This window comes from Peribacillus sp. TH16 (assembly GCF_016651095.1).
GTDB lineage: Bacteria > Bacillota > Bacilli > Bacillales > DSM-1321 > Peribacillus > Peribacillus butanolivorans.
Genome location: NZ_JAEKEM010000009.1, coordinates 1,960,831 through 2,191,516 on the forward strand (window position 1 = coordinate 1,960,831; position 230,686 = coordinate 2,191,516).

Annotated in this window: 213 protein-coding genes, 3 pseudogenes and 1 riboswitch (1 of these 217 cut by a window edge); of the genes and pseudogenes, 63 read left to right on the forward strand and 153 right to left on the reverse strand. The window is 37.1% G+C overall.

From position 1 onward, the window contains the following. Nucleotides 1-495: 495 nt before the first annotated feature. From JFV29_RS23460 to JFV29_RS23480, 5 genes are all read right to left on the reverse strand, one after another. Nucleotides 496-651 (reverse strand): DUF1540 domain-containing protein, encoded by a 156-nt coding sequence (locus JFV29_RS23460; RefSeq protein WP_082527361.1) that lies wholly within the window; start codon nt 649-651, stop codon nt 496-498. Between the two features lie 272 nt (nt 652-923). Further along, nucleotides 924-2,717 carry a carbon starvation CstA family protein gene (gene cstA, locus JFV29_RS23465; RefSeq protein WP_201186690.1) on the reverse strand — a complete coding sequence of 598 codons (1,794 nt, stop codon included), beginning with the start codon at nt 2,715-2,717 and terminating at the stop codon, nt 924-926. 140 nt (nt 2,718-2,857) lie between these two features. Then, entirely contained in the window at nt 2,858-3,604 is a 747-nt protein-coding gene (locus JFV29_RS23470; RefSeq protein WP_201186691.1) for a LytR/AlgR family response regulator transcription factor, read from the reverse strand. Next, nucleotides 3,576-5,360, reverse strand: coding sequence for a sensor histidine kinase (locus JFV29_RS23475; RefSeq protein ID WP_201188049.1), 1,785 nt, complete (start codon nt 5,358-5,360; stop codon nt 3,576-3,578). Before JFV29_RS23475 ends, JFV29_RS23470 begins: the two co-directional genes overlap by 29 nt. 351 nt (nt 5,361-5,711) lie before the next feature. After that, the gene (locus JFV29_RS23480; protein WP_201186692.1) at nt 5,712-6,584 is read right to left on the reverse strand and encodes a LysR family transcriptional regulator; all 873 of its coding nucleotides are present in this window, start codon (nt 6,582-6,584) and stop codon (nt 5,712-5,714) included. Nucleotides 6,585-6,722: 138 nt separating this feature from the next. On the opposite strand from JFV29_RS23480, the gene JFV29_RS23485 reads away from it, so the two are divergent. Together JFV29_RS23485 and JFV29_RS23490 are read left to right on the forward strand one after the other, a co-directional pair. Next, nucleotides 6,723-7,688 (forward strand): DMT family transporter, encoded by a 966-nt coding sequence (locus JFV29_RS23485; RefSeq protein WP_201186693.1) that lies wholly within the window; start codon nt 6,723-6,725, stop codon nt 7,686-7,688. A gap of 36 nt (nt 7,689-7,724) precedes the next feature. Continuing rightward, a complete protein-coding gene (locus JFV29_RS23490) occupies nt 7,725-7,868 on the forward strand; it encodes a YrzO family protein (RefSeq protein WP_201186694.1) in 144 nt (47 codons plus the stop codon). Nucleotides 7,869-8,001: 133 nt separating this feature from the next. On the opposite strand, the gene JFV29_RS23495 is transcribed toward JFV29_RS23490, so the two are convergent. From JFV29_RS23495 to JFV29_RS23620, 25 genes are all read right to left on the reverse strand, one after another. Next, nucleotides 8,002-9,906: an endonuclease MutS2 gene (locus JFV29_RS23495; protein WP_201186696.1), complete on the reverse strand. Its 1,905-nt coding sequence runs from the start codon at nt 9,904-9,906 to the stop codon at nt 8,002-8,004. A 683-nt stretch (nt 9,907-10,589) separates the two neighbouring features. Beyond that, nucleotides 10,590-12,308 carry an adenine deaminase C-terminal domain-containing protein gene (locus JFV29_RS23500; RefSeq protein ID WP_201186698.1) on the reverse strand — a complete coding sequence of 573 codons (1,719 nt, stop codon included), beginning with the start codon at nt 12,306-12,308 and terminating at the stop codon, nt 10,590-10,592. A 16-nt stretch (nt 12,309-12,324) separates the two neighbouring features. Beyond that, the gene (locus tag JFV29_RS23505; protein ID WP_201186700.1) at nt 12,325-13,389 is read right to left on the reverse strand and encodes an ABC transporter ATP-binding protein; all 1,065 of its coding nucleotides are present in this window, start codon (nt 13,387-13,389) and stop codon (nt 12,325-12,327) included. 14 nt (nt 13,390-13,403) lie between these two features. Beyond that, a complete protein-coding gene (locus JFV29_RS23510) occupies nt 13,404-14,192 on the reverse strand; it encodes an ABC transporter permease (RefSeq protein WP_201186702.1) in 789 nt (262 codons plus the stop codon). 6 nt (nt 14,193-14,198) lie between these two features. Continuing rightward, nucleotides 14,199-15,020, reverse strand: coding sequence for an ABC transporter permease (locus JFV29_RS23515; RefSeq protein ID WP_056520065.1), 822 nt, complete (start codon nt 15,018-15,020; stop codon nt 14,199-14,201). 24 nt (nt 15,021-15,044) lie between these two features. Then, entirely contained in the window at nt 15,045-15,974 is a 930-nt protein-coding gene (locus tag JFV29_RS23520; RefSeq protein ID WP_201186704.1) for a nucleoside hydrolase, read from the reverse strand. Between the two features lie 18 nt (nt 15,975-15,992). After that, on the reverse strand, nt 15,993-17,042 hold the full coding sequence (locus tag JFV29_RS23525) for an ABC transporter substrate-binding protein (RefSeq protein ID WP_201186706.1): 1,050 nt from the start codon (nt 17,040-17,042) through the stop codon (nt 15,993-15,995). Nucleotides 17,043-17,241: 199 nt separating this feature from the next. After that, nucleotides 17,242-17,541, reverse strand: a complete 300-nt coding sequence (locus JFV29_RS23530; protein WP_082527362.1) for a DUF2294 domain-containing protein — start codon at nt 17,539-17,541, stop codon at nt 17,242-17,244. A 558-nt stretch (nt 17,542-18,099) separates the two neighbouring features. Beyond that, entirely contained in the window at nt 18,100-18,549 is a 450-nt protein-coding gene (locus JFV29_RS23535; protein WP_201186708.1) for a YfmQ family protein, read from the reverse strand. A 545-nt stretch (nt 18,550-19,094) separates the two neighbouring features. Next, nucleotides 19,095-19,289, reverse strand: a complete 195-nt coding sequence (locus tag JFV29_RS23540; RefSeq protein ID WP_446728263.1) for a hypothetical protein — start codon at nt 19,287-19,289, stop codon at nt 19,095-19,097. 8 nt (nt 19,290-19,297) lie between these two features. Next, the gene (locus JFV29_RS23545; RefSeq protein WP_201186712.1) at nt 19,298-20,281 is read right to left on the reverse strand and encodes a carbon-nitrogen hydrolase family protein; all 984 of its coding nucleotides are present in this window, start codon (nt 20,279-20,281) and stop codon (nt 19,298-19,300) included. A 407-nt stretch (nt 20,282-20,688) separates the two neighbouring features. Next, nucleotides 20,689-22,119 carry a MocR-like pyridoxine biosynthesis transcription factor PdxR gene (pdxR, locus tag JFV29_RS23550; protein ID WP_201186713.1) on the reverse strand — a complete coding sequence of 477 codons (1,431 nt, stop codon included), beginning with the start codon at nt 22,117-22,119 and terminating at the stop codon, nt 20,689-20,691. 249 nt (nt 22,120-22,368) lie between these two features. After that, the gene (locus tag JFV29_RS23555) at nt 22,369-23,937 is read right to left on the reverse strand and encodes a SagB family peptide dehydrogenase (protein WP_201186714.1); all 1,569 of its coding nucleotides are present in this window, start codon (nt 23,935-23,937) and stop codon (nt 22,369-22,371) included. A 22-nt stretch (nt 23,938-23,959) separates the two neighbouring features. Further along, nucleotides 23,960-25,903, reverse strand: a complete 1,944-nt coding sequence (locus JFV29_RS23560) for a TOMM precursor leader peptide-binding protein (protein WP_201186715.1) — start codon at nt 25,901-25,903, stop codon at nt 23,960-23,962. Further along, nucleotides 25,900-27,852, reverse strand: a complete 1,953-nt coding sequence (locus JFV29_RS23565) for a putative thiazole-containing bacteriocin maturation protein (protein WP_201186716.1) — start codon at nt 27,850-27,852, stop codon at nt 25,900-25,902. Before JFV29_RS23565 ends, JFV29_RS23560 begins: the two co-directional genes overlap by 4 nt. A 155-nt stretch (nt 27,853-28,007) precedes the next feature. Then, the gene (locus JFV29_RS23570) at nt 28,008-28,271 is read right to left on the reverse strand and encodes a heterocycloanthracin/sonorensin family bacteriocin (RefSeq protein WP_201186717.1); all 264 of its coding nucleotides are present in this window, start codon (nt 28,269-28,271) and stop codon (nt 28,008-28,010) included. Between the two features lie 727 nt (nt 28,272-28,998). Beyond that, the gene (locus JFV29_RS23580) at nt 28,999-30,294 is read right to left on the reverse strand and encodes a uracil/xanthine transporter (RefSeq protein WP_201186721.1); all 1,296 of its coding nucleotides are present in this window, start codon (nt 30,292-30,294) and stop codon (nt 28,999-29,001) included. Nucleotides 30,295-30,331: 37 nt separating this feature from the next. Next, complete coding sequence (locus JFV29_RS23585; protein ID WP_201186722.1) at nt 30,332-31,228, reverse strand: DMT family transporter; 897 nt, start codon at nt 31,226-31,228, stop codon at nt 30,332-30,334. Nucleotides 31,229-31,316: 88 nt separating this feature from the next. Continuing rightward, nucleotides 31,317-32,564, reverse strand: a complete 1,248-nt coding sequence (locus JFV29_RS23590; RefSeq protein WP_201186723.1) for an amidohydrolase — start codon at nt 32,562-32,564, stop codon at nt 31,317-31,319. A 28-nt stretch (nt 32,565-32,592) separates the two neighbouring features. Next, nucleotides 32,593-33,840, reverse strand: a complete 1,248-nt coding sequence (locus tag JFV29_RS23595) for an amidohydrolase family protein (RefSeq protein ID WP_201186724.1) — start codon at nt 33,838-33,840, stop codon at nt 32,593-32,595. Between the two features lie 24 nt (nt 33,841-33,864). After that, nucleotides 33,865-35,112 (reverse strand): amidohydrolase family protein, encoded by a 1,248-nt coding sequence (locus JFV29_RS23600; protein WP_201188051.1) that lies wholly within the window; start codon nt 35,110-35,112, stop codon nt 33,865-33,867. Between the two features lie 168 nt (nt 35,113-35,280). Continuing rightward, the gene (locus JFV29_RS23605; RefSeq protein WP_201186725.1) at nt 35,281-36,846 is read right to left on the reverse strand and encodes a glutathione ABC transporter substrate-binding protein; all 1,566 of its coding nucleotides are present in this window, start codon (nt 36,844-36,846) and stop codon (nt 35,281-35,283) included. A gap of 131 nt (nt 36,847-36,977) precedes the next feature. Next, nucleotides 36,978-38,519, reverse strand: coding sequence for an amidohydrolase family protein (locus tag JFV29_RS23610; protein ID WP_242486934.1), 1,542 nt, complete (start codon nt 38,517-38,519; stop codon nt 36,978-36,980). Continuing rightward, nucleotides 38,497-39,972 carry an amidohydrolase family protein gene (locus JFV29_RS23615; RefSeq protein ID WP_201186726.1) on the reverse strand — a complete coding sequence of 492 codons (1,476 nt, stop codon included), beginning with the start codon at nt 39,970-39,972 and terminating at the stop codon, nt 38,497-38,499. The genes JFV29_RS23610 and JFV29_RS23615 overlap by 23 nt, the downstream gene beginning before the upstream one ends. A gap of 66 nt (nt 39,973-40,038) precedes the next feature. Then, nucleotides 40,039-41,595 (reverse strand): glutathione ABC transporter substrate-binding protein, encoded by a 1,557-nt coding sequence (locus JFV29_RS23620; protein ID WP_201186727.1) that lies wholly within the window; start codon nt 41,593-41,595, stop codon nt 40,039-40,041. A gap of 208 nt (nt 41,596-41,803) precedes the next feature. Between JFV29_RS23620 and nikC the strand changes: the two genes are divergently transcribed. From nikC to JFV29_RS23655, 7 genes are all read left to right on the forward strand, one after another. Beyond that, the gene (gene nikC / locus JFV29_RS23625) at nt 41,804-42,706 is read left to right on the forward strand and encodes a nickel transporter permease (RefSeq protein ID WP_201186728.1); all 903 of its coding nucleotides are present in this window, start codon (nt 41,804-41,806) and stop codon (nt 42,704-42,706) included. A 12-nt stretch (nt 42,707-42,718) separates the two neighbouring features. After that, nucleotides 42,719-43,639: a nickel ABC transporter permease gene (gene nikB / locus JFV29_RS23630; RefSeq protein WP_053347726.1), complete on the forward strand. Its 921-nt coding sequence runs from the start codon at nt 42,719-42,721 to the stop codon at nt 43,637-43,639. Between the two features lie 12 nt (nt 43,640-43,651). After that, nucleotides 43,652-44,674 carry an ABC transporter ATP-binding protein gene (locus tag JFV29_RS23635; RefSeq protein ID WP_053347727.1) on the forward strand — a complete coding sequence of 341 codons (1,023 nt, stop codon included), beginning with the start codon at nt 43,652-43,654 and terminating at the stop codon, nt 44,672-44,674. Nucleotides 44,675-44,676: 2 nt separating this feature from the next. Then, nucleotides 44,677-45,663: an ABC transporter ATP-binding protein gene (locus JFV29_RS23640; protein ID WP_053347728.1), complete on the forward strand. Its 987-nt coding sequence runs from the start codon at nt 44,677-44,679 to the stop codon at nt 45,661-45,663. A gap of 124 nt (nt 45,664-45,787) precedes the next feature. Next, nucleotides 45,788-46,522 (forward strand): sensor histidine kinase, encoded by a 735-nt coding sequence (locus JFV29_RS23645; RefSeq protein WP_242485376.1) that lies wholly within the window; start codon nt 45,788-45,790, stop codon nt 46,520-46,522. Beyond that, nucleotides 46,519-47,217 (forward strand): response regulator transcription factor, encoded by a 699-nt coding sequence (locus JFV29_RS23650; RefSeq protein WP_201186730.1) that lies wholly within the window; start codon nt 46,519-46,521, stop codon nt 47,215-47,217. The genes JFV29_RS23645 and JFV29_RS23650 overlap by 4 nt, the downstream gene beginning before the upstream one ends. A 3-nt stretch (nt 47,218-47,220) precedes the next feature. Beyond that, nucleotides 47,221-48,549 carry a transporter gene (locus JFV29_RS23655; protein ID WP_201186732.1) on the forward strand — a complete coding sequence of 443 codons (1,329 nt, stop codon included), beginning with the start codon at nt 47,221-47,223 and terminating at the stop codon, nt 48,547-48,549. Nucleotides 48,550-48,691: 142 nt separating this feature from the next. On the opposite strand, the gene JFV29_RS23660 is transcribed toward JFV29_RS23655, so the two are convergent. After that, nucleotides 48,692-49,279 carry an NAD(P)H-dependent oxidoreductase gene (locus JFV29_RS23660; RefSeq protein ID WP_201186734.1) on the reverse strand — a complete coding sequence of 196 codons (588 nt, stop codon included), beginning with the start codon at nt 49,277-49,279 and terminating at the stop codon, nt 48,692-48,694. Between the two features lie 122 nt (nt 49,280-49,401). Here JFV29_RS23660 and JFV29_RS23665 point away from each other — a divergent pair, with 122 nt between their 5' ends. Further along, nucleotides 49,402-49,830, forward strand: a complete 429-nt coding sequence (locus tag JFV29_RS23665; protein WP_201186736.1) for a MarR family winged helix-turn-helix transcriptional regulator — start codon at nt 49,402-49,404, stop codon at nt 49,828-49,830. A 217-nt stretch (nt 49,831-50,047) separates the two neighbouring features. On the opposite strand, the gene JFV29_RS23670 is transcribed toward JFV29_RS23665, so the two are convergent. The 3 genes from JFV29_RS23670 to JFV29_RS23680 form a co-directional block, all read right to left on the reverse strand. After that, entirely contained in the window at nt 50,048-51,511 is a 1,464-nt protein-coding gene (locus JFV29_RS23670; protein ID WP_201188054.1) for a protein adenylyltransferase SelO, read from the reverse strand. 385 nt (nt 51,512-51,896) lie between these two features. Further along, nucleotides 51,897-54,509, reverse strand: a complete 2,613-nt coding sequence (locus tag JFV29_RS23675) for an Ig-like domain-containing protein (RefSeq protein WP_201186738.1) — start codon at nt 54,507-54,509, stop codon at nt 51,897-51,899. Between the two features lie 156 nt (nt 54,510-54,665). Continuing rightward, nucleotides 54,666-55,019 (reverse strand): hypothetical protein, encoded by a 354-nt coding sequence (locus JFV29_RS23680; protein WP_242486935.1) that lies wholly within the window; start codon nt 55,017-55,019, stop codon nt 54,666-54,668. Between the two features lie 1,047 nt (nt 55,020-56,066). On the opposite strand from JFV29_RS23680, the gene JFV29_RS23685 reads away from it, so the two are divergent. Beyond that, nucleotides 56,067-56,759 carry an FHA domain-containing protein gene (locus tag JFV29_RS23685; protein ID WP_201186739.1) on the forward strand — a complete coding sequence of 231 codons (693 nt, stop codon included), beginning with the start codon at nt 56,067-56,069 and terminating at the stop codon, nt 56,757-56,759. Between the two features lie 76 nt (nt 56,760-56,835). Here JFV29_RS23685 and JFV29_RS23690 read toward each other — a convergent pair whose 3' ends face one another. Next, nucleotides 56,836-58,638 carry a hypothetical protein gene (locus JFV29_RS23690; RefSeq protein ID WP_201186740.1) on the reverse strand — a complete coding sequence of 601 codons (1,803 nt, stop codon included), beginning with the start codon at nt 58,636-58,638 and terminating at the stop codon, nt 56,836-56,838. A 268-nt stretch (nt 58,639-58,906) separates the two neighbouring features. Here JFV29_RS23690 and JFV29_RS23695 point away from each other — a divergent pair, with 268 nt between their 5' ends. From JFV29_RS23695 to JFV29_RS23705, 3 genes are read left to right on the forward strand one after another with little or no spacing between them, the layout of a single operon-like run. After that, the gene (locus JFV29_RS23695) at nt 58,907-59,269 is read left to right on the forward strand and encodes a hypothetical protein (RefSeq protein ID WP_201186741.1); all 363 of its coding nucleotides are present in this window, start codon (nt 58,907-58,909) and stop codon (nt 59,267-59,269) included. Nucleotides 59,270-59,326: 57 nt separating this feature from the next. Then, entirely contained in the window at nt 59,327-60,214 is an 888-nt protein-coding gene (locus JFV29_RS23700) for a hypothetical protein (protein ID WP_201186742.1), read from the forward strand. 32 nt (nt 60,215-60,246) lie between these two features. Next, nucleotides 60,247-60,726: a hypothetical protein gene (locus tag JFV29_RS23705; protein WP_201186743.1), complete on the forward strand. Its 480-nt coding sequence runs from the start codon at nt 60,247-60,249 to the stop codon at nt 60,724-60,726. 482 nt (nt 60,727-61,208) lie between these two features. On the opposite strand, the gene JFV29_RS23710 is transcribed toward JFV29_RS23705, so the two are convergent. Beyond that, complete coding sequence (locus tag JFV29_RS23710) at nt 61,209-62,174, reverse strand: quinone oxidoreductase family protein (RefSeq protein ID WP_053348176.1); 966 nt, start codon at nt 62,172-62,174, stop codon at nt 61,209-61,211. Between the two features lie 217 nt (nt 62,175-62,391). Further along, a complete protein-coding gene (locus tag JFV29_RS23715; protein ID WP_162878680.1) occupies nt 62,392-62,538 on the reverse strand; it encodes a hypothetical protein in 147 nt (48 codons plus the stop codon). 346 nt (nt 62,539-62,884) lie between these two features. On the opposite strand from JFV29_RS23715, the gene JFV29_RS23720 reads away from it, so the two are divergent. The 3 genes from JFV29_RS23720 (at nt 62,885) to JFV29_RS23730 (ending at nt 64,655) form a co-directional block, all read left to right on the forward strand. Next, on the forward strand, nt 62,885-63,469 hold the full coding sequence (locus tag JFV29_RS23720; RefSeq protein ID WP_201186744.1) for a CGNR zinc finger domain-containing protein: 585 nt from the start codon (nt 62,885-62,887) through the stop codon (nt 63,467-63,469). 117 nt (nt 63,470-63,586) lie between these two features. After that, nucleotides 63,587-64,144: an HPP family protein gene (locus tag JFV29_RS23725; protein WP_201186745.1), complete on the forward strand. Its 558-nt coding sequence runs from the start codon at nt 63,587-63,589 to the stop codon at nt 64,142-64,144. 25 nt (nt 64,145-64,169) lie between these two features. Further along, on the forward strand, nt 64,170-64,655 hold the full coding sequence (locus tag JFV29_RS23730) for a DinB family protein (protein WP_201186747.1): 486 nt from the start codon (nt 64,170-64,172) through the stop codon (nt 64,653-64,655). A gap of 310 nt (nt 64,656-64,965) precedes the next feature. On the opposite strand, the gene JFV29_RS23735 is transcribed toward JFV29_RS23730, so the two are convergent. The 5 genes from JFV29_RS23735 to JFV29_RS23755 all read right to left on the reverse strand — a co-directional run bounded on the left by JFV29_RS23735 (nt 64,966) and on the right by JFV29_RS23755 (nt 69,535). Continuing rightward, nucleotides 64,966-65,673, reverse strand: coding sequence for a nitroreductase family protein (locus JFV29_RS23735; protein WP_201186749.1), 708 nt, complete (start codon nt 65,671-65,673; stop codon nt 64,966-64,968). A gap of 114 nt (nt 65,674-65,787) precedes the next feature. Further along, nucleotides 65,788-66,204 (reverse strand): RrF2 family transcriptional regulator, encoded by a 417-nt coding sequence (locus tag JFV29_RS23740; RefSeq protein WP_098176049.1) that lies wholly within the window; start codon nt 66,202-66,204, stop codon nt 65,788-65,790. Between the two features lie 221 nt (nt 66,205-66,425). After that, on the reverse strand, nt 66,426-66,851 hold the full coding sequence (locus JFV29_RS23745; RefSeq protein ID WP_201186751.1) for a cytidine deaminase: 426 nt from the start codon (nt 66,849-66,851) through the stop codon (nt 66,426-66,428). 264 nt (nt 66,852-67,115) lie between these two features. Continuing rightward, nucleotides 67,116-68,444 (reverse strand): amidohydrolase family protein, encoded by a 1,329-nt coding sequence (locus tag JFV29_RS23750; RefSeq protein ID WP_201188056.1) that lies wholly within the window; start codon nt 68,442-68,444, stop codon nt 67,116-67,118. Nucleotides 68,445-69,082: 638 nt separating this feature from the next. After that, entirely contained in the window at nt 69,083-69,535 is a 453-nt protein-coding gene (locus JFV29_RS23755) for a GNAT family N-acetyltransferase (protein ID WP_201186753.1), read from the reverse strand. Nucleotides 69,536-69,623: 88 nt separating this feature from the next. On the opposite strand from JFV29_RS23755, the pseudogene JFV29_RS23760 reads away from it, so the two are divergent. Then, nucleotides 69,624-69,882, forward strand: a pseudogene (locus JFV29_RS23760) (transposase); the annotation flags it as partial. A gap of 415 nt (nt 69,883-70,297) precedes the next feature. Next, nucleotides 70,298-70,879 (forward strand): hypothetical protein, encoded by a 582-nt coding sequence (locus JFV29_RS23765; RefSeq protein ID WP_201186755.1) that lies wholly within the window; start codon nt 70,298-70,300, stop codon nt 70,877-70,879. Nucleotides 70,880-70,929: 50 nt separating this feature from the next. On the opposite strand, the gene JFV29_RS23770 is transcribed toward JFV29_RS23765, so the two are convergent. The 14 genes from JFV29_RS23770 to JFV29_RS23830 all read right to left on the reverse strand — a co-directional run bounded on the left by JFV29_RS23770 (nt 70,930) and on the right by JFV29_RS23830 (nt 84,921). After that, the gene (locus JFV29_RS23770; protein WP_201188058.1) at nt 70,930-71,406 is read right to left on the reverse strand and encodes a GNAT family N-acetyltransferase; all 477 of its coding nucleotides are present in this window, start codon (nt 71,404-71,406) and stop codon (nt 70,930-70,932) included. Then, nucleotides 71,385-72,269 (reverse strand): DMT family transporter, encoded by an 885-nt coding sequence (locus tag JFV29_RS23775; protein WP_201186757.1) that lies wholly within the window; start codon nt 72,267-72,269, stop codon nt 71,385-71,387. The genes JFV29_RS23770 and JFV29_RS23775 overlap by 22 nt, the downstream gene beginning before the upstream one ends. Before the next feature lie 17 nt (nt 72,270-72,286). Beyond that, on the reverse strand, nt 72,287-72,433 hold the full coding sequence (locus tag JFV29_RS30040) for a hypothetical protein (RefSeq protein WP_207205170.1): 147 nt from the start codon (nt 72,431-72,433) through the stop codon (nt 72,287-72,289). Between the two features lie 435 nt (nt 72,434-72,868). Then, on the reverse strand, nt 72,869-73,699 hold the full coding sequence (locus JFV29_RS23780) for an STAS domain-containing protein (protein WP_201186759.1): 831 nt from the start codon (nt 73,697-73,699) through the stop codon (nt 72,869-72,871). A 183-nt stretch (nt 73,700-73,882) separates the two neighbouring features. Beyond that, entirely contained in the window at nt 73,883-75,865 is a 1,983-nt protein-coding gene (locus JFV29_RS23785) for a hydantoinase B/oxoprolinase family protein (protein ID WP_207196191.1), read from the reverse strand. A 16-nt stretch (nt 75,866-75,881) separates the two neighbouring features. Continuing rightward, a complete protein-coding gene (locus tag JFV29_RS23790) occupies nt 75,882-77,921 on the reverse strand; it encodes a hydantoinase/oxoprolinase family protein (protein WP_201186761.1) in 2,040 nt (679 codons plus the stop codon). A gap of 533 nt (nt 77,922-78,454) precedes the next feature. Beyond that, a complete protein-coding gene (locus JFV29_RS23795) occupies nt 78,455-78,631 on the reverse strand; it encodes a hypothetical protein (RefSeq protein ID WP_201186763.1) in 177 nt (58 codons plus the stop codon). Nucleotides 78,632-78,717: 86 nt separating this feature from the next. Continuing rightward, nucleotides 78,718-79,269: a 6-phospho-3-hexuloisomerase gene (gene hxlB, locus JFV29_RS23800; RefSeq protein WP_201186765.1), complete on the reverse strand. Its 552-nt coding sequence runs from the start codon at nt 79,267-79,269 to the stop codon at nt 78,718-78,720. Continuing rightward, the gene (gene hxlA / locus JFV29_RS23805) at nt 79,266-79,898 is read right to left on the reverse strand and encodes a 3-hexulose-6-phosphate synthase (protein WP_201186768.1); all 633 of its coding nucleotides are present in this window, start codon (nt 79,896-79,898) and stop codon (nt 79,266-79,268) included. The genes hxlB and hxlA overlap by 4 nt, the downstream gene beginning before the upstream one ends. Next, complete coding sequence (locus JFV29_RS23810) at nt 79,895-81,184, reverse strand: MFS transporter (RefSeq protein ID WP_201186770.1); 1,290 nt, start codon at nt 81,182-81,184, stop codon at nt 79,895-79,897. The genes hxlA and JFV29_RS23810 overlap by 4 nt, the downstream gene beginning before the upstream one ends. After that, on the reverse strand, nt 81,181-82,137 hold the full coding sequence (locus tag JFV29_RS23815) for a sugar kinase (protein WP_098176060.1): 957 nt from the start codon (nt 82,135-82,137) through the stop codon (nt 81,181-81,183). Before JFV29_RS23815 ends, JFV29_RS23810 begins: the two co-directional genes overlap by 4 nt. Then, on the reverse strand, nt 82,124-82,897 hold the full coding sequence (locus JFV29_RS23820) for a sugar phosphate isomerase/epimerase family protein (protein ID WP_201186772.1): 774 nt from the start codon (nt 82,895-82,897) through the stop codon (nt 82,124-82,126). The genes JFV29_RS23815 and JFV29_RS23820 overlap by 14 nt, the downstream gene beginning before the upstream one ends. Nucleotides 82,898-82,981: 84 nt before the next feature. Continuing rightward, nucleotides 82,982-84,025 (reverse strand): LacI family DNA-binding transcriptional regulator, encoded by a 1,044-nt coding sequence (locus JFV29_RS23825; protein WP_242486936.1) that lies wholly within the window; start codon nt 84,023-84,025, stop codon nt 82,982-82,984. Nucleotides 84,026-84,378: 353 nt separating this feature from the next. Then, entirely contained in the window at nt 84,379-84,921 is a 543-nt protein-coding gene (locus tag JFV29_RS23830; RefSeq protein ID WP_201186774.1) for a DinB family protein, read from the reverse strand. Nucleotides 84,922-85,357: 436 nt separating this feature from the next. On the opposite strand from JFV29_RS23830, the gene JFV29_RS23835 reads away from it, so the two are divergent. Continuing rightward, nucleotides 85,358-85,537: a small acid-soluble spore protein H gene (locus JFV29_RS23835; RefSeq protein WP_053347758.1), complete on the forward strand. Its 180-nt coding sequence runs from the start codon at nt 85,358-85,360 to the stop codon at nt 85,535-85,537. Nucleotides 85,538-85,774: 237 nt separating this feature from the next. Here JFV29_RS23835 and JFV29_RS23840 read toward each other — a convergent pair whose 3' ends face one another. From JFV29_RS23840 to JFV29_RS23855, 4 genes are all read right to left on the reverse strand, one after another. Then, nucleotides 85,775-86,296 carry a GrpB family protein gene (locus tag JFV29_RS23840; RefSeq protein WP_201188062.1) on the reverse strand — a complete coding sequence of 174 codons (522 nt, stop codon included), beginning with the start codon at nt 86,294-86,296 and terminating at the stop codon, nt 85,775-85,777. 86 nt (nt 86,297-86,382) lie between these two features. After that, nucleotides 86,383-86,523: a hypothetical protein gene (locus JFV29_RS23845; protein WP_201186776.1), complete on the reverse strand. Its 141-nt coding sequence runs from the start codon at nt 86,521-86,523 to the stop codon at nt 86,383-86,385. A gap of 249 nt (nt 86,524-86,772) precedes the next feature. Continuing rightward, nucleotides 86,773-87,426 (reverse strand): hypothetical protein, encoded by a 654-nt coding sequence (locus JFV29_RS23850; protein WP_201186778.1) that lies wholly within the window; start codon nt 87,424-87,426, stop codon nt 86,773-86,775. A 144-nt stretch (nt 87,427-87,570) separates the two neighbouring features. Further along, nucleotides 87,571-87,807 (reverse strand): DUF3953 domain-containing protein, encoded by a 237-nt coding sequence (locus JFV29_RS23855; protein WP_201186780.1) that lies wholly within the window; start codon nt 87,805-87,807, stop codon nt 87,571-87,573. 541 nt (nt 87,808-88,348) lie between these two features. On the opposite strand from JFV29_RS23855, the gene JFV29_RS23860 reads away from it, so the two are divergent. Further along, nucleotides 88,349-88,780: a DUF5391 family protein gene (locus tag JFV29_RS23860; protein WP_201186782.1), complete on the forward strand. Its 432-nt coding sequence runs from the start codon at nt 88,349-88,351 to the stop codon at nt 88,778-88,780. 202 nt (nt 88,781-88,982) lie between these two features. Here the strand turns inward: JFV29_RS23860 and JFV29_RS31805 are convergent, their stop codons facing one another. The 11 genes from JFV29_RS31805 to JFV29_RS23915 form a co-directional block, all read right to left on the reverse strand. Next, nucleotides 88,983-89,186, reverse strand: a complete 204-nt coding sequence (locus JFV29_RS31805) for a DUF4030 domain-containing protein (protein ID WP_277951008.1) — start codon at nt 89,184-89,186, stop codon at nt 88,983-88,985. 15 nt (nt 89,187-89,201) lie between these two features. Continuing rightward, nucleotides 89,202-89,393, reverse strand: a complete 192-nt coding sequence (locus tag JFV29_RS23870) for a hypothetical protein (protein WP_207205171.1) — start codon at nt 89,391-89,393, stop codon at nt 89,202-89,204. Nucleotides 89,394-89,647: 254 nt separating this feature from the next. Next, on the reverse strand, nt 89,648-90,604 hold the full coding sequence (locus tag JFV29_RS23875) for an ABC transporter permease (protein ID WP_309558176.1): 957 nt from the start codon (nt 90,602-90,604) through the stop codon (nt 89,648-89,650). Continuing rightward, the gene (locus tag JFV29_RS23880; RefSeq protein ID WP_201186791.1) at nt 90,601-91,533 is read right to left on the reverse strand and encodes an ABC transporter ATP-binding protein; all 933 of its coding nucleotides are present in this window, start codon (nt 91,531-91,533) and stop codon (nt 90,601-90,603) included. The genes JFV29_RS23875 and JFV29_RS23880 overlap by 4 nt, the downstream gene beginning before the upstream one ends. 440 nt (nt 91,534-91,973) lie before the next feature. After that, nucleotides 91,974-92,489 (reverse strand): hypothetical protein, encoded by a 516-nt coding sequence (locus JFV29_RS23885; RefSeq protein ID WP_201186793.1) that lies wholly within the window; start codon nt 92,487-92,489, stop codon nt 91,974-91,976. 224 nt (nt 92,490-92,713) lie between these two features. Next, complete coding sequence (locus JFV29_RS23890) at nt 92,714-94,306, reverse strand: DUF4179 domain-containing protein (RefSeq protein WP_201186795.1); 1,593 nt, start codon at nt 94,304-94,306, stop codon at nt 92,714-92,716. Then, nucleotides 94,296-94,823 (reverse strand): RNA polymerase sigma factor, encoded by a 528-nt coding sequence (locus JFV29_RS23895; RefSeq protein ID WP_056520182.1) that lies wholly within the window; start codon nt 94,821-94,823, stop codon nt 94,296-94,298. The genes JFV29_RS23890 and JFV29_RS23895 overlap by 11 nt, the downstream gene beginning before the upstream one ends. Nucleotides 94,824-95,058: 235 nt before the next feature. Continuing rightward, entirely contained in the window at nt 95,059-95,457 is a 399-nt protein-coding gene (locus JFV29_RS23900; protein WP_201188186.1) for a hypothetical protein, read from the reverse strand. 282 nt (nt 95,458-95,739) lie between these two features. Continuing rightward, nucleotides 95,740-96,243 carry a GNAT family N-acetyltransferase gene (locus JFV29_RS23905; protein ID WP_201188064.1) on the reverse strand — a complete coding sequence of 168 codons (504 nt, stop codon included), beginning with the start codon at nt 96,241-96,243 and terminating at the stop codon, nt 95,740-95,742. 171 nt (nt 96,244-96,414) lie between these two features. Then, entirely contained in the window at nt 96,415-96,939 is a 525-nt protein-coding gene (locus JFV29_RS23910; RefSeq protein ID WP_056520188.1) for a GNAT family N-acetyltransferase, read from the reverse strand. Nucleotides 96,940-97,265: 326 nt separating this feature from the next. Beyond that, on the reverse strand, nt 97,266-97,562 hold the full coding sequence (locus JFV29_RS23915) for a hypothetical protein (RefSeq protein WP_201186797.1): 297 nt from the start codon (nt 97,560-97,562) through the stop codon (nt 97,266-97,268). A 678-nt stretch (nt 97,563-98,240) separates the two neighbouring features. On the opposite strand from JFV29_RS23915, the gene JFV29_RS23920 reads away from it, so the two are divergent. After that, nucleotides 98,241-99,038 (forward strand): peptidoglycan-binding protein, encoded by a 798-nt coding sequence (locus JFV29_RS23920; RefSeq protein WP_201186799.1) that lies wholly within the window; start codon nt 98,241-98,243, stop codon nt 99,036-99,038. Between the two features lie 208 nt (nt 99,039-99,246). On the opposite strand, the gene JFV29_RS23925 is transcribed toward JFV29_RS23920, so the two are convergent. From JFV29_RS23925 to JFV29_RS23965, 9 genes and pseudogenes are all read right to left on the reverse strand, one after another. Further along, on the reverse strand, nt 99,247-100,098 hold the full coding sequence (locus JFV29_RS23925) for a pirin family protein (protein ID WP_201186800.1): 852 nt from the start codon (nt 100,096-100,098) through the stop codon (nt 99,247-99,249). A 130-nt stretch (nt 100,099-100,228) separates the two neighbouring features. Continuing rightward, a complete protein-coding gene (locus JFV29_RS23930; protein WP_201186801.1) occupies nt 100,229-100,702 on the reverse strand; it encodes a MarR family winged helix-turn-helix transcriptional regulator in 474 nt (157 codons plus the stop codon). A gap of 550 nt (nt 100,703-101,252) precedes the next feature. Continuing rightward, nucleotides 101,253-102,224 carry a UDP-glucose 4-epimerase GalE gene (gene galE, locus JFV29_RS23935; protein ID WP_201186802.1) on the reverse strand — a complete coding sequence of 324 codons (972 nt, stop codon included), beginning with the start codon at nt 102,222-102,224 and terminating at the stop codon, nt 101,253-101,255. A 92-nt stretch (nt 102,225-102,316) separates the two neighbouring features. After that, nucleotides 102,317-103,627, reverse strand: coding sequence for a glycosyl hydrolase family 28-related protein (locus JFV29_RS23940; protein WP_201186803.1), 1,311 nt, complete (start codon nt 103,625-103,627; stop codon nt 102,317-102,319). A gap of 47 nt (nt 103,628-103,674) precedes the next feature. Continuing rightward, the gene (locus JFV29_RS23945) at nt 103,675-105,684 is read right to left on the reverse strand and encodes a DUF6270 domain-containing protein (protein WP_201186804.1); all 2,010 of its coding nucleotides are present in this window, start codon (nt 105,682-105,684) and stop codon (nt 103,675-103,677) included. Nucleotides 105,685-105,705: 21 nt separating this feature from the next. After that, nucleotides 105,706-107,937, reverse strand: coding sequence for a CDP-glycerol glycerophosphotransferase family protein (locus tag JFV29_RS23950; RefSeq protein ID WP_207205172.1), 2,232 nt, complete (start codon nt 107,935-107,937; stop codon nt 105,706-105,708). 298 nt (nt 107,938-108,235) lie between these two features. Then, complete coding sequence (locus JFV29_RS23955) at nt 108,236-111,604, reverse strand: CDP-glycerol glycerophosphotransferase family protein (RefSeq protein WP_342366599.1); 3,369 nt, start codon at nt 111,602-111,604, stop codon at nt 108,236-108,238. A gap of 651 nt (nt 111,605-112,255) precedes the next feature. Then, a pseudogene (galU, locus tag JFV29_RS23960) lies at nt 112,256-113,141 on the reverse strand (UTP--glucose-1-phosphate uridylyltransferase GalU). A gap of 787 nt (nt 113,142-113,928) precedes the next feature. Beyond that, the gene (locus tag JFV29_RS23965; RefSeq protein ID WP_201186811.1) at nt 113,929-114,714 is read right to left on the reverse strand and encodes a PhzF family phenazine biosynthesis protein; all 786 of its coding nucleotides are present in this window, start codon (nt 114,712-114,714) and stop codon (nt 113,929-113,931) included. Nucleotides 114,715-115,067: 353 nt separating this feature from the next. Between JFV29_RS23965 and JFV29_RS23970 the strand changes: the two genes are divergently transcribed. From JFV29_RS23970 to JFV29_RS23985, 4 genes are all read left to right on the forward strand, one after another. Next, the gene (locus JFV29_RS23970) at nt 115,068-115,844 is read left to right on the forward strand and encodes an extracellular solute-binding protein (protein ID WP_201186813.1); all 777 of its coding nucleotides are present in this window, start codon (nt 115,068-115,070) and stop codon (nt 115,842-115,844) included. 21 nt (nt 115,845-115,865) lie between these two features. Beyond that, on the forward strand, nt 115,866-116,339 hold the full coding sequence (locus JFV29_RS23975) for a COG4315 family predicted lipoprotein (protein WP_201186815.1): 474 nt from the start codon (nt 115,866-115,868) through the stop codon (nt 116,337-116,339). An 84-nt stretch (nt 116,340-116,423) separates the two neighbouring features. Then, nucleotides 116,424-116,978 carry an RNA polymerase sigma factor gene (locus tag JFV29_RS23980; protein ID WP_190270797.1) on the forward strand — a complete coding sequence of 185 codons (555 nt, stop codon included), beginning with the start codon at nt 116,424-116,426 and terminating at the stop codon, nt 116,976-116,978. Continuing rightward, nucleotides 116,979-117,701, forward strand: coding sequence for an anti-sigma factor (locus tag JFV29_RS23985; protein WP_201186819.1), 723 nt, complete (start codon nt 116,979-116,981; stop codon nt 117,699-117,701). Nucleotides 117,702-117,942: 241 nt separating this feature from the next. On the opposite strand, the gene JFV29_RS23990 is transcribed toward JFV29_RS23985, so the two are convergent. The 5 genes from JFV29_RS23990 to JFV29_RS24010 form a co-directional block, all read right to left on the reverse strand. Further along, nucleotides 117,943-119,406: an aminoacyl-histidine dipeptidase gene (locus JFV29_RS23990; protein ID WP_201186821.1), complete on the reverse strand. Its 1,464-nt coding sequence runs from the start codon at nt 119,404-119,406 to the stop codon at nt 117,943-117,945. A gap of 91 nt (nt 119,407-119,497) precedes the next feature. Beyond that, entirely contained in the window at nt 119,498-120,154 is a 657-nt protein-coding gene (locus JFV29_RS23995) for a VanZ family protein (protein ID WP_201186824.1), read from the reverse strand. 291 nt (nt 120,155-120,445) lie between these two features. Next, nucleotides 120,446-120,904 carry a hypothetical protein gene (locus JFV29_RS24000; RefSeq protein WP_201186825.1) on the reverse strand — a complete coding sequence of 153 codons (459 nt, stop codon included), beginning with the start codon at nt 120,902-120,904 and terminating at the stop codon, nt 120,446-120,448. A gap of 115 nt (nt 120,905-121,019) precedes the next feature. Continuing rightward, entirely contained in the window at nt 121,020-121,415 is a 396-nt protein-coding gene (locus tag JFV29_RS24005; protein WP_201186827.1) for a GyrI-like domain-containing protein, read from the reverse strand. A 131-nt stretch (nt 121,416-121,546) separates the two neighbouring features. Further along, on the reverse strand, nt 121,547-121,843 hold the full coding sequence (locus JFV29_RS24010; RefSeq protein ID WP_201186828.1) for a MerR family transcriptional regulator: 297 nt from the start codon (nt 121,841-121,843) through the stop codon (nt 121,547-121,549). 105 nt (nt 121,844-121,948) lie between these two features. Here JFV29_RS24010 and JFV29_RS24015 point away from each other — a divergent pair, with 105 nt between their 5' ends. Then, entirely contained in the window at nt 121,949-122,398 is a 450-nt protein-coding gene (locus tag JFV29_RS24015; RefSeq protein ID WP_201186829.1) for a GNAT family N-acetyltransferase, read from the forward strand. Nucleotides 122,399-122,477: 79 nt separating this feature from the next. On the opposite strand, the gene JFV29_RS24020 is transcribed toward JFV29_RS24015, so the two are convergent. The 3 genes from JFV29_RS24020 to JFV29_RS24030 all read right to left on the reverse strand — a co-directional run bounded on the left by JFV29_RS24020 (nt 122,478) and on the right by JFV29_RS24030 (nt 125,918). Continuing rightward, entirely contained in the window at nt 122,478-122,900 is a 423-nt protein-coding gene (locus JFV29_RS24020) for an NUDIX hydrolase (protein WP_201186832.1), read from the reverse strand. 85 nt (nt 122,901-122,985) lie between these two features. Beyond that, nucleotides 122,986-124,236: an MFS transporter gene (locus tag JFV29_RS24025; RefSeq protein WP_201186834.1), complete on the reverse strand. Its 1,251-nt coding sequence runs from the start codon at nt 124,234-124,236 to the stop codon at nt 122,986-122,988. A 506-nt stretch (nt 124,237-124,742) separates the two neighbouring features. Beyond that, nucleotides 124,743-125,918 (reverse strand): iron-containing alcohol dehydrogenase, encoded by a 1,176-nt coding sequence (locus tag JFV29_RS24030; protein WP_201188066.1) that lies wholly within the window; start codon nt 125,916-125,918, stop codon nt 124,743-124,745. 382 nt (nt 125,919-126,300) lie between these two features. Between JFV29_RS24030 and JFV29_RS24035 the strand changes: the two genes are divergently transcribed. Beyond that, the gene (locus JFV29_RS24035) at nt 126,301-127,764 is read left to right on the forward strand and encodes a flavin monoamine oxidase family protein (RefSeq protein WP_242486937.1); all 1,464 of its coding nucleotides are present in this window, start codon (nt 126,301-126,303) and stop codon (nt 127,762-127,764) included. A gap of 921 nt (nt 127,765-128,685) precedes the next feature. Here JFV29_RS24035 and JFV29_RS24040 read toward each other — a convergent pair. Next, the gene (locus JFV29_RS24040; protein WP_053347787.1) at nt 128,686-128,886 is read right to left on the reverse strand and encodes a hypothetical protein; all 201 of its coding nucleotides are present in this window, start codon (nt 128,884-128,886) and stop codon (nt 128,686-128,688) included. Between the two features lie 301 nt (nt 128,887-129,187). Beyond that, a riboswitch (cyclic di-AMP (ydaO/yuaA leader) is annotated at nt 129,188-129,330 on the forward strand. A gap of 342 nt (nt 129,331-129,672) precedes the next feature. Here JFV29_RS24040 and JFV29_RS24045 point away from each other — a divergent pair. Together JFV29_RS24045 and JFV29_RS24050 are read left to right on the forward strand one after the other, a co-directional pair. Then, nucleotides 129,673-131,019 (forward strand): TrkH family potassium uptake protein, encoded by a 1,347-nt coding sequence (locus JFV29_RS24045; protein WP_201186836.1) that lies wholly within the window; start codon nt 129,673-129,675, stop codon nt 131,017-131,019. Between the two features lie 23 nt (nt 131,020-131,042). Continuing rightward, a complete protein-coding gene (locus JFV29_RS24050) occupies nt 131,043-131,699 on the forward strand; it encodes a potassium channel family protein (RefSeq protein WP_053347790.1) in 657 nt (218 codons plus the stop codon). Between the two features lie 82 nt (nt 131,700-131,781). On the opposite strand, the gene JFV29_RS24055 is transcribed toward JFV29_RS24050, so the two are convergent. From JFV29_RS24055 to JFV29_RS24070, 4 genes are all read right to left on the reverse strand, one after another. Further along, nucleotides 131,782-132,189, reverse strand: coding sequence for a DUF2283 domain-containing protein (locus JFV29_RS24055; RefSeq protein ID WP_201186838.1), 408 nt, complete (start codon nt 132,187-132,189; stop codon nt 131,782-131,784). Between the two features lie 138 nt (nt 132,190-132,327). Beyond that, nucleotides 132,328-133,161, reverse strand: coding sequence for an STAS domain-containing protein (locus tag JFV29_RS24060; RefSeq protein ID WP_201186839.1), 834 nt, complete (start codon nt 133,159-133,161; stop codon nt 132,328-132,330). Between the two features lie 383 nt (nt 133,162-133,544). After that, nucleotides 133,545-134,249, reverse strand: a complete 705-nt coding sequence (locus tag JFV29_RS24065) for a class I SAM-dependent methyltransferase (RefSeq protein ID WP_056526292.1) — start codon at nt 134,247-134,249, stop codon at nt 133,545-133,547. A gap of 131 nt (nt 134,250-134,380) precedes the next feature. Then, the gene (locus JFV29_RS24070; RefSeq protein WP_201186840.1) at nt 134,381-134,995 is read right to left on the reverse strand and encodes a class I SAM-dependent methyltransferase; all 615 of its coding nucleotides are present in this window, start codon (nt 134,993-134,995) and stop codon (nt 134,381-134,383) included. 169 nt (nt 134,996-135,164) lie between these two features. On the opposite strand from JFV29_RS24070, the gene JFV29_RS24075 reads away from it, so the two are divergent. Both JFV29_RS24075 and JFV29_RS24080 read left to right on the forward strand, forming a co-directional pair. After that, nucleotides 135,165-135,494 (forward strand): PadR family transcriptional regulator, encoded by a 330-nt coding sequence (locus JFV29_RS24075; protein ID WP_201186841.1) that lies wholly within the window; start codon nt 135,165-135,167, stop codon nt 135,492-135,494. A 15-nt stretch (nt 135,495-135,509) separates the two neighbouring features. Further along, entirely contained in the window at nt 135,510-136,229 is a 720-nt protein-coding gene (locus JFV29_RS24080; protein ID WP_201186842.1) for a pentapeptide repeat-containing protein, read from the forward strand. A gap of 270 nt (nt 136,230-136,499) precedes the next feature. Here the strand turns inward: JFV29_RS24080 and JFV29_RS24085 are convergent, their stop codons facing one another. From JFV29_RS24085 to JFV29_RS24105, 5 genes are all read right to left on the reverse strand, one after another. Continuing rightward, entirely contained in the window at nt 136,500-137,723 is a 1,224-nt protein-coding gene (locus tag JFV29_RS24085) for an MFS transporter (RefSeq protein WP_201186843.1), read from the reverse strand. A gap of 481 nt (nt 137,724-138,204) precedes the next feature. Continuing rightward, the gene (galE, locus tag JFV29_RS24090; protein ID WP_201186844.1) at nt 138,205-139,176 is read right to left on the reverse strand and encodes a UDP-glucose 4-epimerase GalE; all 972 of its coding nucleotides are present in this window, start codon (nt 139,174-139,176) and stop codon (nt 138,205-138,207) included. A gap of 92 nt (nt 139,177-139,268) precedes the next feature. Continuing rightward, nucleotides 139,269-142,874, reverse strand: coding sequence for a CDP-glycerol glycerophosphotransferase family protein (locus JFV29_RS24095; protein ID WP_201188069.1), 3,606 nt, complete (start codon nt 142,872-142,874; stop codon nt 139,269-139,271). Between the two features lie 501 nt (nt 142,875-143,375). Then, on the reverse strand, nt 143,376-144,263 hold the full coding sequence (gene galU, locus JFV29_RS24100) for a UTP--glucose-1-phosphate uridylyltransferase GalU (RefSeq protein WP_201186846.1): 888 nt from the start codon (nt 144,261-144,263) through the stop codon (nt 143,376-143,378). Between the two features lie 488 nt (nt 144,264-144,751). Beyond that, nucleotides 144,752-145,393, reverse strand: coding sequence for an NAD(P)-dependent oxidoreductase (locus JFV29_RS24105; protein WP_201186848.1), 642 nt, complete (start codon nt 145,391-145,393; stop codon nt 144,752-144,754). A 213-nt stretch (nt 145,394-145,606) separates the two neighbouring features. Between JFV29_RS24105 and JFV29_RS24110 the strand changes: the two genes are divergently transcribed. Next, nucleotides 145,607-146,047 carry an Rrf2 family transcriptional regulator gene (locus JFV29_RS24110; RefSeq protein ID WP_201186850.1) on the forward strand — a complete coding sequence of 147 codons (441 nt, stop codon included), beginning with the start codon at nt 145,607-145,609 and terminating at the stop codon, nt 146,045-146,047. 149 nt (nt 146,048-146,196) lie between these two features. Here the strand turns inward: JFV29_RS24110 and JFV29_RS24115 are convergent, their stop codons facing one another. Next, nucleotides 146,197-146,607 (reverse strand): disulfide oxidoreductase, encoded by a 411-nt coding sequence (locus JFV29_RS24115; RefSeq protein ID WP_053347803.1) that lies wholly within the window; start codon nt 146,605-146,607, stop codon nt 146,197-146,199. Between the two features lie 3 nt (nt 146,608-146,610). Beyond that, on the reverse strand, nt 146,611-147,327 hold the full coding sequence (locus JFV29_RS24120; RefSeq protein ID WP_201186852.1) for a DsbA family protein: 717 nt from the start codon (nt 147,325-147,327) through the stop codon (nt 146,611-146,613). A 450-nt stretch (nt 147,328-147,777) separates the two neighbouring features. On the opposite strand from JFV29_RS24120, the gene JFV29_RS24125 reads away from it, so the two are divergent. Next, nucleotides 147,778-148,224, forward strand: coding sequence for an Rrf2 family transcriptional regulator (locus JFV29_RS24125; protein WP_201186855.1), 447 nt, complete (start codon nt 147,778-147,780; stop codon nt 148,222-148,224). A gap of 219 nt (nt 148,225-148,443) precedes the next feature. Here the strand turns inward: JFV29_RS24125 and JFV29_RS30760 are convergent, their stop codons facing one another. Then, nucleotides 148,444-151,791, reverse strand: coding sequence for an SH3 domain-containing protein (locus JFV29_RS30760; RefSeq protein ID WP_242486938.1), 3,348 nt, complete (start codon nt 151,789-151,791; stop codon nt 148,444-148,446). A 731-nt stretch (nt 151,792-152,522) separates the two neighbouring features. Between JFV29_RS30760 and JFV29_RS24155 the strand changes: the two genes are divergently transcribed. The 4 genes from JFV29_RS24155 to JFV29_RS24170 all read left to right on the forward strand — a co-directional run bounded on the left by JFV29_RS24155 (nt 152,523) and on the right by JFV29_RS24170 (nt 154,570). Beyond that, the gene (locus JFV29_RS24155; RefSeq protein ID WP_056520214.1) at nt 152,523-153,128 is read left to right on the forward strand and encodes a protein kinase family protein; all 606 of its coding nucleotides are present in this window, start codon (nt 152,523-152,525) and stop codon (nt 153,126-153,128) included. A gap of 31 nt (nt 153,129-153,159) precedes the next feature. Next, the gene (locus tag JFV29_RS24160; protein ID WP_201186857.1) at nt 153,160-153,603 is read left to right on the forward strand and encodes a DUF6376 family protein; all 444 of its coding nucleotides are present in this window, start codon (nt 153,160-153,162) and stop codon (nt 153,601-153,603) included. A 163-nt stretch (nt 153,604-153,766) separates the two neighbouring features. Then, nucleotides 153,767-154,198 (forward strand): SRPBCC family protein, encoded by a 432-nt coding sequence (locus JFV29_RS24165; RefSeq protein WP_201186859.1) that lies wholly within the window; start codon nt 153,767-153,769, stop codon nt 154,196-154,198. Continuing rightward, nucleotides 154,199-154,570 carry an ArsR/SmtB family transcription factor gene (locus tag JFV29_RS24170; protein WP_053347811.1) on the forward strand — a complete coding sequence of 124 codons (372 nt, stop codon included), beginning with the start codon at nt 154,199-154,201 and terminating at the stop codon, nt 154,568-154,570. A 46-nt stretch (nt 154,571-154,616) separates the two neighbouring features. Here JFV29_RS24170 and JFV29_RS24175 read toward each other — a convergent pair whose 3' ends face one another. The 4 genes from JFV29_RS24175 to JFV29_RS24190 all read right to left on the reverse strand — a co-directional run bounded on the left by JFV29_RS24175 (nt 154,617) and on the right by JFV29_RS24190 (nt 158,776). Continuing rightward, nucleotides 154,617-157,466, reverse strand: coding sequence for a YhgE/Pip domain-containing protein (locus JFV29_RS24175; protein ID WP_207205174.1), 2,850 nt, complete (start codon nt 157,464-157,466; stop codon nt 154,617-154,619). A gap of 2 nt (nt 157,467-157,468) precedes the next feature. After that, nucleotides 157,469-157,975 (reverse strand): RrF2 family transcriptional regulator, encoded by a 507-nt coding sequence (locus tag JFV29_RS24180; protein ID WP_053347813.1) that lies wholly within the window; start codon nt 157,973-157,975, stop codon nt 157,469-157,471. A gap of 175 nt (nt 157,976-158,150) precedes the next feature. Continuing rightward, nucleotides 158,151-158,525, reverse strand: coding sequence for a thioredoxin family protein (locus JFV29_RS24185; RefSeq protein ID WP_274607080.1), 375 nt, complete (start codon nt 158,523-158,525; stop codon nt 158,151-158,153). Nucleotides 158,526-158,608: 83 nt separating this feature from the next. Continuing rightward, a complete protein-coding gene (locus tag JFV29_RS24190; protein WP_201186863.1) occupies nt 158,609-158,776 on the reverse strand; it encodes a hypothetical protein in 168 nt (55 codons plus the stop codon). 266 nt (nt 158,777-159,042) lie between these two features. Between JFV29_RS24190 and JFV29_RS24195 the strand changes: the two genes are divergently transcribed. Beyond that, nucleotides 159,043-159,192, forward strand: a complete 150-nt coding sequence (locus JFV29_RS24195; protein ID WP_201186867.1) for a hypothetical protein — start codon at nt 159,043-159,045, stop codon at nt 159,190-159,192. 95 nt (nt 159,193-159,287) lie between these two features. Continuing rightward, complete coding sequence (locus tag JFV29_RS24200; protein WP_201186869.1) at nt 159,288-159,953, forward strand: hypothetical protein; 666 nt, start codon at nt 159,288-159,290, stop codon at nt 159,951-159,953. Between the two features lie 730 nt (nt 159,954-160,683). Here the strand turns inward: JFV29_RS24200 and JFV29_RS24205 are convergent. The 4 genes from JFV29_RS24205 to JFV29_RS24220 form a co-directional block, all read right to left on the reverse strand. Next, nucleotides 160,684-161,079: a VOC family protein gene (locus tag JFV29_RS24205; RefSeq protein WP_201186870.1), complete on the reverse strand. Its 396-nt coding sequence runs from the start codon at nt 161,077-161,079 to the stop codon at nt 160,684-160,686. 175 nt (nt 161,080-161,254) lie between these two features. Then, nucleotides 161,255-162,547 (reverse strand): glycosyl hydrolase family 8, encoded by a 1,293-nt coding sequence (locus tag JFV29_RS24210; protein WP_201186871.1) that lies wholly within the window; start codon nt 162,545-162,547, stop codon nt 161,255-161,257. Between the two features lie 255 nt (nt 162,548-162,802). Next, complete coding sequence (gene plsY / locus JFV29_RS24215; protein ID WP_397327810.1) at nt 162,803-163,384, reverse strand: glycerol-3-phosphate 1-O-acyltransferase PlsY; 582 nt, start codon at nt 163,382-163,384, stop codon at nt 162,803-162,805. A gap of 765 nt (nt 163,385-164,149) precedes the next feature. Next, a complete protein-coding gene (locus JFV29_RS24220; protein ID WP_201186877.1) occupies nt 164,150-164,623 on the reverse strand; it encodes a DUF4306 domain-containing protein in 474 nt (157 codons plus the stop codon). 222 nt (nt 164,624-164,845) lie between these two features. On the opposite strand from JFV29_RS24220, the gene JFV29_RS24225 reads away from it, so the two are divergent. Next, nucleotides 164,846-165,517 (forward strand): DUF6944 family repetitive protein, encoded by a 672-nt coding sequence (locus JFV29_RS24225; protein ID WP_201186878.1) that lies wholly within the window; start codon nt 164,846-164,848, stop codon nt 165,515-165,517. A 113-nt stretch (nt 165,518-165,630) separates the two neighbouring features. On the opposite strand, the gene JFV29_RS24230 is transcribed toward JFV29_RS24225, so the two are convergent. Both JFV29_RS24230 and JFV29_RS24235 read right to left on the reverse strand, forming a co-directional pair. Further along, complete coding sequence (locus JFV29_RS24230) at nt 165,631-166,026, reverse strand: VOC family protein (protein WP_201186882.1); 396 nt, start codon at nt 166,024-166,026, stop codon at nt 165,631-165,633. A gap of 1,117 nt (nt 166,027-167,143) precedes the next feature. Further along, complete coding sequence (locus JFV29_RS24235) at nt 167,144-167,548, reverse strand: hypothetical protein (protein ID WP_201186884.1); 405 nt, start codon at nt 167,546-167,548, stop codon at nt 167,144-167,146. 202 nt (nt 167,549-167,750) lie between these two features. On the opposite strand from JFV29_RS24235, the gene JFV29_RS24240 reads away from it, so the two are divergent. Both JFV29_RS24240 and JFV29_RS24245 read left to right on the forward strand, forming a co-directional pair. Continuing rightward, nucleotides 167,751-168,179 (forward strand): MarR family winged helix-turn-helix transcriptional regulator, encoded by a 429-nt coding sequence (locus tag JFV29_RS24240; RefSeq protein WP_376109681.1) that lies wholly within the window; start codon nt 167,751-167,753, stop codon nt 168,177-168,179. Nucleotides 168,180-168,191: 12 nt separating this feature from the next. Next, nucleotides 168,192-169,391 carry an MFS transporter gene (locus JFV29_RS24245; RefSeq protein ID WP_201186886.1) on the forward strand — a complete coding sequence of 400 codons (1,200 nt, stop codon included), beginning with the start codon at nt 168,192-168,194 and terminating at the stop codon, nt 169,389-169,391. 300 nt (nt 169,392-169,691) lie between these two features. On the opposite strand, the gene JFV29_RS24250 is transcribed toward JFV29_RS24245, so the two are convergent. From JFV29_RS24250 to JFV29_RS24265, 4 genes are read right to left on the reverse strand one after another with little or no spacing between them, the layout of a single operon-like run. Continuing rightward, the gene (locus JFV29_RS24250) at nt 169,692-170,930 is read right to left on the reverse strand and encodes a hypothetical protein (protein WP_201186888.1); all 1,239 of its coding nucleotides are present in this window, start codon (nt 170,928-170,930) and stop codon (nt 169,692-169,694) included. A 25-nt stretch (nt 170,931-170,955) separates the two neighbouring features. After that, nucleotides 170,956-171,789 carry a hypothetical protein gene (locus tag JFV29_RS24255; RefSeq protein WP_201186890.1) on the reverse strand — a complete coding sequence of 278 codons (834 nt, stop codon included), beginning with the start codon at nt 171,787-171,789 and terminating at the stop codon, nt 170,956-170,958. Further along, nucleotides 171,786-172,472: an ABC transporter ATP-binding protein gene (locus JFV29_RS24260; protein ID WP_201186892.1), complete on the reverse strand. Its 687-nt coding sequence runs from the start codon at nt 172,470-172,472 to the stop codon at nt 171,786-171,788. The genes JFV29_RS24255 and JFV29_RS24260 overlap by 4 nt, the downstream gene beginning before the upstream one ends. Then, nucleotides 172,469-172,849 (reverse strand): GntR family transcriptional regulator, encoded by a 381-nt coding sequence (locus JFV29_RS24265; RefSeq protein WP_056521067.1) that lies wholly within the window; start codon nt 172,847-172,849, stop codon nt 172,469-172,471. The genes JFV29_RS24260 and JFV29_RS24265 overlap by 4 nt, the downstream gene beginning before the upstream one ends. Before the next feature lie 336 nt (nt 172,850-173,185). On the opposite strand from JFV29_RS24265, the gene JFV29_RS24270 reads away from it, so the two are divergent. Continuing rightward, on the forward strand, nt 173,186-173,809 hold the full coding sequence (locus tag JFV29_RS24270; protein ID WP_242486068.1) for a glycosyltransferase: 624 nt from the start codon (nt 173,186-173,188) through the stop codon (nt 173,807-173,809). 228 nt (nt 173,810-174,037) lie between these two features. On the opposite strand, the gene JFV29_RS24275 is transcribed toward JFV29_RS24270, so the two are convergent. Further along, nucleotides 174,038-174,661: a YdbC family protein gene (locus JFV29_RS24275; RefSeq protein WP_201186894.1), complete on the reverse strand. Its 624-nt coding sequence runs from the start codon at nt 174,659-174,661 to the stop codon at nt 174,038-174,040. Between the two features lie 292 nt (nt 174,662-174,953). Here JFV29_RS24275 and JFV29_RS24280 point away from each other — a divergent pair, with 292 nt between their 5' ends. After that, a complete protein-coding gene (locus JFV29_RS24280) occupies nt 174,954-175,964 on the forward strand; it encodes a LacI family DNA-binding transcriptional regulator (RefSeq protein ID WP_201186896.1) in 1,011 nt (336 codons plus the stop codon). Nucleotides 175,965-176,291: 327 nt separating this feature from the next. Here the strand turns inward: JFV29_RS24280 and JFV29_RS24285 are convergent, their stop codons facing one another. The 9 genes from JFV29_RS24285 to JFV29_RS24325 form a co-directional block, all read right to left on the reverse strand. Then, the gene (locus tag JFV29_RS24285) at nt 176,292-176,801 is read right to left on the reverse strand and encodes a GrpB family protein (protein WP_056521258.1); all 510 of its coding nucleotides are present in this window, start codon (nt 176,799-176,801) and stop codon (nt 176,292-176,294) included. 146 nt (nt 176,802-176,947) lie between these two features. Beyond that, complete coding sequence (locus tag JFV29_RS24290) at nt 176,948-177,448, reverse strand: hypothetical protein (RefSeq protein ID WP_201186898.1); 501 nt, start codon at nt 177,446-177,448, stop codon at nt 176,948-176,950. 590 nt (nt 177,449-178,038) lie between these two features. After that, nucleotides 178,039-178,476, reverse strand: a complete 438-nt coding sequence (locus JFV29_RS24295) for a GNAT family N-acetyltransferase (RefSeq protein WP_201186900.1) — start codon at nt 178,474-178,476, stop codon at nt 178,039-178,041. A gap of 563 nt (nt 178,477-179,039) precedes the next feature. After that, nucleotides 179,040-179,642: a DedA family protein gene (locus JFV29_RS24300; RefSeq protein WP_098372998.1), complete on the reverse strand. Its 603-nt coding sequence runs from the start codon at nt 179,640-179,642 to the stop codon at nt 179,040-179,042. Between the two features lie 186 nt (nt 179,643-179,828). After that, nucleotides 179,829-180,995: an MGDG synthase family glycosyltransferase gene (locus JFV29_RS24305; RefSeq protein WP_201186902.1), complete on the reverse strand. Its 1,167-nt coding sequence runs from the start codon at nt 180,993-180,995 to the stop codon at nt 179,829-179,831. A 258-nt stretch (nt 180,996-181,253) separates the two neighbouring features. Then, nucleotides 181,254-181,853 carry a DedA family protein gene (locus tag JFV29_RS24310; RefSeq protein WP_201186905.1) on the reverse strand — a complete coding sequence of 200 codons (600 nt, stop codon included), beginning with the start codon at nt 181,851-181,853 and terminating at the stop codon, nt 181,254-181,256. 19 nt (nt 181,854-181,872) lie between these two features. Then, entirely contained in the window at nt 181,873-182,559 is a 687-nt protein-coding gene (locus JFV29_RS24315; protein ID WP_201188079.1) for a polysaccharide deacetylase family protein, read from the reverse strand. A 101-nt stretch (nt 182,560-182,660) separates the two neighbouring features. After that, nucleotides 182,661-184,022: a sensor histidine kinase gene (locus JFV29_RS24320; RefSeq protein ID WP_201186907.1), complete on the reverse strand. Its 1,362-nt coding sequence runs from the start codon at nt 184,020-184,022 to the stop codon at nt 182,661-182,663. Nucleotides 184,023-184,025: 3 nt separating this feature from the next. Further along, a complete protein-coding gene (locus tag JFV29_RS24325; protein ID WP_201186909.1) occupies nt 184,026-184,724 on the reverse strand; it encodes a response regulator transcription factor in 699 nt (232 codons plus the stop codon). 362 nt (nt 184,725-185,086) lie between these two features. Between JFV29_RS24325 and JFV29_RS24330 the strand changes: the two genes are divergently transcribed. Then, nucleotides 185,087-185,869 (forward strand): COG4705 family protein, encoded by a 783-nt coding sequence (locus JFV29_RS24330; RefSeq protein ID WP_201186911.1) that lies wholly within the window; start codon nt 185,087-185,089, stop codon nt 185,867-185,869. A 211-nt stretch (nt 185,870-186,080) separates the two neighbouring features. On the opposite strand, the gene modA is transcribed toward JFV29_RS24330, so the two are convergent. Continuing rightward, nucleotides 186,081-186,884, reverse strand: coding sequence for a molybdate ABC transporter substrate-binding protein (modA, locus tag JFV29_RS24335; protein ID WP_201186913.1), 804 nt, complete (start codon nt 186,882-186,884; stop codon nt 186,081-186,083). A gap of 149 nt (nt 186,885-187,033) precedes the next feature. Between modA and JFV29_RS24340 the strand changes: the two genes are divergently transcribed. Beyond that, nucleotides 187,034-187,960 (forward strand): helix-turn-helix transcriptional regulator, encoded by a 927-nt coding sequence (locus JFV29_RS24340; RefSeq protein ID WP_201186915.1) that lies wholly within the window; start codon nt 187,034-187,036, stop codon nt 187,958-187,960. A gap of 57 nt (nt 187,961-188,017) precedes the next feature. On the opposite strand, the gene bioB is transcribed toward JFV29_RS24340, so the two are convergent. The 3 genes from bioB to JFV29_RS24355 all read right to left on the reverse strand — a co-directional run bounded on the left by bioB (nt 188,018) and on the right by JFV29_RS24355 (nt 190,474). Continuing rightward, nucleotides 188,018-188,983 (reverse strand): biotin synthase BioB, encoded by a 966-nt coding sequence (gene bioB / locus JFV29_RS24345; RefSeq protein ID WP_218973287.1) that lies wholly within the window; start codon nt 188,981-188,983, stop codon nt 188,018-188,020. 139 nt (nt 188,984-189,122) lie between these two features. Beyond that, on the reverse strand, nt 189,123-190,286 hold the full coding sequence (gene bioF / locus JFV29_RS24350) for an 8-amino-7-oxononanoate synthase (RefSeq protein ID WP_201186917.1): 1,164 nt from the start codon (nt 190,284-190,286) through the stop codon (nt 189,123-189,125). Further along, nucleotides 190,283-190,474, reverse strand: a complete 192-nt coding sequence (locus tag JFV29_RS24355; protein ID WP_201186918.1) for a hypothetical protein — start codon at nt 190,472-190,474, stop codon at nt 190,283-190,285. Before JFV29_RS24355 ends, bioF begins: the two co-directional genes overlap by 4 nt. A 244-nt stretch (nt 190,475-190,718) precedes the next feature. On the opposite strand from JFV29_RS24355, the gene JFV29_RS24360 reads away from it, so the two are divergent. The 3 genes from JFV29_RS24360 to bioA are packed head-to-tail and all read left to right on the forward strand — an operon-like array spanning nt 190,719 to nt 193,367. Then, entirely contained in the window at nt 190,719-191,303 is a 585-nt protein-coding gene (locus tag JFV29_RS24360) for a biotin transporter BioY (protein WP_201186919.1), read from the forward strand. Next, nucleotides 191,282-191,992: a dethiobiotin synthase gene (gene bioD / locus JFV29_RS24365; RefSeq protein ID WP_201186920.1), complete on the forward strand. Its 711-nt coding sequence runs from the start codon at nt 191,282-191,284 to the stop codon at nt 191,990-191,992. Before JFV29_RS24360 ends, bioD begins: the two co-directional genes overlap by 22 nt. Further along, the gene (bioA, locus tag JFV29_RS24370) at nt 191,985-193,367 is read left to right on the forward strand and encodes an adenosylmethionine--8-amino-7-oxononanoate transaminase (protein ID WP_201186921.1); all 1,383 of its coding nucleotides are present in this window, start codon (nt 191,985-191,987) and stop codon (nt 193,365-193,367) included. Before bioD ends, bioA begins: the two co-directional genes overlap by 8 nt. Before the next feature lie 66 nt (nt 193,368-193,433). On the opposite strand, the gene JFV29_RS24375 is transcribed toward bioA, so the two are convergent. The 4 genes from JFV29_RS24375 to JFV29_RS24390 all read right to left on the reverse strand — a co-directional run bounded on the left by JFV29_RS24375 (nt 193,434) and on the right by JFV29_RS24390 (nt 197,261). Beyond that, nucleotides 193,434-193,595 carry a hypothetical protein gene (locus tag JFV29_RS24375; RefSeq protein WP_201186923.1) on the reverse strand — a complete coding sequence of 54 codons (162 nt, stop codon included), beginning with the start codon at nt 193,593-193,595 and terminating at the stop codon, nt 193,434-193,436. A gap of 167 nt (nt 193,596-193,762) precedes the next feature. Next, a complete protein-coding gene (locus JFV29_RS24380) occupies nt 193,763-194,551 on the reverse strand; it encodes a TraX family protein (protein WP_242486939.1) in 789 nt (262 codons plus the stop codon). Nucleotides 194,552-194,623: 72 nt separating this feature from the next. After that, nucleotides 194,624-195,085 (reverse strand): hypothetical protein, encoded by a 462-nt coding sequence (locus JFV29_RS24385; RefSeq protein ID WP_201186925.1) that lies wholly within the window; start codon nt 195,083-195,085, stop codon nt 194,624-194,626. A gap of 682 nt (nt 195,086-195,767) precedes the next feature. Further along, nucleotides 195,768-197,261, reverse strand: a complete 1,494-nt coding sequence (locus JFV29_RS24390; RefSeq protein ID WP_201186927.1) for a peptide MFS transporter — start codon at nt 197,259-197,261, stop codon at nt 195,768-195,770. Nucleotides 197,262-197,623: 362 nt separating this feature from the next. Between JFV29_RS24390 and JFV29_RS24395 the strand changes: the two genes are divergently transcribed. Then, complete coding sequence (locus JFV29_RS24395) at nt 197,624-197,848, forward strand: hypothetical protein (protein ID WP_201186929.1); 225 nt, start codon at nt 197,624-197,626, stop codon at nt 197,846-197,848. Nucleotides 197,849-197,947: 99 nt separating this feature from the next. Here the strand turns inward: JFV29_RS24395 and JFV29_RS24400 are convergent, their stop codons facing one another. Beyond that, nucleotides 197,948-198,817, reverse strand: a complete 870-nt coding sequence (locus tag JFV29_RS24400; RefSeq protein WP_201186931.1) for a DUF3298 and DUF4163 domain-containing protein — start codon at nt 198,815-198,817, stop codon at nt 197,948-197,950. After that, on the reverse strand, nt 198,802-199,317 hold the full coding sequence (locus JFV29_RS24405) for an RNA polymerase sigma factor (protein ID WP_057215326.1): 516 nt from the start codon (nt 199,315-199,317) through the stop codon (nt 198,802-198,804). The genes JFV29_RS24400 and JFV29_RS24405 overlap by 16 nt, the downstream gene beginning before the upstream one ends. A gap of 185 nt (nt 199,318-199,502) precedes the next feature. On the opposite strand from JFV29_RS24405, the gene JFV29_RS24410 reads away from it, so the two are divergent. Then, on the forward strand, nt 199,503-200,921 hold the full coding sequence (locus JFV29_RS24410; protein WP_201186932.1) for a polysaccharide deacetylase family protein: 1,419 nt from the start codon (nt 199,503-199,505) through the stop codon (nt 200,919-200,921). 278 nt (nt 200,922-201,199) lie between these two features. On the opposite strand, the gene JFV29_RS24415 is transcribed toward JFV29_RS24410, so the two are convergent. Continuing rightward, nucleotides 201,200-201,919: a YebC/PmpR family DNA-binding transcriptional regulator gene (locus JFV29_RS24415; protein ID WP_201186933.1), complete on the reverse strand. Its 720-nt coding sequence runs from the start codon at nt 201,917-201,919 to the stop codon at nt 201,200-201,202. A 286-nt stretch (nt 201,920-202,205) separates the two neighbouring features. Between JFV29_RS24415 and JFV29_RS24420 the strand changes: the two genes are divergently transcribed. Further along, a complete protein-coding gene (locus JFV29_RS24420) occupies nt 202,206-202,931 on the forward strand; it encodes a DUF4261 domain-containing protein (RefSeq protein WP_201186934.1) in 726 nt (241 codons plus the stop codon). A 30-nt stretch (nt 202,932-202,961) separates the two neighbouring features. On the opposite strand, the pseudogene eutC reads toward JFV29_RS24420, so the two are convergent. The 7 genes and pseudogenes from eutC to JFV29_RS24455 form a co-directional block, all read right to left on the reverse strand. Further along, a pseudogene (eutC, locus tag JFV29_RS24425) lies at nt 202,962-203,714 on the reverse strand (ethanolamine ammonia-lyase subunit EutC); the annotation flags it as partial. Nucleotides 203,715-203,728: 14 nt separating this feature from the next. Beyond that, nucleotides 203,729-205,093, reverse strand: a complete 1,365-nt coding sequence (locus tag JFV29_RS24430; protein ID WP_201186936.1) for an ethanolamine ammonia-lyase subunit EutB — start codon at nt 205,091-205,093, stop codon at nt 203,729-203,731. Nucleotides 205,094-205,111: 18 nt separating this feature from the next. Further along, nucleotides 205,112-206,521, reverse strand: a complete 1,410-nt coding sequence (locus tag JFV29_RS24435; RefSeq protein ID WP_201186937.1) for an ethanolamine ammonia-lyase reactivating factor EutA — start codon at nt 206,519-206,521, stop codon at nt 205,112-205,114. Between the two features lie 15 nt (nt 206,522-206,536). After that, the gene (gene eutH / locus JFV29_RS24440) at nt 206,537-207,808 is read right to left on the reverse strand and encodes an ethanolamine utilization protein EutH (RefSeq protein ID WP_201186938.1); all 1,272 of its coding nucleotides are present in this window, start codon (nt 207,806-207,808) and stop codon (nt 206,537-206,539) included. A 148-nt stretch (nt 207,809-207,956) separates the two neighbouring features. After that, the gene (locus JFV29_RS24445; RefSeq protein WP_201186940.1) at nt 207,957-208,541 is read right to left on the reverse strand and encodes an ANTAR domain-containing response regulator; all 585 of its coding nucleotides are present in this window, start codon (nt 208,539-208,541) and stop codon (nt 207,957-207,959) included. A 7-nt stretch (nt 208,542-208,548) separates the two neighbouring features. Then, on the reverse strand, nt 208,549-209,922 hold the full coding sequence (locus JFV29_RS24450; RefSeq protein ID WP_201186942.1) for a sensor histidine kinase: 1,374 nt from the start codon (nt 209,920-209,922) through the stop codon (nt 208,549-208,551). Between the two features lie 188 nt (nt 209,923-210,110). Beyond that, nucleotides 210,111-210,854 carry an SDR family oxidoreductase gene (locus JFV29_RS24455; protein WP_201186944.1) on the reverse strand — a complete coding sequence of 248 codons (744 nt, stop codon included), beginning with the start codon at nt 210,852-210,854 and terminating at the stop codon, nt 210,111-210,113. Nucleotides 210,855-211,083: 229 nt separating this feature from the next. Between JFV29_RS24455 and JFV29_RS24460 the strand changes: the two genes are divergently transcribed. Next, nucleotides 211,084-211,203, forward strand: a complete 120-nt coding sequence (locus JFV29_RS24460) for a DUF4023 domain-containing protein (protein ID WP_053347866.1) — start codon at nt 211,084-211,086, stop codon at nt 211,201-211,203. Nucleotides 211,204-211,272: 69 nt separating this feature from the next. Here the strand turns inward: JFV29_RS24460 and JFV29_RS24465 are convergent, their stop codons facing one another. The 5 genes from JFV29_RS24465 to brnQ form a co-directional block, all read right to left on the reverse strand. Next, on the reverse strand, nt 211,273-211,968 hold the full coding sequence (locus JFV29_RS24465; RefSeq protein WP_242486069.1) for a hypothetical protein: 696 nt from the start codon (nt 211,966-211,968) through the stop codon (nt 211,273-211,275). A 300-nt stretch (nt 211,969-212,268) separates the two neighbouring features. Then, nucleotides 212,269-212,994, reverse strand: coding sequence for a hypothetical protein (locus JFV29_RS24470; protein ID WP_201186945.1), 726 nt, complete (start codon nt 212,992-212,994; stop codon nt 212,269-212,271). 75 nt (nt 212,995-213,069) lie between these two features. Beyond that, entirely contained in the window at nt 213,070-214,986 is a 1,917-nt protein-coding gene (locus tag JFV29_RS24475) for a vWA domain-containing protein (RefSeq protein ID WP_201186946.1), read from the reverse strand. A 15-nt stretch (nt 214,987-215,001) separates the two neighbouring features. Continuing rightward, on the reverse strand, nt 215,002-215,868 hold the full coding sequence (locus tag JFV29_RS24480; RefSeq protein ID WP_082527419.1) for an ATP-binding protein: 867 nt from the start codon (nt 215,866-215,868) through the stop codon (nt 215,002-215,004). Nucleotides 215,869-216,009: 141 nt separating this feature from the next. Then, nucleotides 216,010-217,341, reverse strand: a complete 1,332-nt coding sequence (gene brnQ / locus JFV29_RS24485) for a branched-chain amino acid transport system II carrier protein (protein WP_201186947.1) — start codon at nt 217,339-217,341, stop codon at nt 216,010-216,012. Between the two features lie 268 nt (nt 217,342-217,609). On the opposite strand from brnQ, the gene JFV29_RS24490 reads away from it, so the two are divergent. Further along, nucleotides 217,610-218,176, forward strand: a complete 567-nt coding sequence (locus tag JFV29_RS24490) for a maltose acetyltransferase domain-containing protein (protein WP_201186948.1) — start codon at nt 217,610-217,612, stop codon at nt 218,174-218,176. A 44-nt stretch (nt 218,177-218,220) separates the two neighbouring features. Here the strand turns inward: JFV29_RS24490 and JFV29_RS24495 are convergent, their stop codons facing one another. Further along, nucleotides 218,221-218,865: an SDR family oxidoreductase gene (locus JFV29_RS24495; RefSeq protein ID WP_201186949.1), complete on the reverse strand. Its 645-nt coding sequence runs from the start codon at nt 218,863-218,865 to the stop codon at nt 218,221-218,223. Nucleotides 218,866-219,251: 386 nt separating this feature from the next. On the opposite strand from JFV29_RS24495, the gene JFV29_RS24500 reads away from it, so the two are divergent. Continuing rightward, complete coding sequence (locus tag JFV29_RS24500) at nt 219,252-219,515, forward strand: CD3324 family protein (protein ID WP_053347873.1); 264 nt, start codon at nt 219,252-219,254, stop codon at nt 219,513-219,515. Nucleotides 219,516-219,677: 162 nt separating this feature from the next. Beyond that, the gene (locus JFV29_RS24505) at nt 219,678-220,313 is read left to right on the forward strand and encodes a FusB/FusC family EF-G-binding protein (RefSeq protein ID WP_201186951.1); all 636 of its coding nucleotides are present in this window, start codon (nt 219,678-219,680) and stop codon (nt 220,311-220,313) included. 108 nt (nt 220,314-220,421) lie between these two features. Here JFV29_RS24505 and JFV29_RS24510 read toward each other — a convergent pair whose 3' ends face one another. Both JFV29_RS24510 and JFV29_RS24515 read right to left on the reverse strand, forming a co-directional pair. Further along, nucleotides 220,422-220,850: a cytidine deaminase gene (locus JFV29_RS24510; protein WP_397329221.1), complete on the reverse strand. Its 429-nt coding sequence runs from the start codon at nt 220,848-220,850 to the stop codon at nt 220,422-220,424. Nucleotides 220,851-221,010: 160 nt separating this feature from the next. Continuing rightward, entirely contained in the window at nt 221,011-222,159 is a 1,149-nt protein-coding gene (locus JFV29_RS24515) for an amidohydrolase (protein WP_274607081.1), read from the reverse strand. A gap of 473 nt (nt 222,160-222,632) precedes the next feature. On the opposite strand from JFV29_RS24515, the gene JFV29_RS24520 reads away from it, so the two are divergent. The 6 genes from JFV29_RS24520 (at nt 222,633) to JFV29_RS24545 (ending at nt 228,213) form a co-directional block, all read left to right on the forward strand. Beyond that, nucleotides 222,633-223,961, forward strand: a complete 1,329-nt coding sequence (locus JFV29_RS24520; RefSeq protein WP_201186956.1) for an LLM class flavin-dependent oxidoreductase — start codon at nt 222,633-222,635, stop codon at nt 223,959-223,961. 81 nt (nt 223,962-224,042) lie between these two features. Further along, on the forward strand, nt 224,043-224,576 hold the full coding sequence (locus tag JFV29_RS24525; RefSeq protein ID WP_201186958.1) for a GNAT family N-acetyltransferase: 534 nt from the start codon (nt 224,043-224,045) through the stop codon (nt 224,574-224,576). A gap of 20 nt (nt 224,577-224,596) precedes the next feature. After that, entirely contained in the window at nt 224,597-225,397 is an 801-nt protein-coding gene (locus JFV29_RS24530) for an amino acid ABC transporter substrate-binding protein (RefSeq protein ID WP_201186960.1), read from the forward strand. A gap of 23 nt (nt 225,398-225,420) precedes the next feature. Beyond that, a complete protein-coding gene (locus JFV29_RS24535; RefSeq protein ID WP_201186962.1) occupies nt 225,421-226,092 on the forward strand; it encodes an amino acid ABC transporter permease in 672 nt (223 codons plus the stop codon). Nucleotides 226,093-226,096: 4 nt separating this feature from the next. Beyond that, the gene (locus tag JFV29_RS24540; protein ID WP_201186964.1) at nt 226,097-226,852 is read left to right on the forward strand and encodes an amino acid ABC transporter ATP-binding protein; all 756 of its coding nucleotides are present in this window, start codon (nt 226,097-226,099) and stop codon (nt 226,850-226,852) included. A 17-nt stretch (nt 226,853-226,869) separates the two neighbouring features. Continuing rightward, nucleotides 226,870-228,213, forward strand: coding sequence for an MmgE/PrpD family protein (locus tag JFV29_RS24545; RefSeq protein WP_201186966.1), 1,344 nt, complete (start codon nt 226,870-226,872; stop codon nt 228,211-228,213). Between the two features lie 241 nt (nt 228,214-228,454). Here the strand turns inward: JFV29_RS24545 and gltD are convergent, their stop codons facing one another. Beyond that, on the reverse strand, nt 228,455-229,936 hold the full coding sequence (gltD, locus tag JFV29_RS24550) for a glutamate synthase small subunit (RefSeq protein ID WP_201186967.1): 1,482 nt from the start codon (nt 229,934-229,936) through the stop codon (nt 228,455-228,457). Between the two features lie 16 nt (nt 229,937-229,952). Next, nucleotides 229,953-230,686: the end of a glutamate synthase large subunit gene (gene gltB, locus JFV29_RS24555; protein ID WP_201186968.1), read on the reverse strand. The gene runs 3,817 nt beyond the window's last position; 734 of the gene's 4,551 nt are visible here — the last part of the coding sequence; its start codon lies beyond the right edge, outside the window — the gene reads right to left on this strand; the stop codon is at nt 229,953-229,955.

The following is a 230,686-nucleotide window of genomic DNA, read 5'->3' on the forward strand; positions in this document are numbered from 1 at the left end:
CAGCTCAAACTCACGAGTAAACAGCTCAAATTCACGAGTAAACAGCTCAAATTCACGAGTAAACAGCTCAAACTCACGAGTAAAACTGCTAAATTCACGAGTAAATTGCGAACTCTGAGTAAAACTGCTAAATTTACGAGTAAATTGCACAAAATCACGAGTAAACAGCTCAAACTCACGAGTAAAACTGCTAAATTCACGAGTAAATTGCGAACTCTGAGTAAAACAGCTAAACTCACGAGTAAACAGCTCAAACTCACGAGTAAAACTGCTAAATTCACGAGTAAATTGCTCAAACTCTCGAATTTATCGCCCAAACTCAGAATTTATCGCTCTAACTCAAGTTTACGCACTAACTCACGAGGATATAGCTCAATCTCACGAGGTCATGCAGAAAAAATAAAATGAATTTCTATAATCTTGAATGAAAATGATAATTGTTATCAATAATATAAATAAAGAAGGGTAACCAGTATGATGGTTACCCCCGATGATTTAAATTTCTGGATCAAATGTTTTGCAATCAGTTTCTTCGCTATTAGATGCTTGTTTCCCTTTATTACTAACTACATAAATAGCATCAGCACTACATTTGTTTCCAGAATCCCAAAATTTACAATTATTCACTTCACATAGAACATCTTTTGCCATAGTATCACACCTCCTCATTTGTTATCATTAACAAAGTTGGGGTTATTGATACTTTCCTTTTTCAGGCTCAAGTTCCTTTACTTTAAAATAAATGTCATGAATCGGGAAATAAAAGCTTTTTAACCGATTAACAAAGGACTTTTTTCTCGTTATACTGTTTAGATATTTTAGACATTAGGTCGTTTTTTTTCTGTTCACAATATTCTTTTGAAGTTGATTGGATATAAATGAATCTAAAAAACCCGGGCAACTTTCGCCCGGATTCTTTAACATTATGCTGACTTTTCCAAAAGTTCGGCTTGTGGGATCTTCCAAAGCTCCCGCCATTTTTTCAAGGCTGAAATAAGAATGACTAATCCTAGGCATAACATGGTAATAGATAATACACCATTTAAGATACTAAATCCTGCAGATTCTGGATTTAAGTATACGTTTCTTACCATCCAGTACCCCGCTACATTAACCGTTACATATAAGTAGGCAAGAGGTACGAGGCATGTCCATATATACCAACGTTTGTCTGCAATTTTTAAGACGACAGTCGCACCGATGATGAGTCCAATCGAGGCCATAAGCTGATTTGATACACCAAAGAGTGCCCAAATTGAACCAATGTCACCAGAGTAGAGAAGATAGCCCCAAATAAAGCAGGCTAACGCACTGGCGAAGATGTTACCCGGTAACCAGTCGACTTTCTTTAATGGTTTATAAAACTCTCCGAAGAAGTCCTGGATTAAGTAACGGGCAACACGTGTCCCAGAGTCGATTGCGGTTAGTATAAAGACCGCCTCGAACATGATGACGAATTGGAAGAAAAATGAAGCCAACTTGTCAAAGAAGGGAATTTCGGTAAAAATATAGGTCATCCCAACAGCAAGTGTAACTGCCCCACCTGTTCTTCCCTCAAGATTAATGCCAATTTCCTCACTAAGTTCGTTAAGATGTACGGTTTCCATGCCTAATGTTTGAAATACTTCAGGTGAGGAGTTAATGGCAAAATAATCGCCTGGTTGCAGGGAAACTGCAGCAATCAATGCCATAATGGCAACTACACATTCTACAAGCATCGCACCGAAACCAACGGATTTTATATCACTCCAGCGATTTAACATTTTTGGAGTTGTGCCTGATCCAACAAATGCATGGAATCCTGAAATGGCACCACAGGCAATGGTTATTGAAATAAATGGCCAAACCGGACCGGCGACAATCGGACCTCCGCCATTAATGAATTCCGTAACCGCAGGAAATTGTATCTCTGGATTTACCACGAAAACGCCGATTATCAATGCGGCAAACACACCAATTTTCATAAATGTACTCAAGTAATCACGCGGTGCGAGCAGCAGCCAAACCGGTAATGCGGCTGCGAAGAAAGCATAGATTGGTAGAATAATAGCAAGTGTGCTTGCTTCTAGTGTCAATAATTCCCCAAGTGCTGTACCTCGAATGTTAGGCCCAAGTAAAATCCCGGCCATAATGAGCCCGAACCCGACAATGGTGGCACCTTTTAGATTGCCAGTTTTTTTATGGTAAATCCCAACACCCATTGCGATAGGAATTGTAATCCCAACAGCAAAGGTCCCCCATGGGTTATTTTCTAAAGCATGCAGAACGACCATTGAAAGTCCTGCCATCGTAATAGTAATGATAAAAAGCATCGCTAGTCCTGTACAGAAGCCTGCTACAGGTCCAAGTTCTTCTTTCGCTACTTCCGATAGGGATTTACCGTCTTTACGCATGGACGCAAAAAGCACCACGGCATCATGGACGGCTCCCCCGATTACAGCTCCGATTAAAAGCCATAATAAACTTGGCAAATAGCCGAATTGTGCAGCCAAGATGGGGCCCACAAGTGGACCAGCAGCTGCAATGGCTGCAAAATGGTGGCCAAATGCCACCCATTTATTTGTTGGTACATAATCTTTTCCATCTTCTAATTTATGAGCCGGAGTCGGCTTAGAATCATCGAGCTTTAACACTTTGAGTGCTATGAATGTCCCGTATAAACGGTAGGCAATCATTAAAATACAAATGGAGCCTATGACGATTGGAACCGCATTCATTTTTGAACCCCCTCTATTTCTTACATCGTAAAATGATGATATCACAATGAAAGCGGATTCAAATGGTTTTCAAGTTATAATGCAAATAATGAGGGATGGGTTGCAAAATAAAGAAGTTAAAATGCAGAATTGTTAAAATATTAAAAACCAATAAGCTGCTTTAGCTCTTTCACATATGTGCGACTTACTGGAATGTTTGATCCATCACTCATAATGAGGTTATAAGTCGAGTTGAACCAAGGTTGTATTTCTAATATATGGACAATATTTACAATGAAACTGCGATGCACGCGTAAAAAAGAGCGATAGTCGAGCTTCCTTTCAAGCACAATGAGAGGGTCACCTATTTTATATTCATTATCCTCGGTTTTAATGATTGTCTTTCCTTCTATGAATCCTAAAAATATAATGTTGTCCCTATCAATCAAGACAATCCGATCATCTATTACAACAGCCAATTTACTTGTTTGTTCAACCGCGGTTCGATTATCAGGAGATTTTATCCTAGATTCGTCTTCCCCGATCTTATGGAGTTTCATAATTTTATCCAAAGTTTGACGAATTCTTTTTTCATTAAATGGCTTTAATAGATAATCAAAAGCATATAATTCAAAGGCTTGAAGGGCAAACTCGTCATAAGCCGTCGCAAAAATAATCGAAGGCGCAGGGTCTAGTTCTACTAATTGTTTAGCCAATAGTAAACCATTTCCCTCCGCAAGCTCAATATCCAAAAAGACAAGATCAGGATTCAATCGAGGGATATCCCTCATGGCTTCTTTTATCCCATCAGCCTCGCCCACAACTTCAACCTGTCTGCTTCTCTTCAGAAGATATTTCAATTCATCTCTTGCCAGTGGTTCATCTTCTACGATAAATGCTTTCATCATCGTTGACATATACTCCTTTTTCGTTAAGTGGGATTGATATTTTCACTTGTGTTCCATGACCAGTTTCACTTTCAATAGAGAGGCTGGCATGACCATTATATATACCTTCTAGCCGTTCACTGATATTATAAAGGGCGGTTCCTGTTCCTTTATTCGATTTTACAGCATGTTTACCTAATTCATCTAATTTCTCGCTTGAAATCCCTTTCCCGTTATCTTCTACAACAATACACATCATTTCGTTTTTAAAATATACATGAATGATAATTTCAACATTGCTCTTCACATGTGGAAAGGCATGGTGTATCGCATTTTCAACAAGTGGCTGTAACGTAAATGGAGGCAACAGAACTTCTTTAAGACTTGGCTCAATTCGATACACGATATGATATTTATTTGGAAATCGGGCCTGCTCTAGTGATAAATAAGCGTTGACATGCTCTAATTCTTTTTCAAGCGGAATTAGTATTTGACGAGCACCTTGTAAATTGCTACGAAAAAAGGCACTTAGCTCCAACAATAAATTTCTTGCTTTCTCCACATCAGTCCGGCATAAAACGGATATCGTGTTGATCGCATTAAACAAGAAATGAGGGTGGACTTGGGCCTGTAAAGCCTTGATTTCAGCATCTTTTAATAATTTCGTTTGCATTTCCGCTTCGGCTAGTTCCAATTGTGTGGAAAATAGTTTCGCCAATCCCTCAGCTAACTCTTGTTCTACTTGGCTTAATTTATCGGGATGCTTGAAATACATCTTCAAAGTTCCGACCGTTTTCTGTTGGACTTGCAATGGCAGGACTACGGCAGCTTGCAATGGACAAAGTTCATGGAAACAATAAATATCCTTTCTTGTTTTAGCTATAATAATTTTGCCTTGTTCAAGGGATTTTCTCGTTAAGCCTGTAGCTATTCCCTCCTTTGGGACATGGTGATCAGAAGCAGCACCCACATGAGCAAGGACACTGTGTTCATTGGTTATGGCCACAGCATCGGCTTCAGTCAGCCCCAAAATGATTTGTGCTATTTTCTTACAGGAAGTTTGATTTAATCCTTGTCGGAAATAAGGCAATGTCTGATCAGCAATCAAAAACGCAAGGTTCGTTTGTACAGCCCGCGTCCGTGCTTCATCCCTCATAGTGGATTGAATGATGAGCATAAATAGCAAAGTGCCAAACCCGTTGATAATAATCATAGGGAGTCCGATTACTTCTACGAGCTCCCACGCCCTTTCAAATGGTTTAGCGGTTAATAGTATAATGACCATTTGAATCGCTTCTAAGGCCATACAAATAGGAAGAGCAAACCAGGGAGTGATCATCCCATACTTTCGACGCCTATTACCTAAAAACCCCGATAAGACTCCAGCCAAAATTGCTGCTATGGCACAAGCCCCCGCTGTAAAACCTCCAAGAGAATAACGGTGCAACCCTGCAATCAAACCGACACCTAAACCAACAAATGGTCCCCCTAGCAAACCACCGATCGCTACTCCCATGATCCGCGTATTCGCAATAGCGTTATCGGGAGCTATCTCAGTATGCCAAACACTTTCTGGTATTACATGATTCCCAATTTCGACTCCTGTATAGTTACTTATAATTCCGAATGCCCCAAAAAGTGTTATGAGCATGATTTTCTTTGACATTTGATGTTCATGACCAATCATTTGCCGAAAGGGTTTCATATAAGAAAGCAGGAATGCAGCAATCACGATGATCCCTACTTTTTCAATCAACGACGGTAATAATAGAACCAAATCATTCACCCCTTTTCTGGCTTTTTCATTCATCTTACAACAGCAAAGAAATCATTGTCGAATCTGGTTTTACGTTAGCTACTTAATAGTCATAGGGACTTCCCCATGAACCTGAGACCAGTTATTCCTTGGGCACACGCGTTTCCTAACTTCCTAACTACGTGTATACATAAAACTCCTGCTAGTATTTTTGGAATGGAAAAGACGATTTTACCTAATCCAAGGGGAAAATCGTCTGTTTGCTATTATTTCTTGCATGTTCGGGACAGGCCCAAGTTTCAGCGATCCTTAATCATTCTATGTAAAGAGATATGATTTCATATTGGCTCAGGAATGGTTCCAAGCTTTTGATTAAATCTGTTTAACCGTACATTCATGATGAGCTTCAATTGTTTGTAAGAAGCTTTGCATGGAGTTTGTCAAATAAGCATCTTTACGGTGGATGAAGACAGTCGAAATATTGCCGTACTCTTCTGGAATTGCATGAACATGCACATTTTCATTGGCTGCAAGGTGATTTACCGCTGATTGTGGTACGAGGGTTATGCCAAGGCCGAGTGTTACGCTGGTTAAGATGGTCTCTAATACATTGAACTCCATAATCCTTTTAGGCATCACTTCTTCTTCTTTCAACCATTGTTCTAGTTTAGAGCGATATCCACACCCCTGACTGAATACTAAAATTGGTTCTGTTAAAAATTCTTCAAGGTTTAATGTTTCATTTCTTGTAACTAAAACAAGTTTTTCTGTACACACATCGTATTGCTGAATGAGTGGATGTTTAATCGGTCCTGTAACAAATGCACCATCTAGCCTATGATCAATAACATCATTAATTAAATCCTCTGTTAACCCAGCCTTTATGGATAAATCGACATTTGGATACTGTTTATGATAAGAGGCTAGAATCTTAGGAAGACCGCTGACCGTTTCAACTGTACCGATGTTCAATATCCCTGTAGGTGTTTCACTATCCAGGAATACTTGCTTGAGTTCTTCCATATCAAGCAAAATCTTGTTTACATACTCCAGCATTTTTCGTGCCTCTGCAGTTAAAGACATGCCACGTTTATGCCTATTGAATAAAGGCGTCCGTAACTCATGCTCCAGATGCTTAATCCTCGCCGTTACATTGGATTGGACGTAATTTAACTCAACAGCTGCCTTACTTATGCTTCCATATTTAGCGACACACTGGAATATTTGCAAATCCCTCATTTCCATATAAGTGACCCCCCTTTCCAAAATATCATTAATAATGATGGTTATATTCATTTTAAGTCATTTTACATGATAATGACTTTATCATAAGGTGTGTATAGGAATTTAATCAATCATTATTTTTTTGAGGGGAAGCTTTTAATGAAGAAAAATCAAGTTTTAATCGGTGCACTTTTATGTTTGACAGCCAGTATTTCTTGGGGAGCCATGTTTCCAGTTGCAGAAAGGGCACTAAGGTATATTGATCCTATTTATTTCTCTTTTCTGCGATATTTAGCTGTTAGCATAATTTTAGGGATATTGCTTTTAATTAAAGAGGGAAAGAAGTCTTTTTGCTTGGAAGGTAAAGGAAAGAATTTATTGTTTTTTGGAACGATGGCGTTTACAGTATACAATTTTCTCATTTTCTCAGGTCAAGACTTACTGGGCCATAACGGGGTAATTGTTGCTTCCATCATGGAATCATTAATGCCTATGATTTCAATTATGATAATGTGGGTTTTCAAAAATGCAAGACCCATGAAATATACCATCGCCAGTATGCTCCTTGCCTTAATAGGGGCCATTCTTGTTATTACCAATGGTAACTTATCATTCCTATTTTTATTGAAAGACAGCATCATTCCTATCCTTTTCATTCTTATTGGGGTTATAGGATGGGTTATATATACGATGGGCGGCAACCAGTTTAGTGGATGGTCAACACTCCGCTATTCGACTTTAACGTGCATTTTAGGAACATCTGTATCAGGAATCATAACATTCTTTGCAACTGTACTGGGCCTGTCCGTCCCTACAGCAGAGGTTATTGAATCCATTTATGGTGAGATGATTTTTATGATTATTTTCCCCGGTGCCATAGCACTATTAAGCTGGAATTTAGGTATTAAACTTTTAACTCCCATTAATGGAATTCTATTTATCAATGTAGTTCCGATAACCACGTTAGTCATTGTTTTTATCCAAGGGGGATCACTTACATCATTCGAATTACTGGGAACTTTTTTAGTGATATATGCATTGATTCAAAACAATTATTATCAAAGAAAAAACTTGCCTTCCCAAGTTGAAGAATTGAATCCAAGGAAAGTAAAAAGAATCGCTTAATTATAAAGGTACAAAACATCAATTGGGAGGACAACAATGGATTACTTATCGCTTATGATAATCTTTGGATTAGCTGTACTATGGGAATTGGCAACGATTAATAAGAATGTGAAAAAAATGAATAAGCAAAATGCAGAATTAATTAATCTATATAATGATAGTAGTAAAAGAAATCAGTAATAATCAAAAATAGACTTTTGGCAGTGCCTGTAAGCAAAAGTACACGAATAATATGCAAAAAAGCCTATCATTTAGAGGCTTTTTTGCACTTTGGTTTGATATAAAATGGTTTATCTACTGTCTCATGACCGTACTATTCACCAAGTTTCTTCCGTATATCCGCTGCTACATTCTTCAACGCCTTTTTGGATCCTCTTTCAAGGTCCCGCTTCAATTTCCTTTCTTTGTAACTGACAAATAAAGAATTCAGGTCATAGCCTTCAGGATATAAATCGCTGGCTTTTATTTCAAGCTCCATTCTATTAACGTGAACCTCTATGAATGTATCTTCGAAAAGCACAACTACATTATTGTAAGAATCCATTTTTTTATATACAATGCCATAACCATTCAGTTCAGTTAACTTTACCTTGTCTCCAACTTCAAATTCATACAATGCTTCCTTTGGAACCGCCGCTACTTTCGGTTTTTTGATTTTACCTTCTTGGATACGGTTCAAGTCATAGTCTTTATTCTCGATATAAAGCTTTGCCTTTTGCAAAACCTTTTCGCGCACATCCATTTTTTTTGCTATCCAAAGGGCGTTACTTTCCCCGGATTGACCGATCAAAAGCTTATACTTTGGCTCTAGTGTTTCACTATTGAACTGCATGGCAGCATTCATAAAATCACTGTGTATTTCCGAATAGCGTTTAATTTCACCATAATGGGTTGTTGCAACTGTTATGCAGCCCATTTGATAAAATTCCTCGAGTATTGCAATAGCTAGAGCTGCGCCTTCATTCGGTTCCGTCCCGCTCCCTATTTCATCGAATAACAGCAATGAATTATTGGTTAATGCACTCATGATTTCTGAGATGTTTTTCATATGTGATGAAAAAGTACTGAGTGCATTTTCAATACTTTGGTTATCACCAATATCGACAAATACTTGATCAAAGACTGCCAGTTCCGTTCCCTCTTTTCCGGCAACATGAAACCCTGACATAACAGCCAATGTAAGGATACCGATTGTTTTCAGGACCACTGTTTTACCACCGGCATTAGGGCCTGTAATAATTAGACTGCGATAGTCCTTACCTATCTCAAAATCCAAAGGTACGCTATTTTGGGGTAAAAGAGGATGTTTACAACCTTTTAACTGAATATAACCATGATTATTTATTTTCGGTTCAATGGCATCCATGCTTTTACTGAACTTTGCTTTTGCGAAAATCATGTCGTATTGACTGATTAGTTCTATATTTATTTTTATTGGTTTCAGTTCCTCGTAAATCGTGCCGGATAGAGTTGCTAAAAGTTGATACACTTCCATCGATTCTTCAGCTTTTAAACTCGCTAATTCTACATTTAATTTGGTCACAGATGCTGGTTCAATGAACACTGTTGCCCCTTTAGATGATACTTCCACGATTGTTCCAGCCACTTGATTTTTATAAGAAGCTTTAATCGGGATCGTAAAGCGATCATCTTTTTTACTGATAAAAAACTCCTGAATGAACTCTTTGTTCGCCCCACTCTTTAAAAATTTATTTAAGCGTTCCTCTATTTTACTTTCTGTCTTAACTATTTGGTTTCGAATGCGCTTCAAATCCTTACTCGCTTCGGAAACAACCATATTTCCTTTTATAACGAATTGAATATCTTCTTCAATACTCCTGAATTCAGTCATGGAGTGAGCATAGGCATGCAATGTGGGTGCGAAGAATTCTTTATCTTTCATAAATTTCTTAATATTCCTGCAGCCTCTTAAAAAATCTGCTATTGCAACTAACTCTGATGGTTCTAAAATCATTCCTTTTTCTAGCTTTTCAATTTGGTATCCAACATTAGATATGCCTTTTAAGGGAATATGGTTTTCAGCATTCAGTAAATTCCTCGCCTCAGTCGTCTCGTTTAAACGAATTTTAACCACATTCAACTGAGTACTTGGCTGAAGCCGATCCAACAACGCTTTTCCTAAACCACTTATGCAATGTTTTTTTACCATTTCTTTCAGTTCTATATATTGTAATTTTTCATATGTCATCTTATTCATTATGATTGCCTCCTTGAATGAGTGAGAGATTAAAAATCCTTGATTCCAAAAAAATGCCCGCAAAAGTCCTCCTACCTTTACAAATGAACAGGCTGCATTGACAGCCATTCATTTGAGTAGAAAGCTCCTGCGGGCATCGGCCTTATAGATAATAAGGACCTTTATCGATAACAAAATCGGCAGGTCAAATAGACCTACTTACAACGAAAAAGCATGGCAGGACAAATCCCACCATGCTTTTCGTCGTAACACCTTTATGTTACACGATTATGGAAAAGGAAGCAGTCTTAAGGTAGGTATTTACAGTGCATATTTACACTGTAAAAAAAGGCACACTTAATGCACTGATAAACCAGTGATTAAAAAACCTTATTCAACTAAATTAGTTGATACCTACTCCCGACATAAAACACCACACCTTTTCTTAGATTGGAAAAATTATACCATATCAGTAAAAAAGAGTCAATTAAATTCAATAACCATTCAGATAAAATATTTATTAGCATAAATTGGCAGCTGGATAGGAAAGCCAAATATTCAGGCCAAAAAACTGATGCAGTGCAAAACTTATCAAAAATACAATACTGGATTAAAAAGAGAAAAAACTGAGCCAACCCCACTTTACATGGTTTTTGGTATCAGTTTTTTCCCTGATTTAATGTAGAAAGGATTTATATACTAAACTAATCCTCATCACTTACTATAAGAGGGACAATTTTCCCTTCATTTACGTTGATTAATCCATGGTCAGTTATTTTTAGAGCCGGGCTGACAGGAAGCGATAAAGTGCTCAATGACATAATTACATTGTAATGTTCATATCCTAACGACTTAAGAGCATTAGTTAGATGCTGAACCTGTTCCGATACAATGTCTAATGGCTCTTCCGAAAGAATTCCTCCTACCGGGAGAGGAATCATGGAAAGGACTTTACCATCTTCTACGCAACAGACTCCGCCTTGCTTCCTTATTACTTCGTTTGCGGCAATCAGCATATCCTGCTTATTGCGACCAATCACCAATAGATTATGGTTATCATGGGAATAGGTGGTGGCGACTGCTCCCCGCTTTAAAACATCCCCTGTGATTAACCCATGCGCACGATTACCGTTTTTTCCGTATCGTTCAAATGTTGCGATTAAACCGTAAGAGCTTTCTTCCCAGCATAACTTACCATCTCTTATATCAAGCATATCATGTGTCTCACTTGTAAAAGTTGAACCATTCTGCACGTTTATAATGCGGCATTTGCAGCGTTCATGCTTGTGTGAAAGTGGGACATCAAAATCGTCTTCTGTAAGTGCTTCAAGCTTCACACTTTGATAAAACGCTTCAGGGAATTGTCTCTCCTTTACTACCTGCACGTATGGCTGTGAAGATTCATAAACAAGCTCACCTTTTTTGTATACCTGTTCAATGTCAAAGGTTTCCAAGTTTGATACAAGCAGAAAATCAGCCACTTTCCCTGGTGCAATGGTACCCCGGTCATACATTCTCATCCGCTGTGCAGGTGTGTAAGTGCACGCATAAATAGCTTTTTCCGGGGACAAGCCCATTTGTATCGCTTTCTTTAATAGGACATTGAGATGTCCTCTTTTTTGAAGAGAGTCAGTCATAACATCATCGGTGACAAAGCAGAAATGTTCATCTACTTGTTTTTCCTTTAAGTAATCGATAACTTCTTTAGTCATTGATTTTTCTTGAATCTCAAGAAACATTCCAGCAGCAATCCTAGCATCCATTCCTTCCACTGTTTGGTGGGTGTGATCTGAATTTACTCCGGCATATGCTATCTTTTGTAAGTCTAAATCGAGCAGTTTTGGAACATGCCCCTCTATTATTAAATCGGGATAACGAGAACGGATATGAGACAAAATCTGATTCGTTTTACAATCCGGGTCGGAAATAATCTCATAGTAGTTCATGATTTCACCCAGACATTTAATGCCTTCTGTTTGGATCAATTCATCTATGTCGCTAATTTCAATAGAACCGCCTGTTGTTTCCATCGACGTCGCAGGAACAGAACTCGGGATTGCATAAAACATATCTGCTACGCAATCTTTACTCGCTTTAATCATTTCCTTAACACCTGAAATTCCGAATATATTGGCCATTTCATGTGGTTCCGGCACAATAGTGGTCACGCCATTTTTGATTACCCCATAGGAAAACGTGGACGGCGTTACCATCGTACTTTCAATGTGTAAATGGATATCAATCAGACCTGGAACCATATACTTACCATGCCCATCAATAATCTGATCCGGCTGGAAGGTATCTATTTCCCGATCTCCAATATAATAAAACTTCCCGTCTTTGATAGCTGCATTTCCTTTAATAAATCTTTTAAAATAGCTGTTAAAAACGTAGATATCTCTTACCAGCATATCTATTTGCATAACTTACCCTCCTAAGCTAATCAACAAGCACCATCTGGTTTCTCGGAATTTCAAGGACAATTTCCTGACCAGCACGATAAGATTCTGTCATTTCCTTGTTCACAGTGAAATCTCCTATTGGAGTTTCAACAACATATTGAAAGCTTCTTCCCAGATACGTGCTAACTTTAACTCGGCCAGATATACTATTTTCCGAAATAACTTCAGAGATATCTTTTGCCCGAATTAAAAGATCGTCCGGTCTGATAGCCCCTATTTTTCCAGATAAATTGGTCATTTGTGCGTCCTTTTGTATCACAAAGACATAACCCGACTTACTAAGTTCAATTCTATCCTCGTGATCCACGCGCTTATCAAAATCAATGAAGTTTTTAAAACCGATAAAGTCAGCGACAAATTTGGTTTCAGGATATTTGTAGATAGACGCAGGATCGCTGAGCTGCTCAATGACACCTTTATTCATAATCGCTACCTGATCAGAGATGGAGAAACATTCTTCCTGATCATGCGAAACATACACCGTTGTAATCCCCAGCTCTTGTTGGATACGGCGAATCTCAACTCTCATATTCACCCTCAAATTTGCATCAAGATTACTCAAAGGCTCGTCAAATAATAGGATATCAGGTTCAATGACGAGGGCCCTTGCAATCGCAACTCGCTGCTTTTGTCCTCCAGAAAGCTCTTGTGGATATCTCTTTTCAAATCCTTTTAGATTAACAATTTCTAGCACATTCATAACACGCTTTTCAATTTCACTTTTAGAAATCTTTCTAAGCCGAAGACCGAATGCAATATTATCGAAAATGGACAAATGCGGAAATAATGCATAGTTTTGAAACACAAAGCCAAAGTTCCGCTTGTTAACAGGTACTTTCGTATAATCCTTATCTTTAAATAAAAACTTCCCTTCGTTTGCCTGTAAAAATCCAGCAATTAAACGCAAAGTTGTTGTTTTTCCACAGCCGCTAGGGCCAAGAAGAGAAACTAGCTTTCCTTTTTCAATCTCAAGATTGAAGTCTTTTAAAATATTTTGTTTATTATAAGCTACAGAAATATCTTGTAATGTAAATAAAGCCATCCATTATTACCTCCTTATCGTTTTGTGAAATAGGACAAGCCCATTAGCCGTTCAACTATAAACATGAAGAAAGCCGTAATGATCATGAGTAATACCGAAATAGCTGAAATGGTAGGATCAAAGTAGTTCTCTACATATGTCAGCATCTGAATCGGAAACGTGCTTACCCCAGGACCTGTCATATACACTGAAATGTCTACATTATTGAAGGATTCTAAAAAGGCAATCATGACAGCTGCTAAGATTCCTGATTTTATATTCGGGAGGACCACTGTAAAAAAGGTACCCACCTTACTCGCTCCTAGACTCTCAGCCGCTTCTTCAATTGAAAAGTCAAAATTTGATAAGCTTGAAGAAATCACACGTATAATGAAAGGAAGCATTATGACTGTATGTCCAACAAACAGTGCCGCATAAATCGGTAGCTGATACGTCCCCACAATGTATCGTAAAAACGCAAAGCCCAGCACAATTCCCGGAACTAATATAGGAGAAACAAAAAATGCATTTATGATTGTTTTCCCTCTAAAATCAAATCGGCTTAATGCATAGGCAGCTGGCACTCCTAGTAAAAGAGCCAAAAGGTTGCCTGCAAGTGAAACTAGAATGGACGTTTTAAACGAAATTAAAAACATTTCCACATTAAAAATATTTTCATACCATCTTAAAGAAAATTCTTCTGGCGGGAATTTTAAAATATTGCCGCCTTCAAATGACGTAACGGATATGATAAGTAAAGGCCCTAGTAAAAAGAGAAACACCAGGAAGGTAAACAGGGCCAATCCTCGATTTTTTTCCTGCATACACCTCTACCCCTTCGGATTTAATTTTTTAGCCAAACCATTCATTATTGATATGATAAGAACAGTTACTGCGATCATTATCGTAGCGACAATTGATGCCACTTGCCATTCATTCAATGTAATGGCATTTTGATAGAGAAACGTCGAAATAACACGCTGTTTTCCACCAAGTAATGCTGGCGTTGTATACGCAGTAAAGCTCCCTACAAAAACTAGAATACTACCAATGACCAAGCCTGGAACTGAAAGCGGAATAATCACTTTTGAAAATACCGCCAATCTTGAAGCACCTAAACTCTCCGCTGCTTTTAATAGATCAGTTTCGATATTTTCCATCACTCCTACCAGTGTTACAATAATCAATGGCAAAAATAAATGGACTAATCCGATAATAATAGCCGTTGGCGTGTACAAGATGTCGAGTGGTTTGTCGATCAAGCCTATACTCAGCAGCAATTTATTTATCACGCCGTTTTTACCGATAATCACCATCCAGCTAAATGATCGAACAACCGGACTTGTTAATAGTGGGAAAATTGTCAACAATAGCATGATAGCCTTTGTTCTTTTTCCTAGCTTAGAAATATAATAAGCTGCTGGAAATCCTAACAGAATACAAATAATAGTCGTGAACAGACTCACTCTAAGTGTCGTGAGCAGAATTTCAATGAAGTATCGATCTTTGAAAAAATCGAGGTACCCTTGGATAGTAAAGCCACTTTCATTAAAAAATGTCGTACCAATCGTTAAGAAGATTGGAACAATCATAAAAATCGTTAAAAAAAGAACACCTGGCAACAGCAACAGGTATAGATAACGTTTTTTCACCTCGTAACCCCCTGTTCATATTATTTATGAATTGATTATGCGAATAAACAGGTTGAAAAACGCCTCCGCATTGACGTCTAGACAAACATTTGCATTTGCTGGCTTCATCAGCCGGTTTTGAAAGTCGCAAACCATCTGCCCGTCACAAATCTCACTTCTTGTTTCTACATCCACATAGTATTCTTCACTAGTGACAAGATCTTTTTGCAAAGCAATACCTACAGCTAATGGATCATGCATAGCACACGCCCAAATATTATTACGTTCAAAATACCTTTTCCGATATTCAGACGTACTGTCTCTTATATAGTCAGCAAGTGTACTGTTTTGAATCAATTGTATATGCTCTTCTGTTAGAAGAACCTTTCTCGTGACATCAAGACCAACTTGTGTAATAGATTCGAACCCCGCTTGTAATACAATTTTGGCTGCCTCAGGGTCGACAAACGTGTTATACTCCGAGGTTGGTGTGACATTGCCAACCCCTTGTACAACTCCTCCCATAAAGATAACTTCTTTCACAAGCTTGGTAATTTGCGGACATTTTTTAACTGCCAGGGCCAAATTTGTAAGAGGTCCCGTCATGACAAGTGTTACTTCATTAGTGAAATTTAAAATGGAATTAATAATAAAGTCAGAAGCAAAGCCATCATCAGGCTGCTTGTTAACTTCAACATTCTTTAAGGCACCTCCAAGACCGTCTTCCCCATGAACTCGATGTTCAAAAAAGGAATTCCTGATAATTGGAGTATCTGCCCCCTTAATGACTGAAATTTCTTGTTCACCCAACAGATCTAGTATTTTGCATGTATTCCGTGTGGCAGTATCAAGTGATACATTCCCGTTTACTGTTGTAATGCCTAATATGTCAAATTGACGGCTTTTAACAGCAAGAATGATCCCGATTGCATCATCTATTCCTGTATCCACATCGAGAATCAATTTTTTTTTCATCGATCAAACCTCTTTTTCTTAGTGTGCAAGTTCACGATTCCAACGATCAATCCATTGTTTAGAGTTTTCATTAACAAACTTCATATCTAGTACAAATAATCTGTTAACAACATCTTCTCCATACGTTAAGCCTTTTGCTTCTGTTTTAGATAGCTTAACTTCTGTGTTAACTGGAGAGTCGATCTTCGCTTTCGCTGATTTTTCCTGAACTTCATTACTTAAGATGTAATTAATAAATTCTTCAGATAATTCTTTTTGATCGCTTCCTTTTACGATATTCATCGTATTCATGACTGCGTATCCGCCTTCTTTAGGGGAAACGAACTTAGCATTAGGAACGGCTTCCTGTAAATCGCCAAAGTACATTTCCATTATTGGACCTGCAGCAATTTCTCCTTGCGAAAACATGTTGACAAACTCAGATGTTTGTCCATATTCTTTAACAACATTTGGCAATACTTTTTTCATTTGACCAAAGGCTTTATCTTCATTAAACTCATTACTTCCACTGACTTTTGAAGCAGCATCTAAAAACATTGGTCCAGTTGTTGAAGTAATTGATGGAATTGTAATTTCACCTAAATCCTTACTCCAAAGATCTTTCCAAGAGGAAATTGGTTTACTCACTTCATCAGGGTTATACGCAATTCCAAATTGCGCAATTGTATAGGCTGGTCCATACTCATCGCCATTTGGAGCTTTTGCTTTGTCATAAATTTTATCAATATTCGAAATCTTGCTATGATCAATTTTTTCAAACAAACCATCATCGATTCCCTGTTGTGCATAGTAGTCGGATAGATAGATAACATCCACATCGGTGTTTTCTTGACGCACTTTGTTCAATCGATCTGCATTGTTTCCTGAATCTATTACAATTTCAACATTGTGCTCCTTTTCAAATGGTTCGTAAACTTCAGGTCGAAAGAAATCCTCAGCAAATCCCCAAGTTGAAATGACTAATTTTGTTGGCTTTTTCCCATCAGAAGTATTTTCATTTGAAGAGCATGCAGCTAAAACTATTGCAAAAACCGATAACATCATAAATGAGCTAATTATTTTTTTCATCAATTAAACCTCCGTTTTTTATATGGTTAAAGTTGCCTTTCTTACTAATATAAATGTAAAAAAAGACAATCTTAAATAGAATATAAATTCTACCCAAGATTGTCTTTTCTTTGTATACAAAGATAAAACCTATCATTTGGTTCTTTTGTGGCGTTCCCTCCAGATAAATCCGAAGTGGAAATCCATTTATATTATTATATTATTTTTCTTTCAATACTATATTGGTAAATGCCCGTTGCGTCGCTGAGTCATAATCTCTTAGGACGGCTTCAATATCCCAATCCGTTTGCGTTTCTAACTTTTGTCTTAATTTCTTTTTATAAAGCAGTGACATATGAAAATCAACCTCCTGCTTTAGGCTAGGAACTTCTCCCTCTAAAGCTTCAGAGCGTGGGGCACGTCGATGTTTGGCCTGAAATGTAATCACATTCAGCTCAACAGTAACCTTTAGCAACGTCGTACCAAAGCCGAACAATTCCTTCGATACCTCATTATACATATGAGAAAGCAATTTCTTCGTTTCGTTAGAGTTTATCGGTAAGATGACTATCACCTGCCAAACCTGTTGTTTGAGGTAATTATATATACTTTTTGTGAATTACACAAGATAATATTCGGATTTTCAATAAAAAAAATGTTTTTTCTTCAGAAAAATAACATTTACCCACCAATACCCGAATTATACTAAAAATCATTTGGATATTTTTGTGATTTTATTTACAACTATATATCAGTATAATCACCCAAAATGTGGATTTCAGCCTTAATCATAGCGAATCCCCCTATAACATCCATACAACTACAGCTTTAAAAATTGCAGAAAACAGGGCAATTGTAGTTGTTAGTGATATGTATCATAGGGCTGTAAGTTTTCAGCATGTTTTTGTTAGCTAAACCTGACAGAAGGTCATCGATACTATTCATAATACTGGAGTTGACTCCGTTCCTTCTAAATAAGCAAAAACAGCTTTTAATTTTTAAAAAATGAATTCTTTGTCATAAAAAAACTACACCTCCAATTGTTAGAAGGTGTCTAACAATTGGGGTGCAGTTCCTTTTAAACTATATCCCTTATTACTGGCATAGAACGTTCTTGGAGGCTATCGGAAAGCAGACTATACGCAATTAATTTCTTCTTGTACTGTTTGACTACATCCACGTGGTCGTTGTAAATGTACACAAATAATCTAACATCCGTTTTGCCTCTTTTAGTATCAATGATTAATGGAGTCCCACCGTTCTCTGGATGCAAAAATAATTGCTCGTTCCCTGGAAATATATGATTTTTTTTCAAAAATATCGCTTTGTTAAAATAATTAATAACTTGAATCTTGTCTTCATCTTCCAAGCGTTTTCCGTCAATGGTTACGATGGCATTCGCGTCACTAAGTTCTGAATGCAACTTAAATTTGCTGATAATCCAATTCACTGCATCGGTTGGAAGACAAGTAACTAATATTTTTAACAAGGCTAAGAGAATTGTTAAAATCAAAATAGGCAATGTCATATTTCATCATCTCCGCTACGTTATAAATTAATTGTTATATCCAAGGAGCGGACAGTTTTTCTTAGAAATGACCGCTCTATTAACGTTTCACTTTTGGTGAAACGTTGTACTTAAACTAGAGACCAGTAAGTTAAGTTCACAATTTTGTCACATTTGTGAACTAATTCACAAATACTCACAAATAGTTAGTGTCATGTACATCACTCGAACAAACATGACCTTTATACAATTAAGCCTATATTTTTCTCCCGTCTTTTCATCTCCATTCTGTCAATAATCAGCAACAGTAAGTTGGTTTTAAGTTGATAATTCTATCATAATAAAATTGGATGAAATTAAACCATCCACTTGGGTGGTATTTTGACCATCCACTTTATTTTTTTTAGAAAAAATACAAATTAGTTAACCTCTGCTTCATGCTATTAATCCAAATCTTAGCCATAAATGAATTATAAACCTCAAGATTTGATTATTTTTATGATTACTTTAGAAATGCTTTAAACATTTATAAAAATACTTATTTATGGTATACCTTAAACAATAATTCAAGCTAATTTTATTATGAAGTAGAAGATGCCTACAGTTAATACTAGTGCAAGACCAATATAAATATAACTAAGATTCAACAAATTCCCTTTTGTAGCTGAAGAATAATTACTATCACTCTTCCCCATTAATGAAATGGTACTAACTAAGGCAACTAAACTAATGACTACTACTAATATTACACTAATCATCATCATCATCATCATACGCCTCCAATATTATTAGTATTTATATCCTTTAACCATTTAACATTATTCTGATTCTCATTATTGATGTGTAACGTAAATATATCAGGTCTGCTGTAATGACCAACTGGATCAAAGTCAAATTGGCTGTATGCTATTTGTTTAAGGTTCAAATCACTAATTAGTATTGCTTCTTCACCATACACTGGTTCAGAGACATATTCACCAAAAGGATTAATAATTGCGCTTCCTCCCCGGCACATTTCAATAGGGGAAGTCTCTAATTCATCATAGCAGGCCAAGTCCTTGGGATACATATCCTTTGTTACGTATTGATTACATGACAAAACAAAGCACCTTCCTTCCATAGCAATATGACGAATAGTAGATTGCCAGGAGTCCCTTGAATCGGCTGTTGGAGCAATATAAAGTTGTATGCCCTGTGCATACATGGCGCTCCTTGCTAATGGCATATAATTTTCCCAACAAATAAGCGCCCCAATCTTTCCATATGGAGTATCAAAAACAGGTAAAGTGCTACCATCTCCTTCGCCCCATACAATTCTTTCTGAGGCCGTAGGTTTAAGTTTACGATGTTTTCCTAAAATCAATCCGTCCGGCCCAATAAAAAGCACTGTGCAATAGAGAGTTCCACCGCTATTCTCAGAATCCCTTTCTATTACTCCAATAACAAGATAAATATTAGCTTTACGAGCAGCTGAACATAATAAATTCGTTTCTTCCCCTGGTACAAGTATAGAATTATCCCAATAACGATACCAATCCTCTCTTCCTGATTGAGAACGGCTGCCAATTTTTGTTCCGAATGAAAGCCCTCTTGGATACGCAGGGATGAACGCTTCCGGGAAAACGACTATATTGGCTCCTTTACTTGCAGCCTCGTGAATAAGATCAATGGCTTTTTTCACACTTGCCTTTTTATCCATTATGACGGAAGCAGCCTGAACAACAGCTACTCGGACATTCTCTTTATTCTCCATCCTTGTACCTCCTCTTCTAAAGTGCAACAATACCTTTTTTTATTTTCTTTAAAATTTGAGCCTTTAAAAATAACACAAAACATTCAGTGTATATGAATATGAAATAATTTACATACCAAAATTAAATTGTCTAGGTAGACTACTCTTAGTTTTTACTGTATTAGAATGAGCCCTACTTCTCTATAATAAAAGAACGACCGATTTTATGACCATCCAATCTTGTAATATTTCCACCCTCCACTTGTTGAACTCTTTTATTAATATACATAAAAAGGGAAAAGAACCTTTGAAGGAACGGCTAAGATACCACGTCTTGTGGCACCTCTAACCTAACTCGCTTCTTTGAAAAGACAAAAAAAAGAATCATGACTTTGTCATGATTCACTCGAGAATATTTGAGCATACAGCTATAAGCTCCTTACAGCATCTGCAAATCTTTTGATCCCTTCTTGAATGGACTCCTCGTTTTCTCTCGCAAAGGTAAAGCGAATATATTCCTTGTTTGTTCCCAATGTTGAACCGGGAACGTAAATGACTCCTCTTTTGATAGACTCCTCTAGTAATTGTATTTCGTTTAATTGTACTTTCAACTTACACCACAAATGAATACCACCGTTTGGCGAATAATAATCAACTTTGTTTTTTAGAAATTGTTGGAGGCTCGATACTATTGCATCCCTTCTTTTTTCTAGCTGTTCTCTTAAGTAGGTAATATGAGTTGGGAAATGCTCTGAATCAAGAAAATCGTTTGCTATCCATTGAGTGAATGAGCCATGACCGAAGTCAACCTGTTGCTTAGCATCAGACAGTCTCTCTATTACTGGTTTCGGTCCTATTATCCATCCAATTCTTAAACCAGAAGCAACAATTTTTGACAAAGAGCTTATATATAAAACATTTCCGTTGTTGTCCATCGATTTAAGAGTAGAGATTTCCTCCCCAGAAAAGGAAGTTAAACTATAAGGATCATCTTCTATAACCGGTATTCCATATTCGGATGAAATCTCTAGAATCCTTTTACGACGGTTGATATGAAGTACAGTTCCTGTTGGGTTTTGAAAAACAGGGTTCAAAAAAATCATCCTGATTCGATGTTTTTTGTGGAGTGCTAGTAAATCCTCTGGGTTGATGCCATCCTTATCAACTGGTAATAGAAAAGTTCTTAGTCCTGCGGATTGAAAAATGGGAAGGTTGTAACTGTATGAAGGATTTTCCAATACAACGGCATCTCCTGGCTTTAACAAGCATTGGATAACGAGATATATAGCTTGTTGTGCACCAGAAGTAATTAGTATGGAGGATGGATTCGTGTCAATTCTCCTATACTGTTTAACATGATTGGTAATGGTGTCCCTTAAAACCGCATTGCCCTGAGGATGATCATAACCTAAGCTACCAATAAAAGACCTATTCGAAATGATCTCACGTAAGGATTGGACTGGAAATAAGTCTTCTGATAACTCCCCACTAGCTAAGTTTATAAGGTTATGCCCTTCCGTCTCTTTACGTATTCTTTGGGTTACCGGCAAATTGGGTAAAAATGAACCAGCTTCGATATATCTATTCCAACTAGGCATACGTTTTCTGTTGATTCCCCATATATCCTTGCTGATCATTGTTCCGCTTCCTTTTTTTCGTTCAACTAACCCATTTGCTTCCAATTCATCATAAGCTGCTACAACTGTACTTCTGTTAACCCCAAGTTCATGTGCCAAGAAGCGCTCAGAAGGTAACGGCTTATCTAGTAAAAATGTTCCATCAGCAATACCACTCTCAATATAACCGGCTATTTGTTTATATAAAGGCTCCTTGGATTTTCTATCCGTTCTCCATTCCATAAGCTACACCCTTTAAAATCGTTTAGTTAAAAGCGTACTAAATCCTTATTTATTCCCTTAAGTGGAAAAACCATTTATGTCAGTATAATCCTCTATCAAGATTATTGCACGATTGGGATAGAGGTTCACAACATTTGGTGAGTTTCATCCATTTTTTCAAACTCATTGGAATTCTCTGCTAAAATAAAAACGGCCTCTATTCCTTATAGGGGAATGGAGGCTTTAGCTTATTAAGAATGATACATTCTATTAACTACGCAAACTTCCTTTCAGCCATGGGCGCTGTCGATAGGGACCGATTGGAATTTGGATGAGGCTTGTTTTTCCTAGGTGATTTTCCATCTTGTAAATTTCATCACACACGTTCACATCAAATCCGAGTAGGGGGTGACCATTCATCCCGAGTGCTGAAGCCGCTATAAGTAATCGTTGTACGAGCATACCTGCTTCCATTTGCTGGATTCGATATCCTCTATAGCCTAGTTCCGGTTTGTAGTGATCCTTATTACCCGCTACATGAAGGCAGAGCGGTATTTGCTGCAAATTCACATTATCCAGCGACATTCCGTATTGCAACGGAATCCGATGATCTCCGGGCTGTATCTGACGTAACACATGATCCATGCTGTCATATTGATAAGCTCCATCAGGTATGTCTTCTATATTATATAAACAGCCATACAAGGAAACACGCGGATTTTGCTTTGTATCTGTTTCATCCAAATCATTTCGATAGGAAAAGGAAGCCGTCGCCTCCTGAAGAAGTGTGGCTAGTTGTGTTTGACTTACCTTTCCCAAAACGAAATCCATTTCCGGTGAAAATCGCTTTCGGCTAACCGAAGCCAAATCATACGACAATCGCTTCGTAGAGGGCAGAGCGATCTCGATTCCCTCACAATTCCTACCTTTCATTGCTTTCATTGGTCGAAACGACTCTAATGACTCCATCATGGATGCTGCATTCATTTTGGTTAACATCGGATACTCTTTAATCGTCAGTGACCGAACATAGTGATTACACTGAATCGTTGTCAATTCCCTGTATAATTCTTTTGAAGAGACAAGCCCGCCTGTGTTGCCTACATTTGCAAACGAGTGAATCGGTTCCACAGATAAAGGAATCACCGCATACGTGCTCTCTTCTTCTTCGGATAACCCAAGCAAATGATTGATGGCACGATCTAAAAATTGGAAGTATACCATGGATGTAAAGCCAAACCGTTTTGCCACTTCTAGCAACTGTCCAATCAGCACTCCAGCATCCAATCCTTGCAGACGGTATGAAAAATTATTGTATTTATAGAAATTTTTCCAAAACATGGTCGACACAAAAACAGTGCCAAAACAGGATGAGATGTCACACCGATTCCCAAGAGCCTGTTCTAAATATTCATCAAAATTTCCTTCGCGCAACAACACCAATCGATGATGTGCCACATCATAATGGTACACACCTGCAGGCAACTCCTCCATCTTCAAATACACGTATAATTCGTTTGGATACAACGCTCCTCCTGAAGGAGCAAAACGCCGAAAGGATTGCATGAGATCCGCCTGATCTGCAGAACCCAAAGTCTGACTTACTTGTGTAAGTCCGAATACATACCAGAGAAAATGACCGATTCTATCGCAATCAGGGTTCGAAGGCGTTGCCCCTTCTTCAAGCGTCAGCGGCATCTCCATGGATAAAGGAAACACCGGTCTATCACGGTAGAGCTTATACGTAAGCGGTGCATCATTCCAATCCACCACCCAATCTGGTGGACTTGCCTTCTCAACGTCAAAATGTAGATTGTGAAGAAATGTGTCTAGACTCATCCTCCTGCCTCCTAGTCACCGCTTATGGAAACGGGTGCGGATGTGGGTTGAGCTGTTCAAGTTTCAGCGGTTGTTTTGCATATCCGAGTTCCATTGGAACCTTCAATACCCTCTCCAGCCCAGTTGTACGGGTAAGATGATGTCCGAATGTCATCGGCAGCATTCCTGGAATCAGCACCTTTACGCAATGTAATCCGTTTCGTTTGATTTCCGGAGTCGTCTGATCTACCACAATCACCTCAAGTTTCAATCGGCGAAATTCTTGAAGAATATCTTGCAAATCATCAGTCAAATCTGAATGCTTCGCCTTTTGCTTGAATTCCTCATCAAATGTTCTCAATGGACGATTATCATCCAATAAGAACTGCAAGCGTTCTTCAGCTTGTGGCAAGCCATACAGCATGCCATGATCATCCATCTTCTGCACCAGCGAGGAATCATGCAGCATTTTTTCAATCTCCTCTTGGTCCTCCTCCATTTTCTCGTCAAGAGTCAGCATCATGCCAGCCAACTCGAAAACTGCGCTTTTCACCGCCCTTATCGGATCAAGATGAGCTCCGGCCGCACATATGATATTCAAGCCTTTTTGCTTCCTGTTTTTCGCCATCGCCCATACGCTTGGAATGCCGTGTTCCATTGTCGAATTATACAAATAAATATCATATCCCGCCGCAGCCCTTGCCCGGTCAATCATCAACTCCAGTTCTTTGTCATTTGCAGAATAAGGGTCAAGACGCGGGAGAGACAACTGCGCGTACCAAGTCAACAGAAACGAATCACGCTCCACCACTTCCATAATGCCGTAGAAAATGGCCTCCTCCAAACTTCCACCTAAAGCGCAGCCATTGGAGGTTTCATAAACAAATCCTTCCCCGCAGCCTAAGCTGTAATAAGAAAGTAACTCCGGAACAAGGATCGGACGCTCCTGCAGAAATGAATGGCCCCATACCCAATCTATTGAGCGATCAGGATTAAACGGTGGAAACGGAAAATCAGACTTTGCATATTGTTCCTTGGCGTGTACGCCTACCTTGGTAGGATTAAGTGCATGATCTTTCAAATTACGATAGCTGTCATGGATTACTGTCCGTTTGCCACGGGGCTCCATCCCACAATACCTTTCCAAGCCCTCCAATATAGCCGTCATCTCACTTGCGGCGTATGAGAGAGTCCGACCTGCAGCTCCCTCATCTCCAATGAACAAAGGCAGATTAACACTTACATCAGCAAATGGAGGCACAAGATCATACATTTTATTATTCAAAAATCCCATGCGGTGGTCCAAATAATCTTTTGCTAATACTTTACTCAAATCCTCCATCGAACGACAGCGGTAACTGTCGGGACTGATTTTCGGACTTGATTGTAATGAAATACGGGCCAGTTCTGGCGAGTCTTCAGGTAATTCACTGCAAACTGCACACAGCGGATCAGGTAAAAAAGAATGCCATGAACTATTCAGTGTTTTCAGGTTGATTAATGCAACCCTTCCTTCCGAATGAGGGTGATCACCTTTCATTACCCTCCCTACCTCGGCGCCTATCAGGTGAGCCATCTGCATAAGTCCTGTACGTGATGCAGCCACATCACGCTGTATTCCTCCTTTTTCTTGTAACTGCTTGCGAATTTCCCACATCTCTTTACGATCACGTCCTGCCATGAGATGCCTTAAATCTGCACACTGAGAACACCCCTGAGTGTCCGGGTGTACCAGCGGACCGATTATTCCTTCTCCAAATGCAACGAAGCCCCGCAGCCAAGGAATGCCCGTTGGCCGTAACATCTCTTCTGCCTTTTGATGGGCAATAGGATTCCAAGCATCTTGTAACACCAGAACCATAGCAGTCGTTTGCGGTATTCCTGCCTCGAAATCGGTTTGGTGAGTGACCTGGTATTGGCCGGACAGGTCTCCATAAACATGGTCAGCCAACACTCCTTCTCCGACAACCAATACGTCAGCTTTCACCCTGATTCCTCCTCTCGCAACAACACCCCAAACACCCCTGCCAGTTCTTCTTTCAAAAACGATTCCAACTCTAGTTCGAAAACACAGATTCGCTTTTTATTCCTTTCCAAAACTTGCATGGCAGACTGAAAAACCTCAGAATGCGCTGTCACCTCGTATGCAGGAATCACAAGCTTTAGCGGCGCTTTGCCTTCCTGAAGCAAGCGTGAACCTTCTACCTCTTCCGTTGTGGGGCAAACTGTTTGATTTTGGGCTTTCGTAACGGCCTGCTGTAACGCATTTCGCAATGCCATTGTTATATTCAAACCGACAGAACCAGACCAGTCATCACCCGAAAAGACCCATACCACAGGGAAACCGGATACTTCCCCTCCTAAGCAAATGATTGGTTCACCTTGCAGCGTGGTCAGTGCCTGCAAGAAATACCGGCAGCGCTCATCTTCTACCGCGTCCAACTGCACCTTGGCAACAATATTCTCTTGATTGAATGGCTGCTTGTTTAACTCATCATCTAAACACCTTTGCAATCCTCGGCACATGCATTCCGCGAACGTTTCCCCTGCACCAATACCGACAAACCCCTGCACTTTCTCTACTCCCTGGAACGGCGATAAAGTCGTTACGAGCTGTTTGACTGTTGGGGACACATACGCTTCAATCCCTACAAGGCCCGCTTCCCTCCTTGCTTCTTCATGCGTCAAATCGGAACAGATTATTTCTGGCTGCAGCTCGCATGGTCCCTCTGACAATGGATCAGCCACCTGAACTCGGCATTGAGCCAGCGGCAGCTGCTTAAGATCTCCCTCATCCCAACGATGGAAAATTCCTGACTGTACCGATGTCAATCTGCTGAAACCCAAAAATAATTTCCCCTGCTCATCGCTTCCCAATTTCTGTTCGAGACGCTGACCGAAATCCTGAACCCATTCGGCTGCCGTATTTCCTGTCACCAGCGGATGAGGTATGAACGAATGCCAGTTTCCTTCCAATGTTTCCATATTAAGCAGATAGAATTGATTATTTTGCCTTGATTCGTTCACTTCTGTCGTTTCTTTAAAAAATTCAAATACCATCACATTGGCCAACATCGCTCCTGCTGTGGATGAAAAGGCGGAGACATGCTGATTTTTACTCAGTACAGACTCGTGTATTCGACGCCATGAAGACTCCCAACACGCAATAGAATCCGGATTCACCAGCGGGCCTGCCAATCCTACTTGATTTAGACTTATTGCTGGGAGAAACATTTTTTTCTCTTGCCTACAAACCGAATGAAGTTCTTGTAATTCCTCTACAGCACCTTCTTGTGACACATACAATATCGAATCAAACGGCTGTACAATCTCTTGCCAAGAAGAACCGCTCTCTCTCTCCAGCTGGACCTCATCTACGGCTACATCGGAGTCTGTCTTCCATGCATGTGCCACGAGCTCCTTCAACCGCTGTCTATCAGTTGGTACCGAGTCTGTAATGAAAACATGGAATGTGGGTAATCCAGCTTCCATTAATGCAGAAACCAACGAAATAAAAAAGGGACCAGAACCAATAGCCAATACTTTTACTTGGCGAAAGCCTTGAAAACGGTATGTGCCCGAACCCCCAAAACTGTCCAAAAACTCTATTTGAGAATCATACTTTTTAAGAACCTGTTCCGACAGTTCATGCGGTCGATCTTGACTTACATCCCGAACAAACCCGTTTTTATATAAAACCTCTGCAATTTCGAACACTCGATTTCGGTACGGACCTGGCAATCCTTCAGTCAATTCACTCAATGTATGGTCCCCATTGAACATCGGTAATAGCTTTTCAACCCACTGAACAATCGTACTGCCTTCCATACGGAACGAACTTAAGTTGTTCCGAAAATACACACCCCTGTTTGGATCAGGGAGAAAAAACGTGTCCCTTTTCACTTTTAGACGCATAGAAGGGGTCAAATTTTCCATTCCGGTCCTCCTAACCCGAAGCTTTTCTAGTTCTGCTTCAGCACTTCACTTTAATCCTATGTATGACAATTTGTCTCTTATGTCTAATCTTATAAAGAAAAGTCCCTGCAACATCAATGCAGGGACATCTCCTTCTCTTTAGAAAACTTGAACTCTTAACGACCGCAACGACCGCAACCTCCGCAGCGACCACAACCTCCGCAACGACCAAAACCTCCACAACCTCCACAACGACCGAACCCTCCACAGCCCCCAATAAAGCAACCAAGACATCCAAAACAACCAAAACCGAAACCAATGAGTCGAGAATCATCCGTAGAATACGGTTGCTGGAACTGGTTTTGATCCCAAAGAATTGGCTGGCTTACCTGAAAATCGTCAACATTCAACATTTGAAGTTGATTTTGAAACTCATACATTTATATAACCTCCGTTTATTATATTAATAAGTTAGTGCTTAATAACAGGAAAGAATATCGGACCGAGATAGTCTGGGAATCCACGTCGTGTACTCCCTCCAACAAAATATGTAAGGGGAATGGGGATTGTTACTGATTCAAAAGCCTATTTTTATTGAATCTTTATAAAACGGTTCAAGAGGAAACAGGGATAATCACTTTATTAATATGTGGCTTAGTACAAATGAAAACTTAGAGACAAAGCTAAAAAAACTGGGACTAAGTTAGCAAGCCTAGAGTAGGGACTTAGCTTATCAACTCAAAAACCGCTCTGGTGCAAGTTAGAAACATAGAATCTCAATATCCTTTTCATCTATGAATAATGATGGTACTCAAAACAATTTATGTATGAAAACAATTTCGCTTCGGACCAAAATAAAGCCCTTGCACTAACTTATGCAAGGACTTTATTTAATCATTTTGAATTTTCTTTTGGTAAATCTAATGTTGGAGTACGATCAAAGAAATTCCACGGTTTTAACATGGCGTGTACCCATTCTGTTGGCATCATTGGCCGTTGGGCTCTCGCCCTTCACACGCTTGAAGAGGGAGTCTTCTGGCGGGAAATGATAAAATTGTTAAACCTTAAACTTAAACACAATCAAAAAAAAACCAGAAGGTTCCCCAACACCCTTCTGGTTTTCATGCATATGTAATTCTTTAATTATTTGTCTTACAAGTATTCCAATTAGTTCTGTAGTTGTTCATAACGCTTCCAGTTTACCGATTTTTCTAACACTATCGATATTAATACTCCCATTATGAGCCCATTTGTTAAAAAGGGCTGTAAAAGCATGGGAACGTTCGCAAATGCGTTGGGCAAGATGTTCATCAAACTCACTCCAATCAATACAGGTACTGCAAGCCTAAATATCGTGTCTGAAGTAAAATGCTGACCCTTGACGCTATTGAAAGCCGTTCCAAACAGTTGAAGGTAAGCAACAAACAATACAGCGTTCCCGACGGTTATTGGCATGGTGGCCAGAAAAGAGATAAAAGGAGGAATGAGTCCAATTATGGTCAACAACATGCCTCCAATTAGAAAAGGCCTCCGCTCATAGATTTGAGTACTTTGCAAAAATCCGATGGATGAGGTAAAAGGCGTATACGGAACAAGGCCCAGTACCGGAGCGAAAATGGTAAAACCGCCAGTCATAAATAAAGAATTTCTATATTGCTTGTGGCTAGCATCATCTCCCATTAGCTCGGATGCGGCTTGAATGGAAGCAAATGTGTTACACAAATTCAGTAATCCTGCAAAAAAAGAAATCGCTATAATACCGAATTCCAGGTTTGGAACACCTAAAGGGAAAAATGAAAAAGAGACACTTGTTGACCCCATTTCAGAACCAGTATTTGGAAATAGTAACGAGTAAAAAATCCAACCCACGATAATTCCGATCAAAATAGAGAAATTGCTAATATTTCTGGATCCTTTTAACTTTAATATACTTACTAAAATGACAATTCCTAATGATAGGAAACTGACCGGGATGTTAATTTCCCCTTCCTCTGTAATTCCCAGCATCCCTTTAAAAAAGACGAAAATGAGCTGAAATGTCAGAAGGAATAAGTAAACGGTCATGACCATGGGGGTGAAAATCTTCTGGACATAAGAAATCAGGTTAAAGGCAGAAATAATTAGGGTCACGACACCAGCTGCAAGTAGTCCTGTAGCTATACCGCCTCCTATTTCGGCATAACCGAGCCCTAGTGATGGTGCAGATAATCCCAAATTCAACATCACTCCCCACAATAGACCAGAGTGCCCTTCCATAATTGGATACTTATGTCCCTTCCAACCCTGTATAACACAAGCAACCCCTGTGAAAATAAGCGAGCTTCTCATGGTCATTTCCGTAACATCAGAGGGAAGATGAAAGGCAGCTCCGATTGAAATGGGCACTACTACGGTATTTGCAAAAATAAAAAACAGCCATTGAAAAGAAGAAAATAGAGTCACAGTTGATCTCAAGCTTTGCATTGTTTCCATCTCCTTTGAACTTTGAACACGATACTTTCTAAGCTTCTTGCGAATATCTGGCTTCCTCCATAACTCTTTTCCCCTTAAAGGCAGTTGAAAGGACAACACCAATGATTATTAATAGCGCACCGAATAGTTGTGATGGTGTGACGCTATTTTTCAGCACAACCAACCCGACCAACATGGCAACAAAGGGTTCTAAGTTAAGAAACATAGATGCTTTAGATGCTCCTACAATCTGAATTTGATTATTCCAGATTAAAGTGCAAATTCCATGCATAATGATAGCGGTTACTATTAAAAGGACCCAAGGCCACGGCTCCCTGCTCATTTGTTGGGGCGACTCGGATAATAGAGCAATGGGCAACAGACCGCCAAATCCAATTAAGTTTGAATAAAGAGTTATCGTAATGGAATGGTTTCTCTCAGTAAGCTTCCTAATCATGATAATGGATATGGAAAAAGAAAGCATCGTAAGAAATATCCAAATTAGGCCAATTGAAAGTTGGAGCGTTCCACCACTTGCAATAACTAAAAAAACACCTGCCAATGCAACGATTGATCCTAATAAAAATCTCTTTGTTAATCTTTCCCTCAGAAAAACTGCAGCCAAAAGGGCTGTAGTAATAGGGGCGAGGGCAAGTATTAATGCCGAAGTTGTCGGATGAGCTGTTTCTAGAGCTGCATAAAAGGACCATTGATTGATAAACGTTCCAATGAATCCTAGTAGAATCATTGTTAACCAGTCCTTTTTTTGAATCGAATTCCATTTCTTCTTCTTTAGTGCGTATAAGGCAATAAAGATAAGGATAAATAATAACCTTGTTGCTGAAAGCAGCATAGGAGGGAAGTCCTTGACTAGTATAGCCCCAAAAACAAAATTACTTCCCCAGCATATTACACAAATAAGCAATAGTAAATAAGACCGGATCATGTTAAGCAGCCTGCTTTCTTTGTCTTTCATTAACCAAAACGAAAAAGGAAATCCGGACGTGTCCAGAGATCCTTTTTTTGGGTTAGCATTACACGTTAATTGATTGATTTTGTAGATATAGTGAACCGGAAACTATATTTCCCTTGTAAAATACCGCTTTACGCTCAGAGCGCCTTGCAACTGCTTCAGCAGAACAGCTGGCATCAATTAACACCAAGCTAGCAGCATCCCCTACTTTTGGCCATACCTGGTTACCATCTTTATCTAACGGGGTTTTGCCGCCAGTTATATACCTGAGTGTTTGGGATAGCGAGACTTCATCAACCCACTTGAAACGTTCTGCTAGCCGTCCAGCTCTTTCTAGAATATCACCATTTCCTAGAGGTGACCATAAATCAAAGATATTATCGTTCCCTACTGATACCTCAACCCCTCTTTCATGTAACAAATCAACCGGAGGCATTTGTCTGTTAATAGGTACACTTGTAACGATGGAAATCCCTGCATCCCTTAAAATATCAGCAAGCTCATAGGCTTCTTCTTTCGAAACATCTCCTATACCGAATGCATGGCTTACAGCTACTCTGCCTTCCCAGCCCGCTTCCTTAGTAAGAGCCGCTAGCCGTTTCATAGTAAACGTTCCCAGGTGACCAGGGTCATGTAAATGCAGATCAACATCAGCATTTGCTTCCACTGCTAAATCTATTAATTGTACTAATGAGGCTTCAATATTGTTATCGATTGTGGCTGGATCGACTGCCCCTACTATTCCTGCTCCATTTCGCAATGCCTCTCTGACAAGCTTTGTAGAACCTGATCGCAACAATCCGTGCTGCGCAAATGCGACTATTTCTGAACTGAGTCTATTAGAATAGGTTTCTAGTGCCTGTTGCACTTGCTCTAGGTTTTGCAATCTTACTTCTGGGTAAATATCAACATGAGTCCGTACATGAGTAGAGCCAGAAGCTAAAAGTATTTCCAGTAAAGATTCAGCACGATTACGTGTGCTGGTTGCAATAGTAGGAAGCACTTTTTTTTCATTTTCAAAGCGTTCAGTGACACTTGAAGAAGGGGTACATGCTCTCCATACATCTCCCATCAGGGTCTTATCAAGATGTACATGCTTTTCAATAAAGGAAGGAAGCACTAGCAATCCTTTTGCATCTTCCACCGGTACATCATTAGAAATGGGCTCCCCATCTTTGACAATCTTCGTGATCCTTCCATCCTCTATTAACAGATGAAATAGCCCAGTTATTGTGCCTGTAACTCTTTCATTCTCTTTTTGGTAACCACATTCTAAACGTGCATTCTTTAACCAAAAGATTGTATTCATGCCATTCATCCCTTCTTGTAATAGACATTCAATTTGCCTTCAAAGCAGATTCACAGTTGAGTCCACCGTAAACCAAATTTCCATTGACGATAACCGCAGCACGCCTTGATCTTCTAGCAACTGCCTCGGCAGAGCATGATGCATCTACTAATACCATACTTGCATCATCTCCAACATTCGGCCATAAACGATTTCCTTCATCGTCTAGTGTCTTAACCCCGCCCGTAATGAATTGGAGGGATTGAGTCAATGCATACTCATCCTTCCAGTTGTACCTCTCAGCTAATCTACCTGCCTTTTCAAGCATATCTCCTGTACCGAATGGAGACCAGGAGTCATAAAAACCATCACATCCAAGAGCTACGTGTACACCCTTTTCATGAAGTAAATCAATGGGGGGAATTACCCGGTTTATCGGAACAGTAGACATGATGGCTATTCCTAAGTTTGATAAAATACTAGCCAGATCATTTGATTCTTCAATAGGGACATCCCCAATTGCAAATGCATGACTAACAGCCACTCTGTTTTTCCACCCTGCTTCTTCGATTAAAGAAGCCAGTTTCTTGATTGTATAAAATCCAAGATGCCCTGGATCATGTATATGGATATCAATATCTGCATCAAACTCAACAGCTAAATCCACCATTTCATATAGTGAAGCCTCTATATTATTATCAACTCCACCAGGATCTAAGCCTCCCACTAAGGACGCTCCTTCTTTCATCGCCTGTCTCATTAATGCAGTTGAATTTGTTCTTAGCAGTCCATGTTGGGGAAAAGCCACTATCTCGTGTGTCATTTTCCCTTTAAAACTCTCTAGTGCTTTCTGAATTTCTTCTAAATTCTTCAAACCAATGTATGGGTCAATATTAACATGAGTTCTGACATGTGTGGCGCCACCTTTTAACAGAAGATGAAGCATCTGCTCAGCTCGGTGTTGCCCTGTTTCGGCGAGTTCAGCGAGCTCTACCGCTTCTAAGTTTAAGCGCTCCATTAAATTCGGAACCGGAGTGCATGATTTCCATGGCAGTCCTAAATAGGTCTTGTCAAGATGGTTATGCATTTCTTTAAAAGCAGGAAGTGCAAGTAAATTTCTTGCGTCTTGAACTGGTAAATGAGTTTGCAAAGGAACATTAGCCGATTGAATTTCCTTAATGATCCCGTCATTTATAAAGATATTGTATAGGGCAGTCTTTGTTCCATCAATTCTTTCATTCTCAAATACATATCCGCTATCAAGTGTAACGTTAGTAAGCCAGTACGCTTTATACATTAAATCACTCTCTTTAATAGAAGATTAGACACCTGTCGTCTCAAAAGATGAAATAGATCCACTTACAACATTACCTCTAAAGATGACAGCGGCACGTTTTGACCTTCTAGCCACCGCTTCTGCTGAACAGCTGGCTTCAACCAGAACTATATTCGCTTCATCCCCAATATTAGGCCATGTCTTGACTCCTTCTTGGTTTAATGGAGTCTTTCCTCCTGTAATGAATTGTAGGCTACTAGCTAAAGATCTTTCGTCAATCATGCGAAATCTCTCTGCAAGGCGACCGACCTTTTCAAGATTGTCCCCGATACCAAAAGGTGTCCAATGATCAGTAATGCTATCATTACCCAATTCAACTTTTACGCCTTTTTCATGTAACAGAGGGATTGGGATCGTTCTGAAAATAGGCACTGTGGATGTAATGGATATTCCTAATTCCGAAAACCTTTCGGCTATACTCGTTGCCTCTGAAACTGAAAGATCGGCCAAACCGCTGGCGTGGCTCACAGTTACTCTTCCTTGCCATCCTGCGTCTTCCGTTATGGAAGCAAGGCGTTGCATAGTAAAGAGTCCAAGCTGATCTGGATCATGTAAATGAACATCAATATCGGAATTCGATTCAACGGCAATATCCATGATTGTTTCAAGAGACCGTTCTATATTTTCATCAATGGAGGCAGGGTCCACTCCACCTACAAGATTCGCCCCATTCTTCATGGCCTCCCTAATTAGCCCTACGGAGTTGCTGCGTAATAGTCCATGCTGTGGAAATGCGACTATTTCATGAGTTAATTTATCTTTATATCCTTCTAACGCTTGTAATGTAGCCTCTAAATTTTTCAAGCCTATAACGGGGTCTACATTACAATGGGTGCGTATATGAGTAGATCCGAAGTCCAATAATAAATCCAACATTTTTTCTGCTCTTTCTTTGGCAGTAGGTAATAATTTAGGAAGTAATACCTGTTCTTCTTCTATCCGGGTTTTCACACCATTAATTGCTGGCATACAAGCCTTCCAAGGACCACCATAGTAAGTTTTATCAATATGAATATGCATTTCTTTAAACGAAGGGACCATCAGAAGGCCACGAACATCATATTGTGGGTTTTGATCTGTTATAGATTCCTTTGCTAAAATAATAGAAGAAATTTTTCCGCTTTCAATCCTAACGTGGTAATTTCCGGTTGCGGTACCAGTAATCGTTTCATTTTCATTATAAGTAAATCCATTTTCCAAACGTACATTCGTTAACCAATACGATTGTGACATTAAACTCACCCTTCCACTCCAGATTGAACATGCATCTATTTCATTATAATTCTAAAGGACATTTTATAAATTCAGGATTTTTACTCATTTTTATGTTATTTTTACTTTTTCATCTCCAACGAAAAAGCTCATCCTGGACTGGATGAACTTTTTCTTCATATATTATTATCACTTTAATGTTATGTCATTAATCTCTAGATAGCCTGAAGGACTGATTGAAAACCCTTTTACTTCTTTCGAGACTGCGGCAACATTTTCAATGACCCTTACAGGAATATATGGGGTATCACTCAGCTCAATCTCTTGTGCCTCTGCGTATAGATCTTTGCGTTTTTCCTCCTCTTTTTCTTTACGGGCAGCATCTATTAAATTATCAACCTTTGGATTGCTGTAAAAGAAGGTATTTCCAGCCGCGCCCTGTGAATCCGTATGAAAAAGATTATATTGATTATAATCAGCATCTCCCGTTGCATTTCTCCAACTGATTATAAACATTTCCGATTGCCCTTTATTTACTTGTTCAACGAACGAACCGTACTCCATGACCTGAACCTTCAAGTGAATCCCGATACCTTTTAACTGGGATTGAAGTACTTCTGCCAAATTAACTCTCTCTTTACTATCCATTGTTAGAATAGTTGCATCAAGACCTTTAGAATAACCAGCATCAGCCATCAATTTCTTGGCTTCTTTAAGATTGTAATCATAGGTTTTTAGATCAGCGTCGTACCCGAATACCTTAGATCCCATTAAGGAATTTGCCTTTACACCAACATTATTAAAGACACCCTTAATAATGGAATCCATTTCAATGGCATGGGCTATAGCTTTACGGACACGGACATCATTAAACGGTTCTTTATTGACATTAAATCCTATATATTCGGTACCATACCCTTCATTGCGGTAAACATCCATAGCCGCTGAGGATTCTACCTGGTCCATGACAGCTACAGGAAGAGGTTCTGCAATATGCGCTTCTCCCGTTTCTATCATGGATATTCTTGTAGAGTCTTCTGGGACAACCTTGAAGATAACTTTGTCCACCTTTGGCTTGTCTCCCCAATAATTTTTGTTTTTCGTCAATGTAATTTCTTGGCCTGGTGACCATGAATCAAAAACAAAAGGACCGGTCCCATTGGGTTCTTGGATAATTTTCTTTCCATACTTTTCAATAGTTTTTGGACTTATAATCCCTCCTTCATGATTCGCTAAGATAGAAAGCAGTGGGGAAAAAGGTTCCTTTAGAATGAATTGCACGGTATATTCATCAACTGGTTTCACTTCTTTTACCATATCGAATACTACGGCTCTAGGAGAAGCAACATTCGGATCTAATAGTCTGTCAAACGTCTTTTTTACTGCATCCGCATTAAATGGTGTGCCATCATGAAACTTCACATCATGTCTAAGCTTAAATTCCCAGGTTGTGTCATTTATCTGGTTCCATTTTTCTGCTAGCATAGGCTGTATCTCACTATTTTTATCTCGTTGCACAAGCCCTTCATAGATTTTATGGTGAGTAACACTAGCGGCATTAATCGTGGACATAAATTGCTGATCCAAATTCTCAGCATCTGATAAACGAGCAATAACTAAGGTTCCCCCTTCCTTTGATGCTTTGTTCGGATCACTTGCTTTTGTGCTTACGTCATGATTAGAAGAACAGCCAGTAATTACGATAGCCACAATTATGACTAGAAAAAAATTCCTTATACCTCGTTTTAACCCCATGGACTTCGACCTCCTGCTTTTATTTTGTTTCCGTGACCATTTATCTAATTATAGGAAATATTCAGAAAATTTATTTTGAAAATCTTTACTATATTTTTCATTTTCTTTACTTGTTTTTAATAAAATAATGTTCATGCTTCTGTATGATCTATCGATTCTACAACCTTAAACGACGGCTGAAACAATTCCTTCTCTGAAAGCTGCTGATAATCTCTTTCCATATATCCTCTTCTCATCTTGTTAAAATATTTTTGTCCCTTGTCTTTGATTACTTCCATATCAAGATTAGGTATATTTTGATTTTCCATGACTATCCTGCCATTAATGATAGATAATTTAACGTCTCTTCCAGATCCACTAACGAACATGGTTCGAATGGGATCATCTATTACACCCATATGAAAACTGTCTAAGTCAATCGCAATAATATCTGCTTTTGCACCTACAGCAATACGGCCGAGATCGTTCCTCCCAAGGAAAGCAGCCGCACCAAGAGTGGCTGACCGAAAGAGATCGGCATACGTAGAGCCTTCAACCTCTTTTTCCACCAGCCGTGAGAGCATACTCCCTGTCCTAACATTCTGAAACATATCTGGAGGGAAGGTATCCGTTCCAAGCGCTATATTTATTCCTGACCTTTTATATTTTGCAAAGGATTCTAAAGCTGAACCATGCCTCCCGATAATTAGAGGGCAATGAATCACTGTTGTATTTGTTTCTTTTAGAAGCGCTAAGTCATCACCCTTGCCGTATCTCGCTTCACTATATCCTGACACAAAATGGGCATGCGGTATCCCTGTTCTTGGACCCAGAAAACCAAGATCGTACAAATACCTAATAGGTGTTACACCATGTTCTTCCAATATGGTGTTGAACTCAAAACTTCCTTGTGCAGCATGAAGCTTTATGGGAACCCCTAATTTTTCACTGTAATACTTTGTCTGAAGCAAATTATCTTCAGTTTGAGACTCGATACGTTCTGGGGCAAGCATCCCTCTAACCAATCCTTCAAAGGCTCCATCAAGTTTTTCTACAAACTCTACAGCTCTCTGTAATCCAGCTTCCCCCGCTTTTTCATCCCAGTGTAGTTTTATATTTCCATCAGGCTGGACGACTCTAATCCCAGATTGATAACTGGGTCCTAGGTAAATTCTTAACCCTAAGCTAGCCGCATGTTTCGCTGCAGATGCTAATTCTTCATAGGTTTCAGCCCAGCCTTTATAAAAAACAGAAGTTATAGGCATGGCTGTTGTTACCCCATGAAGAATGAGCTGTGAATAAGCATATAAAGATTTAAAGGACTCTTCTTCCTCGGTCATTAATTCATGATGTCCCCTTTCTATATATTGCTCTGACCAGAGAAGGTTTTTCTGTCTATTAGAACCAGCTTCTAAATGTAAAATATCATGGTCAATGTCCCCTAATGCATTTAAATCTATAAACCCAGGACTAATGATAGCATTACCAGCGTCTATCACCTCATCTACTTCTTCAGTATAATTTTTTCCAACATACACAATCGTGTCTTTTTCATAAACAATCTCCGCATTTTCCAAAATGACATGGTCGCACCCATCATAACCAATTACGTATCTTCCTTTAAGTTTGATTTTCATCTTATTCTCCTTTCCACATAGCAGCAGTGTTTTCTCATTCGTCATATCTCTTTTCATCTACATATGCACGGGCATTTCCCCAGAAATATTTCGTCGGCTGCATATATTTTTCGAGTCCAGCACGCTTTATCGTTGAAAACGCCTCTTCATTTGCCTCATTTAGTACTGTACTTTCATGAACTGTTCGTACATTTCGCCCTTCCATAATTAATTTGCCGTCGACAATGACATGCTCCACATCATTCGCCACTGCTTGAAATACAAGTCTATGAACATGCATGAATTCTGGAGTCAGATGCGGCTGATGCAGATTGACTGTGATAACATCCGCTTTTTTCCCAATCTCGAGGGAGCCTATTTCATCATCCCAGCCAATGCATTTCGCTGCATCTATCGTAATCATTTCTAATAGCTTGCCAGGGGGTAAATAATAATAGTCTCTAAGTGCTGCTTGGTGAACAAACTGTGTTTTCCTCATTGCCTGAAACATATCAAAACTTGTAGAAGGGGAAGTCCCATCTGTAGAGATTGCTACAGTTGCACCCATTTCTAATAATTCAGTTATGGGGGTACGTGCATGAACCTGCCCAAATCCAGGAGATGCACTAACATTAGTACCTGTTTCTGCAAGTATCCTTGCCTCGTCAAAGGAAATACCGCGACAATGCTGTAAATGGACATCGGGACCCAACAAGGCATTTTCCTTATCCTGTATCGCTAAATGAATCATTCCACCAAAGGCATCAGAGTGTATCCTTGTGTCATATTTCCTGGCAATTTCTCTAATTTTTTTCGCTTGATAAAGATCATGATTATTTAACCCATAAAGCCTGTCAGGAGATGTGGGATTGGAGGGATCAACGGACGTAACAATGACAAATGGTGTAATAAAGGCTCTCGTCCGGTCTTCATTTGCATGATTCAGCGCTTCAATTACAGCTTCTGCCCCCAGTAATACTTCTTCATAGGAAACTTCCTTTACAATTCTTTTTCCGTCAATCCATCGGCTGAATGAATGAGGCCATGGAGGGTTGCAAGGACCTGTGCAGACAACCTCTCTAACACCTACTTCAGCGTACGCTTTCGCATGATTTATTGCGAAAATTGGATCATCGGATCGTGGCATGGAGCCTAAAACACTTACACCTGTTGTCACGCCAGCCTTTAATCTCTCTAGAGAGGAGAGTTTTCCTTCGTAGTACCAAAAGTCATCTGTTACAAAATGTTTATACGTGTTTGTCATAATAGGCATCCAAAAATCAATATTCTCCATAGCAATTGTTTTAAACATAGAATGTCCCCCATGACCATGAACATCTATTAATCCAGGCAATATACATTGATGGCTACAATCAATAACTTTTTTTGCCTCATACTTCGATTTCAGTTTTTCTGTTAAATCAACGTCTAAAATTCTTCCTTGGTTTATGGCGATGGCGCCATCTTGAAGAATTCGTCTATTTTGATCCATGGTTATCACAGTCCCATGAATGAGAAGCAAATCAATCATATTTTCCCTCCTAATTGAGAAGACAGCATAACGGCCGTATGCTGTCTGCCCTTTTTGATAAATTCTCTACTGCACAGTTATGTCATCAAGCATTAAATAATTTGCTGGATTCAGCCAAAGTCCTTTAACAGTTTCTCCATAAACGGCAAGATGTTCATAGTTACGGATTGGAACATATGGCACTTCTTCTCTTTCAATTTCTTGTGCTTTCGAATATAGTTCCTTACGTTTATCTCCATCTGATTCTTTACGTGCTGTTTCAATCAATTTATCCACTTCAGGATTACTGTAGAATGAACTATTTCCAGCAGCACCTTGGGATTTGCTATCAAAAAGATTGAATTGATTATAATCTCCATCTCCCGTAGCATTGCCCCAACCACCTATTGAAACCTGATGTTCACCTTTAGCAGTCGCGTCAATATAAGCCCCATATTCAAGAACTTGAATTTTGACCTTAATTCCAATTCCTTTTAACTGGGATTGAATTACCTCTGCCATATTTATTCTTTCCTTACGATCACTCGTTGTTAATGTAATCTCCAAGCCATCCTTAATTCCGGCTTCCTTCAACAGCTTTTTCGATTCATTTATATCATAGTCGTATCCTTTTATATCTGGATCATAACCGAAAACCTTCGGGCTCATTGTGGAATTTGCCTTCGTACCAACATCGTTATAAACGCCTTTAATAATAGAGTCAACCTCGATCGCATGCGCGACCGCTTTACGAACACGTACATCATCGAATGGCTTATTCTTAACATTAAAGCTTAGGTATTCAACAGCAAGTCCATCTGTGCGATATAAATCCATTGTGTCTGATGCTTCAATCCTATCAATCTCAGTCACGGGTACTTGATCAGTTACATGTGCTTCACCTGTTTCAACCATCGCAATTCTCGTAGCATCTTCAGGGACAACCTTGAATACTACCCCATCAATCTTAGGTTTATCTCCCCAATAGTCCTTATTTTTTGATAGTGTAATCTCTTCTCCCGACTTCCAAGATTTAAAAACAAATGGTCCTGTTCCAACAGGATTTTGGCCTAGCTTGTCACTATTTTCTGTAATGGCTTTTGGACTTAAAATGCTACCTTCATTACTTACTAATATGGACAATAGTGGAGCATAAGGGTATTTCAGTTTAAATTGTACAGTCGTTTCATCAACTACTTTGATTTCTTTGATCATTTCCAATTTACCCGCTTGAGGAGAAGATGTTTTTGGATCTAGTAATCTGTCAAAGTTAGTTTTTACCGCTTCAGCATTGAATGGTGCTCCATCATGGAATTTCACTCCCTCACGCAGTTTAAACTCCCACGTTACATCATCGAGCTGTTTCCATTCTTTTGCGAGCAGAGGTTGTGGTTCCATGTTTTTGTCGGGAACAACCAATGTTTCATAAACCTTTTCATATACAACATTTGCTGAAGGAATGTCTGTAATGAAATGAGGGTCTAGGGTAGTCGCGTCAGATAGCCGGGCGACGACTAGTGTTCCCCCTTCTTTCGCTTCTCTTTCTGGTTCCTTGCTGCTGGTTTGATCTGATGTACATCCAGATAAAACCGATGAAATACCTAATAACGATGCAAATAGTAATCCAACCATACCTTTTCTCATTATTTTTCCTCCCTTTCATACTTGCTTTTGTTTTCCAAGCAACTTTTTTCTATTAGTACATTGGGCATAATCAAATTATAAAAAAAAACAAAATTTTATATTTTCAGAATCTTTACTCATTTTTTTATTATCTTTACTGCTTTTCCGCATCATATTTACTTCAATACCTATTTTGAATAAATTTAATGAAAGAAAAGGAGGAGTTGCCATGAAGCCAGAGGTCGTTATAAATAATACCGAATTAAATCTAAACAACAAAAAATCTTCAAAACTAAAACACTGGAAAGCCTTTTATAAAAAGTTTAAGAGAAATAAATTGGCATTGATAGGCGGGTACATCGTACTTTTTTATATTTTATTAGCCATTTTTGCACCTTTAATTTCACCACAGGATCCCTATGAAATTGATTTAGTCAACAAACTCCAGACACCCTCAGCAGATCATTGGATGGGAACAGATGATAAGGGAAGAGATATTTTAAGCAGATTATTATATGGAACCCGTCTTTCATTATCTGTTGGATTTGTCTCTGTGTTCTTCGGGGCGTTTATTGGCATACTCTTAGGATTAACAGCAGGCTATTATGGAAAATGGATTGATACCGTCATTATGAGGATTGTTGATGTTCTACTTGCTTTCCCAGGAATATTGCTTGCCCTTGCAATTATAAGTGCTCTAGGGCCAAGTTTAATTAACGTAATGGTAGCAGTTGGTGTCTTTTCAATTCCTATGTTTGCACGTATTGTACGGGGTTCCACACTTTCAGTCAGGAAGCTTGAATATATTGATGCCATTCGTGCATTAGGTGCCACTGACTTCACGATTATTTTCAAACACATTTTCCCTAATATTCTTTCACCTGTCATCGTTCAAGCTACATTACGTCTAGCTACAGCCATTCTATCGGCAGCCGGCTTGTCATTCCTAGGACTAGGAGCTCAGCCTCCTTCACCAGAATGGGGAGCCATGTTAAGCAGCGGACGAGATTATTTATTCAGTGCCCCTCACATCGCTTTATTTCCAGGAATCGCCATATCAACACTTGTACTCGGATTCAACGTATTCGGTGATGGACTAAGAGATGCCCTAGACCCAAGAATGAAAAAATAAGGAGGAGAGAAAATGTTTGTATTTATTGTCCGGCGAATTTTGCAAACCATACCGGTATTACTAGGAGTAAGTCTTGTGGTTTTTCTCATCATGCAGATGGTTCCCGGAGACCCGGCAACCCTGCTTGCAGGTGAAGGAGCAACTAAAGAAACGATAGAAATGATTCGACATCAGCTTGGCTTGGATCGTCCAATCCTCTATCAGTACTTTGACTATGTAATCCATGCTGTACAAGGTGATTTTGGAGAATCACTTCGTAGTAGCCGCCCTGTTTTGGACGAGATTTTGGTCCGCTTGCCAATCACCCTAGAACTTGCCCTTGCAAGTATTTTTATAACCGTTGTCCTTGGAATGGTGGCGGGAATTATCTCAGCCACTAAGCAATACTCAGCAGCTGACATTTCTATCATGATCGTTGCTTTATTAGGAATCTCTTTACCTAGTTTTTGGTTAGGTCTGATGCTTATCTACTTTTTTTCCGTTAATCTTCAGTGGTTTCCTGTTTCAGGTTGGGGAACTATTAATCACATGATTCTCCCAGCTATTACCCTCGGGGCGGGAGGAGCTGCAATTGTAGCCAGAATGACAAGGTCAAGTATGCTCGAAGTTGTTCGTCAAGACTATATTCGTACAGCAAAAGCCAAGGGATTAAAAGAGCATGTAATTATATATAAGCACGGTCTAAAAAATGCGCTTATCCCTGTTATTACAGTCGTTGGTCTTCAGTTCGGTGCGCTCCTTGGCGGTACCGTATTAACAGAGTCCGTATTTGCCATCAATGGACTTGGTAGGTTAATAGTTGATGCCATTAGAACGAGAGATTTACCAATGGTACAAGGCGGGGTCCTTATTGCATCTGTTATCTTTGTATTTATGAATCTAGCTGTAGATGTCCTCTATCGATACTTTAACAAGCGAATAGACTTAAATTAGGGAGGTACTAAGATGAAACAGTTTGAAGAAAAAATACTGGAAGTTAAAAATCTGCAGACCTACTTTTTTACTGATGAAGGAACGAGTAAAGCAGTTAATGGAATTAGTTTCACCCTTAACAAAGGGGAAACTCTTGGAATTGTAGGGGAATCTGGGAGTGGTAAAAGTATTACTTCCTTATCACTATTAAGGTTAATCCAATCCCCTCCCGGAAAAATTACCGGGGGCAGCATCCTTTTTAAAGGTGAGGATCTACTTACAAAGACTGAAAAACAGATGCGATCCATACGTGGTAATGAGATTTCTATGATTTTTCAGGAACCAATGACTTCATTAAATCCCGTTTATTCAGCGGGTGAACAAATTGCAGAAGCTATAAGACTTCATCAAAAGCTAGGAAAAAAAGAAGCTTGGAACAAAGCAGTTGACATGCTTCGGCTTGTCGGAATCCCCTCTCCTGAAAAAAGGGCAAAACAGGAGCCGCATGAACTAAGCGGCGGAATGAGACAAAGGGTCATGATTGCAATGGCACTTGCATGCCACCCTGAGGTATTAATAGCGGATGAACCTACAACAGCCCTTGATGTGACGATTCAAGCCCAAATTTTAGAGCTAATAAAAACCCTGCAAAAGGATTTCGGTACGGCTGTCATTTTGATTACTCATGATTTAGGGGTCGTATATGAAACATGCGACCGAGTAGCTGTCATGTACGCAGGAAAAATTGTTGAATACACACTGGCAAAAGAGATATTCACAAATCCTAAACATCCATACACGATTGGTTTATTGAACTCCCTACCACGTCTCGACATGGACCAGGAAGAATTGACTACCATACCTGGGACTGTTCCAAGTCCATACAATATGCCCAAAGGCTGCAGCTTTGCACCCCGTTGTGCACATGCAAAGAAAATTTGTGAACAGGCCGTACCAGATCTTCAAACAACCGGCCCAAGTACCCAGGTCAGCTGTTGGATGTTTACCCCCCAATGGGAGAAAGAATATGACGCTCAAGAGAAAGTAGGGGTTTAATAATGGTATTACCAGTTGTAGAGAAAAAGGTTCTGCTAAAAGTAAATCAATTGAAACAATATTTCCCAATTAAGGGTGGGTTTTTCGGGAGAACTATTAATCATGTAAAAGCTGTTGACGACATTAGCTTTAATATCTATCAGGGAGAAACCTTGAGTATAGTTGGTGAATCTGGCTGTGGTAAATCGACAACTGGACGGGCCATTCTTCGATTAGATGAACCTACAAGTGGGAGTATACACTTTCAGGATAAGGATTTACTAAGTTTAGGAAAAAAAGAAATGAGGAGTACAAGGAAGGATTTGCAAGTTATTTTTCAGGATCCATTTGCCTCCCTTAATCCTAGACAGACTATAGGACAAATTCTCGGAGAAGCCTTATCCATACAAAATGTAGTACCTAAAGAAAACCGAAAGAGCAGAATTGAAGAATTATTAGGCCATGTCGGCTTGAGACCAGAATCTATGGAAAGATACCCACACGAATTTAGCGGGGGCCAACGGCAGAGAATCGGTATTGCGCGGGCACTTGCAGTAGATCCAAAATTGATCATTTGTGACGAAGCTGTATCTGCACTTGATGTCTCTATTCAAGCGCAAGTACTAAATTTATTAAAATCATTACAACGACAATTCGATCTTACCTTTCTTTTTATTTCACATGATTTAGGTGTGGTTAGACATATCTCGGATCGTGTAATGGTCATGTACCTAGGAAAGATAGTCGAAATTGCTGACAAAAAGTCCATTTTTGAACAGCCGCAGCACCCATATACACGGGCATTACTATCTGCTATCCCAGTTCCAAATCCAGTGCAAGAAAGAGAACGAATTCTATTAACGGGTGATGTCCCCTCACCTATTGATCCTCCAAGCGGCTGCCGCTTTCATACACGGTGTCCTTTTGCTATAGATATCTGCAAATCACAGCTACCTGAATTAAAGATTTCTGCCCAAAATCATCAAGTCGCTTGTCACATCGTGTCATAAATTGTAATAGATTTCCGAAGGAGTCTTTAGTAAGATACTAATAAGCAGAATTATTAAAGTTATATAAAAATATTATCATTAGAGGTTCATAATGCTTAGTTACGAGGGATTTACATTATTAATCATGCTTTTTATTTTAGCTCCTATCATGGGAGCTATTGCTCTTTTATTTCTGTTTGTATTTGAGAAGAGAATTGATCTTCTTGAAAATAAAAACAAAGAGATACGGCTGGAACAAGCACTCCAAGAAGCCCAATATAATAAATTAAACCAGCAAATTCAGCCTCACTTTTTGTTTAATACACTAAATGTCATATTAAGCTTGGCACGTTTAAACAGAACGACAGAATTGATACGTGCCCTAGAGGCATTTTCGCAATTCTTAAAATTCAAGTATAAAGCATCTGAACCATTAATTCCCCTAGCTCAAGAAATTCAGTATACTCAGCATTATCTAGATATTCAAAGTCTTCGCTTTGGTGATCGGCTTAAGATAGATATGGAGTGCCCCGACCAATTATTAATTGCACTAGTTCCACCCTTCATTCTGCAGACTTTAGTTGAGAATTCGTTTAAACACGGTTTAGAAAAAAAAGTGGGAGAAGCACTTCTTAGTATCCGATTCTATCAGGATTCCCAGACGATATATTTAGAAGTAATAGATAATGGTTTAATGGTAAAAGCCACTTCCTTTACAGAGAAAGGCGGTCATGGCTTAGACAATATCCAAAAACGTTTAGATTTGTACTTTAGTAACCGTGCACAAATAATTATTTCTTCTAATGAGTCAGGAACAAGGGTAAAGGTAGTTTGGCCACTGGTTTATGATAAGAGAGTTGAGGAGGGAGCTTCGGAATGAATGTTTTATTAGTTGATGACGAACCATTAGAACTTGAACAAATGGAATATATGATTCAGTCTATATACCCTTTTTGGAAGTTTCACAAAGCCGCTGATGCCTGTCAAGCACTTACCATCAACCAAAATTTCAAAATAAACCTCGCTTTTTTAGATATTAATCTACCTGGGCGATCCGGTCTTGAATTTGGTGAAGACCTGAGGGCGGTAAACAAAGAAGTAGAAATAATAATGGTTACAGCACATCAAAGTTTCGATTATGCCCAACAATCCATAAGAATAGGAGTGGTTGATTATTTAACGAAACCTGTAATTGAAAGTGATTTGCATAAAGTTCTATCTAAGTATAAAAAACAAGACTCATCTCATGATTATTCAAGCCTAATTCATAATTCGCTTTCATTTATTCATGACAATTTTGCTGAAAAAATCTCTCTTTCCGACATTGCTCGTGAAGTACATACAAACCCGACCTATTTGAGTAGGAAATTTCACGAAGAAGTCGGCGCTTCTTTTACAGAATATTTAATACATTATAGAATACAAGCCGCTAAACGATTTTTAACCAATAACACGAGTTGGAACATATCAGACGTTGCTGAAAACTCAGGTTTTAATAGTCAACATTATTTCAGCACTATATTCCGTAAGACAGAAGGAATAACGCCAAAAGAGTTCCGTGAGAAAGGAAAATAAACATTGCGTCCTCGTTCATTTCAAGAATACGTACAAGGCCCTATTCAAATTGGGATGGGCTTAGGAATTATCTCCCTCCTGGCACGTTGGGTGACAGGAACCACGATATTATCCTCTCCTGAGTCCATGGTAAAGTATGGAGTTTTCGGAGGAATTGGCTATGCTCTAATGGGAGCTATTGCTCTATTTATGTTCAGTTTTATAGGGCGGAGAGTTCGACAGGATTTCCCTGTGGGATTGACTATGGGAGACTATTTAAAAACCAGACTTCATCCCCTTGGATATTGGATATTGATAGTGATTCTGGTATTAACTAGTTTACACACTTTATTCATTCAGGGAATGGCAGCGTCTACCCTTTGTCAATTTCTTTTTGATACGCCACTTTATGTAGGGTTGTTCTTCTTTTTCTGTTTTTGTGTTCTTTTTGCTGGATTCGGCGGGTTAAAATTTATTCACGGAATCGCATCTTTTCAAGTCATTTCTATGTTTGCCGCCGCTATCTTAATTCCATTATACTTTTTCGTCAAGGAAGGGATTCAACCTGTTTATGATGGGATCCGTCTATATCACCCATATATGCTAGTAATCAATAAGTATGATTTATGGAATTTTATTTTTGCAGGGCTTCTAGTAGGGTTCGGTCAGTTTTTCTTTGACCTCACATCATGGCATCGTCTATTTATGATAGAAATAAAAAAAGTCCCCTTAACATTTTCCTTATCTGGTCTTATATGGATTACATTCCCATTATCCTTTTCATCTCTTTTTATCATGGTTATCTTTACAGGTGGGTTCACTGATATACATTCTATTTTAGTTGGATTAGCTAACAAGATTACGACACCTTTCATTTTTATTCTTTTCATATTATGTGCATTTAGTGCAATCACCTCCACATTTGGTGCCTGTCTACATTCATTAATAAGCTTAATTGTGGCCAATATTTTAGAACCTTTCCAAACTAAAAAAAGTGACCAGCAAAAAATAAGAATGGCCTATCTTCTATCAATCTTGATTGGAGGAATGGTTTTTGTTGCTACACTCTTCAATTCTCCAACCTTATTAGAGCTTTTATTTTATTCTGGAAATATATATTCAGCATTGCTAGCACCATTTCTAGCAATAGTATTTAGTAAAGGGCAAGTTGCGAATTTCATTCCAATAAGCGCAGTATTAGCTATAGTTATCTCATACATTATTCAACCTTACGTAAGTGATTTTCAAAGCATTTGGTTTAGTGGGTTAGCTTCATTTACCATTATAGTGATTTGTACGATTCTTTCGTTCATTAAGACTAAATGGAGATTTTTTAAAACTAAACTGAACTAATTACGGAGTAAGATTTATCGGATTTAGTGCAATATTTAAAGAACGTCTAAATACTACCAACCCCATTCATGTACATTACGCTGTTCCGTACATGAATGGGGTTTCTCTATTAATCTCGTAAAAAGTAACGAAAACGATTATCTTAGCTTTCCAACTTTTTGAAATACCGATATACCTTATCTAGTTTTTTTGTTTGTTTTCCATTTGAACTTTCCATATTACCAAATTCAAAAAACTTCACTTTTTTGATACCCACAAAATTAAATAAGGCTTTTTTCATCAATATTTTATGCGCATTATTCAACCAGAGAAGTGGATATTTTGTGGGTCCCTTCATAGTGGAAACACATACAACTGACTTTCCTTTTAAAAGTCCTTCTGGTAGAAGTCCCTTCTTATCCCTGTAGGCAAAATTTGCAGCAAATAATTGATCAATATATCCCATAAGCATTGCGGGAGGTCTCCCCCACCAGATTGGATAGACAAAGACAATCTTGTCAGCCCAAGTAATTTGATTTCTATATTTTTCAAGGTGAGGATCACGGTGCATATCACGCCTTCGTTTATGCTCATTGAACACTAGGAGTGGATTAAAGCCCTCTTCATATAAATCTAAGACCTGCAACTCCTTTATGTTAGGGTTCTCATTACTACCTTTGATGATTTTCTGTAAAAACGCATAACTTAAACTTTTGTGATTAGGATATGTGTAAATGACTAGCATGTTCATGACGCACCCCCTATTTACTTATCATTTGATAATAAAATTATAACACTCACAGATTTTTATTGTCAAATGATAATTGTATTATGATAATATTTTTGTTATCTTCTCAGTAAGAGGTGAAAGTTATGGACAAAAAAGCTCTTTTTGATAAATGGGTGTCATTTACAACTTCTGCTCATCAGGTGACACACGAATTAACACAAAATGCTAAATCTGATTCCATCACGCCAGTTCAATATAACATTCTTGAATATATAACTGTAAGTCAGCCTGTCACTCCAAGTGAAATCAGTGACTGTCAGCATATATCAATGCCAAACACGAGTCGTGAGCTGAAAAAATTAAGCGAAAAGAATTTAATCGAAAAATTAAGTGATTCCGAAGATCGACGAAAACAATATATTCGTCTCTCGAAAGAGGGGGAAACCATGATGAACGAAGCCTTTGCAATCGTAGAATCTCGTTTCCAAAGTCGATTGCAAAATGCTTCGAAAGAAGATTTAGAGGATATTGAGCGTGCCATGGATATTCTTCAAACAAAACTATTTTACTAATGGACATGTAGTACAGAAAAATGGCTCTCTCGATTGAAAGATAATCGTTTACAACTGATCATCTTTCAATCGAGGGAGCTCCTTTATGATCTCCAAACACTAGGCGGTTTTTATTCCAAAATCCATTTCATCTTCATTCACGCTTAATGAGGAGAATGTTCTAGGATCCTTCTTTTGTCTTTCAGCCTCACAAATTGACTTCTCTAATCCTTATAAATCAGGTACCGCAAAAGGTCCGGTAAGGTGTTGTTGACTCAGGCAGTGTGGAGTATTCAGCCTGTTCGGCGGAGTGCGCGTAAGGGTTTGAAAGAACATCTAAAAGCCGCTCCATCACGCTGTAGTCTCCTTTTTCCACTGCTGCTTCCAGTGCCTCTTCTACCCGGTGGTTTCGTGGGATAACCGCAGGATTGCTGTTTTGCATCAACTGATTCGAGGATGCTTTCGATTCCTTCTGCCTGCCTAGTCTCGCCTGCCAGAGCTCATGCCACTGAGCGAATTCAGGCGTCCCAAATAGGACAGTATCCTTCGGTGTATCAAAAGTTAATGTGCGGAAGGTATTGGTATAGTCTGCACCATGCTTCTTCATCATATTGAGGAGGTTATCAATAAGCGCTTCATCCTGTGACTCTTCGTTAAATAGCCCCAGTTTTGCTCTCATTCCCGCTAGCCAATTAGATTGATACAACTCATTAAAAACTGAAATCTTATCCTGGGCCAGTTTAACAGCCTGCTCCTGATCATCATGCAACAGCGGCAATAATGCTTCAGCAAATCGTGCAAGATTCCACCCGGCAATATAGGGCTGATTGCCATAAGCATATCGGCCTTGGGTATCAATGGAACTGAAAACCGTTGCCGGATCATAGGCATCCATGAAGGCGCAAGGACCATAGTCGATGGTTTCTCCGCTAATCGTCATGTTGTCAGTATTCATTACCCCATGAATGAAGCCGACCAGCTGCCATTGTGCAATAAGCTCAGCCTGTCGCTTGATCACTTCCTGAAATAGCGAAAGATAGCGGTTCTCATCTGCTTCAACGTCTGGATAATGACGCTTTATTGTATAGTCGGCAAGGGCCCGTAGTTCCTCAACCGTTCCCCATTTTGCAGCGAATTGAAAGGTTCCTACACGCAGATGACTTGCAGCCACACGGGTCATAATTGCACCAGGCAGCCCGGTTTCGCGGATTACTGATTCACCGGTTGTCACCACCGCCAGACTTCGGGTGGTAGGAATGCCGAGTCCATGCATCGCTTCGCTGATGATGTATTCGCGCAGCATCGGTCCAAGTGCAGCCCGGCCATCACCCCCGCGGGAGTATGGCGTTCTTCCAGGACCCTTCAGCTGGATATCGAATCTCCCGCCTTGAGGCAAGATCTGCTCGCCAAGAAGCACCGCCCGTCCGTCCCCTAACATGTTAAAATGCCCGAATTGATGCCCCGCGTATGCTTGAGCAAGAGGCGAAGCACCTTCTGGAATCCGATTTCCAGCAAACACCGCTACGCCATCTTCGCTTTGCAAGGCCTGAACGTCCAAACCAAGGGATGCTGCCAACTGTTCATTGAGAATGATCAACTCCGGTGAACTTACAGGAGTCGGGTTGGTACTGGTGAAAAATTTTTCCGGAAGACGGGAATAACTATTGTCTAAATTCCATCCTGTTTCATTACTTTTTGTCATAGTTTCTCCTTTTCTTCTTTTGTCTTTTTGTATAATGGTTCCTTCTCTCATAATTCAGTTATATACACGCCATTAAAATCAAGTGCAGTCCATTTTAATGTCTACTTCTGCCAATTTATTATACCGTTTCCACATAAAAATGGCTCTCTTTAAATATAGTTGATTGCCTGCCGCTGCTTGGGATTTCACGAAAACATCGGTATACTCTCACCATTATCTCTTCACACTGCTCCTAGAATTGAATTGAAGCAGGTACCCTTAATGGGTTCCTGCTTCTTCTCTTAAGAATATCTTAGTTGATTATAATTTCTACTTTTTTGTTTACCATCACATGTGATACGGTTCTCCGTATTGTGTCTAAATGAGGTTTTGAAAGCACTCATAATTAATTTACTTTAACTAAACATACTTTACTCTTGTTTCCAGACTTATCCTTTGCGAATACTGTTAAAGTAGCACCTTTCTTTTGCTTCGCAATTGTGATGCGAATATTGCCCTTTGTATCAACAGTACCTTTTTTCACATACTTGTTGCCATTATAAATATAGACTGTTGCGCCTTTTTCTGCTTTACCTGTCAGTATTTTTGTATTCGCTGTAACTTTATTTATCTTTGGCGTCGTTGGTGCAGTTTTATCGATGACTGTAACAGTCTTTGTTTTACTTATATTGTTTAATGGATCTTTTGCGTATACCGCAATTTTTATACCCGCTTTTTGTTTTGAAATTTTGATACTGTAGTTTCCTTTAATAGAAGCCTTCGCCGAGTTGATGATTGTTTGGCCCTTTTTCACATAAACTGTCGTATTCGGTGTCGCTTTTCCTTTAATTACTGTATGCGAATCCCAAATGGTACTCACTGTTGGTGTCGCTGGTTTGCCTTTAAAAATATTATTGATAGTAATTGATTTTGTTGCCAAATTACCAGCTGTATCTTCTACTGTGAATTTGTATTCACCTGATTTACTCACGACAAAGATGGTACTTGCGCCATTTAAAATCGTGCCGTCAGGTAATTGGATGTTTTTGATGCGCATGTTATCTGCTGTTTTCGCTACAATCGTTACATCTTTTTTCGTAGGTTCAGTTGTATTCGTGGATAATGTGATTGTTGGTTTGACTTTATCGATATTGCTAATTTTGATTGACTTTTTAATAACATTACCTAACACGTCTTCAATCTCGAATGTATAGGTTCCGTTGCCACTAACCGTATACACCGCTTTGTCTTTATAGACAATATCGTTATGTGGCAGTGTAATTGAGCGAATACCTAAATTATCATTCGCGTGAATTGTAATATCAATATTCCCATTCGTTAGTGATTTCGTGCTGGGTATTAATGTCGCAGTTGGTAGCTCTTCATCTACTACCGTTACTTCCATGCTATATTCTTTATCTGCTACCGCAGTGGATTCTTTACTTTTCGCAAGTACTTTCATCGTATATGTTCCTTGATGGCTTGGGCGCCATATAAGATTTGACGATGAACTAAATTTTTGAAGCACCCGTCCTTGCTTTGAGTTTCCTTCATACACTTCGAATTGATACAATGGCTCACGACCGCCAAATGCATTTGCTGTGAACGTATACGCTAATGGTGTTTTATTGCTATTCATTGCCATCGATAACTCCGCTACTGGTGCTACAGCTGTTGTAAATTGAATCGTATGATTTGTCGTAAGTGATTTCCCTGAATAATCAGCCAATGCATCTTTACCAATCGTTAACGTATATGTTGTATGATCTAGTAAATATTCTGGAGTAATCGTTAATTGATCCTTATTTAGCGCCACCCTCACATTGACATCCCCATTAGGGCTTTGTAGCGTAATTTTTTCTTTATCTTTTAGTATCATATTATGATTAAACAAAAGCTTAAACTCGCTATATGTCGGTATGTTTTTTGATTGATTTGTTAAATCTTTCAATATTAATTTTTCGCCTTTATCATATGTAGTAAAAGATTGCTGATCAACAGTAAACTGACCAGCGCCATAATCTTTAATAAACTCTAAGAAATGATTCCCTTGAACATCTGTATAAATAGCTATTAAACCATTTTTAAACAATAGCTTATCCGCAATAATATTACGCTTCAACGTATATACATATTCATTCGTATCATATGTATACACATGAATACCGCCATTGCGACTTGCCGCAAATGTGACATTGTCTTTCAGGCTAAACTCAAAATCGTTATATACTTCATCAAATGTAAATTTATTAAATAAATCTTGTGTTTTCTCTTTCGCTAAACTAAACACCGATGAAGCACTATATATTCTTTCGTCATCAGGAGAAATTTTCGCCTCCTTATTTAGTCGGAAATCTCCATGATAAGGTGAGTCATATATACTCGATATCACACCTTGATTGACATCGTGCGCTTCAATGTCTCTTGGAGATGAAGCCGAAGTAATCGTATATATTTTTGAAAGCGTGGGATTATAAGTAATTGTGGAACTTTGATAGCTGCTCGCACGAGAATTATTCTCTACTTCTTTTTTGTCCGCTAAAGAATAGACCTTAATATAAGAATGTTGACCCGAGCCAGATGTAACATACAAATAGCCATCCTTATCAACAATCACATCATAGGGATCTATCGTCACAGGCAACATCTCTTGAAATGAAAAATCATTTGCATCGACAATTGCCACACTACCATTATACGGACCGAAATTTGTCATACTATGCTTAAACTTCAGCTGTGTAACATAAAGTTTGTCATTATATACAGTTAATCTTTCTGCTATGTAAGGCAATTGCAACGTCTTTATTACACCAGTTTCATAGTTAACTGCATAAATCAATCTACTACCATTCTGCGTCATGTACACGACAGGTTCATTCGGATCTAACACTGTATCTAAAGGTTCAAATCCAAGATTGATTGCATCACTTGCTGCGTTTGCATGGTCTCTAAAATCAACAGTAATTAAAAAGCAAAAAACTACAAAACAAAATAAAATTATACGTATACTAGTCTTCAAAAAAACCCTCCTCATGCTGTATCTCAAATATTATATCATTTTCCAATATTAATAATCATTTCCTCATCAATTATATTTGCGTTCATATTATGTAAATGAAAAAACTGCACCTATTTATGGTACAGTTCTCCGTAACTATCTAAAATGCAATTTTCTCTATTCATTTTCCCCATATCGATTTTGCTTTCCCATCCAATCATTTGCTTCTCTCCACTTTAGCTTTTTTGCTGCAATCCAACTCACACCATTTTCAATTCCTTTTTCAGGCTGAAAATTATAGTCATCTGCCCAATAAAAATTGTCGTCACTTTTTAAAATAATGGCATCGCGGAAAATTGAGTCATAATTTTCTGGCGTCGGGATAATATGAATACCCGTTACACTTTCAAAAAGCAATTCAATTGCAGATGGATTGCTATACTGACGTTGAAATAACATTTTTATATTCGTATCTAATTCTCCAGGAACAGTCATGGAAAAATCTTTATTTACATAAGTTCCTGTCCACATATGCATTTCCCCCTCAAGCATCCATCATGAAAATAACCTAATCGCTCTAGCAAATCCTTGATATCCGATTCCTCTTTCAATTCAATCCAATTCATCTCTGTTGTCCTCCAATAAATTTTATCTTCTTATAATAATTCGTCATTAAAAGAAACCACTCCTTTTTATACAACAATTAAAAACCACCTGAAACGCTTTACTTCAAACGTTTTAGGTGGTTCTTTTATAAACCTCACTTACTTATGGTACGGTTCACTACGTTTCATTCTAAACAAAAAAACCTACCTATGATTCGGCAGGCCATGAATGGATTTTTACATTCTATTATCTTCCCAAACAAGTGAACAAAAACTTGGAACTCGAGTGGAGGCTTCATGATTTCAGCTATGCCGCCTTCACCTTTTTATAGTCCTCTCTTTTTCCTACTTTGGCTCCCACGTCCCCTCTCCACTCCAGGCTATACTCAATTCAGTATAGTCAGGCTGATAAAGGCAATGCCAAATATGCAGTACAGGCCGAGGGTAAGAGGCTGAGGAATAATAATGTATACCATCATGCTTACAATCACTAGCAGGATGCTAAAAGCATTTATTCTATCTCTCCACATACTCACCTTTGGTCAACTCCTTTTCTATTGCTTTTCAGTAGCAAGATAATCATTCAGAAACTCTTTTTTGTATAATCATATTCTTCCAGTTTCTCTTCAGAAATAAGGTGTAGCATCTCATCATAGTTCTGCTCGGAGAATCGTTTTACATATTCATCGAATACTTCTTAAGTGTTGCCTGATCGTTTTTAAGGAAATGCCACAAAAACACTCCTCCTAAGGTCAAAGCGGATATCAGCAAGAATAGTAGTCCTTTCTTCATCCTTCATGCCTCACTTAAAATGCTTGTGTACCTAATTTGTATTTTTTTCATTTTTCGTTAGTATGTCAGCGTCTGATAATTTATAATTATATGATTGAACTCACTAAACAGCCATGTAATGAAAATGATAAACCTATGAAAACAATCTAAATATTTAGACTTTTAAGGAGATAAGAAGTGAATGAGCATCAAAACTTTTAAGGTTGTATTGAGAACCATGCACAAAGGCCAACCTGAGGAATTCGCCTATGTCTTTGAAGGAAAAAGCCTCCTGATTGGCCGTGCCAGCCAACACTCCAAAGCTGATTTCAAGCTTTACAATGATTTCGTTTCCAGGGAACATTGCCAGATTTATATGAAGGAAGGAAAGCTTCTTATTGAGGATTTATCGAGCAAACATGGCACCTCAGTGAACCAGATGCCACTTGTGCCGGGGCAGCCTTGCCTAATTGAACCGGGGGATACCATTACTTTGATTAATGGAATGATTGAATTCATGATTTCCATCGACAACGATTTAACACAGGATTTCACTCCGTTGAACATCACTTTTCAACAAAACGTGGTTATTAAAGAGCATCTTCAGACTGTGATCATCAATGAAAAAGCTCCCATTAAAATGCCTTTAAAAGAATTTACTTGCTTTAAGTTGCTTTATGAGAATTTGGAGAACCTTATTTCAAAGGAAGAGATTGTCCGACATGTATGGCCCGAGAGAATTGGGGACCCCCAGCAAATTGTGTCGGCAGAAGAAATCGCTTCACTTCTGTACCGGGTACGAAAACGGGTAAATGGCCATTTCGCAATAAAAGCTGTAGTTCAAAAGGGATATTATATGGAATCCACCCTTTCAATCAACCTATCGGACCTGTAATGAACAATCATTCGAAACTCTAATAACAGGCATGAAAAAAAGCATTGCGAATAACAATGCTTTTTTTTTCATGCTTTTATTTCTTTGGTAAGTCTAAATTAGTGAATTGATCGACTGGAACAACCTCTTCGTCCATATCCATCACTTTCAGCACAACCCGGTCTCCTACATTCGTCAATACAATATCAGAGAGTGCACTGACTCCAGGATCCACTGAGAATCTTTTGGCATTGCCTTCTACAATTAAATAGAACACGTAGCCATTTGAGAGATTGGCATCGTTGATCCTTGTTACTTTCCCTTTGATTTCTTTCAGTTCAAATCCTTTTTGAGGTGTAACACCGCTGACTTTTCCTAATGAAGCTATTAGCTTTTTATAGTTCCGGAATGCTTCATCTTTTGTTTTCCCAAAAACCACTTGGGGATTATCGCTATTGGCATACACGATTGCTACCCCTTGAAACTTACTGCCCTTTGTAACGGGAATTACATAAGTGGGTGCACCGTATATCGTATAGAAAATTCCATTAGTGGCTTTCCACCCTGGATATTTAGACAAGAACTCGCTCGCATTGGCGTTGGATTTTGCTTCTTTTCCAGTTAGAACGGACGTAACGCCTTTATAGTATGTCATCTCACCGGTTTTAGCATTGAATACTCCGTAACCTACTAGAGTTTTGGAGTTTCCTTTTGATTTTGCTCTTGTAAAATCAACTACATATATTAATTCGCCTTTTTCGTTAAAAGTAACTTGCATATTATCCTCATTAGGAATCAAAACATCTTTCTTCGCTCCAATTAAGGACTGATTTCTCCACCCGTGAACATATTTCCCCCAGTATGTCCAATATTCCAGGGCTGTTTCTAAGGTAAATGTTCTATCAACCCATTTAGGTTCTTTTCCTAAAGGATAGTATTTTGTGTCGCCCGTTTCCGGATTCACTAATACCACTCCGTCCACAACAGACCCACTGCGGTATTTCAAATAATGTCCTACTGAAGCTACAAAGAAGGGCTTTCCATCTTCGTTTGGTTCTAGGTATGAATCATGTATGATTTTTTTCGGATATTCCTTACGAATCGTTCTTTCTAAATCATAATCAAGATACTGTGATGGAGCATACAACATTTTTCCTTTTACAGTACTTGCACCTTTATCTGTCGAAATGGCGGAAATTAGATTATAACCTGGCGTGTATTCGGCTTTCCCAGCTTTAAAAAATCCGTCCATTTCAATGGGTGAAGTATATGTTAATTCACCATTTATATTGGTTAGACGGTACTCGCCTTCAGTGAAATACGATGCGTTTGATATTTTATTAATAGCTGCATCGCCTTTTGCGTCTGCCATTTTTACTGTTACAAGCGGCATGGTTTTAATGTCTTGAACTTCTTCTAGCTTATTTTTCTTATCAACTTTTGCTAAATCATGAAGTTTCTCGGCAAATGTTAGGGGATAAAACAACATGATAACCCAAGCTGCGATCAAAGCGATTCCCAGCAAACTGTTGAAATGTACATTCCAAGGTGTTCTTGTTGAATGTTTCGCCCCCTCATTATTCCGATTGCGGCGGGGTATTGAAGACTCTTTTGCACTGTACATGTACATTCTTGAATCAAAAATAAGAATAAGTCCAAAAATAACGGCAAAATTTGAAAAGAATGCAGTCGCAGTAAGATCTAGTAAAATAATATCAATAACAAAAAATAATACGATAGCAGAAAGTAAAAGTCTCAGCACTTGCTCAATGGAAAAGAGTATATCCTTTTCCTTGATTGCGTTAGTCCATCTTTGTGGAATTAGGGAAAGTCCCAATACAGCAAATGGTATTTTCGTTAAAACCCCTTTTAAGATAAAAGCTATTAGTGAAAGTATCATGGTTTTAAAAATCTCCCCTTATAGTATATGTTTCTATTTATTTACTATTTTATCACTTTTTGACCAACTAATTTACTATCTTCTTCATCTCGTCTAAATATATCGATATAGCATTTTCTCCTAAAATATAAGATTCCTAATTTTTTTTTTTTCTACGATGCTACTTTCTCATATCTAAAGTTTATATAGACAGTGAAGATTGTTCCTTTCGATACATCTATCCCAGACACTCGGAAAGTTCAATCCAGAACTTTTAGGAGGAATAGAAATGGAATTGGAAACGTTATTAGATCAGAATTATAGCTTAGGGTTCAACCCTTATTTAGCAGAAACAATCGGCATACCAAAGGCGCTGATGCTGGCATTTCTTCACTCAACAATAGAAGCGTATGGAATGGAAAGAGACGGAAGGGACTGGATTTACTCTACATATGATCAATTGCACACGCAGCTGCCGTTTTGGTCAAAAGGGACCATCAAGCGGATAATCCTTAGTCTCGAAAAGGAAGGGTTTATGGTCTCCTGCAACTATAACAATTCGAAAATGGACAAAACGAAATGGTACAGCATCTGTTATGAAAAGTACATCGACATGTGTGAAGACCCAGACGGATTTTTGCTTGATTACTAAGAATAAAATGCCCCCTGCCTCATAGAAAAAGGCGGATAATAAAGGAGACGAAACCGTATGATTTATGAAGAAACCTACCACTATTTATTAAGAAATGTATCTTCTACTGAATTTGATACGTGTTTGTACTCCTTGCTTCATAGTGATTGGGATGGGGTTATTCAGAGCCCGCTTCATATGATGGCGAGCGGCGTGGGTACGACAGAAAAATACTTAAAGCAGATCATCAAGAAATTCACGTCACCTCAAGGATGTCTCCAAAAAGTTTTCGTACCTGTTGGTCAAGGCGGAGATGTTTTATATAAGTTCAATCTTGGACCTACTAGTAATCTTGGCTTTAACAGTAAGACCGACCGTTATTGCAAGAAATACCGTTTCTTTTACAGTGAGGCTTTCAAAAACTTAACCATACATGCAAAGCGGCTGTTGCTGATGGGTGCTTTTCGAATGTCGGTTACGAAGTCCGAAGAAGTATTATTTGATTATAGTGAAATCGTTCCCGATTCCAGCTCACTTTTCACGAGGCAGCGTTTATTAGATGCAATAGATACAGTCCATAAGACTTTAGGTAATTTAGTGACAATTTCTTTCGCAAGCAAGGCTTTTTCAAAAAAAGAGGCTGTTGTGTTTACCTTCAATGAAGGAATGCTGGAGCAGTATATGGAAAATCGAGCAGAACGAGCATTTTTACGCAGAACGATTTTCAACACGGGCTTTCTTGGACATATCAGTGATTCCGTATGTATGGAATTGGAACGAGTCGGCAGATACATTTTTCGTTCGTTTCTTCAAGATGCGAAAAAATCAGGCATTTCTATGGATATACAACATGAACTGCTGAAGCTAGCACGGTTCGTCTATACCTATTCTCTTAAAAAACTCGGTCTTGCTCTTCCTGCCAATAAACACCTTCTTGCGGCTCCTAACAGGCATCCGCTTATTTAAGTACAATTATTTACAATGAAACGTTAAAGCAGATGGCAAAGTATTCTCACCGAGCAGAATCGATCAAAAGCCTTCTTGACCGTGACCACTTTCATAAAAGCATCTCCGAGAAGGCTCTAGGCCGGGAAGTGAATTATCTGGAAGTAGATCAACATATCGAACCCATTCGCGTCAAGCTCAAGCAAGCCGATTTCATCCACAATGTGCTGAACAACTGGTGCGAGGAGTGGCTCATTTCTCGCGTGAAGACAGTGACAGAAGAAAGCGAAGCAGAAGGAATAAGGAAAAAGACCAGTGATAATAAACGTACCGCATCCAAATTTATTACGGACCTTAGAAACGATACATATGATAAGTTGGACATGCTGATGACACTAATCCGCAAGTTCGGCAATCATGCGGTTCCTCCATCCAGTCAAAATTCTTCCCTCACAAAGAAAAAGGCAACCATTCAATCCTACTTTGCTATTCAAAAGGAGCGTCTCGACATGCTCTCTGTATCACCTTCCTAACATTCACACTGAATGTATTCGTTCAGTGTGTTTTCCCCTGCCCTTTTTTATTAATGGTTCTATCACTTTTATAAAATCACCATGAGAGCTGACCAGTTCTCTTTTTTTTGCCCTCATCGGGTTCTGTGGATAATAAATGCAGTCTGTGAATTGCAGATTTCCATTTGTAGATTGTGAATAACTTACTGTGGGTTTTACCTTTCAGTATGTAGGTTGCAAGTTCGCCTTGTTAATAGCGGTTATAGTCGGCAGTTTGTTTTTAAAGTAGGAGCCCAGCCCTGTGATAGCAAGGGTTCCCATAAATAAGTTATCTAAGGGTCTAAAGAAATGGTCTGTAAAAAGGAACTGAAAAAGATTCTGAATATCATTATAAATAAGGAGATGAATTGCCGAGCCCTTTACGAATTAATAAAGAATGAATGGAAGCAACCTAAAAAGAAGTATTCGAGGACTACCTATAAATAAGATAGCCCTCAAATACTTTATGGTATTAATAATATTTTCCCAGTACTTTTACGGCTTTCTAGAAGTCTATGTGCGTCTGCCCCGTCCTCTAAGGAAAAGAGAGTCGGTTCTTCGATTAGGATCTTCTTAGACATGATCCATTCAAACAACTCTGCTGCTCTTTTTTTCCGTTCATCATGAGAAGTTAATACATTCCAAAGATCTCCTCCTATTAATGCTTTTGAAGTATCCATTAACATTCTAGGATCGATTTTCTCTGGATCCCCACCTGCCATTCCAAAGAATACGACAGTCCCTCTAATCTTAGTTGCTTCGAAACTGTCTAGCAAAGTTTTCCCAACTGATTCATAAACAAGATCAACACCTTGTCCATTCGTTACATCCTTAATGGATTTCACCCATTCTGACTCATAAAGAAAAACATGATCCGCACCAGCTTGTTTTGCTACAGTTGCTTTGTCATTTGATGAGGTTAAGCCAATAACTTGACCACCCTTCATCTTGATTATTTGTGTTAGTAATTGCCCGACTCCACCTGCAGCAGCATGAACAAGGACGGTCTCTCCTTCTTTAACTGAATAACTGTCTTGAGTTAAATATTGGGCAGTTAATCCTTGAAGTAAAACTGAAGCGGCAGTTTCAAAAGAAATGCCATCAGGAAGCGGTAACAGCTTATCAGCAGAAACAGAAACTAGTTCAGCGTTGGCATGGGGAACATCAGCAAACCCGACACGATCGCCAACTTTCACACAATGAACATCTTCTCCAACATATTCAATGACTCCTGCACCTTCATAACCTAGAATAAATGGCGGATTACCCACTAAGTGATAATTCCCTTTTCTTCTATATACATCAGCAAAATTCAAGCCGATTGCTTTCATTCGAACAATTACTTCTGATTTTGAATGTTTAGGTTCCTCAATTTCTCTTATAGATAGGACTTCTGGTCCACCAAAATTATCAAAGACAAGTGCCTTCATTTTCATTTCTCCCTTCAAACGTTGTTCCTTCTTTACGATATCGAATGAAGCCTCTGATAGCAAGAAAGTCACTACCTTGAAAGAGAACTTTCAATTAGTTCTTTTACTAGACTAACCACATGGTACCTTTTTAATCATTGCAAAAAATACCGCTATGCCCTAAAGGCATAACGGTTGTAGGAAAATGTAAGAAAGGATAGAGAGAAACTCTCTTCTATCATTCAGTATTGGAACCAGGACCATTTTTTCTTTTTTTCGGAGAAAATTCTTCACCGTGTGCTTCTTGTTCGGCTATAATGGCTTCTTCAGGAATATGATTATTTTTTTTCGGTGCATTGACGCGGTTACGGTTTTTTTTACCCATCATTAATCTCCCCTTTATTATTTGGGTTGAACTTCTGCGACTTATATTTAACCTATTGTGGAAAGGCTAATGATAGCTTGTCCGAAAGCCCGCAAAAATACCTGCAAAATGAACATTTCAAAAAAAAGGAAATACCTTCGCTTTGAACGATCTAAAACTTTCATCCCCAGTTAATGGAACACAGCAAAAAAAGGCTGCTGCAACAGCCCTCATTATTTAAGTAAAACATCCTTTAGTTTAAGAAAACCATACCTTTTATTGTGTTAAATTAGGTTATAATAATTATATAACCTATTAATGAGTTTTTTTATGGTTAGAATAAAAGGTGAAATGGGAGATAAACGTAATGACTAAAACAAATAAATTTCCACTTATATCAGGAAATCTTTCTCTTGATTTAGTGAACACAGAACTAGTAAAACGTGGACAGCGGCACGATTTATTGCTCTTGGAAAGAGATGTGCTGGAGTGGCTTCATGTAATAAAAACGGAAAACGCATTTTGGGATGATCGGTTATTCTTAAAGATAGAAGAAAGAATCGGACAAGTATTTTTATGTATTCTAGAAATGCGTGCTGTTTTAAGAGAGCGATTTGAATTAATAGCAGATGGACAATCAATTCCAGATGAATTTATCTCTTTTTTAGAAAATAAGATTGAAAAAGCGCCATTCATCTATAAATTAATAAATCAAAAACTGATACCCTCACCTATTGGAGAGATAGTGGATGTCCTTTTGTCTCTAATTGCCTTTGACGCTTTAACGTTAATTGAAACAAACAAACTTTCCTCCCTCAAGAGATGCTCTAATCCGGACTGCGTACTTTTATTTATTGATGAAAGTGGAAGACGTAAATGGTGTTCAATGAAAATATGTGGCAACAGAAAAAAGGTAGCCCGCTTTCAACACCGGAAGTCTGATGATGAATGAAGAACCAACTTATTTCAGAGTTGGTTCTTTTTTTTAGGCGTTCTAACTAACCATTAAAAATACTTTGACGGGTTAGTTAATTTCATGTAAAGTGAAATATGAATAAAAGGAGGGTGAATGTTGGACAGTACAAAAATAGCAAGTCGAGAAGAAAAACACCTATTTAATGTACGATATTTATCTAAAATGAAAGGAAAAGGGAGAAGTCCATTACAGGTTAATGCAAAGGACTCAGTAACAGGTTTGATTGGTGGATTTTTAACCATTTTCGTTCTAGTTTATTTAACAAATATGACATCTGCCGCGTGGTTAATGGCTCCATTTGGTGCAAGCTGTGTCCTGGCATTTAGTGTTTGGAACGCGCCATTATCACAGCCACGAAATATTATTGGTGGCCATTTTGTTTCAACATTTGTGGGCTTAGCTATATATCATCTTTTTGGTGATGAACCATGGGCAATTGGCTTAGCTGTAGGCTTAGCAATTGCGGTGATGATGCTAACAAAAACGACGCATCCACCAGCAGGAGCAGACCCTCTCGTTGTTATGCTGGGCGCATACAGTTGGAGTTATTTAATTACGCCTGTTTTAATTGGCTCTATCGTGATCGTTTTCTTTGCACTAATCATCAATAATTTGCGCAGCAACCGAGAATATCCAACGTTTTGGATTTGACTTTTATTATTGGGGAGGAAAAAGTATGAAAAACTACATCTTCAAACAATTAAAGTTTGTTCGGGAAAACACTATTAGGTACGTGGCAAATATGAATGAAGAGAAATCACTTTTCATTCCAGTAGGATTCAATAATAATATCAAATGGAACCTAGGACATATATATGTTGTACAAGAAAGGTTCTCCTTTGATATTATTGGAGAAAAAATGACAATGCCGAATCACTTTACGGAATTATTCTCTACTGGTACTAAACCAAGTGAATGGGGAGAACAAAAATCACCCGCGATCTATGACTTAATCCAATTGCTCGATAATCAAGTCAACCGGGTTGAGCAAGCATTGGAATTTCGGTTGAACACAACGTTAGAACAACCATACACAACATCTACAGGTCTTACTTTATCATCAGTAGAAGAATTACTACCCTTTTGCTTATACCATGAGGGAATGCATTTTTGTGCGATTAAATCGATCTCACGAATGTTTCAAGATGGAGAGAGAAAATGAAGTATTTTACTAAGAACTGAAATATTTTAGTTCTGCCTTTTTATACAATAAGTTTTATAGTATTTTCAAATCTGTTTTTTAAAACCATTCAGCCACATTTCAAACGAAATATGGTTAGCAGCTTTAAATAAAGTCTCCAGAATAACTAAGAAAAATAAAATTCATTTACAAGCGTTCAAATTTTATTTTAATTGATCAGTCTATTAAATAATGAACATGCAACCAATTGGATGGTCATCGCAAAAAGGGCTCTGAAGCAAAAATTACAATGAATGCAATCTTTGCTCCAGAACCCGTATATTATTAAACCTTAGTATTTATTCCAAGTTATTAAAGTATCAAGTGGTAAACGTACTTTTTCAAATCCTGCTTTCATTCCTTTTCCAATGGAGATTAACATGACAGGTTTGAAGTTTTCCGGTACATTGAATGCATCCACAAATTTGTTTTCATCGAACCCTCCCATAGGGACTGTATCGTATCCTTTTGCTTTTGCAGCTAACATGATCTGCATGGAAACTAAGCCACCGTCAATCATTGCTACACTTAAAGCTTTTTCAGCAGAAAAGTTACCATAATTATGCATAATTGAAGCTACATATGGCTCTTTGATTTCATTCTTCATAATTCCTTTATTAACTAATTCACCATAAATTCGTTCAGCATTTTTGTAACCTTCAATATCAGCTAAAACTGCAATGACAGCAGAGGCATCAACAATTTGTTGTTGGTTATGTGCGATGGGTAGCAATTCTTGTTGGGTTTGCTTATCTTGAATGACAAGGAATCTCCATGGTTGTAAATTAGAAGAAGACGGTGCTTGAATCGCAATATCCAGGATTTCACGAATTTCTTCTTCAGTCATCACGTATTCTGCATCATATTGGCGAACTGATCTTCGTTCTTTCGCTATCGTAATAAAGTCTGTATCAGTAAGTACCTTTGGTTTTTCAAGTGATGTATTTATTTCATTTGATTTAGTTAGGTACTCTTCTTTACTCATTGTATTTTTTGTCATTTATAATGACCTCCATTTAACTGTGTTTATTACAAGAACAGTATATATCAGATACTGTTCTTATGTCAAATACAGTTTATAAAAGACGAAACCCTATTAGTTTCGTTTTTCACATTATGATTTTGATAGTAAGTCAGCAATCGTCTTTTGTTCAAGACCTTGTATAATCCAACTCTCCATCTCATTTTTCAAACCGCATAAAGCATCACGAGAAGATGGTTGAAAGCATTTTTTATCATTCACATCAAGGAAGCCTTTTGAAAAAGGTTCAGATTTTATTGCAGAGTAAATATCGGCAAGTATGATTTGATCAGGATCTTTGGCAAGTGAATATCCACCATCCCTACCTTCCTTAGCTTGAATCAGCCCTGCTTTTACTAAATTACTTAATATTTTTCTAAGAAAACCAGACTCCGAGTTAAGCTTTGTTGCCAACTTACTGCTGTTACATAATCCCTCATGATCTGCAAGAACAAGTAGAGCTTGTAATGCAAGACTGAACCACATTATACTTGAAACCTTTTCGGTCATTTCTTTCACCTCTCCTCTACTTTAAACTATTTTAATGCATATACAACGAGGTATCAAAGAATTCTGCCGGAAAAAAAGCCACTCTTTTTCAGATCTATCTGGATACGAATTTCTAACCATATTGCATTGTATATAACCACCGCAGTACTAGTCTATCAACAATGAGGTTATTTTATTATCCTCGTTGAAAGAACCATTACCCTATTAGAGGGAATATGTGTTTATTTATCATTCCATTTTTCTTTGTATTCTTCGTAAGCTGCTGTCCAGTGATACGGTTGTACTTCTGATAATGTTTTAAAAGTTAGGTCTCGTCCGGGTAAAGTAACAGCTACTTTAACTGTTGGCCCCCAATAAAATAGTCTTTCTTGGCAAATTCCACAGGGAGAAAGCACTTTAAACTCTGACTTCTCATCATCACGAACTACACATATCGAATGCGTAATTTTTTTATTCAATTTATGCGCCTCTAAAATAGCTCCTGTTTCTATACACAGATTTGTCGAATCGTTTATTATATCAGGAGCGACACTTGTGAGTATTGAACCGTCTTCTAAAGCCATTGCTGCTGCTCCGCCCCAACCTTCGGGGTATCTTTTTTCTATTAAGTTAGTAACTGCATCAAATAATTTTTGCTCGGTATTCAAGTCATTACCTCCTTTGTCATTAGTTAAATTCTAACAACCAATCTATTCTAGGTATAGTTTTTTAAAAGCGAAACTGCCCCTTTAGTTGCATTTGAAAAGAGGCTGCCTCAGCAACCTCCTTTACCGAAATAAAGCAACCGTTTGTTCATTTTGATCAGTTTAAGTTTGTTAAAATCTTACTTCCCTTCCAATATGGTATCAGATATCCGGTAAATAAAACTTTTAATAAACTGAACATCATGGTAATTACAGGTTTTTTTTATTTTATCGTGAAAGGGTACCCTGCAATCGATTCACTTCGGCAATTACTTTTTCTTCATCAATCGTTAAGCTGCAGCCGTCTTTTACAACCATCTTACCATCAATGTATACATCACATACATCATTTCCGCGTGCCGCATAAAGCAAATGCGAATATGCTTCACTAAGCGGTTGTAGATGCTCTTTATTATAAGGATAAATAGAAATGAAATCTGCTTTTTTATCTACTTCCAAAGAACCCGTATGGCCCATGCCAATCGCTTCGGCTCCCATTCTTGTTGCCATGGCCAGTGCCGTTTGAGCAGGGAATTTGGTGGCATCTTTATAAATGCCTTTTTGAAGCAATGCAGCCGTTCTCATTTCCTCGAACATATCGAAGTTGTTATTGGAAGCTACGCCATCTGTTGCAACCCCCACTTTAATCCCGGCATCCAAAAGACTGACAATATCTGCAATCCCAGATCCCAGCTTCAAATTACTAATTGGATTATGGGCAACCCTTACATCATGCTGTTTTAATATCGCTCGCTCTTCATCGTTGAGAACCACTCCATGGGCCATCACGGTTGGTTGATCGAAGAGACCTAAACGGCGAAGGTGCTCGACAGGACGAAATCCATATCGCTTTTCAATGTCCAGAATCTCAAAATCCGTTTCCGAAACGTGAATGTGCACCATCAAATCATTCTCTTTAGCAATCCGTGCACTCTCAACAATCGCCTCAGGCGTACAAGCATACGGGCTATGTGGCGCGACCATGGTAGTCAGGCGGCCATCGGCAAACGTTTTATAGTTTTTAGAAAACTGCTCAGCCCCCGCGAGATTCGCCTTTTGTTCTTTTTCCGTACCTAAGCTAAAAATCGTGTAGGAAAAGGCTCCGCGCATTCCTGTTTCGCCTATCGTCTCCATAACAGCACCCGCATCTATTCCATTAGGATTAAACATATCCGAAAATGTAGTTGTTCCTGATTTTAACATTTCCAAAATGCCAAGCTGAGTACTTACAGAGGCGATTTCTGTTGTAAACTGGCTCTCAATCGGCCATATTTTCGTTTCCAACCAGGGCTTCAGCAACATGTCGTCTCCGATCCCTCGTAAAAGGGTCATCACAATATGCGAATGAGCATTCACAAGGCCTGGCATAATCCATTTTCCGCCAAGGTTGACCACTTGATCTGCATCTGCCAATTGCTCTTCAGAATGCGGTCCGATGTAGGATATGAGTTGATCTTGCACAATCATCATGCCGTTTTCAAAGATTTGATTTTCCTTGTCCATAGTAAAAAAGGTACCGTTAATAAAAATCGTCTTCATTTGTATTTCCTCCAAAATTATTACGTATCATTAGAAAAACTTGTTTCTATTCAGCTTTATTAAAAAGCTACTTTGATAATCCTCTGTATGCCTTCCAAGCTATGATTTGCCAAGTCTATTGCAGATAACATTAGCAAATGTTCTTTTCTACCACACTTATTATTCTCTCCATATAATTAGTAAACGACAGATAACTGTCTATACGAATATCCTCACCCATATAGTTATAATTACTACTTATTCTACAATTAAATATTTTCTAGGCTGTGACCTTTCCACAATTGATATCTGCCACATCATCCGGATCCATCAGATTCTTCGTCTGTTCTAGAGTAAAAATTCTGTTCCAAAATTCGCTAAGATGTACTTTTACGAACGGTTTAGAAACTCACTTGAAACTTCCAAATCCACATGGAACTTTCAAAAAAAACACTTCAAACAACAAAAAAAGCTATCACAATGACAGCTCCGATTTTAAAGTAAAGCATCCGTTAGTTCAAGAACAATATGATTTTTCCATAAATACCCTTCAAATAAAAACTTTCTTCAAGTTGCCGTAGGCTGCGATAACTTCATTTGCGACCTCTATTAAATTGATTTTAACAAAGAGTAAACGTTCGTACCTTCTTTATTGAAAAATTGTCCCATTAGTTGAATTAAAGCTTCATTTTTAGACCCTCATGAGTCGCTTTAAATCCTAAACGTTCATAAAAATGCAGCGCTTCTTCTCGCTTTTTATCAGTTGTTAGCTGAATAATATGACAGCCACGCTCTTTTGCACGCTCGATTGCCCATAGGATTAATTGGGTTCCTATCCCTTTTCCCCGTTCTGTAGATGCCGTTCGAACCCCTTCAATAGTAGCTCTCCAACCACCTTGATGTGTAATATATGGAGTAAAAGTAATCTGTTGAACACCAACAATTTCTTCACCAAGGCACGCAACAATCAATTCATTATTCAGGTCTGAATCAATTGATTCAAATGCTTTTAGATAGCTTTCAGGAAGAGGATTTTCGTAACGTTCTCTCGTCCTCCCCAATTCATCATCCGCAAGCATTTGTACAATTTCATTTAGGTCTTTTGCTGTGGCCATTCTAAATTTAACCATACTACCCCTCCAAGATTTAAGATAAGTTACTTTAGTACAAACAATCATCCCTAAAACGTGAACATACGTAATATCCGCGACCCATTTCATTTGGCGTAGTATTTACTCCACAAACTTGATTGAATCATTCAATAAACAAATCAAGAAATAGCAAGCGTAAGGAGCAATTCCCCAACGAAGAATCGTTAGAACGCTTTCTAGTTTCACAGTTTGAAGAATATAATCAACGGTTCGCGGCCAGGTGCCATATATATTTTGATAAAGCTCTAACTCATGTCCATATATCACTCTGTAATACTGATAAGACTGCCTTACCTAGTGGTGAAACCTGTCCTTTATCATTATAGAAGGGGAATTTTCTGAAGAAATATAAATCTTTAACCCTTTTAATTATAATACTTACTAATAAATTCTTGACTTGGTTCTTCTTGCTTTGCCAAAACAGCAGTATTATTTATAAAAAACAAGATACAGAAAATTACATAGAGTTTTTTCTTCAATAAGAACCACCTACTTTTAATTTGTAGGTACTTTACCCGTATACATAAATCTCCAAAATAGTTTAATCATAATAAGCTATACTGCCCCTTTATCCATGGATGGAAAGAGGGGTTTTTCTTTAGTTTTCCTAAAGCATGGTTTTAGATATTTTCGTACATTCTATAAAAATAATCCAATTTTTATTTGATTTTCATTAAATTTTCATTTATACAGACTATACTGACAATATATTTCACATTCAAAGACTAGGGGTACTATAAGATGAGTTCAAAACAAAATACAAGAAAAAACAATCACTTTTTATCCAGCTATATTCCAAATCCAAAAGAACTAAGAGCCATCGTTATCAGTTTAACCATTACTATTTGTTTATTTTTCATTGGAATTTTACTTATTTCTCTTAATCATCAGCAGCTAATGATGCAAGATTACAAACATTATAAGATAATCGTAAAACAATTTGGGTCGATTTCAAGAATTTTGTATTTTGCGGTTTTAGCTATCTATCCTGTTTTTCTTTTATTAAAGTGGCAACGCTTGAAAACGATAAAGTGGAGGAATTTTCAATTAAAAAGTTTCCTACAGTTTCTCGGAAAGTTGGTAAGAAAATGGCATGTTCCCCTTGCATTAGCATCTACTGGAGCCGTTTTTCTTCATGGATATTTGGCAATCATAAGAGGATTTAAATGGGACTTTACGCATATCACGGGAATTCTTGCTATTGTTCTCTTGGTTTTCCTCCTATTTATGGGGCTTAGACGATTCAAGAGAAAAGATAAAAAATGGCACTTTAAACTGGCTATTGGGTTTCTCATTTTATTTATGATTCATGCGTCTTTTTAATTGGATAATGAACATTACAAAAAGAGGTTGTCGCATAAGGAACAGATCCTTTATGTGACAACTTCTTTTCCGCGTTTAACAATCACGTTCCACCACACATCAACATAGTTCAAGATAATGCACCCTTTTATGGAATAATGGAATAAATGTTTTTTATACAAAAATTGAATATTGACAGGATTTCCAAATCCTGATTTTCCAGCTAATTTTATAGACGACTTATTTAATATGTCACAATCCCAGCGTGGTATTATATCATTTTCGAGACAGTGATCTATAAATGTTTTTACAATGCTAGATGCTAATCCTTGTCCCCTATAATCCTCGTGAGTTGCAATATCAATTTCTGAGTATTGTAGTGAAGAAAAAATTGAAGTACATTCACTAACCACTTTTCCTTTATGAAGAATACAGTAACCGAAACCATTTTCACTAAAGTTGGATACAGATCCCCAGTATTCTTTATAGTAACCCTCATAAAATTCCGAGCTATTTGATAACTCTTTTACATAACCTTGTTTTCGGATTCAGTAAGGGTTTTAGGAGCCTTAAGTACATAAAACAATCCGCTGAAAATTAATAAAATTCCAAGGCATTGAAGCAAATCTGGATGAAATCCAGTAATCAAGATATCTAAAAGTATAGCAACAAACGGGTCTACAAAAATCATAAAAGAGACTATGTTTGTAGGCAAGTGACGAATACTATTAAAAAATAAAAGGTACACAACTCCGGTATGAACGATACCAGTGAAAATGGCATAAAACCACTCCGCTGAATGTAGGACCGTGTAGGTTGAGAAATCAATAAACGGAACTAGTAATAGAATACCTATAAACATTTGAAGAGAAGTGGTGGCATACACACTTGTCTTTGTAATGCTCTTTCCTAAAATCATTGTTGCTGCATAGAAAAGCGCCGCAAGCACTCCATATATAATTCCTTCCCATTCAGGAGATGATGAACGGAACCCATCTGTACCCATAATAAATAATGTTCCAATGAAACATAGAAAGATTGCTACAATAGAGAACAATGTCAATTTCTCTCTAAAGATGAAGCTCCCTATAATAAGAACAATCATAGGAGCTAAATGATAAAGTGAAATAGCAATCGTCACGGATATCAATTCAAACGATTTAAAGAGGAATATCCAGTTTAATAAGTTGGCTCCCCCACAGAGAATGATCAAAGGTGTCTCTTTGAAATTCCATATCTCTTTCTTATAATTCCCTGTCATTACCCAAGCAGTGCATAAGAAAACTGCAGCACATATGCAACGAACAAAAACCAGTTCCATTGCCGGAAGGCCTGTGAGTTCAGAGAAAAAACCGACAGTTCCAAATATGGTCATAGCCAAAGAGAGTTGGAATAGTGCATTTCTATTCATTTTTAATTTTCCTTTCTTCATTTCAATAGTAAGCTGGTAATGCTATCTTTCTCAGGCATGCCATCGCGCGTGACAATATTGGCCCACATTTGTTCTAGAATTACTAATCTATCCAGGTTATTGCGCGGCAAGACTGTCACAATATCATCTTCCATACCTTTCATTAATTATTTAGCCCAGGCGGGTTCTATCAATAATTCCCTACAAAGTGCCGAGGCTTTTTGTTCTAAATCCAGTCATTCGGTTATGTATATTATATCTGGGGCTTAATTCTAAAATATAATTAAGGGTTGGCCCATTTTTATTGTATTTAACAATTCTCATTATATACTCTTGAATTAGGTTAACGGATGTAGTTTCTCTTTTATCAACTAAAGCTGCCAACTGAACAATGGTTAATTTTCACAGCTTGGATTTGCTCAGTACCCAAACTGTTCCCTTCCTTGCAGTACACAGTGCAATACATTATGTGTTATACCTCCTTCCTATTTATATCTAATTACTTCAGTTCGACAAAAGCAATAAAGAACCTCCCTTTATATTCCATATTGCCCACAAAAAAAAATCACCACTACATGGCGACCTTTAACTGTTACGATTTAACTCACAACCATATAATCCCTTAAGGCCTGCTGTAGCGTTCCCTTTATCTCTGCTTTATTATCGAAACAAAGCCCTGCACGAATCATTTTTGTAACAATTTCTGGACGTAATCCAGTAATCACAGCTTTACACCCCATCATTGAGGTCCCATCAAGAATCTTCATTAATTGATTAATGATCTCAACCTCCATTTCAAGAATACCAGATAAATCCAGGATCAAGATTTGAATCTTCAGTTTACCTATTTCCATCAATACCTTTTCCTCGATTATACGCATACGCGATTCATCGATCGATCCAATTAACGGAAGAACGCAGGTAGAGGGAGTGATTGGGATGATAGGAACAGATAGATTTTCTACCAAGTTTTGCTGAGCTAGAATCAATTTGTCTTTATAATCAGAATAACTGATAAAAAAAGATTTAAGGAAAACATCAACCTTTTCGTTCACTTTTTTCTCTAAATCGAAAAAGACTTTCGAATCGTTAAACACATCTTTTAATTTCTCAAATTCATAAAGAAAATTCCACAGCGTTCTTCGGATAGCTTGAATCCATTCCAATTTGAACGAGAGAGTTAAGGAATAAGTTGCCCAGACTACTCCTTCTTTTTCGGCAAAGGCAATCATATCATCCTCATTCTGCTCCACGATATAACGGATCAGCCTATGTGCATTATTCAAAAGGTCTACATTTCCAATCAACAAGATTTCTTCAATTTTCTCTCTGACATTAACTGCTTCCGACAAAAGCTGTTCCTCAACTTCACTTTTGTTTTGCACAAGGAATTCCATTATTTTATCTTCCTCATTTAAAGAAAAACTCACTATTCTCCACTCCCTTTTTGGCACATTTCCCCTGTGATTTTTGTTACTAATACATTCTCTATTGGCGAAGTTTTATCCTTCTTAAATAGAAAGTTCCCCTTAAAGCTAAAAAAAGGTTCCGAATCTAATCGGAACCTCTCATTTACAAGTCATAATAATTTTTCTTAGCTTGGTAGTGTCAGCTTATTTCCAATAAGCTAGTGTACGGGTTTTCATAGATTCACGGAATTGTTTTGTTGATTCTGGCAGTACTTTATTAGTTGCATAATCTATGATGACTCCATGTTGACGAATGACATCCAGGTTATCCAGCTCACCATTCGCGAATTTCTCTTCAACAACTTGAACGTTCTCTTCAAGCCATTGTTTACGATTGTTTCTTATATATGATCTAGCTAGATCTGTTGCTTCATAATCTATTTCAAACAAATCCAGATCTTTATCGATTTCATTAATAACCACACCGTAATCTTTTTTGGCTCTCTCGATTGAAACATACTCATCAATAACATCTTCCATAACATCTTCTGGACTTCTTTCAAGCGGGTCCCCTAAACCACCGCCCCCTGCTGATGGGCGTACAAAGGAATCCCCTTGTTGCACTTTTACATTTGAAAAAATCGCCCCTAAATATTGTTCGTTCTCCTTGCCCGGATTAAGCCATGCTCCATGTGGAGAAGAAGGCAGTCCTCCAAAAATACCCCATGTTATCGAACGAGAACGGTCACAGCAATAGGACATTACCGTGTTTTTGACATTTGTGAGAGTTCCGCCTTTTTCTACACCGCACCCGCCGCGGTATTTCCCAGGACCAGCTGAATCTGTAATAATTTCATGTTTCATCGTAACAACAGGTGACAATCTTTCTTGACCTTCACAAGGCTGAACGCTGAGTCCCAAACCGAATGTTGGTGAAGTGGCGTTCACACCGTCTCGATCGGAACGGCCTCCATGCCCGCCAGCCATCCAGTCATACCACATAAAGTATTTATCTTGTTCCTGACGTTGGTCCCACCCGCCGATCAGTAAATACTCGAGGTTAAACGAGCAAGCAATGGCTCTCTCTGGCATAATGTTAGACCAAAGTTCAAAACAAGCACTCATGATTTTTTCATATGCCCCTGAACAAAATCCTGTTACAGCCACCGGTGCAGGAGCATTGACGACTGAGTTTTCAGGCAGTTCAACCTTTACCACTCTATAAAAACCAGAATTCAAAGGAATCTCAGGGAAAAATGTCTTGGTACCTGAATACGTAGCCGATAATGAAGCCCCGAAACCTGCATTTAAAAAGCAGCCAATATAAGAGTGGGAACCAGAAAGATCATAAAGAATTTCATCATCTGTGATGGTCATCTTCACCTTAATCGGGATTAATCCATCTCCTACTTCAGGATCCATATCAATATAATCAACGGTCTCCCATGTACCGTTTGGCAAAGCCGCAACCTTGGCTCTTGCTAACCGTTCTACATAATTCTGCACTTCGGCAAAAGCGGACAAAGTTGTATCGATTCCATACTTTTCGATGATAGCAAACAGCTGACGCTCGCCTACTTTCGCGGCTTCCACTTGAGCTCGCAGGTCCCCTACCCGTTCTTCTGGAACGCGCATGTTCGAAACGAGAACATTAACCACATCTTTTAAAAACGTTCCTTTACTATAAATTCTAAGAGGTGGAATTCTTACACCCTCACCGAAATGTTCTTTGGCGTTAATATCAAAGGAGCCTGGTGTTGATCCTCCCATGTCTGCCCAGTGACCATTTGTTTGCATGAACGCAATAAGCTTTTCACCATGAAAGACAGGCAATAGCACCCGAGTGTCATTGAAATGAGTACCACCACGATACGGGTCATTGACTAAGAAAACGTCTCCAGGGTGGATATCACCTTCGAAGTCTTCCAGTACCGCTTTTGCAGTAAGATGCAGTGTTCCAACATGGACGGAAATATCCTGTGTTCCTTGCATAACTGTATTTCCTTCTGCATCACAAAGAGCACAGCTGAAGTCTCGGTTATAAATAACAAAGGAGTAGCATGTCCGAAGAATCTGCTCAGCCATCTGATCTACAAGGTTAACGAAGCCATTTTTTATCACTTCAAATGTCACGGGATCTAACCCGGTTCCAACTCCAGATTGGTCAATTAACTGTTTATTCGACAATAGAATCCACCTCTTTTTATTTATTTAGTGAAAGAATTAAGTTCCTATATTTATCAACTTTGGCCGTGAAGTTTGGAGGAATAACAGTCGTTGTATCGAGCTGATCTACTATGGCTGGCCCTTGAATTTCAGAGAAAGCCGGAATTAGTTCTCGGTTATACACGTTTGTATTTACATAACCTTCTTCTTCAAAATAAACATCACGCGTTTCTTTCCAAGCATCCTCAAGCGTGCCACCAGGTTCATAGGTAGGAAATTCAGGTTTTGGCACAGTTCCAATAGCCGTAACGAGCAGCCCGTATATTTCCACAGTTTGTTCTTTATCAGAGAAAGAAAATTCCCGTTCATGTTCTTGATGGAAACGGTTCAGAGTCTCTTCTAATGAAGAGATTGGACAGTCAACTTCTATTGCCAATGAACGCCATTGCCCCATATACCTCATGTCAATATATCGCATCAAGGTAGAAGCATCTTTAGAAACTCCTTCTTCTTGCAATAATTCCTCGGCCTCTTTTTCCATTCCAACAAACTCTTTCTCTAAATCCTCTAACGACACATCCTTAACATTCTTAACATATGTTTTGGAGATATCATGACGAACATCAACAAGCAGGCATCCCATTGCCGCGGCAACACCTGGGTGTGGAGGAATGATAACAGTTGGGATTTCCATTTCCTTTGCTAGGTATGCTCCATGTAAAGGACCAGCCCCACCAAAAGCTACAAGTGCAAAATCACGTGGATCATATCCGCGTCTTACTGAAATTAACCGTAGCGCATCACACATATTGGCATTGGCCACCCGTGTAATGGCATTCGCCGCCTCTTCAATTGTATAATTGAACTTCTTAGCGATTTTATCCACAACTTCCATCGCTTTTTCTTTATCCAATTCCATTTGTCCGTCTAATAGTTTTGTGCCAAGGCGTCCTAATACTATATTTGCATCTGAATTAGTCGGTTCTACTCCGCCTCTGCTATAGCAAGCAGGTCCAGGAACAGCCCCTGCACTTTGAGGTCCGTTTCGTAAAGAACCACCTTCATCTACCCAGGCTAAGCTGCCGCCGCCTGCACCTATCGTCAGAATTTCGATGCTTGGAAATCCAATCGGATATCCATACTCTATGTACCAATCTTTTGTAATCCGTAAATCACCTTCATGCATCAAGGAAATATCGGTACTCGTTCCTCCCATATCCAGCCCAATCGCATTATTAAACCCGCATAGTTGAGCAATATGTTTACTAGCGATGGCACCTGCAGCAATACCGGAGCTAGCCAATCTTGCAGCATAACGTGGAACAGTTTGTGACGTCATTACTCCGCCACCAGAATGAAGAACTAAAATATCATCTTTATATCCTCTTTTATTCATTTCTCCTTCTAGAGTTTTGATATAGTTACTTACAGTCGGTCCTAAAACCGCGTTGACAATAGTCGTACTCATACGCTCATGTTCAAAAATTTCAGGAAGGACTTCACTCGAAATGCATATGTAGACATCCGGCAGTTCCTCTTGAATGATTTGTTTCACTTTAGCTTCGTTGCTTCCATTCACATACGAGTTAATGAAGCAAACTGCGATGGACTCAGTACCGCGTTTCTTTAATTTCCTAGCCAGTAACCGTACTTCCTCTTCATTGATTTCTGTCAGAACGTTCCCTGAATAGTCGGTGCGTTCTTCCACTTCAAAACGGTCTCTTCTTTGAATATACGGTTTGGCTACATCATCATATGTATCCCATAACTCGAGTTTTGTTCCACGGCGAATTTCTGAAACATCTCGGAACCCTTTAGAGGTGATCAATGCTGTCTTTGGCAATTTTCTTTCAATCAAGGCATTGGTACCCACTGTCGTACCATGGGAAAACACTTTAATATTTTCACAATCTATTTCCGCTTTTGCGATTCCATCTAATATACCAATCTCAGGATTTAATGGAGTAGACGATGTTTTGGTTATTGAAATTTCCTTCGTACTTTCATCAAAAACAAAAACATCCGTAAATGTTCCACCTACATCTATTGCGAGTCTAGTTTGCTTCGTACCTATCATATAATTCCCACCCCTGCTTCAAGATTTAAAATACTTTATACCATTTGAACATTGCTTTCTGCTTATCTCCTCCGGTGGATCTTTACATGTTTTAATGGAACTGTTTAAAAAATAGATATCGAATGGAGGTCAATCAGCAGTTGAATTTTATCGACTTAGGAAGAAACAGTAAAAAAGTGAATGATAAAATAAAAAAACCAGTTATATCAATAAGAAATAATTGATATAACTGGTTTTGATCTAAGGTTAGCTTCGTTGCTAAACGAAGTCTATTAGATTTGACAGTTATTTTTCATATTCATCTTTTCATCTAAGTCAATTTTGAGACATTGAATACAATGTAGATCAGAAAACTTCGGCAATCTACCTGTATACACTATTACTATATACATTATATCACTTCAATTCCTAATAAAGTCAAGTTAATTTTTAGAATATTGAAATAACTATCCGCTCTGGATTTCTGAGGATTCCCTACAAAGAAGAACAAAATTAAATAAGCATAACTATATAGCTATGCTTACTTACAATCATTATTTATTAGGTGTTTCTTTTTCATCATCATCATCATCCATATTAGTGAGATATGCTTCTTGAATTCCATTCATCCCGTTCATAAGTTGTTCTGTTGTATATTCAAGACTTCCGACTTTACTACTTTGCTTATTTTTATTATTCTGTTCGACCTTTTTAGAATCTGAATTATCCAAGTTTTTCACCTCCAATGTTTAGGATGTCTAAACATGGAAGAAGTATGTATGATGGCTGGCCCTCAATGAAGGGGCTAGCCTTCACTCTACTCTACATTACTATGCTTGGAATAAGTTAATTCATGGCTTATAGACTGGCTTAATGAATAATTTAGGCATACTGCATCACACAAAACATGTACGCACTGATCAAACAATGAACTTAAAGGCTGGACACTTTTCGTTTCATGGTTTAAACGATTTTTCGTTGCAGCCGGAATCACCAGAACCTCATTAGAAACATTCGCTAAATCCGATTGATTATTCGTAGTAATGGAAATCACCTTGCATCCGATGTCTCTACCTTTTGCAGCAACGGAAATCACACTATTCGTAGAACCACTCCCGCTAATGGCTATGATTAGATCTCCTTTCGCAAGAGAAGGTGTAATCGTTTCCCCGACTACAAAAACGTTTAAGCCAAGATGCATCAATCGCATCGCAAAGGCTTTAGCCATAAACCCCGATCGTCCTTCACCTACAATAAAAACTCTAGTAGCAGGCTGTAGCTGCTGCAGGAGCAATTCCGTTGCTCCTACATCCATTTTGTTAAAAACACCGTTCACTTCTTCTAAAATAATCGAGATTTCCTTTTTCAAGCTTCATTCACACCTTTCACCATATTTATCGTTTCCTTAAACAGACGAGCAGCTTCTGCTGGATCTTTTGCTTTTGTAATCGCCGAACCAATAATAATAACATCTGGACCCTGCCTGATCATTTCTGGCAAGGTTGCAAGTGTAATCCCCCCTGCTACTGCTCTTATTAATCCAGCCTGCTTTCTCATTTTGGCAACGGCATGATCAGCGATCTCCTGGCTATCCTTACTTACATGCTCACAAAACACTGCCTGATTGTATATCTGTAATTGTTCAAACCGGGAATCAGGTACATTCAATAAATCTATCATGATCTGACCTTTGTATTCACGCGCTTTTTCCAGGCATTTTTGTATGGTTACATCGGGTGCAGCTCCCATCACCGTAGCAACATCTGCACCCTCCTCAAAACATAAATCCATTTCGTAAGCCGCATTGTCCATCGTCTTCATGTCTGCAACGATTTTTTTATCCGGAAATTGATTTTTCATTTTTTTAATACTAGTCGTTCCAAACTCTTTAATAAGAGAAGTTCCTACTTCTATCCAATCAATAGAGGATTCCACGGTTCGAGCCATTTCAATGGCTTCCTTCATGTTCATGCGGTCCAGTGCTAGCTGAATGATCATGACGAAACTACCTCACTTTGCTCGACTGATGCAACCACAGGCTTTTTAACCGTCAATGTGAGCAGAGCTGAAATCAATAAGGAACCGGCCATAAAAATATAGGATGCTCCTGGCCCTCCAGTTAAGCCGTTCAAATATCCAACAAAATAGGCACCTACAAATGAACCAAGCGCCCCCATACTATTAATTAGGGCCATTGCTCCTCCAGCCACATTCCGCGGAAGAATTTCAGGAATGATGGCAAAGAAAGGGCCATAAGGGGCATACATAGCACCGCCAGCAATGACCAACAGAGCATATGAAAGCCAGAAATTCGATGTACCGATCATGAAGGATCCGAAAAATGCGACCGCCCCTACAAGCAGCGATGTCCAAACAAACGTTTTTCGATTTAATGTTTTATCTGAAAAATAGGATAATGTCAGCATCGAAATAACAGCTAACAAGTAAGGCCCGGATGATAACCAGCCCGTTGCTACAATATCCATATGGGATGCCTTTTTAATAATAGATGGCAGCCACATAACAAACCCATATACTCCAATGCTCCACGTAAAGTATTGGATGCTGAGTACGATGACCTGCTTTGATTTAAAAGCTTCACGATAATCTTTTACAGGCTTTAATGCAGCCTGTTCTTCTTGAAGGACAGACTCCATATTTTTCTTTTCTTGATCCGTAAGCCATTTAGCATCTTTTGGACGGTCATTAACAAGCTTATACCAGATAAACGCCCACAGGACGGCCGGAAGTCCTTCAATTATGAACAGCCATCTCCAGTCAAATGCCTTCAATAAATAACCGGAAAGTATCGACATCCATAATACAGTAACTGGATTTCCTAAAATCAAAAAGGTATTGGCACGAGAACGTTCTTCTTTTAAAAACCAGTGGCTTAAGAAAACGAGCATCGCAGGCATAACAGCGCTTTCAACTACTCCCAGCATGAAGCGAATGGGATATAACCACTCCACACTTGTCGCCATTCCCGTTAATGTGGCTAGTCCTCCCCAGAGAATCAAACTCCAGAAAATAAGTTTCTTTGCACTTTTCTTTTCCGCGTAATGTGCGCCAGGAACTTGGAAAAAGAAATAACCAAGGAAAAATAAGGCGGCCAGAAAGGAAGATACTCCTGCTGTAATATTGAGGTCTTCCCCCATCCCTCCTGCTACACCAAATCCATAGTTGGCACGGTCGAGATAGGCGAGACTGTATGTGATGAACACCAAAGGGATTAATCTCATCCACCTTTTCCTAGATGCTACCTGTAATTGAGCAGATTTCATGATTGAAGCACTCCTTTTTTCATAAAGTGTTCTAGCTCTACCATATTAGGAAACCCCTCATGATCTCCAGAAGACATCACGGCTTTTGCTCCTATCGCATTTCCTCGTACAACAGCTTCTTCATATGACAACCCTTCCAATAATGCGCTGATTACCCCGACAGCAAACCCGTCTCCCGCCCCAACTGTATCAACCACTTTCGTGACAGTAAAACCGGGCACCTGTTTCCTTTCATTTTCTGTAGCAAGATAGGCTCCTTCTTCCCCCAGTTTAATCACCACAAGCTTAACCCCTCGTTCTAGATAATAACTGGCGATATCCTCTTTGTTGCTATATCCTGTTAGAATTTCTCCCTCCTGAATTCCGGGAAGCAGCCAATCCGCCTTTTCTGCAAACTGATTGACGACGTTAATCATCTCCCTCTCATTCGACCAGAGGGTAGGACGAAGATTTGGATCGAATGATATGGTTACATCCTTTTGTTTCAGATGATTCAACACTTGCCACGACAAATCTCTGAAACTACCTGAAATGGCAGGCGGTATCCCTGTTAAATGCAGGTGCTGAGTTAAAGGGAGCTGTTCTAATGGAAAATCCTCTAGGGAAATCTTACTGGCGCTTGAATTCTTCCTAAAGTATTCAACGACCGGATCTCCTTTTTCGACTTTCGATTTCAGCTGGAACCCTGTTGGATTTAGCTCATCCACTAAAATATTCGAGACATCTACTCCTTCAGTTGTGAGCGTTTTCATAATCATTCGCCCGAATGAATCATTTCCGACCTTGCTCATCCATGCAGTCCTGATTCCTAACCTTGACAAGCCAATGGCTACATTGGTTTCCGCCCCCGCCACAGATCGTTTATAACTTAAGCAGTCTTCAAGGCTCCCCGGCTCATCCGCTATGAACATCGCCATTGCCTCTCCCATCGTTAATACTTTAAGCTCGCTCATGGTTAACCCCCTGTTCCATTTTCATATGTGAAATATAGGTTGCTACATTTTCCAAGGTTACTGGGAATTCTATCGCTCTCGGATAGGTACCACTTAACCTTTCTAATAACTCATTCACATCAGACTGCAGTGGCAATGAAATCGGCTCAGTTATCCATTCCTCTTTCTCCCTCTTCACCTGTTTCAAATGAACATAGACAACATATCTCCCTAACTCTTGTGCAGCCTTCATTGGAACCTCATCTGTGTACAGCCAGTTGCCCATATCAAAAGTCAATCGAATCGGAATGTCCAACTTCTCAGAACGGTTCAGAAAATGAGCGATTCGATTTAAATTTCCACCTTCAAGCGTTTGGTCGTTTTCGATGGTAATCTTTAATCCACTGTGGCTTTGCATCTCTTCTACTAAAACCTTATTTACTTGAGTCATATCAGTTTCCGTGAAATGATAGTGTCCTAGAGGCAGCTTTAGCAATTCAGCTCCCAATTCATCCGCTTCCCTAGCCAGTTGCTTAAAACGTTGCTCATCCATTTGATAGTGAGGGCCGATCAGACATTCAGGAGCAGAATAATAAATGTCTAAGTTAAGCTCTCTGCATAAGGCACCTAATTCTTTCAATGAATCATCTGGGCCCAATAGCTCTCTTCTGATTTCGATTCCATCTGCTCCAGCGGCTGAGATTGATTTTATGATTTCAAGATGCCCGAGTGTTTGAAGTATTTCTAATGGTATTGAATTCATGCATACAAAGACTTTCATATTATTCCTCCTAATGAATGCGTTTTCATCAAAATGGTATCGGTACCATTTTGTGATGAAATAAGACTTCCTTTCTTAGAAGACTTATTTCTGGATATAAGGCGTTGTTTGTCTTATGTTCAGTTTCGCTTGATACGCCATTGTTTGGGCTGGAGACTCGTGCCCGTCAATACGACGCAATATCATTTCCATAGCAGCCACCCCGATTTGATACGTAGGCTGTTCAATTGTTGTAATTCCTGAATAAACAATCGTACTCCACTCTGGATTATCAAAGCCAATCATTGCTAAATCTTTTGGAACCGACAGTTTCTTTTCTTGTAAAAGCAAAATTAATTTTAATAGCACCACACTATTTGCGGTTAATATAACTCGTGCCTTGCCTTCTGAGTCATCTAAAAAGTGCTGAAGCTTGGAATCTACATCATTTAAATCGTCGACATTTACCTCATAAACATCTTTTGAACTCGGATGACCGTGGCTCAATAACGTTTGCTGAAAGGATAGCCGCCGTTCATACCGGGTACTTACTTTGCTTGCTGGTTCGCTGAAAAACGCTATTCGTTCATAGTTTTGGTTGACCAAATAATTGACCGCTTGCGAAGTGGCCTGAAAATTATCCAAGCCTACAGTATCAATTTCAAGATCAGGTACTTTCCGATCCAGCAAGATAATCGGCGTCTTCTGGTCTTGCATCTGTTTTAACATGTCGTGATTTCCGCCGGTTGTATGAATAATAAGCCCATCAATACGATGGGATAGAAGCATTTCAAAATATCCTCTTTCCTTAACCGGATTATTATCCGAGTTGCAAATCATCAGATTATAACCGTTCTGGCTGCATATATCTTCAGCCCCACGAAGGATAGCCGTCGTGTATGGATTGTTAATGTCTGCAACTATAATTCCAATCAAATAACTCTTATTGCTTTTAAGCCCCCTGGCCATGGTACTGGGGCGGTACTCCATTTTGTTGATTGCCAGCTCGATTTTCTTGCGGGTTTTGTCAGAGAGCTCATCATATCTCCCCCCTAAATAGCGGGAAACCGAGGTTTTTGAGACACCAGCTTCTCTAGCGACGTCGTAAATTGTAACTTTTGAATTTTCTCGTTTAACCATTTCATTCATCCATTCGCGAATTTTGGTACCGGTTCCATTTTTATAAATATTAACACATTACCAATGAATGTCAATCTATTTTCTATCATAATACTCTTTCGAATTAAAAAAAGAACATTACATTAAATCACTTGTATTCTTTAGTTTTCCTTTTTAAAAAGTTTATTTTCAGGTAGTTGCACAAACAAAAAAAGTGGCCAGAGGGCAGCCGGATCTTCAATGAAAGCAAGTTTTCAACCTAAAAAAGCCGATTAGTGTACGTTAAAGTATCGACTTCCTTAATTTGTTTAGTTAAACTAACACCACCATTAGCTTAAAAATAAGTTATCCGCAGATTAATAGTTAAATATGATAAGAAGCATTCATGTGGCGGACTTTCCAAAAAAATTGTAAATATTAAAATCTGTCATAGGAGCATCGGTTAAACCAATATTTCGTCCAATAGTTATAATTTGCCCTCGATGATAGGTACTGTGATTCATTACATGGAGAATATATTCAAATCTTGGACGGGTTTCATTAAACCATGGAGTTTCCACATGGCAATCTTTTGTTATTGAACTTTCGGTAAGTGAATTCACATATAGGGCCAGTTCTTTGGAATTATCCACTATCATTTTAAACACCTCTTCGACAGTCTTATATGATTGATCACTGAAAACCCCTATATCCGGTGTTGACTCCTGCTTTAACACTTCCAACCAAAATTTCTCACCATCAGAAACATGCTTGAGTGTCCATTTGATACTCGGAAAACTCGAAGGTATTTTCTGTTCTATTATTTCAGATGGCTTTGTTTTCAGCCAATCTATCAATTGGGCATTTGCCCAGAGGTTGTAGTTCGCATAGTCTTTCATGAGCGATGTTAAATTCATTTCTTTTGTTTCTGGTTGTTTTTCTTTCATGTTTAACTCTCCTTTGTTTTAAGATTTTTTTCTACCCTTTTCTTACGTTGTTACCTTAAATAATATTCTTCCATATCCCCCTTTGATACCAATTATTGTAAGTTGAAAGAGTGTTAAACTAAACGGCCACGTTAGCACAATAAGAAAAGAGTTGCCGCAGCAACCCCTACTTTAAACTTAAGCCCCCGTTCATTAAATAAGAGGTCATATTCAAGTCTATCGTTTAATAGTCATCTATCTCATCACTTTGAAGAACTGGACATTTGAAAAAAACCTTAATAGGGTCCTAGTGAACCCCCTGGTATTTTAGGAACCATCCATATCTAATCTTAGTTCTATGTTTTCTTAACTTGGAAGCATTTCAATTACAACATGTATATTTTAGAAATTTGGAACAAATATTATTACAGTTGCAAATCCAAAGGAGGTGGCTAAAATGAACGCACAACGAGCAGAAGAAATTGCTTCTTCGCCAATTATGGCTAATGTGACCTATAATGGGGAAAGTATCTACATTGAGCATGTGGATGAACAGAATGGAATAGCTACAATCCATTCCCTTGATGAACCAAATAATAAACAAAGTGTTTCTGTAACCATCTTAGAAGAACAGTAATTTGTCGTGTATTTCCTCGATACAATAAGAAACCTTCACCTTCGGGTGGTGGTTTCATTTTAGATTAAGTTCAGTTGCCATCTTCTTCTTTAACAATCCATCTCCTTAATTAGAGCCTTTTCAATAAACTGCCACGTTACTTGAAGTAAAACTACCCCTTCCGTTATATCATTATTAAATAAAGAACTTATATACTTTATTAACTTAAGAAAAGTCCCTTTATTTATAAATATGTAGTCATCCTCTTGAACTCCGATACCAAGATAAGGCTTTTCGTTCAATTTCCAATAATAACTTTTCTTTTCCTTTGATGTACGAATCCATATCGTAAGGAAATATATATGACAATTCCTCTTTAAGATCACCATATTTTTCTGCAGCAGAAGGATTTTCTCGTAAGTAATTTCGAAAAGCAAGATGACGTTCAATTCCGGGATTGCCTAATTGATAAATATGAACGTGATGAGTTCGGTTATCTCCTCCTTTTTGAAAGAACCTACGTCCATATAATCCGTTTTCTCCTTTCGGCTCATAACCAATCCCTAACATATTCTTGTTAAACTCATCTATTAGATGGATTTTTCTTACCACAGGCATTATGTCAATAACAGGCTTTGCCTTTAGTCCGTAAACAGAAGTACTTCCTATATGATGAATTTCAATTATTTCAGGCCCAAAAATCTTATGTATTACATTAGCCTCTTCCTTATACATAGAAGTCCATTGGTTATTATATTCAGTTACTTCAACTTTTCTTATTTTTAATCCCTCCTCATATATTTCCCATTTTTTATTTTACAATATATTAGCTCGGCTGATCTTATCTATCTTCATACAGATACCGTCTATATTGAAGACCAACAAAGATCTAAAGGGTTTTGGGCAGAAAAAGTGGATTTTGAAGTGCGCAGACCATCCAATGGGTCCAAAAGAGAAAGCTTATGTAGTTCCGATTTTTCAATAAGCTTAGCTTCGAGCATTAACATAAAAAAACCTCCTATCATTTTCTTAATAGGAGGTTTTATAAGGTAAGTCTATAATACTCATTAATCTAGACTTTTTTGCTATAAGAGTATACCTTCAGAATCCTTCGTTCTTCTTAACGAATAGTGTTCTTGAAATAGAATTTTTAAATCATGTACTATCTGCACTCTTTCAGACGGTCAAAAAATTTGTTATGTCCCTATAATTTACGAAAACTAATAGAAAACTAGTGTAGGTATATTCATATAGCCTCATAATTTTCTGATTCTTTCCCCCGACTTAATGATAATATTCATATTCCATAAATCGCCACTTTCAATATGACTTTCCATCTGTGATACATCAATATCAGTATCGATTTTCACCCTTTTACGCTCTTTTCCTCTTAATCTTACCTCATATGGAGAATCGGTATTCATAAGTGAAATCATTTTCACATCATCTTCGTACTCGTCAAAAAATTCAATAGTGAATTGTGCATCATCCTTGCTGTAGTTTTCAAAAGGAAGTTCGCATTCCCCATGCAATATTGTCTCATTGGTCATTTCAAAACTGCAACTACTTATATCACGTTCATAGGAAATGGCGTAAATGCCAGTTGCAAAATATTTTTGAAACGAACTGGCTAAGAAAGGAGGAGTAATCATTGCAACCATAATAGCCAGCACTACAAATCTACCATGATATTTTCCCAATGATTTCACAAGAAAAAATAAGCTCATTATTAAAAAAATTAATGATGTAATTCCTATATACTGTAATCCATTTACTGATTCAACAGGTATATTTAAAACCAAAGCAACTGTTTCACCATAAGGACTTTCATGTGGGAATGGGAAATTTAATGCCATAGACACAAATAAAAAAATGAGAGCAAAATATATATATTTTTTATCTTTTATCAATATGAACCACACCTATTCATTTACTATTATTCAGAACACTTCTTACAACAGGTTTTATTATCTTATTTATCTTGTAACAACACAGCGTAAATTTAACATGTAATTCCCTAAAAGGATATATATCAAAAAAAAATCTCCTGCCCCTTAGTTCAATAAAAACCCCTGTATAGAAACAAAGAAAGCATATAAAGAGGCAATAATACTCATATACCCCCAAAATCTTTTTCTATCTTTTTGAAGCTCGGCTAATCCTGTCACCAACATTAACGCTCCTAAGAAAAAAATCATATATGAAGATAGCTCGAAATTTTTAGTGATTAAACCATATCCTGATAAAGTAAGAACTATTATAGAAAAAACGATTCTTAATATTTTTAACAAGGTACCCCACCGACCTTCCATATTAACCCGTTATACTAGAATAAAAAAGCTATCCTATATAATAAAAGGGCCTAAGCTACTACCATAACTAATTAGAAAATTTTACCGAACTAATCCCCATTATACTTCCCCCACCAATTCCAATCACTATGCCAAAAAGTGTCCATTGGGATATATAAATTCCTACTAGAAACAACGATAACCCTACTTGCCCCATTAACAAACCAATTTTTTTATACCTAGGAGCCCCTTTCATAATCTTCTAATAGATATTTACGGATAATTGGATAAAGTTCCAATTATATTAATTTCTAATTAACCTTTTAGCTTAATAAAGAACTGTTATTCAACTAATGCTGCCCAGTTAGTTGAATAGAAAAAGGCTTTACTCCTCATTGAAATAAAGCACCCATTATAAAATAAGACTGCTAATAAATTTTAAGGTGTAAATACATTCCAGTTATGTTACGATAAGTTAAATGGGTAATTTTAACATTTTACCATAACCATAAAATAAAAACATTAAAGGAAGTGAAATATTATGAGAAAAAGAAAGGGAATTATTTTTATGACTATGCTTTCAGCGGTCCTTTTTTGTGTTTTATTGATTACAATCTCACTATCCCCGCTTGCAGATTTAGGACCGAATGCTAATCAATTCGGGTCTTCAGGAATGTGGATATCAATAGGAATGATACTTGTTTTTTATCTATTGCCCTTAATAATATATTGGATAGGTATAGATATAATGAGATTCGTTTTAGCCTTGTTTTGTTGCGGCGGTCTACTGATAAATTCCACAATAATTGTAGCAGTTTTAGTAATAGCAAAATTTAAAGACATTAGCGCTATATATATTGCTAGTATCACAGGTCTTTGTCTTGCTGCAATAATTGTAAATATTTTATGGTTCTTCATAGCTTTTCGTTCACCTTCAGCTAAGAATAATCCAAATCAAACCGTATTACCTTAAAAGCAAAAAGCCTACAATAAATGCTCTTCATAATGGAGAGCTTTTTATATGCTTATATTTATTCTTAATTATCCTGCTCCGTTAACTGCATAAGAAAAGGCGATCCTTATTAATGAAGAATCGCACCTGTTAGATTAATAACTATTTAGAGATTTTCTGTGTGGAATGGGAAATCGATTATTCAAGATGTCTTCAGCGGGTATTAATTTAATTTTTTTCCCTTGTTGCTATAAATATTGATCTCATATTGATCGTTTTTAATTATATTCTTTACTTTCTCTGAGTTAAGATAATCTTGAACTGTTTCTTCAATGGCTTCAACAATCTTTTCTGATTCTGAATCAGAAGATGACAAAGTTGTCTCTATAGAAATCGGTAAATAATCAAATTTATCCTGGCCTATCAGCTCAACAAGAAAAAGTTACCCCGAAAATTGAAATGATAAAATAATGTATATAACCGCAAATCCGTAATTTAATAGATAGACCCGCTTATCTTCTTTTTGAAAATAACTTTCAATCCCATCTATTACTGAATTGACCCCTAATAAGGTAAAGAACATAACAAAATAGAAATCAAAATCATTGATAAAGCCCATTACCAACACGAACAATATTGCTAGGCTCATTAAAATTTTTATTATAATAAATGATTTTGTACTTTTCTTTGCCCTTTTTTCAAAAAATAACCCCAATCTAAAACACCATCCTCATTCATTACATTCCTTTTTCTTCAAGCATAATATAAAACGAAATGAATTTGGTATAAATTCTCAATGTTCTTGTTTTATTAACGCCCTTTGTCTTAATAAGAAAAACCGAAATCAAAGATCGATTTCGGTTCATTCTATTTATAAATGGAAAAATCTTAGTTTGAAATATCCTTCTTTTGAAAGAAGAAAAAGGTTAATGCTAAGAAGATAAGGTAATAGATTGCTAGTACACTTATAGAAAATCCAAGAGTTGCTCCCTCAAACATTGAGAACGATTCAGAAATGTAACCTCTTAAATTGAGATGAGGGAATAAGACGAACTTTAACCACTCATTTTTTTCAATAAGTGACTGTATAACTAAATTTAAAGGAGTTGAAGCAAATAAAATAGATATTGAAACGCCTACTGCAAGTGCTTGGCTTTTAAATAATGTGCTTAACATAAAAGCAATGGTTGTGATAACTAAAAATCCTGGTATCCAATAAACCATCATATCAACAAAATAATCGCCTACTATTACAGGACTAAAACCAAAAGATGCAGGATCTAGAATTTTATCTGAATACGACCCATTTCCAAAGAATAAAATTCCTACTATATAACTGAATATAAATAGACTCACAAGTAATAACGCTGCAAATAGTAGTGATGTTATATATTTAGAAAGGAGAATTTTCCAACGTTTATAAGGCCTGATTAACAATTGCTTAATGGTGCCATCTGAAAATTCAGATGAAACTAAGGAGCTGCAAACAATCACAACAAATAGAGTAACAAATGATGTTAATGATGTAGTCCAGTTTGCCATATACGTCCAGTTCGTACGCAAGTCAGGGTTTATATTAGCGTCTAAAAGTTGTTTATTTAAATCGATTTCTTCCATTATCGCGGACTTTTCATCTTCACTAATTTTAGAAGTTTTTAAATCATTCTGCTGTTCTTGTATTTCTGCTTGTAACTCTTGCTTCCAATCTTTACTTGATTCGACTGGATTTAGTTTATAATCAATCAACGCTGTTCCTACAGCTGCCAATAAAAGAAAAACGATAAACAAATATGTAGATCCTTTTGAAAAGATTTTCATCCATTCATTTCTTATCAAGGACATCATACAGACTCCCTCATTTCCTGCTCAGTTATTTCAAAGAATTTATCTTCTAGTGATTTTCTAGTAATGCCTATTTCATAAACATCTAATTGATTACCATTAAAACTTCTGTTTATACTAGCCGTTTGTTCACGTGTGGCTGATACAGAAATTGAATTCGCCTCATATTTAAGAATAGGTATATTACCAAACTGTTCTTGAAGGATTTTTTTAGCTAGCCCTCCATCACTGACAGTAAAAAGAACTTCACTAATTGTTTCAGTTTTTTCATCTACAATATGTTCTTTCGTATGTATGAGTTTTCCCTTTTCAATAACGGCAAAGCTATCACACATTAATTGCATTTCTGATAGTAAATGCGATGAAATTAAAATACCCACGCCCTCACTTGCCAGTACCTTCAAATAATCACGAAACTCGCGAATCCCTTGTGGATCTAAGCCATTAGTTGGTTCATCAAAAATCAGTAAAGACGGTTTATGCAAAATTGCTTGTGCTACACCAAGGCGCTGACGCATTCCTAATGAATATGTTTTAACCTTTTTATCTATGGCATGATCTAATTTAACAAGCTTTATTACTTCTTCAATTCGCTCATTAGATATTTTATTAGGTGACATACGAGCATAGTGAAGGATATTTTTTCTGCCTGTCATGTATTTATAGAATTCTGGATTTTCAACAATGGCACCTAATTGATTCATGGCACCTTCAAAATCTTTATCGAGGTCATATCCATTAATCATGACTGTACCGCCCGTACGATTAATAAGACCTGTAATCATACGAATAATAGTGGTTTTACCAGCTCCATTGGGACCGAGCAAACCAAATATTTCCTTGCTTTTTATTTCAAAGCTAACATTATCTACAATGGTGGCTTTTCCAATTTTTTTAGTTAAGGATTGGACCTTAAGAACTGTTTCATTCATATAATACCTTCCTTTATGTATATTTACCAAAATCACACAAATGTAATATTACCATATTATGCATATTATTGCTATGCTGATATTTTTCCATATTGTCTATAACATAGTCTCTTAGGTGAATGAACATAGAAAAAATAGATCTAGTGAAGATAATCTATTATAAAAGTATTATCTTATTCAAATGTTTCTATTTATTTGCCATAGAGGTACATGGGATATAATATTCAAAACTCGAAATGTTGCTTAATATGGAAATTATTAAGCAACATCCAGATATTCCAGATGAATTGATTGAAATAATGAAACAAGGATAGAATTAAAAATGCAGGAGCAGCAATGGTTTGAACATCAATTTTTAATAGCAAGAAAAGAATAATTCATAAAAAAAACCTGCATTTACCTGACGCTGCCCCAGATAGTAGTTATAAAGAAAGGGATATTTATTTGCTCGTTTTACTTAACCAATTTTCAACCTTTTTCTGTAGTTGTTCACCTAAATCAGCACCATCTTCTGTATCTTTCAATACCTGTTTTGAATATTTACTAGGAAACATATCTTCAAGTGAGTCTATGAATTCTTCTCCCTCTTCTGTTTCTTTATATTCTTTTACTACATATCCATTTTCATCTTTCGCTAACCTAATACGTACAGGATATGAATGTCCAGATTGAACTTCTGTCCCAGTCGATTTGTTGTACCCTTCATATAAGGCGTATAAATAGATGCTAATCACGCCATCCTTTTCATCTGCACCATATATTTTATGTGCCTCAAATTGCTTTTCTGTTGGGGATAATGCATCTTTATTCTGTTCCATTATGGTATCTGAAACGATTTGATCCATTTCTTTAGTAATCGTTACTTCACCACTACTGGAATTAGAACATCCTATAAGAAGTATAGAGAAAGTTAAAAAAACGCTCAAAATCAAATACCTATTAAATAAAAATTTCAATTGAAAACCTCCTGATACCCTAATAATTAACAAATTGATTATAACATTTTTTTACATATATTATGATAATTTGAAGTTTTTATTTTTTTAGAATAGGTTTATTGGTTTTACGTAACCAATTGATTGTGTGGAGGTTCTTCCAAATACGAAAGGATGTATGTTGTCTCTAAAGAAAAATTAAGAGGAAGAACCCTATGTAAATTCTTCCTCTCAAAACTAAATTATCATTCCAATGGTATTTCAATTATTTGATTACTAAATGAAGTTATTGTATATCCTTCAATTTCTATACCAACTGGGACAAAATGCTCCTTTTTATCATCCCTTGACAATTCAATATGATGCTCAGTAGAGAAGAACCTAGGCTGTTCAAGGTCATTTAAACGGTAAAAATTTTCGAATCCTTTGTACTTCTTACCGTCTTTATCAATGTAATATCCATCCACACTGTCACTTGATGATCCTTGACCGTCTTTGTCATAAAAATGATAATCAAGCATTTCGTAGGTCCTCTTTGGATTCAGCTCTTCAGTCATCACAATTTTTGTCGGTTCACCGATTCCAATTTGATCAATAGAAATTTCATTTCCTAAATACTTAAATGTCTGCGGCAGCTCTTTGGAGGCATCGATTGCAAATCGCGCTTGATCCTTAATTGAAAATGTGGCAGAACCCATGTGAAGACGTACATTCTTAGGCTTTTCAAAATATAGTGATTCAAATGTTGCTTCCGACGAATTCCAGCCCCCTTCACTCCACCCGCTGCCATTATAACCACCAAATATTTGATTGTCATAAATACGCTTCCCCTTACTTTCGAGACTGTCAAAATTAATGTATTCCATATTTTTGTCCGAATTTTCATTCGTATAGCGATAAGATACTATCGTTATCGTCGGTGCAATCGTCACTTTATCAAAAATAACAGGATTACCTTCAATTTTAGTCTCAACTTTTATATCATGTACGATTGATGGGTATTTCTTTACAGGAATGTCAAAACGCCAATCTCCCTCAATAAATTCATCATTTCCACTAGGTACACTGCTTTGGGAACCTTCTGTATCTACAGGGGTACTTTTCAATTTTTCAAGTTTACTAAGTTTCAATTTAATGGTTCCCTCTTCAATGGACATTGGCGAAACACCGAGTCTGCCTTTAAAAATATAGTCACTCTCGGAATAAAGGCTAAGAGAATTCGTGACAGGCGAGTACGAAGAATCATCCTCACTAATCCAATTTTGATCTTGATTTGCGATTTTCAGACCATCACTGATATTGATCATATATTTATTTTCCTTCTTTTGATCCTCAATTTCATAATATATCAGAGTCTGTATGTCATCTGCGACTACATTCGTGATGGTCACCTTCACTCCATTACTTTCTGCTTCTAAGTTCAGCCGCTCACCTATGCCATGATCGATATAACCTTGCATCTCCTCGTTTTGCTTGTTGCTTAAATCTTTCCACCAATCCTTTACACTTGCAAAACTGTTAGTTGCAACAGCCGTACCCACAAATAATGTTAGGAAAAGCGTGGCAACCAATCCCATCGTAACTCGATGTTTATTAACCTTCCGTCTGCTTTCTTCAGTTTTAGAAACTTTACGACTAACCTTGTTCATAAAACCATCCGGAACCTGAATCAAATCACTTTCTGACTCAATCCCAGCAACTATCTGCTGAAGCTCCTTCATTTCTTCTTTGCAACTTTCACATTCTATTACGTGATTTTCAATCTCTTTTCTTTTTGTCTCGCCCATATCCCCTTCCAAATAATCAATAAAATATTCTTGAATATCATTACACTTCAATGTCCTCACCACCTTCTATTATTTTTCTAAGCGTTAAAAGTCCCCTATACAATCGGGATTTCACAGTCCCTACTGGCAATTTAAGAATGATAGCAATTTCCTTTTGGGAATAACCTTGAAGATACTTTAAAATAATAATTTCCTTATATATCTGATCAAGTTGATCCAAGTCTTCAAGTATTTCTAATTTGTTTTGAAATTGGCTAATATCCAGAGAATCTTCCGGATTTTCCATTTCCTTCGGTTTCCTTTTTCTGTATATAGACCTACACTCATTGATAAATATTGAGGTCACCCACGATTCGAAATAACTGTCTTCCTTTAACTGACCAATTTTGTCATGCACCTTAATAATTGTATTGTGAAAAACATCCTCTACATCTTGATGGCTTTTCAGATAGGCCCAACCGATTTTATAATACTTTGATTGTCTTGTGTTAAACCAATCCATCACAGCACTCATATCTTGTTTTTTTATTTTTTTCAATATCTTATAATCTGAAATCGATGTAATCACAAATGCCAGTCTCTCCTTTCCAAGTCTTCTTTTACAATTAGAGTTTCTAAATATATTAAAAGTTCCCTTACAATTAAATTTTTTTTCCTATGCTCAATTTGCTCTTCAACATCTGGAACATTTCCATTTCTTTTTTGACTCCAATTAGAAAAAAACAATAAGAAAAACCGAAATCAAAAATAAATTTCGGTCCATCATTTTATAAACGGTAAAACCTTTTCATAATCCCATTCAATCAGTAGAGTCTAGTAGTATCTTCGACTTTCATTTGAATTTCCCCGTTCTTATTAATAGATTCTAAAGTGATTTTTCCACTACCTGAATATCCTTTTTCAAAATATCCGATTACATATTCTGTATGCTGTTTTCCTTTACTATCTTTATATTGTAGTTTCATCGAATTCTCTCCAAAATCTTCAGTTGGCGTTACATTTAACTTAGTTTCTTCGCCTGGCTGGATTGAGGGAATTTTTATATCAGAGTTTATATGATTATGGGTCAAATATAAACCTGTAATTTCTTTATTCGTTTGATTTTTTACCGTGAATTCAAATCCTTCTTGCTTTAATAATAGAAAATAACTTCCCAATCCAATAATTCCTAATACCAATATTACGCCTATAACTTTTTTCATCTAGCCAACCACAGCTCCTAAGATCTTGTCGCATTTGATACGTCTCTGAATGTTAATTCGTCCTTCAGGAAGATAATTCGTCCGTTGTGCAAAATAATTCGACCTTCAAGAAGATAATTCGTCCGTGTGTCAAACTAATCCGTCCTTCAGGAAGATAATCCGTCTTAAAATTAGAATTATCGAAAATATCTTAACCCCAATTATATGCCACCCATTTAATTTAATATTTCAACAAAAAATCTTTGAACACTGTAAGTTTAAAGATTTCCCGAAAACTCATATCTAGAATTTAGTTGATTCAAGCTTCAAAATATATTCTTCAACCTCTTCGCCTCGTGCATTTGAATATCCTTTGTCCTCATCGGTAATTGCAAACCCGCATTTTTTCAATACTCGAATAGATGCGATATTATCCTTAGCCGCTCGGGCATAAAGAGGTCGAACATTTATTTCATGGAGGAATTTACTCAGTGCATCAGTGGCAATCCCCTTGCCCCAATATTGCTTTCCAATCCAGTAACTGACTTCTGGATTGCCAAACTGTTCAAAGTTTAGAATGTTGCCCACCACACACCCGTTATAAAGTATGATCTTTTTCAAGATATTCTGGTTCGCTAAAATATTCATCCAGTGTTTCAAAAAAGCCTCTCTGTCAGTAGGATCTTTAGATGTGAAAGCAGCCATATTGTTTACAGTAGAATCTAATTGATGCTCGAAAAAGATGGATAGATCACTCTCTCTGACATCTTGCAGTTGGACTTCTTCGTCATTTTTAAGGAATCCCATAAAATTCACACTCACTCCCTGACAGATTTAGTGTCTATCTTTTACATTAGCATTAGGAAAAGATTTCTCAGCAATCAACCTCATTGAAATAAATCAGACCCCATAGTTCAATTAGAACTATTTCTTTTCGGTAATTGCTTATTCAATAAGGTTCGTACTTCATCTACTCCCCTATTTCAGTAAAGAGTATACGTTCGTATCAAATGGAACATCATTTTGATACATATAATTCTTTAAAACCCCTTCCTTCTCAAAGCCCAATTTTATTAATAACTCATTAGATGCTTTGTTTTCTACAAACACAATAGCTCCAATACGCTTTAGATTAAGTTCTTTAAAACCATATGATATGACTTCTAAAACAGCCTCAGTGGCAAGACCTTTGCCCCAATTCTCCGGAAAAAGTGCATAACCTATTTCAGCCCTCTTATGTTCAGAAGACCAATCGTGAAATCCAATTGTTCCGATAATGCCTTCCTTTTCTTTACTTTCAATTCCCCATTTAATGCCGCGTTTTTCATTGTAGTTATTAGCAAAATTCACAACAATATTTTTCACCTGATCTAAACTGGTTAACGGTTTTTGTCCATAATAACGTAATACATCAGGATTTGAAAAACAGTTTAATATATCCTGGGCATCATCTACAGTAAGTTCTCTCAAGATAAGCCGTTCTGTTTCTAATTTAGGAAACATTCTCCCACCCCTTTTTTCATAGTCTTTCACGTTAATCAAACAACAAGCTAGGTAGACCTAATTTTCCAACTGGTTATTTACTATCTTTTCTAAAAGGGCCTTAATTTCTTCATTCTGCTTTGTATGTTTGTGTAAGTCCTTTGCGATTAAAGGTAAGTAGTAAAGGAGAAAAACAGTAATTGCAATAAAAAAGATTATGGATAAAAATTGCATGAGTTCACTCCTAATGGTCATTTACAACAATAAAAAAATAACATTAATACAATCAAACTGCCTCGTTGAATAAAAAAGAACTGTCATATAGACAGCCCTGATCCACTACTTGACTAGCAGTTAGACAAGTTTGTCGTTATCTTTTTTCCTAATATAAATGTAAAGTAAGTTAGTATAAGTGTTAGTATTCCAGTGCCAAATAAGACACTTCCAATTATTATAAAATTATTTTTATGAGTCTCAACCACCATATTGTATTGGTCAGTATCATAGATTCCATCTTCCTGATTATCAAGCCAAGAATCCCCTAGTGAAATGCCAAAATTAATACTTAAAAACATCAGTGCTAGCCCTGTTATTGCTAGTAAAGATGAAATAATCAATAAGTTATTACTATGTTTAGTTAACATGTAGTTTTCCTCATCTCTAAATCTATTTCCACAATAAATAAATATTACCATATTTTTCTTCAAAATTGAGAGTTAATACATGACAGCACCTTAATAAATCAAAGGGTTTGTTTTACAATGAATTGATGGATTCCACCATTAATACTTATCGGTTGTAGCACCAAGGATAGAGGCGCGGATAAAATCAAGGTTTTGGAAACGTTTGAGTTCCTTCGGCGCACCTGTCACGACTGCTCCATTTAATCAACCTCAATCAAATTATTTTTATCCAAACCAGCACTTGATGTCCTTCTGCATGGATGGGCCACTGGTAAAATCGATTTCTACTACTTTTTTTGATTCATTGATTATACGGAGAGCTAGAATTGAAAGGGATGAAGAGTTTATTATATTTAGTATTATTTTCCTGAGTGGTTGTGTAAATTAAGAAAAAATCTTTCTTTTAAGTACGAATGTCCGATAACTGCGTATATGCCACCTCTTCTTCTTCTTCTTCAAAAATGAACTACGCTATTACAACTAAGGATATTGGCATCATATATCCTCCCTATTCGTTTCTCTGTTTGTTACATGTATTAACAATTCTTTAGTGCCTTCGAGGTGTTTTTCCTTAACTGCGCCTGAAAAAGTGATAGTTTAGCGAATTGTTTAAGGCAAGAAACAACGAGGAGGACAAACATGAAAAAAATATTATTTACGATCATAACGGCTTCTATATTCATTATTGGAATTTGTATGCCAACTAGAGGTGAAGCTGCCGTTGGAGATCGCACACTTTCGTATGGAACGAGTCATAGTGATGTAAAGGAGCTACAGGAATTATTAATGACAAAAGGGGTCTTCCCCTATCATGAAGCAACAGGCTACTTCGGTCCGATTACAAAAGAGTCTGTAAAGAAGTTTCAGGAAAAATCAAGACTAAAAGTTGATGGAATAGCAGGTTCACAAACGAACCAGAAAATAAAAGTCCTGCGCAGTGGGGATATTGGCAAGCCTGTAGCTGAACTACAAAGGCTATTGAAGGTATGGGGTGTTTACACTTCAACGGTCGATGGCATATATGGCACTGGTACAAAGCAGGCCGTTTCAAATTTTCAAAAGCAAAAGAGTTTATCGGTTGATGGAATTGCAGGGGCAAGGACTTTAGGCAAATTAGAGGAGAAAGCCAATTTAGTAAGCCAAAATGTTAAGGAGCTGACCGTTGCAAGCACAGCTTATACGGCAAGCTGTTCTGGATGCTCCGGCACGACGAGAATGGGTGTTGATTTAAAAAAGTATGATGATGCAAAAGTGATAGCAGTCGACCCGAATGTGATTCCTTTAGGTTCTAACGTAGAGGTTGAGGGTTATGGACAAGCCATCGCGGTAGATACGGGTGGAGCGATCAAAGGTAATAGAATTGATGTTTTCATTCCAAAAGAAGCGGATGCTTTAACGTGGGGAAGAAAAGAAGTGAAAGTAAAAATAATAGAGTGATTGAATACGGCTCCAGCGTTTCAATCTGAATCTGCTAAATAAATAGAGAGAAAGAGCATGTATTGAAAACTTAAAATACATAAACAATTATTAGAAATATCAAATTAAAAAGAGCATCAAGTGTTGATGCTCTTTAATTTCTTATACTACATATAATATCTCTAGGAAACTTCAGATTAACCTATTTCTTATTCCATTTAAATATTCGTTAATCCTTCAAGAATGTACCTTGCCGATACTCTAGGTAAGCTTGATCAATTTCCTCTTCTGTATTCATGACAAATGGTCCACGGGCAACAACTGGTTCCATCAAAGGTTCTCCCGCATATAAAACAATTCGCAATGGTTCAATTGCTGTTATATCCACTTCACTTTCCTCTGATTCTTTCCCTGCACCCAGCCACAACACTTGACCCTTTGAAGCTTTCATTTCGTTTTTACCGAATACTCCACTTCCTTCAATTAGATAGATCATTCCGTTGTAGCTACCCGGCAAATTCTGTGTGACCGAAGCTCCAGGCTCTAGAAGCATTTCCACCATCGTAACAGAAACATGGTTTTTCGTCGCAGAGATAACATCCTTTGATGAACCAGAAAAGACGCGGATGATAGCTCCTTCTTCTTTTCTCACTGGCATATCTTTTCCCATTAAATTTTGATATCGCGGTGTTGTCATTTTTTTATCGCGGGGAAGATTGACCCAGAGTTGAAGCGAATGGGCGGTAACACCTTCAGAAGGCACCTCATTATGCACAACGCCGCTTCCGGCTGTCATCCATTGGACATCACCCGGTCCGATTATTCCACCATCCCCGGTATGACTGTCATAGTGCTCAATCGTTCCATCAATAACAAATGTGACTGTTTCAATCCCTCTATGTGGGTGAATATCAAATGAACCTTTTTGAAATTTATCCTCCATCATTAAAAGAAAGGGATCACTCTTCTCCCAATTTCCTGGTTCAATGACTGGTCCCGCAGTATGAATCGGACTATATTTTTGAAGTTTCACATCTCTTACTTCAGCAATATCACGTTTGAAGATATTTTTACTTTCCATGCCTCTATTCATCCTCCTTGAAGTTACTAGTAAACTGATAAAGTGCCATTACTATATTTCTTCCTTTTTAGCTACTCAATAACTTTCCTAATGCTTTGAAAACAAGTTTCGCTCCAATCCCATACCTGATTTAGGATTCCTCCTGTATGGGATTAGGCACTTCCATTTGTAAACTATATCTATGAACCTTTATCAACATCTCATGCAGGTTCTTCTTTTCTGTGTCATCCAATACATCAAATAATGAAGCTTGAAAATCTGATTGAATTGGCATTACTTTTTCCATTAAATCTTTCCCTTTTTCAGTTAATGAAATATATTTAACTTTCCATTGTTGATCCCGAACAATCAGATTATCTTTTTCTAACCTTGTTAACATATGTGATACGCCTCCACGACTGATCGTAAGGTGCTCCGCCAATTCCAGTTGTGAAACAGGTTGATGAATAAGCACTTGTGCCAACATATCAAATTGCGCAGCAGTGACGCCAAAATGTTGTAAATAATCATTCGAAAGCTGGTTACTTCTTTGATAAAAACGAACCATTCGCAGCCAAATCAACAAACTCAATTTATTATCATCGGTAAACCCTCGTCTATCCATGTTTGATCATCACCTCTCCTCTTGATTCACCATCAGTTTACTAGTAACTTGATAAGTAGTCAAATGGCATTAGTCTATCATACAAATTCCCCCATATAGTATAGCCATCCTGTTTCTAATATAAGAGATATTCTCTCATCTAATGAGAGATTTTGGGAGAATTATTATAGTAGCAAAATAAAAGAGATTGTTAAACCTAAAATAATATCAAAAAAACACCTCGTAGCTTGGTTTGAGATTTACGAGAAATCACTACCAAACGGCTAAGGTGTCCTAATAGGATACTATAATTTAACATTTTTAATATCAATTCAGGGTGCATAAAAGGTATTTGCTTCTACATCTTTTTATATTAAAGATTCTTTTATTATTTAAAAAGGAATTATTTTGAATAGTCGTATCTTTCCCATTTATAATTACAAATGCCTACGAATGTAATACCTTCAAATGTATTATCTTATAACACGATATCAGTGCTAATCTTATTGTAAACAGAGCCCATAGGAAACCAGTAAAATGCTGATTTTCTAAAATTATGTGAGTGTAATACTTAATTCTTTTGATTCTTATGCCATTTCCAAGCACTTTCAATAATCTCCTCTAGACTTATCGATGCTTTCCATCCTAGATCTTCATATATTTTATTAGCTGAAGCAACGAGTCGAGCAGGGTCTCCAGGACGACGGTCTGAAAACTCTGTTTTCGATTTTATTCCTGTCACCTCTTCACAAGTGTCAATTACTTCTTTAACCGAAAACCCTCTCCCGTTCCCAAGATTATAGATCGCAGTCTTCTTCTTCCCAGATAATAAGGCATGAAGAGCTAATATATGAGCCTTAGCTAAATCCGTTACATGAATATAGTCCCGGATACAAGTACCATCTGGTGTATCATAGTCCGTACCAAACACAGAAATCTTCTCACGTTGGCCTAATAAGTGTTGCAAAATAATAGGAATCAAATGCGTCTCTGGATCATGACTTTCACCAATTTCTGCCGAATCATGTGCTCCAGCTGCATTGAAATAACGTAAAACAACATAATGTAATCCATATGCTTGTGCAAAGTCTTCTAATATATGCTCAACGAACAATTTTGAACGTCCATATGGATTAATAGGATTAGTTGGTTGTTCTTCATCAATTATATCTACATTTGGTATCCCATAAGTGGCTGCCGTAGATGAGAAAATGAAGTTTTTAATATTATACTTGAGCATAGTATTTAATAAAGTAATAGTTGCAGCAACATTATTTTCATAGTACTTATAAGGTTCTTGAACAGACTCACCAACTAAGCTATTAGCAGCAAAATGCATAACTGCCTTAATAGGATATTGTGTGAAAATACCATTTAAAACCTCTGCATCTCCTAAATTTCCTTCTATTAATAGAGCCTTCGAATCAACCAAAGAACGAAAACCCGTTGAGAAATTATCTAAAATAACCACTTCTTCATCTTTCACTAATTCTTTTACAAGGTGGCTTCCAATATACCCTGCACCGCCAACGACTAAAATCATTTTATATTTCTCCTTTTAATTACGATTGTATGTAAAAGCAAATAGAATTATCTTAATACAAAAGCCATTTACCCTGTGTGAATTCCCTACGATCAGAATTTACTAACTAGATTATTTCTGATTTCAAATTTTCGGCTGTTTATTAAATGTATGTTTTTTGTTCCTATAAAATGATTTTCTTCTATTATGATTTTCGTCCCTAAATTAATATTTATATTGGAAAATTCATATGCCATTTTATGATTTTTTTGCAGAAAGTCATTTTTTATTATTTTAATTGAATTTACTCTTACCAATGACTTTTCATTACTATAGCCGGATATTTCAATATTTTCTTTTATGGTATTTCTAAAAATGTTATTTGAAATGAGGACATTTTCTCCAGATTGGATGATATTAGATAAGCTTCCTTCTGGAGTAAGTGTATTTGAAAGAGTGTCAATTATGATAGTATGATTACAGTTATCAAAGGTATTTTCACTTATTTCCACTTGATTAAAATTATTAAAGTGTATACCTGAATAAGATAATCCATTAAAGAAGTTCTTTATTATTTTTATATTTTGATTAAATAGTTCTACCACGCCTAAACCATGATTGCCTACTCCAACACCCCATGCTCCAAATCCTTCTATATCATTACTTCCGAATATACAGTTATAAACTGTTACATTTATACAAGGTGTACCATCATATACACCTAATGTACGAAACCCTCTCCGTGTATGATTAGCAATTTGAATGGCCTCCGAGTATGTCCTAGACTTATCTGTAGTATTATCTTTAAACCCTAAGAAATGCGAATTTTCAATTACAACGTTTTTTGATGAATTCAAGTCAATGGCATGTGAATTAATTATATTAAGGACTTTAATATTGCGAATTAATACCCCATCTGCTCTTGCAATCCCAAAAGCACTTCCCGGTTTTGGGTTTGAAGTGGTATTCATCAAGAAAGTTCCTCCTTCAATAAGGATGTTACCTTCCCCCTTATAACCAGTATATTCGCCATTTATTTCACCATTTATTATTAATGTTCCATTGTGATTCCTAACTATGGTACTGTTTTTAGACAGTTTTAAACGAGTATTTTTATATATTCTTAAAGCTCGACTTACTACATATTTTCCATCAGGAAGGAAAACTGTTCCTCCTCCATGTGCTCGTACTTTATTTAATGATGATTGAATTGGTTCCCAGTCATCTTTAATTCCATTCCCCTTAGCTCCAAACTTTTTGACATCTATAGACAATGATGAATAAACTGTAGAGTCTACTATATTGTTTTCTATATCATCATATTGATTTATTATAATATTTCTTTGAATATCTGAAGTACAGAATCCAATAAGAAGAAAAGGTAATATTAAAAATATACTTTTATTATACTTTTCCCATTTCATTTTCTGTTCTCCAATCTAAAAAAACAAAACTTACTTTTACTATAAAATTACTGAATTATATTAGCTTTAGTAACAATTTTAGCCAGTTCCCCTATAAGACTCTTGTAGTAATTCCCTTCGAAATGATGAGGTCCAAAAGTATCCTTATGATCAACACTTGACAGAAAATTATATTTTCTCAAATCAATTACTTTTACATTAGGCGCTTTAGATAGAAAATAATTGTTCATTTTATCCCAAATATTATTATAATAATTTAATTGAGTATTAGTATATTTCTTTTCTTTAATGAAGCTTTTAATTTCTTTATTTTTATCATAGTAATCCTTAGCCAAACCGCCCCAAACGAGAATAACTTTATTTAATTCAGTTATTTTCTCTAATTCCACAATAAATTGATCACATGATTTCTTCCACTTTTCCCAAAAGAGTGGATTTCTATAATCAAATTGTTCGGTTTCCCTTAAAATTTTATTTTTCAAATAAGCTGTTTGATGGATAGTCCCATTTTGAACGATAAATGTCCCATCTTGAAATCTTCTAGTACCATGGATAGCATCCACAAAAAAGTCAACTAGGATATACTCCACTTTCGCTTCCTTAAGTTCTTTAAATGTTATTTTTTCGTATTCTCTTCTTATATTTATAAGCTCTTTTTCTTTTACTTCAGGAAACTGATTTTTATTAAACTCAATTGGGTCACTACATAAACTAATTAAAGAAGGCCAGAAATGAGAAAAATCAACATTAAAAAACAATTTATAATCAGGATTATAATAATCGTCTTTGCTACTAAACGCTAAACGGGTAAAACAAGAACCAATAACCCCTAATTTAATTGGCTGTTCATTAATCGGATTAATTATTATATTAAACCCTTTATCTGAATCAAATGTTATTCTAACATTCTGAGTTAGTAGATTCGATTTTATTCTTGGGTTATATAATAGTTTATAGATTCTAGTTTTATCTGTAATTAAAACTTGGTATTTCTGGATTTGATTTGTTTCAATATCTTCAAAAATCTCAGATAGATTTACTGAAATAACACTATAATCATTTTCACCATTAATTTGAATTTCTTTATACGGGATTAAATCTAAATCATTCGAAATTTTATTTTCTCTAAAAATAATACATTTTATATCGTCTAAATTACTTAGAAGTTCATCTTTAATACATACCCGAAGAGAATTGTCATTTAAAGCAACAGAGTCTACCAAAATGCTCTGATATACTTTTTCTACACGAATTGATAATCCATTCGATACAGTCCAGTACGGCTTAAATTTTTCATTATCGTTGACCTTTATTTCACTTAATTGATAATCATCTATTTTTTTCACATCTGACTCTAGCGTTATTCCATTTTCTTGCACTTCTACAATAAAATCTATAACATTTACGTTCTCATCATAAGTAAAGAGATTTAATTGATTATAATCCAGACTAAAAAGATTATTACTTAATTTTTCTAGTGGTAAACTTTGTGTATAAATTAAGGTATCCTTAAATACCCGTTTTTTCACAAGAACATTTTCAACAATTACAGGCTCCTCTATATTTTGTATTTTAGAAGAAACTGCAAGGATTATTTGTCTATTATGATTATCAATACTTAAATAATCTATAACATTTTTAATCATTCTCTTATTTATTACAAATGCTAATTCACCTTTACCCCTACCAATAAAACTTAGATTTGCAAGTTTATTTAAACTTTTATTACCAAGTTCTTTCAAATGTTTTTTTATTTTTTCATTCGTAAATAAATCATAATAATTTTCATTCTCATCTTTAATATTAAGAAAGATGATTTGCCTTTTTGGGTTTATGATTTTAAAAAATGTTATCATATCCGTTATATTAATTTTAACTTCGTATAATTCATGATTATTGATTACATCGATTTCCATTTGCTCCTCATATGCATATAGTAAAAATCTTTCAGAGTCTCGAATTCTTAATTCTAATTTAAGGTTCTCAAATTTCTCCTTAGCAGAGAAGCTTATTTTGATAAACTTATCTACTACATCGATATTTTCTACTTGAAACAAAGATTATCCCTCCAATTACAACTAAATATGTTTCCTTTGTAATAAAACTTTTATATTGACAACTAAAGCAAAAGTAAGTTTATTTTTCCCCATTAAACGCCAAACAAATCTTAAAAACTCATTATTCTTGGACATTTTTAAAATTTCATGTTTACCTTTCTTTTTCTTCAATATTCCTTTCCTATCTTCAATACTTGAATAAATTCTTTCAGTATTATTTTTATCTACAAATTCAAAATACATATTTCTTTTTTGTGCATAAAGGTATTTCTCCGCAAAATTATTATCTGCATAATCGTTAATTAAGGTTATTAATTCTGGAAGTCCAAATACTCGATCCCCGAAAAGTTCATTTTCCATATCAATATAGCTACCTTGATATTTTATATAATCCTCATAATCAAAATGGTAAAAAATAATTGGTTTTTTTTGATAATACATGTCCCAAGCAACGCTCGAATAATCAGTAACCAACAAGGAAGCATTCATTAATAATTCATTTAGTCTTTCCTCGCCAAATTGATAAACTCTCATTCTCTCATTTGGACTACTAAACTTATTAATGTAAGCCTTAAATTTAGGATGAATGTAAAAATTTAATTCTATATCATATTTTATTAATATACGTTCTAATTCTGGGGAATTTAATAGGGCAACATAATATCTGTAATAATCTGAATCGATAAATTTCTCTTCAGGTATATCATCCATCCACGATCTCCAAGTAGGCATTAACAATATAGATTTTTTCCCAACTGATTTGTTATTTAATTGATCCCAACGACTCAAACCAGTTATTATTATTTCTTCCTCTTTATATCCAAAAGTGTTTTTCACTATTTCTTTTTCAAATTGTGAAGAAACTACAAATAAGTCAACTGCATTTGAACTAGTCTTTTTATAAATATGGTCTATTTTTTTAAGTCCTATTACACCATGTTGTAAAAAAACTATTTTTTTATTTTTTAATATTTGTTTAATTTTACCTTTTTGAGCCCGTATGTTATAAACATGACCTTTGGATTCAGAGGAAACAAGTAATTTTGCAGAAAATATATACAGCATATATTTAAAGCTCATATATTCTACTACTTTATCTTCCATTCCTATCAGGTTTTTATAATCTGGAGAATCCTTTTTTATAATGTAATAAAAATTTCTTTTTTTATTATCTTCATAACAATTTTTGAAAAAGAAATAAGCATTATCCTGTGCACCTTCTGAGAATTTTTCATAAGCAATCCATATTTCTTTACGATCGAAATACCATTTCATCAATATATAAATATAATACGCAATACTTTCTTTAAACCTATATATCTGTTTTTCGTATTCTTCTTTTTCTTTATAAATTAGAGCTATTGTATTTACGGCTGTGATGTAGGGGTAAACCCAATAACCATTTTGAAAATCAAAAGACAGTCCACTAGTATTTCGATTAATACTTCTTTTCACATTAAATGTTGGATTTTTGATTCTTAAATAATATTCTTCTTCATTCATCTCAAGTAAAAGATAAAAATCCCAATAATAATTTTCAAATAGAACTTGGGAAATATCTATATTAAAATCAACAAATGATTTATTGGATCTTTTTCTTTCGAAAACTGAAAATTCATATTTTATTTGTTCATTTTTATTTCTATAAATTAAAAGTAATGATTTAATTTTATATGACTCAATTTCCGGTAATTCCAACTTTATTTTCCCATGAATATTGTTCTTTTTCATATGAAATTTGTACAAACTCATATGAAAATTCACTTTTTCATTAGTTAAATTGATTTGTTGATTTATAACTATAGAAAGCCCATTATTTGTAGTGAAATAAGGTGTTATTAAATTGGTACCTGATGTTGATATAGAAGAATAATACCTTTCATGTTTAGCCTGAATTTCTTTATTAAATATTCCTAACCTATACTCATTAATCAAGTTTGATTCATCATTTTCTTCAACAATATAAAAATCCCATCTAGATACCATCTGACAAAATTTATGATTAAAGTTATTCAGATTTAATACTATGAGACCATTTTTCTTAGCTTTATTGTCTGATAGATATTCTATCCATTCTATTTTTGATTTTCGCTCACGTATTACCAACTTTAGTTTGTCTAATTTTTTCATGTAAATTTCATCTATCTGAAAAGATATTAATTGATTATCGATATTTAGAATAAAATTGCTAATAACAATCTTACCTTTTACAACCCTATAACTTTCTTTTATTTCTTTTAAACCTTTCTTCATAGGGAGTAGTAATTTATTATCATTTAAATTTCTCACTCTTAATCCATTCCTTTAACTTATTTGATTATCAGACAGGAAGCGATTGATTTTTGAAACATGGCAACCTGTCTCAATAATTAATCAAATAAAAATTTGAATTTCTTGATATGTGAGATAACAAATATAATAATCTCCATCCTATCAAATCAATAAATTCCAATATATAAAATCTAAAGTCTAACAATCATCTTTAACAAATTTTAATAGATATAATTAGTGTGGATAAGGAAATTATTTTCCCCAAATAGTAATTACTTTTTTATTCGCCCTTTAATTTTAATTGCTTCTTCTTATCCATTATCGCTTTAAAAGTTCTTTTACTATTATTTTTGTCAACATATTTAAAATATTTGCTTCTTAATTTCCCGAACTCTTCCTTTTCCTTGAAATTTCTCTGATTGTATTCTTTTATAATATTTACTAATTGCTTAACATCAAATACTCTGTCTCCGAACAGATCTGTTTCCATATTTAAATAGCTGCCTTGAAAATTATTATAATCATCAATATCAAACTGGTAAAAAACAACTGGTTTTTTCATATAAAACATTTCCCAAGCAACACTAGAATAATCCGTAATAAGCATTGAGGATTTCATTAATAATTCATTAACTTTCTCTTCTCCATACTGATAAATTTTCACATTATTTGAACTTGCTTTAAATTTATCTATATAGCTTTTAAATTTTGGATGAATATAGAATTGTAATTTAATGTTACTGTTATCTAGTAATGTATTTAATTCTTTTGAGTTCAAAAAACCAATATACTTTTTATAATATTCTGTTTCAATAAATTTATCTTCAGATAAATCATCCATCCACGTTCGCCATGTAGGCATTAAGAAGATAACCTTTTCTTCGCCAGATTTGTCTTCTAATACATCCCATCGACAAAAACCAGTGGTTATGATTTCTTCATTACTGTATCCAAAGTAATTTTTAATAATGCTTTTTTCATAGTCAGAAGTAGCAACAAAAAGATCAACTGCATGTGAAGTATTTTTATTAAACACATAGTCTACTCTTTTTAATGCTGTTACACCATGTTGTAAAAATACCTGTTTTTTCTGTTTTAAAGTTTTTTTCAGTCTACCCTTTTCAATTCGTATATCATACGAATGCCCTTTTGATTCCGAGGATACTAATAATTCAGATGCATACATATAAAGCATGTATTTAAAGCTCATAAACTTCAATACTCTATTTTCCATATATTTTAAATTTGTGTAATCCGGAGAATCTTTCTTGATAATATAGTAGAAATTTTCTTTCTTATTATTTTCATAACAATATTTGAAGAAATAGTATCCATTATCCTGAGCGCCTTCAGAAAATTTCTCATAGGCCAACCAGATACCTTTTCTATCAAAATACTTTTTAAATAATCTATAGGTAAAATATGCCAAATTTTCTTTGACTTTATATAAAGATGCCTCGTGCTTCTCTTTTTCTTTATATCCGATTGCCAAAGTATTGACCGATGTAATGTATGGATAAACTAAAAATCCATTTTCTAAAGTGTATGAATACCTGATAACTTTTTTATCAATCGATTCTTTTACCTTTTTAGTAGGATTTTTAATTTTTATTGGATATTCCGTTCCGTTTATTTTAATTATTACGTACATATCCCAATAATAATTTTCTAACTCTAATGGTAGTAAATCAATCGAAAAGGATATGGTCGATTGATCATTGTTCTTCTTCGTTTCATTTGCTTGGAACTTGTATTCTTTGACTTCTATTTTGTCCCTGTATTTTAGCATTACAGATGTGGCATCAAATGAATTACATTCGAACAATTTCAGATTTACCTCACCACTAATTACATGCCCCTTCATTTTGAATTTGGTTAAGGACATATCAGCTTTTATTTTTTCAGAAAATAGACCAATCTCCGGTCTTATTACAATTGAAAGTTCATTTTTTGTTGTTAAATAGGGCGTAACTGCATTCGCAGTATCCGTATATATGCAATCGAAAAATCTTTCATAAGCTGGCTTAACTGGCGAGCTAAAATATCCTAATTTATTAATTTCAATGATATCTCCCCCAGTGACTTCTAAAAATAAATCCCAGCGAGAGGTAACTGTTTTAAACTCATTAACAAAGGAGTTTAAGTTTGCGTTTACGTATATTATTTCCTCTTTATATTGATACTCTAATTCTTTTCTCCATTCCTGTTTAGTTTTTCTATTTTTCAATAGTAACGTAATTTGATGATCCTTATAGTAAGGTAGATTACTTATTTCGAACTTGATATCATTTCCTGAAACCTCAAAATTATTTATAGTTGTAAAACCTTCTATTTTTTTATAAACTTCTCGTTTATAAATTGTATCGTCACCACATAAAAAGGCTAATTCATTTTTTCCTGATATGTATGTTATTAAGCTGAGATCTTGATTTATTACTATAGGTTTACTATGTCTTTGCAAAGGGGATTCAACCCATTCACCTTCTTTTTTGACTTGACTGATTATTACACTTTCTTCTTGATAAAATTTCACATACAAAAACCATCTTTGATTTTGTTTAAATAAGTCACAATCAAAAGATTTTCCCAAATCAATATTTATTTCATTTTTAGATTGATCAAAAGATGCTTCCGCTTCATTTAATGTTATCATTTCTGAATTTTTATTATTTTTAATTACAATAGAATAATTTGTATAACAATTTGTATCATTATTCTCATTTAAATAAATTTTAAGTTTTTTTTGCTGTAATACAAAATGATTAATATACAAAACATCGTGATCAATTGTATATAATTCTTTATCAATTGTTAGGTCATTACCAACTAGGAAGGTTAATTCTCCTTTACTAGTAACATATGGAACTACTTTTTTTGTTTTATTAACTTCAACTGCTTGGAAATACCTCTCAGGTTTTTCTATATTATTAGGAAGGTTCAGCCCAACTCTGTATTTTTTTACTATATTCCCTGTTTTTGTTAATAAATAAAAATTATATCTAACCCCTACATTTAAATCCCTGATGTTTTCCAGGTCAAACTTAAGTATCAGAGGATTAACATTAATAACATCAAATTGGATTGCTTCGTTTTTTTGGGTCTTTGAGTTTTGAAGAATCACAAACATGGGAATTTCACTATAAAAAATATTCTCTTTAAAAGAGGCAACTATCTCATTATGTTGTACATTTAAATCATTTAACGTTGTTTTATCATATACTTCTTCACAAAAGCTATTAAAAATTTCTGCTGCATCACCATATAATAACGCTAGCCCATTTTTCTTTGTCAAATAAGGTACTGCTACTCTATTTGAGCTTAATTTATAAAAAGTTGGTAGATACTTGTTTATTCGTGTTTTTAAATCCACCGTTTTATTTGTGAGGTTAATCTTTTTATCTTCTATCGCTAAATAAAAATCAATAATATTTTTATATTTATTATCATAATTAACAGTTTCCAAATCCAATTTAATAATGATTGCATCATCATTCTTTAATTCTATCCTGGGTATAATTCTTTTTTCTTCTTTAGATTCACGGTTTACTGATATTATTTCTATTGTTTCTATAGGAAGATTTCTCTTTTCAACAACAATATCCAAGAAGTTTTCTCTTAATGTATATGATAAAATTTCCAACGCTTTCACTTTCAAATATCACTCTCTCTTTTAATTATTAATATTCATTATAAATATTTTTTTCAAAAACAACTTTCTATTACGTCTAACAAACTAAAATTTTTTTTATATTATTAATCAGCGGGTATCGAACTAAATTTCATCTACGAAAATCTATTGATTTTATTCGGAAATGGAAAATATATATGAATCTCTTATAACTTTTGTGACCTTCACAGGTATAAATCTGTTCGTTTGTCATGAATATCCGTTAAATTTTTAAGGATGCCGATTTAAGATATCTTTTTATTGTTTAAAAAAATGTTCTGTACATCTCATTTAATTAACTCTTTTTGCTTTCTTTCGTAAAAAACGTCTTCGAAGTCCTAAACGACTAATCTGAAGTTAGTTTTCCACAATTTAATGGAATTTTTTTCATTTTATTAGTTTAGTAAATTTTATATGTTTAGGCACTTTAGATATCTTAACTTTTTCATTAATGTTCACATTATAATCAAGCAAATGCTCATACTTTAACTTAAGTAGGAGGTCTCTTCACTCCTAACTTATTATGTAAGAAAAACCCTTTAGAGGATAAGAGGTCATTACTCATACCACCGCAGCCAATTAACCAATACAACACTGTTAGGTATAACATGTTCATTTATATTTGTTAAGGAATTATAAAACCTCAAGTTGTTTTTTTAACATTTCTTCCATAAAATCTATGATTTCTTCCTTTAATTCCTTATGTTGCAGCGCAAATTCAATGGTAGTTTTTACAAAGCCATCTACAACTCCGACATCATGTCTTTTCCCTTCAAAATCATAGGCAAATACTGATTGAATTTCGTTTAGTTTTTGAATGGCATCAGTTAACTGAATTTCACCTCCAGCACCAGTTTCATGCTTAGCTAAAAAGTGAAATATTTCTGGGGTTAAAATATATCTCCCCATAATGGCTAAATTAGATGGAGCTGTTCCTTGTTCTGGTTTTTCAACAAAGTTATTAACTTCGTACCTTCTACCATCTTGAGTAAGCGGGTCAATGATACCATACCTATGCGTTTCGCTTTCATTAACGGATTGTACGCCAATAATAGACGAACCTGTCGCATCATATTCATTTATTAATTGACGCAATGAAGGTACCTCGCTTTGAACGATATCATCACCTAAAAGTACGGCAAATGGTTCATCTCCAATAAAATTACGGGCGCACCAGATAGCATGTCCAAGGCCTCTCGGCTCTTTCTGCCTAATGTAATGGATATTGGCTAAATTAGATGGATATTGTACTTTCTCCAATAAATCAAATTTTCCATGATCCCTCAAATTATTCTCTAGCTCATAGGCATTATCGAAGTGATCTTCTATCGCACGTTTATTCTTTCCTGTGACAATAATAATATCTTCAATGCCTGATTTCACAGCTTCTTCTATAATATATTGAATAGTTGGTTTATCCACTATTGGTAGCATTTCTTTTGGCATTGCCTTTGTAGCAGGTAAAAAGCGTGTTCCCAATCCCGCTGCAGGGTATAATTGCCTTTTGTACTTTTTTCATTAATCTGTAGCTCCTTTATATTTTAAAAAATGTAAAATAAAAAAACCTCTCAACAATTATGTTGAAGTTTTATTAATCAAATGGATACCTCTTATAATTTTAAAAAAATTCATATAGGTAATTAACTAATTATTTTTCCAGTATTTATAATGAATTGAAAAAACACTAAAAATTTCATAATTACATTATTGATAGTAACATAGACTCATTTTTTGTAAATATTTTAGCCTACATTCAATAATATTTGTAATTATTAATATTTTAAGGTAATTTCATATTTTGATGATGCCTTTTACTAGCATTTCTCCTCATAGCTTCTTAGTATAACTACGGTGGAAGTGAACCTAATCCATCAGATTTTGATTTTTTCAATTCATTAGAATAGGTAATACCAGTAAATTGGTAGCAAAGAACGTGGCTCTAGAGGGTAAAAAGGACGTATCATCCAGATATATATTGACATACTACATGGTAGTAATCCCAAAACAAAAAGGAGTATCGAGGATTTTCCTTTGATGAGGATATTATTGATAGTGTAGACAAAAGGAAAAAGCTAGAATTAGTAATCCAAGCACTGAATTTGTCCAATGGCGGTATTCGCCAGTACAAGTCGACTCTATTATAGAATGGAAGAATATTGATTTACTTGTAAATATAAATACACCTATAATATATTCAATCTTTGCCATTCCTTGTTAGTCAGGTACGTTCACCCTTTTTATTTTATTGGATATCCCTGACTTATTAGGCGATATTCTGAGATGCTCTCATTCTCTATTCTAGATAATCAAAGAGTTAAGTTTCCTTCGAATATTGTCACTGCATTTCCAGAAAGTTTAACTATATCTTCTACTACTTCAACCTTTATTACGCCCCCTCTTTCTGACGCTTGATAAGCTTGAAAAATATTTTTGTTCAGCTTACTTTTCCAATATGGCCCTAAACAACAATGTGCAGATCCTGTTACATAATCTTCGTTAAGGCCTTGGGCAGGAGAAAAGAAACGAGAAACAAAGTCATATTCACTCGAATCTGATTGACTCGTTACAATGATGCCGCGAATCGGTAACTGAGCAATTAAGTCTATATCGGGATTTAAGTTTCTTACGATTTCTTCTGATTGAACTTCAATTAGGTAATCCCATTTGTTTTGACCAACATAAGTAGGATCAACGCCTAAAGCCTTAATTAGTAAGTCAGGAGCAATAGCCTCCTTCTCCATTAATGACGGAAATTCCAACTGTACCATTCCATCTACCAATTTTGATGTAAGAACTCCACTTTTCGTTTGATAGACAATCGGTTTATTCTTTTGTACGTATCCTTTTCCCCATAAAAAGAAAGAACTTGCTAGCGTTCCGTGACCGCAAATAGGTATTTCAATAGAAGGAGTAAACCATCGTAAATTACATTCATTTTTATTAAGAGTAATAAACGCAGTAACAGGTAAATTAGTCTCTTTAGCTACCTTTTGCATCCACTCCGGATCCTTTTCCTCACTAAGCAAACAAACAGCAGCTGGGTTCCCTCTAAACGGTTGGTCTGTAAATGTATCGATAATAGTTAATTCCATCAAGTAAGCCTCCGGTAAAAAGTATTGTTAGCTACATATTTCGACTCCAAAGATCACAATCCCTTTGTAAACCTTACTCAAAATTTTGGTTAGTTGTACTAGGATGCTTAAACACCTTCTCCAACTTCGTTAACACATTACCACTTTCATCTTTTCACAAAAAATCCTTCTACCAGTGGTATCGGCATAAGCTGCTCGTTATTGACTACTTTAATAAAATAATAGAAACACTTATTTGGCAATTCAGCTTCAAAAGGCAAAAACAAAAAAATAATATTTTTTTCAAACCGTTTTGAGGTTTGTCTCGTTACCTATAGTACAAAGGATTTTTCCTGAAAGGAGAGAAGAAAGACGTGAAGAAAATTTTTTTTGTTGTTGGTTTGATATCAATAATGATTGTCGTGTTAGGATTTTCAACCGAAACGGATTCTAAACAGGGTCTAGCTGTCAACGACGTCGTAAAAGTATACGGCCCAGGTGGACCTCTTGGACCAATCAAGGAATTGGCGGATCAGTTTACTAACGAAACGGGAATAAAAGTTGAAGTAACTGCAGGACCCGAAGCAAAATGGATTGATCAAGCCAAACAGGATGCCGACATTATTTACGGAGGGTCCGAGTATATGCTGACTGATTTTATGCTTAATCATCCGGGTATCATTAATGAAAAAACCCGTACAGAATTGTATTCACGTGCAGCCGGAATTTTGGTTAGAAAGGGAAACCCCAAGAATATACATTCTTTAGAGGATTTAACGAAGAGAGGCGTAGAGATTATAGATGTTAATGGAGCTGGACAACTGGGACTATGGGAGGATTTAGCAGGAAGAAAAGGGCTTATTCCTGGAATTAGTAGCAATATTGTTATTTCAGTAAAATCTAGCGCAGAAGCAATCGATTTATGGAAGGCAAATTCTAAATACGACGCCTGGATTACGTATGAATCCTGGCATTACCGTCTGTCAGACGTGACAGAACTGGTTCAGCTTCCTGAAGAAGATAAGCTCTATAGAGGAACTCCAGTAAGTATAACAAGCAAGACCAACAACAAAAAAGAAGCAAAACAATTTATTAATTATCTAAAATCTGATACATCCCATCAAGTGTTTCAAAAGTGGGGATGGAAATAAATAAGTGAGGAGTGGGATTATATGAAAAAATGGATGTTTATTTTAATGACTTTTACAATGGTGTTGGTTTTGGGAGCATGTGGAAATGACGCTAAAGATTCTATTACGAAGGATCAAGTGGTGAATAGCACAGCTGATGATACCGCCGATAGCCTGAAATCATTGGAGAGTGGAACAACGAGCGAGTACCTGGCTGATTCCAAAGGAATGACACTGTATTATTTCAAAAAGGATGAATCCGGAAAAAGCAATTGTGCTGGTGAATGTTTAGAAAATTGGCCGCCGTTCATGGCAAAGGATTTCAATGTGCCAAAGGGCTTTGACAAAAAAGATTTTGGAATAATTAAAAGAGAAGACACTGGGACAGAGCAAGTAACTTACAAAGGATTTCCGCTTTACTATTTTGTAAAGGATAAACAAGTGGGAGATGTCAATGGTGAAGGTGTGAAAGATGTTTGGTATATTGTAAATAATGAAACAGTTTTTCCAAAATAAGAAAATATAGGGAACGATCAAATAAAAGTGATCGTTCCTGTTGTTTGTTTTCCAAATTTACTTGGTGAGGAGTTGCAGGTGCGATTGGAAGAAAAACTTGATAAAGAATTAATGGCATTAGTAAAGAATAAGTATCGTCCTGCTCTGGAAGAACTTTATGACCGGTATATTAAATTAATCTATGGCTTTATTTTTAAATTCACAAATGGAAATGAAGAAAAAACAAAAGAGATTGTGCAGTTAGTTTTTTTAAAGCTTTGGACGACAAAAAGCAGTTATAACCCCGAAAAGGGAAACTTTGTGAATTGGCTTTTGACTGTTACACGGAATGTATGCGTGGATTATGTTCGTAAAGACAGTATTCATATTCGGAATAACAAACAAATGGATCTGAGCAAGCCCATTGATATAGAAGATCCGAATAATGATATAGAAAATGGACTTATAAACAGTGAAATTGCCAAAGCAAAAAATAAGTTAAGCAAGCCGCAAAAAAGACTAATAGATTTACTATATTGGAAAGGCTATTCGCTAACGGAAATTGCCAAAATTGAAAATGAACCGATTGGGACCATCAAGAGCAGACTACATCAGTCTCTCAAGCAGTTGAAAAAATATTTGGAAGTAGGTGATTTGTAAATGAGTATAGAATGCGATAACCTGCTTTCATTTTTATCAGATGAGCTGGAAGAAAAAGAAAAAAAGGCATTCGCGGAACACTTAATCCACTGCCCCGAATGCACCAGGGAGTATGATCAAATGACGGAAGCCTGGAATTCATTGAAGTGGGATTTCGAAGAATTTGCCCCCCCTTCTTCCCTAAAATCGGAAGTTATGAATTTTGTATTTGAGAGTAATCCTGAAATTCCTGTGCGAAAGGTGAAGAAATGGAGCAGTTTTTTCCGGAAACAGTTTACTCCTATTACTTCAGGGCTCTTGCTAGCCACTCTAGTTTTGGTGATTGTTCTGTTAAATTCCAATGTGCAACTAAAAAAAGAACTCTCAGCTATCAATCTGCCTGTAGAGGTTGAAACGACTCTTTCTTTACAGCCTGCTGATAAGACGGCTGTAAATATGAATACTGACGGAGTTGCATATGTTTTGCAACAAGGTGAAGAAAGAAGATTAGTCGTACAGATTCAGAATTTGCCTACTCTTAAAGAGTCAGAGGTTTATCAAGTATGGCTGCTGAATAAAGGCGAACGGGCTAATGCAGGAACTTTCAAGCCTGATGAAGCTGGCACAGGATTGTTGACATACAAGCTTATATTAAATGATAAATTCAATCAAATCGGCATCACAAAAGAACCAGACCCAAATGGTACACAGCCGAGAGGTAAAAAGATAGTTGGATCTTCATGACAATGAGAGACTTGCCTACATGGGGAGTCTCTTTTTTGGGATATTTTTCAGACCATACCTAAAGGAGTTTAATCATCCAATTGGCAGTTTCGATATTGTTCGATAAAATCGCAAATGCTAAAGAAAGTACATATCGGATATGTACTTTCTTTTTTTATACTATTGAACTAAGTTGACGAACACCATAGAAGAATGGCTATTCATCTACTACGTTGTTCCTTTCATACAAAGAAACAGCTGCTTAAAGGTCCTTCAACCTTTTTAAAGTATAAACTAAATACTCCCAGTTATTTATTGCTGAAGGGATACTTAGGTGTTCATCAGGTGTATGTACGGCAAACATATCCGGCCCGATTGAAACAGCATCTAATCCTGGTATCTTATCTATGAAAACCCCACACTCGATCCCTGCATGCACAGCAATGATTTCAATCTCGTTATTATACTTTTCATTATATGTTTGTTCAAATAATTTCTTGAGCTTCGATTCAGGATTATATGGCCATTCCGGATAATCCGCATCTATTAATAGTTCACATCCAAGCATTTCCGCTAACACTTTTGCCTGAGTAACCATATTGTATTTCATGCTTTTGACCGAACTTCTGATTTCACTTTCGAATTTCATTTCTGTATCCGTTGTTGTTACGACCCCTAAATTCGTCGAGCTCTCAACCAATCCTTCTATTCCCATATTCATCCCCTGAACACCATGTGGGATTAACAGTAAGGATGTAATGGCTTTACGCACCGTTTCTTTGGACAAAACTTTTGTAGAGGCGCTATCGCTTTTTTCAAATCCAATCCATACTTCTGGGTCGGAAGATTGTAGTTCATTTTTAAACGTTTCATCCCACTGCTGGATTTTCTCAGCAATCTTCTGAACATCGTCTAAATGAATCAGAACACTTGCCTCTGCTTCGCGAGGAATCGCATTTCCTTTTAGACCTCCACTAATTTGCTGTACAGAGCAAGGGAATTCTGTTGTTAAATCCTGTAACAATCTACCCAATAGTTTATTGGAATTCCCTCTTTCCTTATTGATTGATATACCAGAGTGACCGCCTTTTAACCCTCTAATACTGATACGGTATGTTACTTCAGTATTTGACGCAGGTTCCCATATAATAGGAAGGATTTGCCTAACGCGTATTCCTCCTGCACTGCTAACTAGCAGCTTCCCATCTTCTTCTGAATCAATATTAATCAAAATTTTACCCTCAAAGTGAGATGCATCAACATCAAGAGCGCCATTCATTGTCGTTTCTTCTTCAGTAGTGATAACTACTTCAAGAGAAGGATGCGGAATATCATTTGAATCTAATAAAGCTAAAGCATAAGCAACTGCAATTCCGTTATCCGCCCCTAATGTTGTACCCGTAGCATACAACATGTCCCCTATAATCCTTAATTGAAGAGGATCTTTCTCAAAATCATGAATAGTATCCTTATTCTTTTCGCAAACCATATCCATATGCCCCTGGATAATTACGGTGGGAGCACTATTATAACCAGCTGTAGCGGGCTTTTTTATTATGACATTTAATGTTTTATCCTGTACTACCTCCAGGTTTCGATCTCTTGCAAAGCGAACCAGATAGTCACTAATCTCTTTCTCATTACCTGACCCTCTTGGGATATTGGATATCTCCTCAAAGTAATGAAACACTGGATGACTTGTTAACTCTGCTAAATTGCTATACATAGGATACACCCTCTCATTTAACTTATTTGTTATGCCCAAATTCAATATCTCCATCAACTTTTTAATCATATGTATCTTTTTCTTCACAAAATCATATTATCCTTTTCATTTTTCCAGAATGGAACGCAACCACTTTTGTAAACAATGGATACAGGATGTAACCAAGGTAAACGCCAATCATATTCAATATAAGGTCATCAACATCCAAACTTCCTCGTCGAAAAACATACTGACAGATTTCAATGCTCAAGATCGAGAAAAATGGATAAAGAAATTTCCGAAAAGAGGACAACTCTTTCCCCTCCCTGGACATCAAGTACAGCCCAAATGGAATAAACAATCCTACATTGGCGCTAAGGTTATAAAAAGACACAAGCCAGTTAGTTTCGTTCGACAAATAAGAAAGAATCGTAGAAAAAGGGATAAAATTATACGAATAATCCTGCCCATTCGGTCGAAAGAACAGCAAAACCAATAATGAAAAACTGTATCCAATCATACCTGCCTGCCACCAAAACCGAGGAAGCATGACCGTTTCACCTCGAAACAAAAGAACCAGCATCGAGACAACAACCAAGATACAAACCCACACAACCACGATAACCAAAGGATTCAAATATAAAAGGAGCTGAAGAAAAACAGACAGCCCACACAAAAACAAAGCTTGCGATAACAAAAGGGAAAGAATAAAGGATTTTAGTGACATGTATTTTTCTCTCCCTTCTATTTCCTTCCAAAAGTAACTCATATCTTTTTATCCTAGGACATCTTGTACAAGGCGTCAACAAACTATATGAAAAAGAGACAGAACATAAAATTCTCTCTCTTTTTCCGTTTATATAGAAAACTCTTAGTATACTAAGAGTCGCTAATATGAATGTATGATAGTAAACAACCAATTAAATAAAAGGAAGCAGCTTCACAACAGAAGTTAAAAATGCGGAGAACATATGATGGCTATTATCTGACATAAAAAATCCTCCTCTATTCGCAAAATTACTAGGGTCTATTGAACTCCTGTCTACTTGTCTGGGTCACATTAAGGGTAAGTTATAATCTGTTCAACTTTATCAAGAGTAAGCGCATTACTTGGTATAAATTGAGCAGTTAATTGATAGTCACCTTTTGAAAGTAACTTCGAATTAACCTTTATTGTATACTCCCAAGTATCTCCTTTATTAAATTCTTTTTTGTGTTTTTCGGTCGGTTGAGATTCAATAGTAATAATATTGCCCTCTTTAATTGGACTATCAGTTAATGTGTGGAATTCTACGTCTATTTCATTACCTGTGCCAAATAGCAGATTAAAATTATTATATGTATTATTGGTAATTTTATAAGTAAAACTCTCGTAGTCTTTGGTTTTTAATTGATGTTCAATGGATTGTTTGACGTTAAGATCCATTCTGTTGTTCTTTTTGTCACTTTGAGCTATATAGTCAAAATATAAAAAGACGATAAGAAGAATAGCAACAATACATAAAACTAACTTTTTCATATATAACCCTCCGCAAAGTTTCATAATGTTCATGTAGAAATTCCGTTCTTTTAATTTTGAGCTTGTACATCCCCACTAAATCATCTTCCTGAATAACGTATATGTGGCTCTTCCCTCATCCTACTTCTACCATTATTTTCGTTAGGTAATTTTCGTAACCCTTTACTGAGACTTCATCTAACATATACTCTTCGTATGAAAACGTTTTGAGGTTCAAGTTTTGACTTTGCATAAAGTTTACTATTTTTTCATATGTTTCGGAAATACTCTTATAACTCCCTTTATGATAGGCAACAATATATTGTCCCTTGGGCTTTACATATGTAAAAGAGCTCGCATGATTGTCCATAACTTTCGTGTACAAATATGAATAGTTATCATGGTCTCCTTGAACTATCTTTTCTTTGTTTATCATGGCCCCAATAGGGAAACCCGTATAAAACTTATTTCTATTACAGTAATCGATAAATTTAGATGTTGATCTTAAAAAATCAGCATCAGAAGAATTCAAGATGGGATCACTAAGGAAAAGTTGTTCTTCCTCCTGAAATTCTAATGTGATTTGAGAATAATCAATACGTATCGCTTTTTCAGTGAGGGATATTTTCGTTTCAATAATCTTCTGTATTCGATTAAGATTATCTATTTTTTTTCTAATTCTATGGATTTTTCTTTAAAAAGGTTAATTAATTCTATAGGTGATCTGTTAGTAAGAAACCATTTAATCTCTTTCAAGGGCATTTTAACTTCTTTTAAAAGTGTGATGACAGAAAAAACTTCAAATTGTTGATAGGAGTAATACCGATAGCCTTTTTCATTTTTTATATCAGGAGAAAAAAGCCCAATCTCATCATAGTGAATTAGCGTTTGTTTTTTTACATTACATAGTTTGGCGAATTCTCCAGTAGTAAAATATTTGCCTGAATTTCCATCGACCAATACAATCTCTCCCTTGACTATATGGTAACCATATACCTTAGGCTATTAGTATATCATGTTAACAAAACGGCTAAACATGAGGGAAAATGAGGAAGGATTAATATTATGACCATCACTATTAATGAAGTCACGAACGAAAATGTAAATGATATTTTAAAATTGGGAATAAACACAAAGCAAAAATCGTTTATTGAAACGACAGAACAATGTTTAGAAGAAGCCATGGAGTGTAAATATTATAAGCCAGTGGGACTTTATTCAGACAATAGCTTGGTCGGTTTTGCTATGTATGGATTTTTTCCCGAAGAAGGGAAAAATGGAAGAGTGTGGTTAGATCGTTTTTTAATTGATGCTAGATATCAAGGTCTTGGGCTTGGAAGTATTATGTTAAAAGCTTTAATACAACGATTAACTAAAGAATATAATTGTAATGAAATCTATTTAAGTGTAGTTGAAGATAATCAAGCTGCACTTCACTTGTATAAGAAATTTAACTTTACATTCAATGGTGAATTAGATATTAACAAAGAAAAGATCATGGTTAAAAAAGTATAATACATCAGAATGGTATAAATAGATATACATGTAACATGCCACCTAATTGGTGGCATTCTATCTTGATAAACAACTTGTTTTATTGATCAAGAATTTCATGCAAATAATCATCATGTCCTCTAACCAATTCTACTTCGCCCAACATAGATACCCAAAAGAATCGGAACGTTAAACCAGACTCTGCCCCACCACCTGTGGGATTATATGTCCATCCTTCTCGCGTCTCATGAACGGTTATTTTATAAAAATAACGCTCATGTATTGCCCCATCATCGCATTTCCATCGATCCTGTATAATTAATTGCTCTACATTAAAATTCATTAAACCTGTTTCTTCCCTAATTTCACGAATAACTGCATAATAAGGATCTTCTTCTGCTTCTACTGTACCTTTTGGTATCTGTATCCCAGCCTCTTTAATAGGATGTTGAAATACTAATACTTGTGGTTTTCCCTCTTTGATTCGTGTTATATATCCATAAGCCTTTTTTATAGCGGCCATTACACACCACCTTTTAAATTGAAGAATTAGATAAACTTCAATTAGATTTTTTGTTTTTTCTTGGTTTCCATTGCAGACCAAAAGCTTATAAATCTTTTGCCTCCACACTTTTAACGGAATAATATCTGCTCTTAGAAGGCTTCATACTGAGTATAAATAACAAAATTGTAAGAGCAAACATGCTTATTGACCCGGTAATGACTACGAACTGAATCGAAATGAACTGGGCTGAAACTCCCACAATTGTTGTCGTAATAATAATCAAACATGCTTCTAACAAGCCAAATACACTTCCGACTCTTCCCATAATCTCAACTGGTATATTGTTTTGATAAAATGTTTGGTAGCCTGTATTGGCAAAAGCCAGCGAAAAGGCAATGATAAAAAATCCTAACGCGGCAATCGAAAAGGAACTTGAAAAGGAATAGATTATATAACCTACCGAAACAAATAAAGAGCCTAAGCCAATTAGAAAGGATATTTGTATTTTACTCACAATCATTGTATTTACTAGAGCCCCTGCAATTATACCTGCCCCGGCTATACTTACAAGGAATCCGTAATCTGTGTCAGTTAAAAAAAGCACGGCTTTTGCAAAGGCTGCCTCTTGTGAATCTATAGCTGTTGCCATTACCATCATGCAGCTAAATAAAAAGTATATAAACATAATATAAGAGTATTGTCGACTGAAATTCAGGACAATCGCCCAATCTTGTTTTATTATTTTCCAAGAAAGGTAACTATCGGATTGCTCAAGGGAACGATCCTTTTCAAGATTAGGCATAAATAAAGTTATGATTCCTGATAAAAATAATGCTACTGCGTTAATATAGATGGCTAAAATGGGTGTACCGATTAAAAAAAGGATGCCCGCTATCGCTGGACCAATTAAGAAAGCCCCAGAATCTATTAAGCTTCTAAGTGAGTTAAATCGTTTTCTCTGTTCAATGGGTATTAATTTTGTTATATAAGACCTTGATGTTGTTCCAAACATAGCCCCTGCCATATTAATCACAAAGACAACCGAATATATTACCCAAATAGAAGAAGTCAATGGCAGCAAAGCTATGAATACCGCTCGAAATAGGTCAAGTGCCACCATTAGATTCCGCTTATTTATTCGGTCAATAACGCTGCCAGCCCATACATTCGTGAATAACGCAGCTATCGGTTTAACAATATAAAGTCCAGCTACGGCAAGCGCTGAGTTAGTCAAATCCAATACGATTAAATTAAGTGCAATAAAATAAACCCAAGCACCAAAGTTTGAAATTCCTATTCCAAGTAATAATATCGAAGGGTATTTCCAAGATAATAATAGATTTTTGAATTTCATCTTTTCTCCTTATAGTTGTATTGAATTTTATTAAAAAATAGAAAAATCTCGTCTCCAAGACATACATCTTGAGGACGAGATTAAAAGTCGTGGTTCCACATCTGTTTATTAATATGTCACCATATTAACCTTATTAGGTACGGCACATAATAAAAATGCGAATACCTTAGCTCTATAACGGAAGCTCCCGTCACACTTTTCCCCAAAACATAAGGTTCCAAAGTGAAGCTCAAAGGCTTGCTTCAATAAAAAACTCTTACTCCTTTTTAGCTAACAGAGCTCTCTAAAGAGTTAATCTTATCTTCATTGCACCCTAGTCTGAATTAACTAAACATTAACATTTTTAGACTAATATTGTAAACAAAGTCCCGGAATCCTCCCAAATACTTTTCGGAATATTCTCTTTACACCATTAAGTGATTAAAGAAAGAATTCATACTTATCTCAGCAAGTATGCTTGGCACTAACTAAGTTATGAGGTATTTTAGATTTGAAGTCTCACATATTCACCCCTGTACTTTATCTTCAGTAGCGAACTTATAATGATAACAAGTATGATACAACTCTTCTAATTCTTGTTTAGTTGGGACCCTCGGGTTATTAGCAGGGCTCCCGCTATCTATGGCGTCTCTTGCCATTTTACTGACTGAGAGATTAAATTTCTCCTCTTCTATTCCCCATCCTTCAAGATTAGGAATGTTCAGCTTTTGGCAAAGACCCTTAACAGATTCTACCGCAACCAAAGCTGCCCTTTCTATAGAAAGGTTTTTATATTCAGTTTTAAAAATTCTCCCCAAATCCGCCAACCGTTCCATACAGGCTTCCTTGCTGAATTCTAATACCGCTGGCAATAGCATGGCATTCGAGTATCCATGAGGTACATGGAACAAAGCTCCAATTGGTCTCGACATTCCATGAACTAAACAAACGGATGAATTCGAGAATGCTATCCCTGCTTGAAGGGCTCCTAATGACATCTTTTCACGGGCATCTATGTTATCCCCATCATCGTAAGCGTTTTCAATATTCTCCACAATCAATCTCATCGCGGACAGAGCCATTGTGTCTGTCATTGGGTGAGACCGTTTTGATAAATAGGCCTCAACCGCATGACTTAATGCATCCACACCCGTCGCAGCTGTTATATGTGGTGGAGAAGAAACTGTCAGCAATGGATCGACAATGGCGACTAAAGGCATAAAATTCGGCTGTTTAATCATCATCTTCACATCATCATCGGTGTTGGTAATAACAGTAGCATCCGTCGCTTCTGAACCAGTTCCAGCAGTTGTTGGAATAGCAATGTGCGGTATTGCCGCTTTGTCTGCTATTTTTCTTCCGCCCATATATTCTCCAATATATCCACCATTCGTGGCCAGGACAGCAATTGCTTTCCCAGTATCAATACAGCTTCCTCCACCAAGGGAAATGATTAGATCACATGACTCCTTTTCAAAAAGTTCTAATGATTCTTCCACATATTGGTCTGTTGGTTCTGAATCAACTCCAAGATAAACTGCACTTGCTACTCCGTTGTCATGAAGATACTGACAACATTGATTGACACAACCGAGTCGGCTCATTACCTTATCACTTATAATGAGTGCTTTCTTCCCACATAATGCCGCTTCCGCTCCCACTTTCTCAAAAGATTTCCTCCCATATATAATAGTCTGTGGCATTCTGAAAAATTCAAATCCCTTCACTTGATAATCCCCCTTTTGTTTTCATACAAATAAATAAAACAAAAACCAATACCGCACATCCTTATTGAAAAGCACTGAAGAGAGTTCCAGTATCCCTGTAGAAAACATACAGAGCCTTGCATCCGAAATGCTTGACCCTGGAAGATATCGTTCTCCATTACCTTAAAGTAAAAGAAAATGAAAAGGCAGCTGACATAACAAATTTAGTAAATTACCAATGTACTAATTGATTCTGCTTCTTGTTTTATATTTAAGATAATACCAAGTTTTTTATCTATCATCTGATTAACGCTTGAATACATATGCATCTCTGCTAGTGAATACAATGTAATAAATCTTTTTCACTAGGGGCGAAGAGATGTCTAATAATCAGTTAACGACTCAACAAATGATTAGCATTATTAAAAATGGTCTTAAAAAGTCGCAAGTTCCCAAGAATATTACTATTGTGGGCGCAGGACTAGCAGGACTGGTTGCATCTTCTCTTTTGAAGAATGCAGGGCACAGCGTCACCATCCTTGAAGCAAATAACAGGGTGGGCGGACGCGCCTATACAATACACTCTCCCTTTAGCAATGGGCTTTATTTAAACCTAGGTCCAATGCGCATTCCTGAAGGTCATTTTTTGACATTAGAGTATATTAAAAAATTCGGACTAACCGTAAACCAGTTTATTAACCGAACTCCAATGGATATTCTTTATCTCAATGGTATCAAAACACGTCTTAACATTTTTGAACGGTCTCCTGGTATTCTAAACTTTCCCGTTGCCCCGAATGAAAGAGATAAAAGCGCAGAGATGCTGATGAATTTAGCTACACAGCCCATTCTCGATTTTATTAAACAAGATCCAAAGAGAAATTGGAATCTCGTAGAAAAAGAATTTAAAAACTACTCACTAGGAACTTTCTTAAACACTTACCATTATCAATATGGAACGACTTTTTCAGATGGCGCGGTCGATATGATCGGTTTACTCCTTGACTACGAAGCATATATGGGGATGTCATTTGTTGAAGTTTTGCGAGAAGCGGCGTCCTTTGGAGCAAATCGTTACTATGAGATAACCGGTGGTATGGATCTGCTTCCAAGGGCATTTCTTCCACAATTAAAAGATGTCATTATGTTCTATCAAAGGATGACGAAAATTGTCCAACATAACAACCGTGTAACCATCCATTCCACCCACCCGCACACCCTAGAGGATTCCACCATAACTGGTGATCTTGCCATCATAACTATTCCCTTTTCAGTGTTACAATTTGTGAAAGTTGAACCATACCATTCTTTTTCCTATTATAAACGGAGAGCAATTCGTGAACTGAACTATATGAGCGCAACAAAAATCGGAATCCAGTTTAAAAGCAGGTTTTGGGAAAGGCACCACCAATATGGTGGTAAATCCATAACTGACCTTCCGATTCGATTCACTTATTACCCAAGTCAGGGGATTGGTACAAAAGGTCCTGCTGTGGTTTTGGCAAGCTATACATGGGCGGATGAGGCTTTAATATGGAACGGTCTATCAAACGAAGAGCGCATTCAATATGCTTTAAAGAACTTAGCTGAAATTTATGGAGACCAAGTCTATTCTGAGTTTGTATCAGGAACTTCCTTTAGTTGGGTCGATAATGAGTATTCTTCTGGAGGTTTCGCTGCTTTTGAACCGGGTCAGGAAACCGAGTTGTATCCTTATATCCCTACACCTGAAGGAAGAGTGCACTTTGCCGGTGAACATACTACTCTTACTCACGCTTGGATGCAAGGGGCGATTGAATCTGGAATACGGGTTGCATACGAAGTGAATGACTTGCCAAAATAAAACAGAAAAAAAGGTAAATCAGATGTTTACATAGGGACTTCACATGTTTCCTAAAAAATTTCATAGAGTCCTAAGTTTATTACCATTTAGGTCATTGGATAAAGATGTATTTAAGACTATTATTGGAGTAAACGAGCAAAAAGTCAATAACTTCCAAGCGACAAACTATCTAAAAAATGTATATTAAGTAAAAGTATTGTCGCCCTAGTGATTACCACATGTCTTAGAGAATAATCCAGGGCGAGGTTTCCCCCGCCCCGACTGGATCTGATTTCCAATTTCCTTACGACTCATTGTTCGCTAATGCATAATTTGCCAATGACACACTACCTTTAACTTCTTGTTTATTAGCAGAGTAATCGAAAATGCTTTTATCTTTGTAAATTCTTTCCCGTTAGTCACTAGTGGATAATGTTTCCCACGTTGCATATTTACATAAGCCAATGAATCTATAAATCCTTTTTATTACTTCTCTTCTTTAAAATTTGTAAATGGTTTGTGAAAATATACACTACCATATGACATATACTCTAACTTCCTCATAATATCGAAAACTGATGAGGAAAAAGTTATGCCTTATATCTTATGGATCAAGGTAATCTTCCATGATTTTTTACTCATTTCCTTTAGAGCCATTTTCGATATCACATTCTCTATTACATCCAAATCTTTTAAGCTTTTTTGAATATTTCCATCCCAATATTTAATACACGCAAAAAAAACTCATTCAATATAAATGAGTTTGAAAATATAACGCAATATGGATGTTAAGCTTCAGATTGCCTGATTAACGCAGGAATTTAAATAGTTGAAATACTGAAAAAGGACATAATGAGTGAATTATTATTCAATATGCTTGACCCTCTACTAACTTTTAATGTTCAATTATTTTCATGATCCAGTTAATAAGGACCTATGAATTCAGATGATATTACCTTTGAAAAAAAAATTTATCAATGGATTCTTTTTCTTATCTGTTATCCTTAACTCATTCATTATTATTTGATCCTCATGATCGGCTATCCATTTCCTTAGTGCATCTTTATCCTGGCATTGAGTTAAATACGTCTGTCCACCTTTACCTGTAGCGTTAACAACATATCTATTAAACGTCTTCTCCATACTTGCCCGCCTTTTTTATATAATGTATTAAAATTTCAAAATACGAATTCAATAAACTTTGAGATTTTCTGTATCTAATTCCAAAAGGAAATACCATATATTTATTTATTAGAAACATAAAATTACTGGATGTTATTTTTCAAATTTATCGAACCTATCATAATGTCCCAACTAATTTTTGTCAATAAGTTTTTAATATGTAAAAAAAACGTAAATTTTCTGTTTTGTTCTAGCAAATTTTTTTTACAATTTAGGGGTTTACAACTAGTAAATGATGGGAGTAGAATACGTTTATCAATTTAATGCATTTCGGCCTAAACTCAAGTAAATTGATTACGGAGGAACCAATCATTTGGGGTTAATTCTGCCTTGCAGAAAGGATGAGATCAGCTCTTTCGCCATCCTACCCGTCAGCTAACTTCGTCGGCTAAAGCGAAGGAGGTCATAAGACCGCCTATTTCAGGGGCTTTTTTGTTTGCTTTTCTGTAACAAAATAGCAGCCAGATGTTATGTAGGTCTTTTTATTATGCTTTAAAAAAGGATTTCCAAAGAGAATTACCTAAGCTTGATTAAGGATAATGAATACCTTTTTTCACAAATAAAAGGGCTTGTGCAGAATGGGCGCATGTATAGCAAAAGGAACTTGGTCTATTGATTGTTTATCTAGATGGATGACGAATGGAATGCAGTACGAGCAAAATACTAACCCTATCACTGGATAATGGTTGGTTATCTGTGGATATATTACGTTTGTTAGTAGGTTGCTAATTCATTAACAGGGTAAGGATGATCAATTTGATAAAAGCAAAAGATTTGTTAGATCCGCCAAAAATTCTTGTACTTGGCTTTGCCTTCCTGATACTTGTTGGAGCCTATTTATTAACCCTGCCGATTTCCACTGAAAATGGGAATGGTCTTTCTTTTCTAAATGCTTTATTTACCTCAACCTCTGCTACATGTGTAACAGGGCTTGTCGTAGTAGATACGGGAACCACTTTTACAACATTTGGAGAGTTGGTCATTTTATCACTCATTCAAATAGGCGGCTTGGGGTTTATGTCATTTGCGACGCTTTTCTTTTTCTTATTAGGCAAAAGAATTTCTTTAAAAGGCCGGTTAGTCTTGCAGGAGTCTTTAAATAATTTATCTATGGCAGGTGTAGTTAAGTTAGTAAAAAGGATTTTAATTTACACTGCCATTATTGAAATTTCAGGTGCCGTTATACTATCGATTCGCTTTTCTTTTGACATGCCAATAGGCAGAGCAATCTATTACGGCCTTTTTCATTCGATTTCCAATTTCAATAATGCGGGCTTTGACTTAATGGGAGGGTTTAGGAGCTTGACTACTTATGCATCAGATCCTTTCGTAACCCTTACAGTCGCTTCCCTGATCACATTAGGCGGTATAGGATTTATCGTGATGAATGAAATTTACGAATACCGTGATACCCATCGTTTGTCTGTACATACGAAGGTTGTACTGATGGCTAGCTTAATCCTTACAATTGGCGGGGCCATTTTAATCTTTATATTTGAATTTGGAAATGCCAAAACATTGCAGCCTTTATCTTTCATGGGGAAAACGTTGGCTTCTTTGTTTCAATCCGTTACTCCGAGGACAGCAGGTTCTAATACATTGAATATCCCTGATTTAACACAACCCACATTGCTGCTGATCATTTTCTTGATGTTTGTTGGGGCTTCACCGGGATCGACTGGCGGTGGGATTAAAACCACCACATTAGCGACGCTGATTGGAACGGTTTGGTCACAGATTAAAGGAAAAGAAGATGTGGTATTGTTTCGGTACCGCATTGTGAATGAAACGATATTTAAAGCATTATCCGTTACCTCCATCGGGGTATTTATCGTTTCAACCATCACCATTCTGCTGACTATTACAGAAACCGGAAGTGATTTCTTGACGGTTTTATTTGAAGCCACTTCAGCATTTGCTACCGTGGGTCTCTCAATGGGATTAACCCCTGAATTATCCCCCATTGGTCGGATGCTCATTATTTTCACAATGTTTGCGGGCCGGGTTGGACCTTTGACTTTTGCTTTTGCTATCGCAATGAGACGTAAACCAGATCCATTCCGCCGTCCAAAAGGCAAAATCATGATTGGTTAATCATTAATGAGGGAGTGTTAAAGATGGGAAAACGACAATATGCCGTTATCGGTTTAGGAAGATTCGGAACGAGTGTAGCTCATAGATTATATACAGCCGGACAAGAAGTCTTGGGTATTGATGTAAGCGAGGAAAGAGTCGAGAATGCAGAATTAAGTGTAACTCATGCAGTTATGGCTGATACTACCGAAGAAGAGGCACTAAAATCCATTGGAATCCGTAATTTTGATTGTGTCATCGTAGCCATCGGAAATGATATGCAGTCAAGCATTTTAACTACATTGCTTTTAAAGGAACTAGGAGTGAAAAAGGTAATAGCAAAAGCTCTAAATAAACATCACGGTCAAGTGCTCGCTAAAGTTGGTGCTGACTGGGTTATCTACCCTGAAAGAGATATGGGTGAACGGGTCGCTAATCAACTCCTATCACCCAACATGCTGAACTATATAGAACTCTCAAAAGAATACAATATCGAGGAAATCATTATACCCATAAGCATGACAGGAAAAAGTCTCAGAGAGCTTGATTTACGTGCGAAATATAATATCAGTGTTATTGCCATCGTGAGTAATGGAGAAATTATCATAGCTCCATCACCTGATCAGAATATCCTTGAAAAAGATATGCTTTTAGTGGTTGGTAATAAAGAAGATCTAGCCGTGTTTGCAAATATTGAATAACCTAGGTCCCTAACCAAGGAGCAGGCTACCCTTTCATTGGTTCCGGCTTTCGCTGTACGAGATGACCTAAAAAAGATTGGGCTTATCCGCCAATTAAGAATGTCTCATCGTATGAATCTGTGTCATAAATATCAATCCCTATAAAATCTAAACAGTCAGCATCCGAAAAGTGAAACACTATTTTCGCAGTATCTGGATGAGTAACTGATTGTTTTACTGATTTATCATGCAATCTGAAAGAGTAAAAAATCTCATTATCAGCAGTAGTTGCCTTTTTGAATATATGTACTGTATCAACAAGATGTTTAATTTTTATCGCAGTAGCTCCCGCTAATTCAATTCCGATGATCGGAACGTCGTTACAAAAATCTAACATTATGTCATTATTTTGTGGGAGCTCTTCAGTATATGAAATTTTGTATTTGTATGGTTCAACCAAGTAAATATAGCCCATTTCTGCTTCATTATCATATGTTACTTGTTTATCCAATGGTCCACCGTCCTCAATCTATTTTTCTCTTCTACTTGAAAACCAAATCTCTTTAATACTTCCTTACCATTTAAGTAAGAATTCCCCCAGTTAAACCATTTTTAGCTTTATGGCCTTGTGTCCCAGCCCGTAGATAGTTTATTCATTTGTATTAATCGCTTGGGCCAAAGTGGATTTTATCGTTACTTTATCAAAAGGCAGTTGAAGTTGCACAGCAGTAATAGCTATGTCTGGACGAAGTCCCGAAAGAGTTGTATCAACCCCAATTAGATGTAAGGATTCAATCAATTTTGACAGTTGTTGAGCAGATACACTGTCGATTGCATGAACACCTGATAAGTCTATAAAAAGCCTAGTAACATTTTTTTCTGCACATATTTGTAACGTGTTTTCAAGCAAGAACATCCCTCTCATTGTGTCAATATCGCCAATAAGGGGAAGTAACGCGGTGTTATCGTTTAGTGATATGACAGGAGAGCCTAATTCATTAATCGTATCCTGTTGAGCTTTCATTATTTCATTAGAATATCTATTGTTAGCTTCAGTAAACCTCTCTAGAACTTCACTGAACACTTTGATAACAATTCGATACCATGAATTTATTTCCTTTTGCGAGTATTGACCTTCATTTAATGATACAAATTGCTCAATAAAATCTAGATATTGCTCCTGCGTTCGAAAAAATTCTCTTAATATAAAATAGATGGGTGTTTCTAAATGCTGCCCATCCTGTGCGATTTCTTCAATCCACTCATCAAAATGCCTAAAGAATTCTGATTCCTCTTCTATAAACACCTGAAAAAAATGTAAGTGAAAATCGTTATTTTGTAGCTTTAGTTTTTTAATTACTTCGGGATTAGCTGAGCTATAAACGCCTATCACATCATTTTTATTTAAGGTTTCGTACCATTCCTCTGTCAATTGTGCTGCTTTGTCTAATAGAAATGAATGTAATTTTTGGTTTCTATGCATAAATTTCTCCACCTATTTAATTTTTTATAAAAATAGCAGTCTAGTACTCGCTTCTATTTACCTCGTATACTTCAATAGAAGTAGGTCCTCACTATATTCCCAACAATATCCACAACCTCATTGTTATTATAGTTTAACATTTATGTTTTTTACCGACAATTTTTTCGCAATCCAATATATTCAAGGTATCTTAAGGAACCTCTATCAAAATTGAATTTTTCACAAAGAAAAAAGGATCTACACTCAGATCCTTAAAGTTCAATTTACTATTTTCATCATAAAGTTCATCCACACTATCTACAAAATCTCATCAGAGATCTTCATTATTATCTGAATGCCATCGCCCTATGCTTCCTCGAATTGTAGGGTCAAGTTCACAAAAATTACTTTTTCCTAAATAAAGCAGTCCATAAACCAGAGACCCCAAAGACTTCATTAGACCGCTTAAATTCCTTCATTTTACGTATTTCTATCTCTTCAAAATCCTTAAAAATCGTTCTTAGTTTTTCCTCAGTAAAACCTAACCCGCCTCTAAGACTTCCTAATCTATATACTTCCCAATCTGAAATATCTGCACCACCTAATATTCCTCCTTGAACAAAACAAGTAATCGCATAGAAACCCTTAGGCTTTAACGCCTTTTTCACCATTTCTATATAATTCATTCTTCTATGTGGAGCAATATGATGAAAGCAACCTGAATCATAGACGGTGTCATATTTTCCTTCTTCAATATCTAAGTCAAAAATGTTTTTTTGAATAAAATTTATGTTCACTTTCTTTTCTGTTGCCCACTCTTTTCCCCATTCAAGAGCTTCTTTTGAAACGTCAACAGCATCAACTGAGCAGCCCTTTTGAGCAAAATAAATGGCATTCCTTCCAGGACCACATCCAAGTTCAAGAACCTCCCCTGAACCAAGTAACTCTCTGTCAAAATAATTAACTAAATTCTCGTCTGGTAGGTTTTCAAAAAAGGGAATCTCCTTTTCACGATCTTCATAAAAATCATTCCAGAATTTAGTTGGTTCACGCAATAACGAGTCCAGCATTTCTAATAAATCTTCATAGTTATAAATCGTTTCAGACAAAATATCCCCTCTTTCCAATTAAATCCTTCCAACTAATTGTACTGAATTTCAAAAAATTTATTCACCTGAAGTTCTTGCTTCATAAAGACCCTTAATCATTGTTTCCTACTCCTTAGAAAGGCACGTCATCTTCATTTGCAAATTATTATCTTTCTATACATTCCATTCATCATAATCGATTGATCTTCTACGATTTTTAGATTTTTATCATGTCTATGATACAAGTCTTCAAACCGCAAGCCAATATCTGTACCTAAAACCCTAATAAAAGGTCTAAGAAGCTTCTTTGGTAAAGATAGCTGTTTATTTTTAGAGATAAACTTATCGAATATAATTATTTTCCCATCTTGTTTTAAAACCCTAATCATTTCTTGAAAACATTTATTTGCATCAGGCACTACTGAAAGGACCAAACTTCCAACTATATAATCAAACGATTCATTGTTGAATTCCATATTTTGTGCATCCATCTCTAAAAATGTGATAGAGGTATTTCTATATCTCTCCATTGCTTTTTTAAGCATATCCTTTGAAAGGTCTATTGCTGTTATCTCTAAGTCAAAGTGCTTGATTAACTCTATGTCAGCACCCGTTCCTACGCCCACAAACAGAACTTTATCTCTGCTATTAAACGATATCTCATCAAATACTCTTCTTCTGGCATTAAAAAAAAGATTTGAATTGAAAACTTTGTCATAAATTGGAGACCAAATCTTATATATCACTTTATTCCAAGAATTATTCAACATTCACCACTCCCAGATATCTCTTAACACTACTTCTACAAATACTAATAAATTCCTTCCAAGTATGATTGCATAAAGGACAATTAAGAAAAAAGGCCACACCTAAAGAGTAATATTACCTTGACTGTCATAGTAATATGTTATAAGTTATACCAAAGGAGGTGAGGATTTGGTTCAACGAAAACTATCCTCTGACCTACTACGCGGACATGTTGATACGATGATTTTAAAACTCCTGCAAAGTGGCGATAAATATGGTTATGAAATTAGTAAATTGATATATGTGAGTTCAAATGAGCAGTACGAAATAAAGGAAGCAACAATGTATTCCAGCTTAAAACGTCTTGAAAAAGACGAATGCATCATCTCCTATTGGGGAGATGCTACACAAGGCGGCAGAAGAAAATATTATAAAATCACCGCAATCGGAGAAGACACATATACGCAAAACAAAAATAACTGGGAGCAGGCCAAGCAAATACTTGAACGCCTCTTGTAGAAAGGAAGATAAAATGTGATTGAAAAACTAAATGCACATGTTCACAGCATTTTTGCTCCGTATCAAAATGCCAAAACAGCAAAGGAACTGGAAGAAGAACTGCTGCAAAACTTAATAGAGAAATATAATGACTATAAACAAAAAGGTTCTAGTGAGCAGGAGGCTTATAGATTAACGGTGGATTCAATTGGAGAAGTGTCAGAGCTCCTAGAAGCATTTAATCTCCAATACAGTGAGCTTGAGCAGGCGATAAACATGGACTATTCCAGGCAACGCTTATTGGATTCCGACTTCCGCTCGGTTTCGGTGCATGATGGAAAATTTAATTCCTGCGATTTAACCCGTTCTGATTTCAGCCATTCTGACCTGACGAACAGCACATTTAAAAGCAGTAACTTAAATAATTGTATCTTTGAAAACGTCAATTTAACGAGTACCCTATTTAAAAGTTCAAACTTAAAGGGAGTCATTTTTAAAAATAGTAGCTATAATAAAACCCACTTTAAAGGCTGTAATTTAGCTGGTCTTATCTTTGATGGGGAAACATTTAACCAAACCATTTTTGAGGGCTCAACATTGAAGAAAGCATCATTTCGCGACGCAACACTCAAGAATGTTCAATTTCGAACGTCTGATTTAAAGAAAATCGACTTTGAGGGTGCGTCAATGGATAAACTTACTTACAACTTTTTAATTGGAGCTAAGGTTAATCTTAGCAACGTAACAATACTTTAAAGGAGGGATTTTTATGAGTTTACCAATCGCCATTGTAGTATCTACCTCAATCATATGTGTGACTGTGTTCATAACTGCTGTGACATTAAAAGGGATGAGCATGGGAGACTAATTCAAAAGCAACATTTTATCAAATTCCCCTTGCTAAGACTGAAAAAGTGTAAGTAGCCTTTCTTTTTTCCTTAAGTAGAGTGGCTTTACACAAGATTTCATCTAAATGGTAATGTCTTAGCTTGGGTTTTTATGTTTATTTAACATTTCCCCTCTAATTTAAGAAACAGAACGTTCCCCTTTATTCGAGTTATCAATGAACTTAAAGAAAGGAAGTAATATTCCTAATAAAGATACAGTGCAGATAATGCTTCCTATTAAAAAGTACAATGGACGTATCCCCCAGATATCACTCAGAAATGTACCTGTTATTACCCCTAATAGCATCGTACTTCTAATAATAAATAATCGAACCGAGGATATTTTCCCCATTAGATGATTAGGTACGCTTTGTTGAAAAATAGTTTTATTATGAATACTAAAAATAGCCATAGCTATTCCAGCAAGAATTTCAGTCAAGAATGCAACAACTATACTATTGCTAATACCTAAGGAGATATATGTTAGACCTCCGATAATTAATGCTCCTAACATCAAAACCCTGCGACTCTTATGTTTTATTTTACTTACAAGCATGGAACCAATTACATACCCTAAAGGGAAACTAGCCATAAAATATCCGTACTCTGCATAACTACCAGATAACTCACCAGTGATATAGGGAAGAGTGATAACCATCGTAACTCCCACTCCAAATTGAACAAACGCCAAAAAGACTCCTAACCAAACTATGAGGGGTTGTCTAAAAAAATAGGATAGACCCTCAATGAATTGGTTTAACCATGATTTGCGTATAGATAATGAGACTCTTGATTCTTGGATGAACAGCAGTATAAAGCCACTTGTAATAAGCAATAAGCAAACAAGCGGTAATGTGGTTTTAACACCTAAGTACTCTACAACGACTCCCCCTGCAATTGGTGCCAAGAACGTCATTAATCGAATCGTTCCATCTAAATAAGCATTTGCAGCGCTTAGCTGGTTCTCAGGAACAATTGTAGGCAAAATTGATTGATTAGCGGGTGAATATAAGGGCGTAATTAAACCTACTATGATTTGGACTGTGAAAATGTTCCATGCTTCAAGATTCCCCGTTAATAATGAAATAAGTGGGATAAGAAAAATTACACCTCTACTCCACTGTGAAAGTATCATCGTCCACTTACGGCTCCATCTATCAATAAAAGGGCCAATAAATAATTGCAAAAGCAGGGATGATACAAAATATAATATCCACATACTTCCCAAAGCCATAGTGGAACCTGTAAGTTGATAGATAAGAATTGAATTACAAAAGGTCCCAAAGGCAGCGCCTAATTCAGAGATCACATTACCGATCCATATGAAGAGAAATGAACGGTTCTTTAATATATGCTGATTCATTTAACCTCTCACCTTTCTCTTCATCTGTTAGTCCATCTTATTCTAAGATGACACCTGCTGAACTTCCTTTATTTGATTTATTACTAAATGCATCACACTTGAAATTTTCCCCAATTTTAAGTATGACGTCTCCTAGTAAATGAATGATAATCCTTTTAGTTAGTACTTCTATATTCTTATTAAAATCCCTTTTACGACCAGTTAATCTATATTAAGAGAAAGACTGAAATGATAGGGGTTTAATTTATTTTTGAAATGAAAACGTTTATCTAAACAGATTAATGATCGAGGAAATGGAAAATTCGAGGCGAAAGGTAGAAGCCTCACTCCACTAACCGTGCAGGATAGTGACACCTGAAAAATAAAAAAAGAACGACTTTTAAACAGAGTCGTTCTCTCAAATAAAACAATCGAATTTTTAATCTTTACTCCAGTATAGTGAACTAGTAAGAGCTTGCTGCCCTATTGGGTGTGTATTCTTTTAATTCATTTGAGATTTATGCCATTTCCATGCACTTTCAATAATCTCGTCTAAATCTATTGCTGCTTTCCACCCAAGATCTTCATATATCTTATTGGCTGAAGCAACCAGTCGAGCTGGATCTCCCTGCCGACGATCTGCATATTCTATATTCGGTTTTACCCCGGTGACTTTTTCACATGTGTCTATTACATCTTTAACCGAAAATCCTTTTCCATTCCCAAGGTTGTAGATTGCCGTATTCTTCTTCCCAGACAATAGGGCTTGAAGAGCTAATATATGTGCTTTAGCTAAATCCGTTACATGAATATAATCACGAATACAAGTACCATCTTGTGTGTCATAGTCTGTACCAAACACGGAAATCTTCTCCCGTTGACCTAATAAATGCTGTAAAATAATAGGAATCAAGTGTGTTTCTGGGTCATGGCTTTCACCGATTTCTGCCGACTCATGTGCTCCAGCCGCATTAAAGTATCGCAAAACAACATAATGAAGTCCATATGCATGTGCAAAGTCACCTAAGATTTGCTCTACCATCAATTTCGAGCGACCATATGGATTAATCGGATTAGTTGGCTGTTCTTCATCAATTATATCTACATTTGGTATCCCGTAAGTAGCTGCCGTAGATGAAAAAATGAAGTTCTTAACATCATGTTTGAGCATAGTATTTAATAAAGTAATAGTTGAAGCAACATTATTTTCATAGTATTTATAAGGGTCTTGAACAGACTCACCAACTAAACTATTAGCAGCAAAATGCATAACAGCCTTAATTGGATATTTAAGAAATATATCATTTAAAACCGCTTCATCCCCTAAATCCCCTTCTCTCAAGATGGCCTTCGAATCAACCAGCGAACAAAAACCGGTAGAGAGATTATCTAGAATAACCACCTCTTCTGTATTTACTAACTCTTTTACAAGATGACTTCCAATATAACCTGCACCGCCAACGACCAAAATCAAATTATATTTCTCCTTTCGAAACTACCTTCACTTGCCCTTACACTGGGAGAGGCTTTTTTCTTACTAAATTAGCGAAATGAGCCTCCAATTATTTATAGGCATTTCTTGAAGGTTTCCATGGCTAATGCATTATATTGATGGTAATCAAATTTTTCTAGTTTAGTGTTAGCATTACTAGCCATCGTAGATAACCCTTTTTCAAGCCCATTTATGCTATTTTCAACAAGTAAACCATATTTACCGTTTTCCAAAACGGTCCGGTTCGCAACAATATCAGTAGCCATGATTTTCATTCCTAACGTCATTGCCTCTAATAAAACCATAGGCTGCCCTTCATAATGTGATGACAGTACAAAGCAATCACATTTCTCCATAAACGAAAATGGATTTTCAAGCTGACCCAAAAGATGTATGGAATGATTTAAATCCAGCTCTTCAATGATGGCTTGTAAATCTTCCTTTAAAGGACCTTGGCCTAAGATATACAGCTTGCTATTTTTGTGTTTCTCATGGAAGCTTGCGAATGCACGAATCAAATTATCTTGACCTTTTTCAGGAGATAATCTTCCCATATTGACAAAATTAAAATCATTTTTATTAGGATATGGGACGAATTGATTATTTACTTCCAACCCATGCACTTCTTGTACGATTAACGCCTGTTTATCCAACCACCCTAGGGATATCCCGTCCTTTAATATATGAGTATACGTACCAAGTTGAGTAACTGCTTCTTTATCGAATTCAACAATCCACCCATTAAAGGTTGGCCCATCTTCCACGATCATGGCATCTTGTAACCCATACGGTTTATCCCAAATATTATAATTTCCTAACTGGATTTCTGCAGTGCCGCGCACTTCCCGTTCTTTTAACACTATTGGCTCGTCTATCATTTCAAAGGCCCCCGTATTTAGCCAGCCAATTTTCTTATTGTCTATTACGAAAAGGTAATAGCCGCCTTTTCTGGTTCTGTTGTATTTTATGATTTTGACGGTTTGCCCTTCAAAATCGATTGCCTTAGTTACTCTTTTAGCCTTGTAATTCGGATAAGCCTTTGACCAAATTGTATGGTCTTCCGGTTTAGTTATTTTTCCATACTTCTGTTCACTGGTGTTTACTTCCTTCAACGTTCTATTATCAATCTTATCAATGAATTTTTTATTACTTTTATAGTTTCTGGATATCATATACTTTCTTTTAAAAATGATTTGCAGCTTGTCCTTAAAGCTCGTGTTTTCATTGATTGTACACTGTTCAAGCATGGATAAAGCTGAATTATCCACCCAGCCGATTACCGTACGATTTACGGATATTCTACTATAAATCGAATGTTGGGTTTTTACTTCCTTATCGACCTTCACGATTATGCCTTTAAAATCTTGACTGCCAGAAACTTTGTATGAACCTTCAATCTTATATGGCATCGACCAAATGAAGTTTCCTCTTGGTCTTACTAGCCTTGCGATTTTATCAAGTTCCTTTTCGTAAATAATACTGTCTGGCAAGAACTCTACAGCCTCTTCGTTAATCCAGCCGATTATTTGATTGTTGAAGCTGAATTTGTAAAATGTATTATGATTAACATTGGCTTTTCTAGAAATCATAATTTCAGCATTTTCAAATCGTTCTTCTAGAGGGAATTGAATGGCATCCACATTCCCGGGAAGGGTATTCCAAGCATGATTATTTCTAACATCCCTTAATATCGCTCTTGCTTTGAAATTCTCTGTAGTAGTCAATGAACTTTCGTTATTTTCTACGAATTCAGATTTCTCTGAATCTATTTGAAGGATTTTATCCGGGTTGATAGAATTCATTACATAGTCGAATTTATCATAGTCTGCATACTGCATTAGATTCTTTCGGTTTAATTCCATTGTTCCCTTAGAAACACTTACAAGTTTATCAAATCGATTATATACGGAAAAAAGTCCCCTTAGATTTATCCGATGAGGCCTCCTTCCATTAATCACTCGCTCACTATCAGATAGCAAATCATTATGCATATAACAAACTTTCTTTTTTGTGTCTGCAGCTAGGAGGAATTTAGCCCAATAATGGCTATACCCACTAAAATCAATAACAAAATCAAATTTAGTTTTACCGAATAAACGTGCATGTTCTCTAATATAGGCATTTTCCGGGTAAAACTTTTTCCCTAAGAAGCCTGTTTCCCCTCTGTTATGGATGAATTTATCCTTATACACTTCCAAAAATTTATACACAGGCAATCCAGGTTTAAAAAGAAAACGCACATTCTTATTTACCTTGTCCATATTTTTTAAGACCTCATACGAGTGAGGAGTAGCAGTAAAACAGCTTACATCATATTTGTCATAATCAATGTTATTCATTAAGTTAAGAAAAGAGGATGTAATTCCGTTATCCCTCAATCCGCCAGGATAAATCAATATTTTTTCCTTTGAGGAATCTAGACCAGTAATTGTGTTTAGTTCTTTCGTAGACTTATTAAATAGATTAAGGACAATTCTCTCTGTTACATTCCCATCCTCGTAGTTTGTGAACTTTTGCTGCATGTTTTTATATTTATCAGAATAAAACAGTTTTACATTTTTAATATCTTTAATTGCATGAGCTAATTCTTTTGAGTTAAAAAGCATTGGGCCTGGAAGTTCATCGTTTTGAAGATATTGCCCTCTTTCCTCTGTATAAACATCCGTATCCCAAGTGTAAAATAGAATTGGCTTATTAGTAACAAGGAAATCAAAGAAGATACTAGAATAATCAGTAATAAGCAAATCAACAGTAGCAAGCAATTCATTTGTATCCACATAATCAGGGATTAACCTATTTTTAATTTCTGTATGCTTATTAGCTTCTTTATATAGAAAAGGGTGCACCTTAATCAATAAATTATATTGTTCACCGATTTGACTTTCTAAATAATTTATATCTGCAATGATTTGAAGAATATCATTATCCACTTTGGCAAGATTTGTTCCCTTCCAAGTTGGAGCGTATAAAATATTCTCTTTGCCATCGTTGATTTTCAAACCTAGAGTTCTTAGATAGTCCTTAAACTCCTTCGGATTCGTATTAAGAGTTAAATCGATCCTAGGATATCCTTCTTCTACAATTTTCCCTTTATACAATCCGTTTAACTTATAGCTTCGCGTAAATATGTCTGTAGTATGGGCATTAGGGCTCAAAATATAATCTGCACTTAAAAAGTTCCTTACAACGTTTTGAGAGACCGAGGGGTTGCCTGGTATGTCAAAGCCCATACTCTTAAGTGGTGTCCCATGCCATGTATTAATGTAAATTTGGTCGATTTTAGGTATGAAGAAAGATTGGAATGTTGAGTTATTGATTAAATACTCACTTGTTGCTAAATACTTTAAATAATCCTTTGAATTACGTTGCACAAATTTAACATTAGGCATATCTTTATACTTCGATATGACACCTGAAAGAGCACTAAAATTTTGAATAGACCATATATGCATAAAATCTTTAAAGTCTTGATTTTCTATCATATATTTAAACATCGCGTAGGGACTGTCAGTTATACTGTTTCCATCACGACTCTCATATAGAATTGTGTTTTTTTGCACGTTAAATTTCTCATAATACTTTGCATATCTATTTACACGTTGATGTTTTTCCTTTAATAAGAAATTAGCAATCGGCTGTTTAAGGAAACTAACTTTTCTTTTTATTACCTTCTTATTCACCAAATAGGCATCCCCTTTTATGAATTAATATTCACCATTCAAAATTACAATTACCTTTCATTAACAAAAATAACAACTATGAATGATCAATAGTTGGAGATTTTTTGATATTAAATTAAAACGAAACAATTTGATAATTAGCAGCAAATAAACGAACCCCTTACTTACTGCTTTTTCGTTTATGACTTTCAATACTCTTTGTTGTGTAGAAAGATACTTCCTTTATCCTTGGCAAGTAAATTATTTCACAAGGCCTAAAATGAGAAATTGAAGTGTCCCATAGCTATAAGCTCTCACATTTTTCACCATAATTTTCTTCAAACGGTTTTATCCAGAAAGATAATTGAAACTTCCTTCATGTTTATGGGAAGCAATCAACGGATAATTTATTAAATTAATCCGTTGAAATGACAGCGATAAACAACCAATATCTTTGATAACTTACATAAATGGCTGAAAAGGTATTCATCCAATATTATCTAGAGAGTGAAAGTAAATAATCTATTTGCTTACTGCCTTATGCTTTTTGAGTATACTTTCCAATTCTCTTAAAATGTCGTCTCTCAATTCAGGACGTTGTAGGGCAAATTCAATGGTAGTTTTTACAAAGCCATCTACAACTCCGACATCATGTCTTTTCCCTTCAAAATCATAGGCAAATACTGTTTGAATTTCGTTTAGTTTTTGAATGGCATCAGTTAACTGAATTTCACCACCAGCACCAGTTTCATGCTTAGCTAAAAAGTGAAATATTTCTGGGGTTAAAATATATCTCCCCATAATGGCTAAATTAGATGGAGCTGTTCCTTGTTCTGGTTTTTCAACAAAGTTATTAACTTCGTACCTTCTACCATCTTGAGTAAGCGGGTCAATGATACCATACCTATGCGTTTCGCTTTCATTAACGGATTGTACGCCAATAATAGACGAACCTGTCGCATCATATTCATTTATTAATTGACGCAATGAAGGTACCTCGCTTTGAACGATATCATCACCTAAAAGTACGGCAAATGGTTCTTCGCCAATAAAATTACGGGCACACCAGATAGCATGTCCAAGGCCTCTCGGCTCTTTCTGCCTAATGTAATGGATATTGGCTAAATTAGATGGATATTGTACTTTCTCCAATAAATCAAATTTTCCATGATCCCTCAAATTATTCTCTAGCTCATAGGCATTATCGAAGTGATCTTCTATCGCACGTTTATTCTTTCCTGTGACAATAATAATATCTTCAATGCCTGATTTCACAGCTTCTTCTATAATATATTGAATAGTTGGTTTATCCACTATTGGTAGCATTTCTTTTGGCATTGCCTTTGTAGCAGGTAAAAACCTTGTTCCCAATCCCGCTGCAGGTATAATTGCCTTTTGGATTTTTTTCATTGATTTGAAGCTCCTTCATATGACCTTTTAAAAAACTACTAATTTTTCCATCTAATATTTATAGTAACATAGACTTGGTTTTTGTAAACAATTTATCCTAAAAAATCCATTTAAGTTGTAGTTGGATACATAATTGTAATTTAAAGCTAATTAACACATCCCAATTACTTAGGTACTTAAAGACCCATACTTAAGAGAAACCTTTTAATTGAGGGTGACTGCCTGTCTAACATTATTTCCAACTATATCACTTGGTTCAAACCCCTAATGAAACTACTTCTTCGACAAAGTTGGAACTGCACTCCCCCTCTTACCTCTTTGACAAGAGAAAACATCACATATTCCGTTCAGTTTTTTGTCTCTAAACCAAATACAAAAACGGAGAGACTGAAAATCCCTCCGTTTTTTGACTATATTTTAATTAAGCCATTAATTTTTTCTATTTAAACATTATAAAGTTTAAGTTTACACTCATAAATCGTTACGAATTATTCAGCTTCCGAAACAACAGTAAAGCGTTCATTTATGTGCTGAGGGCTTTCAATTTCATCTAATACTGCAATAGCAAAGTCAGCATAACTTATATAACTTTCACCTTTTGAGTTTACAAGGATGTTATCTTTCCCTAATTTATACCCACCTGTTCTTTTGCCTTGTGGATCAAAGAATGCAGAAGGACTGATAAACGTCCATTGAATTCCACTAGCATTTTGTAAATCCTCAAGGTTTTTAGATTGATTAGATGCTGTTGCAAAGTATTCTTTAGGAAAATCCGGTGTATCTAGTACGCGAGTTGTTTTCGCTTCGTCGACAAACAGACTTCCTGCACCACCAACAACAAGCAATTTAGTATTAGGTGCATCTTTCATAGCTTCAATTAAGACTTTACCAGCTTCAACATGTAGATGTTCATGCCCTGGAGCAGCCCCAAACGCATTTACGACCACATCAAATTCTTTAACATCATCTGCCTTCAAAGCAAATACGTCTTTTTCTAAAACTTCAGCTCCTTGATTTTGTACTTTCGCTGCATCTCTGACAATAGCCGTAACCTCGTGGCCTCTAGCTATAGCTTCTTTATAAATCAGACTTCCAGCTTTTCCACTTGCACCAATAATAGCTATTTTCATTTTAAAACTCCTCCTATAGTCGTCTTTATATTCATGTTGTAACTAATTTGTTTACATGTAATAATATAAGTTACAGGCTGACGTTTTGTCAATTTATTTTATCCAAACTTTAGTTTACTAATAACTTTTGTGAGCAATACTAACTTGTAACTACTCGAATTACATGTTAAGTAATTTATACTTAAATATAGAGATTTTAAAGGAGAGAAAAAAATGTCTATCAGTACCCGCTTTTCAGTAGGAATCCATATACTATCTCTTTTAGAAGTAAATAAAGAGGGAGTTAATACATCTGAATTTATCGCAAAAAGTGTTAACACCAATCCTGCTTTAATAAGAAAAATCACTGGCATGCTAAGAAATGCAGGTTTGGTAAATGTTCGGCCAGGTATTGCTGGAGCTACTTTGGCTAGGGAATTATCCGATATTACATTACTCGATGTTTATCAGGCTGTTAACGTCGTGCAGGATAAAGAATTATTTGGGATTCATGAACAGCCAAATCCAGCATGTACCGTTGGAAGAAACATACAAGATACAATTGGACCCATTTTTTCCGTTGCAGAATTAGCCCTAGAAAAGGCATTAGGAGTAGTAACTATTGAAGATGTTGTAAAAGATATTTTAGAAAAAGAAAAATTTAATAATCAGTAATGTATATAGAGGATTTTGGGGAAGTACATCAACTTTACGAAATGGTGCAAATTAAATAAAGGCACCATTCATTGTGAAGGTAAAATGAAACCATTTCCACAACGAAAGATGCCTTTATCAAAGGGTGTATTAATTTAAAGATTACTTACTCAATCATTATTGTTCTTACTCATAAGTATTCCCATACATACAGTAATAAATGAAAAAGCAGTAAACGCTAACAACGGAATGGTGATAAATCCAAGCCAGTTAATATATTCTCCTGAACAAGGAACACCACTTTGACACATTTCGAACTGTTGAAGAGCAGGGATTTTTTGCAAGCTATAGTGATATCCTGAAACCAACATACCTAAAATCGACAAAGGGAGAATATAACGATAAATTTTTAGTTCCTGGTCATAAAAAGCACGGCCTAATAAAAAAACCAATGGATACATCAGGATTCTTTGATACCAACAAAACGTACATGGTACATAATGAAGAACCTCACTAAAATAAAGACTTCCAGATGTCGCAATGATAGATATTATCCAGGAAAATAACAGTGGCTTATTCATGAATTATTTCTCCTTCGCAGCTTCATCTACCATTTTCACTAAATCCTCAAGTGTATTTCCTTCAAACTTCTTACCATTAACAAATAAGGAAGGTGTTCCAGATACTCCCAATTCGGCCGCAGTCTCCATATCTTTGTTCCATGAATCCTCGGAAGAATCTGCTTTAAAAGATGTAACAACCTTTTTGACATCACTATCATTTACGATTTCTTTCAAGGTTTCTTCTAAAAACTTGTCCGTAAACACATCTTCTTTTTCATATTTCTGATCATCTGGCTGTTTACTGTATAACAGCTCATGAAATTCCCAGAAGGTATCATTTCCTAATTCCTTATAAACAGTCTCCGCGAATTTAGCGGATCGTATTGAATCTACGTTAATAAACGAATAATTCATGAAGTAAAATTGTGCTTTTCCGGTGTCAATCAATTCACTTTGAATAGAGGGAAAGAAATTCTCCTCAAATGATTTACAGATTGGACATTTATAATCACCAAATTCAACAATTTGAACAGGAGCCTTTTTATCTCCTAAATAGGGTTGTCCTTTATAATCAATTTCAAAGGCTACATCTTTTTCTTTTCCATTTGCTAAAAATATAAAGCCGATAATAATAACAGCAATTAACCCTATGATCCAAAATGTGAATGTAGACGATTGTTTTTGTTTATTATTTTTTTTGTTTTTATTGTTTTTATTGTTTTTATTGTTTTTAGTCATCTTATACCTCCATACTTATGTATTTGGGCAGAAACACTTCGTCGAGGTTCGGTTTTCAAACTCCATTTTGCTTCTACATTTATTGATACTTACTACATGTCACGAAATAATCAGCTTCCAAAACAAAAAATTCTTTCATGGATATACTAAGGTTTTTCTATTTCATCTAATGCGGTACTACCAAAATTAGCACCTAAAATGCCAATTTCCCCCCTTCTACTTTCCCGCCCTGTAACTAATTCATTTACATGTAATAATATAAGTTTCAGGAGAGTGTTTTGTCAATTACACGTAACTTTTATTTTGGCTCTTAACATACCTTCCATTTTCACACACTTTTCAAACTAAAAACTGGGTTATCTCTCTAATTTTTTTAACTTGTAACTACTTGTATTACATGTTAAATAATTTATACTATTTAAGTATAGAGATTTTAAAGGAGAGAAAAAGATGTCTATCAGTACCCGTTTTTCAGTTGGAATCCATATATTATCTCTTTTAGAAATAAATAAAGAGGGAGTTAATACATCTGAATTTATCGCAAAAAGTGTTAACACCAATCCTGCTTTAATAAGAAAAATCACTGGCATGTTAAGAAATGCAGGTTTGGTAAATGTTCGGCCAGGTATCGCTGGAGCTACTTTGGCTAAGGAATTATCCGATATTACATTACTCGATGTTTATCAGGCTGTTAACGTCGTGCAAGATAAAGAGTTATTTGGAATCCACGATAACCCAAATCCAGCATGTCCCGTTGGAAGAAACATTCAAGATGCAATTGAACCTATCTTTTCAATTGCAGAACTAGCTTTAGAAAAGGCATTAGGCGTAGTAACTATTGAAGATATTGTAAAGGATATTATAGAAAAAGAAGAATTAGGTAAACGGACATTCTAAGGAAGATCAGCTTATCTATTAGTGATATTTGTTTATTTTTGTAGAAAAATCGATATAGAGATAATTTCGAAGATAATATGCTTTTTTCGTAGATATATTCCTTAATTCGAAGATAAAATGCCTGTTTCATAGATATATCCTCTCATAAGGAACAAAGTAGTCTGCGAATAATAGCTTAAAGTAAAAACACATGAGATATTCTCATGTGTTTTTACTTTTTTATTTATATTTAGGAATTTCAATCGTCAATTTATATGAATCTAACAAACTATACAAATTATAAATCTGTTTCACTTGTTTTGTTGCCCAACCAATATCAGTTGCGTACTGGTGTGAAGCATATCCATATTTCTCTGAGGCTGTGGGATTCCATCTCATTTTGTATAGCGTATCCTGTCCAGCAGAGATATATCCTTTGGCGATGAATTCAGCACCGCCAATGATTGCCGCTTCTGGAGTGAACCATCCTGCATTATAAGCATATTGTGCACCACTGCTTACCGCTGATCCATCATATGCTCCTACTCCATACATATTATAGACCGTTCTTCCATTCACCTTGACACCTGTCGCTAACGGTGAAGTCCCGTTCCCCGTCTCCAACAAAGCGTGTGAAATAAGATAAATCTCATTTACCCCATATTTTTCTCCTGCCGAAGTGAAGGTTGCAGCATGGCCTTGTAAGATACCTTTACCCGAAAGGATTCTATCATTCACTTCAGAAACATTCATGTTGGTCAATTGAGAGAGCTTAACGAATTGGAACGAATGGACTGGATCATTCACAAAATTATCAGGGTTGATATTATATTTTATATCTTCTGGACTAGCATTTACCCATGTCTTGTTATAATTCACTTCATACCAATAGTATCCGTCAGAGCCCTTTACTTTTGATTTAATATCCAATGATTGATTATTGCTGACAGCCCCCACTACCCAATAATTAGATCCGGCTCCGCCCCTTACACGCCAACTGGTTCCTTTTACCGTGCCTTTTGTTGAATTGATTAAAGTTAACCCATCCTCACGTATGTAGGTTTTATACTTTTTATCCGTTTGACCATTTACAGCCATTTGAATTTCAACCATCTTGTCCATCGTAAGATTATACTCTTTATCAACCCTGATGATCGTTCCATTCGAATTCCCTGGACTTTCTGGTGCTTTGGCTGATAAATATTGCGAACTTACATATCCTGTCTTTCCATTCGCCGTGATTCTTGACCACCCATTAGACTCCGAATAAACTGTTACTGCCGTATTGTTTACAAGTTTAGCTATAATCGAAGCTGAAGTTGATGCTGAAGAGCGCATATTTAAATTAGAGCCATCAACCACTTTTACATATTTAACTACCGTGGTTTCTTCATCGTCTGGATCCGGATCCGGGCTTTCCGGGATAGAACCAGGCTTCGTTGTTGATAGATATTGCGTACTAACGTACCCTTCTCCACCATACGCTTTAATTTTTGACCATCCATTCGATTCCGATATGACTTCTACCTCTACACCTTTTGCCAATTTCACAATGATGGAAGCGTCTTCTGACGGTTTATTCCGCATATTGAGCGTCCCCGAACTTACATTTACATATTTCGTCGTCGTTTTTTCAGGTATAGATGGTGTGGATTCCGTTTCTGGCTTTGTTGTCGATAAATATTTGGTACTGACATACCCGTCTTTTCCATCAGCCTTGATTTTTGCCCAACCGTTGGATTCTGAATACACCGTTACCTGCGTGCCTCTCGATAGCTTCGCGACTATGCTGGCACTTTCCGTCCCACTTTTCCGCATATTGAGCGTCCCCGAACTTACATTTACATATTTCGTCGTCGTTTTTTCAGGTATAGATGGTGTGGATTCCGTTTCTGGCTTTGTTGTCGATAAATATTTGGTACTGACATACCCGTCTTTTCCATCAGCCTTGATTTTTGCCCAACCGTTGGATTCTGAATACACCGTTACCTGCGTGCCTCTCGATAGCTTCGCGACTATGCTGGCACTTTCCGTCCCACTTTTCCGCATATTGAGCGTCCCTGAACTTACATTTACATATTTCGTCGTCGTTTTTTCAGGGGTGGATGGTGTGGATTCCGTTCCTGGCTTCGTTGTCGATAAATATTTGGTGCTGACATACCCGTCTTTTCCATCGGCCTTGATTTTTGCCCAACCGTTGGATTCTGAATACACCGTTACCTGCGTGCCTCTCGATAGCTTCGCGACTATGCTGGCACTTTCCGTCCCACTTTTCCGCATATTGAGCGTCCCTGAACTTACATTTACATATTTCGTCGTCGTTTTTTCAGGGGTGGATGGTGTGGATTCCGTTCCTGGTTTCGTTATCGATAAATATTTGGTACTGACATGTCCTTCTTTTCCATTAGCTTTGATTTTCGCCCAACCTTTAGATTCCGAAAACACCGTTACCTGCGTACCTTTCGATAGCTTCGCTACTATGCTAGCAGTTTCCGTTCCACTTTTTCGCATATTGAGCGTCCCTGAACTTACATTTACATATTTCGTCGTCGTTTTTTCAGGGGTGGATGGTGTGGATCCCGTTACAGGCTTTGTTGTCGATAAATATTTGGTACTGACATGCCCGTCTTTTCCATTAGCTTTGATTTTCGCCCAACCTTTAGATTCCGAATACACCGTTACCTGAGTGCCTTTTGAAAGCTTCGCGACTATGCTCGCAGTTTCCGTCCCACTTTTTCGCATATTGAGCGTCCCAGAACTTACATTTACATATTTCGTCGTCGTTTTAACAGGGGCGGATGGTGTGGATCCCGTTACAGGCTTCGTTGTCGATAGATATTTAGTACTGACATATCCTTCTTTTCCATTGGCTTTGATCTTCGCCCAACCTTTGGATTCCGAATATACCGTTACCTGCGTGCCTTTCGAAAGCTTCGCGACTATGCTGGCAGTTTCCGTCCCACTTTTTCGCATATTGAGCGTCCCAGAACTTACATTTACATATTTCGTCGTCGTTTTAACAAGTACTTCAGCTTTATTTACCGTTCCTGGCTTCGTTGTCGATAGATATTTAGTACTGACATATCCTTCTTTTCCATTGGCCTTGATCTTCGCCCAACCTCTGGATTCCGAATACACCGTTACCTGCGTACCTCTTGTCAGCTTCGCTACTATGCTTGCACTATCCGTTCCACTTTTTCGCATATTGAGTGTTCCGGAACTTACGTTTACATATTTCATCGTCGTTTTAACTGCGGTAGTAGCTGTGGTTACCGTTACAGTCTTCGTTGTCGATAGATATTTGGTACTGACATATCCTTCTTTTCCATCAGCTTTGACCTTCGCCCAACCGTTAGATTCCGAATACACCGTTACCTGCGTACCTTTCATCAACTTCGCTACTACGCCGGCGTTTTCAGATGCACTTTTCCGCATATTGAGCGAACCTGAACTTACATTTACATACATGTTACTAGTTTCTATAGTACTTATTTGTTCTGCAGGTAGTGGAGCTGCAGATATTTTTTCTTCGAAAGCAACTGTAGACAATACTGCAAAACAGAAAGTCGGTATAATTAATTTCTTCATTCCATTCTCCCTACTAAAGAATTATATTTTTACCATTTATTTAAATATCGGTTAAAATCATAGTTGTTTTATAGGTATTTATCCTTATTCGTTTAAAAATATATCATATTTCCTAGTGTCTTCAGATCTATAGAATCGATTTTAACAAAATAGTAATCTAACAGACATTTAAGTAATCAAATAGATATAATTGTAATATAGTCCACGTCCCAAAGTTAAAACGGAAAAAATACGCTATTGGATGACAAATAAAACCGAGCAGAATTAATGATGAATGCAAAAAAAGCCCCTCTTCCAGAGGAGTTATTTAGAAAAAATATGAAGATTTAGTTTTGAATTTATTACTCACTTCAGAACAGCCTAACTCCAATTGAAATAATAATTAACGTTCGACTAAATAAAAGCACATTTTTAAAAAAAGTCCGGAATATATATGTAGAGTAAGACATCCAATCCTTTTGTTTGACGCTTTGTCATAATAAACTATATAATTACTTATATATACTTATAGGAATCCTTCTGTTAAGGGGAGTAGCTATACAATAAAGTCGTCAATACAGGATTTTATCCTCGGCTTTATTGGCAACTAATTTTCAGTTGTTTGCAAGACCTTGCCGATTATTTGGTGAGGTCTTTTAATTTTTAAAGACGGTATAACCAACAATCGGTTATACCGTCTTTTTTATTGAAAAGAATTTGAAGCGATAATACTACTAATAGAGGTGAAAAGTATGCAGCAATATAGTGAATTAGCTCAAAGTGTCAAGATTTCTCATGATAAAAATAATACATTACTAGATGCCGATCATTCTTTATCACTTATTGGAAAAGGCCGAAGTGCTTATGTATTTAGAATACATTCTACCAATAAAGCAATGAAAGTGTTTTTTCCGAACCATACTCACACGGCTAAAGTAGAAGCTGAGATATACCAAACTGTTCAATCTATCGAATACTATCCAACTCTTTATGACGCGGGTGAGAATTATTTAGTTATAGATCACATCGAAGGCAACACTCTTTTTGAATGTTTAACATTAGGAATTCCGATAACGGAAGAAAACATAAAAGAGATTGACCATGCATTACAATTAGCAAGGAAAGAGGGATTAAATCCTTCAGATATCCATTTAAGAAACATCTTTATCACTTCTGAAAAGAAGGTGAAGATCATTGATGTTGCAAGGTTTAAGCAAGTGAAATCCTGCAATCAGTGGCACGACTTGAAAAGTGCTTTTCATCTCTTCTATTCGAAGTCATTTTTCCCGAAGAAAATCCCTAGCTTTATACTGAATTCCATAGCAGCGATTTATAAAAAAAGATTCTTACCCATCTAATCATCACTATAAAATCACATTGGAGGAACATATGAAAAAAATTATAACCATTGCTTTTATGTCCATCCTTACATTAAGCGGGTGCTCGCTTTTGGGAGAAGTCAATTCATCATTGGAATATGCAGATAATGCGACAGGGTATGTAAGTACAGTTAAGGAATTTGCCAATGAAGTGCCCGCATTGTCCCAAGATGCCGTCACTGATACCGAAGCAAGAGAAAACCTTGAAAAAGAACTACAATTGATGAAAACGGAGATTGAAGAATTTAATGCAACTGAACCACCCCAAATAGCAGAAAGCATCCATGAAAAAATCGTCAGTTCTAACCAACAGCTGTCAGATGGAATTGATTTATACCTAAATAATATTGAAAATGGTCAATTCGACCCCGAGGCACTAGAAAATTCAGAGATAATGAAATCCATCGAGAATATAACAAGTCTGGCAAACCAAATTGAAGAATTGGGTAATTAAGCAGACGGGCTGGATTGTTTTAAGCGCAGTATTTCTCTAAAATCATGAATAAAAATAAATGCATGGAGACAAGTTATCATTGACATGAAACCAAAAGGTTTTATATAATCAACAAAAGCGAAACCAAATGGTTTTATATTTATGATAAAAAAGGAGAATTATTATGGAATCAAATCAGAATACACTACAAGATGTAAAGAAGACGGTTATTCTTGAAGCACCCATCCAAAAAGTTTGGGATACAGTTTCGAATGCCGAGGGTATAGCTTCATGGTTCATGCCAAATGATTTTCAGCCGAAAGTGGGACAGGAGTTCCATGTACAATCACCTTTTGGCCCATCTCCTTGTAAAGTATTAGAGATAGATGCTCCACATCGGCTCTCGTTCTCCTGGGATACGGATGGTTGGATCGTTTCGTTCATTTTAAAAGAACTGGATGGCAAAACGGAGTTTACCCTTATTCATGGCGGTTGGAAAGAGCCTGACACGATTCTTCCGAAACCGAACGAAAAAAGCTCGATCATTCGCGATAGAATGGATCATGGCTGGGAACAGATCGTTAATCAAAAACTTAAAAAGGCTGTTGAGGGCTAAGTGTCTGCAGCAGAAAAGCATGATGTATTTCAGGCAATTGCAGACCCAACCCGCAGAAAGGTCCTGCAATTGCTTGCTGAAGGGGATTTGCCCATTTCAGAAATCACTTCTCACTTTTCCATGAGCCGTACAGCGATTGCCAAGCATCTTCATATCCTTTCTGAAGCTGAATTGGTCAGTGGCCGGAAGGTCGGAAGAGAAAAACGCTTTCGGCTTCAGCCAGAACCTTTAGCGGAATTGAAACAGTGGCTTTCTTTTTATGATCAATTTTGGGATAACAAACTATCCATCCTTAAACATGTGATTGAAAATTCAGGGGAAAATGGATTGAAAGTCATCGAAAAAGAAAAGGACACGGATGAACCATCATAATGAAGAAAACCCCCGGCGCATTGCACCGGGGGTTTTCTTTATAAATTTATGCATCCAGCTCAACATTGTGTTCTTTGCGCTTCCTGATGACCATTGTTAGCAATAAGAGTAGGTTAAATACAATTATGCATCCAGTCAGGAACACTATACTGGCTGTCAATGCACCCGCTCCAAGGCTCGTACTCATCGCTTGACGGAAGCCCATGACAGAGTATGTCATTGGTATGAACGGGTGAACCGAACTGAAGAAGTTATTGGTCAGCTCCACAGGGAACATTCCTCCGCTTGCACCTAGCTGTAATACAAGGAATATCATCGCCAATAAACGACCTGGATTTCCAAATCCTACAGTCAAGAAGGTAACGATGAACATGAAGGTAAGTGAAGTCAGTATGGAAACCCCAATGAATTGCCCCATATTTTCGACCTGTAAATCCATTCCCCAAATCATGATCGCATCCAACACTAATGCTGAAAGCGTTGCTTGGATAAATAGGACCGTAAATTTACTGAACCACCATGCCACTCCTGATGTAGGTCTTGTAGAAGGCAACCCTGTCGGGAATCCCATATTGAAGGCAATAGCTCCTACAAATAACCCAAGAGATAATACATAAGGAGCCAGAGCATGACCATAATTAGGAACGTCACTGCTTTTTTGTTCTTTAACCTGTGTCGGTTCAGCAATCATGCTGTAATTATCATCGGTTGTTTTATTTTCACTTATTTCTTCTGCACCATCACTTAATTTTTCCGTAAGTTCAACCGTTCCATCTTTTAGTGAGGAGATTCCATCACCCAATTTACCGGAACCTTCAGCAAGTGCTGATGAACCTTCATTGATCTTACCTGCGCCTTCAGCAAGCTGGACGACTCCATTGCTTAAAGTAGGCAGATTGCTTGCCAATTGTTCAGTGCCATTAACAAGTGCTGATGAGCCCTCGTTCAAGGCTGCTGAGTTGGCATTCAGTTGATTGGCCCCATTAGCAAGTTTGTTTGCCCCTTCGCCAACTTGGCTAACACCAAATGCATACTTCTCAAGACCATCCCCAAAGGAGGATGACCCTGCTTGAAGTTGTGAAACCCCATCAACCAACTGACCAGAACCCTCAGTTAGTTTTGACAGGCCATTATTTAACGAGGAACCGCCTTGTGCTAACTGGTTGATCCCCTTCACTAGTTCTGGTGTCTTTTCATTTAAACTTTGTGTTGCCGCCGTTAATTGATTGCTGCCTTCAACAGCTTCATTCAAGCCGCTATTTAATTGGGTTGCACCAGGAATCAATTGTTCTTCCAGCGCGTTCCTTATTGCCGTATATCCGTTTAACGCTGAAACGGCGTTTGGATTGACTTTATTCACCGCATTATTTAAATTGGCCACTTGTTCTGGAAGCTGGCCTAATCCATTCAATACTGGCATTACTTTATCCGTTAATTGCGTTGATAAGTCGGATACACTTGCAGCAAGAGTCGATGCAATTTGTTTTTGTGCTTCCGCCTGGTTTTGAAGTTCATTTTGTATGGCTCCGATTAATTCGGATTGTTGTTCACTGGTCATGCTTTTGAATGCTTCCGTGTTTTGAACGGCATTGATTGTTCTTTGTCCATTATTCGCAATCGTTGATTGAAGTTCCGTTAAAGCTGCTTGGCTATTCTGGAGATCTTCAGTAATGCCAGATACGGTACCGGACGTGCCGCTTCCTGCTGGAACCGCTTCTTGCAATTGATTTACACCGCTTTGAATGCTTGTCAGTCCTTGCTTAAGCTGACTCAGCTGTTCTTCTCCGGGCAATTGGCCATCCATTTTTTTCAGGCCGTCATTTAACGCCTGGCTTCCTGCTGCCAGTTTATTGATTCCCTCATTTAAACTCTGCTGACCTGCTGCCATTTTTGGGATTCCTGTCGATTGGTCCGTCAGCTGGCTTGCATTTTGTGATAATTGATTCAACCCATCATTCAAATTCGCACTGCCTGTTTGCGCTTGTGCCAATCCAGTATTTAAAGTTTGGGCTCCTGGAACCACTTTAGCCAGTCCAGTGGAAAGTTGGGATGAACCTTGTATAAGTGCTTCACTATTATTAGTTAATTCCCCTGTGCCTGATGCGAGTTCGTCCGCACCCTTTTGCAACTGACCGACACCGGAAGTGTATTGTGAAATTCCTTTATTTAATTCCGACGCTCCACTTTCAAGTTTATTGGCTCCTTCTAAAAACTCGCCAACGCCAATTTGAAGCTTATTCGCTCCATCTTTAAAAGTTAATGTACTGGAAGCTAATTTATTCAGATTTTCTGTCACTTCTTTGTTTCCATCATGCAGTTTTTCAGCACCCTCATCCAGTTTTGATGCCCCGTCTGCTGCATCGCCGAATCCATCTCCGATTTCAGCCAGTTGTGAGAAGATCGCTTCAGCATATTCTTTTGTGACACTTTCAGCAATTTCCGTTTTCAAATTATTCGTTGCCTGTTTTCCGACCGTTTCAGAAACGAAACTGCGACCAGGATTCACGTCATATGTTAAATTCATTTTTTGGGGCTTATCATCCATGACGGTTGAAGCATTTTTCGAAAAGTCCTCTGGAATGGTGACGACCATATAATATGTACCATCATCAAACCCTTTTTTCGCCGCTTTTTCCGTTACGAAATGCCATTCTAAATCATCATTGTCCTTTAATTGCTCGACTAGCTCATTACCGACAGTTAAGGTTTTACCCTCATACTCCGCCTTCACGTCCTTATTCACGACTGCAACAGGCAATTTACCTGTATTTCCGTATGGATTCCAAGCAGAACTAAGGAATAACCCCCCATAAATAATCGGAACGAACAGTAAAACGATTGCGACACCGAGCAGTTTTCGATTTGTAAGGAAAAGCTTCCATTCTTGTTTAAGCATGTTCACTCTTTTTCACCTTTCTTTTTCCGCAGTACTTCACTCAATGACGCCGAATTCCAATTAAGAGTCGGTATGTCCGTGGTGCCAAAGCTCTCTTTAAGCAAATCTGCTACTGTTTGTCTGGAAAAGAACTCCATTAAAAGTTCATCCGCCTGAGAAAACATCCTTCGAAGGACGTCCATCCCCTTCTCTGCATACTCTCCATCTTTAAACGCTTTTTCTATAAGTCCCGTATCCGGAAACATCGAAATGGGTCCTTCCATCGCTTCAATAATTTCAAGGTTTTTAATCTTATCTACACTTTTGGCAAGAGAAAGGCCGCCATTATTACCAGGAACGGAAGTGATTATCTGCTTAACGACCAATTTCCTTATGATTTTTTTCAAATAAGAAGGAGACACCTCTAATCTCCTGCTGATCTCATTAGACGAAAGCGGTACATTTTTATCCTGGGTAGAGAGTATAACAATGATGCATATAGCTTGCTCGACCCCTTTTGTTAATTGCAAATCAGTTCACCTCTTCAAGTATGTATGTGGATGTTTGGTATCCATAATGGATATTCGGTATCTATAATTAAAACTCGTTTCACTATAAAAATCAAGTTATTTCTAGAAAAAATTTCTAAAAAAGTTGAACCCCGCATGACAGCATCATGCGGGGTTCACTTTACCTAAAGTGTTTTTATAGGTTATTTAAAAATTCATTCACTGCCTCTGGAGTTTTAGCGTTTGCACTGTGTAAATGAGCAATCTTTTCACCATCTTTAAATACTAATAAAGATGGAATTCCCATAACCGTTTGCTCTTCAGAAATCTCAGGGAACTCATCACGATCGATTGTAAACCACTGTTTATCTTGATGTTCTTGAGTGATTTCATCGATGAACATGTCTAAACGTTTGCAGTCTGGACACCATGTAGTCGTAAAAATCCCAACTGTTAGTCCCTCTTGTTTGATTTGTTCACGGTATTCTTGTTCTGCACTAATATTTTTCATGATTTTCTCCTCCGAGCTTTTCTTATCATCATACTTTAATCCATGAATTAATGTACTCAAGGATTAATATATAATTAATTCCTTCACAGTACAAACGGTTTATCCTGGACCTATCTTACTATTGCTCGGTTTATGTACCTTTTCTATGCTTTGGGCGAAACCACCATTTCCTGGTCCAAATCTCTCGTATATGAATGAGGAAATCCTTGAAATGAATTCCCTATTTTCATCAATGAAAAGATAGTGACAGCTTTTTTCAAAAATAACCAACTCACTGTCAGGAATCTGGCAAGAAAATAGATTGGTTTCATAGAATTCTCCTCTTATCTAATGATATTGGCTAACGGTAATAATACCTTTTCTAATTCTCCTGGTGAAACGTATTCTTGACCTAAAAGTTTTTTAATAAAACTCAAACAAACATCTCCTTTAATAAAGGCTCTTTTGTATGTATTTGAGGATTTTACTAGTCTAATAATAAAAAATATATAATACTACAAAGGTTCAATAAATTGCCCATATTCAATTTTATTCTCAGGTATAATCAGAGTAGGGTTAAAATAAAGAGGTGGAAATAATGGATACTATTCAAGAAACTATCAAATTGGCTGGTTGGGGCAGAAAAAAGGCTATGGAAAAACAAATAGAAATGTTTGAAAAAAGTTTGCAAAAGGGGGGGAAATTACTTGGTGCAGGAGCTGTGAATGAATATAAGAAAGCAATCTAGTCGATACTCCTGAAGTTTCACCTAGTTATTTTATTGGGGTAGATGGAAGGCAAAAAAGAGAAGAGAATAATTTTAATGTTTTCTAGGGGGACGTAATGAAAAAGATTTTGTACACTGCAATCCTAACTTTGATAGTACTTACTATGGGTGCTTGTAATAATACTAATAATATTTCCAAATCCAAATCAGATAATACACTATCTGAAGCTAAGTTGACTGACAGAGAAAAAGACATATTATCAACAACAACTGATCAGTCATTTGTATTCGAATATCATATGGCTGATAGTACATATAAAGAAGTATCTGTATGGGTTGAAAAATATGAGTCCGGTAAAAGGGTTGAAGATAAAAAAATTCACGTTACTGCTGGGCTAAAAAATAATGGTACGATTATCTTTGCAACATCGACACCAACTTCTCACCAAAATGAATCTATGTTTAGTGTCAGCATCAATAGTAAAGGTGATACGACTACAGGTAGCAACTTGGAAACGATTACGAAGGAAGGTTCTGGACAGAGCAAATCTTTAAAAATTTCTGAAATCAACACCGAGAGCGTTATGAGTGTTTGGGGAAGCAATGAAGCAGAAAACATTCTGATTTCAGATAAGATGGTTTTAGCTAGTGTAGGGTATTCCTATGGTGAAGGTAGTATGAGAACACTTTCCCAAGATTTTTATAGCGATATGGACCATCACATTAACGAGATAAAAGACTTTGATGTTGTTTATCTACTGAGAAGTGAATTTACTAAATAGATTGAAGAAGACGGAAAATAGGACCCATAATGGTCCTTTTTCTTTTGTAGAAATATTTACAATTCATTTAAATATCTAAATACGTTCAACAAAAAATTTTTCCGGATTTGCACAGAACCCAAAATATGGTAATATTAGCCTTTTGTGATAAAGTAAGAATAAGGCTGATTTAAGAAAAGGAAAGGGATGAAAAAAATGAAAAAAATAGTAGGGATTTTCACTTCAATAATTATTCTATTTGGCGGATATTTTTTATTTAATAATGCTCATAAAAGAAAACCAAAATCTATCAAAACATGGACGAGAAAGTCTTTATATCGTCGAATCGCAGTTTCAACTCTCTCTTGCTCACACTTCATAATCCTCCTTTCTGCCGTCGAAAGTTATGTGATATTACTTTTATTCTAGCAATCCGCATGCCAGTGTTTAAATATTCTGTAAATAATTTTTAAGATGGAGGTAAGAAGGGAGAATTCACTAGTAATGTTCGATGGGCAAACTTAATATCGAGGACCAATTAGTTGTATTGAGCAGGGAGAATTCTTCTTTATTAGTAAAATTTTTTTTACACGTAAAAAATTTTTTATCCCTTAAGGCTTCGGAATTTTATACTTCTCCGAATGTCCATGGAGTATGTAACAAAGTACTAAGGAAGGGAAAAACCTATAAACCAGATGATTCCATGAAAAAAAGCCACTAATTTAGTGACCTTTTCTACATCAATCATTATTTATATTGGAAGAGTAAGTTGCCATGAAACACCGAACTTATCAGCTACCCAGCCGAATTTCTTACTAAAGGAATAATCAGCTAATGGCATTAGTACTCCTCCACCATCTGTTAAACTCTCATAAATCCTGTCAATTTCTTCTTCAGTATCACATGTAATAAACAATGAAAAAGAAGGTGTAAATGTAAATTCATGCTTGATATTACTGTCAATGCACATAAATTCCTGACCCTTTAACGTAAAGGTGGCTTTCATGACGCTTCCCTCAGCACCTGCTTCATTTGCTCCATACCGAGTAATGCTGGTTATTTCCGAATCTTCGATTAAAGATGTGTAATAATTCATGGCTTCTTCTGCATTTCCTTGGAACATTAAGAATGGTGTAACCTTTGTCATTTATCATCAAACTCCTTTTTATAGCTTCTGTTATTTTAAACAATGGATTTTCCAATAAGAAAAACGGATCATAATTTAGGGTGCTCTTTGAAGCTTCTTCTTAAACTAATGTCCCAAGCATCCTAGTTGAAAAAGGATATAAAATGTTAATTTATGTATCGAACTTCTTGTACATTTATGTGTTGGATTCTGGAGCCCACCAGTTACCCGAAACCACAATCATTGTCTGTAATTTAATCGTATTAGCAAAATAGTCATCATCGTCGTGTTCCTGAATCGTTCTGCTCCATAATTTGTTGATCCATAGCTGATTAGAGGAATCAACCATGGCGCTCACCATGAATGGAGCAACAAAGCTTGTACTATTTCCTTCCTCAACCGCTTTTCCATTTAGCATATAGCCAGATTGAATATTTTCTGGATTGCCATGTGTTTCCTCTTTAATCCAATTGTTCATCCTTTGTATTTGCCCCAACGCTCTAGTGTCACCGGTTAGTAAGTAATCAATCGTATAGCGCCAAGGTATTCTACTGCTGTTCCAGCTATAATTACCGTCATTTGGTCCCTCTAAAAAATCAGCTTGAGCCGGCTGATAAACTCCCTTAGATTGTACAATGAAATCAGGCATAAGACCGGTATTGCCACTTTTTGTTGTATAAATAGAATGAATAATCGCATAAGCCTTATCCGTTACATCTTTCCATTTATGATTCCCTGTTGCGGTCTCAAATGTCTTCATATGATTTAGAAGAAGGTCTGATGAACGAGTTGATTGCCCGTAAACATGATCTTTATCCTCCGCCCAGTCTCCTAGTTTTATAAGAGACTGAGACTGATTTATTTCATTCAACATGATGGCCTCAATAATGTCTTTGGCTCTAGCAAGATAGTCGATATCCCCTTTACTTCCCCACTGCTGATCAGCCAATAATAACGCATAAGCGATGTCCATATCACCATCAGTTGCTGAATCAGCATCCCCTGGCGTATTAATAATTTCTCCCTTTTTATTCTTTACCTGTTGCCAAGCCATTAAAGATGGATTATTTTTGCTGCTATGCGCCTTGTAAAATCTATAAAGACCATCAAAGTTTTGTTTGGCCTTATGATCCTTTCCCGCCATGATTGCGGTTATCATCATCCCATAACCATGCGCTTCGGAAACGGTAACAGCGTTTTTTGGCTCTGCATACCCCTTATCATTGTAAAAAATATAATACTCATCTTTTTTATCAACAGGCTGCTTAAGATATTTTTTTTCCCAGGTTTTATAAAAATCAGCTACTGCATCATCCATCTCCTCTTGTGACACATTGTCTGGTTTTATTGTTCCAGATTGATAGACTGTATGTTGAGGAAACGGCCTTTTACTGGCAACCTCTTTTTTTGTATTTTGATACACTAATGCTATCGAGGCAATGATACCGACTACTATCACGCCTATTAATAAGCTAACTCTTTTTTTCATGTCTGGCTCCTTAGATTATGGTGTTATATTTACTTTAGAATATTGTGCGAGCCATAAACATTTGTATGTAACTGACAATTTTCCATGTATTCAAAGAGCTGTTAGAATTTCCAATCCCCTCAAACACCGATTAAGTAATATACCATTTATTTACGATTATTTATTAAACTAATCTGCTCCGTTATATCAGTAAAAAAAGGGTGTCTCAGCAACCACTCTATACAGTGCACCTGTTAGTTTATCTAGACAAATCTATTATTTCTTCTTACCTACTTTAGTTTCCGTACCCTTCAATATTCTCTTAATATTTTCTCTGTGAAGAATAATGACGAATAAGCTAATAAATAATGAGAGTGCTATAATTAGCTTTTCTTCAAATATAAAACTGTAAATAACAATTGAAATACTAGCTAAAATTGAACTAAGAGACACATATTTAGAAGTTAACAAACTAATAAGAAACACAATAAATGCAGTACATGTACCTAATGGAGATAAAAATATAAACACTCCTGCTGATGTAGCCACTGCCTTACCACCTTTAAAGCCCGCGAAGATAGGAAACGCGTGTCCACATATGACGAGTATGCCACACAATATAGGAGAAACCGTTGAATTAAAGATTTGTGGGAGTAGGCAAGCAACAGTACCTTTTAATATATCCGCAATAGCTACTGTAGTTCCTGCTCTTTTTCCCAAAACCCGAAACGTATTAGTGGCTCCAAGGTTCCCACTCCCATATCCTCGAATATCGGTTTTATAAAACAATTTACCGATAACCAAAGCAAATGAGATTGAACCAATTAAATAACTTGAAACGAGAGTCATTATATTCAGCATAAGTTACCTTCTTACTTGAAATTTATTGTTTCAATTATATATTAATATTCGTTTTATTATGCTTATTTCCCTGCTATTTTTCTTAACTATTCAACACCCCAGTGTTGAACCGAACACCCTTCACATTAACGTCTTTACTGACGGATATATTTGAAAAATATAAAAGGGTCATGCATCCATCAGAATGATAGGCATGACCCTAAATAATAAATTGATACATTAGGTGTGTATAATATTGCGAATGGTTTATTGAAAGAAAAAACATTTAATGCTGTAATCCCTCATTTCTTGAAGTTATTCCTTTAATAAAATAATGAAGTAGCCGATTTTCCCTAGCGTTGGAAAACTCGGCTTTCTTGATGTCATATTTTGCTTAGCGTATGTTTTTCGCTTTTGGCTAATGAATGTTTGCTCAAATTAATATTATTAATCTTGATAAACGAACAAAAAGAAAGAAGCTGTTTTGAAAAAAAAGGTTGAATGACTATAAAGATGTTTCATTGCAAATAAAGTTGATTATAACGTTAGTCAAGTTATTCAATTAAAGGGGTCGATTGTTGAAAAGATATAAAAGGATCATACATATTAGTCAGGCTAATATATATGATCCTTTATTTGTTATCCACTCAAAATAAATATGAAAATACATTTTGAGTGATTAAGGGTTATTCAAAAAGGCTTCGACACAAAAAAAAACTGCTTATGAATAGCAGCTAATTCGTCCAATAATGCTCAGTTAACTCCAAAAGGCATAAAGTACATTTATACTCCAGTCTTATGTCTTTCTGGCATTTGATAATAATATAAGGCAGCAATTAGTACGGATATAATTCCACTTGTCAGAAAAAAAGTATTGAAGAAACTTCCCCCTGCAGTCGGGGAATTAGATACCAATCTGCTTAAAAGTAGTAAAAGTACTCCCAAACCAGAAAGAAATAAAGCTATTTTTTTGGCACTTCTTTTAAATAGCATCGATCCCAAAAGAATGATTATATAAAGTGCTGTAATTATCATAAGGCTAGGAAACAATGGTTTGAATTTAGCTGCATATACGAAATAATCTAAAACTGAAATATCATTTGCATCCACAACTTGATCATTCAGCATCTGTGAAAAGTGAGTTGAATATTTCCATTCCCATGGGTTATCTAAAATTTCGCTTCCTTCGTACCATGTACAAAATGTAAAAAACAAAAGAAGCAGCGTAGCAATTACTAATTGAAAAATGTATTTCACTTACAATTTCACCACCTCTAGACAATTGCCTACATTATACCAATAATTTGAAAGTTAAAATATAACTAACTTTCCTCATCTTCTTAATATTTAGAAACGATTCGATTCATTTCAAACGATAGGCTACCTCTCATTCCTAAACCCTGGCTTTGAAGGTTTATGTAAACATACACTGGTTTATGAATAATATAAAATAACCTCTTTTAAGGAGCGTTTGGGAATATGACATTTCGTGGAGAAGACCTCCTTCTTTCAGGAGCATGGATACTATTAATTGGTTCAATTATTGATACAACCGGGCAGACCCAGCAAACTTTCACCCACAGCGATCAGGGGAAAGATTTAATCGTAAAAGGAAATGGGATTGAAGCATTCGGAAATTCGTTGCAAGCCATCGGGAGAACTAAGCTGTTAAAACCTGAGAGGGAGCTAGCACAAATATATACCATCTTCGGTGCTTGGCTTGAGGCTGCTGGTAATAGTACAAATGCAGTTGGAGTAAGTATTGAACTAAATGGTGCTGAGGAAGAGGGAGTAAAAATAGATACCCTTGGCAGTGGAGTCCAAGGTCTTGGCGCAGCTTTTGAAGCAGTAGGTGCATTTCTTGAAGAGGATTCATCCTATAGGGAACTTGCGATTATAGGAAATAGCTTCATTTCTTTAGGCTCTTTTTTAGCAGCGATCGGTAATATTTACGTTTTAAACGAAAAAAGTGTAATTGGGGAACAGATTCTATTGGTCGGTAGCTGGATTCAAGTTATTGGTGCATTTATATTACTTCATGCAATTACCCTTGAGGTTGAACACATTAAACACGAGGAACACGAGAAAAATCCGAAAAATGGAAACGGCAATTCTTATCCCTATTCTTATAATAATTATTCCTACACCTGATAAAGGGCTACCTACAGCTAAAGATGGATGTCGTTAGCTCCTTATCATATAGTGCGGTTGCTTAGCAATTCTCCATTATCTTAGCAAACTAACTCCCCTATAATGGAAAATACTTAAGGTGCCACCAATTCAACTTTCATTCTATCTGGGTCTTCAAAGTAAACAGCATAATGCTCCTTTCCACCAGCGAATGGGTGAGTGTCAGTATAGAGAATGCTTACTCCTTTGTCCCTTAATTTTTGAGTCATATCAACAACCTGATGACGTGAAATCGCGTGAAATGCTAAATGGTTAAGACCTACTCTCCTCCTATGATAGGGAACATCAAGAAATCGTTCCTCTGCTTGGACAAAGACTATATACATTTCACCTATGCTCCAACTCTTCCCGCTTTCCCACTCCTGAAAAGGTTCATACCCTAATTCCTCTAAAAACCAGCCCCAAAAATCAACAGTCCTTTTTAAATCAGAAACATATAGCTCAATATGATGAATAAGTCCTTTTGACAACTGTCATCCCCCCTAAATCCTAATGAAAACATCCCACAGACCCTCTTTACGTTTATACGGTATTAACAATATTAGAAAAAGATCTTGAAACCACTTTAGTTTGATAGAATGATTTCAAGTGGCAAAATATTCAAATTAAACAACATGGACAAATAAAAAGTGTAGAATACACGATTCAGTGTGCAAAAGTAAGGATCTCTTATAACTTAAAAATCTATGTATAGTGGCAAATTCAAATAATTCTTTAAGAAGTTAAGGCTATATGCAGTATTAAACTAAAGAGAACGGCACAAATACTAATCCAATAGTAATTTCATTTTGATAAAACATTCTGGGATCTAATATCATGTCTGAAGTCCAAACGAGACTATCAAAAGCAAATACTCTAGGAAAGCAATTTTTCAAATTATTTATTATAGTCGTCCTATCTTTACTAATATTGATACTTCTAGGCTTAGATTACCCTGATAAATACATAATAATAGATCACACAATTCCAGGAATCATACCTAAGAAGTTTTATCAGCATTATTTGGTATTAATCGTTGTTTTTTTTATCTTCATTTTTTTATCAAAGAAAAGTAGGTTTTGGATGTGGTTTACTTGCTTTAAGATTTAGGAATATGATCCTTCCTATTGTATATCATTCTTTTAGTAACTTACTTGTAAGTTTTTTTGAGTGGGTATAAAAGGTTATTTTTCATATAGATAGTATGCGCTCGAGATTTTATTATTTAGGGGTGATAATTTGAGGAGTACATATAGTTTGTTTTCACTTGTTTTAAGTATCATAGGAGCATAACTGATTATTTTACTTTTTAGAGATGTTGGTGAATCCCGAAGTCAGATAGTATGGGCTTATGTATCCTTCATCTTAGGTCCTATCCTTTTGATAACTAGTATTATATTTGGGATTTTAGGTTTCAAATCCAAAGAAAAAGGACGGTTGAAGTATGCCGGAATTATAACCACAATACTCGTTATAATATGACTCGCCATAGTGATTGCACTTTTTACTATCGGGTTTTAATTAGTTTTCTTCTATTACAAATGACAAAAAGGGCTGTCATTACAGCCCTTTTTTCTGTGATGTCAAACAGCTTAGTGTAGTGACTTTTTATTTAATGACCTCATTAAAAATCTCTCCGCCACCGTTTATTTTTACGATTTTAAGGCGATTGGTATTTTTAACGAAAATGGTTTTATATTGTTTTTCACCCTTTAGGTCAATAAGTAAAACGCGTTTATTGTCATTATCCGTTTCCTTATTAAAATTATAATCTTCGTTACCGATTTGCTCGATTATCTTGCCATATTCAGGTAAAGAAGACCACTTCTCATGATCTGCACTTGGAGTTGTTTCGTTTTGTGCGGGTTCATTTTGTGTTCCTTGTTCATCTGCTGTTTGCACGGGCTGTTCACTTTTTTCTGTAACCTCTTTACTGTTTTCATCTGTTTCATTACTGTTACAAGCAGTTAGCATTGTTGCGGCTGCAACTAATGCAATCATTGATTTGTACATGCTTCACATCATCTCCTCTAAGTGTATTCCCCCTTAACTCTGGCAAAAAACCTAGCCGAGTTCATGAAGTGGCTTCTATACCTGATTAAGAAACTTACCTATGATGTCTGCTCCTTAAAAGCGACTGGACATATTGCTATAATTTCTGTTATTATAGTTACTCAGGGTAACAATTACTCTCAGTAACTATACATTATAAGGAGTGTTTCTGATAAAGACTTATCAAAAATTCTTTCAAGAACTATTGCTGCTGTACCGGCCTTTTGAAAATAATCTAAATATACAGCTAAACAAGCATAATTTGCACAGAGCGCAATGGTCAATTTTGCATTACTTATCCAATTATGGTTCTGCAACGCTTGTAGAGCTTGCAAATTATCAGAGCGTGGAAAAACCCACAATTACCAGGACCATTACCCGCTTAGAAGAATTAGGATATGTAGAGCATGTTCCCAGCAAAGATAGACGCGAAAAAAGAATGCAGCTTACAGAGCTTGGGACCAAGATATATAGTGATGTCCGTGTGACCATTGACCAATATGAACAGGACATTTTAACAGGAATCTCTGAAGAAGAACAGCTCGCAGCCATCCGCATTATGAGCGAAATAAGAAATAATATTATAGAGTAAGGGGATAATAAAATGGATCAATCCAAACCAAAATTGTGGACGAAAGATTTTGTTATTGTTTCCTCCATCAATTTTTTCATAACATTAATTTTTTATTTATTAATGGTGACATTGGCTATCTATGCAGTAAATGAATTAAATGCTTCTACAAGCCAAGCCGGCCTTATATCTGGGATATTTATTATTGGAACTTTAATTGGGCGACTATTCATCGGCCGCTTTATTGATTCGATTGGCCGTAAGAAAACATTGTATATTGGTCTAATCTTTTTTACTTTGACAACACTATTATATTTTGTTGATTTCGGTATTACCTTCCTGCTTGCTAACCGTCTAATACATGGTATAGCAATGGGTATGGCCAGCACAGCGACAGGAACGATTGTAGCTCAGATTATCCCGGCAACACGAAAAGGGGAAGGAATCGGCTACTACAGCATGAGTGCAACACTGGCCACAGCAATCGGTCCTTTCATCGGACTTTATATGACACAACATGCAAGCTTTCAAACGATTTTTAGTTTCTGCCTTGCTTTAGGGGTAATCAGTTTGATTACAGCATTCTTCCTTTATGTACCTGCATTAAAAGGAACGATCAAAGTATCTGAAAGTAAGGGATTCAAGCTATCCAACTTTATTGAGCCAAAGGCACTGCCCATCTCATTTATTACTCTATTATTAGCTTTCTGTTACTCTAGCGTTCTTTCTTTTATCAGTTTCTATGCAATGGAAATCAACCTAGTTAATACTGCAAGCTTCTTCTTTGTAGTCTATGCAGTAGCAGTATTGTTATCACGCCCTTTCTCAGGACCGTTAATGGACCGGAGAGGATCGAACTATATTATGTATCCGGCCTTTATTATCTTTGGAGCCGGACTGCTCCTTCTAAGTCAAACAAGTAATAGTTTCACTTTATTGGCAGCCGGATTCCTTATTGGACTTGGATTCGGTAATATGCAATCAAGCTCGCAAGCGATCGCCGTTAAAATGACTCCGCCTCACCGTATGGGAATGGCAACGTCAACCTTCTTTATCATGCTTGATGCTGGACTTGGATTTGGTCCTTATATACTAGGTTTAATCATTCCATTAACAGGCTACAGTACACTTTATGTCATCCTAGGTGTTGTGGTCATAGCAACTTCTCTTCTTTACTACTTCTTGCACGGCAAGAATGAAAGTGCAGCAAGAGTAAAAATCGCTTCAATTTGATCGAAATTAGCAAGGGATATCCTGTAACGGGATATCCCTTTTTTTAATGCTTTTATGCCATGAGTTCGATCTAAAGAATAAGTCTGATAAGCAAATAGTTTTATTGCACAACGGGAATTCGTCCGTTGTTGGGGATAATTCGTCCGTTGTTGGTATTAATTCGACCTTCAGAGAGATAATTCGTCCTTCATTGGTATTAATTCGTCCTTTGCTGGATAATTCGTCCTCAATAATTCGACCTTCACTAAAAAAAGAAGCAGTCTCTATAGTTTTTGAGACTGCTTCTAGTGATAGGGGTCCTTATTTGACTTCTATATTTTCTATATAAAAACCATGATTTTTGGTTTTCTTTTGATCTGCTGATTGAATGACTGTTTCACCTTTATATAAAGTCTTTCCGGTCTTTAAATCGGCAATCAGCAATCGAGGCGGTTTAGTTTTATAATCCATTTCCTCTGGATATCTGTCATTACCTAGAAGGATATACACCTTTCCATTCTTAACGGTGGCGAAGTATTCTTCATTCTTATGAACAGCTAGATCTAGCTCTAGATCCTTCGTTATCTTTTGACTGCTTAGATCAAACGTCTTAATGTGATATTTATCGGATTTGGTATCAACTGCGTATAGGTTTTCCCCATCAACATATCCTGATTTTGCCATGTCCAGGCTAAGAGATTCTTTTTCGGACCCATTAACCGTTTCTAATTTTTCCGTTTCATAATGATAAGATAGCAGTTTGCTTTCTTTTGGCTTTTCCTCATATGGACCATCCTCATGATTTACCCCTTTGATCACAGAAAATAAAATCATGTTGTTTGCCTTGGTGGGAGCAACATCAATTGGCATCCCAACTTCGACTTGGTCATTGCCATTATAAGTTTCGGATAAAAGAGTTTTATCGCCTATTACTTTCTTATTAGCTAAATCGATCGTATACAGATGAACCTCTTTCGTTTGTTTGTCATCGTTGGAATTCACATCATTAGTCGTTAATACCTGTAGTTTTGAATGGACCAATTGCACATCCACGACATTCGTATTCATTTTTCTCTCTTGATCAGGAAGTTCCAAACTGAAAGAACTTTCATCGTTGCTTTTCTTCTCCAATAAAGCGATATCAAACTTCGCTTCCATGTTTCCGCTCTTTGTGAAATCTTCATTTACCGAGGCGTAAGCCAGGAAATCACTGTCTTCATAAAAAGAATCGATAAAACCCTTACCACGCATAAATGAACGATGTTCTTTCATTAATCTTCCCATTTGAGCATCTTGTCTTCCAGTTAAGCTTTCAAAGTAAGACTTTTCGCTGTCATATGTTGTTTGATTGGATTCAATCGTTAATAATTCAAAATAGGGATTGGCTTCAAGTGAAGAACCATTTATGATTACCGGATCAAGCTCTTTGCTACTACCTTCTAGCGTCTTGAACGTATACTTTGGAAGGCCGGAAGCGGAGGAAGCTACTTTGACATAATAGGTTCCGATGCTTAAGATGACAACCATTCCAATAATGATGCTGCATATATAACGTTTCACCTTGTTCACTCTCCTTTAATAGTTGTTATACGGTAACGCGATTTTTCAATAACCAGGAACCAAGCCAAATCGATAGTCCTGTCACAATGATTCCTAAAGCGATCAGTATACCCACGAGTTCACCAGGGTAAAAATAGAAAACATCACTTGCCATTACGAAAACAGGAGTTAAAAACAACGCAGCGGCGATTCCGGTATACACCAAGCCCAAAATGATGCCTTTTATACGGAAACTCCTTTCAAACATGATCGCTGTGAATAATATCGACATGACCATAAGACCAATGCCATAGTTAAGCAGGAATTGTGTGAAGGTGCTTGGGATAACCAAATTCAAGACACTATTAAATTTCGCAATGGAGTAAATTGACATTTCCTTGTTCAAGAACGATTCAGGTACGTATGAATTAAATAGGGCATTTTCCATGGGTAAAATGATAATCTGCAAAGCAATCAACCCTAACACCATCAAGATGATGGCCGTAGCTTTAGAAAGGTAGATTGACAATCTCGATGTCGGTAACATCAATAGGCGATAAATGAAGGTATTCTTTCCAAACCAATCACGATACCAAATCAGAAAAATGTAAAAAACAAGAGCAACTGCACTCAACGCGATCGGTCCTTGGAACCAGAGAGAATTAGCAATTTGGGTAAAATCAATACCACCATAATTAGTAAAATAGGCGGCTTCTGATATTTTTTCTTCCGACATGATATCATGGGCTCGATTAAGAAAACTCTTTGTTCCAATGATCACTCCAACTAACTGCGACACCAATGTTATCAACAATAAAGAAATATATATTTTACTAAATCGATTGATTTCAAAATTCACTAGCTTTAAATAACGCATCATGATTGGTACACCTCTCTCATTACATCGACTACTGATTTCCCTTCCTCTTCACGCATTTCTTCTGTATTGAACTCTTTGAGGACTTTACCGTTATCCAATAAAATGACCTTATCGATTAAATGTTCAATATCACCGATTTCATGGGTCGTGATGATGACTCCTCTGTCTTCGATAAGGTGGCTCGCAAAGACATCGGCAATTTGCTCCCGGCTAAACATATCAATGCCCGAAAATGGTTCGTCCATCAGTACATAATCCACATCAAGGGACAGACCCAGCATTAGGTTAAGCTTAGCTGTGTTGCCTTTTGACAATTCCGAAATGGGGATCTCTTCGTTCAGTTTAAAAAATCCCAATAATTGATTAGCTCTTTCCGAGTTCCATGACGTGTAGAAATCTTCCATGAAAACCATTGCCTGTTTAACCGTCATTGATGGAAGCATGGTCGGTGCGTCCGGAATAAACGTGATTTTTTCATAACTGTTCTTAGTCATTTTTTCATTATCAATTAAGATTTCACCTTTATAAGGCGTCAATCCCATAATGGCTTTGAGTGTAGTCGTTTTCCCGACACCATTTATCCCGATCAGACAAGTGACTTCACCTTTATTAGCAGTAAACGAAACACCATCTAAGATTGTCTTCCGGCCGTATTTCTTAGAGATTTGTTTTACTTCTATCATTTTTCTTCCCCCTCCCTTATTTCTTCCGAATATTTTTCTTTAACCACTCGAAGCAGCTCTTCAACTGGCACATTAATAGGCCGAATAGCATCGACAAAAGAATCAACCGCTGCCAGAATAAGCTCCTGTCTAACAGCCTGTAAAATCGTTTCATTTGTTGTGATTTGACTAGGAAAATTTCTTTCTGTATGAATCAAACCCTGTTCCTCCATTTCTTTATACGCTTTTTGAGCTGTATTAGGATTAATGTTCAGTGAAGCCGCCAGTTCTCTTCGGGATGGAATTTCCTGTCCCGCTACGAATTTCCCAATGGCAATTTGTTCTTTAAAATGCCTCACAACTTGCAAATATACCGGTTCTCGGGTATTAACGTTCATAAAACTACCCCCTATTTATTTAGGAAAAAACTTCGATTTGAAATTTAATAACGAGTGTATGTATTAAGTAGTTCATACACCTTATAGATGTACTATACTCGTAATACACCTTCACTGTCAATATAGAATTTCCACATATTAAAAAAACCGATTGCGTAATGAAATCGAGGTTTTAGTAGCTTATTGGTGATCATCGTAAAGTCGGCGATAATTTTTTTGCTCATTTTTCTGTTAAGTCCCTTATAGAGTAAAATCTGTAAATTAATCAAATAATAATAGAGCATGTAAATTTCTATAAAGGGGATGGTTTTTATCAAAAACCGGTTTTTAAAGTTAATGATCTTGTTTATGTCTTTTGCTTTGATCTTTTCTCCTCTAACTACTGAGGCAAAAGGAAAAGGGGCTCAACAAAGACAATGTATTAGTAAATCATCGGAACAGCTAAAACATACTTTACAGAAACTTTGGATCGACCATACTATATGGACAAGAAGCTATATGGTAAGTGCCTTATCAGATTTGGATGACAAAGAAAAGGTACTGACTAGGTTATTAAAAAATCAGGATGATATAGGAAATGCAATCAAACCTTATTATGGCGATGCAGCCGGCAACAAACTAGCTGAACTGTTAAGGGAGCACATCGTTCTTGCAGGAAAAGTGGTGGATGCAGCAAAAAGCGGAAACCAGGAAAATCTGAAAATATTTAATGCTGAATGGTATAAAAATGCTGATGATATTGCTCTTTTTCTTAGTAAAGCCAATCCAAATTGGAGCAATGATGAATTAAAGGAATTGCTATATACACATTTAAAATTGCTTACAGACCAAGTTGTATCAAGAATTAAAAAGGATACAGATGCGGAAATTTCTGCTTTTGATAAAGGTGAAGATCATATTATTAAATTGGCAGACACCCTAACAGAAGGGATTATCAAGCAATTCCCAAAAAAGTTTTAAAACATCTAATAAAAACAAATCCCGATTCTATCTCTTTCTTTCAAAGATAAAGTCGGGATTTAATATGCTGGGTATCCTAAAGGGGTAGATTCGCAGATACTTGAGCTAAACCCCGTTTATCTGTTTCATCTCGTAAACTTCGTAAAGCTTGTTGAACAATACCATTGTTTATGGGCAACTTAGATTCAACCTGAACCTACTTTGGATTTAAGGAAACATCCTGATCATTCAAAAAACGATCCATTTTGGATTAACTTTTAATAAACTTCCTGTAATCCTTATTGCAGGGTCCTTGACTCCAGAACTCTGAATTAAGGCAGGCATTTTATTGTCCACATACCATTGATGTGAACAATCCTTGTCCCATAATGAAGCGACCAGATATCTTCCATTTTTCTTTTCAGCAAATACTCCAGCAAGCATTCCTGGTGAAGCCATCATCCCTTTGTTCCATACTTCTTTTTGCATGTGCTCAAACTCAAGTTGTTTATTTGTTTCTACAAAACAATCTGCCACTCGAAGAAGACTTCCCTTACTTAAAAAATCTGTCATGTCTGTTGTGCTTGTATTAAACATTTTCTCGAAAATTTGAACAGAGATATTGGAATAAGTATTTCTTTGGTTACTCTTCTCGAAAATTCCATCATGCTGTTGCTCCATGAATGCTTGGTAAGAACGATCATCTCTCCAGAAAGAAATAATGCCTGCTTCAAACGGATTGTTTTTATCCCATCCCCCGATTTGGCCTATAAATCCATCTAACTGTTTCAAATCTCCCCAACCCTCTTGTGCGTTAGAAAATGAACTCTTGTTTTCCTCATTCACTTGGCATTTTATCCACTTTATTAACATATTTGATCCACCTACTTATTTATAGATTTCACCCAACTTTTGCTTTTTTATCTATCTCTTTTATTAAATCATTTTTACCGTTTATATAATCATCGATGGAAATTCTGCATCCAAACTTTGATTTAGCTGACTATGCTTCTGTGCATCCAAAAGCGCTAAGGGTGTTTCTTAAATCCAGCGTATAACAAAATAGATCCCTGTTCATGTTAAAGAATGGCGTTGGAATCATTATGCTCCTTTGTTATGATGAAGGTATCCATTTTCAAGAAATAATATCCTCTAGGAGAACGCCATGAATAAAAAAAAGAAAACTACTATATCAGATGTTGCTGAGAAGGCCGGTGTTTCCAAAAGTACGGTTTCTCAATATATCAACCAACGTTTTCGTTATATGAGTGCTGAAACCAAAGACAGAATCGAGCAAGTCATCCAAGAACTTGACTTTCGTCCCAATGATAATGCTAGAAATTTAAAAGTAAAAAAAACAAAAGTCATAGGCATTCTCGTAGCTAATATTTTACATACTTTGTCCACCGAAATTATTCGTACCGTGGAAGAACAGTTTCGGCAGCACGGCATGAAGGTATTCATTTGTGACTCTGCTGATGATCCAGAGAAAGAAAAAGAATACCTTGATTTGCTGGTTTCTACGCAAGTAGATGGAATCATTATTTTTCCAGTAGGAAATGATTTTAAAGTCTATAATTATCTAATCGATCATTCGATTCCTATGGTATTCGTTGATCGGTTAGTTGATGGCGTGACATCTGATTCCGTCCTTTTAGACAATCACGCTGCAATCTTTTTAGCTGTATCCATGCTAGCTGAAAAAGGACACGAAAATATCGCGTTTTTAACCTTACCGATTGATATCCCTATCACGCCAAGGTTGGAAAGAATCGAAGGATTTAAAAAAGCAATGGCATCTTATGATTTTGAAGTCAGAGAAGATGATATCTATTCTTTACACAAAAACCAAATTCAAGAAAAATTGGCCCAAATATTCGATACAGAAAAGCCTCCAACAGCCATAGTAGCAGGAAATGATTTAGTGCTCCGTGAAATCCTTAGCTATTTGAAAAAGCAAAAAGTCTCGATTCCTAATGAAGTAGCCATTATCAGTATTGATGATATCGCCTATTCGGAATTTTATGAACCTTCTATCACAACAATTGGACAACCTATTCAACAAATGGGAATCAAAGTAGCAGAATTATTATTGGACCGGATAACTAATCCTGTTCAGGCTCCGTTCATTACATATCGGTTTGCCCCGGAACTTATTGTTCGAAATTCATGCTAAAAGGCTATTACCATAAGATTTCACACACAAAAACGGCAGTTTATATACACTGCCGTTACATCTGCCATGGAATAATAGAGAACATGTAAAACCCGAAAAGCGAACGACTCTTAGATTTGATTTTTCTTTCAGTACTCTTCATAAACAGCTTTTACTTCATAGACTTTGACAGTTCAAGTTTTTTACTGATCTTGTTAAGTGAATATAACCTCTAAAAAAACAATCTACGACCATCCCTCCAATTAATTGGTCCCATCGTAAGGAGAAGTGAACCTAAAATGGTCGCTAAAAAGATTGAAATGATATATCCTTTTAATCACATAATATTTATCTTTTTTTTGCTTCTTCTATGACATATCGGATAAATGGGGCTTTTGCTTGAGTATATCCCACTCTATCTAAATGATGCTTTTGAGATAAGTTTTGTTTTAATTGCTGGTATTGTTTACGAATATCAGGATGAGTGCTTAAATAATCCCTAAATAATAGATGATTATTCCACTCTTCACTTCCGAATTTGTAGATATGCAAATGGTGTGTACCCGCTCTCCATTGGCCTTTTCTAAAAAAACGCCTTTCAGGAAACTCCTTATGTGCGACAAACTCATAGCCAATTGTTTTTAATGGATCAATAAACTTGTCCACTTCATCTAAATGTTGAACGCCTGCCATTATATCCAAAATTGGTTTTGCGCATAAGTCTTTTACAGAGGTACTCCCAATGTGCTCAACACAAATAGGTTTGTCCTTTAGGACTTCCTTAATCTTCGCTTTTTCATGTTCGAACTCAGTAACCCAATTTGGGTTGTAATTCTCAATCGTAACTGGTTTTTCCATTTTTCCTCTGACTTTCATGTTAATCATGTTCATTAATTAAAAATATCCCCCTAGAATGGGGGGCTTGTTTTAGACTATCGTTTTTATCTATAGTAAAAATGGGATAAACGTAGTAATAAGAGTTATCATCTAATCACATACCTTTTTTACTTTTTGTCACGTGACCACGCGATGATAGGATCCTGAGCACTCGGTTCATAGTACGTTCCGGCATACTCCTTTTCTTTTCCAGTTATTTTATTAGTCCGAATAACTGTGTAAGTTCCTTTATCGTAATTTTTGGTAAGATAATATTTCCGGTAGGTAAACCCTTTTTCGGGGCCAGTAAAGGTGACTTCGTGTTTGTACTCTTCTGGCTTGTTTAGGTTTTCTTTCACTACACCCTGAATATTTAGTGGTGTTTCTTCAAGCTGAACATCTGTGCGGATATTAACATCTTGGGTCTTTACTTTACCCAGAGGTACAGATGCCATTTCGATTGTTTCTTCAGTTTGTTCCAAGAATGACTTTGTAACGCTGTATGAGTATAGGATTTTCATAGAGCTTATATCGTTTTTTACTTTGCCTGCCAACTCTGGCATGGCAAAGCTTAAGACAAAGGTAATGGATATTCCGATGATTAATAGTGTTAGCGGAATTTTTTTCATATTTCCTCTTTCTTAATAACGTATTTGTATAACAAGAATATTAATAGTGAACATCCTCTGACATCATCAATTCTGTAAATCCCTCTGTTTTGAATCATTAGGAATAATTCCAAATTTCGCGATCAATAGTAAGGCAAAAAAAATAAAACAACTGAAACTGGTGTTATCACTTGTAAAAAATACACTAGGTATAATACGTGATGCAAGAAGTACATTTAAGATATAGGCAATAAGAAAACCCGCATATGAAATGCAACTCAGATAGTTTCCAACTACTGTTCTTTTGTAATGAACATAATCTGATTTATTTCCTTTTCTGATACTAACTATTTGCCGTATTTGTCTTATGAGACCGTATGTGAACGCAATGATCAACATTACAATAATAAGAAAACTAATTATTGCTTCATTCACTTTTTTTATCCCCCCTGTAAATAGGTCTGACACTAATAGATAAAAGCTTTAGGACGGTTAATTACTATCCTTTTTTATGTAATAAATCTGCTTTTTTATCAGGATTATCAGCCCATAGTCAACTAAGCAATCCTCCAAGTACATATTCCTCTATTACGAAACATCCTCTGAAAGAGTCATAACGGCAAACTCATCGTAAGTGTTCTGATGTTAAAGCCCATTTTTTCGTAGAGCTTAATAGCTTTGTTCTGGGCAAAAGCACTTAGACGGACTTCAGAATGCCCATCTTGTTTTAGAAAATCAATTGCTGACTCCATTAATCTCTTAGAAATACCTTTCCCTCTGTATTCTTCTATTACAAACAGTTCATAAATAAATCCATTCATCTTATCCGTAAACTGATCTTTACTTGCTCCTAATAGAATCCACCCCATTAGTTGATCTTCTTCTATCGCAATGACATAATAACTCCCTTTTTCAAGCAGTGGTTCAACAAGTTGTTTGATTTTTTGATTAGTTGGCTTCACTTCACCTAATGTGCCGTCAAAAACAGCTTGTGGCGAAAGTGATAAGACCTTTTGAAGTTCATAATCAGTTGGTTTCCTTATTTCCATGAATGAAAGCATCCTTTCTAAGGGCTAGTACATGTTAGTTAAGTAGTTCCATTGCCATTTGAATATTTGTCCTATTAAAAAATATTACTAATACATTTTCTATACTATTTATAAGTATTCTATTGCTTCTATATTCCTTCCCTTAATCAAATTTATAAATAAAGGAATCTTAATGTTATGAGGAAACCAAACAACGACCGTTAACCCCATCCATTCCAAATGGTGTTTTCTTAAATGTGGCCTTGTTGATTTTTCACTTTCACTACTATCGTTCACATTATATACGGATTACGGATGATAAAGTTTCAAAATAAAGGAAGAAATACCAATCTATTTCCCCATAAATTAATTAAAAAGACCACCAAATTGGTGGTCTTTTTAATTAATTTATATTATAAAACCCAACTGCTTCCATCGAATGTCCCCTTGGAAGGCTATTACCGTCAATATCGATGATTCGTTGTGAAGTTTTTCACGTTTATCGGTTCGGTTTCTGTTGTTATAAAGGCTTTTGTAAGTATCCTATTATGTTCCATAACAACCCTTCCTTAAATCCATAAACTTCATAAGGCTTTGTTTTTCTTTTTTTTCATGTACCCGCGAATGAACATTCCTGCAATAATAAGAACCGCAACTATTGCGATTGGCTGGATATAGGGCTTGGCCATCTCATTAATCTGTCCCCAATTGCTTCCTAACTTCATCCCGAGAAATACAAAAAGCACAGACCATGGAAGTACGGCTAGTAGCGTATAATTCGTGAATTTTATTAAAGACATTTTAGAAATCCCTGCTGGTATCGAAATAGCATGTCTGACAACCGGAATGAACCGAGCCGTAAAAATGACACTTGGTCCATAGTTAGTAAACCATGATTCCGATAGCTCAATATGTTTCTTGTGTATGAAAATATACTTTCCGTATCGTTCTAAAAATGGTCTTCCACCATAATATCCGATTAAATAAACAAAGATCTGAGCGATGGTTCCACCAATTGTTCCGGCAATAACCGCCCCTACAAAACTGATGTTTCCTTGGGATACTAAAAAGCCTCCATAAGATAATACAATTTCACTTGGAATGATTTCAATCATAAGACCGAGGGTAATTCCAAGGTACCCATAATCCATAAGTGTAAGTAGAATAGATTGGATAAAGTCGTTCATAACTCAGCTTCCCTCTTTCATTTTCAGCTTTTCTCTTAAAAAAATCTCGACCGTTGTTGATAATTCCCCTTGTAGATCACCCAATGGCGCCCACTACAATTTGCTGCTGGATTAAACGAATCTTCCAGCTGATTCATCAAATACAGAACAGATATTTTAACACCATGTACTTTAACTGAATTATCCCTAGCTATAAATAACTTTTGACTGATTGGTTAGGTATGACGGCTTACTTGCTTGTCTAAGATTAAGGATCAATTTCATTACTTCCACCATTCCCTCAGGTTTTTCCAACTCTATTTCCCTTTGATAAGATTCGATGGATATATCCCACTGATCCATTTTTTTATGGTCCTTTAATATACTGAGTATTTGTTTTTCAAATGATAAATTGTGATTGAGTTCAAATACAAGTTTATGGTCTTTTAAATACTGTAGATTAATTTCCTCCTGTCCTGGAAGCATTGAATGAACAAAAATCGGTAGCCTTTTTCGAAGTGCTTCACTAATGGTGACACCGCCGGGTTTCGTAATGATGGCGTCCACTTCTTCATAAAGTTTGTTCATTTCTGACCTTGATGAGATATAAGGTAATGGGTTAATATGAGCTAAATTCCACGTATCGATTGCATCATATAGCTTTTTGTTGTTACCACAAAGTACAAAATAATCACAGTCGGTTGATTTCTTTAACTCATCTTCTAAATTCAATATCCCACCCAGACCACTGTTTCCTCCTGAAATTAAAATTTTGGGGCGATCTGCGTTTTTTAATCCACGGGCTCTTTTAGTGATTTCCTCATGCACAGGAATACCAGTTACCATCATACTATGTTTCGGTATTTGATTCTTGATTATTAGCTTTTCTTTCAATTCCTGGGTAGGAAGAAAATGAAAATCAATCCCCTTGCTTCCCCACACATTATTAATAAAGAAATCCGTATATACGTTGATAATTGGGATATTGCATTTCCCTTTTATTTTCAACTGACTTAAGAGATAGGAAGGGAACCCGTGTGTACACACAATTAAATCTGGCTTTTCCTCCGCTATCAATTGTTCCATTTTCTTCAAGAATATATGTTGATACCATTTAAAGGAACGTTCCTTCGGCAAGGAAACGTAAAAAAGGTTTTTATAGGCTAGATTATAGGTTTCAGGTGCATAACGGATCCATTTCAAATAACCAGTTGTTATCATTTTTTCTAAAGAGTTACTTGTATAACTTAACAGATCCACTTTTTTCAAAGTAACTCCGCTTGTATGTTTTTTTACCATATCCATTAAGGCCTCTGCAACTTGATGATGTCCTGACTGCATGCGAAAGAGAGGTAAAAACAAAACCTTCTTCATATATGTCATCTCCTATAGAAATCATTCTTTTAATACGATGATTACATACTAAGAAAAAAGACTATTTGCATGTTCAAGAGCTTTTTTCCTCTTACAATATATCACTGATTTTGTTAAAAACTTTCTTTTTAATCAATTTTTAATGATACGTTCAAGGTATCTTAAGTCCCCATCTCTAAACTTAATAGCCCGATTAGAAAACCAATTGTAGAAACTGGTTATTCCAATCGGGACGGGAATCATCCTTAAGAAGTAGGCCTATTTTCGGGCATTCTTTTTTTTCTTTTTCATATAATTGATAGAAACGTATATCAATAAAAAAACTATGAATACGACACCTAAAAGTGGAACATATTCCGGATTTATATGAAAGGCATTGCCCAAATAATACCCTGCCACTATAAAAGGGACAGTCCAGAGAACCGTGCCTAGCAGGGAAAAGAAGAGAAATTTACAGAAGGGGATATGATTTATTCCTGCAAAATACGGACTAATTTGTCTTATTCCTGGTAGATAAAATCCAAACACAATTGTTTTTTGAACATTTTTCATATACTTTCCCTGTACTTTCTCCCAGCGATCATTTGTAATGCCCACGTATTTTCCAAATTTTTTTATAAAATGATACCCAACGTATTTCCCACATACATAAGCGATAAGCATCCCCATAAAGGCTCCAAGAAATGCACTCAGCGTAGCTAAACCAAAAGAGAGCTTATTTTGTCCAATCAAGACTCCGATTAGAAACAGAAGAGATTCTTCTGGGGCGGGAATTCCCACAATGCCCATGAATAAAAAAAGAAAAATGATAAGATAGCCATATAAGTCAATAAAATGTAAGATACTATCTATATTCATAAAATCCCCTCGAATCAGTTTATAAGTCTTTTAATGTAATAAATTGTGTTCCCTTTTTTATTGTTTCTTGTAGGTAAACTTCCAAGGCTTCAATCATATATCGAGGTGCTTCTTTATCCGCCCCCAAGGTTTCCCCACAGTCATGGAGCAGGAGAATGGAACCTTCTGTTGACGTTTTTCGCAATTGATCAAGTAGGTCATTTTTGCATGTTTCCACTTTCCAATCTCCGAAAATGTCTGACCACATGATCACTTGATATTTCTTACTGGCTATTTGCGTAAAAATATTAAAATGGCCCCATGGAGGTCTGTAAAAAGTGACTTTTTCATGTGTACATTCCATTATGGCCTTTTCAGTCATATCTAACTGTTTCCTTAAATGAAATGGCGAAAGGACCCAGCTTGAAATATGATCAAAATGATGGATTCCAATTGTATGTCCTTCTTCATGCATTCGTTTAATGATATCAGGGTTGTTTTTCACTTTACTGCCCACAACAAAAAACGAACCCTTTATCTTATACCTTTTTAAAAGGTCAAGCAATTGTGTCGTATATTCAGGGTTAGGTCCATCATCAAAGGTTAAGGCTATCCTATTATTCCTCTTGATATTTTTGGTTATGCCCAGTCCGCATACACGAATAAATACCGTAGGAACAATCGTATAAACGAGAAATAGCAATAATAAGATACTCAAGCTAATCATCCCTATATGTGTCACTCACAGAACACCTCATTCTTGTATTTAGCGGCAAATTATCTTGCACCTTCTTCATCCATTCAAGTCTGAATTTAGCAAGAAGCAGATTATCTTTTGGGTAAGGACAATACCACCTCTGTTCCTTTTCCATCGGTACTAACCACTTTAATTTCCCCATTATGTTGATTCATTATATTTTTGGCTATCGACAAACCTAGCCCTGTTCCACCTGTCTCCCGGCTTCTAGCCTTATCCACCCGGTAAAAACGTTCGAAGATATTTTCTATTTCATTCTCAGGTATTCCAATCCCATAATCTTTTACTCTAATGACCGTAGAGTATAGCTGATCCTTTACATACACATCAATTTTGTCTGTACTATATTTGATTGCGTTATCTAAAAGGATAATGATCACCTGTTTTATCTTCAATTCATCTGCTATAACCATAATGGAATCTTCTTGATAATGAAAGTCTATTTCCCGATCATAGACTTCTTTGAATTGATTAAACACGTTCTGACATAAAGTTATTACATTCAATGATTTATAATCTAAAGTATTTTCCAATTCTGTATCGGCTAATTCTAGCAGCCTTTCCGTCATTTTCTGTATACGGGTTGCCTCTGAATGAATTACATCTATAACATCAAGTGCTTTCTCTTCGTTTTGTATACGACGTCTTCGCAGTAGATCAGCATAACTTTTTATAATCGTAAGCGGGGTCTTTATTTCATGAGAAGCATCCGAAATAAATTGCTTCTGTTTATCCAAATTTGCATCCAATCTGCCCATCATCCGATTGAATGTAACAGCCATTTTTTGCAGTTCATCCTTTGTTTCATGTTGGATGATGATTTTTTTTGGTATACCGCTTTGTTCAATATCCTCCATCGTATTAATCATATTGGAAATAGGTCTCATAATTACATTCGATAACCACCTGCCGCCTAGCAACGATAACCCCGCCCCTAATAGCGTACAAAATGTCAGAATGGAAAGTAATACATCCTTCCCTAATTCCAGTCCTAGTAATCTATCTCCAATTTCTAATGTTTCAACAACTTTACCTTTAGATAGGATAGGAACCCTAACAATTAATATTTGCTCTTCTTTATGCGCTTGTCTAATTGTACTTCTTTGCGATTCTTGTTCGCTTGAAAATTCTCCTTTAAATTTAGTAAGCAAATAATGGTCACTGGATACTTCACTACTAATTTGAGAATCAGGTTGAATGATCCGTATAAATGAATGATTCGTTAAATATGTGGTTAATTTTTTTTCTATCTCTTGAGGAGAATCATCCTTTTGAATTTCAGCAATAATATTTTGCGCTTTGTGAAGTAATATATCCTCTTCCATGTTTACAGTAATTTTCATAAAAGAAATAAATACAACAGCATTAACGGCAACCAACACACAGAGTATCCAAGCAGTCGTAATCAGGTTAATTTTTGTAGTAATTTTCATTACTTAATTCTCCCTTACTGTATAGCCAATTCCTCTTACCGTCTGAATAATCGTTGGATCAGAAAAACCTTCTTCTGTTTTCTTTCTTAAATGACGGATATACACATCGATTACATTGGTCTCCCCTTCATACTCATAACCCCATACATTAATCAGGATATTTTCTCGTGTCACTATTTTATTTTTATTGGATAGTAAATAAACGAGTAAATCAAATTCCTTCGGGGTTAACGCTATAGAAAAATCGCCCCTGTTAACCTCCCTAGTATCGAGATTAATGAATAGATCCTTAATTGATAAGATCGATTCCTGTTCTTTTGAAGCTTTGGCAGCTATTGAATTCTGACGAATACAAGAACGTATTCTTGCCAATAACTCCTCGATTTCAAAAGGCTTCGTTATATAGTCATTGGCTCCCTGATCTAGTCCCGTCACCTTATCCATCGTAATATTACGAGCTGTTAATAGGATGATCGGCAGTAAGGTGTTCTCATTTCGTATTCTTCTTAAAACTTCAATACCATTCATCTCAGGTAACATAACATCTAAAAGTATTAAATCTAATTCCCCCTGTAATGCAGCTTCCAACCCCGCCTTACCAGTATGGGCCACAAGCACTTCATACCCTTCGTACTCGAGTTCTATCTTTAATATCGTTGCTATCTGGACTTCATCTTCTACAACCAAAATACGCTGTTTCATTTAAAATCCTCCTACTTGAGTGCAATATGGAAAGGAAGCCACATCCACATGTATTTATTGAATTTAGCTAGGAATATTAGTTCCATCCTAAATACAGAAAATTGTCGTCCGCTTATAATTCAATACCCTTCTATATTTGCTCCAAAGTCCTGCATTTTACTCGCTTTTACTAATTATTGAAATGCTCTTTCTACAATTTAGCATTATTTTGCTTTTAATTTCGCTTTTTAATTGATTTTTAATCCTTTTTTCAAGTTGCGTTAAGGTTGACTCGATATAGTGAATCTAGGGAGCAATAAAACCAGCCAATAAGGTTTTATAGAAAACGAAATAAACCAAGAGAAGATAAGGAGGATTCATAAATGAATGATACAAAAAGCCCATCCATAGGGCGGCAGATGTTGAACAAGGTTCCTGAAGTCATCATTTACTTCTGGATCATCAAAATAATGGCCACCACTGTGGGCGAGACGGCCGCAGACTTTCTGATTGGAAATCTGAAATTGGGCTTGACCAACACAACCTTAATCATGAGTGTCCTTTTAATCATAACGCTTTTCTTCCAATTCAAAGCGAGTAAGTATGTGCCAAGTATTTACTGGTTCACGGTAGTGATGATTAGCGTTGTAGGCACGCTGATTACCGACAATCTCGTGGACAATTTCGGGGTCAGTCTAGTGACGACAACTATCATCTTCACAGTTGCGATGCTTGCGACGTTTGCGGCTTGGTATGCGAGTGAGAAGACACTGTCCATTCATTCTATCTACACGTCCAAACGAGAAGCATTCTACTGGTTGGCCATCTTGTTCACCTTCGCCTTGGGTACTGCAGCTGGTGACCTCATAGCAGAAGGGCTCAACATGGGCTATTGGAAGTCAGCACTTATGTTTGCGGCATTGATTGGGGTGGTGACCATCGCCCACTACGGTTTCAAACTAAATGCAGTGCTTTCCTTCTGGATCGCCTACATCTTGACTCGTCCTCTCGGCGCCTCTCTTGGCGACTATCTGTCACAGCCTCGTAATAAGGGTGGCCTTGGTCTAGGTACGACGGGAACCAGTTTGGTCTTCCTCGTAATAATCTTAGGCTTGGTATTCTATTTGACCAAAACAAGAAAAGATGAGAGCAAAGTTGTGGAGTAGAGGTAGTCAATTTCTGATAATTCAGCTGTCCATCACTGAACAGGTTACAGACCTCGTGGAAAGAGTACAATCATTTACTTGAAACACCCTTCATGGTTCTGTACTCCACCCTGTAGATTGCACCCATGCCCGGCGAACAAAAGAAAAGGCCACCAAATTGGTGGCCTTTGTTATAGAATGAAATTTATCTTTATTTTACAAAACTGCGGCATTAATTCAAATCTTCAAATCCATATTTTTCAAAAACCTTGATAGAATCTTCGCTTTGAAGATAGTCGTAAAATAGCTGCGCTTCTTTTGGATGAGAACTATCCTTAATCATGCCTACTGGATAAATAATCGGGTCGTGTAAATCTTCCTTAGCTGTTGCGACGATATCAACTTTTTCTGAGTTTAAGGCATCTGTTTTATAAACTAGTCCTGCGTCTACATTTCCTGTTTCTACGTATGTAAGCACTTGGCTAACGTCCTTGGCATATACCAATTTACCTTCAATCTCTTTCCAAAGATTTAGGTTTTCTAATGTTTGTTTCGCATATTGCCCTGCCGGCACTGACTCAGGGGTACCGATGGAAATTTTGGTAGCCTTTGTGATGTCATCTATTCTCTTGATTTCTTTATCCGATTCCTTTGGAACCACCAGCACAAGTTCATTTCCTACTAAGTCGATTCCATTTTTCTCTTCAATTAGGTCTTCAGCTACTAATTTATCAAATTTATCTTCTGCAGCAGAGAAAAACAGATCCACAGGTGCTCCTTGTGAAATTTGTTGTTGAAGAGCTCCAGAAGCTCCTAAGTTATAGTTTACTGTCACATTTGGATTTTCTTTTTCAAAAGCAGTTTTAATGTCATTTAAGGCAGCTTGTAAACTCACGGCTGCTGACATCGTCAATTCTACTTTCTCGTCAGCTTGTTGCGTCTGCTTTTCTGTGCCTTTTTCTTTATCACTTGAACACCCTGTGCCAACTATCACAAGTAGCATAATCGAGAAAATCATAAGATATATTTTTTTCAAAGTCTCTCTCCTTTTCTGACTAGATATAACTAGTTATATCTAATTATAACTAGTATAAAACAGATAAAAGGTTTTAATCAATGCCTTTTTTTACTGTGAATTTACTTTTCAAAGGACTCTAAGCTACAATAAAGAATGGAGGGATGCACATGTCAAAAGAGCTTTCCTATACGATCGAGGAAGTGTCACAGCTTTTAAAGGTATCTAAATTGACAATTTATGATCTTGTTAAAAAAGGGGAACTGCCTGTATTCCGTGTGGGAAGGCAGATGAGAATGGATGCAAAAGACTTGGAGATGTATATTAATAACAATAAGTCCAGTACATCCCCAGTTCCTGTTGCCGAACCCCATAGAAACGATGTGAAGGATTCTCTTAACCTTGTCATTAGCGGGCAAGATATGGTGTTAGATATACTAGGGCAGCACATTGAGAAGGACTCCAACTATAAAACATTACGCTCTAACAAAGGAAGTCTAAGCGGGCTTATATCCATGTACAATGGGGATTCCGACATCGTTAGTTTACATATGTTTGATGGAGATACTGGGGAATATAATCTTCCTTATATAAAAAAGATTTTGGTAGGCTATCCTTATATTTTACTTAATCTGGTTTCAAGGAAAGCAGGTTTATATGTTAAAAAAGGAAATCCTTTAGACCTCACAAATTGGACTGATTTAAAACAAAAAGACTTGTCCATCATCAATCGAGAAAGAGGATCAGGAGCTCGAATTCTTCTTGATGAGCAGCTAAGGATTCACAAAATCCCTTCAAAAAATCTTAAAGGATATGATAACGAAGAGACCAATCACTTAAGTGTGGCATCAGCTGTTTCTGCTGGGATAGCGGATGTAGGTGTGGGAATTGAAAAAGCTGCAAAAATCGTTGGAATCGACTTTGTTCCATTAATTACAGAGCGTTATGACCTTGTTATTTTAAAATCTCCGAAAAACGAACAGCTTATAAACATTGTTAAGCGAATTTTATCATCAAATTCATTTCAAGCTGAAATCAAAGCTTTAGGTGATTATGATATTTCCCAGACAGGCTCTATCATTTACGAGACATATTAAACAGGAAGGCTACTGATTCAGCAGCCTTCCTGTTTAATATGCAGTTTTTTTACTATGTTAAAGAGCGCATTCTTCAATTTCAAAACCAAGGTCTTCGATAATGCCCCAATCCGCCGTAGGTTCTTGTCCAGCTGTTGTTAGATAATCGCCGACGAAGATAGAATTGGCTGCATAAAGTGCCATGGGTTGCATGGAACGGAGGTTCACCTCGCGACCTCCAGCTAGACGGATTTCCTTACTTGGATTAACAAATCTCATCATCGAAATTAATTTCAAACATTTAGTTGGTGTCAACTCGGAAGTTCCCTCAAGTGGTGTACCGTCAATCGCATTGAGGAAATTACAAGGAATAGAATCCGCGTCAAGACTGCGTAGGGATAGGGCAATCTCTACTGCTTCTTCATTAGACTCATTCATACCAAAAATGGCACCCGAGCATGGAGACATTCCGGCCTCTTTTACAGCTTCGACTGTATCTACACGGTCCTCATAAGTATGTGTGGATGTAATATTCTTATAATTATCTTGAGATGTATTCAAGTTGTGATTGTAGCGATGAACCCCAGCTTCGGCTAACTTACTGGCATGCGTTTCATTTAAGAAACCTAGACAGCAGCAGATTTTAAGATCCGTTGTCTCGCGAATTTCTTTCACGGCTTCAATGACATGATCAATTTCCCTATTGGTCGGACGACGGCCAGAAGCAACGATACAATACGTGCCAGCTTTGCGACGAATTGATTCTTGAGCACCTTCAACAATCTTCTCTTTGGTCAGCCAAGCATATTTATCGATAGGAGCTTCCGACACGATTGACTGCGAACAATAGCCACAATCTTCAGGACATAGACCTGACTTCGTATTAATGATCATATTCAACTTAACCTTTTTTCCATAATAGTGCTGACGAATAAGGAAAGCTGCATTCAAAATCTCTAAAACCTCGTTGTCAGGTGCTTGTACAATAGCAAGTGCTTCTTCTGCTGTTACTTTATATCCTTTGATTACGTTCTCCGCTAGCATCTTCCAGTCCTTTTTCACCAATGTTTCCAAACCTATCCCTCTTTTCTTATATGTTGTACATCCCATTCATCCTATGAATCTAGCTTATGACTTTATTTAACGTCCTCGCCGCGATAAACTTCCTTGAAAATCAAACAACCTATTTGTATCTATTGGTACGGATTGTTCTGAACACGTCGATAACATGATTCATTTGTTCTTCTTGATGTGTCGCCATTAACGTAAATCGAATGCGCGAAGTTCCAGATGGTACCGTTGGCGGACGGATAGCTGGTGCATAAATTCCGTGCTTATGTAATTCTTTCGAAAGGAACATGGCCTGTTCCGGTTCTCCGCAAATAATGGCAAGAATCGGAGTTTCTCCCCCCGACACTGTGTAGCCAAGGGAGGTTAATTCATTATAAAGACGCTGGCTCATGGCTCGAATGCGTACTCTGCGTTCAGGTTCTGATTGAATGATATCGACTGCTGTAAGTGCACTTGCTACTACTCCTGCTGATAAGGCGGTAGAGAAGACAAACGGTCTGGCTCGATTTAAGACATAGTCAACTAAAGACCTGCTTCCAGCGATATACCCTCCTTCTGTACCAACAGCTTTGGAGAGTGTCCCCATCTCGATATCTATCTTCCCCTTCAGTCCAAAATGTTCAGAAGTTCCCCTTCCGTCTTTGCCTAAAACCCCCGTCGCATGTGCGTCATCCACCATAACAAGTGCATCATAACGCTTGGCAAGTTCGACAATGCCTGGCAATGGCGCAATATCACCATCCATCGAAAAGACACCATCCGTTACAATTATTCTTTTCCTGTAGCGGGTATTAATCTGGAGTTTCATTTCCAAGTCAAGTAAATCAGCATGACGATAAATCATAGTTTCCGCACGTGATAAACGGCAGCCATCAATAATACTGGCATGATTCATCTCATCGGATAAAATGAGATCGTCCTTACCAACAAGGGTCGTTAACGCTGCTATGTTAGCCATATACCCTGTGTTTAACACAATCGCTGAATCCGTTTGCTTAAACTCAGCTAGTCTTTTTTCTAGTTTTTCATGGACAATTGTATTGCCAGTTGTTAATCGTGAACCAGTAGAACCCGTACCAAATCTTTGGGTCGCTTGAACAGAAGCCTCGATTAAGCGCTGATCATTGGCAAGCCCTAAGTAATTATTGGAGGCAAACATCATCATTTTGTGCCCGTTCACCATGGCATATCCTTGATCGCTCATTGCTTCAACGGTTTGTAGTTGTCTGTAAAGTCCTCCTTCTTTAATCTTTTCTAGTTCCTTCTCCCAAATCATCTTTCATTAACCTCATAAACCGATTGATATACAAGATTCCAATATTCGTTACCTATGAGTGGAGCTTCTTGCCATTCTCGCTGATGACTGGATTTTCTTCGAAGAATTGTTTCATCAGAAAAAAAGGGCGCCATAAATACCGCTGTTTCTCTGGAAAGTTCATGCTGTATTAACATTTCTCCTGTCATATTTGTTCCCTCCAAGCTTTTATATGTTAACTATATTTTAAAAATGGTTAACATATAAAATGAATAATAACACACAAACAAAATATTGTTCAATTACTAATTTTCAATATTTTTCTAAGTCTGTCATTTTTAATTGCGCTTTATATGTTAACTAAAATAATAAATGGTTGACATATAAAATATAAATCATGCACACTAATAGTGGGCATTTTACCTACCAATTTCAAAAAAGGAGGTTGAAAACTTGAAAGCTAAAACGATTTCTTACGTGGCCCTATTTACTGCGTTAACTGCCATTGGCGCCTTTATAAAGATCCCTATTCCCTACATACCTTTCACGCTGCAAATTCTAGCAGTCTATTTGGCAGGGGCGCTGCTAGGACCACGTCTCGGGTTACTTAGTCAATTATGCTACGTCTTAATCGGTCTTATAGGAGTGCCAGTGTTTGCCGAGGGCGGAGGTTTTGGCTATATATTTAAGCCCACTTTCGGCTATTTGCTTGGTTATATACTCGGGGCCTATGTGAATGGATGGTTGATTAACAGGCTTAATCTCTCCACGATTCGTTCCATTTTCTTCGCTAACCTAGCATCATTGCTGACTGTTTATTTATTTGGCTGTATATGGCTTTATGGAGCGATGAAGTGGGTTGTAGAAACGCCTCTTTCAATCTACCAGACAATTTTTTACGGCTTCTTACTACCTGCACCCGGTGATTTGTTGCTGTGTGTTCTATGTGCCATCATCATTCAGCAAGTAAGGCCGCGTATTGCACGATTTACAAACATAAAGGAGCTGAAACACCCATGGGCCAAGCCTACTTTATAACCGGAACTGGCACGGATATCGGAAAAACCGTCGCCACGAGTTTACTCTATATGTCTCTCCAAACAATGGGAAAAAGCGTCACAATATTTAAGCCATTTCAAACAGGATTGATTCACGAAACGAATACATACCCCGACATCTCTTGGTTTGAGCAGGAACTTGGTGTAAAGGCACCTGGGTTTTACATGCTTGAACCAGAAACATCTCCACACTTAGCTATAAAATTAACAGGGAAACAAATCGACGAGCAAAAGGTCGTGGAACGAGTTCACGAACTCGAACAGATGTATGACATCGTGTTAGTCGAGGGCGCTGGGGGATTGGCCGTACCACTCATTGAACGAGCGGACAGTTTCTATATGACAACCGATTTAATTAGAGATTGCAACATGCCAGTCATTTTCGTTTCTACAAGCGGTTTAGGATCGATTCATAATGTCATAACTACGCATTCGTATGCCAAATTGCATGATATTAGCGTTAAAACTATTTTATATAACCATTATCGGCCCGACGATGAAATTCATCGTGACAATATCCTAACCGTTGAAAAGCTCACAGGACTCGCTGGCCTCGCCTGCATACCAACATTTGTCGACGTAAGAAAAGATCTGAGAGTCTACATACTTGATTTACTTAGTAATCATGAATTTACCCAACAACTAAAAGAGGTGTTCAAGAATGAATAGTCATGACTTAGAAAAATGGGATAAGGAATATGTATGGCATCCGTTTACACAAATGAAAACGTATCGAGAAAGTAAACCGCTAATCATTGAACGCGGGGAAGGGAGCTACCTTTTTGACGTAGAAGGCAATCGGTACTTGGACGGTTATGCTTCATTATGGGTCAACGTACATGGCCATAATGAACCAGAGCTAAACAACGCTCTCATTGAACAAGTTGAAAAAGTCGCACACTCTACACTACTAGGATCTGCAAATGTACCATCCATATTACTGGCTAAGAAATTAGCAGAGATTACTCCTGGTCATTTATCGAAAGTCTTTTACTCGGACACAGGATCAGCTGCTGTAGAAATCTCCCTTAAAGTCGCTTATCAATATTGGAAAAATATCGATCCTGTAAAGTATCAACATAAAAATAAATTTGTCTCCCTGAACGAGGCGTACCACGGTGATACAGTTGGAGCAGTGAGTGTCGGCGGAATGGATTTATTCCATAGAATCTTTAAACCACTCCTTTTTGAACGGATTCCAACTCCTTCTCCTTATACATATCGCATGACTGAATACGGGGATCAAGAAGCAGTGAAAAACTATTGTATTGATGAGCTGGAAAAGTTGCTTCAAGACCAAGCAGAGGAAATTGCAGGATTGATTATCGAACCGCTTGTTCAAGGAGCAGCAGGTATCATTACCCACCCTCCTGGCTTTTTAAAAGCAGTCGAACAATTGTGCAAGAAGTACAATATATTATTGATTTGTGACGAAGTAGCGGTAGGATTTGGTCGCACCGGTACATTATTTGCCTGTGAACAAGAAGATGTCGTCCCTGATATTATGTGTATCGGTAAAGGAATTACTGGCGGCTATATGCCTCTGGCGGCCACTATCATGACCGAACAAATCTTTAATTCTTTTTTAGGAGAGCCCGAAGAACATAAAACCTTCTATCACGGCCACACCTATACAGGGAATCAACTAGCCTGTGCCCTGGCACTGAAGAATATCGAACTAATAGAAAGACGAGATCTCGTCAAAGACATCCAGAAAAAAGCCAAGCAGCTATCTGAAAAACTGCAAACACTATATGAACTTCCGATTGTCGGTGATGTCCGCCAGCGCGGTCTCATGATTGGAATAGAAATCGTTAAAGATCGCCAAACAAAAGAACCGTTCACAATCCAAGAAAATATCGTTTCAAGCATCATTCAAAACGCTCGGGAGAATGGTCTGATTATACGGGAACTTGGCCCCGTCATCACGATGATGCCCATTCTTTCCATGTCAGAAACAGAACTGAATATTATGGTCGAAACTGTCTACCGTGCCATTCAGGAAGTCTCCATTCATAAAGGATTGACTCAAGCAGCAAACTGATATAAATTTTTCAAAAAGAACCGGAATAAGACCATATCTCATTCCGGTTCCTTCTCGATTCAATTTTCAGTTCTTCGCAGGGGACTTCGTGAAATACGCTGCCATTAAAAGAAAGATCACAGATAATGTCCACAGTGCGATTCCCTTCCATGGGAAATCAACTGTTAAACCAATTATCTGCACGGCTGCACTTAATAAAATGAAGAATATGATTGGCCGGATTTTCATCCTGTACCTCCTCTGGCAAATTCCATACATACTTCACGTTTTTGCAAAATGATTTTTTCACCTGATACGCTAAGCACATTTCGACACGAAAAAGCCAAGTTTCCTAAGCTAAGGAAGGATTGGCTTTTATTTGTATTGGATAAGGGGGCCTGCGACTCCAAAACTTTTTAACGGAGATTTATCCCGATCAAAAAAAGAATTATAATATGAATAGGATAGAAGAAATAAAAGAAATATTTTAATCCAGTACCTTTTTTCCCATTGTAGAGTAATAATAGTGGCAGTGCAGAAATCATCATCCATTGGTAATCACTAAACGGAAATAAATGATTTATAATACCGTCCTTGACAACTCCCCATTTAGCGTAAGCTGTAAAGATAATCAAGTGAAAAATGATATATACAATAGTAATTCCTACTTTACTTCTACTTAAATAAAGTAGAATACCCAGTAATACAAAGAAAATACCACCCTCAACAAAGAATATATTTCCTAATATTGCTCCATAAAATAAATGGTCTGCCTGAAAATTAATCACTATAATCTCTGAAAAAAGTACACATAAGATAGTACTAATCAGTTGCCATAAAATAAAGTACGCATATAGTTTTACCTGTCTTTTATCCAATAAATAAATTACTAGAACAATTACAAATAAAGTTGCAAAGAAATTGTTTGTGATAATGACCCCTGTTTGGCTATAGGCAATGTTAATTCCTAAATTAATAAAGGCCATAGCAACTCCTGAAAAATACAAACGTAACATGTATTTCTTTCTGTTAGATGTATGTTTGTATCCTAAAACAACACAATATATGAAAATTGGGATAGCCAACCTGCCAATCCATCTAAAATATTCTGGAGTATCAGGGATGAATTGCCCGGTATGATCAATAAACATAGAAACTAATGCAATTAGTTTAAGTAGTGTAGAAGTCATTTGAATATTCCCCATTTTGTTTCATGTAAAAAGACTAAAAGCATCAACAAAAGACACTTCTAGTCTTTCAGGTTTTATAATATGTATTTATTCTACATATCCGCTAAAATTACTTGGAGCTGCAAATTTAATGTAGTATAGTCCATTTTTATCTAAACCAGATGGAAATGCAGTTAATGTATGTCCTGAATCTAAAGTTTCAGAATATACAGAAAGAATACTTGTGCTTTTATATATTTTTAAGGTTAATTTCGTAGAATGGTTATTCTTTACATAAACCTTAACTTGAGATTTCCCTTTAAAATACTTATTTGTGAATAAATTTGATCCTTGAGCAGAACCAGAAAATGTCATTCTTCCGCTACTTACTAAATTATGAGAGGTAGTTGGAGTACCAGTTCCAAAAACAGTAATTCCCCCGCTTTCAGTAACAGGTGATTCAGTTGTTACACCAATACTTTCTCCTTCTTCCGCAAACGCAACAGTACTACTAAACATTAAAACTACTAACATAATTGATAAGAAACCTAGTTTTGAAATTTTCTTCATTTTTAAAATCCCATTTCTTTATTTTTACAACGAAACCTATATTAATCTATTTTACTAGTTATTTCAAATTTTTTTAATATATTACAATTTATTTTCATTTTTTAATTTTACTTTTCATATGGGCAATTCAAACACTTCTATCCGTAATGGAAGAGATTTAGGGTAATAGTTTTTGACATTGGGTTGGAAAATCTAACAAATTTGTTGAAGGAAAAAGGGAAATCGTGAGAAGTTTTACTAAAACATATTTCGTCATTAAGATGGGAACATATCAATTTTCTTGGTGAATACACCTTTGATATGAAGAATATAGGATAATCGCCGCGTCCGCTTATCCAATACAAATAAAAGCTAATCCTTCCTTAGCGTATATTTTCCGCGTTTTGTTAGCAGGACCTCTCAAAACGCTGAACAACTGGCGTATGGTAATGGCCCGTTGACTCCATAAAAGAATTAGCCTGATGTGAAAACATTCTAGACTAACTTCCGGATTCTGCAAAGGGTTACATTGGATGCCCTTTTTTTCGACAATTGTTGAATGATGTCACTCTACTCAAACATAGGGATTTCCGGCGGATGCACAAAACATGATAATCATTGTAATAAAAAAGATGACCCCTTTAATTCAGAGGTCATCTTCATTTTATAGTCTATTCCTTTTTTCCTTACTGCTGGCTAAGTGTTAGCGAATGCCTTTCATGTAACCTTGAATCTTTGGTGATAAGGCCATCAGAGCCAGTCCAAGGATCATTGAAGCAACGCCGATCACTCCAAAATAAGCCATTTCGGTTTGAGGAGTGTAGAATCTAACGATTTGCGCGTTTAGTGCTTGTGCTGCTGCACTTGCCAGGAACCACAGGCTCATCGTTTGTGCCGAGAATGCAGCCGGAGCCAATTTTGTAGTTGCTGAAAGTCCAACAGGGGATAAACAAAGTTCTCCAAGCACTACAAGGAAATAACTAAGTACAAGCCATAGTGGATTTACTAATGAGTCTGATCCACCGAAATAAACAGGAAGCAGGATCACCAAGAATGATAAACCGGCGAATAGCAAACCTAATGAGAATTTTTGAGGTACGGTCGGCTGACGCTTTCCTAGTTTAATCCATAGCCATGCGAATACTGGTGCAAGGGTAATGATGAACAAAGGGTTCAATGATTGGAACCATGCCGGGTTTATTTCTATTCCAGCAAAATTCAACTGTGTCCGTTTGTCTGCATAATTTGCTAATATAGTTGCACCTTGCTCTTGAATTGCCCAGAACATGACAGCTGCTATAAACAAAGGAATATAGGCTATCAATCGTGAACGTTCAACAGAAGTTGTTTTAGGGCTGCGATACATGAAAATGAAATAAAGGGTCGGGATAAGGATCCCTAGGATACCTACAAGATTAATAAAGGTTTTAATCGTTAAGATACCTTTAGTGGCAGTGATGCCGATGATGGCAGCTACAATCAATGCAGCTATTCCCAATTTAGTGAATACGGTTTTCTTTTCATTTTGCGATAATGGGTTAGCAGGAAGAGTTCCAGCTAGGCCCAGGTTCTTTTTCTTTGTTGCAACAAAGACGATAAGCCCAAGTAACATACCAATTGCCGCCAGCCCAAAACCAAGGTGGAAGCTGTAATTCATTCCGACTGTACCGACAAGAAACGGTGAAAGGAATGCACCCATGTTGATACCCATATAGAATATACTGAAACCGGAATCCCGGCGATCGTCATTTTCCGCGTATATTTCCCCGACAATGCTGGAAACATTCGGTTTTAACAGACCAGTACCCAGAACAATGAGTACCATGGAAACAAAGAACATGGAGAGACTGCCTGGTACAGCAAGGACAATATGCCCGAGCATGATCAAGATACCACCGTAAAATACGGATTTTGAAGTCCCGAAAATCCTATCGGCAAGCCATCCGCCAATTATACCGGACATATATACTAAAGATCCGTAGATGGATACAAGGGCAAGGGCTGTGTGTTCATCAAGACCTAGTCCCCCTTTAGAAACTTCATAATACATATAGTAAACAAGAATGGCCTTCATGCCATAATAGGAGAAACGCTCCCAGAACTCAGTAAAGAAAAGGGTGAATAGTCCTTTGGGGTTTCCAAAAAAACCTTTTTGAGGTACACTATCCACAATTTTCTGTTTATTTATCGTTGCCATACCTAGCCCTCCTTTTATTATTGTATAATAACTTTTATTTGCTCTATTGTAAATAAATATTTAGTATATTTAAATAATTGTTTTCAAAATAAAATAGTGCTTCTCACCTTGAAAACCGATCTTACAATCTCCAAAAGGGCAAACCACTATTCAATTTTGCCTATAAAGATGAATCACCAATGATATAATACCTAACTTTCCCGACCGCATCGCAACAGATACACTGTGCAAAAAAAAGAGGGTTCGAAAAATATAAGAGCAAATAAAAAGAGTGTATTGTAAAAAAAATCCAACCAAAACCATTCAATACACCGTATAATATATATAGAAAAAATACTTTTTTAAAACGAGGAGGCACAAATATGATAGGTCTAGTAACAGTTATAATGATATTTTCCATTCCCATTATTGGAATCATAACGAGCCATTTCGAAAAACAAGCAAAAACTAAACACAATATGATTAAAGACGAATTAGAACTCGAAAAACTTAAACACGCAAATTTTCTTATTGAAACGGAAAAAATGAGGCTTGAACTGGATCAGATGAAATTTGGGGAATCAAAAGACGAACCAAAGTTACTGTAATCGCGTAACTTTGGTTCGTCTTTAATTAACGAGTATTTTGAGTTCTCTGTTTTAAAAACAAATCGCTCTTCATACATATAAGTTTAAATAAGTAAGTTCTTAATGAATATATTGATCCCCAACTAGAAGATCTGATATAACCTTGGTCGGGATCGTAAATTCAACTGCACCCATATATCCTGGTGCTGCTTCATAGCTGTTAAAAGCGATCACAAGCTTGCCATCTTTGTTGATATAAAAGTTTTGGGTTGCATCGATACCTTTAAATTCAACAAATTCATCGTCTTCCACCCAATATATTTTATTTGGGTCCTCAGCCATTTGCTGTTTCATCTGTTCCATAATATTCTCGTTTATTACCTGAAGATAGCGGTCATCTTTAAACAAGCTATTTAACGTTAATAGCACTTCGTTTTTCTTGTCAACTGTATCAAATTGGCTCTCTGTAGAACTGGAAGCTTGAATCTTGTCTGTATAACGCTGGACGGATAATATCGTGTCATTATCGGTTAATATCTTATATCCACTTTCCACCGAGATATTTCCATTTTCTCCTTCCTTCAGAGTAGACATGGAGTCCGTGAATTCCTTATAGAGCTGTTTGCTCTCCGCTAAGTATTTATCATTTAAGCTATTTTCCAGCTGTTTATATTCCAGTCCTGTAATAGCTGGTGTTTTGATTACTGCTGAGGAATTATTTTCTTCTTCATTCCATTCAACGAATGTAATCACTTCGATGACTTTTTCAACTATCGGAATGTCGCTCATTGCTTTTGCCACTGCTGGGCTCATGTTTACTGAGGCTGTCACAATCAGCATGGCCGCTGCTGCTGTAATCCATATGGTTCTGGCAACCCTCGGCTTTTTCCTGGGTTTTTCATTCAAGGCCGCTTGAACGACATCGTTTAATTCCTTTGGGATTGGTGTTTGAAGATACTCTTCTCGCAGATCCTTTAATTTTTTTTCCATTTTTTCGTTTCCTCCTGTTCAGTCATGTTGATCCGCAATAGTTGCAGTGCTTTATATAATCTCGTTTTAATTGTGCTTACGTTCTCTTCCAGCACTTCCGCTATTTCTTCCAACTTCAAGTCCTCAAAGAAACGAAGAATGACTACCGTTTTATACTTGATCGAAAGTCCCTCCATGGCCCTTTGCAAATCCAGGTCCCGATAGTGATCTTCCTCTCCACTACGTAAGTATTCTATTGTTTCGTCATCCGCAATTGTCAGTTTCTTATTCTTTCGTAAAACATCAAGTGCCGTTCTGACTATGATCTTATATAACCAGCTGTCTATAGAAGCAGCATCTTTAATTTTGCTGCTCGAGGCTAGCGCTTTTCTAATTGATTCCTGCACGATATCAAGCGCATCCTCTTTATTTTTCACATAGTAAAAAGCAAGTCTGTACAAATTTTCTTGCCGTTCGGTTATCCGGGCCGCTATTAATTGATTTATATCTAGATTTTTCATTCCCTTAAAGAGCTCCTTACATTTAAATTACGTATCCTAGGTACAAAGAATAGACGCTCGACGGGCTTTAAAAGTTTGAAAATGGCTAAAGAAAGATTTTCATATAAAAAAATGAAATTTCTTACAAACTTTTAAGGCTTTTGGCGCGTCTATATAGTAGAATGATTATCGAGGTGGAATGCATCATGAGGAAATTAAATTATAAAAAGGTCTTTATTTTTCTATTTTGTCTAACAGCTGCAGTGGGAGCAATGGGTTTAGCTATAAAAAGCCTAGCTTTTGATAAGAAGAAAACTGTTTCGGCTTATTCAAATGATCAAAATTACCCAGAAGCTGATATTCAAACGTTTGTAAAAGATGATACGAAAGGCGGGTATTCAGTAAGCAGGCCCGTTCTTCATATAGAAAATATCGACATGCAACTAGAAGCTTACATAAAAAAAGAAATAAAAGATTACGAAAAGAAATGGAAAGCCATTGGCGGTAAAGCGTCTTCTGAGCTTAACCTCACTTATACGATACTCCATTTCAGCAAGCAAACCATTACCATTTCCTTCGATAAATATGAACAAGTAGGAGGAAAGAAGCAGTCCGGATCCCGGATCTTCACTTATGATATTCCATCTCAGAAAAAACTCTCTATAGAAGACATTTTTGCCCCGGATACTGATTATTTATCCGTTTTATCTGACATTGTTTTTGAAGAGTTAACCGAGAGTAAAGAAGAAGGCATTTCGAAAAGTCTTATTAAGAAGAAAACCCAACTAAAAGCAGCCAACTTTGATTCTTTTTCAGTGCTGAAAAATACGCTTGTATTCTATGTAAAGACTGATGAGGATGGAGACTCATCTAAGACTCATACCATCGCTATTAATAAAGAACTTTTCAAAAATAGTTTGCTAGATTCATATCAAAGTAAAGATTTAAATCAGGATCGTGTAAAGGAATGGCAACCGAAACATGTCGTCGCCAAGCTCCCAGTGAAAAATGAATGGATTGACCCTTCACAAAAGGTAATCGCCTTAACGTTCGATGACGGGCCACATCCAAGTCATACTATGTCTATCCTGGAAGCCCTAAACAAGTATGATGCACATGCTACCTTTTTTGTGCTTGGAAGCCGCGTGCAACACTATCCAGAGGTGCTGCAAAAGATGACTGAACAAGGAAATGAAATCGGCAACCATTCCTGGGATCATCCGCAATTGACACGTCTAAGCAAGAAAAAAATCAAAAGTCAAATTGAGCAGACTCAAGACGCTATTGAAAAAGCTACCGGAACTGAGCCAGACCTTATTCGTCCCCCATATGGAGCGATTAACGATAATGTCCGGGAATATATGGAAGATATGAAGGTCACACTTTGGGATGTTGACCCTGAAGACTGGAAAAATCGCAGTAAAAAGAAGATTGTAGGCAAAGTAATGAGCAAAGCCAAAGACGGTAAAGTCATTCTTATGCATGATATTTACCAAACTAGCGCCCAGGCTGCAGTGGAAATCATCAAACAATTGCATGACAAAGGATATCAACTAGTTACCATTTCCGAACTAGAGCAGGTAAAAAAAGACCGCGAACTTTACGGTATCGACTTACAAGAATAATAGATTGTTAGCAGATTAAACGAAAAAGAGAAGGATAGATAAAAGCCAAATTAATTCGCTTTTATCTATCCTTCTCTCCTTTTATTTTCAACCCTGTTATGCACCTTCATTAAAGCCTTTAATATCTTCTTTAGTAGGAGCTGAGGTTCAAAATGGAACTGCCAATGATTTTTCAGTCATAAAAGAAACGTCCGTCTTTTACATACCAGGCTCTCAGTGCCCCATGAATGCAAAATAAGCAGGCCTTTGATTACATAGCAAAGGTCTGCTCAACTTTTTTATTCCCCAAGATCCACATTGTGATAGACCTGTTGAACATCTTCTAAATCTTCTAATGCATCGATCATTTTTTCGAATTGTACTTGTGCATCTTCCGGAAGGGTTAGGTCATTTTGTGCAAGCATCGTTAGCTCTGCTACTGTAAATTCCGTAATGCCCGCATCTTTGAATGCTTTTTGTACAGCATGGAATTGTTCAGGTTCAGCATAAACGATAACCGATTCTTCTTCTTCAATAATGTCACGTACGTCAACATCCGCTTCCATTAATAGTTCAAGCACATCGTCTCCAGTTTTACCTTCAATACCGATAACTGCCGTTGCATCAAACATATAGGCTACAGATCCACTGACTCCCATGTTTCCTCCGTTTTTACCAAATGCAGCACGCACATCTGATGCCGTCCGGTTCACGTTGTTTGTCAGCGCATCTACGATAACCATTGATCCATTTGGTCCGAAGCCTTCATAACGAAGTTCGTCATAGCTTTCTTCAGAACCGCCTTTTGCTTTTTCAATCGCACGGTCAATAATCGCTCTCGGCACATTGTATGTTTTCGCACGTTCAAGTACAACTCTCAAAGCCTGATTGGATTCTGGATCTGGTTCACCTTGTTTGGCCACTACATAAATTTCACGTCCAAACTTAGCATAAATACGACTTGTATTTGCATCTTTTGAAGCTTTTTTTTCTTTGATATTGTTCCACTTACGACCCATTATATTCCACTCTCTTTCATCATTGAATATACACAAATTGATTACTATAATTCTTGTCTCTACAGCATTTTTTCATATAACTACAAGGAAATCCATAAATAAATTCCACGGAAGATATGCTATACGATTACTAGATTATATTATACATCAATTGTATAAATTTGAAAAAGTCCTGCACACCATCTCTAGGGACAAATTGATCCCAACTTGGCACTTTGTTTTTTTAATACTATGGAAAACGCCAAGAGTAGTATAGTATAAAATGATTACAAAGGAGAGATGCTACATGACGGATACTCAAATTATTATCGGGATACCTGGAAAGTGGAAGAACCGAACAGAATTGATTCAAGCTGTGGCTTCTCAAAGTGAAGGGTACCTGCTAGCCGGTCATATTTTGCATAGCAAGGATAAAAACATAACTTTCCAAGTGGAAGTCTATGATTATGAACCGAGTTTAAAAGAGACCTTTTCCTATGCCAGTAAAGGGGCCTTTTCGGAGCGTTTATTAGAGGAAATCAATAATCATACTTTTACGGTATATATAATTGCTGATGTATCTGACTTTGGAAATATTACAGATTTGATTGATGCTGGGGCAGCAATCCTGAAGGCTGGTGGAATGGCTGTAAAAATAGAAACCACAGGCATTGCACATTCAAAAGAGGATTGGCAACAACTTCATCATACCCCGGATATTCTCTCGGTTTATGCCCATTTTGTTACGATTATTGGCGAGGAAGATTATTATTGTTCATTTGGAATGAAAGCATTTGGTCTACCAGATGCCGTGACACTTAACACGATGAGACCAAAAGAGGCAGCTGATTTACTTAACACATTTAATTATTATCATGCAGGAGAAAGACCCATCTTTACAAATGGTGAAACCTTTTGTGTACAACCAGATGCACCCACCTATATATTGACGGGTCTTCAAGACTTTAGATACGAAGAAGACCATCCTTTCTACAACCCATTTGGATTATGGAATTTAGGGACAAGTAAATAGAGGAGCTATAAGCTCCTCTATTTTTGTTATTCAAGCTGATCCCGTACTCTTTTCTTCCTCATTTTCTTTCTTCACGAGTGACATACCGCTTGCTTGGTATTTAAGGATTTTTTGAATGACCGTGCCGAGATGTGCTCCCGCTTCGACCGGTGGAATGCCGCCTTTATGAATGTTAGAGATAACCATCCGCTCTGCTTCAATAGTACCCAAACAAGGTTCGTAGCAAAAATAGGCGCTCAGTGATTCAGCACTGACAAGTCCCGGTCGTTCGCCGATCAACAAGACAATGACCTTTGGTCTAAGAATTTCACCGACATCATCCATCACAGCAACTCTGCCTTTTTCAATATAAAAGGGAGTACCGACATCCAAGTTTGCCCTTAGCAAAGATTGTTTAAAAGATAGATAAACGTCTTCCACGTTTTCTTCCACTGCCTTGGAGCTCAAGCCATCTGAAATGATGATTTGAACCATAGGGCCCTTTATGCACTTGGCTTCAATCATTTGCTTTGCTTCGTCCGAAAGCTTTCGGCCATAATCCGGACGACGCAAATAGACTTCCTTATCACTCGCCCTCGTTTTCACTTTGAACAGATCCAACCGTTTCAATAAAACCTCACTAACGTCACCATATACTGCATCAACCGCCGCAGCGTGGTCAAACCTAAACTTCAGCCATGAATCTGTCCTCGGACGTGTCCCTGCTCTGCCTATCCCTATTCGAGCAGGAGTTTTCGTTATCAAGACTTCTAATTCTTCCTTATTAAATGGTTCGTTTATTCCCATATCATCCACTCCTAACGGTTAAAAATAGTCGGATCACCCGCACGTTTCGTCAACTTGCCGTTTTCCATGATACCCATCTTCTCTAGCCAAGACTCGAATAAAGGTGCAGGTCGCTTGTTCATCGTTTGCCTCAATGTTGCTATATCGTGGAAACTCAAAGACTGATAGTTCAACATACAGTCATCCCCCATTGGAGTAGCGATGATAAAATTCACACCAGCCGCGGATAAAAGAACACCCAGGTCCTCAATATCATTTTGATCCGCTTTCATATGATTCGTATAGCAAATATCCACTCCCATCGGCAGGCCATGTATTTTCCCCATAAAATGATCCTCTAACCCGGCGCGAATGACCTGCTTGCTGTTATAAAGATATTCTGGACCGATGAATCCGACGACCGTATTGACGATGTACGGATCAAAATAGCGTGCAAAGCCATAGTTCCTGGCCTCAAGCGTCACTTGATCAATTCCAAAGTGGGCTTCCGCTGATAATTCTGAACCTTGCCCCGTTTCAAAATAAAGATGTTGTGGACCTGTGCCGGTTCCATAAGACTTTGCTACCTCATTGGCTTCTTCAAGCAATTCAACGCTAATTCCAAAAGAACGATTGGCCGCTTCCGTTCCGGCTATACTTTGAAAAATCATATCAGCGGGTGCTCCCTGCTGTACGGCTTTAATTTGAGTGGTCACATGAGCAAGTACGCAATTTTGGGTTGGGATATTCCATTTTTGAATAACGTCCTGAGTGGCATTTAACAACCTTTTGATACTTTCCACTGAATCATCGACAGGGTTGATTCCAATGAGTGCATCCCCAATTCCATAGGAAAGCCCCTCCTTTAATGAAGCTAGCATCCCTTCCACATTGTCAGTCGGATGGTTAGGCTGAAGACGGGAGGCAAGTGTTCCTTTGTATCCGATCGTACTATTGTTTTTGGTAAGCACTTCGATTTTATTGGCTGCATGGATGAGATCGAGATTCGACATGAGCTTTGTTGCAGCAGCAATCATTTCACTATTTAGTCCTCTACTTATCCTCATTAACTCTTCGCCAGTCGTCTCATCACTTAAAATATATTCCCGCAGCTCTGCAACCGTCCAATTTTTCACAGATTGATAGATGCTACGATTGATGAGTCCATCAATTATTCGGGACACCTCATCCTCATCCGGAGAGAGTAATGGATAGTTTCGAATGTCTGCTAAAGTCACTTCGCTTAGTACCGATTTCGCAGCTATCCGTTCCTGGACCGATTCAGCTGCAATCCCTGCAAGTCTATCCCCTGATTTCTCTTCGTTTGCCTTGGCCAAGACGTCTTTAAGTGAAGTAAATTGATAGGTTTTCCCAAAGTATTGTGTAGATAATTTCATCATATCCTCCTCCATTTCTTAGTTGTGGAAAGTTAGTGTTTTAACAACAACCGGCACAACCCCTGACCGCAATAGCCTTCCTATATCTAAATAATCACCATGCTCCACCTGTGTTTGATCGATACAGATAACCGGCTGTTCCGGCTGATTCGCTAGTAAGGTCTGACCAAGCACCTTTCCATAATCACTATCCATAACGATTATCAGCGGCTGCTGCTGATTCGGTTTTTGCTTCAGTGCCTCAGTAAAAGCAAACGTGAGCAGCTGAATGTCCCGGAATGATAGATATGGTAGGTTCGTTAAATAAAAGGCAAAATTCTGTCCTTCCCGCTGGGGGTCATATATCGTAATCGCGTCCTGAACCGCTTTTGTCATTCCCTCGATACCTTGCTCTAGAACACCCTGAAAATCGATCCGATAGACTGGGATATTTCGTACCGGTAGGTGGGAATCATTCACTTCAATTGTTGCCCCGCTGATCTCGGTTGTATGGGTGCCGGCTCCAAGAACAGTCGCACGAATCGTTTCAACTGGCTTTTCCCACTCCCAATAAGCCAATTCTTTATTTTCTTTTATAGAAGTGGCAAGAGTCATGCCAATATCCTGAAAGCTGGTGCACATCAGTTCTTCATGATACATGCAGTCACTGACTCCACCCGAGAACATTAATCCATCAATGCGACCTGTCCAAGTTGGCACCTTTCCTACTAAAAGCTGTTCGTCTTCTTTCGTATATGAATTGTCCAAAAACCTCGCCAGCACCTTAGCCATCTCATCTGTAATTATTCCCCTATTCTCTTTCGAAGGAGAATACCCCTTTGTTTTCAGCCATTGTTCAATCGAAGGAGCGACTTTCATCTCCGCCCCCTCCCATTCCATCAAACGGCCTCCGATGTGTAAGGTGCATGTACCGCAAAGCGTACCCGAACGGTATACGGCAATATTTGCTGTTCCCCCGCCAATGTCAATGTTTGCTATAGTTTTTCTTGTCTCTATTGAATGTTGATAAGCACCGGAACCCTTTGCGGCAATGATTCCCTCTAAATCTGGTCCTGCTGCTGCGACGAGGAATTCCCCTGCCGCTTTAGACAACTGGTGTACCATTTCTTCTGCATTTTGTTTTGTTGCCGTCTCGCCGGTGATGATGACTGCGCCTGTTTGAATCTTTTCCATCGTGATGCCTGCATGATGATATTCACTTTCTACTATTCTTTGAACCGCCGGGATATCAATCACTGTATCCGATAAAAGTGGGGTCCTGAAAATCGGGCTTCGATACAGAACTTTCTTATCGGTAATTTCAATTTTCGGGACCTGTCCCCCGCCCGCCACATTCATAAGTGAAAACTCGCTGATAACAAGCTTCGTCGTGCTTGTGCCAATATCAATTCCTGCACTGATGATTCGCTCCAACTGTTTATTTAGCAAAACCTCACCTCAGTTTTAAACCACTTGAATTTTATTGTCCTCTTCTTCTTGGTTTTTTTCTTTATATTCATTCAAACCGATAACACCTAATTCACGATCCTTTTTCTCTAATTCCAAAGCCTTCGGAACTGACAGCCAGTAAGCCAGACCGATTCCGATAACACCAGCAGATAGCTTCCCTACGATGATAGGTAAAATTAAGGAAGGTTGAAAGTTTGCCGTGAAGGATAAGTGATCCCCTAATAAGAAGGCAGCACATACTGAGAAGGAAATGTTAATCACCTTATCCTTTGGGGGCATATCTTTAATAAGTTTGAACATCGCTAATATATTGGCAACCGTGGCTAGAATTCCTGCACTCCCCTCCTTGCTCAATCCAACTTTTCTACCCATTGCTTCAAGGGGCTTGCCTGCATATTTCTGAATCAGATAAATCATTGGAAAAGCACCTGCAAGCATTATTCCGATATATCCTGCCGTCTCCAGGGCACGAAACTGATCCGCCTTATCGGCCATGATTGGATGAAATCCCCAAGCACCAAATACCTTAGAAAACAGCCCGGTGAAAATTTCTACAATCGAGAACACTAATACGAGTTTAATCCCCGCATCCATTATTCTCCCAAACCACATAAATCCTTTAATCATCATATCTGGCAAGAAATAAAGACCTAATGCAAGCAATACAACAAAAATAAGAAGCGGTGAAAGATTCAAGACGATTTTCAAATAGCTCAATGTGAATTCATATGTAGAATCCGCATTAGTAGAAATCACTTCGCGTACCTTTGAATTCGTTGCAACGACTAGTATGCTTGAGATAAAGGCACCTATTGGAATCGTCAAAATTCCAGACATGACGCCAAGTGCCATATATTTATGATCACGTTTCTCTAGCATTGCCAGCCCCATCGGGATCGAAAAGACAATCGTTGCCCCAGACATGAAACCTACAATCATCGCCATGATCCAGCCTTCATATGTCTCCTGTAGTTGAGCTGCTAATTGGTAACCACCCATGTCAGTTGCCAAAATCGCTGTGGCAGCGAGGGCAGGGTCTGCGCCTATCGCGGCAAAAATCGGGCCGCACACTTTATCAATGAACCATGATAAATAAGGAATCGACGCCATAATTCCAGCTGCAGGAATGAATATATGGCCAACGGTATGCAAGCCTTCCATGAACTGCTTACCCAAGCCTTGCTCACTGTCTTTAATCGACGCAAAAGCACCTAGCACAGCACAAGTCATAATGATATAAATAACGAAATTCCCAACCATCTCCATACGTATTCCCCCTTGAATTATGATTTGGTTTTGCACATTTCAACTAGAAAAAAGAATATAAAAAAAGACGCATCGTATAGCCCAAACTAAGGTTTTTCCGTAGAAGTTTCTACGATACAACCGTTTGGTCTATCAAAGCGTCATTGCTTCATCTATTCACTTGTTTTTGATCATTTATAATTATTAGTTGTGCAACTTTTTCAATCGATAGTTGCTTATTCATACTCAACCTTCGTAGCTTGTTATAGGCGATTTCTTCGGTTACATTCTTTCTCTTCATGATAATTCCTTTTGCTTTTTCAATGGCTTTACGATTGTGGAGGGTTTCATCCAATTGAGCCATTTGTTCCTGATACTTTTTTGTATTCTCAGCTTGCAGTAAGGCAATCTCTACCGCTGGGATTAGACTAGCTTCGGTAATTGGCTTTACAAGATATCCTACGATATTGGCTCGTTTCGCCTGGTCGATATATTCACGCTGGCTAAATGCCGTTAACAAAAGGACCGGAATCTGAAAAGTATTAGAAATCACTTCACTCGCCTTGAGCCCATTCAGTTTAGGCATTTTTATATCCATTAAAACGAGATCGGGTTGCAATGTATGTGCCAGCTCAATCGCCTTTTCACCATCACGTGCCTGTCCAACCACATCGAAACCCGCATCCTTGAGCATATAAGTAATATCAAGCAGAACAATCGATTCATCTTCCACGACCAAAATCCTCTTGCCCATGTCTCACCTACCTATTGTATGGAAATCTTATGGAAGCCAACGTACCATCCATGATTCGACAAACCGAAAATTCTCCACCCAAATCATTCTCGACCGTCATGCGGATAATATCTAATCCTAATGAAGGCTTAGCTGCCGGAGAATACCCAATGCCATTATCCAAAACTTGAATCTCTAATTCAGAACCATCCTTTTGAAAAGACACGGTAATCTTTCCAACCGTTCTTCCACTGAAAGCATGCCTCACACAATTATAAATGAGTTCATTCGCCACCAACGCAACTGATACAGCTATATCGGAGTCAATGGAATGAAGCTCACCAATATATTCAATACTTAGGTTTTTACTTTCTTGATTCTCACTATACACAATCATATCACCGATTTTTTTAATGAGCTCCAGTAAATCTACATGATCAACATGGCTACTAGCCAAAATGATTTCATAAACCGACGATATGCTTAATACTCGGTTTAAACTGACCAATAAATGAGGTTTACTTTCTTCAGGAACCTCCATCCTCATCTGTAGCCGAAGCAAACTGGCAACCGTCTGCAGATTATTTTTCACTCTATGATGAATTTCACGAATCGCAACTGACTTACTAATCAGTTCTCTTTCTTTTTCCCGCAGTTCAGTCATATCCCGGAAGATGATAAATGCTTCCTTAGATTTCTTGCCGCGTATATGAAATTTCTTTACTTGAAAAATTTTCTTCCCAATGTGCAGCTCCTTCATTAATACTTCTTCTGTTGATGCGAGTACATCAGCAAAGCTAGGAAAATAGTCGAAAATGCTGGTACCTAGCACACATTCGGTCAAACAAATATCCGTTACTAGATTAATAGCCGCCGGATTAGTATAGACAATCTGATTATGATTATTAATCAGGAATATAGACTCTTCAATAAATTCAGGTACTAAAGAATTTTGTTCATCCTGTCTTTCGAAAAAATTTGAAGTTTCGGGTTCTTCTTGAATCGCCTTCTCCATAATCAATACGGCAATGACACGATTGCATTCCCCTCTAACCGGAACAACACTTTGTTGGACCATGACTCCCTCTTGAGTCAATGCTCGATTCACAAACATATCCTTTCCGGTACGTAATACATAAAAGACTGCCGGCTCGAAGGCTTCATAGGCGATCTTACCAACAACCGAATAATTATAAACCGACTTTACAGAATGTGCGCTTTGCTCTGCCACAACAATGGCATGCTTTCCTTCTCGTACTGGACAGTCAATAAAGACATTGGCTTGATTCAAATTAGCAATCAATGTTAGATTATTCGACAGATTTTCAAGTATGCATATATCCTTGTCTATTAAGTTAGTATGCATTTCACATAATTCTCGGACTGAAGATGTCTTCTCCATTGGCAAAACTCCAATAAAAGTTTAATCATGGGTATTATTATTAATCATTATAGATACCGCTTTCATTTTTGTCAATATTCCAAATATTCTAATGTTATATATCCTAACATCAGAAATAATATTTTCATAGGAGCATACTACTAAAGCAAATATCATACTAACGTTGCTTTAGTATTAATTTCAAGCAATTAAATAAACCCTCCATTGACTCTGATCGTTTGTCCCGTAACCCACTGTGCTTGTTCACTCACTAAAAACGTGATCACATTAGCAATGTCATCCGTTTCACCTAAACGTCCGAATGCACTCATTTTTTTCATCCCTTCGATTTGTTGCTCGGATTTTCCTACATTAAACAATTCAGTGTTAACGGGACCTGGAGCAATTGCGTTAATAGTGATCTGTTTAGAACCAAACTCTTTAGCCAGTTGTCTTGTAAATTGTTCAACTGCCCCTTTTGTACCTGCATACATACTATACGTAGGGAACATTTGGCCTAATACAGAGGTAGAAATATTAACGATCCTACCATTGAGCTCCATATATTTTAATGCTTGTTGACAAGCAAAGTACGTCCCCTTAACGTTTACGCCAAATTGTTTATCAAAGTCTTCTTCCGTTGCCTCCGCTAGTGGTTTATTAATCATCAGTCCAGCATTGTTCACTAAAATATCAATTCTCCCATACGCTTTGACCGTTTCTTCGAAGAGATTGACAATGTGAGTAACTTGGCTAATATCTGCTTGGATAGCAATTGCTTCTCCATCATTTTTCTTTATGCCTTCCACTACTTCATACGCCTTTTGTGAACTGCCTGAATAGTTGATTACTACTTTTGCACCTAAATCCGCGAGCTGTTCTACTATAGCTCGGCCAATTCCTCTTGATGAACCTGTGACCAACGCAACCTTTCCATCTAAACGATTATTCATTAAGTTCACTTCTTTCTTTTCATATAGTTATTCAATTTCACACCAAAACTTATTAGTCCATATTTTACCACCATTTCCTCGCTACAGTTTCTTTTCGTTCAATAAAAAAAGTTCCTCTGATTATATTTTCAATAAAAGAAAATTTAAAAGTGCTTGTCCCCATCAATGCTCATGAATTACTCCTCTTCTGGTTATAGTAAAGAAGAAAATAACTGAGGAGGTTTTATCCATGAAAAGTTCAGAAGAGTTTGTAGAGAATATTCAAGAACAGCAAAAAAAAGATGCAGCCAATAAGCGTCGTCAAGGTAACGGCAATCCCGCCCAGAAATTACCGAATAAAAAACATTAATACAGCAACATTGTATTAGGTACGCATCTTCATATTCATTCTCCGCTCCTATTTAGGGCGGGGAATGTTTCATGAGGCATTCTCTTTCTTGTTCATCGCTTCGATTTCTTTTGAAAAGGTCTCTTCTATTTCGTTTTTATTTCCATACAGAAAGAGATTATCACCAAGTTGAATTTTATGTTCATTTAACTCCTTCCTAATTTTTGCTTCTCCGCTTTCGATATACAAGATATTGATGTCTACTCCTCGCGATACGATATCAAAAGTAATAACGTCAATGAACTCAGAGTCCTCATTAATATCAATCTGCATAACAACGTCTTCATTTTCTAAAAATAAAACCTCTTCTATCGGGTGTTCCCACAATTCATAATGATTGTGCATTTCACTTTGCATTTTATTCGATAATCTATTATTTATGAATGGTGTTTTAACGGTAATAGTCAAGATCGTCAATATCCCAATAATAATGCTTAACTCCATTAAGCGTAAATCATCTGTAAGCAGTGTACTAATTGATGAAATAATAACAGCAAGAGAAAAGGCTCCAAATAAAATTAAAAACATGCTTATTTTTCTTCGAACAGGATGATCAATAATAGACTTTGATTCGTCAGTAGTGAATCCAGTACCTGTTAGCATGGAGATAACTTGAAATCTAGCTACAGTGTTCTTTAACCCAGTCAGTTTTAATAAGGTAACCGATATTTCAATAACAAGACCAATGATTAAAAAATAAAGCACCATAAACACTACATTCATCATTATGATTATTACCTCCATCCATCTTTCGTCATTTATGGTTTACCCTAATTATTCTAAAAAGAATCCTCATCATTTATTCTAATAGTTTACATCTGATTTAGAGTATTGGATTCATGCGAATAACTAGCGTGAAATACAAAAAAACACAGTAGAATTCATTGCTGAATCCTACTGTGTTTTACGTACCTCTTATGATCCTGTTAATCAAATTGGGATGTATTTTTCCGTTCAATATTTATTCAACCTACTTTAATGTTGCTGAATTCCCCCGCCTTGTATCGGAAATTCAACATATTAGCTCTAAAATCCTTGCATCGGGAATCCTCCGGGCTGACCTTGACCTCCGGGCATCGGGAATCCTCCAGGTTGACCTTGAAATCCTTGCATCGGGAATCCTCCAGGCTGGCCTTGAAATCCTTGCATCGGGAATCCTCCAGGCTGGCCTTGAAATCCTTGCATCGGGAATCCTCCAGGTTGACCTTGAAATCCTTGCATCGGGAATCCTCCAGGTTGACCTTGAAATCCTTGCATCGGGAATCCTCCAGGTTGACCTTGAAATCCTTGCATCGGGAATCCTCCAGGTTGACCTTGAAATCCTTGCATCGGGAATCCTCCAGGTTGACCTTGAAATCCTTGCATCGGGAATCCTCCAGGTTGGCCTTGAAATCCTTGCATCGGGAATCCTCCAGGTTGACCTTGAAATCCTTGCATCGGGAATCCTCCAGGTTGGCCTTGAAATCCGGGCATTGGAGATCCTCCCGGCTGGCCTTGACCTCCGGGCATTGCAAATCCTCCCGGCTGGCCTTGACCTCCGGGCATTGCAAATCCTCCCGGCTGGCCTTGACCTCCGGGCATTGCAAATCCTCCCGGCTGGCCTTGACCTCCGGGCATTGGAAATCCTCCAGGTTGACCTTGACCTCCGGGCATTGCAAATCCTCCGGGTCGATCAAATTCACCAAACCCTTCCGTCATAGGGGCCCCATCAAAACTTCCATATTCACCATAGTTTTGCATTGTATCTTCCATTTTTCTTTCACTCCCCATCTAGGTTACAGTCTAGAATATGAATGTTGAGCGAAAGAGTGCAGGTACATGGCTTTCTCAAATGGTCTTCAGTAACAGCTTCTTTAATAGCGGGGTAAAATGCTCTGGCAATTCAGCTACACTCGGAATCATCAGCCGTTCTTTGCCGTAGATGTTTTTCATCGTCAGTTCTTCACTTTCATCCACGCTTCCATCCGCTAAAAACATGCCAATGATTTCGATTCCTTTTTTCCGGGCTTCGGATACGGCAAGATGCGTGTCGACGATTCCATTTTGGTCATAATCGGCCGCGGCAGGTTCACCATCGGAAAATACGAGCAAGAAGCGATTCTTTTCTCTCCTTTTTTCCAATTCTTTTGTTGCAACCCTGATACTGTATCCGTCTCGGTTGTCTTCCTCCGGTTCAAGCTGCATGATTTTTGCTCCTGAGTTTTGATAAAACGAATCAGAATGGGATTGGATCACGTGGAAGTAATTTGGCTGATAGCCTTCTTTCACCTCATTTGCATCCTCCCAAAAACCGACAATCGAGTGAGGAATTCTTAATTTTTTTAGCACTTCATGAAACAGGACGATCCCTCGTTTCGTTTCATCCATCTTGTTATGCATAGAGGCCGAGCAATCGATCAATAGCGTGAACACGGCATCTATTTCATTGGAATCCCTATTCTTTTTGTAAAAGACCCTTGGATTTTCGTCGAGTACAAGCGGCAGTAATTTCTTTGATAAGCGGCCATAGACCAAGTCTTTTCTTGGTGCATTCTTTTTATTTTCGAGTGTTTTCTCAATCGTACTTGAGAGTTTTCTCTTGAACGGTTCAATATCTGCAACAAACTCGCGATAGCGTTTTTCCTCAATAGGCGAAGGCATTTTTGCTTCTTTAATTATCTGAACGACGTCTTTATTTTCTTCGCCAAATGGATGTTCACCACTTTTTCCGATATTCGTTTGCTTCTTTTCGAGCGTTTCCTGTTGCTTGTATTCCTTTTGTTCACTTTCTCCTGACGAGCCTTGAATCGAGGCCAGCGCCTGGTCAGCATCTTCCGCTTCCCGAGCTCCTCCGCCCATCAAGCTTGTTTTCGTTCCCTGCTCCAATTCAAACTGAAGGAAGGTCGAATTGTTCTCGCCATTTTTATTCTCGCGATGCCATGTCGAGAATTTTTCATCAATAAACTCACTATTCTCTTCACTTACATCTTCTGCGTCATCGTTCACCAGTTCATCATTTCTTGTTAGTTCATCAAATAACGTATTCGCCGTATACTTCTCCACATTAGCAACAGGAAATATGAAATATTCATTCATCGTATCCTGATACTCTTCGTTCAACCTAAAAACGATTTGTTCACAAATTCTAGTGATATCACTCGTTTTTGTTGCTTCAAAGACCGAATGAATAAGTGGTTTAATTTTTTCCAGTTCCTCTAGTTGGCGTTCATTAGCTCTCGGAAAAACAGGATCGGGCCTATCTGAATGAATCAGTAAATAAACGAGGCAATACAGTTCGTCTAGCGCAAAGCTTCTTGTGACATTTGTCGCTAATTGGCTTTCGAAATATTGTTTAAGGTACGTTCCCCGTACAGAGAACCACTTTTTCGTGCCAGGACGTTCTTTTTTCACCAATTCCTCCAAACGCAGATCTTCGAATATGGTGAACAACTGAGCAGCAAACTTTGGAAGCGAGCATTCTTCTATGATGTCCTGGTACTCTTTCATGCTTCGGATTGTAGAATGATGCAGCGTCCCAATTGTTCTAAGCAGCACATCTGTTTTCAATCCCGCTTCCTTTACCTCCTGATTCCCATTTTCCCAAAAATGGCTGGCTGTGACCTTAGTCTGAATCAGATCAATAAAGGAACCATAATTATATTCAAATTCCAGGTCAGGAATACCTGATAAGACAGTCGATAGATCCTGTAGCTGTAAAAAAAGGGCCGTATCAATTATTGAATCATTGAATCGAATATACTTCATGCGGCATTCTCCTAGTTAGAATAATGTATCTGCCAAATTCTTCACAAACTCCCGCTCTCGTTCCTCGTCCAACTTATCCACGATGGAGCGAAGAATCGCACGTTTCGGGGGAATCAATACACTGAGGTCACAGGCATCAAGCAAAGCCCGAATTGATGCTGCATCTTCAGCCACTTTTCCTTGATTAACGGCGTTTATCAAGTCACCTGAGAGCTTAACGAACAATTCGATACTTCTTGAATCCTTCAACTGTGTATTCGATTGAATCAATTGCTTTAACTGCTCTCCTTCGATATAAGGAACCTCGATCACGACAAACCGGTTTTTCAGCGCCTCATTCAGCGGTACTGTACCGACATAGCCTTCGTTTATTGCAGCAATTACGTTAAAACCATCTTTCGCAGTGATGACTTCGTTCGTGAACGGGTTCGTTATCGTTCTCCTGTAATCGAGCACCCCATTGATTAACGGCAGTGTTTCCGGCTTCGCCATATTGATTTCATCTATGTATAAGAAATGTCCATGATTCATCGAATTGATAACAGGACCTGGAACGAATTCAATCACCTGTTTTTCCTCTTTGTAAGCAAGCGTCTTGAAGCCCAATAAGCTTTCAGCATCCAAATCGACTGAGCAGTTGACACTGAACATCGGTTGGTTGAATAAATTCGATAACGTCTCGGCAAATTTCGTCTTCCCTGCCCCTGTCGGTCCTTTCAAGAGGATGTTCTTCCCCATACTTAAGGCTGTAATGGCATCCACCATCAACTCCATCTCAGGAGGCAGATATCCACCTTTCCTTATCAGTTCCTCAAATTGAGAAGAATTTTTTTTATTTGTATGTAAAATATTAGCTATTTCTTTTGGTAAACGATTAATCATTGTCTCCATACACCCCTTTTTCATCATTTTAATGCTCTTTACCGGTAAAAACAAACACTAAGAAAAAGAGCCGTCATAAAGACAGCTCTAAGAGTAATCATTTACATTCAACGTTCTGATGCCTATTTTCTATAACTAGGCTTAATACACTTCTTCGGGACTCCTTTTCATTAGGCTTATCGTAAAGCCTAATACACCACCAAAGATGGCTGGAAGCACCCATCCTATTCCTACACTATATAATGGAAGGAAATCGGTGAAAAAATCGGAAATAGCATAAATTTTAACACCGGAAGCCATTAATCCATCCAAAATACTGATGATGGCTGTTAATAATAAACTCCCCAAGTATACCTCGGATTTTCCTTTGAAAAAGGAATGCAAGAATGTTAACACAATTAAAACGATGGCCAATGGATAAATCGCGGTTAACACAGGCACTGTAATCGAAATTAGTTTAGTCAGACCTACATTGGCAACAGCTGCGCTAAAAACTGAAAAAATAACAACAAATGACTTATACGATACAGCAGGAATTACTTTATTGAAATAGGAAGAACAAGCTGTTATCAAGCCTATACTAGTAGTTAAACAAGCTGCGATTACTATTAACCCTAACAGTACTGCACCTGCAGGACCAAAAAAATAATTCGAAGCTTGCGCTAGAACGTCTCCACCATTCCCTAAATAACCAAGTTTCTCCACACTAGTTGCTCCGACATAAGTTAAAGCAGTATAAACAATTACTAATAGAGAAGCTGCTATAAGGCCAGCTTTCATACAGAAACCTAAAACTTCTCTTCTTGAAGTAATTCCTTTATCTTTGATTGCATTAATGATAATAATACCAAATGCAAATGCAGCAAGCGTATCCATAGTTAAATATCCTTCTTTGAAGCCTTTGAAGAACGAATTATCTGAATAATCTGCAATAGGAGATTGGATTTCCCCCATTGGATTTGCAATTGCCACTACAATTAGTATCCCGATAAAAATCAATAATAGTGGAGTTAGAATTTTCCCGACAATATCCAACATTTTCGATGGGTTAATAGATAATAAACAGGCAAGTCCAAAGTATATGACCGTAAATACTAGCAAAGGTAAAAAGCCGACTCCATCTGGAAGAAAAGGTTTAATCCCTATTTCATAAGACACACTTCCCGTTCTTGGAAGAGCGAATAACGGCCCGAGCGATAAATATAGAACGGCTGTGAAAATAAAACCGAACATCGGGTGCGCTCTGCTTGCAAGCGACTGCACATCACTTTTACCTGAAAAACCAAATGCCAATATTGTGACAAATGGCAATCCAACACCTGTTATGATAAATCCTAAACTAGCAGACCATAAATTTGTCCCGGCCGATTGACCGAGCATAGCAGGGAATATTAAGTTTCCTGCACCAAAAAATAAAGCAAAAAGCATTAATCCTGTAACAATTACAAAAGAAAGTGGTGCTTTCTTTGACATTTTGAAGCCTCCAATATTTTGATTCTCTTAACGAAAGAAAAGAGATGTTGTCCATCTAATTTCGATTTAAAAGTGAAATAAACTACTGAATTGACTTATTCCGTAGTCATGTATCCACCTGAAACTTAAACACAACACCCCTTACTATAAAATGCACTGGAACGTTTGTCAAAAGTTATTACATTTATTATTCAGAAAAATCTTTCTTTTCCTGTTGCCTTTATTAAAATGAGAGATAACAAAACAAATTAGAAAGAAGGTTGAAGTATTGAAGACAGAAAAAGAAAAAATGGTGAACGGAGAACTATATATTGCGGCGGACCCAGAATTAGTAAAAGATAGAGAGAATGCACGAAGATTAACCCGACTATACAATCAGACAACGGAAACCGATGAGTGTAAAAGAATTGAACTTCTGAGGGAGCTTTTTGGTTTCAGTGGGAAAAAGATATACATTGAGCCCACTTTTCGTTGTGACTATGGGTATAACATTACTGTAGGGGAAAACTTTTATGCGAATTTTAATTGTGTCATCCTGGATACTTGCGAAGTCCGTATAGGAAGGGATTGTATGTTGGCTCCTGGGGTACATATCTATACAGCCACACATCCACTAGACCCATTCGAACGCAGTTCAGGTGTAGAATACGGAAAGCCCGTAACGATTGGAGACAATGTTTGGATTGGCGGCAGAGCCATCATCAATCCCGGAATTACAATAGGGAACACTGCTGTTGTTGCTTCGGGAGCTGTTGTAACAAAAGATGTCCCAGATTGTGCGGTTGTAGGTGGAAACCCTGCTAAGATCATCAAATATATAGAAGGAATAAAATAGCAGAGCACATTCACTTCTGAATGGCTCTGCCTCTATTTTTCTTATTAAATTGTTTTTAACGCTTGAGGAATCGGTGTATCCCCTGTTATTAAGTCAAAGGAACGGTTATACGTATTTTCTTCGATTAATGAGGAAAGAATTGTTTGAGCCACATCCTCCCGCGCAATCGTCCCTCTTTCCAGTTCCTCAGCAGCGGCTACATGGCCTGTGCCAGGTTCGTTCACAAGTCCACCCGGCCGGATGATGGTATACGTTAAACTGCTTTGTAACAATGCTCTATCCGCATAGTGTTTGGCCACATAATATGGTTTGATGGCTTCATTCCAGTTTTCCCTATTATTCGCCTGAAAGGCACTGACCATGATGAATCGGTTGATTCCTAGGTTTTCAGCTGCTTCAATCGTTTTAACAGCACCGTCTAAATCAATCAAAAGCGTCTGATCCGCGCCTGTGCTGCCTCCCGATCCTGCCGTAAACACGATTGCATCGCACCCATTTGCCGCTTTCGCAATCTCATCCACTGATCCCGTTAAACTTACGATTACAGATTCGACTCCGATTTTCTCAAAGTGCTTCCTCTGTTCTTCTTTGCGAATCATTGCTCGTACACTATGTTCCTGGCTATCTTTTAGCAAATCAACCAGGTGTTTACCGATCTGCCCATTTGCCCCAACTACGAATACCTTCATAAAAGTCAGCTCCCATAATGGTTAGTTTACTTTCTATATTCAATTATTTCATGTACAAAGTTCATTATCAAACAATCAGCCCATCCTTCTATCCATTTGGGTCCGTTCATTTTGCATCGTCATATACTGGAAATAGTTTGCAATCACATTTATATATTTTATAATAATTAAAATAAGTGTTATTTATAACACAAAGGGGAGGTGTAAAGATGGCAATAAGACTTTTAATGCCACCTTCTGCAGCGTCTCATGCAAAGCCTAGTATTGGAGGCGATACTTTGCATGGGGTAAAATTAATCTAAACTAACATCGCCCAGCTTATCATTTCTATATATTTGGCTTTGCACCTTATTTTGTTCTAAAAAAAGAATAAGGGGCTGGCAGAAATGAAATATGTAAAAGCAACGACTGTTTTACCTGAAAAGCTGATTGTGGAAATTCAAAAGTATATACAAGGTGAAACGATATATATCCCTAAACTAGAAACGACTTATCAAAAGTGGGGAGCTAGTTCGGGATCAAGGAAATACATTGATGACAGAAATGCTTCTATTAAATATGCATTTAAAAAGGGGCATACAATTCATCAATTAGCCGAGGAACATTTTCTCTCCATAGAAACCATCAAAAAAATCGTTTATTCTAAATAGGTAAAAAAATTGTAGCGCTGACAATATTATCAGCGCTACTCATATGTCGAGTATGTTTCTTAGTCGTTCTCTACCTTTCAATGTTGATGCAAATTCTGTAAAGTAATTAGAAACGGTACCAAGTTTAAATGGTATCGTAGCAACATGAACAGGGGTGGAAAAATGGAACCTTTTATCAGAAGTGAGCAATATAACTTTATTAAGTCTCAAACTCAGATTCTCATAAATGGACACGCGACTGCGAATGATAGGGATGTTATTCATACCCTGAAAACAGTCGCGAAAGAAAGAGTGTTAAGCTTATTCAATGAATTGAGTGAGGAGCAAAGGCAAGTATTAGACCCAATTGATACCATCAAAGAGCCTGCACAAGCTGAAGTGTTTCTATTGAAGGTAAAGCCATTTGTGATTCCTTTTAAAGAAGTGACTGAAAAAACGATCAAAAAGCTATTTCCTAAAGCGAAGAAGTTAAAGAACCCTATGTTAGAGAACTTAGACTTGAGAGAGATTTCATATTTGGGATGGGATGATATCGGCTCCGGAAAAAAATTCATCATAGCACCTCATCACAATAAGCTATTGGGGTTGCATGGGACAATTAAACCTTCTAACAAAAAAGGTATCTGTGCCATATGCAGTCGCTTTGAAGAATTAGGAATGTTTATGTCCGAAACAAAAGGAACAGTACAAGGTACATTCATTAAAAAAGGTAATTATATTTGCTTGGATAGCTTAAAATGCAATCAAAACATCACCACATTGGATAAATTAAATGATTTTATCGCGCGAATAAAGTAGATATGGTACCCGAATAAAAAAGCAATCCTTCATTATGGAAGAATTGCTTTTTGTGTTTTAATTTTAGTTATAGTATAGGATCAAACTTAGAAAAAGTGGAATCGTATTTTATGAATTTCTAGTATACTTCAGTGGCAGTAATTCAATAATTTTTGTTTTAACTGTTACTCCATTTACATCTAATATGACAAAACAGTCTTCCGCATAGTCTGAGATTAATTCACGACACATTCCACAAGGACTGACAACTTTTAAAGCTCTATCCACTTCATCAGCATATGGATGCTTTACTGCCACAATTGTATCAAATTCTTTTTCTCCGTCCGATATTGCCTTTCCAATTGCAATAGCTTCTGCACATACTGTTACACGGCCAATATATGCTTCAATATGTACGGCAGCAACTATTTTCCCTGTCTTTGTTTTCAATGCAGCACCCACATGATGCTTATTTTCTTCGTAAAGTTCTGTAATTTTAGCACTTGCAGCAGCAATTAAATGATAATCGGATTCATTTAATGGATAGGTTTTCATGATGATATGCCCCCCTTCTCTTTTACTTCAAATATTTCATTTAGTTGACTTGTTGTATACGATTTTTTTTCTACTTTCATTGGATGCATAAGGTAACGAATTTGATGACCTTCTTATTTAGCTTGTTTCTTCGCTTGTTTAACAAATTGTGTTCGATTTACTATCAACTCTTTACTTTTTTCAACGCTTCTAAAGCCAATAAGCGAAAATAGGAAGCGGCTGGGAAAAGTGCCGTTTCATCTACTATAAACTTCGGATGATGCAGGTCATATGGACCGCCTGAACCTAACATTACGAAAGCACCTGGTATTTTTTCTTGGTAAAAAGCGAAATCTTCACCTATTGAGCTAGCTTCTAGCGTTTTTGTCGTGTAGCCTGCTGAGTCTCCAACCTGAAGCATCAAATCTGCCCATTCTGGCGTATTATCAACTGATGGGGGACCTGGATGCCAAGATAATTCAACTTTCGCATTGAATGTTTCACTTATACCATGTAAGACTTGTTTCATACGTTTATGTATAAACTCTCGTTGGATTTTACTGAAGGTGCGTACGGTCCCTTCTAAATATGCACTATCAGGGATAACATTCCACGTTGATCCACTATGAATTTGAGTGATGCTCAAAACGGCGGTCTCTTTTGGTGCCACATTTCGGCTGATGATGGTTTGCAGCGTTGAGATAATTTGTCCTGCTATGATAATCGGATCATTCCCCTCTTCCGGTTTGGCCGCATGTGAGCCAGTTGCTTTAACATGCACTTCAAAGCGATCGACTCCCGCTGTCAATGCACCATGTTTTGTTCCTAACTCCCCAACTTTCAACGTTGGATCATTATGAAGACCAAAAATCACATCCACATCATCCAACACACCGGTCTCCATTAAAGCACTTGCACCGTGTCCCGTTTCCTCTGCAGGCTGAAATATCAAACGAATCGTTCCGGCCATATCTCTTTCTTCTTTTTTTAATAAAAAAGCAGTACCCAAAATGACAGAGGTGTGAAAATCGTGACCACATGCATGCATCACGCCGACGTGCTTTGAAGGGAAGCTCACCTCAGATTGCTCCAAAATCGGTAAAGCATCAATATCGGAGCGAAGTGCTATCGTAGGTCCAGGCTTGCTTCCTTTTATCTCAGCTACCACACCCGTTTTCAATGGAAAATTAATTATCTTAATATCCTGAGATTGAAGTGCTTCTTTAATTTTCCTAGTCGTTTCAAATTCTTCGTTTGATAATTCAGGTGTCATATGAAGATCACGCCTGAATTTCAATAGATAAATCTCTAATTCTACATTGCTTATAGTCAACGGTTATCCATCTCCTCAAAAATACGATTAAAAGTTTTCCACATTCATTCTCATGAAAAAATTAAAGAACGAAACTAATATCCAAGGAATATCAATTGAAGCAGCTATCGCTTGTTGAAAAACGTGTAAAGTATGAGTTCTAATTTATGTAGCATGGTAAGCATCTGATGGAATGAAGTCAATCATATCCCAGAAATGAAAAGTGTTTATTTTGAATATTTTCCATTGACAATTTATTATACAAAATGCTACCATTTGAAGTAATTTACTATATTAACGTATCAATACAAAAAAGTATTTAATTTAAATAGTAGTAAAAAAGTAAAGACATTACATACACTTTGGGCGGAAGAAACCCTCTTCTAATTGGAAGCGGGTTTTATTTTAGCAATAATTCAGAGTAAACCAGTAAGGATATTTATATTATAAATCCCCTGCGTTTAAAAGTGAAGACACAAAGGAGTAATTGACATATGAAAAAGAAAAAAGTAAAACTAGGTGTATTTTTGGCTGGAACAGGACATCACGTTGCTTCTTGGAGACATCCAAACGCCAATCCGAAAGCTAATATGAACATCGATTATTTTAAGGGGTTAGCGCAGACTGCCGAAAAAGGATTATTTGATTTATTATTTTTGGCAGATAGTTTGTCAGTTGCAAAGGACTCGCACCCTAATATTCTGACACGCTTTGAGCCATTGACCCTGTTATCTTATCTAGCCTCGGCGACTTCCAATATTGGTTTGGTTTCAACAGCCTCCACCACCTACGAAGAACCCTTTAATGTTGCTAGAAGATTCGCTTCTTTAGACCATATTACCTCGGGCCGTGCTGGCTGGAACGTAGTCACAACGTCCCTTGCCTCTACAGCAGCAAATTTTAATAAATCAGAACATCTAGAACATAGTCTACGTTATAAAAGAGCTACTGAATTTGTTGAAGTTACCAAGAAATTGTGGGACTCATGGGAAGACGATACGTTGATTATTGATAAAGAAACAGGTCAATTTATTGATGAAAGCAAGTTTCATGAAATCAATCATCAAGGTGAGTTCTTCACTGTAAAAGGACCATTAAATGTTTCTCGCTCTCCTCAAGGGCATCCGGTTATCGTACAAGCAGGCTCTTCTGGCGATGGGCAATTGCTTGCAGCAAAGCACGCAGAGATTGTCTTTACTGCGCAGGAGAACAAGGAAGACGCGATTTCATTTTACAATGAGTTAAAAAGTCATTTGGCCGCTTTTAATCGGGAGAAAAGCTGCTTGAGTATTATGCCAGGATTGTTCCCGATTGTGGGACAGACTGAGAAGGAAGCCCAAGAGAAGTATGAGGCATTACAGGAGTTAATTATTCCCGAAATAGGGTTGGCTATTATGGGAAGGTATTTTGGAAATGTGGATTTTTCGAGTATCCCTTTGGATACACCGTTTGCTGATATTTCATTGCCTGATAATGTAGATAGTATCCAAAGTAAATATGATTTGATCGTTAAACGAGCGACCAATGAAAATTTAACATTACGTCAGACATATCAATGGGTTGCAGGATCACGTGGACATCATATCGCAATTGGAACACCAACGCAGATTGCGGATAAGATTGAAGATTGGGTGAATGAAAATGCAGCTGACGGCTTTAATATTATGCCAGCCCTATTACCTGATTCTTTAACAGATTTTGTTGAACTTGTTGTCCCTGAACTGCAATCAAAAGGAATTTTCCGTACGAAATATGAAAGTAACACATTACGAGGGAATCTTGGCCTGGATAAACCGGTCAATCAATATTCTCATAACTTTTAAACTTCTTACACCTGGATGATGGTTCGCAAAGACAGAGCCACCCCACCGAAGATGAAATTACTAGAGTATAGGAGGTACGAGATGAGTCAAATATTTCGTGAAGTACAAGTAGAAGATGTGGATAAATTTCTTCGTTTAACATTAGATGCTTATGCGAGTATTCGAGAATTGGATATTCACTTCTCTGCGGCAACAGCCACAAGAGAGGAAGCGATTAAACACATAACCGAAAATAAGGTATATGTTCTGGAAGAAAATGGGACATTCATTTCCACCGTATCGATTCGGTTACCATGGGGCCCAAATCCTGGCCCGCTCGTATTGCCACACATAGGCTGGTTCGCTACAAACCCTGCATATAAGCGTCAAGGCATAGGGAAAAAAGTTCTGTCATGGCTCGAAGAAGAAATTTTGAAGAAGCAACTGAGAGCCCCCGCGGTTACACTCGGAACCGCGGATAATCATCCATGGCTAAAAGAAATGTACGAAAAAAGTGGATTTGAAGAGATAGGTCAAAAAGATTTAGGCAAAGGTCATCTCACGATATATTTGAGGAAAATATTGCAACCGGAACAATATCAAGCTTGGACTGCAAAACATAATCAAACTATTTAATAATTAGGAGGAAAACAACGATGAAAAAAATCCTTTCCCTTGGACTCTCTTTACTTTTCATAGTAGTACTTGCAGCATGTGGCAATTCAAAACAAGAGGATACGGCAAAAGATTCCTTGCAAAAAACAATCAAAGTGGGGTCAACTGGCCAAAGCTATCCAAATGGTTATCAAGAGGATGGTAAATTAATTGGTTTTGACGTAGAAGTTACAGAACGCATCGCTAAGGATTTAGGATACAAGGTAGAGTGGGTCACTTCTGATTTCAGTGGGATAATGGGGCAATTGGGATCAGGTAAATTAGACACCGTTGCGAATGCGGTTGCTATAACACCAGAACGCCAAGAGCAATTTAATTTTACAGAGCCATATAGTTATTATGGTGCACAAATTGTATCAAGCACAAAAAACAATGATATTAAAAGTTTGGCTGATCTTAAAGGCAAAACCGTTTCCGGTGTGTTGGGGTCTAATAACGTTGCGAACCTAGAAAAATATGATAAAAACGGCGATATCAAAATACGAACCTATGAAACTCGGGATGGCGCAATGCAAGATGCCATTAACAACCGTGTTGATGGATATATCAATTCCCGCCCAATCCTAGTTGCAGAAATAAAGAAAAATGATCTTCCGTTAAAACTAGTCGGTGATCCAGTTGCCTATGAAAATGTAGGATATCCATTTCCCAAGACAGAAAAGGGAAAAAAATTAAATGAAGAATTCACGACAGAAATAAAAAAACTTAAAGAAGATGGTACATTAGCGAAGCTATCCAATAAATATTTTGGTGAAGATATCACCACGAATTCCGGCGAATAACATAGCGGAGGTTTTAAAGCATTATGAATTTTGATTTACAATATATGTTGGAAATTTCCCTACAAATCGCAAAATTTATTCCGATCACTCTAGTTTTAGCCATCATTTCGATGGTTTTAGCCATTATTATCGGACTTGTAGTAGCCTTAATAAGAAATAGTACTATTTTTGGAATCACCCATTTGGCAGGCTTATATATCTCTTTATTTCGAGGGATGCCAACATTGGTGCTTTTATTCATCATTTACTACGGTTTACCACAGTTATTCCCGTCGTTGTCAACGATGGAAGCAATCACGGCGGCGATCATTGGATTTAGTTTGAAAGAATCCTCCTATTTAGCAGAAATTTTCCGAGCTGGATTGAATTCCGTGGACAAAGGGCAGATGGAAGCGGGCCTTGCAACTGGCATGAAACGAGTGCAGATTTACTCGCGAATCATTTTACCACAGGCTGCTTTAAATGCATTGCCAGCAACAGGAAATACATTTATATCTTTGATTAAAGAAACGTCCCTTGCCTTTACATTAGGAATCACGGAACTATTTGCAGAGGGAAAAATGATTGCATCCGCTAACATGCGCTTTTTCGAGACGTATTTGGTGGTTGGCTTGATTTACTGGCTATTGGTTATTCTTTATTCTTGGATACAAAAATATCTGGAGATTTGGCTCAGCAAACCACTTAGAAGGTGATCATATGATAAAAGTAAGAAACTTAACCAAACATTTTGATGATAAACAAGTATTGAACGATATTAACTTGGATATAAAAACCGGGGAAGTTGTCGCCATTATTGGTCCTTCGGGTTCTGGAAAATCAACGTTATTACGCTGTCTGAACTTGTTGGAAAAGCCCAACAGCGGCACCATAGAAATCAAGGATGTAAAATTGGATACCCAAAAATATAAAGAGAGAGACGCGTATCAATTAAGACAGCAAACAGCGATGGTATTCCAACACTATAACCTATTTAAAAATAAAACGGCCTTAAAAAACGTGATTGAAGCGTTGCTTGTCAGCAAAAAGATGAAAAAAGAGGAAGCCATTCAAATCGGCGAGGATTTATTGAAACGGGTTGGCTTAGAAAAACAGGCAAAACAATACCCCGCTACCTTATCTGGTGGACAACAGCAGCGTGTTAGCATCGCTAGAGCTTTAGCTGTAAAGCCACATGCCATTTTATTTGATGAACCTACCTCCGCTCTTGACCCTGAATTGGTTAATGAGGTTTTGCAAGTAATACGGGAGTTGGCAAAAGAAGATACCACTATGGTGATTGTGACGCACGAAATGCAATTTGCGAAGGAAGTCGCGGACCATGTCATTTTCATGGCTGATGGACATATTATCGAACAAGGCACCCCAGAACAAGTAATTGACCATTCTCTTAATCCGAGAACGCAGCGTTTTTTACGGCAAATGGGAGATGAATCAGACGGAGCAGCCAGGTAAAAAAGGAAGTGGTGTGGATGAACACGGAAATGTTAGAAGAAGCGATCTATTATTCTAATCCTTTGGAAAATGAGTTGGTAAAAAATGCTGCCATCGAAGGAATGCTTGATTATCTAGCTGTTTCCTATCAAACAAAATCTGAGAAAGAGATTACGATTTTAAAACAAATCATTTTGGATGAAGGCGGAAATGGAAAGAGTTACTTGATTGGAAGTAACATTCAAGCAACAAGGGCCCAAGCAGCACTCTTCAATGGCTTTCAAGCTCATTTACTAGATTATGATGATGTACATTCAGATGTAAGAGGCCATCCAAGCGCAGTCATTTTGTCTGCTTTGTTAGCGGTGGGAGAACCAGAAATGCCCGGGAATCGTTTTTTAGCTGCCTATGTGATTGGTGTGGAGATTATGGCTCGGTTTGGCGAAGCTATGAACCCCTATCATTATACAAAAGGTTGGCATAATACAGCTACACTAGGCGTGATAGCTGCTGCTGGGGCGATTGCATACTTACGGGAATATCCTCCACGTTTAATAGCTGAAACGATGAGTCTGGCCGCTACGCAATCGGCGGGTCTTCGGCTTCAGTTTGGTACTGTGGTAAAGCCACTCCATGTAGGAATTGCTGCTAAAAACGCTGTGGATTCAGCGGATTGGATTCGTGCGGGATTACATAGCAACCCAGACTTCTTAAATGGAAAGAACGGTTTCTTTGAGGTATATGCGGATAATGGAGTTCCCGATTTGACAGTAAATTGGGGAAAGACATGGCGTATCGTTACACCAGGGTTATGGTTTAAACAGTACCCTTTTTGTTCTGCTGCTGCACATGGCGTGGAAGCAGCTGTTTTTTTACAAAAGAAGTACGATTTGTCGGATGAAGATATTCAATCGGTGAGTGTTTGCTTTCCTCCAAATGGTGATTCCGCTTTGATACATCGTAACCCCGCGACTGGTGAAGAAGGCAGATTTTCGATCGAGTATATAGTATGGCTCGCGCTCTCAGGCAAACCGCTGACCTTTTCATCTTTTGAATCGAAACCTATTCCCTCTACATGGAGAAAATCTTTTCAGAAAGTAACTAGAGAGATAGATGTAACGACCAAGCCTTCAAAGACAGCACTCCCAGTGGGACGATTTACAATTGTGAACGTGACCACAACAAGTGGGGATGTGCTTTCGAAACGAACCGATACACCTAAAGGAAGTCCTGGGAATCCTTTAACTAAATCCCAACTAAAAGAGAAATTGCTTCAAGCCGTAGGAGATGACGTAAAGACAGAAAAAATAATTGCATCTGTCCATGCACTAACTCACACAGAACTTGGTGTTTTTCAAGAAGCAACTACAGAAGCTGAATGATAGTATTTTAGGCGGACAGTGTTTATATACTGTTCGCCTATTTTGTATACCTAGCAATATTGGCTGCTCATTAATCCTAAGTGAATTTACTCGTGAGTTTTACTGATTTACTCGTGAGTTTTGTTCCTTTACTCGTGAATTTTACTGATTTACTCGTGAGTTTCACTAATTTACTCGTGAATTCACCAGCCAACAAAAAAAGAAGCGCCATAATCGTTTTTATGGCACTTCTTTTTTCTGTTTAAGGTAATACCGACGAACCCATCAAGTAGCGGTCTACTTCCCTTGCTACTTCACGGCCTTCATTGATGGCCCAAACAATTAGGCTTTGCCCTCTTCTTGCGTCTCCAGCAGCAAAAACACCTTCTACATTCGTTCTGTATTCGCCATAGACAGCATCAATTTTTTGATTGACGGTTTCTACACCAAATTGAGATAAAAGCGGCTGTTCTGTTCCTTCAAATCCGATTGCGATGAATACAAATTGTGCAGGCCATACTTTTTCCGTTCCCGGGATTTCTTTAAAAATGTATACTCCATCTTCCCCTTTAATTTTTTCCATTGAAATCGTATGCAGTTCTTTTACGTTGCCATTTTCATCGGCGACGATTCTTTTAGTTTGGATTGAATATTGGCGCGGATCTGCACCAAATTTCGCTTCCGCTTCTTCATACGCATATTCAAGTGAAAATACATTCGGGTAGGCTGGCCACATATTATCGGAAGTCCGAGCTGTCGGCAGGATAGGATGCTTCCCGAACTGTACGACACTCTTACATTCTTGGCGAAGAGCAGTAGCAACACAGTCAGCGCCTGTGTCTCCTCCACCAATTACAATGACATCTTTACCTTTTGTATTTAAAAATTGACCATCTTCAAAGTTGGAATCCAACAAGCTTTTAGTCGAAGTCGTTAGGTAATCCATCGCTAAGTGAATGCCTTTTGCTTCGCGCCCTTCAATTACTAAGTCACGTTGCTTTTGAGCACCTGTACATAGGATAACTGCATCATATTGATTTTGCAGTTCTTCTGATGAAATGTCTTTTCCAATTTCCGTATTCGTGACGAAATCGATACCTTCCTGGTTCAATAATTTGATTCGACGCGCAACGACATCTTTTTCAAGCTTCATGTTCGGAATGCCGTATGTTAATAGCCCGCCTGCACGGTCTGAACGCTCATAAACCGTGACCGAATGACCTGCTTGATTTAACTGATCAGCACTTGCTAATCCAGCAGGGCCTGAACCGATGATAGCAATTTTCTTTCCGGTCCTATATTCGGGGATTCGAGGTGTGATCCAGCCATTTTCAAACCCTTTATCGATTATAGTACGTTCGATGTTTTTGATGGCAACCGCAGGATCATTAATCGCAACCGTACAAGACCCTTCACAAGGGGCCGGACAAACGCGGCCCGTGAACTCAGGGAAATTATTCGTTTTCGTTAAACGGTCTAATGCTTCTTTCCATCTACCGCGGTAAACCAAATCATTCCACTCTGGAATCAGATTATGAATCGGGCAGCCCGTTGTGACTCGGTTCAATTCCATGCCCATATGGCAGAAAGGGGTGGCGCAGTCCATACACCGCGCTCCCTGTGTACTTAACTTTTCATCAGAGAAAGGAGCTGTATACTCTCTCCAGTCGCTTAAACGAGTGAGAGGATTCCGGTCTTTTGGCTTTTCTCGCGGATAATCCATAAATCCTGTTGCTTTTCCCATCTTTCTCTCCCCTTCCTTACTGCATCACAGCTTGTTTTGTGGTTTTTTTATCTTGAACGGCATTTGCTTGAAATGCACTCATAACCGCTTCTTCGTCCGTTAGACCTGCATGCTTTTGCTCTTCGATACTTTTCATCATCCGTTTGTAATCTTTTGGAATGACTTTTACAAATTTCTTAACGAAATCGTCCCAATTCTCCAGTACATAAGAAGCTTTGGCGCTCTCTGTATAATGTAGATGGCTATGGAGCATTTCTTTTACTTCGTTCACATCATTTATATCCTCAAGTGTCTCGAATTCTATCATTTCTACATTGCATAATGCCTTAAATTCTTCTGCATTATCTGCAAGTACATAAGCGATACCGCCTGACATACCTGCAGCAAAGTTTTTGCCGACATCCCCTAGAATTACCACTCGCCCGCCTGTCATATACTCACAGCCGTGGTCGCCGATTCCTTCAACAACAACATTGACACCGCTGTTCCTAACCGCAAAGCGTTCTCCAGCACGTCCATTAATGTATGCTTCGCCGCTTGTTGCGCCATATAAGGCGATATTTCCGGCAATGACATTATCTCCTGCCTCAATCTGATTACCAGTTGGTGCCGTGACAATGATTTTACCGCCGGATAAACCTTTCCCAACATAGTCATTGACATCGCCTGTTAAATACATCGACATGCCTTTGGGAATGAATGCACCAAAACTTTGGCCTGCTGATCCTGTAAAACGGAGTGTAATCGTAT

Excerpts from the sequence above, each read along its gene's own strand:
- JFV29_RS24270 (WP_242486068.1), top strand. The coding sequence starts at position 173,186 with ATGATCTTGTTTATGTCTTTTGCTTTGATCTTTTCTCCTCTAACTACT.
- JFV29_RS24495 (WP_201186949.1), bottom strand. The coding sequence starts at position 218,865 with ATGAAGGTATTCGTAGTTGGGGCAAATGGGCAGATCGGTAAACACCTG.
- JFV29_RS23920 (WP_201186799.1), top strand. The coding sequence starts at position 98,241 with ATGAAAAAAATATTATTTACGATCATAACGGCTTCTATATTCATTATT.
- galE (WP_201186802.1), bottom strand. The coding sequence starts at position 102,224 with ATGATTTTAGTCGTTGGCGGTGCAGGGTATATTGGAAGCCACCTTGTA.
- JFV29_RS24420 (WP_201186934.1), top strand. The coding sequence starts at position 202,206 with ATGACGGATACTCAAATTATTATCGGGATACCTGGAAAGTGGAAGAAC.
- JFV29_RS23545 (WP_201186712.1), bottom strand. The coding sequence starts at position 20,281 with ATGGAGAATAAAGAGAATGTCCGAGTAGCTGTTGTTCAGGCTGCTTCC.
- JFV29_RS23880 (WP_201186791.1), bottom strand. The coding sequence starts at position 91,533 with ATGAATGAAACAGTTCTTAAGGTCCAATCCTTAACTAAAAAAATTGGA.
- JFV29_RS24340 (WP_201186915.1), top strand. The coding sequence starts at position 187,034 with ATGTCAAAAGAGCTTTCCTATACGATCGAGGAAGTGTCACAGCTTTTA.
- JFV29_RS24165 (WP_201186859.1), top strand. The coding sequence starts at position 153,767 with ATGGAATCAAATCAGAATACACTACAAGATGTAAAGAAGACGGTTATT.
- JFV29_RS24260 (WP_201186892.1), bottom strand. The coding sequence starts at position 172,472 with ATGATAGAAGTAAAACAAATCTCTAAGAAATACGGCCGGAAGACAATC.
- bioA (WP_201186921.1), top strand. The coding sequence starts at position 191,985 with ATGAATAGTCATGACTTAGAAAAATGGGATAAGGAATATGTATGGCAT.
- JFV29_RS24245 (WP_201186886.1), top strand. The coding sequence starts at position 168,192 with ATGGATCAATCCAAACCAAAATTGTGGACGAAAGATTTTGTTATTGTT.
- JFV29_RS23700 (WP_201186742.1), top strand. The coding sequence starts at position 59,327 with ATGATTTATGAAGAAACCTACCACTATTTATTAAGAAATGTATCTTCT.
- JFV29_RS24545 (WP_201186966.1), top strand. The coding sequence starts at position 226,870 with ATGAACACGGAAATGTTAGAAGAAGCGATCTATTATTCTAATCCTTTG.
- JFV29_RS24030 (WP_201188066.1), bottom strand. The coding sequence starts at position 125,918 with ATGCCACAGACTATTATATATGGGAGGAAATCTTTTGAGAAAGTGGGA.
- JFV29_RS23735 (WP_201186749.1), bottom strand. The coding sequence starts at position 65,673 with ATGACAAAAAATACAATGAGTAAAGAAGAGTACCTAACTAAATCAAAT.
- JFV29_RS23615 (WP_201186726.1), bottom strand. The coding sequence starts at position 39,972 with ATGATTGATTTGCTTCTCATTCATGGGACTGTGATAACCATGGATCAA.
- eutH (WP_201186938.1), bottom strand. The coding sequence starts at position 207,808 with ATGGAGATGGTTGGGAATTTCGTTATTTATATCATTATGACTTGTGCT.
- JFV29_RS23915 (WP_201186797.1), bottom strand. The coding sequence starts at position 97,562 with ATGTTAACTAAACATAGTAATAACTTATTGATTATTTCATCTTTACTA.
- JFV29_RS23820 (WP_201186772.1), bottom strand. The coding sequence starts at position 82,897 with ATGAAAGTCTTTGTATGCATGAATTCAATACCATTAGAAATACTTCAA.
- JFV29_RS23485 (WP_201186693.1), top strand. The coding sequence starts at position 6,723 with ATGAAGAAAAATCAAGTTTTAATCGGTGCACTTTTATGTTTGACAGCC.
- JFV29_RS24460 (WP_053347866.1), top strand. The coding sequence starts at position 211,084 with ATGAAAAGTTCAGAAGAGTTTGTAGAGAATATTCAAGAACAGCAAAAA.
- JFV29_RS24430 (WP_201186936.1), bottom strand. The coding sequence starts at position 205,093 with ATGAAATTATCTACACAATACTTTGGGAAAACCTATCAATTTACTTCA.
- JFV29_RS23985 (WP_201186819.1), top strand. The coding sequence starts at position 116,979 with ATGAGTATAGAATGCGATAACCTGCTTTCATTTTTATCAGATGAGCTG.
- JFV29_RS23940 (WP_201186803.1), bottom strand. The coding sequence starts at position 103,627 with ATGAAATGGGAAAAGTATAATAAAAGTATATTTTTAATATTACCTTTT.
- JFV29_RS24535 (WP_201186962.1), top strand. The coding sequence starts at position 225,421 with ATGAATTTTGATTTACAATATATGTTGGAAATTTCCCTACAAATCGCA.
- JFV29_RS24275 (WP_201186894.1), bottom strand. The coding sequence starts at position 174,661 with ATGTTAATAAAGTGGATAAAATGCCAAGTGAATGAGGAAAACAAGAGT.
- JFV29_RS23620 (WP_201186727.1), bottom strand. The coding sequence starts at position 41,595 with ATGAGAAAAGGTATGGTTGGATTACTATTTGCATCGTTATTAGGTATT.
- JFV29_RS23965 (WP_201186811.1), bottom strand. The coding sequence starts at position 114,714 with ATGGAATTAACTATTATCGATACATTTACAGACCAACCGTTTAGAGGG.
- JFV29_RS23925 (WP_201186800.1), bottom strand. The coding sequence starts at position 100,098 with ATGGAAAGTAAAAATATCTTCAAACGTGATATTGCTGAAGTAAGAGAT.
- JFV29_RS23720 (WP_201186744.1), top strand. The coding sequence starts at position 62,885 with ATGACTAAAACAAATAAATTTCCACTTATATCAGGAAATCTTTCTCTT.
- JFV29_RS24315 (WP_201188079.1), bottom strand. The coding sequence starts at position 182,559 with ATGATTAGCTTGAGTATCTTATTATTGCTATTTCTCGTTTATACGATT.
- JFV29_RS23705 (WP_201186743.1), top strand. The coding sequence starts at position 60,247 with ATGGCAAAGTATTCTCACCGAGCAGAATCGATCAAAAGCCTTCTTGAC.
- JFV29_RS23815 (WP_098176060.1), bottom strand. The coding sequence starts at position 82,137 with ATGAGCGAGCTTAAAGTATTAACGATGGGAGAGGCAATGGCGATGTTC.
- nikC (WP_201186728.1), top strand. The coding sequence starts at position 41,804 with ATGAAGCCAGAGGTCGTTATAAATAATACCGAATTAAATCTAAACAAC.
- bioB (WP_218973287.1), bottom strand. The coding sequence starts at position 188,983 with ATGCTAGCGGAGAACGTAATCAAAGGATATAAAGTAACAGCAGAAGAA.
- JFV29_RS24210 (WP_201186871.1), bottom strand. The coding sequence starts at position 162,547 with ATGAAAAAAAGAGTTAGCTTATTAATAGGCGTGATAGTAGTCGGTATC.
- JFV29_RS24175 (WP_207205174.1), bottom strand. The coding sequence starts at position 157,466 with ATGCTTAAACAAGAATGGAAGCTTTTCCTTACAAATCGAAAACTGCTC.
- JFV29_RS24060 (WP_201186839.1), bottom strand. The coding sequence starts at position 133,161 with ATGCATAGAAACCAAAAATTACATTCATTTCTATTAGACAAAGCAGCA.
- JFV29_RS24120 (WP_201186852.1), bottom strand. The coding sequence starts at position 147,327 with ATGACTAAAAACAATAAAAACAATAAAAACAATAAAAACAAAAAAAAT.
- JFV29_RS24285 (WP_056521258.1), bottom strand. The coding sequence starts at position 176,801 with ATGGAAAAACCAGTTACGATTGAGAATTACAACCCAAATTGGGTTACT.
- gltD (WP_201186967.1), bottom strand. The coding sequence starts at position 229,936 with ATGGGAAAAGCAACAGGATTTATGGATTATCCGCGAGAAAAGCCAAAA.
- JFV29_RS24085 (WP_201186843.1), bottom strand. The coding sequence starts at position 137,723 with ATGAATCAGCATATATTAAAGAACCGTTCATTTCTCTTCATATGGATC.
- bioD (WP_201186920.1), top strand. The coding sequence starts at position 191,282 with ATGGGCCAAGCCTACTTTATAACCGGAACTGGCACGGATATCGGAAAA.
- JFV29_RS23715 (WP_162878680.1), bottom strand. The coding sequence starts at position 62,538 with ATGGGTAAAAAAAACCGTAACCGCGTCAATGCACCGAAAAAAAATAAT.
- JFV29_RS23845 (WP_201186776.1), bottom strand. The coding sequence starts at position 86,523 with ATGTTAATGCTCGAAGCTAAGCTTATTGAAAAATCGGAACTACATAAG.
- cstA (WP_201186690.1), bottom strand. The coding sequence starts at position 2,717 with ATGAATGCGGTTCCAATCGTCATAGGCTCCATTTGTATTTTAATGATT.
- JFV29_RS23640 (WP_053347728.1), top strand. The coding sequence starts at position 44,677 with ATGGTATTACCAGTTGTAGAGAAAAAGGTTCTGCTAAAAGTAAATCAA.
- JFV29_RS23540 (WP_446728263.1), bottom strand. The coding sequence starts at position 19,289 with ATGATGATTAGTGTAATATTAGTAGTAGTCATTAGTTTAGTTGCCTTA.
- JFV29_RS23470 (WP_201186691.1), bottom strand. The coding sequence starts at position 3,604 with ATGATGAAAGCATTTATCGTAGAAGATGAACCACTGGCAAGAGATGAA.
- JFV29_RS24415 (WP_201186933.1), bottom strand. The coding sequence starts at position 201,919 with ATGGGTCGTAAGTGGAACAATATCAAAGAAAAAAAAGCTTCAAAAGAT.
- pdxR (WP_201186713.1), bottom strand. The coding sequence starts at position 22,119 with ATGGAATGGAGAACGGATAGAAAATCCAAGGAGCCTTTATATAAACAA.
- JFV29_RS23510 (WP_201186702.1), bottom strand. The coding sequence starts at position 14,192 with ATGCAGGAAAAAAATCGAGGATTGGCCCTGTTTACCTTCCTGGTGTTT.
- JFV29_RS24300 (WP_098372998.1), bottom strand. The coding sequence starts at position 179,642 with ATGAACGACTTTATCCAATCTATTCTACTTACACTTATGGATTATGGG.
- JFV29_RS23530 (WP_082527362.1), bottom strand. The coding sequence starts at position 17,541 with ATGTATAATGAGGTATCGAAGGAATTGTTCGGCTTTGGTACGACGTTG.
- JFV29_RS24110 (WP_201186850.1), top strand. The coding sequence starts at position 145,607 with ATGTCTATCAGTACCCGCTTTTCAGTAGGAATCCATATACTATCTCTT.
- brnQ (WP_201186947.1), bottom strand. The coding sequence starts at position 217,341 with ATGTCAAAGAAAGCACCACTTTCTTTTGTAATTGTTACAGGATTAATG.
- JFV29_RS23695 (WP_201186741.1), top strand. The coding sequence starts at position 58,907 with ATGGAATTGGAAACGTTATTAGATCAGAATTATAGCTTAGGGTTCAAC.
- JFV29_RS24155 (WP_056520214.1), top strand. The coding sequence starts at position 152,523 with ATGCAGCAATATAGTGAATTAGCTCAAAGTGTCAAGATTTCTCATGAT.
- JFV29_RS23595 (WP_201186724.1), bottom strand. The coding sequence starts at position 33,840 with ATGTATAAAGCGTACTGGCTTACTAACGTTACACTTGATAGCGGATAT.
- JFV29_RS24320 (WP_201186907.1), bottom strand. The coding sequence starts at position 184,022 with ATGAAAATTACTACAAAAATTAACCTGATTACGACTGCTTGGATACTC.
- JFV29_RS23480 (WP_201186692.1), bottom strand. The coding sequence starts at position 6,584 with ATGGAAATGAGGGATTTGCAAATATTCCAGTGTGTCGCTAAATATGGA.
- JFV29_RS24280 (WP_201186896.1), top strand. The coding sequence starts at position 174,954 with ATGAATAAAAAAAAGAAAACTACTATATCAGATGTTGCTGAGAAGGCC.
- bioF (WP_201186917.1), bottom strand. The coding sequence starts at position 190,286 with ATGATTTGGGAGAAGGAACTAGAAAAGATTAAAGAAGGAGGACTTTAC.
- JFV29_RS24455 (WP_201186944.1), bottom strand. The coding sequence starts at position 210,854 with ATGAATAATCGTTTAGATGGAAAGGTTGCGTTGGTCACAGGTTCATCA.
- JFV29_RS23830 (WP_201186774.1), bottom strand. The coding sequence starts at position 84,921 with ATGAAAGAAAAACAACCAGAAACAAAAGAAATGAATTTAACATCGCTC.
- JFV29_RS23585 (WP_201186722.1), bottom strand. The coding sequence starts at position 31,228 with ATGATCCGGTCTTATTTACTATTGCTTATTTGTGTAATATGCTGGGGA.
- JFV29_RS23810 (WP_201186770.1), bottom strand. The coding sequence starts at position 81,184 with ATGAAATCTGCTCAATTACAGGTAGCATCTAGGAAAAGGTGGATGAGA.
- JFV29_RS24235 (WP_201186884.1), bottom strand. The coding sequence starts at position 167,548 with ATGTACAAATCAATGATTGCATTAGTTGCAGCCGCAACAATGCTAACT.
- JFV29_RS23875 (WP_309558176.1), bottom strand. The coding sequence starts at position 90,604 with ATGATGTCCTTGATAAGAAATGAATGGATGAAAATCTTTTCAAAAGGA.
- JFV29_RS23975 (WP_201186815.1), top strand. The coding sequence starts at position 115,866 with ATGAAAAAATGGATGTTTATTTTAATGACTTTTACAATGGTGTTGGTT.
- JFV29_RS23535 (WP_201186708.1), bottom strand. The coding sequence starts at position 18,549 with ATGACATTGCCTATTTTGATTTTAACAATTCTCTTAGCCTTGTTAAAA.
- JFV29_RS23565 (WP_201186716.1), bottom strand. The coding sequence starts at position 27,852 with ATGGAAAATTTGACCCCTTCTATGCGTCTAAAAGTGAAAAGGGACACG.
- JFV29_RS24325 (WP_201186909.1), bottom strand. The coding sequence starts at position 184,724 with ATGAAACAGCGTATTTTGGTTGTAGAAGATGAAGTCCAGATAGCAACG.
- JFV29_RS23500 (WP_201186698.1), bottom strand. The coding sequence starts at position 12,308 with ATGCAAATAGATATGCTGGTAAGAGATATCTACGTTTTTAACAGCTAT.
- JFV29_RS24410 (WP_201186932.1), top strand. The coding sequence starts at position 199,503 with ATGAGGAAATTAAATTATAAAAAGGTCTTTATTTTTCTATTTTGTCTA.
- JFV29_RS23520 (WP_201186704.1), bottom strand. The coding sequence starts at position 15,974 with ATGAAAAAAAAATTGATTCTCGATGTGGATACAGGAATAGATGATGCA.
- JFV29_RS24025 (WP_201186834.1), bottom strand. The coding sequence starts at position 124,236 with ATGAAATTCAAAAATCTATTATTATCTTGGAAATACCCTTCGATATTA.
- JFV29_RS23635 (WP_053347727.1), top strand. The coding sequence starts at position 43,652 with ATGAAACAGTTTGAAGAAAAAATACTGGAAGTTAAAAATCTGCAGACC.
- JFV29_RS24295 (WP_201186900.1), bottom strand. The coding sequence starts at position 178,476 with ATGGAAATAAGGAAACCAACTGATTATGAACTTCAAAAGGTCTTATCA.
- JFV29_RS23580 (WP_201186721.1), bottom strand. The coding sequence starts at position 30,294 with ATGCAAAGCTTGAGATCAACTGTGACTCTATTTTCTTCTTTTCAATGG.
- JFV29_RS23680 (WP_242486935.1), bottom strand. The coding sequence starts at position 55,019 with ATGTGGACAGGAACTTATGTAAATAAAGATTTTTCCATGACTGTTCCT.
- JFV29_RS24540 (WP_201186964.1), top strand. The coding sequence starts at position 226,097 with ATGATAAAAGTAAGAAACTTAACCAAACATTTTGATGATAAACAAGTA.
- JFV29_RS24390 (WP_201186927.1), bottom strand. The coding sequence starts at position 197,261 with ATGGCAACGATAAATAAACAGAAAATTGTGGATAGTGTACCTCAAAAA.
- JFV29_RS23600 (WP_201188051.1), bottom strand. The coding sequence starts at position 35,112 with ATGTCACAATCGTATTGGTTAACGAATGTACGTTTGGAAAATGGATTT.
- JFV29_RS23495 (WP_201186696.1), bottom strand. The coding sequence starts at position 9,906 with ATGAATAAGATGACATATGAAAAATTACAATATATAGAACTGAAAGAA.
- JFV29_RS24400 (WP_201186931.1), bottom strand. The coding sequence starts at position 198,817 with ATGGAAAAAAAATTAAAGGATCTGCGAGAAGAGTATCTTCAAACACCA.
- JFV29_RS30760 (WP_242486938.1), bottom strand. The coding sequence starts at position 151,791 with ATGAAGAAATTAATTATACCGACTTTCTGTTTTGCAGTATTGTCTACA.
- JFV29_RS23905 (WP_201188064.1), bottom strand. The coding sequence starts at position 96,243 with ATGGGATTCCTTAAAAATGACGAAGAAGTCCAACTGCAAGATGTCAGA.
- galU (WP_201186846.1), bottom strand. The coding sequence starts at position 144,263 with ATGAAAAAAATCCAAAAGGCAATTATACCTGCAGCGGGATTGGGAACA.
- JFV29_RS24040 (WP_053347787.1), bottom strand. The coding sequence starts at position 128,886 with ATGGAGAAGACGTTTAATAGATATGTTGTTAACGCTACAGGTAAAGGT.
- JFV29_RS23825 (WP_242486936.1), bottom strand. The coding sequence starts at position 84,025 with ATGAATGAAATGGTTAAACGAGAAAATTCAAAAGTTACAATTTACGAC.
- JFV29_RS24305 (WP_201186902.1), bottom strand. The coding sequence starts at position 180,995 with ATGAAGAAGGTTTTGTTTTTACCTCTCTTTCGCATGCAGTCAGGACAT.
- JFV29_RS23590 (WP_201186723.1), bottom strand. The coding sequence starts at position 32,564 with ATGAATACAATCTTTTGGTTAAAGAATGCACGTTTAGAATGTGGTTAC.
- JFV29_RS23505 (WP_201186700.1), bottom strand. The coding sequence starts at position 13,389 with ATGGCTTTATTTACATTACAAGATATTTCTGTAGCTTATAATAAACAA.
- JFV29_RS23910 (WP_056520188.1), bottom strand. The coding sequence starts at position 96,939 with ATGTTTCCTAAATTAGAAACAGAACGGCTTATCTTGAGAGAACTTACT.
- JFV29_RS23755 (WP_201186753.1), bottom strand. The coding sequence starts at position 69,535 with ATGGTTAAATTTAGAATGGCCACAGCAAAAGACCTAAATGAAATTGTA.
- JFV29_RS24265 (WP_056521067.1), bottom strand. The coding sequence starts at position 172,849 with ATGAACGTTAATACCCGAGAACCGGTATATTTGCAAGTTGTGAGGCAT.
- JFV29_RS24160 (WP_201186857.1), top strand. The coding sequence starts at position 153,160 with ATGAAAAAAATTATAACCATTGCTTTTATGTCCATCCTTACATTAAGC.
- JFV29_RS23650 (WP_201186730.1), top strand. The coding sequence starts at position 46,519 with ATGAATGTTTTATTAGTTGATGACGAACCATTAGAACTTGAACAAATG.
- JFV29_RS23690 (WP_201186740.1), bottom strand. The coding sequence starts at position 58,638 with ATGATACTTTCACTAATAGCTTTTATCTTAAAAGGGGTTTTAACGAAA.
- JFV29_RS24290 (WP_201186898.1), bottom strand. The coding sequence starts at position 177,448 with ATGAAAAAAATTCCGCTAACACTATTAATCATCGGAATATCCATTACC.
- JFV29_RS24405 (WP_057215326.1), bottom strand. The coding sequence starts at position 199,317 with ATGAAAAATCTAGATATAAATCAATTAATAGCGGCCCGGATAACCGAA.
- JFV29_RS23685 (WP_201186739.1), top strand. The coding sequence starts at position 56,067 with ATGAGCATCAAAACTTTTAAGGTTGTATTGAGAACCATGCACAAAGGC.
- JFV29_RS24330 (WP_201186911.1), top strand. The coding sequence starts at position 185,087 with ATGAATGATACAAAAAGCCCATCCATAGGGCGGCAGATGTTGAACAAG.
- JFV29_RS23525 (WP_201186706.1), bottom strand. The coding sequence starts at position 17,042 with ATGAAAAAAATAATTAGCTCATTTATGATGTTATCGGTTTTTGCAATA.
- JFV29_RS23710 (WP_053348176.1), bottom strand. The coding sequence starts at position 62,174 with ATGAAGGCACTTGTCTTTGATAATTTTGGTGGACCAGAAGTCCTATCT.
- JFV29_RS24045 (WP_201186836.1), top strand. The coding sequence starts at position 129,673 with ATGATCAATTTGATAAAAGCAAAAGATTTGTTAGATCCGCCAAAAATT.
- JFV29_RS23670 (WP_201188054.1), bottom strand. The coding sequence starts at position 51,511 with ATGACAAAAAGTAATGAAACAGGATGGAATTTAGACAATAGTTATTCC.
- JFV29_RS23660 (WP_201186734.1), bottom strand. The coding sequence starts at position 49,279 with ATGAACATGCTAGTCATTTACACATATCCTAATCACAAAAGTTTAAGT.
- JFV29_RS23740 (WP_098176049.1), bottom strand. The coding sequence starts at position 66,204 with ATGACCGAAAAGGTTTCAAGTATAATGTGGTTCAGTCTTGCATTACAA.
- JFV29_RS23725 (WP_201186745.1), top strand. The coding sequence starts at position 63,587 with ATGTTGGACAGTACAAAAATAGCAAGTCGAGAAGAAAAACACCTATTT.
- JFV29_RS23555 (WP_201186714.1), bottom strand. The coding sequence starts at position 23,937 with ATGAGTCTAGACACATTTCTTCACAATCTACATTTTGACGTTGAGAAG.
- JFV29_RS24375 (WP_201186923.1), bottom strand. The coding sequence starts at position 193,595 with ATGAAAATCCGGCCAATCATATTCTTCATTTTATTAAGTGCAGCCGTG.
- JFV29_RS23930 (WP_201186801.1), bottom strand. The coding sequence starts at position 100,702 with ATGGATAGACGAGGGTTTACCGATGATAATAAATTGAGTTTGTTGATT.
- JFV29_RS24500 (WP_053347873.1), top strand. The coding sequence starts at position 219,252 with ATGAAATATGTAAAAGCAACGACTGTTTTACCTGAAAAGCTGATTGTG.
- JFV29_RS24520 (WP_201186956.1), top strand. The coding sequence starts at position 222,633 with ATGAAAAAGAAAAAAGTAAAACTAGGTGTATTTTTGGCTGGAACAGGA.
- JFV29_RS24385 (WP_201186925.1), bottom strand. The coding sequence starts at position 195,085 with ATGAAGAAAATTTCAAAACTAGGTTTCTTATCAATTATGTTAGTAGTT.
- JFV29_RS23995 (WP_201186824.1), bottom strand. The coding sequence starts at position 120,154 with ATGAGTTACTTTTGGAAGGAAATAGAAGGGAGAGAAAAATACATGTCA.
- JFV29_RS24355 (WP_201186918.1), bottom strand. The coding sequence starts at position 190,474 with ATGACAGGAGAAATGTTAATACAGCATGAACTTTCCAGAGAAACAGCG.
- JFV29_RS24525 (WP_201186958.1), top strand. The coding sequence starts at position 224,043 with ATGAGTCAAATATTTCGTGAAGTACAAGTAGAAGATGTGGATAAATTT.
- JFV29_RS24190 (WP_201186863.1), bottom strand. The coding sequence starts at position 158,776 with ATGAAACCAATCTATTTTCTTGCCAGATTCCTGACAGTGAGTTGGTTA.
- JFV29_RS23665 (WP_201186736.1), top strand. The coding sequence starts at position 49,402 with ATGGACAAAAAAGCTCTTTTTGATAAATGGGTGTCATTTACAACTTCT.
- JFV29_RS24470 (WP_201186945.1), bottom strand. The coding sequence starts at position 212,994 with ATGGAAGATACAATGCAAAACTATGGTGAATATGGAAGTTTTGATGGG.
- JFV29_RS24530 (WP_201186960.1), top strand. The coding sequence starts at position 224,597 with ATGAAAAAAATCCTTTCCCTTGGACTCTCTTTACTTTTCATAGTAGTA.
- JFV29_RS24195 (WP_201186867.1), top strand. The coding sequence starts at position 159,043 with ATGGATACTATTCAAGAAACTATCAAATTGGCTGGTTGGGGCAGAAAA.
- JFV29_RS23730 (WP_201186747.1), top strand. The coding sequence starts at position 64,170 with ATGAAAAACTACATCTTCAAACAATTAAAGTTTGTTCGGGAAAACACT.
- JFV29_RS23990 (WP_201186821.1), bottom strand. The coding sequence starts at position 119,406 with ATGTATAGCAATTTAGCAGAGTTAACAAGTCATCCAGTGTTTCATTAC.
- JFV29_RS24310 (WP_201186905.1), bottom strand. The coding sequence starts at position 181,853 with ATGAATATAGATAGTATCTTACATTTTATTGACTTATATGGCTATCTT.
- JFV29_RS23765 (WP_201186755.1), top strand. The coding sequence starts at position 70,298 with ATGAGTTCAAAACAAAATACAAGAAAAAACAATCACTTTTTATCCAGC.
- JFV29_RS23605 (WP_201186725.1), bottom strand. The coding sequence starts at position 36,846 with ATGGGGTTAAAACGAGGTATAAGGAATTTTTTTCTAGTCATAATTGTG.
- JFV29_RS24450 (WP_201186942.1), bottom strand. The coding sequence starts at position 209,922 with ATGGAGAAGACATCTTCAGTCCGAGAATTATGTGAAATGCATACTAAC.
- JFV29_RS23570 (WP_201186717.1), bottom strand. The coding sequence starts at position 28,271 with ATGTATGAGTTTCAAAATCAACTTCAAATGTTGAATGTTGACGATTTT.
- JFV29_RS24395 (WP_201186929.1), top strand. The coding sequence starts at position 197,624 with ATGATAGGTCTAGTAACAGTTATAATGATATTTTCCATTCCCATTATT.
- JFV29_RS24200 (WP_201186869.1), top strand. The coding sequence starts at position 159,288 with ATGAAAAAGATTTTGTACACTGCAATCCTAACTTTGATAGTACTTACT.
- JFV29_RS24125 (WP_201186855.1), top strand. The coding sequence starts at position 147,778 with ATGTCTATCAGTACCCGTTTTTCAGTTGGAATCCATATATTATCTCTT.
- JFV29_RS24020 (WP_201186832.1), bottom strand. The coding sequence starts at position 122,900 with ATGGCCGCTATAAAAAAGGCTTATGGATATATAACACGAATCAAAGAG.
- JFV29_RS24380 (WP_242486939.1), bottom strand. The coding sequence starts at position 194,551 with ATGGGGAATATTCAAATGACTTCTACACTACTTAAACTAATTGCATTA.
- JFV29_RS24445 (WP_201186940.1), bottom strand. The coding sequence starts at position 208,541 with ATGGGCAAGAGGATTTTGGTCGTGGAAGATGAATCGATTGTTCTGCTT.
- JFV29_RS23490 (WP_201186694.1), top strand. The coding sequence starts at position 7,725 with ATGGATTACTTATCGCTTATGATAATCTTTGGATTAGCTGTACTATGG.
- JFV29_RS24465 (WP_242486069.1), bottom strand. The coding sequence starts at position 211,968 with ATGATGAATGTAGTGTTTATGGTGCTTTATTTTTTAATCATTGGTCTT.
- JFV29_RS30040 (WP_207205170.1), bottom strand. The coding sequence starts at position 72,433 with ATGAAAGGTATGGAAGATGATATTGTGACAGTCTTGCCGCGCAATAAC.
- JFV29_RS24475 (WP_201186946.1), bottom strand. The coding sequence starts at position 214,986 with ATGAAGTATATTCGATTCAATGATTCAATAATTGATACGGCCCTTTTT.
- JFV29_RS24205 (WP_201186870.1), bottom strand. The coding sequence starts at position 161,079 with ATGACAAAGGTTACACCATTCTTAATGTTCCAAGGAAATGCAGAAGAA.
- JFV29_RS24115 (WP_053347803.1), bottom strand. The coding sequence starts at position 146,607 with ATGAATAAGCCACTGTTATTTTCCTGGATAATATCTATCATTGCGACA.
- JFV29_RS24035 (WP_242486937.1), top strand. The coding sequence starts at position 126,301 with ATGTCTAATAATCAGTTAACGACTCAACAAATGATTAGCATTATTAAA.
- JFV29_RS24015 (WP_201186829.1), top strand. The coding sequence starts at position 121,949 with ATGACCATCACTATTAATGAAGTCACGAACGAAAATGTAAATGATATT.
- JFV29_RS23460 (WP_082527361.1), bottom strand. The coding sequence starts at position 651 with ATGGCAAAAGATGTTCTATGTGAAGTGAATAATTGTAAATTTTGGGAT.
- JFV29_RS23900 (WP_201188186.1), bottom strand. The coding sequence starts at position 95,457 with ATGAAAAAAGTTATAGGCGTAATATTGGTATTAGGAATTATTGGATTG.
- JFV29_RS24000 (WP_201186825.1), bottom strand. The coding sequence starts at position 120,904 with ATGAAAAAGTTAGTTTTATGTATTGTTGCTATTCTTCTTATCGTCTTT.
- JFV29_RS24255 (WP_201186890.1), bottom strand. The coding sequence starts at position 171,789 with ATGATGCGTTATTTAAAGCTAGTGAATTTTGAAATCAATCGATTTAGT.
- JFV29_RS23790 (WP_201186761.1), bottom strand. The coding sequence starts at position 77,921 with ATGATAGGTACGAAGCAAACTAGACTCGCAATAGATGTAGGTGGAACA.
- JFV29_RS23860 (WP_201186782.1), top strand. The coding sequence starts at position 88,349 with ATGAGAAAAAGAAAGGGAATTATTTTTATGACTATGCTTTCAGCGGTC.
- JFV29_RS24505 (WP_201186951.1), top strand. The coding sequence starts at position 219,678 with ATGGAACCTTTTATCAGAAGTGAGCAATATAACTTTATTAAGTCTCAA.
- JFV29_RS24225 (WP_201186878.1), top strand. The coding sequence starts at position 164,846 with ATGACATTTCGTGGAGAAGACCTCCTTCTTTCAGGAGCATGGATACTA.
- JFV29_RS23950 (WP_207205172.1), bottom strand. The coding sequence starts at position 107,937 with ATGAAGAAAGGTTTAAAAGAAATAAAAGAAAGTTATAGGGTTGTAAAA.
- nikB (WP_053347726.1), top strand. The coding sequence starts at position 42,719 with ATGTTTGTATTTATTGTCCGGCGAATTTTGCAAACCATACCGGTATTA.
- JFV29_RS23775 (WP_201186757.1), bottom strand. The coding sequence starts at position 72,269 with ATGAATAGAAATGCACTATTCCAACTCTCTTTGGCTATGACCATATTT.
- JFV29_RS24105 (WP_201186848.1), bottom strand. The coding sequence starts at position 145,393 with ATGAAAATAGCTATTATTGGTGCAAGTGGAAAAGCTGGAAGTCTGATT.
- JFV29_RS24480 (WP_082527419.1), bottom strand. The coding sequence starts at position 215,868 with ATGATTAATCGTTTACCAAAAGAAATAGCTAATATTTTACATACAAAT.
- hxlA (WP_201186768.1), bottom strand. The coding sequence starts at position 79,898 with ATGATCATTCAGCTAGCACTGGACCGCATGAACATGAAGGAAGCCATT.
- JFV29_RS24050 (WP_053347790.1), top strand. The coding sequence starts at position 131,043 with ATGGGAAAACGACAATATGCCGTTATCGGTTTAGGAAGATTCGGAACG.
- JFV29_RS23835 (WP_053347758.1), top strand. The coding sequence starts at position 85,358 with ATGAACGCACAACGAGCAGAAGAAATTGCTTCTTCGCCAATTATGGCT.
- JFV29_RS23610 (WP_242486934.1), bottom strand. The coding sequence starts at position 38,519 with ATGAAAAGAGATATGACGAATGAGAAAACACTGCTGCTATGTGGAAAG.
- JFV29_RS23645 (WP_242485376.1), top strand. The coding sequence starts at position 45,788 with ATGCTTTTTATTTTAGCTCCTATCATGGGAGCTATTGCTCTTTTATTT.